This is a genomic window from Parazoarcus sp. PS-13 R2A, assembly GCF_057621855.1.
In genome coordinates, this window is the sequence record NZ_JBYEXN010000005.1 from 1 (window position 1) to 205,394 (window position 205,394).

187 protein-coding genes and 7 tRNA genes are annotated in these 205,394 nt (G+C 62.4%); 79 read left to right on the plus strand and 115 right to left on the minus strand.

All coding sequences use genetic code 11. The annotated features are described in order from the left end of the window. Positions 1-31: 31 nt before the first annotated feature. Together AC22G6_RS06530 and AC22G6_RS06535 are read left to right on the plus strand one after the other, a co-directional pair. Complete coding sequence (locus tag AC22G6_RS06530) at positions 32-697, plus strand: energy-coupling factor ABC transporter permease (protein WP_487366100.1); 666 nt, start codon at positions 32-34, stop codon at positions 695-697. A gap of 42 nt (positions 698-739) precedes the next feature. Then, on the plus strand, positions 740-2,533 hold the full coding sequence (locus AC22G6_RS06535) for an acyl-CoA dehydrogenase (RefSeq protein WP_487366101.1): 1,794 nt from the start codon (positions 740-742) through the stop codon (positions 2,531-2,533). A gap of 95 nt (positions 2,534-2,628) precedes the next feature. On the opposite strand, the gene AC22G6_RS06540 is transcribed toward AC22G6_RS06535, so the two are convergent. Genes AC22G6_RS06540 through ompR form a run of 8 tightly spaced genes read right to left on the minus strand, consistent with a single transcriptional unit; the run spans position 2,629 to position 7,904 of the window. Next, the gene (locus AC22G6_RS06540; protein ID WP_487366102.1) at positions 2,629-3,411 is read right to left on the minus strand and encodes a peptidylprolyl isomerase; all 783 of its coding nucleotides are present in this window, start codon (positions 3,409-3,411) and stop codon (positions 2,629-2,631) included. Positions 3,412-3,420: 9 nt separating this feature from the next. Then, complete coding sequence (locus AC22G6_RS06545) at positions 3,421-3,696, minus strand: BolA family protein (RefSeq protein ID WP_487366103.1); 276 nt, start codon at positions 3,694-3,696, stop codon at positions 3,421-3,423. Beyond that, positions 3,693-3,992, minus strand: a complete 300-nt coding sequence (locus tag AC22G6_RS06550) for a YciI family protein (RefSeq protein WP_487366104.1) — start codon at positions 3,990-3,992, stop codon at positions 3,693-3,695. The genes AC22G6_RS06545 and AC22G6_RS06550 overlap by 4 nt, the downstream gene beginning before the upstream one ends. Next, positions 3,992-4,600, minus strand: coding sequence for a septation protein A (locus tag AC22G6_RS06555; protein WP_108948258.1), 609 nt, complete (start codon positions 4,598-4,600; stop codon positions 3,992-3,994). Before AC22G6_RS06555 ends, AC22G6_RS06550 begins: the two co-directional genes overlap by 1 nt. A gap of 36 nt (positions 4,601-4,636) precedes the next feature. Further along, positions 4,637-5,050 (minus strand): group II truncated hemoglobin, encoded by a 414-nt coding sequence (locus AC22G6_RS06560; protein WP_487366105.1) that lies wholly within the window; start codon positions 5,048-5,050, stop codon positions 4,637-4,639. After that, positions 5,040-5,753: an MBL fold metallo-hydrolase gene (locus tag AC22G6_RS06565; protein WP_487366106.1), complete on the minus strand. Its 714-nt coding sequence runs from the start codon at positions 5,751-5,753 to the stop codon at positions 5,040-5,042. Before AC22G6_RS06565 ends, AC22G6_RS06560 begins: the two co-directional genes overlap by 11 nt. After that, positions 5,750-7,123 (minus strand): sensor histidine kinase, encoded by a 1,374-nt coding sequence (locus tag AC22G6_RS06570; RefSeq protein WP_487366260.1) that lies wholly within the window; start codon positions 7,121-7,123, stop codon positions 5,750-5,752. The genes AC22G6_RS06565 and AC22G6_RS06570 overlap by 4 nt, the downstream gene beginning before the upstream one ends. A gap of 43 nt (positions 7,124-7,166) precedes the next feature. After that, positions 7,167-7,904 carry an osmolarity response regulator transcription factor OmpR gene (ompR, locus tag AC22G6_RS06575; protein WP_108948255.1) on the minus strand — a complete coding sequence of 246 codons (738 nt, stop codon included), beginning with the start codon at positions 7,902-7,904 and terminating at the stop codon, positions 7,167-7,169. A 332-nt stretch (positions 7,905-8,236) separates the two neighbouring features. Between ompR and AC22G6_RS06580 the strand changes: the two genes are divergently transcribed. The 4 genes from AC22G6_RS06580 to AC22G6_RS06595 all read left to right on the plus strand — a co-directional run bounded on the left by AC22G6_RS06580 (position 8,237) and on the right by AC22G6_RS06595 (position 10,528). Beyond that, entirely contained in the window at positions 8,237-8,452 is a 216-nt protein-coding gene (locus tag AC22G6_RS06580) for a hypothetical protein (protein ID WP_487366107.1), read from the plus strand. A gap of 68 nt (positions 8,453-8,520) precedes the next feature. Then, positions 8,521-9,210: a tRNA (adenosine(37)-N6)-threonylcarbamoyltransferase complex dimerization subunit type 1 TsaB gene (gene tsaB, locus AC22G6_RS06585; RefSeq protein WP_487366108.1), complete on the plus strand. Its 690-nt coding sequence runs from the start codon at positions 8,521-8,523 to the stop codon at positions 9,208-9,210. Further along, complete coding sequence (gene rimI, locus AC22G6_RS06590; protein WP_487366109.1) at positions 9,207-9,662, plus strand: ribosomal protein S18-alanine N-acetyltransferase; 456 nt, start codon at positions 9,207-9,209, stop codon at positions 9,660-9,662. The genes tsaB and rimI overlap by 4 nt, the downstream gene beginning before the upstream one ends. A 128-nt stretch (positions 9,663-9,790) precedes the next feature. After that, on the plus strand, positions 9,791-10,528 hold the full coding sequence (locus AC22G6_RS06595) for a uracil-DNA glycosylase (RefSeq protein ID WP_487366261.1): 738 nt from the start codon (positions 9,791-9,793) through the stop codon (positions 10,526-10,528). Positions 10,529-10,548: 20 nt separating this feature from the next. Here AC22G6_RS06595 and lplT read toward each other — a convergent pair whose 3' ends face one another. Beyond that, positions 10,549-11,799 (minus strand): lysophospholipid transporter LplT, encoded by a 1,251-nt coding sequence (gene lplT, locus AC22G6_RS06600; RefSeq protein ID WP_487366110.1) that lies wholly within the window; start codon positions 11,797-11,799, stop codon positions 10,549-10,551. A 144-nt stretch (positions 11,800-11,943) separates the two neighbouring features. On the opposite strand from lplT, the gene AC22G6_RS06605 reads away from it, so the two are divergent. The 3 genes from AC22G6_RS06605 to AC22G6_RS06615 all read left to right on the plus strand — a co-directional run bounded on the left by AC22G6_RS06605 (position 11,944) and on the right by AC22G6_RS06615 (position 15,096). After that, entirely contained in the window at positions 11,944-12,882 is a 939-nt protein-coding gene (locus AC22G6_RS06605; protein WP_487366111.1) for a LysR family transcriptional regulator, read from the plus strand. Then, complete coding sequence (gene radA / locus AC22G6_RS06610; RefSeq protein WP_487366112.1) at positions 12,882-14,258, plus strand: DNA repair protein RadA; 1,377 nt, start codon at positions 12,882-12,884, stop codon at positions 14,256-14,258. Before AC22G6_RS06605 ends, radA begins: the two co-directional genes overlap by 1 nt. A 178-nt stretch (positions 14,259-14,436) precedes the next feature. Next, the gene (locus AC22G6_RS06615) at positions 14,437-15,096 is read left to right on the plus strand and encodes an RluA family pseudouridine synthase (protein WP_487366113.1); all 660 of its coding nucleotides are present in this window, start codon (positions 14,437-14,439) and stop codon (positions 15,094-15,096) included. Positions 15,097-15,119: 23 nt separating this feature from the next. On the opposite strand, the gene AC22G6_RS06620 is transcribed toward AC22G6_RS06615, so the two are convergent. After that, entirely contained in the window at positions 15,120-16,421 is a 1,302-nt protein-coding gene (locus AC22G6_RS06620) for a D-amino acid dehydrogenase (RefSeq protein ID WP_487366114.1), read from the minus strand. A 133-nt stretch (positions 16,422-16,554) separates the two neighbouring features. Here AC22G6_RS06620 and AC22G6_RS06625 point away from each other — a divergent pair, with 133 nt between their 5' ends. Further along, positions 16,555-17,022 carry an Lrp/AsnC ligand binding domain-containing protein gene (locus AC22G6_RS06625; RefSeq protein WP_108948246.1) on the plus strand — a complete coding sequence of 156 codons (468 nt, stop codon included), beginning with the start codon at positions 16,555-16,557 and terminating at the stop codon, positions 17,020-17,022. Positions 17,023-17,137: 115 nt separating this feature from the next. Here the strand turns inward: AC22G6_RS06625 and AC22G6_RS06630 are convergent. After that, a tRNA-Leu gene (locus AC22G6_RS06630) sits at positions 17,138-17,222 on the minus strand. A 390-nt stretch (positions 17,223-17,612) separates the two neighbouring features. Between AC22G6_RS06630 and AC22G6_RS06635 the strand changes: the two genes are divergently transcribed. Both AC22G6_RS06635 and AC22G6_RS06640 read left to right on the plus strand, forming a co-directional pair. After that, positions 17,613-18,458: an ABC transporter substrate-binding protein gene (locus AC22G6_RS06635; RefSeq protein ID WP_487366115.1), complete on the plus strand. Its 846-nt coding sequence runs from the start codon at positions 17,613-17,615 to the stop codon at positions 18,456-18,458. Next, positions 18,455-20,518, plus strand: a complete 2,064-nt coding sequence (locus AC22G6_RS06640) for a diguanylate cyclase (protein ID WP_487366116.1) — start codon at positions 18,455-18,457, stop codon at positions 20,516-20,518. Before AC22G6_RS06635 ends, AC22G6_RS06640 begins: the two co-directional genes overlap by 4 nt. A gap of 18 nt (positions 20,519-20,536) precedes the next feature. On the opposite strand, the gene AC22G6_RS06645 is transcribed toward AC22G6_RS06640, so the two are convergent. From AC22G6_RS06645 to AC22G6_RS06655, 3 genes are read right to left on the minus strand one after another with little or no spacing between them, the layout of a single operon-like run. Further along, positions 20,537-21,691, minus strand: a complete 1,155-nt coding sequence (locus AC22G6_RS06645; RefSeq protein ID WP_487366262.1) for a lipocalin-like domain-containing protein — start codon at positions 21,689-21,691, stop codon at positions 20,537-20,539. A gap of 2 nt (positions 21,692-21,693) precedes the next feature. Next, a complete protein-coding gene (locus tag AC22G6_RS06650; RefSeq protein ID WP_487366117.1) occupies positions 21,694-24,213 on the minus strand; it encodes an ABC transporter permease in 2,520 nt (839 codons plus the stop codon). After that, a complete protein-coding gene (locus AC22G6_RS06655) occupies positions 24,210-24,890 on the minus strand; it encodes an ABC transporter ATP-binding protein (protein WP_487366118.1) in 681 nt (226 codons plus the stop codon). The genes AC22G6_RS06650 and AC22G6_RS06655 overlap by 4 nt, the downstream gene beginning before the upstream one ends. A 102-nt stretch (positions 24,891-24,992) precedes the next feature. Between AC22G6_RS06655 and hpnC the strand changes: the two genes are divergently transcribed. Genes hpnC through hpnE form a run of 3 tightly spaced genes read left to right on the plus strand, consistent with a single transcriptional unit; the run spans position 24,993 to position 27,986 of the window. Beyond that, the gene (hpnC, locus tag AC22G6_RS06660; protein WP_487366119.1) at positions 24,993-25,826 is read left to right on the plus strand and encodes a squalene synthase HpnC; all 834 of its coding nucleotides are present in this window, start codon (positions 24,993-24,995) and stop codon (positions 25,824-25,826) included. Further along, positions 25,823-26,656 (plus strand): presqualene diphosphate synthase HpnD, encoded by an 834-nt coding sequence (gene hpnD, locus AC22G6_RS06665; RefSeq protein WP_487366120.1) that lies wholly within the window; start codon positions 25,823-25,825, stop codon positions 26,654-26,656. Before hpnC ends, hpnD begins: the two co-directional genes overlap by 4 nt. A 1-nt stretch (position 26,657) precedes the next feature. Beyond that, positions 26,658-27,986, plus strand: coding sequence for a hydroxysqualene dehydroxylase HpnE (gene hpnE / locus AC22G6_RS06670; protein WP_487366121.1), 1,329 nt, complete (start codon positions 26,658-26,660; stop codon positions 27,984-27,986). A gap of 126 nt (positions 27,987-28,112) precedes the next feature. On the opposite strand, the gene AC22G6_RS06675 is transcribed toward hpnE, so the two are convergent. Next, positions 28,113-28,838 carry an ABC transporter ATP-binding protein gene (locus tag AC22G6_RS06675; protein ID WP_487366122.1) on the minus strand — a complete coding sequence of 242 codons (726 nt, stop codon included), beginning with the start codon at positions 28,836-28,838 and terminating at the stop codon, positions 28,113-28,115. Between AC22G6_RS06675 and AC22G6_RS06680 the strand changes: the two genes are divergently transcribed. Then, entirely contained in the window at positions 28,822-29,445 is a 624-nt protein-coding gene (locus tag AC22G6_RS06680; protein WP_487366123.1) for an arylesterase, read from the plus strand. The two genes, AC22G6_RS06675 and AC22G6_RS06680, sit on opposite strands and share 17 nt — an antisense overlap. A 5-nt stretch (positions 29,446-29,450) precedes the next feature. Here the strand turns inward: AC22G6_RS06680 and selD are convergent, their stop codons facing one another. Beyond that, the gene (gene selD / locus AC22G6_RS06685) at positions 29,451-30,491 is read right to left on the minus strand and encodes a selenide, water dikinase SelD (RefSeq protein ID WP_487366124.1); all 1,041 of its coding nucleotides are present in this window, start codon (positions 30,489-30,491) and stop codon (positions 29,451-29,453) included. Between the two features lie 56 nt (positions 30,492-30,547). Here selD and mnmH point away from each other — a divergent pair, with 56 nt between their 5' ends. Then, positions 30,548-31,600, plus strand: a complete 1,053-nt coding sequence (gene mnmH / locus AC22G6_RS06690) for a tRNA 2-selenouridine(34) synthase MnmH (protein WP_487366125.1) — start codon at positions 30,548-30,550, stop codon at positions 31,598-31,600. Here mnmH and AC22G6_RS06695 read toward each other — a convergent pair whose 3' ends face one another. Further along, positions 31,601-32,182: a class I SAM-dependent methyltransferase gene (locus AC22G6_RS06695; protein ID WP_487366126.1), complete on the minus strand. Its 582-nt coding sequence runs from the start codon at positions 32,180-32,182 to the stop codon at positions 31,601-31,603. Positions 32,183-32,353: 171 nt separating this feature from the next. Between AC22G6_RS06695 and AC22G6_RS06700 the strand changes: the two genes are divergently transcribed. The 9 genes from AC22G6_RS06700 to minE all read left to right on the plus strand — a co-directional run bounded on the left by AC22G6_RS06700 (position 32,354) and on the right by minE (position 43,384). Continuing rightward, complete coding sequence (locus AC22G6_RS06700; RefSeq protein WP_487366127.1) at positions 32,354-33,955, plus strand: sensor histidine kinase; 1,602 nt, start codon at positions 32,354-32,356, stop codon at positions 33,953-33,955. Between the two features lie 201 nt (positions 33,956-34,156). Then, a complete protein-coding gene (locus tag AC22G6_RS06705) occupies positions 34,157-36,844 on the plus strand; it encodes a bifunctional acetate--CoA ligase family protein/GNAT family N-acetyltransferase (RefSeq protein ID WP_487366128.1) in 2,688 nt (895 codons plus the stop codon). A 5-nt stretch (positions 36,845-36,849) separates the two neighbouring features. Beyond that, on the plus strand, positions 36,850-37,695 hold the full coding sequence (locus tag AC22G6_RS06710; protein ID WP_487366129.1) for a D-hexose-6-phosphate mutarotase: 846 nt from the start codon (positions 36,850-36,852) through the stop codon (positions 37,693-37,695). 106 nt (positions 37,696-37,801) lie between these two features. After that, complete coding sequence (locus AC22G6_RS06715) at positions 37,802-40,141, plus strand: Tex family protein (RefSeq protein ID WP_487366130.1); 2,340 nt, start codon at positions 37,802-37,804, stop codon at positions 40,139-40,141. 29 nt (positions 40,142-40,170) lie between these two features. After that, positions 40,171-40,548: an ArsC family reductase gene (locus AC22G6_RS06720; RefSeq protein WP_487366131.1), complete on the plus strand. Its 378-nt coding sequence runs from the start codon at positions 40,171-40,173 to the stop codon at positions 40,546-40,548. Beyond that, positions 40,545-41,405 (plus strand): Hsp33 family molecular chaperone HslO, encoded by an 861-nt coding sequence (gene hslO, locus AC22G6_RS06725; RefSeq protein WP_108948229.1) that lies wholly within the window; start codon positions 40,545-40,547, stop codon positions 41,403-41,405. The genes AC22G6_RS06720 and hslO overlap by 4 nt, the downstream gene beginning before the upstream one ends. Positions 41,406-41,497: 92 nt before the next feature. Continuing rightward, the gene (minC, locus tag AC22G6_RS06730) at positions 41,498-42,280 is read left to right on the plus strand and encodes a septum site-determining protein MinC (RefSeq protein ID WP_487366132.1); all 783 of its coding nucleotides are present in this window, start codon (positions 41,498-41,500) and stop codon (positions 42,278-42,280) included. 29 nt (positions 42,281-42,309) lie between these two features. Then, positions 42,310-43,122 (plus strand): septum site-determining protein MinD, encoded by an 813-nt coding sequence (minD, locus tag AC22G6_RS06735; RefSeq protein WP_108974898.1) that lies wholly within the window; start codon positions 42,310-42,312, stop codon positions 43,120-43,122. A 1-nt stretch (position 43,123) separates the two neighbouring features. After that, positions 43,124-43,384, plus strand: a complete 261-nt coding sequence (gene minE, locus AC22G6_RS06740) for a cell division topological specificity factor MinE (protein WP_108948226.1) — start codon at positions 43,124-43,126, stop codon at positions 43,382-43,384. A gap of 59 nt (positions 43,385-43,443) precedes the next feature. Here the strand turns inward: minE and AC22G6_RS06745 are convergent. Further along, positions 43,444-43,528, minus strand: a tRNA-Leu gene (locus AC22G6_RS06745). Between the two features lie 105 nt (positions 43,529-43,633). On the opposite strand from AC22G6_RS06745, the gene AC22G6_RS06750 reads away from it, so the two are divergent. Beyond that, entirely contained in the window at positions 43,634-44,650 is a 1,017-nt protein-coding gene (locus tag AC22G6_RS06750; protein WP_487366133.1) for a DnaJ C-terminal domain-containing protein, read from the plus strand. Positions 44,651-44,760: 110 nt separating this feature from the next. Then, entirely contained in the window at positions 44,761-45,198 is a 438-nt protein-coding gene (locus tag AC22G6_RS06755; protein WP_487366134.1) for a DUF1178 family protein, read from the plus strand. Here the strand turns inward: AC22G6_RS06755 and AC22G6_RS06760 are convergent. The 22 genes from AC22G6_RS06760 to rpoE form a co-directional block, all read right to left on the minus strand. Further along, positions 45,158-45,373: a hypothetical protein gene (locus tag AC22G6_RS06760; RefSeq protein WP_487366135.1), complete on the minus strand. Its 216-nt coding sequence runs from the start codon at positions 45,371-45,373 to the stop codon at positions 45,158-45,160. The genes AC22G6_RS06755 and AC22G6_RS06760 overlap by 41 nt on opposite strands. Positions 45,374-45,453: 80 nt before the next feature. Beyond that, entirely contained in the window at positions 45,454-46,692 is a 1,239-nt protein-coding gene (locus AC22G6_RS06765) for an alkaline phosphatase family protein (protein ID WP_487366136.1), read from the minus strand. A gap of 2 nt (positions 46,693-46,694) precedes the next feature. Then, a tRNA-Gly gene (locus tag AC22G6_RS06770) sits at positions 46,695-46,770 on the minus strand. An 18-nt stretch (positions 46,771-46,788) separates the two neighbouring features. After that, positions 46,789-46,862 (minus strand) — tRNA-Cys (locus tag AC22G6_RS06775). Positions 46,863-46,926: 64 nt separating this feature from the next. After that, positions 46,927-47,002 (minus strand) — tRNA-Gly (locus AC22G6_RS06780). A 62-nt stretch (positions 47,003-47,064) separates the two neighbouring features. Beyond that, on the minus strand, positions 47,065-47,640 hold the full coding sequence (gene pgsA / locus AC22G6_RS06785) for a CDP-diacylglycerol--glycerol-3-phosphate 3-phosphatidyltransferase (protein ID WP_487366137.1): 576 nt from the start codon (positions 47,638-47,640) through the stop codon (positions 47,065-47,067). Between the two features lie 26 nt (positions 47,641-47,666). Next, positions 47,667-49,484, minus strand: coding sequence for an excinuclease ABC subunit UvrC (uvrC, locus tag AC22G6_RS06790; protein ID WP_487366138.1), 1,818 nt, complete (start codon positions 49,482-49,484; stop codon positions 47,667-47,669). A gap of 119 nt (positions 49,485-49,603) precedes the next feature. Further along, complete coding sequence (nagZ, locus tag AC22G6_RS06795; protein ID WP_487366139.1) at positions 49,604-50,722, minus strand: beta-N-acetylhexosaminidase; 1,119 nt, start codon at positions 50,720-50,722, stop codon at positions 49,604-49,606. Beyond that, complete coding sequence (acpS, locus tag AC22G6_RS06800) at positions 50,719-51,096, minus strand: holo-ACP synthase (RefSeq protein WP_487366140.1); 378 nt, start codon at positions 51,094-51,096, stop codon at positions 50,719-50,721. Before acpS ends, nagZ begins: the two co-directional genes overlap by 4 nt. A 10-nt stretch (positions 51,097-51,106) precedes the next feature. Next, on the minus strand, positions 51,107-51,871 hold the full coding sequence (locus AC22G6_RS06805; protein WP_487366141.1) for a pyridoxine 5'-phosphate synthase: 765 nt from the start codon (positions 51,869-51,871) through the stop codon (positions 51,107-51,109). Next, entirely contained in the window at positions 51,868-52,611 is a 744-nt protein-coding gene (gene recO, locus AC22G6_RS06810; RefSeq protein WP_487366142.1) for a DNA repair protein RecO, read from the minus strand. Before recO ends, AC22G6_RS06805 begins: the two co-directional genes overlap by 4 nt. A gap of 12 nt (positions 52,612-52,623) precedes the next feature. After that, positions 52,624-53,544, minus strand: coding sequence for a GTPase Era (gene era, locus AC22G6_RS06815; protein ID WP_487366143.1), 921 nt, complete (start codon positions 53,542-53,544; stop codon positions 52,624-52,626). Then, complete coding sequence (gene rnc / locus AC22G6_RS06820; protein WP_487366144.1) at positions 53,541-54,218, minus strand: ribonuclease III; 678 nt, start codon at positions 54,216-54,218, stop codon at positions 53,541-53,543. The genes era and rnc overlap by 4 nt, the downstream gene beginning before the upstream one ends. After that, positions 54,218-54,580 carry a DUF4845 domain-containing protein gene (locus tag AC22G6_RS06825; protein ID WP_487366145.1) on the minus strand — a complete coding sequence of 121 codons (363 nt, stop codon included), beginning with the start codon at positions 54,578-54,580 and terminating at the stop codon, positions 54,218-54,220. The genes rnc and AC22G6_RS06825 overlap by 1 nt, the downstream gene beginning before the upstream one ends. 17 nt (positions 54,581-54,597) lie before the next feature. Beyond that, the gene (lepB, locus tag AC22G6_RS06830; protein WP_487366146.1) at positions 54,598-55,386 is read right to left on the minus strand and encodes a signal peptidase I; all 789 of its coding nucleotides are present in this window, start codon (positions 55,384-55,386) and stop codon (positions 54,598-54,600) included. A 47-nt stretch (positions 55,387-55,433) separates the two neighbouring features. Next, positions 55,434-57,230: a translation elongation factor 4 gene (gene lepA / locus AC22G6_RS06835; RefSeq protein WP_487366147.1), complete on the minus strand. Its 1,797-nt coding sequence runs from the start codon at positions 57,228-57,230 to the stop codon at positions 55,434-55,436. Positions 57,231-57,283: 53 nt separating this feature from the next. Next, complete coding sequence (locus AC22G6_RS06840) at positions 57,284-57,544, minus strand: glutaredoxin family protein (protein ID WP_487366148.1); 261 nt, start codon at positions 57,542-57,544, stop codon at positions 57,284-57,286. Beyond that, positions 57,541-58,950 (minus strand): Do family serine endopeptidase, encoded by a 1,410-nt coding sequence (locus tag AC22G6_RS06845; RefSeq protein ID WP_487366149.1) that lies wholly within the window; start codon positions 58,948-58,950, stop codon positions 57,541-57,543. Before AC22G6_RS06845 ends, AC22G6_RS06840 begins: the two co-directional genes overlap by 4 nt. Next, positions 58,947-59,414, minus strand: a complete 468-nt coding sequence (locus tag AC22G6_RS06850; protein WP_487366150.1) for a SoxR reducing system RseC family protein — start codon at positions 59,412-59,414, stop codon at positions 58,947-58,949. The genes AC22G6_RS06845 and AC22G6_RS06850 overlap by 4 nt, the downstream gene beginning before the upstream one ends. Next, the gene (locus AC22G6_RS06855; protein WP_487366151.1) at positions 59,411-60,379 is read right to left on the minus strand and encodes a MucB/RseB C-terminal domain-containing protein; all 969 of its coding nucleotides are present in this window, start codon (positions 60,377-60,379) and stop codon (positions 59,411-59,413) included. Before AC22G6_RS06855 ends, AC22G6_RS06850 begins: the two co-directional genes overlap by 4 nt. Next, positions 60,376-60,918: a sigma-E factor negative regulatory protein gene (locus AC22G6_RS06860; RefSeq protein WP_487366152.1), complete on the minus strand. Its 543-nt coding sequence runs from the start codon at positions 60,916-60,918 to the stop codon at positions 60,376-60,378. Before AC22G6_RS06860 ends, AC22G6_RS06855 begins: the two co-directional genes overlap by 4 nt. Positions 60,919-60,927: 9 nt before the next feature. After that, positions 60,928-61,527 carry an RNA polymerase sigma factor RpoE gene (gene rpoE / locus AC22G6_RS06865; RefSeq protein ID WP_108948210.1) on the minus strand — a complete coding sequence of 200 codons (600 nt, stop codon included), beginning with the start codon at positions 61,525-61,527 and terminating at the stop codon, positions 60,928-60,930. A 257-nt stretch (positions 61,528-61,784) separates the two neighbouring features. Between rpoE and nadB the strand changes: the two genes are divergently transcribed. After that, the gene (gene nadB / locus AC22G6_RS06870) at positions 61,785-63,374 is read left to right on the plus strand and encodes an L-aspartate oxidase (protein ID WP_487366153.1); all 1,590 of its coding nucleotides are present in this window, start codon (positions 61,785-61,787) and stop codon (positions 63,372-63,374) included. Here the strand turns inward: nadB and AC22G6_RS06875 are convergent. From AC22G6_RS06875 to AC22G6_RS06915, 9 genes are all read right to left on the minus strand, one after another. Then, positions 63,364-63,813, minus strand: a complete 450-nt coding sequence (locus tag AC22G6_RS06875) for a protein YgfX (protein ID WP_487366154.1) — start codon at positions 63,811-63,813, stop codon at positions 63,364-63,366. The genes nadB and AC22G6_RS06875 overlap by 11 nt on opposite strands. Positions 63,814-63,835: 22 nt before the next feature. Further along, positions 63,836-65,071, minus strand: a complete 1,236-nt coding sequence (gene fabF, locus AC22G6_RS06880; protein WP_487366155.1) for a beta-ketoacyl-ACP synthase II — start codon at positions 65,069-65,071, stop codon at positions 63,836-63,838. A gap of 80 nt (positions 65,072-65,151) precedes the next feature. Next, positions 65,152-65,391 carry an acyl carrier protein gene (gene acpP, locus AC22G6_RS06885; protein WP_108951194.1) on the minus strand — a complete coding sequence of 80 codons (240 nt, stop codon included), beginning with the start codon at positions 65,389-65,391 and terminating at the stop codon, positions 65,152-65,154. 91 nt (positions 65,392-65,482) lie between these two features. Next, a complete protein-coding gene (fabG, locus tag AC22G6_RS06890; protein WP_487366156.1) occupies positions 65,483-66,232 on the minus strand; it encodes a 3-oxoacyl-ACP reductase FabG in 750 nt (249 codons plus the stop codon). Continuing rightward, complete coding sequence (gene fabD / locus AC22G6_RS06895; RefSeq protein ID WP_487366157.1) at positions 66,229-67,164, minus strand: ACP S-malonyltransferase; 936 nt, start codon at positions 67,162-67,164, stop codon at positions 66,229-66,231. Before fabD ends, fabG begins: the two co-directional genes overlap by 4 nt. A 28-nt stretch (positions 67,165-67,192) precedes the next feature. Continuing rightward, entirely contained in the window at positions 67,193-68,158 is a 966-nt protein-coding gene (locus tag AC22G6_RS06900; protein ID WP_487366158.1) for a beta-ketoacyl-ACP synthase III, read from the minus strand. Then, entirely contained in the window at positions 68,155-69,171 is a 1,017-nt protein-coding gene (gene plsX, locus AC22G6_RS06905; protein ID WP_487366159.1) for a phosphate acyltransferase PlsX, read from the minus strand. Before plsX ends, AC22G6_RS06900 begins: the two co-directional genes overlap by 4 nt. 91 nt (positions 69,172-69,262) lie before the next feature. Beyond that, complete coding sequence (rpmF, locus tag AC22G6_RS06910) at positions 69,263-69,442, minus strand: 50S ribosomal protein L32 (protein WP_108948205.1); 180 nt, start codon at positions 69,440-69,442, stop codon at positions 69,263-69,265. A 37-nt stretch (positions 69,443-69,479) separates the two neighbouring features. Next, positions 69,480-69,986 (minus strand): YceD family protein, encoded by a 507-nt coding sequence (locus tag AC22G6_RS06915; RefSeq protein ID WP_108948204.1) that lies wholly within the window; start codon positions 69,984-69,986, stop codon positions 69,480-69,482. Between the two features lie 85 nt (positions 69,987-70,071). On the opposite strand from AC22G6_RS06915, the gene AC22G6_RS06920 reads away from it, so the two are divergent. Both AC22G6_RS06920 and AC22G6_RS06925 read left to right on the plus strand, forming a co-directional pair. After that, entirely contained in the window at positions 70,072-70,647 is a 576-nt protein-coding gene (locus AC22G6_RS06920) for a Maf family protein (protein ID WP_487366160.1), read from the plus strand. Beyond that, positions 70,644-71,372, plus strand: coding sequence for an SAM-dependent methyltransferase (locus AC22G6_RS06925; RefSeq protein ID WP_487366161.1), 729 nt, complete (start codon positions 70,644-70,646; stop codon positions 71,370-71,372). Before AC22G6_RS06920 ends, AC22G6_RS06925 begins: the two co-directional genes overlap by 4 nt. A gap of 21 nt (positions 71,373-71,393) precedes the next feature. Here AC22G6_RS06925 and AC22G6_RS06930 read toward each other — a convergent pair whose 3' ends face one another. The 3 genes from AC22G6_RS06930 to AC22G6_RS06940 are packed head-to-tail and all read right to left on the minus strand — an operon-like array spanning position 71,394 to position 73,349. After that, positions 71,394-71,762, minus strand: coding sequence for a Rieske (2Fe-2S) protein (locus AC22G6_RS06930; RefSeq protein ID WP_487366162.1), 369 nt, complete (start codon positions 71,760-71,762; stop codon positions 71,394-71,396). Further along, positions 71,741-72,397 (minus strand): HAD family hydrolase, encoded by a 657-nt coding sequence (locus AC22G6_RS06935; RefSeq protein WP_487366163.1) that lies wholly within the window; start codon positions 72,395-72,397, stop codon positions 71,741-71,743. The genes AC22G6_RS06930 and AC22G6_RS06935 overlap by 22 nt, the downstream gene beginning before the upstream one ends. Then, positions 72,390-73,349 carry an RluA family pseudouridine synthase gene (locus AC22G6_RS06940; RefSeq protein ID WP_487366164.1) on the minus strand — a complete coding sequence of 320 codons (960 nt, stop codon included), beginning with the start codon at positions 73,347-73,349 and terminating at the stop codon, positions 72,390-72,392. Before AC22G6_RS06940 ends, AC22G6_RS06935 begins: the two co-directional genes overlap by 8 nt. Positions 73,350-73,763: 414 nt before the next feature. Here AC22G6_RS06940 and AC22G6_RS06945 point away from each other — a divergent pair, with 414 nt between their 5' ends. After that, a complete protein-coding gene (locus AC22G6_RS06945) occupies positions 73,764-76,766 on the plus strand; it encodes an Rne/Rng family ribonuclease (protein ID WP_487366165.1) in 3,003 nt (1,000 codons plus the stop codon). Positions 76,767-76,868: 102 nt separating this feature from the next. On the opposite strand, the gene AC22G6_RS06950 is transcribed toward AC22G6_RS06945, so the two are convergent. Continuing rightward, positions 76,869-77,339 carry a low molecular weight protein-tyrosine-phosphatase gene (locus AC22G6_RS06950; protein ID WP_487366166.1) on the minus strand — a complete coding sequence of 157 codons (471 nt, stop codon included), beginning with the start codon at positions 77,337-77,339 and terminating at the stop codon, positions 76,869-76,871. Positions 77,340-77,348: 9 nt separating this feature from the next. After that, positions 77,349-79,421, minus strand: coding sequence for an excinuclease ABC subunit UvrB (gene uvrB / locus AC22G6_RS06955; RefSeq protein ID WP_487366167.1), 2,073 nt, complete (start codon positions 79,419-79,421; stop codon positions 77,349-77,351). A 144-nt stretch (positions 79,422-79,565) separates the two neighbouring features. Between uvrB and AC22G6_RS06960 the strand changes: the two genes are divergently transcribed. From AC22G6_RS06960 to AC22G6_RS06970, 3 genes are all read left to right on the plus strand, one after another. Next, on the plus strand, positions 79,566-80,771 hold the full coding sequence (locus AC22G6_RS06960; protein ID WP_108948196.1) for an amino acid aminotransferase: 1,206 nt from the start codon (positions 79,566-79,568) through the stop codon (positions 80,769-80,771). An 81-nt stretch (positions 80,772-80,852) separates the two neighbouring features. Beyond that, a tRNA-Asn gene (locus tag AC22G6_RS06965) sits at positions 80,853-80,928 on the plus strand. A gap of 78 nt (positions 80,929-81,006) precedes the next feature. After that, positions 81,007-81,082, plus strand: a tRNA-Asn gene (locus AC22G6_RS06970). Between the two features lie 456 nt (positions 81,083-81,538). Here AC22G6_RS06970 and dkgB read toward each other — a convergent pair. From dkgB to AC22G6_RS06985, 3 genes are all read right to left on the minus strand, one after another. After that, positions 81,539-82,342: a 2,5-didehydrogluconate reductase DkgB gene (gene dkgB, locus AC22G6_RS06975; RefSeq protein WP_487366168.1), complete on the minus strand. Its 804-nt coding sequence runs from the start codon at positions 82,340-82,342 to the stop codon at positions 81,539-81,541. A gap of 73 nt (positions 82,343-82,415) precedes the next feature. Continuing rightward, a complete protein-coding gene (locus tag AC22G6_RS06980) occupies positions 82,416-83,363 on the minus strand; it encodes a TIGR03571 family LLM class oxidoreductase (protein ID WP_487366169.1) in 948 nt (315 codons plus the stop codon). 96 nt (positions 83,364-83,459) lie between these two features. Then, the gene (locus AC22G6_RS06985; protein WP_108974831.1) at positions 83,460-84,662 is read right to left on the minus strand and encodes an MFS transporter; all 1,203 of its coding nucleotides are present in this window, start codon (positions 84,660-84,662) and stop codon (positions 83,460-83,462) included. Positions 84,663-84,765: 103 nt separating this feature from the next. Between AC22G6_RS06985 and AC22G6_RS06990 the strand changes: the two genes are divergently transcribed. Next, complete coding sequence (locus AC22G6_RS06990) at positions 84,766-85,701, plus strand: LysR substrate-binding domain-containing protein (protein WP_487366263.1); 936 nt, start codon at positions 84,766-84,768, stop codon at positions 85,699-85,701. A gap of 276 nt (positions 85,702-85,977) precedes the next feature. Continuing rightward, entirely contained in the window at positions 85,978-86,676 is a 699-nt protein-coding gene (locus tag AC22G6_RS06995; RefSeq protein WP_487366170.1) for a haloacid dehalogenase type II, read from the plus strand. Between the two features lie 63 nt (positions 86,677-86,739). On the opposite strand, the gene AC22G6_RS07000 is transcribed toward AC22G6_RS06995, so the two are convergent. The 3 genes from AC22G6_RS07000 to AC22G6_RS07010 all read right to left on the minus strand — a co-directional run bounded on the left by AC22G6_RS07000 (position 86,740) and on the right by AC22G6_RS07010 (position 90,260). Further along, complete coding sequence (locus tag AC22G6_RS07000; protein ID WP_487366171.1) at positions 86,740-87,219, minus strand: hypothetical protein; 480 nt, start codon at positions 87,217-87,219, stop codon at positions 86,740-86,742. Positions 87,220-87,441: 222 nt separating this feature from the next. After that, positions 87,442-89,859, minus strand: coding sequence for a Lon protease family protein (locus AC22G6_RS07005; protein WP_487366172.1), 2,418 nt, complete (start codon positions 89,857-89,859; stop codon positions 87,442-87,444). 107 nt (positions 89,860-89,966) lie between these two features. After that, complete coding sequence (locus AC22G6_RS07010) at positions 89,967-90,260, minus strand: hypothetical protein (protein ID WP_487366173.1); 294 nt, start codon at positions 90,258-90,260, stop codon at positions 89,967-89,969. Between the two features lie 291 nt (positions 90,261-90,551). Here AC22G6_RS07010 and moaA point away from each other — a divergent pair, with 291 nt between their 5' ends. Further along, the gene (moaA, locus tag AC22G6_RS07015) at positions 90,552-91,622 is read left to right on the plus strand and encodes a GTP 3',8-cyclase MoaA (protein WP_487366174.1); all 1,071 of its coding nucleotides are present in this window, start codon (positions 90,552-90,554) and stop codon (positions 91,620-91,622) included. On the opposite strand, the gene AC22G6_RS07020 is transcribed toward moaA, so the two are convergent. From AC22G6_RS07020 to AC22G6_RS07030, 3 genes are all read right to left on the minus strand, one after another. Then, the gene (locus AC22G6_RS07020) at positions 91,607-92,809 is read right to left on the minus strand and encodes a DNA recombination protein RmuC (RefSeq protein ID WP_487366175.1); all 1,203 of its coding nucleotides are present in this window, start codon (positions 92,807-92,809) and stop codon (positions 91,607-91,609) included. The two genes, moaA and AC22G6_RS07020, sit on opposite strands and share 16 nt — an antisense overlap. 4 nt (positions 92,810-92,813) lie before the next feature. Then, complete coding sequence (locus AC22G6_RS07025) at positions 92,814-95,309, minus strand: ABC transporter permease (protein ID WP_487366176.1); 2,496 nt, start codon at positions 95,307-95,309, stop codon at positions 92,814-92,816. Positions 95,310-95,373: 64 nt separating this feature from the next. Beyond that, a complete protein-coding gene (locus tag AC22G6_RS07030) occupies positions 95,374-96,546 on the minus strand; it encodes a M20 aminoacylase family protein (RefSeq protein WP_487366177.1) in 1,173 nt (390 codons plus the stop codon). Between the two features lie 247 nt (positions 96,547-96,793). On the opposite strand from AC22G6_RS07030, the gene AC22G6_RS07035 reads away from it, so the two are divergent. From AC22G6_RS07035 to AC22G6_RS07055, 5 genes are all read left to right on the plus strand, one after another. Beyond that, complete coding sequence (locus tag AC22G6_RS07035) at positions 96,794-100,210, plus strand: transglutaminase family protein (protein ID WP_487366178.1); 3,417 nt, start codon at positions 96,794-96,796, stop codon at positions 100,208-100,210. Between the two features lie 106 nt (positions 100,211-100,316). After that, complete coding sequence (locus AC22G6_RS07040; RefSeq protein ID WP_487366179.1) at positions 100,317-102,743, plus strand: circularly permuted type 2 ATP-grasp protein; 2,427 nt, start codon at positions 100,317-100,319, stop codon at positions 102,741-102,743. Continuing rightward, on the plus strand, positions 102,740-103,720 hold the full coding sequence (locus tag AC22G6_RS07045; protein WP_487366180.1) for a transglutaminase family protein: 981 nt from the start codon (positions 102,740-102,742) through the stop codon (positions 103,718-103,720). The genes AC22G6_RS07040 and AC22G6_RS07045 overlap by 4 nt, the downstream gene beginning before the upstream one ends. A 37-nt stretch (positions 103,721-103,757) precedes the next feature. Continuing rightward, positions 103,758-104,657: a histone deacetylase family protein gene (locus AC22G6_RS07050; RefSeq protein WP_487366181.1), complete on the plus strand. Its 900-nt coding sequence runs from the start codon at positions 103,758-103,760 to the stop codon at positions 104,655-104,657. A gap of 79 nt (positions 104,658-104,736) precedes the next feature. Then, on the plus strand, positions 104,737-105,600 hold the full coding sequence (locus AC22G6_RS07055; RefSeq protein WP_487366182.1) for a DUF429 domain-containing protein: 864 nt from the start codon (positions 104,737-104,739) through the stop codon (positions 105,598-105,600). Positions 105,601-105,711: 111 nt separating this feature from the next. Here AC22G6_RS07055 and AC22G6_RS07060 read toward each other — a convergent pair whose 3' ends face one another. From AC22G6_RS07060 to mltG, 6 genes are read right to left on the minus strand one after another with little or no spacing between them, the layout of a single operon-like run. Continuing rightward, complete coding sequence (locus tag AC22G6_RS07060; protein ID WP_487366183.1) at positions 105,712-106,365, minus strand: ankyrin repeat domain-containing protein; 654 nt, start codon at positions 106,363-106,365, stop codon at positions 105,712-105,714. Further along, complete coding sequence (locus tag AC22G6_RS07065) at positions 106,352-107,122, minus strand: TatD family hydrolase (protein ID WP_108948182.1); 771 nt, start codon at positions 107,120-107,122, stop codon at positions 106,352-106,354. The genes AC22G6_RS07060 and AC22G6_RS07065 overlap by 14 nt, the downstream gene beginning before the upstream one ends. 7 nt (positions 107,123-107,129) lie before the next feature. Next, on the minus strand, positions 107,130-107,495 hold the full coding sequence (locus AC22G6_RS07070) for a PilZ domain-containing protein (protein ID WP_108948181.1): 366 nt from the start codon (positions 107,493-107,495) through the stop codon (positions 107,130-107,132). Continuing rightward, positions 107,492-108,541 carry a DNA polymerase III subunit delta' gene (gene holB, locus AC22G6_RS07075; protein ID WP_487366184.1) on the minus strand — a complete coding sequence of 350 codons (1,050 nt, stop codon included), beginning with the start codon at positions 108,539-108,541 and terminating at the stop codon, positions 107,492-107,494. The genes AC22G6_RS07070 and holB overlap by 4 nt, the downstream gene beginning before the upstream one ends. Further along, positions 108,538-109,170: a dTMP kinase gene (gene tmk / locus AC22G6_RS07080; RefSeq protein WP_487366185.1), complete on the minus strand. Its 633-nt coding sequence runs from the start codon at positions 109,168-109,170 to the stop codon at positions 108,538-108,540. Before tmk ends, holB begins: the two co-directional genes overlap by 4 nt. Before the next feature lie 11 nt (positions 109,171-109,181). Further along, the gene (mltG, locus tag AC22G6_RS07085; protein ID WP_487366186.1) at positions 109,182-110,171 is read right to left on the minus strand and encodes an endolytic transglycosylase MltG; all 990 of its coding nucleotides are present in this window, start codon (positions 110,169-110,171) and stop codon (positions 109,182-109,184) included. 153 nt (positions 110,172-110,324) lie between these two features. On the opposite strand from mltG, the gene ygfZ reads away from it, so the two are divergent. From ygfZ to AC22G6_RS07100, 3 genes are read left to right on the plus strand one after another with little or no spacing between them, the layout of a single operon-like run. Beyond that, a complete protein-coding gene (ygfZ, locus tag AC22G6_RS07090) occupies positions 110,325-111,353 on the plus strand; it encodes a CAF17-like 4Fe-4S cluster assembly/insertion protein YgfZ (RefSeq protein WP_487366187.1) in 1,029 nt (342 codons plus the stop codon). A gap of 21 nt (positions 111,354-111,374) precedes the next feature. Next, positions 111,375-111,683: a DUF4936 family protein gene (locus tag AC22G6_RS07095; RefSeq protein WP_487366188.1), complete on the plus strand. Its 309-nt coding sequence runs from the start codon at positions 111,375-111,377 to the stop codon at positions 111,681-111,683. Continuing rightward, positions 111,674-112,465, plus strand: a complete 792-nt coding sequence (locus tag AC22G6_RS07100) for an NRDE family protein (protein WP_487366189.1) — start codon at positions 111,674-111,676, stop codon at positions 112,463-112,465. The genes AC22G6_RS07095 and AC22G6_RS07100 overlap by 10 nt, the downstream gene beginning before the upstream one ends. Here AC22G6_RS07100 and AC22G6_RS07105 read toward each other — a convergent pair. From AC22G6_RS07105 to tadA, 3 genes are read right to left on the minus strand one after another with little or no spacing between them, the layout of a single operon-like run. After that, complete coding sequence (locus AC22G6_RS07105) at positions 112,410-112,844, minus strand: GNAT family N-acetyltransferase (protein WP_487366190.1); 435 nt, start codon at positions 112,842-112,844, stop codon at positions 112,410-112,412. The genes AC22G6_RS07100 and AC22G6_RS07105 overlap by 56 nt on opposite strands. After that, on the minus strand, positions 112,841-113,320 hold the full coding sequence (locus AC22G6_RS07110; RefSeq protein WP_487366191.1) for a L,D-transpeptidase family protein: 480 nt from the start codon (positions 113,318-113,320) through the stop codon (positions 112,841-112,843). Before AC22G6_RS07110 ends, AC22G6_RS07105 begins: the two co-directional genes overlap by 4 nt. 8 nt (positions 113,321-113,328) lie before the next feature. Then, on the minus strand, positions 113,329-113,793 hold the full coding sequence (gene tadA, locus AC22G6_RS07115) for a tRNA adenosine(34) deaminase TadA (RefSeq protein WP_487366264.1): 465 nt from the start codon (positions 113,791-113,793) through the stop codon (positions 113,329-113,331). Positions 113,794-113,941: 148 nt separating this feature from the next. Between tadA and AC22G6_RS07120 the strand changes: the two genes are divergently transcribed. Together AC22G6_RS07120 and AC22G6_RS07125 are read left to right on the plus strand one after the other, a co-directional pair. Beyond that, complete coding sequence (locus tag AC22G6_RS07120) at positions 113,942-115,978, plus strand: CHASE domain-containing protein (RefSeq protein WP_487366192.1); 2,037 nt, start codon at positions 113,942-113,944, stop codon at positions 115,976-115,978. Then, the gene (locus tag AC22G6_RS07125; RefSeq protein ID WP_487366193.1) at positions 115,978-117,945 is read left to right on the plus strand and encodes a tetratricopeptide repeat-containing protein; all 1,968 of its coding nucleotides are present in this window, start codon (positions 115,978-115,980) and stop codon (positions 117,943-117,945) included. The genes AC22G6_RS07120 and AC22G6_RS07125 overlap by 1 nt, the downstream gene beginning before the upstream one ends. Positions 117,946-118,038: 93 nt before the next feature. Here the strand turns inward: AC22G6_RS07125 and AC22G6_RS07130 are convergent, their stop codons facing one another. Further along, positions 118,039-118,995 (minus strand): toll/interleukin-1 receptor domain-containing protein, encoded by a 957-nt coding sequence (locus tag AC22G6_RS07130; RefSeq protein WP_487366194.1) that lies wholly within the window; start codon positions 118,993-118,995, stop codon positions 118,039-118,041. Between the two features lie 194 nt (positions 118,996-119,189). Here AC22G6_RS07130 and AC22G6_RS07135 point away from each other — a divergent pair, with 194 nt between their 5' ends. Beyond that, the gene (locus tag AC22G6_RS07135) at positions 119,190-120,632 is read left to right on the plus strand and encodes a DUF294 nucleotidyltransferase-like domain-containing protein (RefSeq protein WP_487366195.1); all 1,443 of its coding nucleotides are present in this window, start codon (positions 119,190-119,192) and stop codon (positions 120,630-120,632) included. 45 nt (positions 120,633-120,677) lie between these two features. Here AC22G6_RS07135 and pcaF read toward each other — a convergent pair whose 3' ends face one another. The 11 genes from pcaF to AC22G6_RS07190 form a co-directional block, all read right to left on the minus strand. Then, positions 120,678-121,883, minus strand: coding sequence for a 3-oxoadipyl-CoA thiolase (gene pcaF, locus AC22G6_RS07140; RefSeq protein ID WP_487366196.1), 1,206 nt, complete (start codon positions 121,881-121,883; stop codon positions 120,678-120,680). Between the two features lie 41 nt (positions 121,884-121,924). Next, positions 121,925-123,445 carry a 3-hydroxyacyl-CoA dehydrogenase gene (locus tag AC22G6_RS07145; RefSeq protein ID WP_487366197.1) on the minus strand — a complete coding sequence of 507 codons (1,521 nt, stop codon included), beginning with the start codon at positions 123,443-123,445 and terminating at the stop codon, positions 121,925-121,927. Positions 123,446-123,481: 36 nt separating this feature from the next. After that, complete coding sequence (locus AC22G6_RS07150; protein ID WP_487366198.1) at positions 123,482-124,276, minus strand: enoyl-CoA hydratase-related protein; 795 nt, start codon at positions 124,274-124,276, stop codon at positions 123,482-123,484. 7 nt (positions 124,277-124,283) lie between these two features. Then, entirely contained in the window at positions 124,284-124,679 is a 396-nt protein-coding gene (locus AC22G6_RS07155; RefSeq protein WP_487366199.1) for a RidA family protein, read from the minus strand. Continuing rightward, the gene (locus AC22G6_RS07160) at positions 124,676-125,131 is read right to left on the minus strand and encodes an acyl-CoA thioesterase (protein WP_487366200.1); all 456 of its coding nucleotides are present in this window, start codon (positions 125,129-125,131) and stop codon (positions 124,676-124,678) included. Before AC22G6_RS07160 ends, AC22G6_RS07155 begins: the two co-directional genes overlap by 4 nt. 40 nt (positions 125,132-125,171) lie before the next feature. After that, complete coding sequence (locus AC22G6_RS07165; protein WP_487366201.1) at positions 125,172-126,353, minus strand: acyl-CoA dehydrogenase; 1,182 nt, start codon at positions 126,351-126,353, stop codon at positions 125,172-125,174. A 45-nt stretch (positions 126,354-126,398) separates the two neighbouring features. Beyond that, entirely contained in the window at positions 126,399-127,550 is a 1,152-nt protein-coding gene (locus tag AC22G6_RS07170) for an acyl-CoA dehydrogenase family protein (protein WP_487366202.1), read from the minus strand. Between the two features lie 11 nt (positions 127,551-127,561). Further along, positions 127,562-128,407, minus strand: a complete 846-nt coding sequence (locus AC22G6_RS07175; protein WP_487366203.1) for an enoyl-CoA hydratase family protein — start codon at positions 128,405-128,407, stop codon at positions 127,562-127,564. Positions 128,408-128,649: 242 nt separating this feature from the next. Beyond that, the gene (locus tag AC22G6_RS07180; RefSeq protein ID WP_487366204.1) at positions 128,650-129,459 is read right to left on the minus strand and encodes an SDR family NAD(P)-dependent oxidoreductase; all 810 of its coding nucleotides are present in this window, start codon (positions 129,457-129,459) and stop codon (positions 128,650-128,652) included. A gap of 201 nt (positions 129,460-129,660) precedes the next feature. Continuing rightward, positions 129,661-131,979 carry a bifunctional salicylyl-CoA 5-hydroxylase/oxidoreductase gene (locus AC22G6_RS07185; RefSeq protein WP_487366205.1) on the minus strand — a complete coding sequence of 773 codons (2,319 nt, stop codon included), beginning with the start codon at positions 131,977-131,979 and terminating at the stop codon, positions 129,661-129,663. A 157-nt stretch (positions 131,980-132,136) separates the two neighbouring features. Next, complete coding sequence (locus tag AC22G6_RS07190) at positions 132,137-132,646, minus strand: MarR family winged helix-turn-helix transcriptional regulator (protein WP_487366206.1); 510 nt, start codon at positions 132,644-132,646, stop codon at positions 132,137-132,139. Positions 132,647-132,834: 188 nt separating this feature from the next. On the opposite strand from AC22G6_RS07190, the gene AC22G6_RS07195 reads away from it, so the two are divergent. The 6 genes from AC22G6_RS07195 to AC22G6_RS07220 all read left to right on the plus strand — a co-directional run bounded on the left by AC22G6_RS07195 (position 132,835) and on the right by AC22G6_RS07220 (position 139,480). Beyond that, entirely contained in the window at positions 132,835-133,845 is a 1,011-nt protein-coding gene (locus AC22G6_RS07195) for an AraC family transcriptional regulator (protein ID WP_487366207.1), read from the plus strand. 151 nt (positions 133,846-133,996) lie between these two features. Then, positions 133,997-134,785 carry an SDR family oxidoreductase gene (locus AC22G6_RS07200; RefSeq protein ID WP_487366208.1) on the plus strand — a complete coding sequence of 263 codons (789 nt, stop codon included), beginning with the start codon at positions 133,997-133,999 and terminating at the stop codon, positions 134,783-134,785. 86 nt (positions 134,786-134,871) lie between these two features. After that, a complete protein-coding gene (locus AC22G6_RS07205) occupies positions 134,872-136,158 on the plus strand; it encodes a styrene monooxygenase/indole monooxygenase family protein (RefSeq protein ID WP_487366209.1) in 1,287 nt (428 codons plus the stop codon). Positions 136,159-136,171: 13 nt separating this feature from the next. Then, a complete protein-coding gene (locus tag AC22G6_RS07210) occupies positions 136,172-137,353 on the plus strand; it encodes an OmpP1/FadL family transporter (protein WP_487366210.1) in 1,182 nt (393 codons plus the stop codon). A gap of 11 nt (positions 137,354-137,364) precedes the next feature. Next, the gene (locus AC22G6_RS07215; protein ID WP_487366211.1) at positions 137,365-137,889 is read left to right on the plus strand and encodes a flavin reductase family protein; all 525 of its coding nucleotides are present in this window, start codon (positions 137,365-137,367) and stop codon (positions 137,887-137,889) included. A gap of 10 nt (positions 137,890-137,899) precedes the next feature. Continuing rightward, positions 137,900-139,480, plus strand: a complete 1,581-nt coding sequence (locus AC22G6_RS07220; RefSeq protein ID WP_487366212.1) for a phytoene desaturase family protein — start codon at positions 137,900-137,902, stop codon at positions 139,478-139,480. A 224-nt stretch (positions 139,481-139,704) separates the two neighbouring features. Here AC22G6_RS07220 and AC22G6_RS07225 read toward each other — a convergent pair whose 3' ends face one another. From AC22G6_RS07225 to AC22G6_RS07250, 6 genes are all read right to left on the minus strand, one after another. Then, entirely contained in the window at positions 139,705-141,339 is a 1,635-nt protein-coding gene (locus AC22G6_RS07225) for a methyl-accepting chemotaxis protein (protein ID WP_487366213.1), read from the minus strand. Between the two features lie 98 nt (positions 141,340-141,437). Continuing rightward, positions 141,438-144,041 (minus strand): EAL domain-containing protein, encoded by a 2,604-nt coding sequence (locus tag AC22G6_RS07230; RefSeq protein ID WP_487366214.1) that lies wholly within the window; start codon positions 144,039-144,041, stop codon positions 141,438-141,440. A gap of 654 nt (positions 144,042-144,695) precedes the next feature. Then, positions 144,696-145,289 carry a malonic semialdehyde reductase gene (locus AC22G6_RS07235; protein ID WP_487366215.1) on the minus strand — a complete coding sequence of 198 codons (594 nt, stop codon included), beginning with the start codon at positions 145,287-145,289 and terminating at the stop codon, positions 144,696-144,698. Then, positions 145,286-145,843: a flavin reductase family protein gene (locus AC22G6_RS07240; RefSeq protein WP_487366216.1), complete on the minus strand. Its 558-nt coding sequence runs from the start codon at positions 145,841-145,843 to the stop codon at positions 145,286-145,288. Before AC22G6_RS07240 ends, AC22G6_RS07235 begins: the two co-directional genes overlap by 4 nt. Continuing rightward, positions 145,840-146,970, minus strand: a complete 1,131-nt coding sequence (locus AC22G6_RS07245) for an LLM class flavin-dependent oxidoreductase (protein WP_487366217.1) — start codon at positions 146,968-146,970, stop codon at positions 145,840-145,842. The genes AC22G6_RS07240 and AC22G6_RS07245 overlap by 4 nt, the downstream gene beginning before the upstream one ends. Before the next feature lie 131 nt (positions 146,971-147,101). Beyond that, positions 147,102-148,118 (minus strand): AraC family transcriptional regulator, encoded by a 1,017-nt coding sequence (locus AC22G6_RS07250; protein ID WP_487366218.1) that lies wholly within the window; start codon positions 148,116-148,118, stop codon positions 147,102-147,104. A gap of 388 nt (positions 148,119-148,506) precedes the next feature. Here AC22G6_RS07250 and AC22G6_RS07255 point away from each other — a divergent pair, with 388 nt between their 5' ends. The 3 genes from AC22G6_RS07255 to AC22G6_RS07265 are packed head-to-tail and all read left to right on the plus strand — an operon-like array spanning position 148,507 to position 152,738. Continuing rightward, positions 148,507-151,227: a molybdopterin-dependent oxidoreductase gene (locus tag AC22G6_RS07255; protein WP_487366219.1), complete on the plus strand. Its 2,721-nt coding sequence runs from the start codon at positions 148,507-148,509 to the stop codon at positions 151,225-151,227. 3 nt (positions 151,228-151,230) lie between these two features. Further along, positions 151,231-151,878, plus strand: coding sequence for a 4Fe-4S dicluster domain-containing protein (locus AC22G6_RS07260; protein WP_108974718.1), 648 nt, complete (start codon positions 151,231-151,233; stop codon positions 151,876-151,878). Beyond that, on the plus strand, positions 151,875-152,738 hold the full coding sequence (locus tag AC22G6_RS07265) for a DmsC/YnfH family molybdoenzyme membrane anchor subunit (protein WP_487366220.1): 864 nt from the start codon (positions 151,875-151,877) through the stop codon (positions 152,736-152,738). Before AC22G6_RS07260 ends, AC22G6_RS07265 begins: the two co-directional genes overlap by 4 nt. A gap of 206 nt (positions 152,739-152,944) precedes the next feature. Here the strand turns inward: AC22G6_RS07265 and AC22G6_RS07270 are convergent, their stop codons facing one another. After that, positions 152,945-154,036, minus strand: a complete 1,092-nt coding sequence (locus tag AC22G6_RS07270; RefSeq protein ID WP_487366221.1) for an AraC family transcriptional regulator — start codon at positions 154,034-154,036, stop codon at positions 152,945-152,947. Between the two features lie 302 nt (positions 154,037-154,338). Here AC22G6_RS07270 and AC22G6_RS07275 point away from each other — a divergent pair, with 302 nt between their 5' ends. Genes AC22G6_RS07275 through AC22G6_RS07290 form a run of 4 tightly spaced genes read left to right on the plus strand, consistent with a single transcriptional unit; the run spans position 154,339 to position 160,785 of the window. After that, positions 154,339-155,427 (plus strand): YCF48-related protein, encoded by a 1,089-nt coding sequence (locus tag AC22G6_RS07275; RefSeq protein ID WP_487366222.1) that lies wholly within the window; start codon positions 154,339-154,341, stop codon positions 155,425-155,427. Between the two features lie 56 nt (positions 155,428-155,483). Beyond that, on the plus strand, positions 155,484-157,850 hold the full coding sequence (locus tag AC22G6_RS07280; protein WP_487366223.1) for an efflux RND transporter permease subunit: 2,367 nt from the start codon (positions 155,484-155,486) through the stop codon (positions 157,848-157,850). A gap of 50 nt (positions 157,851-157,900) precedes the next feature. Beyond that, positions 157,901-159,499, plus strand: coding sequence for a DUF1302 family protein (locus tag AC22G6_RS07285; RefSeq protein WP_487366224.1), 1,599 nt, complete (start codon positions 157,901-157,903; stop codon positions 159,497-159,499). Between the two features lie 20 nt (positions 159,500-159,519). After that, the gene (locus tag AC22G6_RS07290) at positions 159,520-160,785 is read left to right on the plus strand and encodes a DUF1329 domain-containing protein (RefSeq protein ID WP_487366225.1); all 1,266 of its coding nucleotides are present in this window, start codon (positions 159,520-159,522) and stop codon (positions 160,783-160,785) included. A 109-nt stretch (positions 160,786-160,894) separates the two neighbouring features. Here the strand turns inward: AC22G6_RS07290 and AC22G6_RS07295 are convergent, their stop codons facing one another. Beyond that, on the minus strand, positions 160,895-161,791 hold the full coding sequence (locus AC22G6_RS07295; protein WP_487366226.1) for a LysR family transcriptional regulator: 897 nt from the start codon (positions 161,789-161,791) through the stop codon (positions 160,895-160,897). A gap of 117 nt (positions 161,792-161,908) precedes the next feature. On the opposite strand from AC22G6_RS07295, the gene AC22G6_RS07300 reads away from it, so the two are divergent. Further along, a complete protein-coding gene (locus AC22G6_RS07300; protein ID WP_487366227.1) occupies positions 161,909-162,694 on the plus strand; it encodes an SDR family oxidoreductase in 786 nt (261 codons plus the stop codon). Positions 162,695-162,767: 73 nt separating this feature from the next. Next, entirely contained in the window at positions 162,768-163,193 is a 426-nt protein-coding gene (locus tag AC22G6_RS07305; protein WP_108974702.1) for a VOC family protein, read from the plus strand. Between the two features lie 10 nt (positions 163,194-163,203). Here AC22G6_RS07305 and AC22G6_RS07310 read toward each other — a convergent pair whose 3' ends face one another. From AC22G6_RS07310 to AC22G6_RS07380, 15 genes are all read right to left on the minus strand, one after another. Next, on the minus strand, positions 163,204-163,962 hold the full coding sequence (locus AC22G6_RS07310; protein ID WP_487366228.1) for an SDR family NAD(P)-dependent oxidoreductase: 759 nt from the start codon (positions 163,960-163,962) through the stop codon (positions 163,204-163,206). Between the two features lie 106 nt (positions 163,963-164,068). Further along, entirely contained in the window at positions 164,069-165,523 is a 1,455-nt protein-coding gene (iaaH, locus tag AC22G6_RS07315; protein ID WP_108974698.1) for an indoleacetamide hydrolase, read from the minus strand. 58 nt (positions 165,524-165,581) lie between these two features. Beyond that, entirely contained in the window at positions 165,582-166,988 is a 1,407-nt protein-coding gene (locus tag AC22G6_RS07320; RefSeq protein ID WP_487366229.1) for an amidase, read from the minus strand. Further along, on the minus strand, positions 166,985-167,743 hold the full coding sequence (locus AC22G6_RS07325; RefSeq protein WP_108948136.1) for an aspartate/glutamate racemase family protein: 759 nt from the start codon (positions 167,741-167,743) through the stop codon (positions 166,985-166,987). The genes AC22G6_RS07320 and AC22G6_RS07325 overlap by 4 nt, the downstream gene beginning before the upstream one ends. Before the next feature lie 34 nt (positions 167,744-167,777). Further along, positions 167,778-169,103, minus strand: coding sequence for a M20 family metallopeptidase (locus tag AC22G6_RS07330; protein ID WP_487366230.1), 1,326 nt, complete (start codon positions 169,101-169,103; stop codon positions 167,778-167,780). Positions 169,104-169,127: 24 nt separating this feature from the next. Then, on the minus strand, positions 169,128-170,150 hold the full coding sequence (locus tag AC22G6_RS07335) for an FAD-binding oxidoreductase (protein ID WP_487366231.1): 1,023 nt from the start codon (positions 170,148-170,150) through the stop codon (positions 169,128-169,130). Positions 170,151-170,245: 95 nt separating this feature from the next. Then, a complete protein-coding gene (locus AC22G6_RS07340) occupies positions 170,246-171,586 on the minus strand; it encodes a Rieske 2Fe-2S domain-containing protein (RefSeq protein WP_487366232.1) in 1,341 nt (446 codons plus the stop codon). A 306-nt stretch (positions 171,587-171,892) separates the two neighbouring features. Beyond that, the gene (locus AC22G6_RS07345; protein ID WP_487366233.1) at positions 171,893-172,390 is read right to left on the minus strand and encodes a flavin reductase family protein; all 498 of its coding nucleotides are present in this window, start codon (positions 172,388-172,390) and stop codon (positions 171,893-171,895) included. 9 nt (positions 172,391-172,399) lie between these two features. After that, a complete protein-coding gene (locus AC22G6_RS07350; RefSeq protein WP_487366234.1) occupies positions 172,400-173,611 on the minus strand; it encodes an OmpP1/FadL family transporter in 1,212 nt (403 codons plus the stop codon). 10 nt (positions 173,612-173,621) lie between these two features. Continuing rightward, complete coding sequence (locus tag AC22G6_RS07355; RefSeq protein WP_487366235.1) at positions 173,622-174,851, minus strand: styrene monooxygenase/indole monooxygenase family protein; 1,230 nt, start codon at positions 174,849-174,851, stop codon at positions 173,622-173,624. Between the two features lie 179 nt (positions 174,852-175,030). Next, entirely contained in the window at positions 175,031-175,999 is a 969-nt protein-coding gene (locus AC22G6_RS07360; protein WP_108948132.1) for an AraC family transcriptional regulator, read from the minus strand. Between the two features lie 5 nt (positions 176,000-176,004). After that, positions 176,005-177,006 (minus strand): AraC family transcriptional regulator, encoded by a 1,002-nt coding sequence (locus AC22G6_RS07365; protein ID WP_487366236.1) that lies wholly within the window; start codon positions 177,004-177,006, stop codon positions 176,005-176,007. Between the two features lie 129 nt (positions 177,007-177,135). Then, positions 177,136-178,023, minus strand: coding sequence for a VOC family protein (locus tag AC22G6_RS07370; RefSeq protein ID WP_487366237.1), 888 nt, complete (start codon positions 178,021-178,023; stop codon positions 177,136-177,138). A gap of 33 nt (positions 178,024-178,056) precedes the next feature. Next, positions 178,057-178,488, minus strand: coding sequence for a lipocalin-like domain-containing protein (locus tag AC22G6_RS07375; RefSeq protein WP_108948130.1), 432 nt, complete (start codon positions 178,486-178,488; stop codon positions 178,057-178,059). 73 nt (positions 178,489-178,561) lie between these two features. Then, a complete protein-coding gene (locus AC22G6_RS07380) occupies positions 178,562-179,440 on the minus strand; it encodes an alpha/beta fold hydrolase (RefSeq protein ID WP_487366238.1) in 879 nt (292 codons plus the stop codon). A gap of 171 nt (positions 179,441-179,611) precedes the next feature. Here AC22G6_RS07380 and AC22G6_RS07385 point away from each other — a divergent pair, with 171 nt between their 5' ends. Further along, positions 179,612-180,346, plus strand: coding sequence for a GntR family transcriptional regulator (locus tag AC22G6_RS07385; RefSeq protein WP_108948128.1), 735 nt, complete (start codon positions 179,612-179,614; stop codon positions 180,344-180,346). 31 nt (positions 180,347-180,377) lie between these two features. Here AC22G6_RS07385 and AC22G6_RS07390 read toward each other — a convergent pair whose 3' ends face one another. From AC22G6_RS07390 to AC22G6_RS07425, 8 genes are all read right to left on the minus strand, one after another. Beyond that, complete coding sequence (locus tag AC22G6_RS07390; RefSeq protein WP_487366239.1) at positions 180,378-180,914, minus strand: cupin domain-containing protein; 537 nt, start codon at positions 180,912-180,914, stop codon at positions 180,378-180,380. 94 nt (positions 180,915-181,008) lie between these two features. Continuing rightward, on the minus strand, positions 181,009-182,115 hold the full coding sequence (locus AC22G6_RS07395) for an alcohol dehydrogenase catalytic domain-containing protein (protein ID WP_487366240.1): 1,107 nt from the start codon (positions 182,113-182,115) through the stop codon (positions 181,009-181,011). Between the two features lie 160 nt (positions 182,116-182,275). Continuing rightward, a complete protein-coding gene (dmpG, locus tag AC22G6_RS07400) occupies positions 182,276-183,304 on the minus strand; it encodes a 4-hydroxy-2-oxovalerate aldolase (protein WP_487366241.1) in 1,029 nt (342 codons plus the stop codon). Positions 183,305-183,318: 14 nt separating this feature from the next. Continuing rightward, positions 183,319-184,251 (minus strand): acetaldehyde dehydrogenase (acetylating), encoded by a 933-nt coding sequence (locus AC22G6_RS07405; RefSeq protein WP_487366242.1) that lies wholly within the window; start codon positions 184,249-184,251, stop codon positions 183,319-183,321. A gap of 96 nt (positions 184,252-184,347) precedes the next feature. Further along, complete coding sequence (locus AC22G6_RS07410; RefSeq protein WP_487366243.1) at positions 184,348-185,136, minus strand: 2-keto-4-pentenoate hydratase; 789 nt, start codon at positions 185,134-185,136, stop codon at positions 184,348-184,350. 71 nt (positions 185,137-185,207) lie between these two features. Further along, positions 185,208-186,167 carry a 3-carboxyethylcatechol 2,3-dioxygenase gene (locus AC22G6_RS07415; protein ID WP_487366244.1) on the minus strand — a complete coding sequence of 320 codons (960 nt, stop codon included), beginning with the start codon at positions 186,165-186,167 and terminating at the stop codon, positions 185,208-185,210. A gap of 13 nt (positions 186,168-186,180) precedes the next feature. Further along, positions 186,181-187,077, minus strand: a complete 897-nt coding sequence (locus tag AC22G6_RS07420; RefSeq protein ID WP_487366245.1) for an alpha/beta fold hydrolase — start codon at positions 187,075-187,077, stop codon at positions 186,181-186,183. 127 nt (positions 187,078-187,204) lie between these two features. Next, positions 187,205-188,545 (minus strand): Rieske 2Fe-2S domain-containing protein, encoded by a 1,341-nt coding sequence (locus AC22G6_RS07425; RefSeq protein ID WP_108974675.1) that lies wholly within the window; start codon positions 188,543-188,545, stop codon positions 187,205-187,207. Positions 188,546-189,023: 478 nt separating this feature from the next. Here AC22G6_RS07425 and AC22G6_RS07430 point away from each other — a divergent pair, with 478 nt between their 5' ends. The 14 genes from AC22G6_RS07430 to AC22G6_RS07495 all read left to right on the plus strand — a co-directional run bounded on the left by AC22G6_RS07430 (position 189,024) and on the right by AC22G6_RS07495 (position 205,344). Further along, positions 189,024-189,812, plus strand: a complete 789-nt coding sequence (locus tag AC22G6_RS07430) for a cyclase family protein (RefSeq protein ID WP_487366246.1) — start codon at positions 189,024-189,026, stop codon at positions 189,810-189,812. 142 nt (positions 189,813-189,954) lie between these two features. Further along, the gene (locus AC22G6_RS07435; protein ID WP_487366247.1) at positions 189,955-190,305 is read left to right on the plus strand and encodes a hypothetical protein; all 351 of its coding nucleotides are present in this window, start codon (positions 189,955-189,957) and stop codon (positions 190,303-190,305) included. Next, on the plus strand, positions 190,298-192,532 hold the full coding sequence (locus AC22G6_RS07440) for a thiamine pyrophosphate-dependent enzyme (RefSeq protein ID WP_487366248.1): 2,235 nt from the start codon (positions 190,298-190,300) through the stop codon (positions 192,530-192,532). The genes AC22G6_RS07435 and AC22G6_RS07440 overlap by 8 nt, the downstream gene beginning before the upstream one ends. A 14-nt stretch (positions 192,533-192,546) precedes the next feature. Continuing rightward, a complete protein-coding gene (locus AC22G6_RS07445; RefSeq protein WP_487366249.1) occupies positions 192,547-194,160 on the plus strand; it encodes an indolepyruvate oxidoreductase subunit beta family protein in 1,614 nt (537 codons plus the stop codon). A 45-nt stretch (positions 194,161-194,205) separates the two neighbouring features. Then, positions 194,206-195,183, plus strand: a complete 978-nt coding sequence (locus AC22G6_RS07450) for a PDR/VanB family oxidoreductase (RefSeq protein WP_487366250.1) — start codon at positions 194,206-194,208, stop codon at positions 195,181-195,183. 15 nt (positions 195,184-195,198) lie between these two features. Then, entirely contained in the window at positions 195,199-196,524 is a 1,326-nt protein-coding gene (locus AC22G6_RS07455; RefSeq protein WP_487366251.1) for an aromatic ring-hydroxylating dioxygenase subunit alpha, read from the plus strand. Positions 196,525-196,717: 193 nt separating this feature from the next. After that, positions 196,718-197,200, plus strand: a complete 483-nt coding sequence (locus AC22G6_RS07460) for an aromatic-ring-hydroxylating dioxygenase subunit beta (protein ID WP_487366252.1) — start codon at positions 196,718-196,720, stop codon at positions 197,198-197,200. Between the two features lie 13 nt (positions 197,201-197,213). Further along, positions 197,214-198,848: an AMP-binding protein gene (locus tag AC22G6_RS07465; protein WP_487366253.1), complete on the plus strand. Its 1,635-nt coding sequence runs from the start codon at positions 197,214-197,216 to the stop codon at positions 198,846-198,848. Further along, entirely contained in the window at positions 198,845-200,032 is a 1,188-nt protein-coding gene (locus AC22G6_RS07470) for a thiolase family protein (protein ID WP_487366254.1), read from the plus strand. Before AC22G6_RS07465 ends, AC22G6_RS07470 begins: the two co-directional genes overlap by 4 nt. Then, positions 200,029-201,270, plus strand: coding sequence for an SDR family NAD(P)-dependent oxidoreductase (locus tag AC22G6_RS07475; protein ID WP_487366255.1), 1,242 nt, complete (start codon positions 200,029-200,031; stop codon positions 201,268-201,270). The genes AC22G6_RS07470 and AC22G6_RS07475 overlap by 4 nt, the downstream gene beginning before the upstream one ends. Before the next feature lie 29 nt (positions 201,271-201,299). Then, on the plus strand, positions 201,300-202,085 hold the full coding sequence (locus tag AC22G6_RS07480) for a cyclase family protein (RefSeq protein WP_487366256.1): 786 nt from the start codon (positions 201,300-201,302) through the stop codon (positions 202,083-202,085). A gap of 11 nt (positions 202,086-202,096) precedes the next feature. After that, entirely contained in the window at positions 202,097-202,825 is a 729-nt protein-coding gene (locus AC22G6_RS07485; RefSeq protein ID WP_487366257.1) for an SDR family NAD(P)-dependent oxidoreductase, read from the plus strand. Between the two features lie 61 nt (positions 202,826-202,886). After that, entirely contained in the window at positions 202,887-204,038 is a 1,152-nt protein-coding gene (locus AC22G6_RS07490; RefSeq protein ID WP_487366258.1) for an ABC transporter substrate-binding protein, read from the plus strand. Positions 204,039-204,306: 268 nt separating this feature from the next. Then, the gene (locus tag AC22G6_RS07495; RefSeq protein ID WP_487366259.1) at positions 204,307-205,344 is read left to right on the plus strand and encodes a branched-chain amino acid ABC transporter permease; all 1,038 of its coding nucleotides are present in this window, start codon (positions 204,307-204,309) and stop codon (positions 205,342-205,344) included. The last annotated feature ends 50 nt before the right edge of the window (positions 205,345-205,394 follow it).

Here is a 205,394-nt window from a genome sequence, read left to right on the forward strand (position 1 = left end):
ACTGGGCTAAGGCAGGGAGCAGGGCGCACAGATGAATCTTCCGGCTTCGTTGTTTTCGACAACGTGGCACTGGATTGCTGCTGCGCTCGCGCTACTGGTGCTGTACCAGAGTGTTCTGAAAGCACCGTGGAAAAGGCTCAGCCAGGGGACGCAACTCAATCTCATGCTGGGCTTTGTGATCGGGCTGGGGCTGACCTGGAGTCTGAAGGCCGGGGTCAAGCCCGGGCTCAACCTGCACATGCTTGGTGCGATGGCGGTCACGCTGACACTCGGTCCGCGACTGGCAATCATTGCGCTTGCGCTCACCCTCAGCGTGATCACCCTCAATGGTTCCGTTGAGTGGCAGGCATGGCCCATCAACTTCATGCTGATGGCTGTATTGCCAGTGATGATTGCCCACGGCATTCACCGGTTTGTCGTGTGCTATCTGCCGGCTCATTTCTTCGTTTTCATTTTTGTTGTTGGCTTCGCAGGGTCGGCCCTGACGATCATGCTGCAGGGGGCAATCACCTCTGCGGCGATGGTGCTGTCAGGTGCCTACCCGGCAACGTTCCTGATCAATGAGTACCTGCCCTATTTTCTGTTTCTCGGCTTTGCCGAAGGCTGGCTGAGTGGCGCATTGATCACAGTCATGGTGATCTACCGACCCGAATGGGTAGTGGCATTCGATGACCGCCGCTACCTGTGGAACAAATAAGGTTCTCGGGTCGTTCATAACGCACTATCCGGAGGGAGACCAATGAGTAACTACACCGCCCCGATTCGTGACATGCAGTTCGTGATGAACGAATTGGCCGATTTTGACGGCGTCGCCGCGCTACCCGGTAACGATGAGGTGTCGTCCGATCTTGTCGATGCCATTCTTGAGGAAGCGAACAAGTTTGCCAGCGGTGTGCTGGCCCCCCTTAACTGGAGCGGCGACCAGGAAGGTGCGAGCTGGAACGAAGGCAACGTAAAGACGGCTACAGGCTGGAAGGACGCCTACCGCCAGTTCGCCGAGTCGGGCTGGACCGCACTCGCTTGCGATCCCGAGTATGGTGGCCAGGGTCTGCCCAAGCTGCTGTCTACCGCAGTCATGGAAATGTGGAAATCGGCCAACATGGCGTTCTCGCTGTGTCCGATGCTGACCACGGGTGCGATCGAATCGCTGATGCTGCGCGGTAGTGACGAACAAAAGAACATGTACCTGCCGAAGATGGTGAGCGGCGAGTGGACAGGCACCATGAACCTCACCGAACCGCAGGCGGGCTCGGACCTTGCCGCGGTGCGCACCAAGGCAGAACCGCAGGGTGACGGCACGTATCTGATTTCCGGTCAGAAGATCTTCATCACCTATGGTGATCACGACATGACCGACAACATCATCCACCTGGTGCTGGCGCGTCTGCCCGATGCACCGGAAGGGGTGAAAGGCATCTCGCTGTTCGTCGTTCCCAAGTTCATGGTCAATGCCGATGGCACCCTCGGGGCACGCAACGATGTGCATTGCGTTTCCATCGAACACAAACTCGGCATTCACGCCAGCCCGACCTGCGTGCTCGCGTTTGGCGACAACGGTGGTGCGGTTGGCACCCTGATTGGTGAAGCCAATCGCGGTCTCGAGTACATGTTCATCATGATGAACGAGGCCCGCTTCGCGGTAGGCATGGAAGGCCTGGCGCTGTCCGAGCGTGCGTATCAGCACGCGCTGCAGTATGCGAAGGACCGTATCCAGGGCACGGAAGCAGGTGTTCGCGGCGGCCCGAAGGTCAGCATCATTCATCATGCAGACGTGCGCCGGATGCTGATGTCGATGAAGAGCCAGACCGAAGCCATGCGCGCCCTCGCCTATGTGGTTGGCGCTGCGACCGACTTTGCCCATCATCATGAAGATCAGGCCGTGCGTGCGCAGAAACAGGCCTTCGTTGATCTGATGATTCCCGTCGTCAAGGGCTGGCTGACCGAGAACTCGATCGAGGTCGCCTCGACCGGCGTTCAGGTCCATGGCGGCATGGGCTTCATCGAGGAAACCGGTGCGGCTCAGCATTTGCGTGATGCGCGGATTACGACGATTTACGAAGGGACGACGGCGATCCAGGCCAACGACCTGATCGGACGCAAGATTGCCCGTGAGAACGGCGTGACCATCAAGGCGCTGCTTGCCGAGATGCGTGAGGTCGAGGCTCAACTCGATGCTTCGGATCCGGCGCTCGCGGCCATTCGCCGTTCGCTGTCGGCGGGCGTTACGGCTGTCGAAGAGGCTGTTGCCTACATCCTTGCGACCTACAACGAAGACATCAAGGCGGCCTCGGTCGGTTCGGTTCCCTTCCTGAAGCTGCTGGGTATCGTTGCGGGCGGTTGGCAAATGGCGCGTGCAGCACTGGTTGCGAAGACGAAGCTCGCCGGGCAGGGTGGAGATCACGGCTTCTACAGTGCGAAGCTGGTGACGGCCCGCTTCTACGCAGACCATGTCATGGCTCAGGCTCCCGGCCTTGCGTATGCCGTTGTAAATGGCGCGACAGGTGCGCTGGAGCTGCCAGAGGAACTGTTCTGAACGAACGTCGCGGCCTGCCCGGTGCGGCAGGCGACTGACAATAAAAAACGGCTGGTGGACTTCTCCACCAGCCGTTTTTTTGTCCCCGCTAAGGCTTACTGAACCTTGGCCTTGGCCCGCAGGTCGAGGATGTGCTTCTCGACCTTCTGCTGTTGCAGACGCTGCTGAATCTGGGGCTTCACTTCCTCGTAAGGAGGCGCCTTAAGGTCACGCACGTCTTCAAGCATGATGACGTGATAGCCGAAATCGCTCTTTACCGGGGTGGTCGTAAACTTGCCCTTGGTCAGTTTCACCATGGCTTCGGAGAAGGGGGCAACGAACATGCCAGGATTGCTCCAGCCCAGATCGCCACCACGCTCCTTGGAGCCGGGGTCGCGCGAGTCCTTGGCCAGATCTTCGATCTTGGAACCGGCCTGAAGCTTTGCGATGACTTCCTTGGCCTGATCTTCGGTTTCAACCAGAACGTGGCGGGGCTTGTACTCCTTGTCACCCATACGACCCTTGACCGCATCGTATTCCTTCTTGATGTCGGCTTCCGAGACGGCGTTGTTCTTGACGTAGTCCTGCAGATAGGCGCGAATCAGGATTGCCTGGCGCGCAAGGTCCATCTGGACTTGTACGTCGCCCTTCTTGTCGAGGCCCTTGTTGACGGCTTCCTGGCCGAGAATTTCGCGGCGCACCAGCTCTTCACGCACGGCATCGCGCAGTTGAGGACTATCGGGCGCACCCTGTGCGCGCTGTTCGCTGATCATGGCTTCCGCACGGGCGGCGGGGATGGCCTTGCCGTTAACGGTTGCAATGGACTCGGCCGCGAAGCTCGCCTGTGTGATGAAGCCCGCAAGGAGGGCGATAGCCAGACGGCTCGGGAAAGTTTTCATCGGTGTTCCTCAGTTGGATTGTTTGGCTTCTTCAGCCGTTTGAGCACGAATTGCGAGTGCGTGAATCTCGCTTTTCATCATTTCGCCGAGCGCGGCATAGATCATTCGATGTCGCGCAACGGTGTTCTTGCCGACAAATTCATCGGAGACAATATGCAGATTGTAATGGCCGCCACCACTTCTTGCACCGGCATGCCCTGCATGAAGATGGCTGTCATCTTCAACTTCGATCAGTGAGGGCTCGAAGGCGGCAAGCCTGGCCCGGATGCGGTCCGGAACACTCACGGCATGACCTTGATGAACGGGCGCACCGACGTCCGCGCGAACACGCCCTCCCTGGCGTAAGGGTCATCGGCCAGCCAGGCTTCGGCATCGGCCTGCGAGGCGAATTCGGCAACGACCAGGCTGCCGACGAAGCCGGCGGGGCCAGGGTCGGCAGAGTCGATCGCCGGCATGGGGCCGACGAGGATCAGGCGGCCTTCGTCACGCAGCTTTTCAAGGCGCAGGAGATGTTCGGGGCGCGCAGCCTTTCTCTTCTCCAGCGAATTCGGAATGTCTTCACCCATCAGAACGTAAAGCATCAGCTTGCATCCTCCTGCATATGCTTTGAAAGGTAGAAGCCTTGCCCAAGCACGAAGGCAAGCATCAGGCCCATTCCGCCGAACAGCTTGAAATTGACCCAGGCTTCTTCCGAGAAGTTGTACGCAACATAGAGATTGAGCACCCCCATGCAGACGAAAAAGAGGGCCCAGGCGAGGTTGAGCCTGGACCACACGAGTTCGGGGAGTTGAATCTGCGCTTCCAGCATGTTGCGGATGAGGTTGCGCTTCAGCAGCAGGGCGGAGAACACGAGAACGCCACTGAAGAGCCAGTACAGCGCAGTCGGCTTCCACTTGATGAAGGTCGGATTGTGGAAGAACAGCGTCGCACCACCGAAAACAACGATGATCGCCAGACTGACCCACAACATGCGGTCAACCTTGCGGTGCTTCAGCCAGACAATGAGAATCTGCAGAAAGGTGGCGACGATTGCGACCACCGTGGCAATCAGAATGGGCGCCTGAGTGGCGACGATGCCGTCCCCGAGCAGCCTTGATGCGAGTGCAAGCGAAGCGTCGGGATCCGCTCCGGCAAATTTGTAGGCTGCAAAGAACAGGATGACCGGCAGCAGGTCGAAAAGAAACTTCATGTGCGTAATGACTTGATTCTAGGTGGATCGGTTGACTCAGGCCTGCTCGGCCCGGTTCCGCATGTGGTTGGCCAGCGCAGCGAACGAGTCGTGAAGGCGCGCACGCAGATCGTTGTCGGCAATGGTCTCTTCGAGCGCCTGAGTCATGCACATCATCCACTGGTCGCGTTCGGACGTGCCAATGGAGAAGGGAAGATGCCGTGCACGCAGGAAGGGCGGTCCGAAGCGCTCAACATACAGTTGGGGGCCTCCGAACCAGCCGGAGAGAAAAAGAAAGAGCTTTTCAGCCGAACCGGAAAGGTCCTCGGCATGCATTTTGCGGATGCCGTAGGTTTCGGGCAGGTCGTCCATCAGTTGATAAAAGCGCGTGACCAGTGCTCGCACGGTGGGTTCGCCGCCGATTTCATCGTAGGGCGTGGTGACGGGTAGCGTGTTTGAATCAGGCTGCATGGATGTCAATCATATCCTCGTTACGGCCGCAGCGCAGGTTGGCCGGCACCGCCTCGTCTATGAGGCGGGGGCGCGGCAGGTTCAGGTTGTTCATCAGCTCGATGAAGGATTCCCGTGTCTGATCCTTGATACGGACATTGCTGAGACGCTCCTGTTCGACCGAACTTACCCGCATGTTCTTGTAATCGTGTCCCGGATAGACAAGCGTTTCTCCCGGATGCGACATGATACGTCCGATGCTGTCAAACAGCGTGCCCGCGTCCCCACCCTGGAAATCGGTGCGACCGCAGCCACCGATCATCAGCGTGTCGCCCGTAAACAGGCGGTCGCGCCAGAGAAAGCTTGTGCACCCCGGTGTATGGCCTGGTGTGGCGATGGCCCGCAAAACCTCACCGCCGAACACGATGAAATCGCCGTCCTTCAGCTGGCGATCCGCGCAACTGATGCCCGAGTGCTCACCGCTTGCACTGCGCGCACCGGTTACCTCACGCATGCCGGCGGCACCCGTGATGTGATCGGCATGAGCGTGCGTTTCGAGCAGCCAGGCCAGTTGCAGATTCAATTCCTGCAGCAGGGTGAGATAGCGCCCGACGTGCTCCCGCACCGAATCGATCAGAACTGAATCGCCGGTCATCGGGTCAGCCAGAAGATAGGTGAGTGTGCAGCTTTGTTCGTCAAAAAGCTGCCGGAAAACGATGTTCATGCGCGATGGGCTCCAGCCGTAACCGCAGGCATTCTAACGCGGGAGGATGACGATGAGGTGAGCGGAATCCGAAGGATCGCGCGCAAGCCGCCTCCTTCGCGGGGAAGCAGGTCGAGGCGCCCTTCGTGCGCACGTATTACGCGTTCGACGATCGCGAGCCCGAGTCCGGCGCCCTTGGTGTTGCTGCGCGCGCCTTCGAGACGGGTGAAGGGGTGACGCATGCGCTCAACCTGATCCGCCGGAATGCCGGGGCCGCGGTCAGCGACTTCGATACAGGCCGCGCCGGCCTCCTCGAACAGTGAAACATCGAGCGGTTTGTCCTCGCCCGCGTAGCGCAAGGCGTTATCGATCAGATTGGCCAAGGCGCGTCTGAGTGAAAGGCTGCGCCCGGGTGCTTCCAGTCGATACGGCAAGGACAGATTCAGTGCGACGCCACGCAAACGGTAGGGCTCAGCCAGATCGGCCACCAGCGCCGACAGGTCGACCGGCTGAGGGGGCTCCTGCGGCGCGCCGCGGCCGAAGTCGAGAAACTGCCCGATGATACGGTCCATCTCCTCAATGTCGGTCACCATCGCCGTCACTTCGTCCTCGGGGGCGCCCGACATTTCGACCCCAAGTCGAAGGCGCGCCAGGGGGGTGCGCAGATCGTGGGAGACTCCGGCCAGAATCAGGGCGCGGTCAGCATCCGTGCGTGCAAGGTCGCCGGCCATCTGGTTGAACGCACGGGCAACGACAGCGATCTCCTGCGGGCCGGACTCTGGCAGGGGCTGAGGGGTCTGTCCGCTGCCGACCACTCTCGCCGCACGTGCCATCTGGCGCAGTGGGGCGCCAATGCGCGAAACGATCAGGTAGGCACCGAGAAGGGCGGCCAGGAGTGCCGCTCCGCCCCATGACAGCCACTCCAGGGCATGGGGCTTCTCAATGCGGTCGGGGGGCACCATGGCCCAGTACTCGTCGCTGTCATCGGGATCGAGCCGGAAGCTGATCCAGAAGCCGTCAAGCGTTTTCCAGCGTGACGCGAACCGGGTGTGCTCGCCAAGGCTGCGCCTCACCTCTGCGATCAGCAGGCGCATCGGACGACTGTCCGGCAGGGGCTGAATCTCGTCCGAAGCCTCAGCCGGATACACGCGAATGCCCTCGAGCGCTGCGAGTTCGATCAGCAGCTCGCGCCGCCGTGCGGAATCGGCATTGATCAGTGCGGTGCGGGTGAGGTTGACGACGCTGACGACCATCTGGGCGAGGTCACGGGCGCGCGGGGCTTCTTCGAAGTAACGGAAGATCTGGCTCCAGGCGGCGAGTGCCAGCGTGAGCAGCAAGGCCACGAGCAGAAAGGTCTGCCACAGGAGCGTACGCGGCAACCACCCCGGCAGGGTGCGAAGCCTTGGCGCACCTGTCTGGGGCGGCCGTTCGGAATCAGTCACTGCTTGCCGGCTTGTTGTCGTCCGGTACAAAGACGTAGCCGAATCCCCACACCGTCTGGATATAGCGCGGCTTGGCGGGATCGTCTTCGACCAGCTTGCGCAGCCTGGACACCTGAACATCGATGGCCCGGTCGAAAACGCCGTACTCACGACCACGCGCGAGTTCCATCAGCTTGTCGCGCGACAGGGGTTGCCGCGGGTGCTGAAGCAGAACCTTCAGCAACGAGAACTCGCCGGTCGTGAGCTGAATCTCCTCCCCGTCGCGTTGCAGCGTTCGCGTGCCAAGATTTACACGGATGCGACCGAAGACGACGATCTCGTCCTCGGCGGTCGGCGCACCCGGAAGCGGGGGAGGCTGCCGACGCATCACCGCCTGAATGCGGGCGACGAGTTCGCGGGGATTGAAGGGCTTGCCAAGATAGTCGTCGGCACCCATCTCCAGGCCGACGATGCGATCCACATCATCGCCCTTGGCGGTCAGCATGATGATCGGAATCACGCTTTCTGCTGCACGCAGGCGGCGGCAGATTGACAGGCCGTCCTCGCCGGGAAGCATCAGGTCGAGGACGATGAGATCAAAGTGCTCGCGATGAAGGGCGCGGTCCATCATCGGCGCATCGTTGACGGCCTTCACGGCAAACCCCTGTTCCTGAAGGTAGCGGGACAGAAGGTCGCGCAGACGAGCGTCATCGTCTACGAGCAATACGCGGTATCGAGTTTTTCCGTTCATGACGCGCATCCTATCGTGTGTTCTGGCGCCTCGCCAGCGTTCTCGCGCTCGCGCTCAGCCCCGCTGCGTAACGCTTCGTAAGGCGCCGCCTCAGGGCAACATCCCCTTACAATGGCATCTTCGTTTAGTGCTTTTGAGCTAGGCGCGAGCCTTGTTGTCCGTTATTTTTACGCTTGTACTCACATGGGTGAGTTGAGCGCAGAGTTTTGATCATGATCCCGAAACGCTTCATCTTCCACGCTGGTTCAATTTCCGCGCTGTCAAGGTGCCTGCTTGGCCTTGCCGTGTGTGCTGTCGCGGGCGTGATGAGTGTTTCCGCGCATGCAGAACCGGTGCCTGAGGTGACAGAGATCGTACCTGAGACGATTGTCGTTCGCCCCGCCCAGCGACGTGCCGAGTTGCGTCGGGCACTTGAATCGAACCTGCAGCAAGGCGCGACTCCAAGCCGGCGCCGGCTGAGTCAGGAAGAGCGCGAGGCCCTGCACCGCGATTTGCGTGCGGTCATGCGCAACGTCAACGCAGATCAGGACGACGGACGTTCGCGCTGACACCGCTGAGCGAGATCAGCGTTCCAAAACAGGCCGATCGGCCTGTCAGCCGGTAGAATATCGGCACCATGAATTTACTCTCCCTCGAAACTTCCTGCGAACACGCGAGTGTCGCGCTGTACATGGACGGAGATCTCCGGGAGCATCTGCTCGAGGGGCACGCCAATCATTCCGAGTACATCCTGTCCGTCGTCCTTCAGTTGCTGGCCGATGGTGGTATCGGGGTGAACCGTCTGGATGCGGTGGCCTTTGGCAGTGGCCCAGGAGCCTTCACCGGTTTGCGTCTGTCCTGCGGAATTGCGCAGGGGCTCGCGCTTGGCGCAGGGCTTGGCGTGGTTCCGGTATGCAGCCTTGACGCGCTTGCGATGCAGGCGCCCGAAGCAAACGTTCTGGCGGCAACCGATGCCCGAATGGGCGAGATCTATTTTCGCGCCTGTGTCATCGACAACGGTCTTGCGAGACCACATGGCGAAGCGGGTTGCGCTGCGCCCGATGTCCTGGACTTGCCGGATGGAAAATGGTGGGGGATCGGTTCTGCCTTCAAGGCTTATGGCGACAGGCTGAGCGATCGCTTTCATGGTCAGCTGCTCGGAAGCAGTCCTGATGCAGTGCCGCGCGCGCGCGATGTCGCGCTGCTGGCCGCAGAGCAGGTCAGCCTCGGAAAGCTCTTGGCGGCCGAACACGCTGCACCACTTTACGTGCGCGACAAGGTCGCACTGACAACCGCCGAGCGGCTCGCGCGCGGAGGCAAGGCATGACGGTGTGCGAGACGGGCGTCTTCACGCCGATGTCGGAAGATGACCTCGACTGGGTCAGCGACCGGGAGGCCGAACTGCACCCGTTCCCGTGGTCCAGGGGGAATTTTGCGGATGCGCTTGCTGCCGGGTACGCGAGCTGGATCATGCACGAGGCTGGACGCCCGATTGGCTACAGCATCGTTCTCGGTGTGCTCGACGAGGCGCATCTGCTCAACATCAGCGTCGTGCGCGACGCTCAGGGGCAGGGGCGTGGGGCCAGGCTGCTAGCGCACCTGTTCGCACAGGCAAGGCATAGCGGGGCACGCGACTTCTTCCTCGAAGTTCGTCCGTCGAACCAGTCTGCGCTTGCGCTTTACAACCGATCCGGATTCATCGAGATCGGTCGCCGCAAGGGCTATTACCCGGCAGCTGACGGGCGCGAGGATGCGATCGTGATGAAGGCGAGCCTGTGACCCCGCAGCGCGCTGCCTTGCTCCGGGAAATGGGGCTCGCTCCGTTGTGGCGGCTGCGCAGCAGCCCGAAGGCCGACGTTGTCCCCGAGCCCCGGCCTGCAGGTCACCGCAGCGAGGCGATCCCTGCGATGCGGCACGCGCGCAGTGAGTCCGGCGAGCAGGTCGTCAGCCCAAAACCTAAGGAGCGGCCCGTCGTACAGCGGCCGGCACCGACCCCTGTCCCTGAAAAAGCCGCGCCTGCCGCCCGAGCACCCGCGCCAGCCTCACCACAACAAACGACGCCTGACCCGCTCAGAAGTGCGCGCATCGCCGGGCTAGACTGGGCTGGGCTCGAAGACGAAATCCGCGCCTGTCGCGCCTGCAGGCTGTGCGAGAAACGACGGCAGGCGGTGCCTGGCGTGGGCGATCGCAAGGCGAGCTGGATGCTGGTGGGGGAGGGGCCGGGTGCGGACGAGGACCGCCTCGGGGAACCTTTCGTCGGACAGGCCGGCAAGTTGCTCGACAACATGCTCGCAGCGCTGGGGCTGACGAGGGCGCATCAGGTCTTCATTGCCAATGCGGTCAAGTGCCGGCCGCCGCACAATCGTACGCCCGAGGCGGACGAGATCGCAGCCTGTCTGCCCTTTCTTCAGCGCCAGATCGAACTGGTTCAGCCCCGCTTGCTGATTGCGCTCGGGCGGCCGGGTGCGCAGGCGCTTCTGGATACCGCGGTCAGCATCGGCGCTGCGCGCGGAAAGCGCTTCGAGCGACAGGGTGTTCCGGTGGTGGTCACCTATCACCCTGCCTACTTGCTGCGGAATCCGCAGGACAAGGGCAAGGCGTGGGAGGATCTGTGTTTTGCGCGCAGCCTGGTGCCCCCGGACTGATGGGGCCCGGGTCTGCGCGATCAGTGATGCAGATCTTCGAGCTGACTGACGTCGTCCTTCACGCGCTGATTCGCTTCGTGACGGAGTTTGACGAAGAACATTGAACCAGCGACAAAGAGTCCGAAAAGAACGATCACGACATTGATCGAGAACCCGAGCATGATCAGCAGCGCATAGCCGCCGGTCATGATCAGGATGGACAGGTTCTCGTTGAAGTTCTGCACCGCGATCGAGTGACCGGCGCCCATCAGGATATGTCCTCGGTGTTGCAGCAGTGCGTTCATCGGCACCACGAAGAACCCGGCCAGCGCGCCAACCACGACCATCAGTCCCATCGCAATGGTTGAGTTGGTAACAACGGTCATGAGCAGCACCATCAGGCCCATCGCAATACCCAGTGGAATGACCCTGACGGAACGCCTCAGCGACACGAAGCGCGCGGCGAGGATCGCGCCCACCGCGACGCCGATCGCAACCACGCCCTGCAGCATGGACGCTTCGGACAGCCCGAGACCAAGGTTGTGCTCCGCCCACTTGATGACGATGAACTGCAGGGTTGCGCCTGCTCCCCAGAACAGCGTGGTGACCGCAAGCGATATCTGGCCGAGCTTGTCGCGCCAGAGCAGCTTCAGGCAGTGATTGAAATCGTGAACGAGGTACAGCGGGTTGTTCTTCAGCGGCTTGTGGTCAACGCCGGTGTCCGGGATGTGGAAGTTGAACCAGGCCGCGACCAGGTAGAGGGTGCCGATTGCCAGCACGCTGGCTTCGAAAGCCGAGGTAACGAAGGGCAGGTTAAGTCCAAGCAGCCAGCCCGAAACGTCTTCTCGGATCAGCACGCCCCCCATCACGGTGCCGACAATGATCGCGCCAACGGTCAGGCCTTCAATCCAGCCATTCGCGACCACGAGCAGGCGATGTGGAAGATACTCGGTGAGGATGCCGTACTTGGCCGGCGAGTACGCTGCCGCACCCAGACCGATCACCGCATAGGCGAACAAGGGGTGCGTGCCGAGGAAAAGCATCAGGCAACCGCCGATCTTGATGGTGTTGCTGATCAGCATGACCCGCCACTTGGGCATCGAGTCCGCGAATGCGCCCACAAAAGCCGCCAGTGCCACGTATGACACGGTAAAGAACAGCTTGAGCAGCGGCTCATATTCCGCAGGAGACGCCATATCCCGTAGAAGCGCGATGGCGACGATCAGCAGAGCGTTGTCAGCAAGCGCAGAAAAGAACTGCGCTGCCATGATGATATAAAAGCCGAGCGGCATCGTTGCGGTACACACCGTCGCGTTAGCGGAAGCGCGGTTTATATCACGAAGGGAAGAAACTTGTTACGACCTTGCTCAATCGGGGTGAGTTGAAACGTGATCTGTGGTGTAATTATCGATATAAACAAGGTTTATTGAATAATCATGGCAGATCGTCGGTTGCAAGTTTTTCACGCTGTGGCAAAGCACGGCTCGTTCACGCGCGCAGCCGAACACCTGTTCATGACACAGCCGGCCGTGACCTTCCAGATCAAGCAACTGGAAGAGCACTTCAACACCCGGCTTCTCGAGCGCGGTCATGGTCACATCTCGCTGACGCCCACCGGCGAACTTGTGCTGGCGTACGCAGAACGCATCCTCGGGCTGTCGGACGAACTCGAGTCGCGTGTATCCGAGCTGACCGACGAGTTGTCAGGTGCGATCAACATTGGTACCAGCACCACCATCGCCGCGTACTGGCTGCCGCGCCTGCTCGAAAGCTTCAAGCGCCGCTTCCCCCGTGTGGTGCCGCGGGTCGTTGTAGGCAATTCGCAGCTCACCGAAGATCGTGTTGCGGCGCGTGATCTGGATATCGGGCTGATCGAGATCGTTTCCGATCAACCTTCAGTCGAGCGCTTCAGCGCCGAGCAGGACGACCTGCTGGTCATCTGTGCACCGACGCATCCGCTCGCACAAGCGACGTCACTGAAGGCGGAAGACCTGATCGAGCATCCCTTCATCACCCGCGACCCGGGTAATGCGATCAGGGAGCTTGCAGAACAGTTCTTTGAAGCGGCCGGTGTGCCGATGACCGAAATCAACATTTGTGCCGAACTTGGCAGTCTGGCCACGGTGAAACATCTTGCAGCCGAGGGCATGGGCTACGCGATTGCGTCCCGAGCCGCCATCCTGCGCGATCTTCGCGAGGGCAAACTGGTGGGCATCCCCCTCGAACCCAGGCTTTTCACCCCGCTTGAGGTCATCATCCCGCGCGACAAGTTCCGCTCGCGCCTGATCACCACCTTTGCAGAACATGCCTGTGCCGAGCTCACGGAAATGGCTGCAACGGTTGCAGAGCGCGCATCCGAACAAGGTCTTGGCTGATGGCGAAAGCCAAGTCGGCTTATGTGTGCTCCGAATGCGGTGCGCAGACCCCTCGCTGGCAAGGTCAGTGTCCGCAGTGCCAGGCATGGAATACCCTGACCGAAACCGTCCTTGAGCGTGGGGGAGGGGCGGCACCGAGCCGTTTCGCCGCACTTGCCGGCGCTGCCTCCAGGCTTCAGCCTCTGTCCGCGCTGCAGCCCAGAGAAGAACCCAGAATACCGACTGGCATCGACGAGTTCGACCGTGTACTCGGTGGCGGGCTGGTCGCGGGCGGAGTGGTACTCATCGGTGGCGACCCCGGAATCGGCAAGTCGACCCTTCTGCTGCAGGCCCTGTGCCATCTCGCAGCGGCGCACCCTGTGGTCTATGTCAGCGGTGAAGAGTCGGGCGAACAGGTTGCGCTGCGTGCTCAGCGCCTGCAACTGCAGGCCGGTGAGCTGCAACTGCTTGCAGAGATCAATCTCGAGCGCATTCTCGACACCCTGAAAACCGCTGCACCCCGGGTTGCCGTCATCGACTCCATTCAGACGGTGTATTCCGAAAGTCTGCAGTCTGCGCCGGGCTCAGTCGGGCAGGTGAGGGAGTGCGCGGCGCAGCTCACGCGTTTTGCGAAGCAAAGCGGGACGACGCTGATCCTGGTTGGACATGTCACCAAGGACGGCACCCTGGCAGGTCCGCGCGTGCTCGAGCACATCGTCGATACCGTGCTGTACTTCGAGGGAGACAACCATTCGAGCTTCCGCCTCGTGCGTGCGTTCAAGAACCGCTTTGGTGCGGTCAATGAGCTTGGTGTGTTCGCAATGACCGATCGCGGTTTGAGGGGCGTCTCCAACCCGTCAGCGCTGTTTCTGTCGCAGCATGCAGAGCAGGTGTCGGGCAGTTGTGTCCTCGTCACCCAGGAAGGTACGCGCCCTTTGCTGGTCGAAATCCAGGCGCTGGTCGATGGCGCACAGAGTCCAAACCCCCGCAGGCTTTCGGTGGGGCTCGAACAGACCCGCTTGGCGATGCTGCTTGCAGTCATGCACCGGCACGCCGGTATCGTCTGCTTCGATCAAGACGTGTTCGTAAACGCAGTCGGCGGCGTCAAGATCACCGAGCCTGCGGCCGATCTTGCGATCCTGCTGGCCACAGTCTCATCCTTGCGCGACCGGCCGCTGAAGCAAGGGCTCGCCGTGTTTGGCGAAGTCGGCCTTGCAGGTGAGATCCGTCCCGCGCCTCGCGGGCAGGAGCGACTGAAGGAAGCGGCAAAGCTCGGATTCCACACCGCGATCGTGCCCAAGGCAAACATGCCGCGACATCCGATCGAGGGAATGGAGATCCATGCAGTGGAGCGCATCGATCAGGCGCTGGACGTTGCGAAGGGCCTGAGTGAGTGATTGCCTGGCAGGAAGCAGGTGTTGGTTCGCAAAGAATGTACTTAAGTTTACATAATACACATTATGGTGGTTATGGATTCAGAGCGCAGAGCACGTTGCAGCCGAAGAATGCGGCATTTGCTCCGCGCTCTTTTCGCGGTGACAATCGCCACCCGTTTACGAGTACCGAATTTCCGGCATGAACCCCGCTCCATATTCTCCGCCACCACCCGCGCCGCTCGATTATCTGCATGTCGACGCTTCGATGCTGGTCGTGGTCAAGCCTGGCGGACTGCTATCGGTTCCGGGACGTGGCGCGGACAAGGCTGATTGTCTGGTCTCGCGCGTGCAGGCTGATTTCCCCGACGCCCTGATCGTGCATCGCCTCGACATGGAGACCTCCGGACTGATCGTGCTCGCTCGTAACGCAGTGGCGCATCGGCGCCTGAGCGTGATGTTCCAGGAACGCGAGGTTCACAAGCGCTACCTCGCAGTTGTCGATGGCCTGCTCGCCAGCGATGAAGGAAGCCTGCACTACCCATTGATTGCTGACTGGCCGAATCGACCGTTGCAGAAAGTGGATTTCGACACCGGCAAGCCATCAACGACCCACTACCGCGTGATTGCACGCGATGGCGACGCGTTCGTGACACGGGTTGAACTCACGCCGCTCACTGGCCGTACGCATCAGCTGCGGGTGCACATGCTGACTCTGGGTCACCCGATTCTCGGTGATGCACTCTATGGCACGCCTGATACGCACAAGGCTGGACGCCTGCTATTGCACGCATCCAGCCTTGAACTGAAACATCCCGACAGCGGCCTCCCGCTCAGTTTTGCGAGCGAACCGCCATTCTGAAGCTTGTTGAGCAGTGGCCTCCCTCAGCCAGCAGGCTGAAGATTCGCCAGTTTGCCGCTGCTTGATGGCTTTTTGGTGTAGCGGGAGATCGCCAGATCGTCGTGGCGGATCGCCGGCTGACGGCCGGTGATGACATCGGCCAGCAGTTGCCCCGATCCACATGCCATGGTCCAGCCAAGCGTTCCGTGCCCGGTATTGATATACAGGTCGGGATAAGCGGTTGCACCGACGATCGGCGTGCCGTCCGGTGTCATTGGCCGCAGTCCGGTCCAGAACTCTGCCGCGGAAAGGTCGCCGCAGCCGCCAAAAAGGCTGCCGACGACCATTTCGAGGGTCTCGCGGCGGCGGGGATTCAAGCCGAGGTCGAAGCCGCCGAGTTCGGCCATCCCCCCTACCCTGATCCGCTGATCGAAACGCGTAATTGCCACCTTGTAGGTTTCATCGAGCACCGTCGAAACCGGCGCGGCGTTTTCGTCTGCGAGCGGGATCGTCAGCGAGTAGCCCTTGAGCGGATAGACCGGGAGGTCCAGCCCCAGGGGCGCGAGCAGATTGCGCGAGTAGCTGCCGAGGGCCAGCACGTAGCGGTCCGCAGAGAGGACTTCGTCGCCGACGCGAACGCCGATGATGCCGCCACCGCCGGTCAGGATTTCGTCCACTGAGACGCCAAAGCGGTATTCGACACCCAGGTCGCGGGCCATCTCCGCAAGCCGGGTGGTGAACAGCTGGCAATCGCCGGTTTCATCGTTGGGCAGGCGCAATCCGCCGACGAGCTGGGCATCTGCCCGGGCAAGCGCCGGCTCTGCGCGAATGAGCCCGTCGCGATCCAGCAGTTCGTAAGGAACACCAAACTCTTCGAGCACGCTGATGTCCTGGCGAGCGGCCTCCAGCTGTGCGGCGGACCGGAACAGTTGCAGCGTGCCCTTGCTCCGCTCTTCATAGTGCAATCCGGTGTCGCTGCGCAAAGTGCGTAAGGTGTCGCGGCTGTACTCGGAGAGACGCATCATTCTTGCCTTGTTTTCGGCATAGCGCTCGGCGGTACAGTTGCGAAGCATCTCCATCATCCAGCGCAACTGAAACAGGCTGCCGTCGGCGCGAATCGCGAGTGGCGCATGACGCTGAAAGAGCCACTTCAGGGCCTTCAGGGGAATGCCGGGCGCAGCCCATGGCGTCGAGTACCCTGGAGAGACCTGCCCTGCGTTTGCAAAACTGGTCTCCATGGCAGGCGCCGGCTGGCGATCGATAACCGTGACCTTTGCTCCGGCGCGCGCCAGATAATAGGCGGTCGTCGTTCCAACCACACCGCTGCCGAGAACCAGAACACGCATGACCTCTCTCCTGAACTCAAAGTAGTAGAATTTCGCTAGTGTATTGACTGTCTGCTAGTGAAAGACACTGAAGTGCGATCGTAGCGCAGTGAATAACGCCGAAATAATCCCAAAAGCATCAGCAGGTAGTGAAATGCAGAATCTCGATCGAATCGACCGGAAAATCCTCGTTGAACTGCAGAAGAACGGGCGCGTTTCAATGACTGAACTTGCCCAGCGGATCGGGCTGTCGGCGACGCCGTGTACCGAACGCGTACGCAGGCTTGAGCGCGACGGAATCATCACCGGCTATCACGCGCACCTGAATCCGCAGGCGCTCGGCAAGAGTCTGCTGGTCTTCATCGAGATCAAGTTATCGACGCGCTCGGGCGAGGTGTTCGAGCGCGTCCGCAAGGAGTTGACGACAATCCCCGAGGTCATGGAGTGCCACCTTGTCTCGGGCGATTTTGACTATCTGATCAAGGCCCGGATCGGCGAGATGAGCGAGTACCGTCGACTGCTCGGCGATCTGCTGACGCAGTTGCCGTCGGCAGCGGAGTCGAGAAGCTACGTCGTGATGGAAGAACTGAAGGAAACGCTGTATCTGGATATCGAGCGCTGAGCGCGTCAATATTTCTGCGGCAGTCAGCAGGACGCTGCGTTGCCGCACGAAAACCGCCCCATGCCGAATACGGGGTGTGATGCCCTGCCCTGTGTCTCTGGCAGGTCAGTAATCCTGGTGCGAGGGAAGAGACTCGAACTCTCACGCCTTGCGGCGCTGGAACCTAAATCCAGTGCGTCTACCAATTCCGCCACCCTCGCGAGGTGCCGCGACGACGCGCGGCCGCGAATTATACACAGGCACGGCCGCGCATGTGCATCGGCACGGAGCGCGATTGATTGCTTGACCACAGCGTATTCCCCGTGAGAGCCTGCGACGGGTATAAAAAATGCGATATGAGACCCGATTTGATGAATGTGCGTGCTGGTTTTCCAATGGCCTGTAGTCGCACGCCGGGGTGGCATACCAAAGAATGAGACAGCGCTTGTACAGTCCCCCTGCAATCACTCCAGTCCTGCCCATGCCGCACCTGGTTAATAGAATTGACCACCAGGTCTTTCCGCTCGGCCGACATGCTTAGAGGTTGGAGGACGCTCTTCCTGCTGCCGGTAATATGTGCCGTGCTTGTGCTTTCAGCACCGGCACGCGCGATGGATATCGCTTTCGCGTTGTCGCATGCGTCCGGTCCGCACCGTTCGTTCCTGGAGGCGCTGCAACGATCGCCGATGCCCCGTTCCCATCATATTGCGGATGGCGGCAGTGTCGACGAAGGTCTTGATAGCGCCGTTCTCGAGCAAGCCGATGTGATCGTTGCGGTCGGTGCGCGCGCTACCGAAGAAATACTGAAGAAATTCAGCGGCCCCATACTTTCTGTTCTTGTCAGTCGGTCGCAGTACCGCAGCCTTAGCGCCGCGTTTCCGGATGCGGCGTTGTCTGCCATGGTGCTGGATCATCCGGCCGCAAGACACATGCGGCTTGCAGGCGCGGTGGCGCCCAACGTGCGAACGGTCGGTCTGATCATTGGTCCGGACAGCCTCGATCTGGAAAAGGTGTTCTCGACGGCAGCAGCCGATTCCGGTGTCAGTCTCCTGTCCCGACGAGTTGGCGCGGTTGAGGACCTCCTTCCTCAGCTTGAACAGTTGCTGCAGGCGAGTGATGCATTGCTGATGATCCCCGATCCCATCGTTGCCTCGCAGGCTTCTGCACGCACCATCCTGCTGACCAGTTATCGCTACCGGAAGCCCATCCTTGCCTACTCCCAGGCCTACGTTCAGGCGGGAGCGCTGGCGGCGGTGTATAGCTCACCTGAAGATGTGGCCGGAGATCTCGCAGCGTGGCTGCGCAGTGCTGGAACAGAGAGCTTGCGTCAGCCGCTTGTTCTGAATCCTGTCCGGTTTTCGGTTGCTGTGAACCGGCAGGTGGCGCGCTCACTCGGACTGGATGTGCCAAGTGACTCCGAGCTGATTGATCGCATTGCAGGTGTCGCAAGGGAATGAGTTTGCTCAGGAAACTTTCGCTTCGGCAGCGTCTTCTCCTGGTTGGGCTGCTGCCTGCCGCGCTGCTCGCAACCTGTATCGCAGGCCTGTTTTTCTGGCGTGGAACGCAGTCGATCGACGCTGCGCTCGACGATCGCGGGATTGCAATCGTCAGCTTTCTTGCGCCGGCCTCCGAGTATGCGGTGATTTCTGGCAACCGACTGACTCAGATGGGGCTTCTGCAGGCCGTGCTGGAGCAGCCGGACGTTACCGGTGCGGCCCTGTTCGACAGGGACGGGGGCTTGCTCGCCGTCAGCGGTCGTATGGAGCTCGTCCATCCCGGGCTGGTCACCCAGACCGAAACCCCCCGCAACATCGGTCGCAATACCAAACGCATCGGCTACGCTGCCCCGGTCGTGGCCGAACCGCTGGTCATGAACGACGTTTTCGAGCCTCAGCTCCGTCAGGGCGGTGCGAGTGCGCCGGAGACGATTGGTTGGGTCTATGTCGAACTCAGCAATCAGGCAATCGAAGGTCGCAAGGAGAATGTGATCCTGACCGCACTCAGTCTGTTCATCGTCGGCCTCGGTTTGGCGGGCCTGCTGGCGTCACGTCTGGCCTCTTCGGTCGGCAAGCCACTGGCAAGACTGGTGGAGGCGGTCAGCCGCATCGGGGCCGGTGATCTCGATGTCTCGGTGGCGGACGATGCCCCGAGCGATGAGCTGAGGGCCCTGCAGCGCGGATTCAACAACATGGCGCAGTCGATTGCGCAGGCACATCACAATCTTCAGGCCCGCATCGATGAGGCAACGTCGAAACTCGCCTATCAGGCCCTTCACGATCCGCTGACAGGGTTGCCCAACCGGCGCGCCTTCGAACAGGCGCTCGAGAATGCGGTCACACGCTCCCGCAGATCGGGTGATCACGCGACGCTGTGCTTCATCGACCTCGACCGTTTCAAGATCGTCAATGACAGTTGCGGGCATGCCGCAGGCGATGAACTGCTGCAGAACATTGCACGTCTGATCCGGCAACGGGTACGGACTGGCGATCTGATCAGCCGCATCGGCGGGGATGAATTTGCGCTCATCCTCCACGAATGCAGCCCGGCCGACGCACGCGGCCTGGCCGAAAGTTTGCGCGAAGTGGTGTCCACCTACCGATTCCATTGGGAGGAACGGCGCTTTACGGTCGGTGCAAGTATCGGGCTGGTGCGAATCGACGGCCGAACCAATAGCGCGTCCGATCTGCTCGTCGCCGCCGATCTTGCCTGCTACGCCGCGAAGAAGGCCGGTCGAAATCAGGTTGTGGAGCATTCAGCGGAGGCCGCCGGCAATCGTCGGAAGACCGATCTGCCTGCAGCGAGCATGGCGCTCTCGGGCGTGATTCCCTACGAGCGCCTGTCGCTCTTCAAGCAGTCGATCAGGGCCCTTGACGACGGCCTTCAGTGTGAATGGTACGAAGTCCTGCTCCGGGTCAGTGACACGACCGGTGGCATGCACTCGCCCATGGAACTGCTGTCCAGCATCGAGTCTCCCGATACGCTGCTCGAACTCGACCTGTGGGTCGCAGAGCGTGCCTGCCGCCTGATTTCACGACAGCCTGACATCAGACAGTTCAGTCTCAATCTTGGCTCGGCCACCGTTGCCAATCCCCGGGCTTACCTGCCCAGACTGACCTCCTTTCTCGCAGAAACTGAATTGTCGCCCTCGATGGTGATTCTTGAGTGCCCTGCCCGACTGACCGAGCAGGCACCCGAGGAGTGCAGGCTCTTCTTCGAACTGGCTCACGAGATCGGGATGCGGATAGCCATCGAGAAACTTGACGGTGGGGCGACCGTGCTGCTGCCATCGCTGCATCCGGACTTCGTCAAGGTCAGCCTGAAAACACTGGTGGAGTCGTTTGGACTGGAGGCGGGGTGCAATGTCGCGCAGGCACTGTGTGGAATGGCGGCCGCGCTGTCGATTCCGGTCGTTGCCTCGGAAGTCGAAGACGCGCTGCTGCATGATTCCCTGCGCGAATACGGCTTCAATTACGCCCAGGGAGACCTGGTGGCAACACCTGTGGCATTGACCGGCTAGGGTCAGACAGGCGAGCACCTACATTTCAAGCCGCTCGGCGTATCCCGTCATCTCAAGGTAGCCCTTGCCGATCTCGCGCGGTTCAGTGCCGCCTTCGAACAGCCGCACCGCGCCTTCCCAGTAAATCGCACCGGTCGAGGCCTGGCTGTCGAGCTCCTGGTCGTCCATCAGCGGAACGATGCGGAACGTGCGCGCCGGCGCTGCGTCTGTACCTTCGAGATGGAGCGCCCACTCCACCGGGTACGTGGCGCCCGAGCGCGGCGAACGCCACTCCCGCCCCGGCACGAAGCGGACCTCATCGGCCTGGAAAATGCGCAAACTGCCGTCTGTTACACGCAGCGTAGCCGCACGCCAGACCGGCATGCCGTTCTCGCCCCGCATGCGAAATGCCATCAAGGCGCCGCCGTCACGCAGATTGATGCCGATCCAGTCCCAGCCCTGTGCGCCCGCCGGCATGATCTCGCTCGACCATTCATGATCGAGCCATGCCGTTCCTGTGACACGATGGCTGTCCTGGCCCGCACGCAACGCTCCGCTGACTTTCAGTTGCGGGCGGCTGTAGTAATAGCTCGCATGTTTCGGGTCGGGAGCCTTGCGGCTGTAGCCCCCCCGCCCGTTCAGCACTGGGGGCCCGTCCGGGCGGAGTTCGAGATCGAAGGCAAACTCGCCTGCACCGACCCGTGCGCGGTACACGCCTTCAGTGTCAGGCGCTGCGGACCACGTCAGCGACCAGTCGCGAATGCGCACATCCGTATGTGCTTCGCTGGCGCTTGCCAGCGGCGGAAGATGGCGCTCAGCGCGTTCCGCGTGCAGCAAACGCCCCTTTTCCGGGTCGGCGATCGCCGCGTGCGCCAGCATTAGCTGGCGGGGACTGAAGCGACTGCGGCTTGCCTCCCCGATGCGCGGCCGCACCCGAAAGAAGGTCAGCTGAAAGCCGCGTTCCGCGCCAGCTTCGTCTTGCAGCCAACCGGTGATGTACCACCATTCGGTTCTGAACTCGGAGTGGGAACCATGATCGCGCGGAAACACCAGTGTGGTTCCGGGGGTGACCTCGGGATATGGAGGACCGGCGCCGCGCAAGGCTCCGGTGTCGTCGGCAGCGTGGCAGGCTGCACCCCATATGCACGCGGCGCTGAACAGCCAGGTCGTGAGCGTGCGCGACCACCGTCGCATCATCACCAGTCCTCCCGCACTGCGAGCACCGCAGACTCGCGCATGGCGCGGTATCCGGCCAATCGCGCCACGATTGTGGCAAGTGCAACCAGCCCCGCCGAGAACAGAATCAAACCGGCGTAGGGAACATGAATATCCATGCTCCAGTGAAAACTCTGCCGATTGACCACTTCGATCAGAACCCAGGCAATCCCGCCGCCCGCGATCAACCCGACACCGACCCCGACGGCAGCCGTCAGCCCGCCTTCGAGTGCGATCAGTCGCCCGACTTCCGCGCGGGTCATTCCAAGATGCCGGAGCATGCCGAACTCGCCCCCGCGCGCGGTCGACAGCGCCGCAAAGGTGCTGGCAATGCCGAACAAACCGATCATGATTGCCACCGCTTCCATGAGATAGGTCACCAGGAATGTACGATCGAAAATCTCCAGGCTGATCTTGCGAATTTCGCCTGGCAATGCAATCTCGACAAGCTCGTCGCCGAAGGTCTCGCGCAGGGCGAGCGCGACGGCATCCGCTGACGCGCCAGGGGCAAGTCGGATCGCAACGTCATTCACCTTCAGGTCGCCGGACATGCTGCGATATAGCTCGCGATCAATGACGACGGCCCCATTCTGGCGCGCGTAATCACGCCACACGCCAGCCACCCGGAACGCTACCATGCGCCCCGCGATCGGCAGTTCGATCGTGGCATCCGGGGCCAGCTGCATCAGATCGGCGACGGCCTCGGAGATCCAGGCGGAAGGCAGGCCCGACTGATCCCCATCCGATGCCGGGAGCAGACTGCCCGACACCAGCGGCAAGCCCCAGCCACGGCTGATTGAACGTGCGATCAGGGTTACGGGCGGACGACCGTCGATGAGTCTCAACTCGGTTGCGCGCACCGTATCGGTGAACTCGACGCCGGGCGTCTGCTCGACCCGCTCGAGTGCCTTGGCATCGAAAAAGCCGCTGGCGCCGGCACTCGACGCGCGCAGGTACAGATCTGCGGGCAGCACCGTGCTCAGCCAGTCATCCACCGACACCCGGAACGAACTGACCATGATCGCCATCGACACCGCAAGGGCCACGCTTGCGACAACGCCCGCCCCCGCAACCACTGCCTGTCCGGGCGCCGCTGCAAGGCGCGCGTGGGCGAGGCGCCACTCCGCACCACGGCCAACGGTCAGTATCCGCATCGCGACCCGTGTCGCCCCCGGCAGCGCCAGTACCGCACACGCCAAAGCCAGTGCAACGGCCAGATATCCGCCGACCGGGATCCCGCTCAGCGGTGGCAGAAAGCAGGCCAGTACCCCCAGCCCTAAACACAGCAGCGCGAGCCCGCCACGTGACTTACCGGCCCCGAGCACGGCGGCTTCGGCGGCCCCGGCTTTCAGGCCCGATGCGGGCCACATCAACGCCGCATCGCGCGCAGGAACCCATGCACCGGCAATCCCCGCAACAACGCCAAGTGCGATGTAAAAGGCGGTGACGGTGGGCGAGAACTGGAGCGATGGGCGAATGCCTTCGAAGTAGCCGGCGCCGAGGTCACCGCCGATAAGGCGAAAAGCGAGCCCGGCGAACAGGTGTCCAAGTGCGACACCGGCAAGACCGCCAGCGAATCCGGTGATTGCGCCCTCCAGCAACAGCCCCCGCATCAGGGTTCCGCGCGTCATGCCAAGGGCGCGGAACAGCGCAAACTCGCGCCGACGTCGCACCACCGACAGCCACTGCGTGGAGAACACCAGAAAACCACCCGTGAGCAAGGCGATTGCGGCGAGCATCGTCAGGTTGACGCGATACGCGCGCGAAAGCGCCGCCGCTTCGGTGCCCGAGGCCTCGGGCTGGGTCATGGTGGTACCCGCAGGCAACAGCGGACCCAGACGGGCGATGGCCTGCTCGCGGCCGATACCCGGGGCGAGCTTCAGGTCGACGCGCGTGAGCCGACCGACCTGCCCAAAGGCATCCTGTGCCGCAGCAATATCCATCACACCAAGCACCTGCCCGGTGCCAGCCCCGGGAACCGTGCCTGCGACCCGAAAGCCCACGACTTCGAGCCCCGCCTGCACGCGCAGCACGTTCTTGCCTTCGGCGAGCGCTTTCTCCCTCGCCGCGGCGCTCAGAAAGACCGTATCGGCCTGCAGGGCCGCAAAGCGCGCATCGCGATCATCCGCCACCGGCATGAGCGCAGGCTGAACCTGTGCGATGCGAAAGAGATCAACCCCCAGGATCCGCAGCGTACCCGCCCTCCCCGGCAAGCGCGCCTCGACTTCGAGCACCGGGCTCGCTTCCGCCACCTCGGGGCGCTGGGCAAGGTTGAGGTAGAGCTGCTCATCGAAGCCGCCCCGCCCGGACCTGACCTGAAGATCGGCTTCACCCGCGAGTTCGCGCATTCCACGCCCGAACTCGTCGAGCGCTGCCTCATGAATCAGCTGCACCGCGAGCCCGAGTGCCACCCCAAGTGCAATGGCGATCAAGGCAAGCGCGGTGGCCAATCGCCGGCGCCCAAGACTGGCGGCAAAGAGGCGGATCAAGGCTGGATTCATTGCGCAGCGACCACCACCTGCACCAGTCCGTCCTGCCGCAGTTCGAACACCCGGTCAGCGCGCTGAGCCGCCGCACGCGAATGCGTGACCAGCACGCCCGCTGCACCGCCGGTGCGGATGCTGCTCAGAAGCAGGTCGAGCACGTCCATCGCCCGTGCCGGGTCGAGGTTGCCGGTAGGTTCATCCGCGAGCACTACCATGGGCCGGTGCACCAGGGCCCGTGCAATGGCGACACGCTGCAATTCCCCGCCAGACAAATTTCCAGGCCAGTCGCCCGCACGCTTGCCGAGCCCGACACGCTCCAGCATGTCCTGCGCACACCGGTCTGCTTCGGCGCCCTGCCGGCCTTGCAGCCACAGCGGCACAGCCACGTTCTGGAGCAAGGTAAGATGAGGAAGAACGTGAAACGCCTGAAACACGAAGCCGAAACGGTCACGACGCAAACGGGACAGGGCATCGTCCCCAAGTCCGGCCAGCTCGGTGTCGCCGACGCGGATACTGCCGCTGCTGACAGGCTCGAGACCGGAAATGCAGTTGAGCAGCGTTGATTTCCCGACCCCGGATTCGCCGATGATGGCCACGCATTCACCCGCGACAACGTCGAGGCTGAGCAGGTCGAAGAGTTTGCGCGGCGGCACTGTCGAGAGGGTCTTGCAGAGTTTTGCGATTCTGAGCATGGCAACCTGACTGCCGAAGACGTAGAAAGTGCCCGAAGGGCGTCTTCGCTTATACTCCGCCCGCGTCATCCGCGCCAAAATCCGTGCTTCCCGCCTGTTCCGATGCCCGTCGATCACTACGAAAACTTCCCCGTTGCGTCATTTCTGCTGCCGGCCCGTCTGCGCGAACCGGTGGAAGCGATCTATGCCTTCTCCCGCAGCGCGGACGACATCGCCGACGAGGGCGATGCCACCGCGGTGATGCGCCTGGCGCGGCTCAACGATTACCGCAACGCGCTCAACGCAATGGAACGCGGCGAAGCCATCCGCGATGCCACGCTCGCGCCGATGTTCGAACGCCTGGGCCGGGCTGTGCGCGAGTTCGGCTTACCGGTACAGTTGCTGCGCGACCTGCTCGACGCATTCAGCCAGGACGTCGGCAAGACGCGCTACGCAGACTTTCCCGAACTGCTCGACTACTGCCGGCGGTCGGCGAATCCGGTCGGGCGGCTGCTGCTGCATCTGTATGACAGGACGGAAGGCGACAACTTTCATCTTTCGGACTGCATTTGCAGCAGCCTGCAGCTGATCAATTTCTGGCAGGATGTCGCAGTCGATTGGCGCAAGACACGCATCTACATTCCGCAGGACGATCTCGCGCGCTTTGGGGTGGATGCGGGCGATATTGAGGCTTCACGATGCGATGAACGCTGGCGCGCGCTGCTTGCCTTCGAGGTGAAACGCGCACGCGAGATGATGCTCGAAGGCGCCCCGCTTGCACTGCGACTGCCTGGCAGGGTGGGCTGGGAGTTGCGCCTCGTCGTCGCCGGTGGCCTGCGAATTCTGGATTGCATCGAGTCGGCCGGTTACGATGTGTTCCGCCATCGCCCGGTACTGGGCAAGACCGACTGGGTGCGAATCGCCTGGCGCGCCCTGTTTCAAGAGAAAAAACAATGAATCCCCACGATTACTGCCAGGACAAGGCCGCCAAGAGTGGCTCCAGCTTCTACTACAGCTTCATGTTCCTGCCGCCCGAGCGGCGCCGGGCGATCACCGCACTGTATGCATTCTGTCGCGAGGTGGACGACGTGGTCGATGAATGCCACGACGTCTCGCTCGCACACACCAAGCTCGACTGGTGGCGACATGAGGTCGGACGCGTGTTTGGCGGGACGCCGACGCACCCGGTCGGTCACGCGCTTCAGGACGTCAGCGCTCAGTTCAGCCTGCCGCAGGAACAACTGCTCGAGATCATCGACGGCATGGAGATGGACCTGCAGCAGACGCGTTATCTCGATTTCAAGGGCCTGCAGCTCTACTGTTATCGCGTGGCCAGCGTCGTCGGCCTGCTCGCGGCCGAGATTTTCGGCTACACCGATCGCCAGACGCAGAAGTACGCGCATGACCTCGGCATGGCGTTCCAGCTCACCAACATCATTCGCGATGTCGGTGAGGATGCCCGCCGCGGCCGGATCTACCTGCCGATCGAGGACCTGCAGCGCTTCAACGTCCCTGCAAGCGACATTCTCGAAGCCAAGTACTCGGACAATTTCCGTGAGCTGATGGCGTTTCAGACGGAGCGTGCCGAGCAGTTCTACGACCAGGCCTTCGCCAACCTGCCTGCGGTCGACCGCAAGAGCCAGCGTCCCGGCCTGGTCATGGCGGCGATCTACCGCACGCTGCTGAAAGAGATCGCCCGCGATGGCTTCCTGGTGCTCGACCGTCGCACCTCGCTGACCCCGGTGCGCAAGGTCTGGCTCGCCGGCTGGACCTGGATGAAGGGTTGAGATGAGCGGCGTTCCTACGGTCGCGATCATCGGTGCCGGCTATGCGGGTCTCGCCTGTGCGGTCGAGCTGGCACGCCATGGTATTCACGCCACCGTGTTCGAACGCTCGCTCACGCTCGGCGGCAGGGCGCGGGTCGTCCGCAAGGATGGGCGGGAAGTTGACAATGGTCAGCATATCCTGATTGGCGCCTATACCGAGCTGACGCGGCTTCTGCGCCTGACGGGCGGCTCGCCCAAGCAGCTCGAACGCCTGCCCCTCACATTGCATGTTCCGGGCCGCATGAGCCTGAAGGCGGCCCCCCTGCCCGCTCCCTTCCACCTTGCCGTCGGGCTGCTGCTGGCAAAGGGACTTGACTGGCAGGATCGCTTCGCCATGCTGCGGTTGATGCGCTGGCTGCGCAAGGCCGGCTTCCGTGTCGCAGCCGGCATGACGGTAGACGACATGCTCAGGACCACGCGCCAGACCGCAAACCTGTGCGAGCTGGTCTGGGTGCCGCTGTGCGTGGCGGCACTCAATACGCCGAGCGCCGAAGCCTCGGCACAGATCTTTGCGAACGTGTTGCGCGACAGCCTTGCCGCATCGGCCTCCGCCAGCGAATTGCTGATTCCGCGCATCGATCTGTCAGAGCTGTTCCCGGTCGCCGCTGCGCGCTATCTGGCAACCCGCAGGGGCAAGCTGCGTACCGGAAACGGCATTGACGCGATCACCCCGAGTGAGAGCGGGTTCTGGCTCAATGGCGATCCGGGCAGCCAGCCCTGGACCCAGGTCGTCATCGCCACCGCGCCCTACCACGCGACCAGCCTGCTCGCATCAACGGGGGCGTGTGACCGCCTGGTGACGCAGATCGAGGCGCTGCCGCACGAGCCGATCGCAACCGTCTATCTGGCGCTGGGTGAAGGTCAGACTCTGCCGGAGGCCATGATTGGGCTCGCGGACGGTCCCGCCCAGTGGGCCTTCGATCGCGGCCGCTTCGGGGGTGAAGCCGGCCTGCTGGCCTGCGTCATCAGTGCGCACGGTGAGTACGAAGGCTGGTCGCACGACGAGCTGATCCTCGCCGTGCTTGCCCAGCTCGAGCGCGAGCTCGGACGCCGCCTTCCAGCGCCCCGGTGGTCGCAGGTGATCGTGGAGAAACGTGCGACTTTTGCGTGCCGTCCGGATCTTCTCCGTCCCGGCATCCGGACGCCGGTACCCGGTTTGTGGCTTGCGGGCGATTACATCGACTCCGACTACCCGGCAACCCTTGAGTCGGCGGTGCGCTCGGGCGTGGCGTGCGCCGAGGCGATTCGTGCAAGGCTTGCGGGAACGCCCGCACACCCGGGGCGCACCTGAGCACCTTTCGTCCGCCGCCGGATGCATTGCGCCTGAGCGGGCGCGCGTTCTTGCGCGGCCCGCATGATCCGCTGACGCCGGGAAAGTCTGTACCGGCTGCAGCGGAGGCCGTGATCGCAGACAGGCTCAGCCCGGCGCTGTCACTTCGGCTTCGACCTCGGCAAGCTCGCCGGCCGTCATGCGCAGAATTCGACCGCAGCGCTGCGCCAGAGACTCGTCATGGGTCACCAGAATGAGCGTTGTACCCGCCTCGCGATTGAGGTTGAACATCAGCTCGATGATTGCCTGACCCGTGGCCGCATCAAGGTTGCCGGTCGGTTCGTCGGCAAGGAGCAATTTGGGACTGGCGGCGAAGGCGCGCGCAAGTGCCACGCGCTGCTGCTCGCCGCCGGAAAGATGCTTGGGGTAATGCATGATCCGGCTGCCCAGGCCGACGCGCTCCAGCCATTGGGTCGCGATGCCCTCGGCGTCGGTGTTGCCGGCCAGCTCCAGCGGGAGCATCACGTTTTCGAGCGCAGTGAGTGCCGGCAACAGCTGGAAGGACTGGAAAACGAAGCCGACGGATTCTCCGCGCAGCGCGGCCCGCTCATCCTCGTCGAGCTCGAACAGCCTGGTGCCGAGTATTCGCACACTGCCGCTGACGGGAACATCCAGCCCCGCAAGCAATCCGAGCAGGGTGGATTTGCCCGAACCCGATGCGCCGACGATCGCCACCGACTCGCCCGAACCGACCGCGAAGCAGATCCTGTTGAGAATATGCAACTCGCCCTTGCCGTCGGCCATCGTTACACTTTTACTCAGATCCTCGACTTCGAGGACCGGACTGGAGATTTGAATGCCGCTGCGATCCATGCTCACCTTCCTGCTTTTTCTGTTTGCCGGTGCCGCTCAGGCAGCAACGATCATGGTGTGGGGGGACAGCCTTTCTGCCGGCTACGGGCTCAAAGCCGAAGAGGCCTGGCCCACCCTGTTGCAGACGCGCCTCGAGACGGAAGGGTTCCCCCATCGGGTGGTGAATGCCAGTGTTTCCGGTGAAACCTCGGCGGGCGGACGCTCCCGCCTGCCCGCCGCGCTGAACACGCACAAGCCCGACGTCGTCATTATCGAGCTTGGCGCCAATGATGGCCTGCGCGGCCTGCCCACGAAGCTGCTGGTTGCGAACCTCGACGCAATGGTGTCGGAGGCACGCAAGGCCGGCAGCAAGGTGCTGCTTGTAGGCATGCAGATGCCGCCAAACTACGGCCCTGCCTACACGCGCAGCTTTACCGCAGCCTATGCCGAGGTTGCCCGAACGACAGGTGTGCCCCTCGTGCCATTCCTGCTAGAGGGCTTTGCAGACCGTCCCGAGTTCTTTCTTTCCGACGGCATACATCCCACTGCAGAGGCCCAGTTCCAAGTGCTCGACACCGTCTGGGCTTCGCTCAAACCGATGCTCGGACAAGCGACCGCGAAACGCTGAGCCGGTCAGTCAACGGTGAGCACAGGCAAGCCCGCGCGCATGTGACCGATGACGCGAGCTGCATTGCCCTGCTCCGCCTCGATCAGTGCCAGCACCTCATTTGCAAGCGCTGGCGCGCATGAGATCAGCAAGCCGCCCGAGGTCTGCGGATCGGTGACCAGCTTGCGCTGCCACTCGGGCGCATCTCCGCGCATCGAAACCGAAGCGCCGTAGCTTGCCCAGTTGCGGGACGATGCGCCGGTTGCGACGCCGTCGCGAACGAGGTGCAGCGCCTCCGGAATCACAGGCAGGCTGTCGAACTCGACCTCGGCCGCAAGCCCTGCCCCGCGACACATCTCGAGCAGGTGGCCTGCAAGCCCAAAGCCGGTCACGTCGGTCATGGCGTGCACGCCATCGAGCTCGGCAAGTTTTGCGCCGACACGGTTCAGCGTCGTGGTCCATCGCAGCATTTCGGCGTAGCCATCCGCACTGAGGATGCCCTTCTTCAGACCGGCCGACAGAATGCCGATCCCGAGCGGCTTGCTAAGGATCAGTGCGTCGCCTTCGCGTGCGCCGGAATTGGTGCGAACCCGCGCGGGGTCGACCACCCCGATCCCGACGAGGCCGTAGATGGGTTCGAGCACGTCGATCGAGTGCCCACCCGCAACGGGAATGCCGGCTTCGCGACACACGGAAGCACCGCCCTCGAGAATGCGACCGATCACCTCACCCGGGAGCTTGTCGAGCGGCATGCCGACAATGGCCAGTGCAAAGATCGGCGTGCCGCCCATCGCATAAACGTCGGACAGGGCGTTGGTGGCCGCAATGCGACCAAAGTCGCGCGGGTCGTCGACGATCGGGGTAAAGAAATCGGTGGTCGCCACCACGGCCTGGCGGTCGTTGAGGCGATACACCGCTGCATCGTCCGCGGTATCGGTACCGACCAGCAAATCGGGCGGGACAAGGCCGGGCGGCATTTGCGACAGCAGTTCAGAGAGGACGCCGGGGGCAATTTTGCAGCCACATCCACCGCCGTGGGAGAATTGGGTAAGTTTGATCTGATCCATGACCTGAAGGGAGTACCGGGCAGTCGGCAACATTGCGACCTTGCCCGTAACAATACATGCAGAAAGGCGTCGCGACCGTAGCACAGCTGGAAACCTTTGACGAGATCATCGACGTCCGTACCCCCGCCGAATTTGCCGAGGACCACGTACCCGGGGCCATCAACCTGCCCGTGCTGGACAACGAACAGCGGATCGTTGTCGGAACCATATACAAGCAGAAATCAGCCTTCGAAGCCCGTCGCATCGGTGGCGCAATGGTGGCAGAGAACATTGCCCGTCATGTTTCGGGCTACATGCAGGACAAGCCCCGCAGCTGGCGCCCTCTCGTCTACTGCTGGCGCGGAGGCCAGCGCAGCGGATCGTTCGTGACCTGGCTGCGCCTGATCGGGTGGGACGCACAACAACTCGCCGGTGGCTACAAGCAGTTCAGGCACCTGGTGATCGAACAGATCGAGACACTGGCACCGCAACTGCCACTGCGCATGATCTGCGGCGCAACCGGAAGCGGGAAAACGCGCATCCTCGAGGCACTTGCCCGGCACGGCGCCCAGGTGCTTGACCTTGAGGACATCGCGGCGCACAAGGGTTCGGTGCTCGGTGCCCTGCCCGACCGACCCCAGCCGACGCAGAAGGGCTTCGAGACCACGCTGTATGACCGCATCCGCAAACTCGATCCGGCGCGGCCCGTGTTTGTCGAGGCCGAAAGCCGCAAGATTGGCCGCACCCATATTCCGGAGCCGCTGATCGGCGCAATGCGCGCCGCACCTTGCATCCGGATCGAGGCAGAACGCGACGCCAGGCTAAGCTTCCTGATCCGTGACTATGCCTATCTGGGCGATGACATCCCCACCCTGCTGCAGAACATCGAACGCCTGAGAAGTCTGCAGAGCAACGAAACGCTGGCGCGTTGGCGGCAGCTTGCCGAAAGCCGCGACTTGCCGACCCTGTTCGGTGAGTTCATCGACCTGCATTACGATCCGCTCTACCGTCGCTCGCAGGGCGGCAACTTTCCCGGCCTGGCCGGTGCCCCCGCGTTCGAGACCCGCGACCTGTCGCCCGCAGGCATCGACCTGCTTGCGCAGCAGATTCTGGCGAAGCTGCCTGCCTGATCAGGGCAGCACCGTTGCAAGCGCTGGACCGCGAACGGCACAGATGCGCTGGATCGTGGCCTGACGGGGGCTGCTCACGACGCCTTGCTCGAAGGCGACGATCTGCCATCCCGCACAGCGCGTCAGAAGCTCGCCTGGCAACAGCAGGAAATCGGGGCTCGCAGGCCTGCCAAACTGCTCGTTTCCGGCCATGAAGGTTTCGTAGATCAGCACCCCGCCCTCGGGCAGCAGATCGAGCAGGCGTTCGAAGCCGGGCCGGTACAGGTAGTTGCAAACCACGACTGCATCAAAAAACTGGCCGACATAGGGCCAGTCGCTCGATTCGAGGTCAACTTCACGGGTGGAAATGCCTTGCTCTTGCACGAGACCAGCCAATGCGTCGCGATTGCGGTCAGCCGCTTCGACGCGATAGCCGTGGCGGGCAAGCCACAGGGCGTGACGCCCTCCGCCGCAGGCATAGTCGAGCACGTGCCCGCCCGCCGGGATCAGGGCGCTGAAACGGCGCACCCACGGCGACGGGTCTCCGCCGGCGCCATGTCCAGCACAACCGGATGGGTTACGAGACTGGTTGAATTCGGTCATTGTCCGCTCTGTAAGGCATTATCATGAAGGGAGGCAGCAACAGCAGGTCACCTCATTCTACCGACGCACACGCGTTGATGAAGGAGCAGACATGGTTCTGGCACATACCGGACTCACTCACGGCAAGCGGCAGCCCCGCCCGTCTTACACCGGAATGACCGAGGCCGCAGGGTGAACAGCCCCGACTGGCTAAGCATTCTGGCGTTCCCGTCACTTGTGGTGGCGGGCATGCTCACGCTCGGACTGCTGCGCGGCAAGGCCGACAAACGCGCGCGTCCTGATCGGAAGCTACTGCAAGAACGCAACCGCCTGCGCGAACTGCTCGAACTCGCCAGCGACTGGCGCTGGGAGACCGACGACGCACACTGCTATACCGATATCAGCGCTGGCTTCCAGAAGCAAACGGGGGAAGATCCACAGCGCCTGATCGGCCGTCCTCCGTGGGAGAGCCCCGCGATTCACGCGGCGGAACAGGACTGGACCGAATATCGTCGACGCCTCGATCGGCACGAACGAAGCAGTCTGGTCTTCTCTCACCAGTCCAAGGACAACCAGACCCACTATTTCGAACTCGTCGGGAGCCCCGTTTTCAAGGCGGGGGTTTTCGTCGGCTATCACGGCATCGGGCGCAGTGTGACCTCGCGCGTGAGTGCCGAGCGGGCGCTGAATGAGAGCGAACAGCGCTACCACGACGTGGTCGAGTCGGTCATCGAGGTGATCTTCCAGACCGATCCTGATGGACGCCTGAGTTTTCTGAACGGCGTATGGCACCGTCTTACCGGACACACGATCGAGCGCAGTCTGGGGCGGCCGTTTACCGATTTTCTGCACCCCGACGACTGCCCGGGCGTCAGGCACATGCTTGCACAAATCATGTCGGGTGAAATTTCGGAATGTACCTGCCAGACACGGTTGCGCACCCGAAAGGGCGAAATACGCTGGATCGAGGCCTCGGGACGCCCGCTCATCGGCAGCAACGGCGAGATCAGGGGCATTGCCGGGACACTGGACGACATCTCATCGCGCAAGGTCGCCGAGCTCACCCTGAAAAACGTCAATCAGGAGCTTGAATCGAGGGTTCGGCTCCGCACTGCCGAGATGGAAGCCGCCAATCGCGAGCTCGAAGCGTTCTCCTATTCGGTGTCCCACGACCTGCGCGCCCCTTTGCGTGCGATTGATGGCTTCGCACGCATTCTTGAGGAAGATCTCAGCGGACAACTCACGCCTGCGACGACCGACTACATCGAACGCATCCGCCGTGCCACCCACCGCATGGCGCACCTGATCGACGCGCTCATCGAACTCGCGCGACTGACCCGACAGTCGGTGCACAAGGAGGCCGTCAATCTGTCCGAACTTGCGCTGCAGATCATTGACGAGATCCGCTCCGAGGAACCTGAGCGCAAGGTTGAGTTCGAAGTAACGCGTGAAATGACCGTGAGTGCGGATCGTGTGCTTGTACGCGTGATGCTTGAGAACCTGTTGCGCAATGCGTGGAAGTTCTCGGCTGGCAAACCGGACGCAAAAATCATTTTCGGCGTCAGTCTGGAAGGAGAGCGGCGGGTGTTCTGCGTTGAAGACAACGGGGCCGGGTTCGACATGGCTTTTGCCGCAAGTCTTTTTCGCCCCTTCAGTCGTCTGCACAACAGCGCCGAGTTTGCTGGCACCGGAATCGGGCTGGCGACCGTTCAGCGCATCATTCAGCGCCATGGCGGCAGCATACGGGCAGAGGCAGAACCCGGTCGTGGCGCACGTTTTTACTTCACCCTGTGACAAGCGTCAATTTCCGTGCATCGAAGCCGATACACAATGTGGCGCGCGATACAGGTGAACCCTTTTCGCAACCTAGGGTAATCCCTAGGCTGGCTTATTGTGCACTGCAGTATAATTTGCTCATTATCGATGACCCGTCATGGTCAACCGACCTTGAAGGCGTGAGCCGGCGGCGTCATACCCTTACAGGGCAGCCCTTTCATGAATGAAAAACACTATCTTTCCCCTCTTCTGGAGCCCCGCTCGGTAGCCATTATCGGTGCCAGCGAGCGCGAGAATTCGCTCGGCAGCGTGCTCATGCGCAACATGATCGATGCGGGCTTCAAGGGGCGGCTGTTCGCGGTCAATCCGAAGCATGAGAACGTATTCGACCTCATTTGTTACAAATCCGTCGAAGATGTTCCGCAACGGCTGGATCTTGCGGTCGTAGCCGTCCGCGCCGAGAAGGTCGCTGCCATCATCGACAGCTGCGGCCGTGCCGGGGTGAAGGCAGCCGTCGTGTTGTCGTCCGGATTTTCCGAAGCAGGCCCGCGTGGCGCCCTCTACGAACGTCACGTCGTCGAAGCGGCGCGGCGGCACAAGATCCGTCTGCTCGGGCCGAACTGCCTTGGCATCATGCGTCCCGACCTCGGGCTCAATGCCACGTTTGCCCATGCGACGGCCAGCAAGGGCAGCATCGGCCTGATCTCGCAGTCGGGCGCGCTGTGTGCGGCCATTCTTGACTGGGCAAAACCGAACAATGTGGGCTTTTCCGCGGTGGTGTCGCTGGGCACTTCAAGCGATATCGATTTCGGCGAGGTGCTCGAGTTCATGATCTCGGACCCGCGTACCGAGAGCATCTTCCTGTACGTCGAAGGTATCCGCGATGCACGCCGCTTCATGAGCGCGCTTCGCGGCGCAGCGCGGGTAAAGCCGGTGCTGCTGATCAAGGCCGGACGTCATCCGGACGTGTCACGCGCCATTCTGTCGCATTCGGGCGCCCCGATAGGCGACGATGCCGTCTTTGACGCCGCACTCCGTCGTGCCGGCGTGATCCGCCTGTACAACCTTGGCCAGCTCTTTGCCGCGGCCAATGCGCTGTTCTCCCATTTCCGGCCGCGCGGCAACCGCCTTGCAATCATTACCAACGGCGGCGGGCCGGGTGTGATGGCAGCCGACCGCGCAATGGATATCGACATTCCGCTGAGCGAGTTTTCCGACAGCACGATGGAGAAGCTCAACGCCATCCTGCCGGCAGGCTGGTCGCGCGGCAATCCGATCGACATCCTCGGCGACGCCGATCCCGAGCGCTACAGCAAGACCCTGCAGGCGGTCATCGACGGCCCCAACGTGGACGGCGTGCTGGTCATGCTGACGCCGCAGGCCATGACCAATCCGAGTGAGGTTGCCAGGACCGTCATCGAAATCGAAAAAACCGCGGACAAGCCGGTTGTGACCTGCTGGATGGGCGAAGAACTCGTGGCAGAGTCGCGCCGCATGTTCATCGAGGCCGGCATTCCGACCTTCCGCACGCCAGAGCCCGCAGTGGAGTTGGTCGGCCACATTTCGTCCTACTACCGCAACCAGAAGCTGCTGATGCAGGTGCCGGCCTCGCTGTCCCACCTGTCGCCGCCGTCGGTCGAAAGCGCCCGTCTGGTCATCGAAACTGCACTCAGTGAGCGTCGCAAGACCCTCAACGAAATGGAATCCAAGGCCTTGCTCGCCGCGTTCCGGATTCCGATTGCGCAGACCGTCGTGGCGCGCTCGGCGACCGAAGCCATGGTGCTTGCGGAAGAAATTGGTCTGCCGGTGGTGATGAAGATCGACTCCGCATCGGTGATCCACAAGTCCGATGTCGGCGGGGTGCGGCTCAACCTCACCAGTCTCGCCGTCGTGCGTTCGGCCTATCAGGAGATTCTCGAGGCGGTAAAGAAGAGCCAGCCCGACGCCATCATCAACGGGGTCTCGATCGAACCCATGATCCAGAAGCGCAATGGTCGCGAACTGGTGATCGGTGTCCGCCGCGACCCGGTGTTCGGCCCCGTGATCACCTTCGGTGAAGGTGGTAACCAGGTCGAGGCCAACCGCGACATCGCGGTGGCGCTACCGCCGCTCAACGGCTTCCTGGTGCGTGACATGATCCGCTCCACCCGGATCGCCGTCCGTCTCGGCGAGTTCCGTAATCTCCCCGCCGTCGACATGGATGCGCTGGAACTGGTGCTGTTGCGTGTCTCGGAAATGGTGTGCGAGTTGCCGTGGATCACCGGCATGGACATCAACCCGCTGATCGTCGATGAAAACGGCGCAGTAGCGGTCGATGCCCGCATCGTTGTGGACAACGTGTCGCCCACCGCCGATCGCTACGATCACATGGCGATTCACCCCTATCCATCGCACCTGATCAGCAAGTGGACAGTGCCGGACGGCACGGTCGTGACCATTCGTCCGATCAAGCCCGAAGACGCCGACCTCGAAGTGGAGTTCGTGCGCAATCTGTCGCAGGAAACCAAGTACTACCGCTTCATGAACACGATGCGCGAACTGCCGCCAGCAATGGTGGCGCGACTGACGCAGATCGATTACGACCGCGAAATGGCCTTCCTTGCCACACTCGATGTGGACGGCGTGGAGAAGGAGATCGGCGTGTGTCGCTATGCAGTCAATCCGGACGGTGAATCCTGCGAGTTCGCTGTTGTCGTGGCGGACGACTGGCAGCACCGCGGGCTTGCGCGCAAGCTCATGGGCGTGTTGATCGAAACCGCCCGTAACCGCGGGCTGCTCTACATCAACGGCGTGTTCCTCTCCAACAACGACCGCATGCTCAAGTTCGTCTCCAAGCTCGGCTTCATCCTCACCAACGACCCGGAAGACAACACGGTCAAGGTGGGCGTACTGCCCCTGCAGGACTGAGCCGGATGAGTGCAACGATAGAACAGGTTGAATTTCAGGGCCTTGCAGCCCTGGCGATGGATGTTTCGGGCGCGCGGGTGGTGGTGAGCCTGCTGGGTGGACAGGTGCTGTCGTGGACGCCACGCGGTGGCAAGGAGTGGCTCTACCTCAGCGAGCAGGCGGTCTTTGACGGCAGTGTGCCGATTCGGGGCGGGGTGCCGGTCTGCTTTCCGCAGTTTGCCGACCAGGGCACACTTCCGAAGCACGGATTCGTGCGTACCAGAGTGTGGAGCGTCGTCGAGCAGCGCACCGGCGAGGATTTCGCCATTGCGGTGCTGCGTATCGTCGACGATGAAGAAATGCGCGCCATCTGGCCACACGCCTTCGCCCTTGAACTGACGGTGGCAGTGGAAGACAACCGGCTCGATCTCGAACTCTCGGTCGAGAACACCGGCGAAGAGGCGTTTTCATTTACCGGCGCGCTCCATACCTACCTTCGCGTCAGCGAAGTCGAGGAGATCGCACTCGAGGGGCTTTACGGCTTCAGCTATCGCGATACAGCTGCGGGCAATGTCGTCCGTCGCGAAAGCGGTGAGCGGATCATGGTCGACGCCGAGGTCGACCGCATCTACTGCAAGGTGACCCGTCCGCTTCTCGTGCGTGACCATCGTCGCAGTCTCGGCGTCAATACCGAGGGTTTTCCGGATGTTGTGATCTGGAACCCGTGGGAGACACGTTGCGCCGCACTCGCCGACATGCCCAACAGCGGTTTTCGCCGCATGTTATGCACCGAGGCGGCTGTTGCCGATCAGGCGGTCGAGCTTCCGCCGCACCAGCAGTGGTGGGGCAGGCAGACGCTGGTCGCGCTCTGAGGGCAAGGGGCGATTGTCGTCGCCCCCTTGTCCCGCAGCGGCGCTTGCTGCACCATCGCGCCCTTCATGAGAACCATTGCGCCGTGCTCGCCACGGTGACCCTGCCATGCTCCCCCCCATCGAACACCGTATTGCCGATGAACTCGGCGTTCCCGCCAGACAGGTCTTCTCTGCCGTGAAACTGCTTGATGAAGGCGCGACCGTGCCCTTCATCTCGCGCTACCGCAAGGAAGTCACCGGCGGCCTGGACGACACCCAGTTGCGATTGCTGGAAGAGCGGCTGGGGTATTTGCGCGAACTCGAGGACCGCCGATCCACCGTCATCGCGTCGGTCGACGAACAAGGCAAGCTCACCCCCGCACTGCGCGCCGAGCTTGAGAACGCCGATACTAAACAACGCCTGGAAGATCTCTACCTTCCCTTCAAGCCGAAGCGCCGCACCAAGGCCCAGATTGCGCGCGAAGCCGGCATTGCGCCGCTCGCCGAGGCGCTGCTTGCCGACCCGGCACTTACGCCTGAGGTCGAGGCGGCCCGCTATCTGAACCCGGACGCCGGTTTCGAGGATGCAAAGTCCGTACTGGACGGTGCGCGCCAGATCCTGATGGAGCAGTTCGCCGAGGACGCGACGCTGCTGGGCGAACTGCGCAACTATCTGCACGATTACGGACTCGTCCGCTCCAGCGTGATTGAGGGCAAGGAAACCGAAGGTGCGAAGTTTCGCGACTGGTTCGACTTTCAGGAGCCGATCGCAAACATGCCCTCGCACCGGGCGCTCGCGCTGCTGCGCGGCCGCAATGAGGGCGTGCTTCGCCTCGGTCTGGAGGTCGAGCGCCCCGATCCCGATGCGCCTCACCCCTGCGAAGGCCGCATCGCGGTGCGCTTCGGCATCCGCAATCAGGGCCGGCCGGCGGATCGCTGGCTTGCGGACACGGTACGCTGGACGTGGAGCGTGAAGGTGTCGCTCCATCTCGAACTCGAACTGATGAGCGAGTTGCGCGAACGCGCCGAAGAGGAAGCAACCCGCGTCTTTGCCCGCAACCTCAAGGATCTCCTGCTCGCCGCACCGGCCGGCAGCCGGACCACGATGGGGCTCGACCCCGGTATCCGTACCGGGGTGAAGGTCGCCGTTGTCGATGCCACCGGCAAGCTCGTCGATACCGCGACCATCTACCCCTTCGAGCCGCGTCGTGACCGTGAGTCCTCGCTCGCTGCCCTTGCAATGCTGGCAAAGAAGCACGCGGTCGAACTGATCGCCATCGGCAACGGCACCGCCTCACGCGAGACCGACGCGCTGGCGGCGGAACTGATGCAGCGCCACCCCGAGTTCAAGCTCACCAAGGTCATGGTCTCCGAGGCTGGCGCGTCGGTGTATTCGGCGTCGGAACTGGCCGCACGCGAGTTTCCCGATGTCGATGTCAGCCTGCGTGGTGCGGTGTCGATCGCGCGTCGCCTGCAGGATCCGCTGGCCGAACTGGTGAAGATCGATCCGAAGTCGATCGGGGTCGGTCAATATCAGCACGACCTCAACCAGGGCAAGCTCGCCAAGAGCCTGGACGCCGTCGTCGAAGACTGCGTGAACGCCGTCGGGGTGGACGTCAACACCGCATCGGCCCCGCTGCTGGCCCGAATCTCCGGTCTCAACGCGACGCTTGCGGGCAATATCGTTGAGTATCGTGACGCCAACGGCCCCTTCCGCAGTCGCAGCGCACTGAAGGACGTGCCGCGACTCGGCCCCAAGACCTTCGAGCAGGCCGCCGGATTTCTGCGCATCCAGACCGGTGACAATCCACTCGATGCGTCCTCGGTGCACCCGGAAGCCTACCCGGTGGTCGAGCGCATTCTGGCGCGCGTCCAGAAAAGCGTTCGCGAGCTGATGGGCAACGGCAGCATGCTGAAGAGCCTCAGACCGGCCGACTTCACCGACGACCGCTTTGGCCTTCCGACCGTACAGGACATCCTTGCCGAACTCGAGAAACCCGGCCGCGATCCACGCCCCGAGTTCCGTACAGCCACCTTCCGTGATGGCATCGAAACGCTGAAGGATCTGCAGCCCGGCATGCTGCTCGAAGGCGTGGTGACCAACGTCACGAACTTTGGCGCTTTCGTCGATATCGGTGTGCATCAGGACGGACTGGTGCACATCTCGGCGCTGTCGAACACCTTCGTCAAGGACCCGCACTCGGTGGTCAAGGCGGGTCAGGTGGTGAAAGTGAAGGTGCTCGAGGTCGATGTTCTCCGCAAGCGGATTGCGCTGACCATGCGCCTGGCCGACGAAGTTCAGCCACCGCGCGGCGATGCAGGCAGCGGTCGGCCCGAGCGCCCGCAGGGGCCTCGCGGCAACCCGCAGCGCCAGGCGCGCCCGCAGGAAGCACGCGCCAAGCAAGCTGAGCGCAGCGCCGGCAACAATGCGTTTGCCGATGCCTTTGCACGCGCCCGCAAGAAGTGAGCGATCCTGACCGCGTTGGAGAGCACGAGATGGACAAGGTAACGGTGATCTACGGTATCAAGAACTGCGACACCATGAAGAAGAGCATCGCCTGGCTCACCGAGCGCGGCGCAGCGTATCGCTTTCATGACTACCGCAAGGACGGGATCACGTCCGGCAAGCTGCATGACTGGAGCAAGGCGCTGGGCTGGAAGACGCTGATCAACACCCGCGGCACGACCTGGCGCAAGCTGTCGCCCGAGCAGCAGGCGATCGAAACCCAGAGCGCTGCGGTCCAGCTGATGCTGGAGAACCCGAGCCTGATCAAGCGGCCCGTGGTCGAAACGGCATCCGGTCACCTGCTGGTGGGGTTCGACCCCCAACTCTTTGCAAGCTTCATCAAACCCTCAGAGCCTGAAGATCAATGAGCACCCTGCCCTCAAGCTACGTACAGCGTTTTCTGCTGGAAAAACTCGACATCCGCGGTGCGGTCGTCCGTCTTGACGACGTATGGAAAGCCATGCAGGTCGGGCGTCACTATCCGGCGCCTGTCAGCCGCCTGCTCGGCGAGATGAGTGCGGTATCGGCCATCATCACCGGCAACCTCAAGCAAACCGGACGGCTGACGTTTCAGGTTCAGGGTCATGGTCCGCTCAGGCTGCTCGTGGTCGATTGCAACGCCGAAATGAACCTGCGCGGTTACGCGAAATCGGAAGGCGAAATTACCGGCGATACGCTTGGCGAGATTGTCGGTGATGGTCGCCTGCAACTGTCGCTCGACATCCAGGGCATGGACCAGCCCTATCAGAGTCTGGTGCCGCTGGAAGGCGACAGCATCGCGAGCGTGTTCTCCCATTACCTCGAACAGTCGGAGCAACAGCCTGCGGGTCTCTGGCTGGCCTGCGATCCCTCGGCCAGCGCCGCGCTGTTCGTGCAGCGCCTGCCCGGCGCAGATGCAAAGGACGAGGATGGCTGGTCGCGCATCATGCAGCTTGCGCAGACCGTACGCCCCGACGAACTGCTCACCCTGTCGCCGGAAGTGCTGCTTGGCCGCCTTTTTGCCGAAGAAGACGTAAGAATCTACCCGCCGCGGGCTGTTACCCATATCTGGCCCCCCGAGCCGGAAAAGATCGCAACCATGCTGCAGGGGCTCGGCGAGGCCGAAGTGCGCGCGGTACTTGCCGAACAGGGCGAGGTGCTGGTCCATGACGAACTGTCGAATCACACCTACCGTTTCGATGAAGACGACATCGATACGCTGTTTCAGCCCCCCACCCTGCACTGAAACGCGGCCGGCGTGACACGGATGCCCGTCACATTCTTGCCGTATTCACCGACCCTCAGTAAACTCGCGCGATTAAACGGTAAACTCTGCACATGACCACGTCCGCGCCCAACCGCTCCATCGAGTTTCGCAATACGACACTCGGCGCAACCATTGCCGTCCTGCGCGATACCGAACCCGTCGGTCTGGCCGACTCGCTGCACAAGATGCTCGGCGGCATGCCGGACTTCTTCAATGGCGAAGCCGCCATTCTCGATTTCTCCGGCATCACCAAGGCGCCTGGACGTGTAGACTGGGCCGGGCTGCTGTCCCTGCTCCGACGCTATCAGCTGCAACCGATCGGCGTACGCAACCTGCCCGCAGAGCTCTCGGCCGCTGCGCGTCAGGCCGGACTGGCCATACTTGACAACCTCGAGCTGCGCGAACGGCCGGCAGGCGAAACATCTCGCACACCGCCGCCAGCACCTGCGCCAAAGGCGGAGGCTCCGCCGCAACCCGCAGCCCCTTCTGCTCCGGCGTCCATTCCCAACACGCTGTTCGTCGAGCGTCCGCTGCGCTCCGGACAGCAGGTGTATGCGCGTGGTGGCGACCTGGTATTGCTGGCAGGCATGAGTAACGGCGCGGAGGTCATCGCCGACGGCAGCATTCACTGCTTTGGCCCGCTACGCGGCCGAGCGCTGGCTGGTGCGCAGGGAAACAGCAAGGCGCGCATCATTGCAACCAATTTCGGTCCGGAGCTGGTTTCCATCGCCGGCGTTTATCGCACCTTCGAAAAAGGCATCCCTGAGGCAATTGCCGGGCGTGGTGCCATGGTGCGACTGAACGACGCTGGAGAAGCACAGACCATAGAAATCGAACCGCAGCAGCTCGACTGACGCGGCATACATACATTCAAGGGGAAAACGTGAAAGTCATCGTCATTACTTCTGGCAAGGGCGGCGTAGGTAAAACCACCACCAGCGCTGCATTCTCGTCAGGACTGGCCCTGCGCGGCTTCAAGACGGCCGTGATCGACTTCGACGTCGGTCTGCGCAACCTCGACCTCATCATGGGGTGTGAGCGCCGTGTCGTGTATGACCTCGTGAACGTGGTCAATGGCGAGGCCAAGCTGAACCAGGCGCTGATCAAGGATCGCCACTGCGAGAACCTCTTCATCCTTCCCGCTTCCCAGACGCGCGACAAAGATGCGCTGACGGAAGAAGGCGTCGAGAAGGTGCTGCATGATCTTGAGCACATGGGCTTCGACTATGTGGTCTGCGATTCGCCTGCCGGTATCGAGCGTGGTGCCGTGATGGCCCTCACCTTTGCCGACGAAGCGATCGTCACCACCAACCCGGAAGTCTCCTCGGTTCGCGACTCGGACCGCATCCTCGGCATCCTGCAGTCGAAGTCGAAGCGTGCCCGCGAAGGTGGCGAGCCGGTCAAGGAGCACCTGCTGGTCACGCGTTACTCTGCCAAGCGCGTCGAAGACGGCGAAATGCTGTCGTACAAGGACGTGCAGGAGTTGCTGCGCGTGCCGCTGATCGGTGTCATTCCCGAGTCGGAGTCGGTGCTTCACGCTTCCAACCAGGGCACACCGGCCATTCACCTCAAGGGTTCGGACGTTGCCGAAGCCTATTCCGATGTGGTCGCGCGCTTCCTCGGTGAAGACCGTGAGCTGCGTTTCGTAAACTACGAGAAACCGGGGCTGATGAAGCGCCTTTTCGGAGGCAAGTGATATGTCTCTGCTTGCCCGCCTGTTTGGCGAAAAGAAGAAAACAGCCGAGATTGCAAAGAACCGGCTGTCACTGCTGATTGCTCACGAGCGCAACGGCGGACCTGCGCAACCCGACTTCATGCCCGCACTCCAGCGTGAGCTGATCGAGGTGATCTCGAAGTACGTTTCGGTCAATCCGGACGACATCAAGGTTCAACTCGAGAAGCAGGACAACTACGAGGTGCTGGAAGTCAATATCGTTCTTCCCGAGGCGGGCCGCTGACACGCGAGGCTCGTGGGCGGGGGCGCCTTGGCGCGGTGTTCGCGACATGAAGTCTCGTCTGGTGCCCGGAACGGGACTTGAACCCGTAAGCCATGCGGCGGCAGATTTTAAGTCTGCTGTGTATACCAATTTCACCATCCGGGCGAGCCGCGGATTTTCGCATAGTCGCGTCATGCTGCACAGTCCTGTTCGCTGCGAAAACAGCCACGCGGCGCGCTTGCAGACAACCTCGAATCACACCGGCATGCAATGCTGAAGGATGCTGCTGCTCATGACGTGCTCGGCGTGGCCGCCGACGCCGATGCTGCCAGCATCAAGAAGGCCTTTCGTCGCCTGGCAATGCGGTGGCATCCCGACCGCAACTCCGCCCCCGAAGCGCTGGAGACCTTCAAGCGCCTGCGCGCCGCGTACGTGCAGATGATGGGGTTCCACGAGGAGGAAGGGGGAGCCGACGACGCGCCCCCCGAGGCGGAAGCCGCTTCCTCCAGTCAATCGAAAGCACGTGCAGCGGATCATTTTCAGGATCTCGAGCTGAGTATTGAAGAGGTCTTCCACGGCGGCGAGAGGTCGGTGTGGATCGAGTCGCAGGCCTCATGTGAAGCGTGTCACGCTAGCGGCGTGGTGGAACTTGCGCATAGCCGTCTGTGCTCGAGCTGTCATGGTTCGGGTCGGATCCGCTCCGGATCGGGGCTTGTTGCATGCGCGGACTGCGATGGGCGCGGCTATTCCAAGCGCACCACCTGTCCGGAGTGCGACGGATCTGGCCGGCACGGGGCGCGCAGGACCCTGTCTGTGCGCATTCCCCGCGGCATGCTGCAGGGCGAGGAGTTGCGTCTCGAAGGCAAGGGCGAAGCGTCTGACGACGCAGGCGTCCTTCCCGGCGACCTTCACTTGCGCGTGCGGATTGCGCCGCACCCGCTGTTTGTTCTCGAGGGGCGCGACCTCGTCATTACGCGACCGGTCAATGCCTTCCGGCTTCTGGCTGGCGGCACACTTGCGATTCCCTTGCCTGGAGGCGGAAAGCTTCAGCTCGAACTGGCTTCGGGGAAGCCTGAGGTACGAGAGGTCACGCTCAATGGCTCGGGTGTGCCGGGGCGAGGCAAGAGGCCTGCGGGTGCGCTTCGCGTAAAACTCGTGCCGCAATTCCCGGATGACCCGAGTCCTGAACTGGCCGCGCTATTTGGCACCCTGGCCGCAAAGGTGGAGGCAGATCTTGCTCACAATGTGCCATCATTGGATGCGTGGGAGCACAAGTGGCTGCCATAAGGATCACGCACCGCGGCATCGGTGTTCCAATGCTGCCGCGGTAGCAACAGGCCCATTTCGAGGTACCTCGCGAACACCTCACTTATCAGCACATCCAGAAAGATTTCAACGTGATTGTTGTCGACCTATGCTGCCCCCGGGAACACCGCTTTGAAGGCTGGTTTGCCTCGGCATCGGCCTTTGACACCCAGCTCGAGCGAAAGCTGGTGTCCTGCCCCATTTGTGGCAGCAGCGAGGTTCGCCGGCTGCCCAGCGCACCCTATGTGCAGACGCGAAGCACCCCGGCACATCAGCCGACCACTGCGACCATGCCGGCCGCGCCGCAGTCGGGAAGCGACCAGGCTGCGAGGTTTGCTGCAACAATACGACAGCTTGCGCGCCAGGCAGAGGATGTCGGCAGCCGTTTCCCCGACGAGGCGCGGCGCATTCACCGCGGGGAAATTGAGCCGCGGAGCATACGCGGTGCCGCTTCGGGTGACGAAATGGGTGAATTGCTCGAAGAAGGAATCATTGTGCTGCCAGTTCCGCCAGATGAGGATCTGCACTGAAACTGGCAGCGACTTCCGCACATTCGTCCACAACAAAACACAAGGGCCCGCCGACACCCGTCAGCGGCCCCCAGTCGGCCTCAAGCTGCCACAGCGCCCTCTCCAGCCAACCCGCATCGCGATCACCGGCATGAGCCGTGACCAGCCCGCGTTTCCTTGCTGCGTTCTCAGCCATATCCGCCTCCTGGTTCAGGCCGCAGGATAGAAATACCGCATGACCGCCCAATGAAGAAGCGGTGACACGGCCGTGACAGTTCAGGGCTGCACGAGCACCAGGGGTACCCACATCTCGTCGGCACTCAGCCCCCCATGGACGCCCACCATCCTGTGCGGCCGCTCACCCGCCATGCGATCACTCAGCGTCCATCCAGGCTCCATCAACAGGGTATGCGTGCCACAGCGCTCAGAAAGGCGCGGATTGAGCGGGCCAGGCCCGAAGAAGCCCGACTCGATCAATCGAGCCGAGGGCACGACAACCGCCCTGCCCCGCAACCGATCCCGCGCCAAGGCCTCGAAATCAGGGCCTGCGCCGCGTCTTACCCGGCAGAATGCGACCCGCCGTTCGCCGAACAGGGGCGCATCCAGCAACGCGGCGAGCGCGGGCATTGTGCGCAGGTGGAGGTGACGGCGATCCGCGGCGTCTATGAAGCCATGATCTGCTGTCAGGATGACAGTCGCACCGCGTCCTGCCAGCCCATGCAACAGCTGCTCAAAGTAGCGATCGATACGTGCAAATTCCGAGACCGCGTTGGGTGAGTGGGCGCCGTAATGATGGCAAATGGCGTCGAAGCGCGGGTAATAGGCGTGAATGAAGCGCCGCGGGCCTCCAGACTGCAAGGCCGCATCAAGGATTGCGGGTATGAATGCGTCCGGACGTGCGTACGCACGGAGATCGGCTCCACGGCCATGCCGGCGCGAGAATGACGACCAGGCGATATCCTGAGGCGAGATCATGGTCACCGGCAGCGCACTGCCAGCGATCATTCCGGCGTATGGAAAAAGCCGTTGAGTGAGTGCCGGACTGCGCAGACGCCCCGCGCCCCGACGATAGAGCGGCAAGGGGGCGATGACGCCACCAAAGCGGCGATCATGAATGAACCAGCCGGTCAGGCCATGTTGCGCTGGCGCAAGACCTGTCAGCAGGGTCGTGACGGCGCTGGCGGTGGTGCTCGGAAATACGGAGGTGAGGCGCCGCACACGGTGCTTAAAAATCGCGCTGTGCTGCCCGTGACGCTGGAGAAAAGCGTCGCCAAGTCCATCGATGAGCAGAAAAATGACTGGCCCGCTGCCTTCCGTTCCGAATCCGCCAATCTCGAGTGGAAACTCGGGCCGGCGCAACCAGGCGCCGAGGTCCCGCGCAAGGCCGAAGAGACCACCACAATCAAAGTCTGGCAGGACGGCACCGCGTGGCAACTGAAAGGGGGGATGCAGCATCGGACCGGTCTCCAAATGCAAAAAACCGGACAAGTGTGAATCACTTGTCCGGTTCTGCATACTGGAGCGGCAGAAGAGTCTCGAACTCTCGACCTATACCTTGGCAAGGTATCGCTCTACCAACTGAGCTACTGCCGCTCTAAAACCTTTACAGCCTGGAGGCGCGAGCCGGAGTCGAACCGACCTACACGGATTTGCAATCCGGTGCATAACCGCTTTGCTATCGCGCCTTTAATCCTTGGTCGGCAACCTTTCGGCGCCACAAGTCCGGACGAATCCAAACTCAAAATTCTTTGGAGCGGCAGAAGAGTCTCGAACTCTCGACCTATACCTTGGCAAGGTATCGCTCTACCAACTGAGCTACTGCCGCTCTCGAAAGACCGCCATTATAGACGGCTTTTAAACTGTGTCAACCTTTTATTAAAAAATCTCTTAGCGATCCATATGCCGCGCCAACCTCGGCATGGCTCGACGGAGGTAATACCCCATCGACCAGAGCGTAAGAGCCGCCGCCACGTAGATCAGAATACTGCCCACGAAGCGGAGGTCAATCGACGACAGGGGCGCATTGTATAGCAGCAAGGGAATGGCTGTCATCTGTGCTGCTGTTTTCAGTTTGCCGATGTAGGCGACCGCAACACTCGCGGACTCGCCCACCCGCGCCATCCATTCGCGCAGGGCCGAAATCGTGATTTCGCGCCCGATGATGATGACCGCGATGATCGCGTCGACCCTCGCAAGCTGAACCAGCAGGATGAGCGCTGCAGCCACCATCAGCTTGTCTGCAACGGGATCGAGAAAGGCGCCGAAGGCCGAGGTCTGCCGAAGCACCCGCGCGAGATAGCCATCGAACCAGTCGGTTACTGCGGCAAGGACGAAGACTGCAGTACCGAACAGATTCTTTTGCGCCGGGCTCACCCATGTGTCGGGCAGGTAAAACACGCCGACGAAAAGCGGGATCATGGCGATGCGGGCCCAGGTCAGGGCGTTGGGTATATTGAGAGGCATGCGGCGCGGCGGTTTCGCCCTAATTGTCAGTGCAGGGCCGAGTATATCTGTTCGGCAAGCGCGCGGCTGATGCCATCGGCCCGACACAGGTCCTCGACGGTTGCATTCCGCACACCGTCCAGCCCGCCAAAGGCCGCAAGGAGGTTGCGCCGACGGGCAGGTCCGACGCCGGGGATGTCATCCAACTTGGATCCGATACGTGCCTTACCCCGGCGCGCACGGTGGCCGGTGATCGCAAAGCGGTGCGCTTCGTCGCGGATCTCGATGATGAGATGGAGGGCCGATGATGCGCCGCCGAGTGCAAGCCCCTCCCGGCCATCGGGAAAGATCAGCGTCTCAAGCCCGGCCTTGCGCCCCTCTCCCTTGGCCACACCGACCATCGACACCGATTCGAGTCCGACTTCGGCCAGGATCGCGGCCGCGGCACTCACCTGCCCCTTCCCCCCGTCGATGAGGATGAGGTCGGGGCAGACGCCCTCGCCTGCTGCGACCTTGCCGTAGCGGCGTTCCAGCACCTGGCGCATGGCTGCAAAATCGTCGCCCCCGGTAATGCCCTCGATGTTGTAGCGTCGATATTCGGAGCGCTTCATTGCGCCCGCTTCGCACACCACACAGGAGGCCACGGTTGCTTCGCCCATGGTGTGGCTGATGTCGAAACACTCTATGCGGTGCGGAGCCTCGGCGAGATCGAGTGCGTCGCGCAAGGCATCGAGTCGCTGCTCGATCCGCCCGGCGTCCCGCGCACGCCCCTGAATGGCGAGATGGGCATTCTTCTCCGCCATCTCCATCCATGCCTTCTCGGCGGCATATCGTGGTGACACCACACCCTGTGGCCGCTCGCTGATTTCGGCGAGCGTTTCCTTCACGCTCTGGGGGTCAAGGTTGACCAGAATCCGCGCGGGAATGGGATGCTCAGCGTAGTGCTGCTCGACGAATGCGAGCAGACCGTCGAGCGCACCGGAGACGCTCGCTCCGGAAGGAAACTGGGGCCGGTCTCCGAGATGCCGGCCGCCTCGAATCATCGCGATATTGATGCAGGTGAGACCGTCCTCTTCGACAGCCGCAAGAATATCGACGTCCTCGTCCTTGCGGCTGTCGACGAACTGGCGGTGAAGCACCGCCTGGAGCACCCTGACCTGATCACGGCAGGCCGCCGCCTCTTCAAAGGCGAGGCGGTCGGACGCAGCATGCATGCGCCCGGTCAGGTCGTCGATCACTTCGCTCGCCTGTCCGTCGAGAAAGCGGCTCGCGAGTCTGACATCCGCAGCGTAGTCGGCGCTGTCGATCAGGCCGACGCAGGGGCCGGTACAGCGTTTTATCTGATTGAGCAGACAGGGGCGCGAGCGGTTCTGGAACACCGAGTTCTCGCAGGTTCGAAGCTGAAAGGTCTTCTGCAGGAGATGGATGCTCTCGCGCACCGCGTAGGCGTTCGGGAACGGTCCGAAATATCGTGCCCCCTTGGTGAATGCTCCGCGATGGTAAGCAAGCCGCGGAAACGCGTCGCCAGACAATTCGATATAGGGATAGGTCTTGTCGTCACGAAAAAGGATGTTGTAGCGCGGTGCGAGACTCTTTATGAGGTTGTTCTCGAGGATGAGCGCCTCGGCCTCAGAGCGGGTGGAGGTCACATCGACGCGCACGATCTGCGCCACCATCATGGCAATGCGAGGGCTCGACAGCGTGCGCTGGAAGTAGCTCGAGACCCGGCGCTTGAGGTTCTTGGCTTTGCCGACGTACAACACCTTGTCGTCGGCGCCGATCATCCGATAGACGCCGGGCTCCTCCGTCAGATTGCGGAGGAAGGACTTTGCATCGAAACCCGCGGGCTCATCAGTTGTGCTCATATGCGCTGCGCATTCAGTCTGGTTGTACGACGGCGTCAAAGCCGTTCGCTGGTGTGCGGCGTCACTGCAGGTGTTGCCGCCACTCCCCGGAAAATCACTGCGCCGAGGAGCCGGTGGCCTCAGGAGCGGGTCTTGTCACCAATCGTGGACGCGGCCATGGAGGGGCCAGAGGGCACGTCGGCAGGAATCGACAGCACCTGTGTTCGCGCAGCCAGGTAGGGACCGTGCACCTCCAGCGCAAACGGGTCCACCGGTCTGGACGGGCGAGACTTTGCAGGCGCCAGCGCCGCAATTCGGGCGAGGCTCTCCGGATTGGGTATCGGGGCCCAGCGATCCAGCAGATCGGCCGCAAGGTCCGGGCGATTGCACACCAGAATCATGTCGCATCCGGCCTCATAGGCGGCCTTGGCGCGACCAAGAATGTCACCTGCGACCTTCGCGCCTTCCATGTTCAGATCGTCGCTGAAGACCACTCCGTCGAAACCGATGCGCTTGCGCAATACATCCTGCAGCCAGAACGCGGAGAAACCGGCTGGTGCGGGGTCGGCCCGCGGATAGATCACGTGCGCAGGCATGACGCCGGCCAGCTGGCGTCCGAGCCGGTGGCGATAGGGCGCGATGTCCTCCGCCCATACAGCTTCGAATTCGCGATCATCGACCGGAATATCATGGTGTGAATCGGCCTCGACGAAGCCGTGCCCCGGAAAATGCTTGCCGACACATGCCATGCCCGCCTCGGCCATTCCGGCCGAAAGCGCCTGGGCCAGCGTCGCGACGACCTGAGGGTCACGGTGAAAGGCACGATTGCCGATCGCGCGGCTCACACCGTAGTCGAGATCCAGCACCGGCGTGAAGCTCAGATCGACACCATGCGCGAGCAGCTCCGCGGCGAGGACGTGGCCGGTCGCGCGTGCCGCATCGAGCGCGGCAAGATGATCGTGATCCCACATCTGCCCCAGCGTGCGCATTGCCGGCAGGCGGGTGAAGCCATCGGTGCGAAACCGCTGCACACGCCCGCCTTCATGGTCGACCGCAATCACAAGCGCGGGGTCCCTCAAACCATGGATCTCGGCCGTCAGTGCAGCGAGTTGTTCGGATCCGGAGAAGTTGCGTGCGAACAGGATGACCCCGCCGACCAGCGGATCGCACAGGCGCTCGCGCTCGTCGTCGTCGAGTTCCGTGCCGGCAACGTCGAGCATGACGGGGCCGCGTGGCAGCTTGAGGGGAGCAGTATTCATGGTTTCTCGATGACCGCAAACGCAACGACGTAATCGTTTTCGTCAGAAAGACTGAGGTGAGCATGCAGCCCGCGTTCGCGCATGTACGCTTCCAGACGCGGGTCGAATGAAAACAGCGGCTTGCCGAGCTCGTCATGCGCGACCGCGACGGCGTGCAATGTGGCTGGCACCGCAACGCCGGTGCCGAGCGCTTTTCCAAAGGCCTCCTTGGCGGCGAAACGCTTTGCCAGCATCCGGGCAGGATCCTGACTCGCGCGCCAGGCATCGCGTTCGGACTCGGCAAGGATTCGCAGCGCAAAGCGCTCGCCGTGACGCTCAAGCGCCTCACTCAGACGCTTTACGCGAACAATGTCGGTCCCTACCCCGTGGATCATTGCTGCTGCGTCACGCCCGGTGGGCAGCGTGGGCCGCGGCTTCGCGGATCAGCCGCTTCATTTCGGCAACCGCGGCACGCAGGCCGATGAACACGGAGCGGCTGACAATTGCATGACCGATGTGCAACTCGCGCACTCCGGCCAGGCGGGCAATTGGCTCTACGTTGTAGTAGTTCAAGGCATGACCCGCATTGAAGCGCATGCCGAGCCCGCAAGCAGCCTCACCCGCCCGCCGAACCTTGTCGAGCTCGAGCAGAACCGCCGGGCTTTCGGCGTCGCGACCTGCATCATGAAATGCGTGCGCATACGGGCCGGTGTGGATCTCGCACACGCGCGCACCGATGCGGGCGGCCGCTTCGATCTGCGGCAACTCCGCGTCGATGAATACGCTGGTCACAATTCCCGCATCGGCAAGCCGACCGACAACGTCCTTGAGGCGCGCTTCCTGCGCCAGCACGTCGAGTCCGCCCTCGGTGGTGACTTCGTGCCGGCCCTCTGGCACCAGCATCGCCATCTCCGGCTTGAGGGCGCAGGCGATGTCGACCATCTCGTCGGTTGCCCCCATCTCGAGGTTAAGCTTCACCTGTGTGAGCTCACGCAGCCGGCGCACGTCGCTGTCGTTGATATGCCGGCGATCCTCGCGCAAGTGCACGGTAATGCCATCGGCTCCACCCAGATGCGCTTCGACCGCGGCCCATACCGGGTCGGGCTCCCAGGTGCGACGTGCCTGCCGCAGCGTGGCGACGTGGTCAATATTGACGCCCAGTTCGATCACAGTTCCTGCAACTCCTTCAGCACCCGGCGCGACTGCAACTGCTGCCCGCCGAGGTAGTGGTTTATAAGCGCACGCAGCAGCCGCTTTGACTGGACCAGCGTTTCGGCGCGGGAAAAATCATCTGCCGCCATGTCGAGCAGCGTCTGCCCGCTGACCGGCAGATCGTCCTCGCCGAATGCCTCAATCTCATCCGCATTCGCCGCCAGATCCACGGCGACAGGGCCTCGTTCGATTATATAGCGGTAGCGACCGGTCGGCCGGACCGCCCCATCCTCGGCGCAGTCGAGCGCGATACCGTAGCCGAGTTCCTGCAGCAGCGTGAGTTCGAAACGACGGAGAATCGGCGGGAGGCTCTCGTTGCGGCCGAGCGCGGTGACGGCGGATTCGTAGGCCTCGAACAGCGCTGGGTGCGGATCTTCCCGCGCAGTGAGGCGGAGCATGAGTTCATTGAGGTAGTAACCGCACAGCAAGGCACGCCCGGTCAGAAGTGGCTGGCCGCCACGCCACTCCGCGCGGATCAGCGTCTTCACCTCGCCCCCGCCGGACCAGTCCATGAGCAGGGGCTGAAATGCCATCAGGACGCCCCGGAGGGCGGACATCGGCCGCCGCGCGCCCTTTGCGGCAAGCGCCGCACGCCCATGTTCGAGCGAAAAGACTTCGACGATCAGGCTGGTTTCACGCCAGGGTAGCGTGTGCAGCACCCATGCCGGCTGCTGCTCGATACGTTGCTTCAGCGCCACGTCGACGCGTGCTCACTCGTACCCGAGGCTCTTCAGCGCACGCTCGTCGTCGGCCCAGCCACTCTTGACCTTGACCCACACCTCGAGAAACACCTTGCCGTCGAACAGCTTCTCCAGTTCGACGCGGGCTTCCGACGAGATGCGCTTGAGCTTTTCGCCGCCCTTGCCGATCACGATGCCCTTGTGCCCTGCCCTGTCCACGATGACTGCTGCATGAATGCGGCGCAGACGACCCTCGGTTTCAAACTTCTCGATCTCGACTGCGATGCCGTAAGGCAGTTCGTCGCCAAGCAAGCGGAACAGCTTCTCACGCAGGAATTCCGCCGCAAGGAAGCGTTCGCTGCGATCGGTGATCTCGTCTTCCTCGTACATTGCGATGCCTTCAGGCAGCAGCGGGGTTGCCGCGCTGATCAGGGTGTCGCAGTTGCTGCCGCGCTCCGCCGACAACGGCACGATCTCGACGAAGTCGCGCAGACCGCGCACGCTTTCGATGAACGGAAGCAGACGGGCCTTCTCCTTGAGCTGGTCCACCTTGTTGATGACCAGAACCACCTTCGCGTCTTCCGGAATCACTTCGAGCACGCGCTTGTCGTCGTCGCCCATGCGCCCGGCTTCGACCACGAAGAACACCAGGTCGACATCGGAGAGCACCTGCGACACCGTACGGTTCATCGAGCGGTTCAGCGCATTGCGGTGCTGGGTCTGAAAGCCCGGCGTGTCGACAAAGATGAACTGCGCGCCCTTGTTCGTCAGGATTCCCGTCACGCGGTGGCGCGTCGTCTGCGCCTTGCTCGACACGATGCTGATCTTCTGCCCGATCAGACGGTTGAGCAAGGTCGATTTACCGACGTTGGGCCGACCGACAATGGCGACGAAGCCAGCACGAAAGTCTGGTTTGTCGATGGGTTCGTCCTTGTCCGGCGTTGTATTCATTTCTTCCTCAATTTGGTCAGTGCGAGTTGGGCCGACTGCTGCTCAGCAGCACGGCGGCTGGTGCCGCGACCGACCGTACGCACGGCGAGTTTCGGTACTTCGCACGACACTTCAAACTCTTGCGCATGTGCTTCGCCGAGAACCTGCACCATGGTGTAGGTGGGCAAGGCAATCTTCCTGCCCTGCAGCCACTCCTGAAGCGCCGTCTTCGGGTCCTTGGACGGTGCAGCCGGATTCACCTCTGCGAGCAGCGGCACATACAGGCGGTCGATGACGGTCTTTGCGGCTTCAAAGCCGGCATCCAGAAACACCGCTGCGATAATGGCCTCGACCGCGTCCGCAAGGATGGATGGACGACGGAAGCCGCCTGACTTCAACTCGCCCTCACCGAGACGCAAACAGTCGCCAAGCTGCAGGTCCATTGCCAGGCGATGAAGCGCCTCCTGGCGAACCAGCGAAGCGCGAACTCGCGACAGCTCCCCTTCCTTGAGGTCGGGAAATCGCTCAAAAAGCGCAATCGAAGTCACGCAGTTGAGTACGCTGTCACCCAGAAATTCGAGGCGCTCGTTATTGAGCTGTCCAAAACTGCGATGTGTCAGTGCCTGCTGCAGCAACGCTGGATCAGAGAAAACATGGCCGAGTTTGCGTTGCAGCCTTTCATTGAACTCCGACATCAGATACCGGCACTCGAAACCTGGAAGTCGAACAGAAGACTGACATTGCCGGCCACGGGCACCTTGCGCGAATACTCTGCTTCGACGACGACCTTGCCCGCAATTTTGCTGATGGTCAGATCTGCACCGGTAACGGAGGATACGTCGTCGATTTGACCGCGGCGATCAAAACTGCGGCGCATTTCGGTGAGGGTCGCGCCACCGTCGCCTTCTTCGGCAACAAGTTTCACGATGCGTTCGACCGCCATGTATTCGTTGATTGCGGGCACCGTGCGAAAGGCGATCAACAGTACGAAAGCGAGCAGGCCGCCGACAATCATCACGCTGATCAGGCTGAGGCCGCGCTGGCGAGATTGAGTCATGACTACATTCCCCGTCATCAGTGGAAGCGACCGATTCGCTTCATGTCATTGAAGTTGAACCAGATGAAAAAGGCGCGCCCGACAATGTTCTCGTCCGGCACGAAACCCCAGACACGGCTGTCGCTGCTGGCATCGCGGTTGTCGCCCATGACGAAGTAATGGCCCTGGGGCACGGTGCAGCTTACGCCGCTGCTAGTATATGTACAGTTGTCGCGATTGGGGTAATTCAGCACCTGCGGCACATAGGCCGGCGCTTCGCGTTCGAGCAACACCTTGTGCTCGATCGTGCCGAGCTTCTCGACATACTGCGGCGAATAGTAGAGACGATCCGGATGAAGGTAACTGCCGGCTTCGTCGGTCTGTACTGCTTCACCGTTGATGCTCAGGCGCTTGTTGATGTACTCGACCTTGTCGCCCGGCAAGCCGACAACGCGCTTGATGTAGTCCATCGAAGGGTCTGCCGGGTAACGAAAGACCATGACGTCCCCGCGTTCCGGATCATTGATGTCGATGACCTTCTTGTTGATCACCGGCAGGCGGATGCCATAGGTGAACTTGTTCACCAGAATGAAATCGCCCACGAGCAGCGTCGGAATCATCGAGCCGGACGGAATCTTGAACGGCTCGACGATGAACGAACGCAGGCCGAACACGATCAGGATCACCGGAAAAAAGCTCGCACCGTACTCGACCCACCACGGCGCCGGGGCGCCCGCTGCACGCTGCTTGCGCGCATGGAACCGGTCGAAGGCCCACAGCACACCTGTGGCAACGAGCAGTAGAAAAAGGATCAGGGCAAAATTCACGCAGACTCCAGTCAGTTACGACGCCGCTGAGACGCCTGGTTGCAGGTTTACTTACCTTCGTCCGTGCGCAGCACGGCAAGGAAGGCTTCCTGCGGAATCTCGACGTTTCCGACCTGCTTCATGCGCTTTTTGCCTTCCTTCTGTTTCTCGAGCAGCTTCTTCTTGCGTGAAATGTCGCCGCCATAACACTTGGCCAGCACGTTCTTGCGCAAAGCCTTGATGGTTTCGCGTGCAATGATGTTTGCGCCGATCGCTGCCTGGATCGCGACATCGAACATCTGGCGCGGAATCAGGCCACGCAGCTTGGCCGCCAGCTCGCGGCCCCGGAACGCCGCGTTTGCCCGGTGAACGATCACCGACAGCGCATCGACCTTCTCGCCACCGACCATCAGGTCGAGCTTGACCAGATCGGCCGTGATGTACTCCTTGAACTCGTAGTCAAGCGACGCGTAACCACGCGAAACCGACTTGAGCTTGTCGAAGAAGTCCATCACCACTTCGTTCATCGGCATGTCGTAGATCAGCTGGACCTGGCGACCGTGGTATCGCATGTCCACCTGCGCGCCACGCTTCTGGTTGCACAGCGTGATCACCGGGCCAACGTAATCCTGCGGCAGGAAAATCGTTGCGGTGATGATGGGCTCGCGAATCTCCTGATACTTGCCCGGCTCTGGCAGTTTCGATGGGTTCGAGACCTGGATCACCTCACCGCTGTTGAGCACGACCTCATAGATCACCGTCGGCGCGGTGGTGATGAGGTCCATGTCGAACTCGCGCTCGAGGCGTTCCTGCACGATATCCATGTGCAGCAGGCCCAGGAAACCGCACCGGAACCCGAAACCGAGCGCCTGCGACACTTCGGGCTCGAACTGCAGCGACGCGTCATTGAGACGGAGCTTCTCGAGCGAGTCGCGCAACTGGTCGTATTCGCTCGACTCGACCGGATACAGACCGGCGAACACCTGCGGCTTGATTTCCTTGAAGCCGGGCAGAGGCGCGGTAGCAGGCTTGCCTGCGAGGGTGACGGTATCGCCGACCTTTGCGGCCTCGAGTTCCTTGATACCGGCGATGATGAAACCCACTTCGCCCGCAGCCAGGTGATCACGGCTGACGGATTTCGGCGTGAACACCCCGACCTGTTCGCAGGGATACTGGGCGCCGTTCGACATCAGCAGGATCCTGTCCTTGGGTCGGAGAATCCCGTCGACCACGCGCACCAGCATCACGACGCCAACATAGTTGTCGAACCACGAGTCGATGATAAGCGCCTTCAGGGCGCCGTCAGGGTTGCCACGTGGCGCGGGAACCCTGGCCACGACAGCCTCGAGCACTTCCTCGATACCGATACCGGTTTTCGCCGAGCACAGGATCGCCTCGGCCGCATCGACACCGATGACGTCCTCGATTTCCTGACGGGCGTTCTCCGGGTTCGCTGCGGGCAGGTCGATCTTGTTCAGGACCGGCACGACTTCAACGTTCTGGTCGAGCGCGGTGTAGCAGTTCGCGACAGTCTGCGCCTCAACCCCTTGCGATGCATCGACCACCAGCAGGGCGCCTTCGCACGCTGCCAGGGAGCGGCTCACTTCGTACGAAAAGTCCACATGGCCCGGGGTGTCGATCAGGTTGAGGTTGTAGACCTTCCCGTCCTTCGCCTTGTAGTGCAGCGCAGCAGTCTGCGCCTTGATGGTAATGCCGCGCTCACGCTCGATATCCATCGAGTCGAGCACCTGCGCCTCCATCTCGCGGTCGGAGAGCCCGCCGCAGAAGTGAATGAGTCGATCGGCCAGCGTAGACTTGCCGTGATCGATATGAGCAATGATGGAGAAGTTTCTGATATGTTGCATGCGCACGCAAAAAGGGTGCCTTTCGGCACCCGTTCTGGAATTGGTTGGCCTCGTCAAGCGTCGGATTCTAGCGGAAAAGCACCGCAATAGGCACGGACACCCGTTTCATCGAGATGGTAGTGGCAGAGTTCATGCTCACCGTGGAGTACAACCGGGACCAGTTCGTCCCAGCGCGCCTCGAGTTCCGGATGGAGGTCGACATCGATGACCTTCACCGTCCAGCCCAGTTCTGCTGCAATGGGTTCGAGGGCCGCGACCAGATCGTGGCACAGGTGACACCACTCACGGCTCAGTACGGTCAGCTCCCGCCTCATTTGCCGGCACGCAGGCTGACGAAGGAGGTGGCCTCCCCGCGCAGGACCAGGAGACTCAACTGCTGCCCCTCCTTGAGTTCGGCAACGATGCGTTCGAAGACCTCTGGTTTGGCGAGCGCCGTCTGTTTGCCACCGACGATGACCGCCAGCACGGTATCACCGACCTGAAGCGAAGCACGCGCTGCCGGGCCTTCCGCACGATCGACCATCAGACCCTGTGCAGCAGGCTGGTCGCGACCGCGGATCAATGGCGGCTTGATCAGCACCAGACCCAAGCGGTTGCCAGTGCTTGACGGTACACTGGTCTTCCGCACTCGCGGCGTCTGCGGATCGCGCCACTCGCCAAGCGTGACCTTCAATTCCTTCGGCGCACCTTCGCGATACACCACCATCTCCGCACGCGTGCCCGGCCGTCGCGCGGCGACGATACGCGGTAGATCGCTGGACTTGTCGACGTTGCGCCGGTCGAAGCGCACGATCACGTCGCCACGCACCACTCCCGCTCGCGCGGCGGGGCTATCGGGTTCGACCGCGCTGACGAGCGCGCCAGACGCCTTCGGCAATCCAAAGCTCCCGGCCAGATCGACAGTGACTTCCTGGATGGCCACGCCAATCCGGCCGCGCTGAATGCGCCCATGCGTGCGCAACTGCTGTTGCACATCCATGGCGACATCGATCGGAATCGCGAATGACAGGCCCATGAACCCACCGGTGCGGCTGTAGATCTGGGAATTGATGCCGATCACCTCGCCCTTGAGGTTGAACAAGGGACCGCCGGAGTTGCCCGGGTTGATCGCAACGTCGGTCTGGATGAAGGGCACAAAGTTCTCGTCGGGCAGACTGCGGTCCTTCGCACTCACGATACCGGCCGTGACTGTCTGGTCGAAACCGAACGGCGAACCGATCGCCAGAACCCACTCGCCCACCTTGAGGCGGTCAGGCTCGCCCAGGGTGACCTTTGGCAGGCCCTTGGCCTCGATCTGGATCAGTGCCACATCGCTGCGCGCATCTGCGCCGATCACGCGGGCTCGATACTCCCGCTTGTCCGCCAGACGCACGAGGATTTCCTCGGCATCTTCGACGACGTGGGCATTGGTCAGAATGAAACCGTCACTGCTGATGATGAAACCCGAACCGAGCGACTCGTTGTCGGGTTCGGGCTGCGGGGTTCGCGGTTGGCGCGGCACGATCCGACGGAAAAAGTCGAACATCGGATCGCCCTCGTCCAGCTCGGGAAAAGCGCGCGCTTTTTGGGTCGTATTGGATATCGTGCTGATATTCACCACCGCCGTTCCCTGCCGCTCCACGAGTGCGGTGAAATCCGGCAGATTGACGGCTGCAAGCGCAGGCAGCACTGACACACACAGCAGCAGTGCGAGCAGCGAAGTACGGAGCATCCGGTTCATGAGAGGTGGGCGTGGCTGCAGTCGGTCAGATCGCGGGACAAGGTCATCCTCAGACCGCCGCGCCAGTTGCGGCTGCGCGCCAGCAGGCGATTGATGAATACAGCAAGCCCCAGCCCGCAGAGCACACCCAGGCCCGCACCGAGGTCGGCACGAGCCGTTTCCGAAAACAGGCTCCCCACTGCCGCACCAATGATCATCAGCACCACGGCAAGCCCGTAACTGAGCAGGGCTGCCCGTAAAGGTGCACCGTCCGGAATCGTGATTCTGACCCGCTCGCCGGGATGCAGTCCAAGCGTGTCGTCGAGGGTGAACACCTGATTCGGTGAGCCGAAGGTATCCGTGATTCGCATCGAACGACAACCACCAGGCTCGTCACAACGCCCGCACCCACCCTGCTTCTCACTGAGGCGAACCCACGCCCTCCCCGCCTCGACGCGAAGGACTTCGGCCGGAGCTTCGATCATTTCGACACCGCTTCGATGCCCTCGGCCAGGCGCTGCACTGCGCGGGCCGGCACCTCGCCGAGAGCCGTCACGACGTGGCCACCGGCAGTGCGCTTGAATACATTGATTGCGCCGCTCGAGGAGGCACCGACATTGGCCGCAGCCTCCGGTCCGGTCGGCTCGATGAACACCGAGATGGCTGCGAGCCCGTCACTGAAGACCATATGCACCGCATCGCCCCGGTCAGCGCCAAGCGAACGTCGCACCACCGAATTGAGCAGAAAACCGTTGATCGGCGTGCGCAATTGCCAACCGGACTCAGCCTTGCTGATCTCGTCGCCACGCACACTGACCACACGCCATCCTTCACCCTGATTGAAACGCGGCTTGAGCAGCGCACTATCCACTTCCCCGCCAATACGAAGGTCGCTGAACGTAAACTGCTCGATCATCTCGCCGCGCGTATCCACCATCCGTGACTTGAGCAGCAGTCCGGTCTGCACTTCTGCCCACAGCACGTGGCCATAACGCATGTCGTCCCGTGGTTCCAGAATGATGGATTGCGCTTCGTAGCCGGCAACACGCCCGCGTTCGCCCTTGCGGATCCGGTAGCTTTCGGCAAGTCCGTTGAACGACGCGGGCAGGCGCGCGGGAAAGACACGGCGGCTGCCGGGCTGGTCAATGATCACCGTCCGCTGTTCGGGCAGCACGCAGCGTACCTCGCCGGCGCTGCGAATGACCTCGCGCGGACTGCCGTCGAGCACCTCGAGACGTTCGTACTCGCCGTCACCATTGGCCCGGTGCGCAATGCGGGACGTCTCGATCTGCTTGCCCGACTGATAGGTAAAGGTGCCAACGTAATTGAGACGCTGGCTGGCCGTCGAAATCTTGCCCAGCCATGACAGTGGATCCGAAGGCGCTTCGGCACTGGCGACGGACTGAAAAAACAAGGAAAACAGGCCTACCGCAACAAGCCAGAACCTCATCGGGAGGTTTCCTCGGACTGTGCTGATACCGTCCTGACGTACTGAAGTGCGCTGGGCATCGGCCCTGCGCCCGTGGAGGCCTGATGCACGAAAAGGTATTCGCGATGACGGGTCTCGACCGATGCGGGTGCAGTCACCGATACATTCTGGACCGGCGCCATCGTGACTACACGGGGCACGGCGGCAACCGGGGCTATTCCAGCGTCGCCGGTGTACATGGTCGCGGCGACCAGGCCAACTGCGGCCACGCCCATCACCGAGGCCGCAATCGGCATCAGGGAATGCCACACCGCACGGCGCGAAACCTCGGCGGGCATCGGCCGCGGCGCGAGCACAGTGGGCTCGTCATCCAGCCCTGCCATCACGCGGGCCACCATATCCGGTGCGCCTTGTTGATCCCCGCGAATCACATCGCCGATCAGACAGTAAACATCCCAGTCCTTCTTCAGCGAGTCTTCGCGGTTCAGACGGTCGACCATCAGGCGCACAGACTGATTATCAAGATCACCGTCCATCAGTGCAGAAAGTTTTTCGTTCATGCCAGCCACCTACCAACGTTTGTCGTGAGCCGTATCAAGCAACGGCCGAAGTCGTTCAGCAATCGACTCCCGCGCACGGAAAATCCGGGAGCGAACCGTCCCGATGGGGCAGTCCATGATGTTGGCGATCTCTTCATAACTGAGCCCCTCGAGCTCGCGCAGCATGATCGCCGTTCGCAACTCTTCGGGCAGCCCCGCCATCGCCTCGTCCACCGTCTCGGCAATCTGCTTCGTCATCAACAGCCGCTCTGGCGTGTTGTTGTCACGAAGCTGATCACCATCCTCAAATGTCTCGGCATCTTCCGAATCGAACCCTGTAGACGTTGGCGCTCTGCGCCGCTGCGATACAAGGTAATTCTTCGCGGTGTTGATACCGATTCTGTACAACCACGTATAAAAAGCACTTTCACCCCGGAACGAGCCCAAGGCACGATAAGCCTTGATGAATGTCTCCTGGGCCACATCTTCAACTTCGGCCGGATCACGAATCAGGCGCGACAGCAGGCGATTCAGCTTCCGCTGGTATTTGCTTACCAGCAAGCCGAAGGCCTGTTTGTCGCCACGCTGCACGCGTTCGACCAGCTGCTGATCGATTTCACGATCGCTCATTGGGGGTCTGTTCTTCTTCGGAGAATGAATAATCTGCCAAAGTATAAGCGACCGCCCGCAGACACAGCAAAATCAAGCTCTGTGGTTGAAGACCGGTGGCTGCAAAATTAGTTCAGAGGGTAACAGGGGTATCGGGTCCGTTACGCCATTCGATAGACATTAAAAGCGGCATCGGGCATGACGGAAGGCTTGCAGCCGCCCACTCCCGTGGCTGCGTGATATATTTGGCAGCTTCACCCATTCGTTTGGCCGCCATCTTGCACAAACAGTACGACGTTCTCATTCTGGGGAGCGGCACCGCAGGTCAGTCGCTCGCACTGCGACTCGCTGACCGCCTGCGGGTTGCCATCGTCACAAAACGGGAGCTTGCCGATAGTGCAAGTGCCTGGGCACAAGGCGGTATTGCTGCGGTACTGGATACCACCGACAGTATTGAAGCGCACATCCAGGACACCTTCACTGCAGGCGCCGGTCTGTGCGACCCTGCAGCCACGCGGTTCGTTGTCGAGCACGGCCGCAGGGCCATCGAGTGGCTGATCAATCGCGGCGTGCCGTTCACCCGGGAAGACCAGTCGGCGCTTGGCTACCACCTGACCCGTGAGGGCGGCCATTCTCATCGCCGCATCATCCATGCTGCAGACGCGACCGGCGCAGCGGTCCAGGCCACCCTCAGCGAAGAGGTACGCGCCCACCCGAACATTGATATCTTTGAGCACCACATCGCCATCGATCTCGTGCTCGGCGAGAAGATCGGACGCCCCGATACCGGCTGCGTCGGAGCCTACGTGCTCGACATCCGCCAGGAGCATGTGGTCACGTTCAGCGCCCGCAGCACGGTGCTTGCGACCGGCGGCACCGGCAAGGTCTATCTCTACACTACCAACCCCGACGTGGCGACGGGGGACGGTGTCGCGATGGCCTGGCGTGCAGGTTGCCGGGTCAGGAACATGGAGTTCATCCAGTTTCATCCGACCTGCCTCTACCATCCTCAGGCAAAGTCCTTCCTGATCTCGGAAGCGGTCCGGGGCGAAGGTGGCCTGCTTCGCCTGCCAGATGGCAACCGCTTCATGCCCGAGCATGACCCCCGCGAAGAACTGGCGCCCCGGGACATCGTTGCGCGCGCAATCGACTTCGAGATGAAGAAGCGCGGCCTCGATTGCGTCTATCTCGACATCAGCCACAAGCCGGCAGACTGGCTGCGCAACCATTTTCCGAACATTCATGCGCGCTGCCTCGAGCTCGGCATCGACATCACGCGCGAGCCAATTCCTGTCGTGCCGGCAGCGCACTATTCCTGTGGCGGCATCGTCACCGATCTCTCGGCGCGAACCGACGTGCAGGCACTCTATGCCGTCGGAGAATCGGCGGGCACCGGTCTGCACGGCGCCAACCGTCTGGCGAGCAACTCCCTGCTGGAGTGTCTGGTTTTCGGCGAGGCGGCGGCGCAGGACATTCTTGCCAACGCCAACAAGCCGATCTATCTGCTGCCTGAATGGGATGAGAGCCGGGTAACGGATGCCGACGAGGAAGTCGTCATTTCGCACAACTGGGCCGAACTCCGCCGTGCAATGTGGGATTACGTTGGCATCGTGCGTACAACCAAGCGACTGCAGCGGGCGCAGCACCGTATTCGCCTGCTCGAGCGCGAGATTCACGACTACTACTCGAACTTCCGCGTCTCCAACGACCTGATCGAGCTCCGGAATCTGGTCGTGACAGCAGACCTGATCGTGCAGTGCGCGCTGAAACGCAAGGAAAGCCGTGGGCTGCACCACTCGAGGGACTTTCCCGATACGCTTCCCAGGGCACGGGACACCATACTGCGGCCGCGAAAGCTCAAGCGCTAGGCTCGGGTGCGCCAAGTGCGCGATGGCGCAGCCACACCTGAAGGCTGCGCCATTTATCCGGATGAAGATTCGCCCTCACCAGCATCAGCCGTAGTTGCGCACGCCCTGCCCTTTCCGTTTCCGGTATCTCCAGCGCGAACCATGCTACCCACGAGAACACAACGGCATCGGGCCGCACGCGGGCAAACACCGGCGCGCTGTTGCCACGCTTCACACTGACGCCGCCGTCCGCCTGCAGTGCAAGCACGACGCCCTGTTTCCTGAGTTCGCCACGCCAGCCAGCAAGCGCCGAGAGGAAGATCAGTCCGACGCCACCCGCGAGCAGCCACGGGGAGCGCATCGCATGAAAAAGCGCCAGCCCCGCAGCACCGTGTGCAGCGAAAACTGACGCCAGAACGCCCCGGGAACTTCGAAGCGTCAGGGAGAGCGGAAACACCATGCGTGCCGCCGCTCGCCCAAAATTACACCCTCCGGAACACCAGGGTTCCGTTCGTACCGCCGAAACCGAAGTTGTTCTTCATCGCCACATCGATCTTCATCGAACGCGCTTCGTTCGCGCAGTAATCCAGATCACACTCGGGATCCTGCTCGAAGATGTTCATGGTCGGCGGCGAAATCTGATGGTGTACTGCGAGAACGGTAAAGATCGACTCAAGGCCGCCAGCACCGCCGAGCAGATGTCCGGTCATCGACTTGGTGGAGTTCACCACCAGCCCCTTTGCGGCATCCGCACCGAAAGCGAGCTTGATTGCCTCGGTCTCGTTCTTGTCGCCGAGCGGTGTCGACGTGCCATGTGCATTGAGGTAGTCGACATCGCTGCAGTTGATGCCGGCATTTGCCAGTGCATTCACCATGCTGCGACGCGGACCGTCGGTGTCGGGTGCTGTCATGTGGTAAGCATCACCACTCATGCCGAAGCCGGAAAGCTCGGCGTAGATCTTGGCGCCACGCTTGACCGCGTGCTCGTATTCTTCGAGCACGAGCACGCCGGCACCCTCGCCCAGCACGAAACCGTCGCGGCCCTTGTCCCAGGGACGGCTGGCCGTGGCGGGGTCGTCGTTGCGCGTCGACAGTGCCTTTGCAGACGCAAAGCCGCCGACTGCGAGTTCGGTCACCGTGGATTCTGCACCACCGCAAACCATCACGTCGGCATCACCGTACTCGATCATGCGCGAGCTCAGGCCAATGGCGTGAAGCCCTGTCGTACATGCGGTGACGACGGCGATGTTCGGGCCCTTCATGCCATACATGATGGACAGGTTACCCGAGATCATGTTGATGATCGTGCCAGGAATGAAGAACGGCGAGATCTTGCGCGGACCACCGGCAACAAAATCTGCATGGGTATCTTCGATCATCGGCAATCCGCCGATGCCAGACCCGATATTGACGCCGATGCGTTCGGCGTTTGCTGCTGTCACCTCGATTCCGGAGTCCCGAATCGCCTGGATGCCGGCTGCCATGCCGTAATGGATGAAGACATCCATGCGGCGTGCTTCCTTCGCGGAAAGATAGGTGGTGACGTCAAAATCCTTGACTTCACCAGCAATGCGGGCCGAGAAGGCACTGGCATCGAAACGGGTGATAGGGCCGATGCCGCTCTTGCCGGCAATCAGGTTTTCCCAGGCTTCGGGAACGGTATTGCCGACCGGCGAGACGAGTCCCAGACCGGTGACGACGACTCTACGACGCGACACGGGCATCTCCGTAAGGAATCAAGGCGGAGGAATGAGGATCGATCCGGACACCACCGCGGCGGTGTCCGGAAAGAAAGCAATTACTTCTTGAGGTGGGCGGTGACGTAGTCAATCGCCTGTTGAACGTTGGTGATCTTCTCGGCCTCTTCGTCCGGAATCTCGCACTCGAACTCTTCTTCCAGTGCCATGACCAGTTCCACGGTGTCCAGCGAATCTGCGCCGAGATCATCCACGAACGAAGATTCGTTCTTGATCTCCGATTCGTTTACGCCAAGTTGCTCAGCAACGATCTTTCTTACGCGCTGTTCGATGTTCTCCATGAACATACTCCTTCCCTGAAAGTGCAGGTGTGTTAGAAAAAAACCTGTGTATTCTACCAAAAAGGAACGCTTCCGCTATCGCGACAAGCGTTCACGACATGTACATTCCACCATTCACATGCAAGGTGGTGCCGGTCACGTAGGCCGCGGCCGGCGAAGCGAGGAAAACCACCGCTCCGGCGATCTCTTCCGGGCGTCCAAGACGGCCCAGCGCGATGTTGCCGAGCAGCGCATCGCGCGCCGCATCGGGCATGGCGCGCGTCATGTCCGTATCGATGAATCCGGGTGCCACGCAGTTGACCGTAATATTCCGGCTGCCCAGCTCGCGCGCCAGCGCGCGGCTCATGCCGGCGACACCCGCCTTGGCTGCTGCGTAGTTTGCCTGGCCGGGGTTGCCGGCACTGGCAACCACCGACGTAATATTGATGATGCGGCCGGTGCGGGCCTTCATCATGCCGCGCATGACCAGTCGCGACATGCGAAACACGGCTTTGAGGTTGGTGTCGATGACGCCATCCCACTCCTCGTCCTTCATGCGCATTGCAAGGTTGTCGCGGGTAATGCCGGCGTTGTTCACCAGAATGCCAACGGCACCGAAGCGCTTCTCTATATCGCCGACGACTGCCTCGCAGGCTGCAGCGTCGGTGACGTTGAGCACCAGTCCCGCACCCTTGAATCCAGCTTCGGCGATTGCTGCCTCGATCTCGGCAGCGCCGTTCTCCGACGTTGCCGTACCAATCACGGTCGCACCGAGGCGACCCAGTTCCATCGCAACCGCACGTCCGATGCCGCGCGATGCGCCGGTCACCAGTGCGACCTGACCTTCAAGCGAAAAACTCATGCTGACCTCACTGTGGCAATCATCTGCTCAAGACTGGCTGCATCATGAACCGAGCCGCTCTCAACTTCCTTGGCAATACGCTTGGTCATGCCTGCCAGCACTTTACCGGGTCCGCACTCGATGATGTGCGTCATCCCACGGCCTGCCATCGACTGGATGGTTTCGATCCAGCGCACCGGCGAAAAAGCCTGCCGCACGAGTGCATCACGGATCTGCGCCGGATCGGCACACACCGCAACATCCACATTATTGAGCACTTCGATTGACGGCGTCATGACATTGACCGTCTTCAGGCGCTCGGCCAGGCGCTCCGCTGCAGGTCCCATCAGGGCGCAGTGAAAGGGCGCCGACACCGGCAGCAGCATGGCACGTTTTGCACCGCGCGCCTTGGCTGCTTCAATCGCGCGTTCTACTGCGGCCCTTGCCCCGGCAATCACGATCTGACCCGGCGCATTCAGATTGGCGGCCTCGACCACCTCACCCTGCGCGGCTTCCTGACAGGCTTCGCGCACGGCATCCACCTCAAGGCCAAGCAAGGCAGCCATTGCACCTTCGCCGGCGGGAACGGCTTCCTGCATGGCCTGTGCACGGAAGCGCACCAGCGGAACGGCATCGCCAAATGCGAGTGCGCCGGCGGCGACCAGCGCCGAATATTCACCCAGGCTGTGCCCGGCAACCAGGGCTGGCTTGGGGCCGCCCGCGTCGAGCCACGCACGATATGCAGCAACGCCGGCAGTCAGCATCAGCGGCTGAGTGTTAACCGTGAGCGACAGACGCTCGGCCGGACCTTCGCACACCATCTGCCACAGATCCTCGCCAAGTGCCTCCGAGGCCTCGGCGAACGTTTCGCGAATGATTGCAGACTCGCCGTACGCGGTCATCATGCCAACCGCCTGCGACCCCTGGCCGGGGAAAACCAGTGCAAATGCCATCATCTCTCCGTTTGAATGAAGGAAGGACTCAGAAATCGATCAGGGCTGCGCCCCAGGTGAAGCCGCCGCCCACGCCTTCGATGACAACCCGATGCCCGCGCTGGATGCGTCCGTCGCGCACGGCAAGATCGAGCGCAAGCGGAATCGACGCGGCAGAGGTGTTTCCGTGCTGCTCGACCGTCGTGATCACCTTGTCCATCGAAATGCCGAGACGCTTGGCGGTCGATTGGATGATCCGGATATTTGCCTGATGAGGAATCAGCCAGTCAACGCTTGCAACCTCGGCGCCAGCCATGTCGAGCACTTCGTGTGCGACATCACCGAGCACCTTGACCGCAAACTTGAATACCGCCTGACCATCCATGCGCAGGAAGGGGTCGCCAATCACCTGTCCCGAGGCAACGCCACCGGGCACACAGAGAATTGGGTGATGGCTGCCATCGGCGTGAAGCGCAGAGGCCACAATGCCGGGCTGTTCGGATGCCTCGAGCACGACCGCGCCCGCGCCATCCCCGAACAGTACGCAAGTACCACGATCGGACCAGTCCAGAATGCGGGAGAAGACCTCGGCGCCGACAACCAGCGCACGCTTGTGACTTCCGGAGCGAATGAACTTCTCTGCCACCGTCAGTGCATACACGAAACCGCTGCATACGGCCTGCACGTCGAACGCCGGGCCGCCGTTGCGGATACCGAGCTTCGATTGCAGCAGTGCTGCAGTGCTTGGAAAAATGTAGTCGGGCGTCGAGGTCGCAACGATGACGAGATCAATCTCGTCAGCCTCGCAGCCCGCGGCTTCGATCGCACGTTCGGATGCAATCAGTGCGAGATCGCTGGAACCGACATCGGCAGTAGCAAGATGGCGCGAGCGGATACCGGTTCGCGTCATCACCCACTCGTCCGACGTATCAATCCCGCGTCGTACGAGATCGTCGTTGCTGACCGGTTCGCCGGGAAGATAGCTTCCGGTGCCCGCAATCCTTGCATAGATCATGCTGCAGCCTCGCTCATGCTCGCCATTTTGCTGCTGATCCGTTCGATCAGCTGATTCCCCGCCGCATCTGCCGCCCGTGCGATGGCCTGCTCAAAGGCGAAACCATCGGCGGAGCCGTGACTCTTCACGACGACCCCACGCAAACCAAGCAGCACGGCTCCGTTGTAGCGTCTGTGATCGACCCGGTGCTTGAACTGCTTGAGCACCGGCAGCGCAACAAGCGCCATCAGTTTGGTGAAAATATTGCGACCGAAGGCCTCACGCAGAAAGGTGGACAGCATCTGGGCCAGTCCTTCGGAGGTTTTGAGCGCGACGTTGCCGACAAAGCCATCACAGACCACGACGTCCGCCGAGCCCATGTAGATGTCGTTCCCTTCGACGTTGCCGCAGAAGTTCAGTCCGCTGCCGCGCAGGAGTTCGCCGGCCTGCTTGACGATTTCGTTGCCTTTGATCGCCTCTTCGCCGATGTTGAGCAAACCCACCTTCGGACGTTCGATGTGATCGACCGCGGCCACCAGCATCGAGCCCATGATGCCGAACTGGAGGAGGTGCTCGGCTGTGCAGTCCACGTTCGCGCCGAGGTCGAGCACGTAGGTGTGCCCTTTCACTGCTGGCAGGATGGAGCAGATCGCCGGGCGGTCAATACCGGGAAGGGTCTTCAGCACGAAACGGGAAATCGCCATCAGCGCACCCGTATTGCCTGCCGAAATCGCTGCGGCTGCCTCGCCGGCTTTCACCAGATCAACAGCAACGCGCATGGACGAGTCCTTTTTATTGCGCATGGCAATTGCAGGCGGCTCATCCATTCCGACAACTTCGGACGCATGGTGAACACGGACCCGGGAACCGAGGCCGGCCAGCGCGTCGCCAAGCAGCGGCGCCAGCACATCTTCGCGCCCAACCAGGATCGCGTTAACGGCAGGATGGCTGCGCAGAAATGACAGCGCAGCAGGCACGGTCACGACCGGGCCGTGATCGCCACCCATGCAGTCGATTGCAACGGTGACACCCATCGGCTTCTCGCGTGATTCAGGATATGAGGATAAAAAAGGCGGCGCAGGCGCAATGCGCCTTGCGCCGCCTCCTGTATTTCAGGACGCGGACTTATTCGCCCTTGGCCTTGGCAACCTTCTTGCCGCGGTAGAAACCGTTCGGGCTGATGTGGTGACGCAGATGAACCTCACCCGTCGTGGCTTCAACAGCCAGAGCCGGCGCGGTCAGGAAATCGTGCGCACGATGCATGCCACGCTTGGACGGGGACTTCTTGTTCTGCTGGACAGCCATGAAAAACTCCTAATACAAAAACGTTACCTGATCCGAACTAGTTTTTAGCCCGCAGGCCTGACAGCACGGAAAAAGGCGATTCCTTTACTGCCCCGCCCTCAGGGCGAAGCGTTCCACATTCATCATGCCGGGGCGCAAGCGGCAGGGCGAGAAGAATCTCGTCCTCGAGAAGCGAGAGCACATCAAGATCACCATCGATCTCGATTGCATCCACCTCGTCGTCTTCCAGCTCTTCCTCGGGAATTTCCTGACCCGAGCGAACCGGTTGCAACGCATTGCGTACCGACAGATCCCAACCAAGCCCACCGAGACATCGCTGACAGCGCAACATCAGACTGCCGTCGATTGTCAGCGTAAGCCGGGGCTTGCGCATCGCATCCACGTCACCTTCAAGCTTGTAGCGAATCACGCCGGACTGATCCGTCAGCAGGTCAGCGAGCCGCTCGAAAGCGGCAACCTTCACCTCGCCGGACAGCCTGCGCTGTTCGTACGCGAACTTGAATACATCCGGGATGTGCCCGAGTTTTGCGTCTTGGTTGGACATAAGCCGCGCATGATATTATTTTTTCCCGCTTGCTGTCAAAGCCCATCCACGCTTTGCGGCGAAAACATCGCACAATCAAGAATTCATGAAGATCGTCCTCGCATCGACCTCCCCTTATCGCAAGCAACTCCTCGAGCGTTTTCAGCTCCCGTTCGAAACGGCACGCCCCGAAACCGACGAAACAGCTCACCCGGGCGAGCCACCGGCAGCACTCGCCGAACGCCTTGCGATCGACAAGGCACGCGCGATTGCCGAAACACTGGAGCACGCGCTCGTGATTGGCAGCGACCAGGTTGCCTACATGGGCACCGAGATCTTCGGCAAACCAGGTACGGCCGAGCGTGCGATCGCCCAGCTCACGCGCATGAGCGGTCACGAGGTCATTTTTCACACCGCCGTCGCCCTCATCAACGCCGACACCAAGCGAGTGCAATGCGAAGGCGTGGTCACCCGTGTCCGCTTTCGCACCCTGGGCGATGACGAGATCCGTCGCTACATCGACGCCGAAATGCCGCTCGATTGCGCCGGCAGCGCGAAATCCGAAGGTCTTGGCATCACCTTGCTCGATGCCCTTGCGGGTGATGATCCGACTGCTCTGATCGGACTTCCGCTGATCGCACTGTCGCGCATGCTGCGTGCCGAAGGTGTGCTGTTGCCATGAATACACCTGCTCGCGGAACCCTTTTTCTTGTCCCCGTCAGCCTGGGCGATGCCGCCTGGCCATCGTTTCTCCCGGCAGACGTGCAGCAGTGCGCCGCCCGACTTCAGCACTTCGTCGTTGAAAACGCGCGTGCTGCCCGCGCCCATCTGAAGCAGCTCGACTTTCCCGGCGTCCTGCGCGACACGGACATCAAGGAACTGCCGGAGAAGGCCGACAACGCAGCGCTCGACGCATTGCTCAGGCCCGCACTCGAAGGCCGCGATGTCGGACTGATGTCGGATGCCGGCTGCCCCGCCGTCGCCGACCCGGGCGCCAGACTGGTTGCACGCGCGCACGCACTCGGAATCCGGGTTGCACCGATGGTTGGCCCCTCCTCCATTCTGCTTGGACTGATGGGCTCAGGCCTCAACGGTCAGAGCTTCGCCTTTCATGGCTACCTGCCCGTCCAGGAAAACGAACGCGACGTTCATCTTCGTGCGCTCGAAGAGGAATCGCGACGACTGGGGCGCACGCAGATCTTCATTGAGACGCCTTATCGCAACGACCGCATGCTCGACGCCCTGCTCAAGGTGTGCGGTGGCGAAACGAGACTCTGCATTGCCTGCGACCTGAGCACCGCGAACGAGTATCTGGTAACGCGCTCCATCGGCGCGTGGCGCAAGGCGGAGCGCCCATACATCGCCAAGCGCCCGGCGCTGTTTCTGCTGCTTGCGGGCGCAGCCTGAAGGCGCGAGCCCAGCCCCAGCTCAGGTTTGCGTTGATCCGGTGTCAGCGAGGAGGTAGATCAGACCATCCTCCTCCACAACTCTGAGTGCATGCAGCGAAGCGCCCCTGCAAGGGCCCATCACACAACGCCCGTCGCGTGGATCGTAGTGTGCGCCATGCACGGCGCACACCAGCAGATGATGCGTCAGGTCGAAAAACTTGCCTTCCATCCAGTCGAGCTGAACCGGGACATGCGCGCAGCGGTTGAGGTAGGCATACACCTTGCCGCCATACCGAACAACGAAGGCAGGGCCGGCCAGATATCCCGACCCCGGCACCGCGAAGCGAACCCCGTCACCGCCGTCGACCAGCGCGTCAGCGCTGCAGATCAGATGTTTTTCCGTAACCATGCATCGAGCTCGCGCGGCGTATCGACACAGGCAAGCGGCGATTCGGCGCGCAAAGCCTCGACAGGATGCGCGCCGAAGCTGACGGCCAGACCCGCCACGCCGGCATTCTTCGCCATTTGCAGGTCGTGCGTCGTGTCACCGATCATCAGGGTGCGCTCGGGACCGACGCCCAGCTCTTCCATCAACTGCTCGAGCATCGCGGGATGAGGCTTCGAGAAGCATTCGTCAGCACAACGCGTGCTGTGAAAGAACTTGCCGAGGCCGGAATGGGCCAGTGCGCGATTCAGTCCATTGCGACTCTTGCCAGTCGCAACCGCGAGATAGCGCCCCTGCCCCACCAGCCACTCGATCGTACCCGCCACCCCTGGAAACAGCGTCAGCTCCTGATCGGCAGCGAGGTAGTGGTGACGATAACGTTCAACCATCCGCGGATACTGCTCTTCAGCCAGTTCGGGCACCGCATGTCGCAGCGCATCGCCAAGGCCGAGACCAATGACGTAGCGCGCACGCTCTTCGGTGGGCTCGGGCAAGCCAAGGTCCCTGCAGGCAGCCACGATCGATTGCACAATCGCCGACGCCGAGTCCAGGACGGTGCCATCCCAGTCAAACACAACAAGATCAAAGCGTTCAGCCATTCTTTTCGGGCTCCAGTGCATCCAGTCGATCAATGAATTGCTGCAATTCCGGCGGCAGCGCCGCCTCGAGCACAAGTTGCTCACCCGTAAGCGGATGAATGAAACTCAGCTTGGCAGCATGCAGGAACATCCGCTTCAAGCCCTCGCCTTCAAGCGCCTTGTTCAGTGCGAAGTCGCCGTACTTGTCATCACCGCACAACTGAAAGCCGAGATGCGCAAGATGGACGCGAATCTGATGCGTCCTGCCCGTCTTGAGTTCGACCTCAAGCAGACTGAAACGCTTCCAGCGCCGCACCAGGCGGACGATGCTGTGCGACGGTTTGCCATCGGGGCTGACCCGGACCCGCCGCTCTCCTTCCGGAGTCAGGAATTTGTAGAGCGGCGCCTTGACGTGCTGAACCGGGTTGATCCAGCGTCCGGGCACCAGGGTCAGATAGCGCTTTTCCATTGCGCCTTCGCGCATCATGTCATGCAGCGCAGTCAGCGCCGAGCGCTTCTTGGCGACGATCAGCAGTCCTGATGTTTCGCGGTCGAGGCGGTGCGCAAGCTCGAGCATCTTCAGCTCCGGGCGCTGCACGCGCAATTGCTCGATCACGCCGTGGCTGATGCCACTGCCGCCATGAACTGCCTTGCCTGAAGGCTTGTCGATGACAAGAAGCGCGTCGTCTTCGTACACAACCGGCAGCGCCTTGCCTGCGGGAGGCGGAACGGAGCGCGTCGATTCGGAGATTCGCATCGGTGGAATGCGCACTTCGTCACCCTCCACCAGGCGGTAGGTCTGCTGCACCCGCCCACCATTCACCCGCACCTCTCCGCTGCGCAAAATGCGGTAAACATGGCTTTTCGGCACGCCCTTTGCGATACGCAACAGGTAGTTATCGATGCGCTGGCCAGCGGCAGCCTCATCAATCCTTTCGTGCCGAACCGCAATCGCTTTGCCTTGAGTCGTCATCCTGAAATATACTTCCCTGCGGTTGATTCCGGTTGCGGTCGGCATCCCCTCGCGCCACGAGGCGGTTGAGGATGAACGACGATGAGCCCGCACAAGCGCTCCCGGAAAACCGAAGCGTGCCACACGAAGCCCAAAAAGGCGCCGATGGTAACGCAATCGACAAACTTCGACACACCCATCCAGCCTTGCGGTTGGATTTAGACGCGCAACACATACGCAGGATCAAATGCATTTGTCTGCTGATCCAAGGACACTGGCAGACAGATTCAAGAGAGTATCGACCAGCCGACCCATCACAGCCAATATTGACCACCGGATGAAAGTAGCCCTACCCAACTGCTCCTGACCCCGGAAAGCGCGATGGTGCGCGCCGTTCGTCCTGCCCGTGTGCATTGCGCGGGAGAACGATCCAAAATGAAGCGAATGCTCTTTAATGCGACGCAGGCAGAAGAACTGCGCGTCGCGATCGTTGACGGTCAGAAACTGATCGACCTCGACATCGAATCGGCCAACAAGGAAGAACGCAAGAGCAATATCTACAAGGCGGTCATCACTCGCCTCGAGCCCAGCCTCGAGGCCGCCTTTGTTGATTATGGCGCTGAGCGGCACGGCTTCCTGCCCTTCAAGGAAATCTCGCGTTCCTATTTTCAGCCCGGCGTTGACGCCAGCAAGGCCAGCATCAAGGAAGCCCTGCGCGAAGGCCAGGAGCTGATTGTTCAGGTCGAGAAGGACGAGCGCGGCAACAAGGGCGCAGCCCTCACCACCTACATCTCGCTGGCCGGCCGTTACCTCGTGCTGATGCCGAACAACCCCCGTGGCGGTGGCGTATCGCGCCGCGTCGAGGGTGACGAGCGTGCCGAGTTGCGCGAGGTCATGGATCAGCTCGAAGTGCCCACCGGCATGAGCCTGATTGCCCGCACCGCCGCCATTGGCCGTGGCGCCGAAGAACTGCAGTGGGACCTCAACTACCTTCTGCAACTGTGGACCGCCATCGAAGGCGCAGCCCAGGGACAGACCGGCGCGTTCCTGATCTATCAGGAAGGCAGTCTGGTGATTCGCGCCATCCGCGACTACTTCCAGCCCGATATCGGCGAAATCCTGATCGACACCGACGAGATCCATGAACAGGCCCACCAGTTCATGGCTCACGTGATGCCGGGCAATGTGAACCGGATCAAGCGTTACAACGACGACGTTCCGCTGTTCTCCCGTTTCCAGATCGAACACCAGATCGAATCGGCCTACTCGCGTCAGGTCGGCCTGCCGTCCGGCGGTGCCGTGGTGATCGACCACACCGAAGCGCTGGTCTCGATCGACGTCAACTCGGGTCGTGCAACCAAGGGTGCCGACATCGAGGAAACCGCGTTCCGCACCAACCTCGAAGCGGCAGACGAAATCGCGCGTCAGCTCCGTCTGCGCGACCTCGGCGGCCTGATCGTCATCGACTTCATCGACATGGAGTCGCAGAAGAACCAGCGCGAAGTCGAGAATCGCCTGCGCGACGCCCTGCGCCACGACCGCGCCCGCGTTCAGACCGGCAAGATCAGTCGTTTCGGCCTGCTCGAACTGTCGCGTCAGCGCCTGCGCCCGGCGCTTGCCGAGACCAGCTACATTACCTGCCCGCGCTGCAATGGCACCGGACACATCCGCAGCACCGAGTCGTCGGCGCTGCACATCGTCCGCATCCTCGAAGAAGAGGCGATGAAGGACAATACCGGCGCAGTGCACCTGCAGGTGCCGGTCGATGTCGCCACCTTCCTGCTCAACGAGAAGCGGGTCGATATCGCACGCATCGAGTATCGCCACAAGGTTCAGCTGATCATTGTGCCGAACCGGCACATGGAAACGCCGGCACACGAAATCGTCCGCCTGCGCCACGACCAGCTCAACCAGGAAGACATCGCGCTGGCCAGCTACCAGATGGTGCACCAGCCGACCGAAGCCGAAATCGGCATGCCCGCCAAGGAAGGCGACAAGCCTGCGCGTCAGGAAGCTGCCGTGAAGGGCATTTCGCCCTCGCAACCTGCACCGGTCATCGCACCGCGTGCTGAAGCCGCCCCCGTCGCAGCTGCTGCCGCACCCGCCAAGGGATTGATTGCACGCTTCCTCGGCTGGCTGACCGGCGAGCCGACCCCGGCACCCGCACCGGCACCTGTCACTGAAACGACGCCGAAGCGCGAATCGCGTGGTCGTGGCGAGCGCGGTGGCGAACGCCGCGGCGGGCGCAACGGACGTCGTGACGGCCAGCGCGGTGAGCGCACCGAGGGTGAAGGCGGCAACGCGCGCAATGGTGCACGTGCCGAGAAGGCAGAGAGCACTGAGCGCGAGAAGCCTCAGCGTCAGGCGCAGGAACGTCAGGAACGTGGCGAGCGCACCGAACGTGGCGAACGCTCTGAAGAAGGCGGCCGCAGCCGCGGTCGTGGTCGTCAGCGTCAGCCGCGTCAGGACGACAACGCGAAGGCAGCAGAAGCGAGCACCGAGCAGATGGCCGATAACGCAGCCATCGTCGCGGCAGGTGTCGCAGAAGCGGTCGTAACCACCGCGCCGGCAGGCGAAGAAGGCGTACCCGAGAAGCGCCGTCGTCGCAGCAGGGGACGTCGTGACCGCCGCACGGGTGAGAACCAGGAGACGGTCGATCAGCAGGCAACTGCCGACAGCGACAGCGCCGCTTCTGACAGCTCGACCGCAGCTGTCGCCGCTGTGGCTGCTACCGCGGCCACGATGAGCGATGCAGGCGCTGAAAGTGCGGCTGCAGAACTGCCGGTCGCGGTTTCGGAAACAGCAAGCCCGGTCGAAGTCCAGGTCAACGCCGAGCCGGCACCAATGCCCGTGCGCGCAGTTGCAACCGAGGCAGCCCCCGCTGCTGCTTCTGCTGAAGTTGAGACGCCTGCGATCGTGACGGCTGCAGCTGAGCCGGTCGTCGAAGTCGCCAGCCCGGTCGAAGCACAAGAGACCGCTGTCGAACCGGCAAGGACCGAGATTGAGGCCCCCGCCGCTGTCGAAGCGTCCGTAGAGGATGCCGCTGCAGCAGTGGAAGCAGCCTCGCCGGCAGCCCCTGAGGCAATCGAAGCGGTTGTTGCAGAAGTTGCACCGGCTGTCGTCGAGCCGGAAGCAGCACCGGCTGTCGTCGAAGCTGAAGCCCTCGTCACGGCGACCGAAGTCGAGTCCCCGGCTGTCGTCGAGGAAGCTGCTCCGGTTGCAGCAAGTGCGTCGGCACAGGCACCTGCAGCGCTGGGACCGATCGACCTTGCAGGCGTACTCGAAGACGCTGGCCTGGTCATGATCGAAACCAGTCAGGACAAGAAGGTCAGCTTCGGCAACGGCGCACCGGAAGCGCCGCAGCAGCTCGGCCGCAAGCCCAGGGCTCCAGTCGTCATCGTCGAAGAGCCCTTGCAGCAGGTAGAAACGCAGAAGTAAGCACGCCAATGCCGCCCGATCGGGCGGCATGATGCAGAAATGGCCGTCAGGGGAATCCCCTGGCGGCCATTTTTTCGTTATGAACCTAAGAAATCAGGGCGCTCAACGCCTGTCCAGCGAGCCAGTCAGCAGTCGTTCGACGCCTTTCTCACACAGATCAAGAACGAACTCGAAGCCGTTCACGCCGCCATAGTACGGGTCGGGCACCTCCTCCTCCCCCAGCTCGGGTGCAAATTCGAGAAACAGCGCAAGCTTTGGCTGATACACCTCAGGGCAGTTGCGCGCCATGTAGTCGAGATGCCCTCTGTCCATTGCCAGCAGCAGATCGAATTGCTGGAAATCGGTGATCTCGAGTTTGCGCGCTCGCAGGGCCGAGAGATCGTAGCCGCGCTGCGCTGCAGCTTTCATCGCGCGCGGGTCCGGCGCCTCGCCCGCGTGGTAGCCCTGCGTGCCCGCCGAGTCGACCTCGAAGTCGGACTCGAGCCCGGATGTTTCGATGAAGTGTCTGGCAATTCCCTCGGCTGTGGGCGAACGGCAGATGTTTCCTGAACATACAAAAAGAATTCGCTTCATGCTCTCCCTTTAGGTGTTTCCGTGCTGATCAGCACCAAACGCCCGCTCCCTCAAGCGGAACAGTTCATCCCGAGCCGCAGCCGCCTTCTCGAACTCCAGGTTGCGAGCGTGCTCCTGCATCTCTTTTTCCAGCTTCTTGATTGTCCGGGCCAGCGCCTTTTCGTCCATCAGCGCATAGTCAGCCCTCGCTTCGGCTGCAACCGAAGCCCTTTTCTCATCGTCCACGGAATAGACCCCGTCGATGATGTCCTTGATCCGCTTGGTGACGGTTTTGGGAACGATACCATTTGCCTCGTTGAAGGCAATCTGCTTCGTCCGCCGGCGCTCGGTTTCATCGATCGCGAGCTGCATCGAACGTGTGACCCGGTCGGCGTAGAGGATGGCCGTGCCATGGATATGACGGGCAGCGCGGCCTATGGTCTGGATCAGGGAACGTTCGGAGCGGAGGAAGCCCTCCTTGTCCGCGTCGAGGATGGTCACGAGCGACACCTCGGGAATGTCCAGGCCTTCACGCAGAAGGTTGATCCCTACCAGCACATCAAACTCGCCCAGGCGCAGATCGCGAATGATCTCGACGCGCTCGACGGTATCGATATCCGAGTGCAGATATCGCACGCGGACGCTGTTCTCATTGAGGTAGTCGGTGAGATCCTCGGCCATGCGCTTGGTCAGCACGGTCACCAGCACCCGCTCACCCACGGCGACGCGGGCCTTGATCTGACTGAGCAGGTCGTCGACCTGGGTGGTGGCCGGACGAACCTCGACCACCGGGTCGATGAGGCCGGTTGGGCGCACGACCTGCTCCACCACCTGCCCCTGGTGTTCCGCTTCGTACGCGGCAGGCGTGGCTGAGACGAAAATCGTCTGCGGCATCAGACGTTCGAACTCGTCGAACTTGAGCGGACGGTTATCCAGCGCCGACGGCAGCCTGAAGCCGTAATTGACCAGATTCTCCTTGCGCGAGCGATCGCCCTTGTACATTCCCCCTACCTGTCCGATCGACACATGCGACTCATCGATGAACATCAGTGCGTCCTGCGGCAGATAGTCGATCAGGGTCGGCGGCGGCTCGCCCGGGCTGCGTCCGGAAAGGTGGCGCGAATAGTTCTCGATGCCCTTGCAGAAGCCCATTTCGTTCAGCATCTCCAGATCGAAACGGGTGCGCTGCTCGATGCGCTGCGCTTCGACCAGCTGATTCTCGCCATAGAACTGCTCGACGCGAAGCTTGAGCTCATCCCTGATGGCTTCGATCGCCTTCAGCACCGTTTCACGCGGCGTGACATAGTGGCTCGAGGGGTAGACGGTAAAACGCCCGAGCTTCTGCTTCAGGTGCCCTGTAAGGGGATCAAACAGGGTCAGATGCTCGACCTCGTCGTCGAACAGTTCGATGCGGATTGCCAACTCGGCGTTTTCGGACGGGAACACGTCGATCACATCACCCCGCACGCGAAAGGTGCCACGACGGAAATCGATATCGGAGCGCGTGTACTGCATGGCCACCAGCCGCTGAATCAGGTCACGCTGACCGACCTTCTCACCCTCGCGCAGGTGCAGAATCATCGCGTGATAGTCGACCGGGTCGCCGATACCGTAGATGCAGGACACGGTGGCCACGATAACCACATCGCGTCTTTCCATCAGGCTTTTCGTGGCCGACAGACGCATCTGTTCGATGTGCTCGTTGATCGACGAATCCTTCTCGATGAACAGGTCGCGCGACGGCACATAGGCTTCCGGCTGGTAGTAATCGTAGTAGCTGACGAAATACTCCACCGCGTTCTCGGGAAGAAACTCGCGAAACTCCGCATAGAGCTGCGCAGCAAGCGTCTTGTTGGGCGCGAGCACCAGTGCCGGGCGCCCCATCTGCGCGATGACGTTGGCCATGGTGTAGGTCTTGCCGGAGCCGGTCACCCCGAGGAGGGTCTGGTACATCAGCCCGTCCTCGACTCCCTCTACCAGTTTCGCAATCGCGAGCGGCTGATCGCCTGCAGGCGGAAAAGGCCGGTGCAGACGAAACGGACTGCCTTCGAAGGTGACAACGTCTGTTGTGCTCGCTGAGGCGCTACCGTCTGAACTCTGCATGCTAGAATTTCCGATTGTTTCAGCTGACGCCCGAACTTGAGGCATCTGCTAGGGCAAACGACGATTATTTCCCAAAACGCGCGTCAAGGCACGGCCAGTTTCCCTGCCGGACGGGCGTGAACCGCAAGTGCTACTGGAGCTAACATGTCTGCATCGATCTTCGCCGCCGTCGAAATGGCACCCCGCGACCCGATCCTCGGTCTCAACGAGGCCTTCAATGCCGATACGCGTGCTGAGAAGGTAAACCTCGGCGTCGGCGTGTATTACGACGACAACGGCAAGATTCCGCTGCTGGGTGCCGTTCGCGCGGCCGAAAAAACCCGCCTGGAAGCGATGCCGCCGCGCGGCTATCAGCCCATCGAAGGCGCAGCCACCTACAACACTGCAGTTCAGAACCTGCTGCTCGGCAAGGACTCGCAACTCATCGCCAACGGCCAGGTCGTGACCATCGAGGCCCTTGGCGGCACGGGCGCGCTCAAGGTCGGCGCCGACTACCTGAAGCGTCTGCAGCCGGGTGCAACGGTGTACATTTCGGACCCGAGCTGGGAAAACCACCGCGCCCTGTTCGAATCCGCCGGCTTCCCGGTCGAAACCTATCCGTACTACGACGCAGCCACCCGCGGCGTGAATTTCGAAGGCATGAAGGCCAAGCTCAACAGCCTGCCCGCCGGTTCGATCATCATCCTGCACGCCTGCTGCCACAACCCGACCGGCGCCGATCTCTCCGACGCCCAGTGGAACGATGTGGTTGACGCCTGCCGCAGCCGCGGACTGATCCCCTTCCTCGATATGGCCTACCAGGGCTTCGCCGACGGCATCGAAGCCGACGCCGTCGCTGTGCGCGCCTTCTCCGCCAGCGGGCTGCAGTTCTTTGTCTCCAGCTCCTTCTCCAAGAGCTTCTCGCTCTACGGCGAGCGTGTGGGCGCACTGTCGATCATCACTGCCGCCAAGGAAGAAAGCGCCCGCGTGCTGTCCCAGGTCAAGCGCGTCATCCGCACCAACTACTCCAACCCGCCGATCCATGGTGGCGCCGTGGTTGCAGCGGTGCTCAACTCCCCCGAGCTGCGTCAGCAGTGGGAAGATGAACTGGCCGGCATGCGTGACCGCATCCGTGACATGCGTACCAGTCTGGTAGAACAGCTCAAGGCGGCTGGTGTGGCACAGGACTTCTCCTTCGTCATCAAGCAGCGCGGCATGTTCTCCTATACCGGGCTGACCGCTGCACAGGTCGAGCAACTCAAGACCGACTTCGGCATCTACGCCGTGTCGACCGGTCGTATCTGCCTGGCCGCACTGAACACGAAGAACATCGGCTACGTCGCCAAGGCCATCGCCGCAGTCGTGAAGTAAGAAAGAGAGACGAACTGCATAAAAAAATGCAGTTTATTTCTTGACGAACCAGAAGGCGCAGCCTACAATGCGCGCCTCTGTTCCTCGATAGCTCAGTTGGTAGAGCGCCGGACTGTTAATCCGTAGGTCCCTGGTTCGAGCCCAGGTCGAGGAGCCAGAAGAATTCAGGAGCGGTTGCAGGCAGTTTTTGCAGCCGCAGGGGAAACCCCAAAAGAACGTTGCAGCGAGAGTTTATTCCTCGATAGCTCAGTTGGTAGAGCGCCGGACTGTTAATCCGTAGGTCCCTGGTTCGAGCCCAGGTCGAGGAGCCAGAAGCAAAGTGAAAATGCCATCCTTCGGGGTGGCATTTTTGCGTTCACGGGATGCGAAGTCAGCATCAGGATTGCCCAGATGGCTACGCCTTCCTTCGTTCGGCGACCGAGCGAGGTAAATTGCCCCGGAGCCTCCAGACATCCCGCAGCCTCAACCTGTGACGCAACGAAGATGTTCAGAAGACCCGGGGCCATTCAGTTTGCGCAGCCAGCCTGTTTTAGCGTCAGTCCGCGCTCGTACGGTTTTTCGACCAGTTCAATCGGCACGTGCCCCAACAGGCCCTGCGCTGACCTTGCCAGTCCTCACTCACGCAGGAACGGAATGCAGCGGGCCATGCGTTCGCATACGCCGGTGATCCGACAGCAAGCGTTCAATCGCAGTCGAAAATCCGGCCCTGTTTTCCGAGCCCCGCTACACGCTGTTCGTTTCGTTCATGAGAAACCGAAGGGATCTGGTCAATCCCACTGCGGTGCGATTCCTTCGGGGTTGGCGAGCCGCTCGTTGCAGTCCAGGGTGGCGATAGCGGCAAGATCCTCTTCATCGAGGCACACTGTGCCTGCCCTGAGGTTGCTTTCGAGATTGGCCCGCTTGGTCGAGGACGGTATAACCGAAAAACCTTGCTGCGACGCCCATGCCAAGGCCACCTGCGCCGGCGTTGCACCGTGTTTGTGCGCAATCTGTCGCAGCAACGGGTCTTGCACCGCCTTGCCATAGGCAAGCGTCATGTACGAGGTCAGGTGAATGCGCTGTTTGCGGGCGAATGCCGTCAGCTTGCGGTTCTGCAAATAGGGACTGATTTCCACCTGATTGGTGGCGATATTCTCGCGCCCAATGGCTGCGATTGCCTCTCCCAGCAGTGCAGTATTGAAGTTGGACACGCCGATGTGGCGGGTTATGCCCTGCGCACGCGCTTCGAGGAGGGCTTGCAGCGATTCGGCGAGCGGCACGGCCCCGCCCGGTGAGGGCCAATGAATCAAGGTCAGATCGACGTGATCGGTGCGCAGCTTCTGCAGGCTGGCTTGCAGGCTCGGTATGAGCTTATGGGCTGACAGGTTGTCGATCCAGATCTTGGTCGTGATGAACAGTTCGTCTCGCGGAACACCCGACTCCGCGATGGCTTTGCCGACTTCGGCCTCGTTATCGTAGATCTGGGCAGTATCGACTGCACGGTAGCCGACCTCCAGCGCAGATTTCACCGAGTCGATGGCGGTTTGACCTTTGAGTCGAAAGGTGCCGACGCCGAAATGAGGGATGGACATGGTTGGAACTCCGTTACGTTAGGGAAAATGCGACATGGCAACGCACGTACGCACAAGGATCAGGTAATGCCCGTTACGGCTGCGCAATGGGCTCTGCATGAAAACAAGGCAGCACAAACTCACCGATTTCCTGCAAGGTCTCTTTCAGAGGCCGCTGGTTTCGCCGAAACTGAAGCCCGATATGCTGGACACCTGCCGCACGCATGGCGTGCAGTTCCTCGATCAGTCCATTGCGACCCACGCGCATGCCAAAGCGGTGACGCTGCGCCAAGGCACCGGGATCTTCAGTCAAGTCGAGGTGAATGAAGCTGAGGTAAGGTTTATCACCAGCGACCTTGCGCCACATGCCAACTCGGCGCGCGTGGTCTTCGGGCGTGCCCGGATAGGCTAGCCACCCGTCCATGTGCTGCCCCACCCAATCAGGTGCCTGCTGTGCCAGACCAGCCACGAGCAATGGCAACGGCGCCTGCGGGCGCGGCAAGACCTCGACGCCATCTGGCAGTTTCGTGCAGTGCCACTGCCGAAGCATTGCCACTTGCTCGCGAAAGACCGCGCCACGAGTTTCAAAGTCCCGCCCGAACAGAGGGTACTCGACCGGGCGATCACCGCTGGCTACGCCCAGAATCAATCGGCCGTTGCTGAGGTATTCCACGCTGGCTGCGGACTTCATGGTCAAGATCGGTTCACGGATTGGGAGGACCACGGCGGCGGTTCCGAGCAGGATGCGCTCGGTTGCGGCTGCAAGGTATCCAAGGTAGGTGAATAACTCGAACACCTGGGCCGCATCACCGAAGCTCGGGTCATACACGGGCACGTCTCGTACCCACAGTGCACGGAAGCCCAGGCGGTCCGCCAGCTTGGCCAGGTCAGCGTGGAGCGAAACATCCGGAACGCCGAATGGACGGCCCGCCCCACCTCGGAGCTGTTCGCCCGCTATTGACCAATCGCTATCAAGCGGCAACTCGACACCGACGCTGAAGCCTTCCGTTGTCAATCTTTCAAGTGCGTTCACGTGCATCATGTTGCTCTCACAGGTCAGATCAATTTGGGCAAGTCAGTGCATGACACCTGCCCTTCAAACTCCTTCTTGGTAACTCAGCCAGTGCCTGCTGCCCCCTCACGGCGTGACTGGCGCAATACCGGCCGACAGTTCGATCTCTGCATCGCGCCGATCCAGCCTCCCGGCCCAAACTGTCAGGAACAATGCGACGAGTACCACCAGCGCGCCAACCCATGCAGTGTGGATCAGGCCAACGTGGGTCACGATCAAGCCGCCCACCCAGGCGCCAGCCGCAATGCCGACGTTGAAGGCTGCGATGTTCAGGCCCGAAGCCACATCCACGGCCTGCGGAGCAAAGCGTTGCGCCTGCTTGACCACATAGACTTGAAGACCCGGCACATTGCCGAAGGCAACACCACCCCACGCCAGTACGGTGACAAGCATCAACCAGCGATTCGGAGCGGTGATGCTCAGAACTGCCAGCACGACAGCGAGCAACAGGAAAATGAGTTTCAGCGCCGGGATCGGCCCGCTCCGATCTGCAAGTTTGCCGCCCCACAGATTGCCAGCCGCAACCGAGACGCCATAAGCCAGCATGACCCCGCCAACCGCGCTGGCTGAATAACCCGTTATCTGCTCAAGAATCGGAGCCAGGAACGTGAAGGCGATGAACGAACCGCCGTAGCCCACGGCGGTCATCGCGTAGACGAGGAGTAACCGGGGCTGCGCCAGCACGCCGATCTGCTGACGAAGCGTAGCCGGCTTGCTGTGCGGTACGTTCCTGGGGACGAAGATCAGGCTTCCCATGAACGCGATCACACCCAGGGCTGCGACGGCGAGAAACGTGGCACGCCAGCCAAAGTGCTGACCGATGAACGTGCCCATCGGCACACCCGTCACCAAGGCCACAGTCAGGCCAGTGAACATGATCGCGATGGCACTTGCGGCCTTTTCCTTGGGCACCACGCTCGCCGCGATGATCGACCCGATCGAGAAGAAGACGCCGTGGGCCAGTCCGGTCAGGATGCGCGCCACGATCAGGGACTCGTAACCTGGTGATTGCCAGGCGACCAGGTTGCCCGCCGTGAACAGTGCCATCAGGGCGAGAAGCAGCGCCTTGCGTGGCACCTTGCCCGTCAAGGCGGTGAGCACCGGAGCACCGACGGCGACGCCGAGCGCATAGAGGCTGACGAGAAGCCCGGCTGACGGCAGGCTGACGGACAAGTCAGCCGCGATGGTCGGGATCAGGCCAACGATGACGAACTCTGTCGTCCCGATGGCAAAAGCGCTGATAGTCAGCGCGAATAGCGCGATTGGCATGCTTGCATCCTTGTGTTGAGCGTTGAAAGGATGCGATGGTGGGTCAAATCACTTATGCTATAAAGTCCATAGTATTGAAAACATATTTGCGGTTATATCAACAATGAAGACAACCCTGGATGAAATGCGGACTTTGATCGCGGTGGTCGATGCGGGTGCGCTGTCGCGTGCGGCCGACCATCTGGGGCTGACCGTATCGGCGGTCAGCCGAACCCTGGGGCGGCTGGAGCACAAGCTGAACACGACACTCCTTCGCCGCACCACGCGACGTCTGGAGCTGACCGAGGAAGGCACCATTTTTCTCGACCGTGCGAGAGAGATCATTGCCTGCGTCGAGGGCGCCGAAGAAGATCTTTCGATCCGCCGCGAACGGCCGGCTGGACGCCTGCGTGTAGATGCCGCCACGCCTTTCATGCTCCACGGTGTTGTTCCGTTGATTTCCGGCTACCGTGAGCGCTATCCGGAAGTGACCCTGGAGCTAACCAGCAACGAAGGCTTGATCGACCTGCTGGAGCAGCGCACCGACGTTGCCATCCGCATCGGAAGGCTCAAGGATTCAACGCTGCATGCACGGCCTATCGGCAGCTGCCGTCTGCGCGTGCTGGCAGCGCCTTCCTATCTCGAACAGCACGGTCGGCCGCGCAGCACCGGCGACCTCGCTCAACATGTCCTGCTGGGCTTCACACAGCCGGCTGCACTCAATGAATGGCCGTTACCCGCACAGGACGACCTGCCGCTGCGTATCACCCCCACCATTGCAGCCTCCAGCGGTGAAACCCTGCGCCAGCTGGCACTTGAGGGCGCAGGAATCGTCTGTTTGGCGGACTTCATGACCCATCGGGACCGAACCGAAGGACGCTTGGTGCAGTTGTTCTCGACCCGAACGCTGGAAGTGCGCCAGCCGATCAACGCCGTGTACTACCGGAACACGGCGCTGTCGGCCCGGATTTCCACATTTGTGAGCTATTTGAGCGAGCATTGGGGTTCGGGTGCGGGCGGATGCGATGAAGCGAGCAAGCGATCATTTGCCGCTTCGTAATACATTCAACGTACAAGGGTGGAACGCTGGCAATCGGGCAGAGCCACTGCGAGATCCTTCAATCTCCCACGCACTCCTCCACCGCGCGCGTGGCAGGCTGCGGTCTTGGCCGCTGTGCGATCCGCCTCTTTTGCCGCGACATGACTTGACGGCTGATCAGGCACACCCGGTGGCGTACGGGACTAGAATGAACTTTCGTGCTCACCAGGCCTGTCGGTCCAGGTCGTGCCATCAAGGCACAGACAAGACAGCAGGCGCTTCGAGAAAGGATGCTCCATGGACAAGGACTTGTCGGTTTCAATCATCGTATTCGACGTAAACGAAACCCTTCTCGACATCACGACGCTCGAGCCCCTTTTCGAACGTGTCTTTGGTGACGCGTTCGTTCTGCGGGAGTGGTTTGCACAACTGATCCTGTACTCACAGACGATGACGCTTTCGGGGCTCTACACCCCCTTCGGGGCGCTCGCAGTGGGCAGCCTACGCATGGTGGCGACCACCCGTGGCATGACGCTTGCCGACGCCGACATCAGCGAACTCAAGACGAGAATGAATGAGATGCCGGCCCATCCGGACGTCGCGCCTGCGCTCACGCGGCTGCGCGATGCGGGCTTCCGGCTGGTAACGCTGACGAACTCGGCAAGCGCATCGTCGCCCACCCCGCTTGAGCGCGCTGGGATTGCGCCATTCTTCGAGCGTTCGTTCAGCGTCGAGTCGGTCAGAAAGTTCAAGCCGGCCCCGGAAACCTACCAGCTGGTCGCGTCGGAACTGGGTGCAGACACCTCGGCGCTGTGCCTCGTTGCCTGTCACCTGTGGGATACGATTGGCGCCCAGGCCGCCGGTTGGCGCGGGGCACTCATTACGCGTCCGCATAATGCAATCCTGCCCGCGGCAGAGGTTCCGGCGCCTGATCTTGTTGCGTCTGAGCTGACTGAACTCGCAGATCAGATTGTTCTGCGCTGGAAGTCCGCCTGAGCTTGAAGATCCAACCCATGCAGCCGCTGAAGGGCGCCGCATCTGACGACGAAGCCGTGAGCCTCAGGTCCGGCGTCGACCGGCACCGAAGGGTCTGCGTGCAGGACGGCGCTGATCATCGTCCAGCTTGGGTTTCGGCATCAGCAGGTTCTTGCCGCTCTGCCGCGTAATGGCCTTGTGAGCGCGAATCGCCTCGTCGAACTGCGCCCCGGTCATGGGGATCGAGGGGCTCTTCTCGGCGGGCGTATAGGCGGAAAGCTTCTCCCGGACCAGGAACACACGCTCCGAGATATCGGCCTTCTTCGGCAGACCTTCTGCCATCGCCTGGGCCGCCGGGGTCAGCGCGTAGAGCTCGCCGTCCGCAATGATCAGGCCGTGCGTGGCAAGGCGGCGAAAGGACTCCGCCCACAGGTTGGTGGAGTTGATCGGGCAGTCGAGCAACTCGGCTGCGGTCACGATCCCGACCAGTTCGGTCGGCTTTCTTTTTGCAGCAAACAGGGTGGCCAGCAACAACTGGGCGTCAATATCAAGAATCGGGTACATGGAAACGCCTTTTGCGCCGGTTAAGCAATCGAAGCGCGCCATGATGCCTTACTCGGGCCTGGCAAGCACGCTTTACCCGGCGCACACGGGCTTGTTCGCACCCCGCGCGCTGCGCGCACGGCGCGCCACGACGTGACTTGGCGCCGTTTTCAGCTCCTGCCTGGCCTCACACTACGGGCACCGCCGATTGTGCCCCGATCTCTCCGACCGGGGCACGTCCCGTCAGTGCGTGCCGCGGCGCCGGCGACGTCCGTCGCCGTCACCATCGGCGTAGGCATGGCGGGCGGCCGTCATGTCCGCAAGCACGCTGGCAACCTTGTGATTGAGCGAACCGCGCGGCATCACGCCCTTGGAATCCGGCTCGCCTGCAGAAACGCCGGTGAGCACTTCCATTGCCTCGTCGACCGTGCTTACGGGGTAGATGTGGAAACGGCCCTCACGGGCAGCCTCGACCACGTCCTCGCGAAGCATCAGGTGACGCACGCTGACCGCTGGAATCACCACGCCCTGAGTGCCATCGAGCCCTCGCGCGGAGCACAGATCGAAGAAACCTTCGATCTTTTCATTTACGCCGCCGATCACCTGGACCTCACCGAACTGGTTCACCGAGCCGGTAATCGCAAGGCGCTGCTCGATCGGCAACTGGGTAAGCGATGACAGCAGGGCGCACAACTCGGCCAGGGAAGCGGAATCGCCCTCGACCGGCGCATACGATTGCTCGAACACCAGGCTGGCAGACAGCGACAGGGGCTGATGGCGCGCATAGCGGGCCGCGAGGAAGGCGGAAAGGATCAGCACGCCCTTGGAGTGGATGGCGCCCCCCAGTTCGGCTTCGCGTTCGATATCGACCACATCACCTTCACCGAGCCGAACCGTTGCCGAGATTCTCATCGGATGTCCGAAACGCTCGCCGGCGAGTTCGATCACCACGAGACCGTTGATCTGGCCCGCCCGGGTGCCGCTGGTGGCAATCAGTGTGGTGCCATCAAGCATGGCCTCCCTGACGCGCGTCGGATAGCGGTTGCTTCGCCGTGCCCGGGCTGCAAGCGCAGCCTCGATATGACCGCGCTCGACGCGCTCGCATTGAGCGAGTCGGGCAAAGTGATCCGCCTCGCGCATCAGGTCGGCGAGAAGGCGGGTCTGCAGGGACAGCCGCGCCGCATCTTCGGCAATGCGGGCCCCCTCCTCCACCAGGCGCGCAACGGCGCTGCGATGCAGCGGCAAGAGCTTGGCACTGCGCGCGAGCATCGCCAGAAGGCGGGCGTACTGTTGCTCGTTTTCCGGCGAGCGCGGCAGGTCGTCGTCAAAGTCCGCAGCAACCTTGAACAGCTCAGCGAAGTCGGGGTCGTGCTCCATCAGGGTGTAGTACAGATCGCGGTCGCCGATCATCACCACTTTCAGCCCACACGGCACAGCTTGCGGTTCGAGCGTGAGCGATCCACTCCAGCCCTGCGCCTCGGCAGGTGGCTCGATGCGGATCTCGCTCGAGCGCAGGGTGCGCTTGAGTCCTTCCCACGCAAAGGGCTGGGTCAGCAGACGCTCGGCGTCCACGACGAGGTAGCCGCCGTTCGCCCGGTGCAGCGCACCAGCCCGGATCAGATTGAAGTGACTGACCTGCGCCCCTTGCTGCACGACGTGTTCGACGCGGCCGATCAGGTTCCCATAGCCCGGATTGTTCTCGAACACGATCGGCGCACCCGTCGACGCGGAGTGATCGACCAGCAGCTTGACCTGGTAGCGGCTGAAGCGACCGCTGTCGTCCGTATCCGCGTCATCGTCGTCCTCATCTAGGACGATGCCATCCACCGCGTAGTCGAGCACATCCTTGACCACTGCATCGAAGAAGGCGAGCACCTCCGGCAAGTCGGCATGACGCGCCCGCATGTCGCGCATCAGGTGCGATACTGCAGGCGTCAGGGCTTCGTTTTCCGCCCGGACCAGCGCCTCGCGCAGGCTCTTGCGCCAGCCGGGGAATTCATTGAGGAGATCCTCAAGCCGGTCGCTCCATTCAGCGACGCGCGACTCGATGGCCTCGCGTTCGCTATCGGGCATGGCGTCGAACACTTCGGGGGCCATCACCCCCTCTTCGGCCGAGGGCGCAAACACGAAACCGTCCGGTGTCTGCAGCAGCGAGATGCCTTCCGCATTGCACTGTTGCCCAAGCTCGCGCAAGGCCGTGTCCTCGCGGCTCTTGTGCGCTGCCTGCAAGGCCTCGATACGCTCGGTATGAGGGTCGCTGCCAAGCGCGCCCTCGATCGCGGGACCCAGGTCGCGGATGAAGGTCTGCATCTCCGCCCTGAGGGCCGTGCCCCGCCCGGCGGGCAAGGTCAACAGGCGCGGATGGAGCGGTTCGTCAAAATTGTGGAGGTAGCACAGATCCGGTGGCACAGGCTCCGTCGCCGCGCGCTCGCGCAGGAGGCGAAAGGTGGTGGCATGCTTGCCACTGCCGGCTTCACCCAGGACGAAGACGTGATAATCGGTATGCCCCATCGAGAGCCCGAACTGAAGCGCCTCCATCGCCCGGGCCTGTCCCAGATCGCCGGGATGGTCATCGAGCGTGGCGGTGGTCTCGAAGGAGAATTGATCGGGGCTGCAGCAGGCCCGCAGCTGGGCAGCGGACAGAGGCGCAATATCGGCCATGTTCTTGTTCTCCGGAAGCCGAAACGAAGGTGACTGGCCCGATCGCGACGACCGGGCACCCTACATCTTTACCTCTGTTGCGCCTGCGGGCAAGCCTGAGACGGGAATCAGCGCCCGCCAGTACGCCGCATCGGACCGTCACCCCACCGCAGATCGATGGGCTCGTTCTCGAACTGCGGATACAGATTGTCGTGTTCCATCAGCAAACGCATGATGGTCATGGCATGCTCAGCGGGGAATCCCTGGCGCTTTCCACCACGCGTATCGGTCATCAGGTTCGAAATGTACTGGCGACACTCCCTTGTACCCCAGATCAGGTCAATGCCCTGCAAGTGGGGAAACCGGTCGAAAAGGGCGGTGGTGTCAGTTTTTCGCGGCAGATTGCCGCACCGTGCGTTCAAGGTAAAACTCCTCGTGCTTTCAAGTTCAGCCACATCCAGTGGCCAGTCCAGAAATATGGTTTCTGTCGTTTACGGCGTTTATTATCTCTAAAGACATAGATGCTGAAAGGGTTTAATGCGACTGAATCAGCCTCAGCGTGCGGGTTTTCACGGATCACTCCCCAATTTGGGCTGATCTATCCGTAGTAACCACAACAAACGAAGTGCTTTTACTTACTTGACCACGGACAAGGCACTGTGGAACAGTCGGCTGCAGGATCAGTCGAAAGTCAAAAACCTGCGTACCCCACCATGAAAGTCATCCCGATCCACAACACTGCTTCGCTTCCCCTGCCTGAACCCGTATCGGTTCAGGACGGCCCGCTGTTCGACCGTCGCGGCCGGAACGTGCGTGACCTGCGGATCTCGGTAACCGATCGCTGCAACTTCCGCTGTGTGTACTGCATGCCGCGTGAAGTCTTCGACAAGGACTACCCTTTCCTGTTGCGGACACAACTGCTTAGCTTTGAAGAGATCTACCGTGTGGCCCGCCTTTTCGTCGAACGTGGCGTACGCAAGATCCGCATCACCGGTGGCGAGCCCCTTCTGCGCAAGGACATTGAGCGCCTGATCGGCATGCTTGCGAAGCTGCACGACGTGGAGATCACACTGACCACCAATGGCGTGCTCCTCCCGAAACTGGCGCAGACCTTGCGCGACGCGGGCCTGCATCGCGTAACGGTGAGCCTGGATGCGCTCGACGATCAGCTCTTCCGCAGCATGAACGATGCCGACTATCCGGTGGCACGTGTCCTTGAGGGCATCGATGCGGCGAAGTCCGCGGGTTTTGACGCAATCAAGGTCAACATGGTGGTCAAGCGCGGCAGCAACGATCAGGACATCGTTCCGATGGCCGGGCACTTCCGCAACAGTGGCCACATCCTGCGCTTCATCGAATTCATGGACGTTGGCGCCAGCAACGGCTGGAAGATGGATGAAGTACTGCCGTCGCGCGAGGTCATCGAGCGCATTGGCACGCACTTCCCGCTCGAGCCCATCGACGCCAATTACGAGGGTGAAGTCGCCGAGCGCTGGCGCTACCGGGACGGGGGCGGCGAGATCGGCGTCATTTCGTCGGTCACCCAGGCGTTCTGCAGCACCTGTACCCGCATCCGGCTATCAACCGAAGGCAAGCTCTACACCTGCCTTTTCGCACAGCAGGGACACGACCTGCGTGACCTGCTGCGCAGCGGCGCGGACGACCGTCGGCTCGATGCCGCGATTGCCGGGGTGTGGACACAGCGCGACGACCGCTACTCAGAGATCCGCACCGCAGCCACGGCCTCGCGCCCCAAGATCGAAATGTCCTATATCGGCGGCTGAGCTGCTGTTTCGGGCAGGCGGTCGAACTCGTCGATTTCGTCGAGGCGCGCCGATTCGATCTTCTGAAAGTGCGCGGTGATCTTGCGACTCGAGGTCTGCACGTCCTGCACGTCCTTGCTGGCCTGATCGATGTGCCGCGCAAGCGCATTCATGCGCTCGTCAAAGCGGTGAAAATCCTTTGCCAGCTTGCCCAGCGCATCCTGGATGACGTGGATCTGCTTGCGCGTCTCGACATCCTTGAGCACCGCACGCGCCGTGTTGAGCACCGCCATCAGCGTGGTGGGTGACACGATCCAGACCCGCTTGCCCTGTGCATAGGCAATGACCTCGGGATGATAGGCGTGCAGTTCGGCGAACACGGCCTCGGCGGGCAGGAACATCATCGCACCATCGGACGTTACCCCGGGCAGGATGTACTTGCCTGCGATTGCATCCACATGGCGCCGCACGTCGGCCCGGAAGGCCATCTGCGCGGCCTTGCGATCGAGTTCCGCGAGACTGCTGTCGAACATGCGGTGATAGTTCTCCAGTGGGAACTTCGCATCCACGGCCACCATCCCGGTTGGCTCGGGCAGCTTGAGCACACAGTCGGCCCGGGTATTGTTGGGCAGGGTCGATTGAAATTCGAACGCGTCGGGCGGGAGCGAATTGCGCACCAGGGCTTCGAGCTGTACTTCACCGAATGCCCCGCGTGCCTTCTTGTCGCCCAGAAGCTCCTGGAGGCTGACCACGTTCGTGGTGAGACCGTCGATCTTCTTCTGCGCCTCATCGATGGTGGCGAGGCGGGACATGACGCTGGCAAAGGTGTCGTTGGTCTTGCGGAAACCCTCGTCGAGACGCTCGTTCACCTGCCCGGCAAGCGTCTGCAGACGGCCATCGACGCTGTGAGTCAGCGCTTCGATACTGCGCGAAAGCTGCACTGAGGCCGCACCCAGCCCGCGTTGCAGGATCTCCCTGTCGGCGCGGGCGTGATCGCCGATGCGGTCGGTCTGCCGGGTCAGGCCATCGTGAAGGTCACGCAGCAGATCGCGATGCTGTGCTGCAAGCTGCTGGTCCAGGCGTTCACCGAGCTTAGATTGAACGTCGCGCTCCAGGCGACCGGTGCGCATCACGACCCAGAGCAGGAGCACGAGCACCAGCGCGAGCATCCCGAGCAGTACAAGCTCGGCATTACTGAATATCTGCATCATTTCAACCCAATGCCCTCAGGCTCGCCAGCGGGGGGCGCGACAGCAGGCCGCGGGTGCCGACCCATCCTCCAAGCATCACGCCTGCTGCCCCTGCAAGGCTCGACAGCAGCAAGGGCCAGCCTGAAGGGATGTAGTCCATCCTGAACACGAAGTGGGCAAGCGCCCACCCGATCGCCGTTGCACCGATACCGGCCAGCACACCGGCCACGCCGCCAAGCGCAATGAACTCGGCGCTCAAGGCCTGCCGCACCTGGCGATTTCGTGCGCCGAGCGTGCGCAGCATGGCAAGTTCGAATTCACGCTCGTCATGGGTCGACTGCAGAGCCGCATACAGCACCACCAGCCCTGCCACCACTGCAAAGCCGAATACGAACTGCACGATCAGAATCAGCTTGTCGGTCATGGTCTTGACCTGGGTCAGCACCGCACCAATGTCGATTACCGAGAGATTGGGAAAGGCCGCCACCAGGCGCGTGGTGAAGTCATGCTGCTCCAGTGGAAGGTGGAAACTGGTGATCAGGCTTGCCGGATAGTTTTCCAGCAGCCCTTCGGACGCAATGAAGAAAAAGTTCACCCGCATCGAATCCCAGTTCAGCTCGCGCACACTGGTCACCGGTGCTTCGACCTGCTGGCCGGCCACCTCGAAGCGCACGCTGTCGCCCAGCTTGATGCCGAAGGTTTCGGCGAGCCCCTTCTCCACGGAAAACTGCGCAGTTTCGCCCGCGCCGTGCCACTGGCCGTCGATGACCTCGTTTCCCTCGGGCAGCGCACTCGAATAGGACAGATTGAATTCACGCGCAGCGAGCCGGCGCGTACGGGTGTCCTCGAAGCTGTCCGGCTTTACCGCCTCGCCATTGATGGCAAGCATGCGGCCACGGATCATCGGTTCGACCCCGGGCCGCGCAAGGCCTTCAGCGACAAAGAAGTCTTCCAGCGCTGCGCGCTGATCGGGCTGAATATTGATCACGAACCGGTTGGGCGCATCGGCCGGCGTCATGTTGCGCCAGTCGTTCAGCAGGTCGCCACGGACAAGGGACAGCAACAGCAAGGCCGTCATCCCCAGGCCAAGCGCAGCGACCTGAATTACGCTCGGCACCATGCGTCGCCCGAGTGCAGCAATCCCGTATCGCCAGCCGCCGCCCCTCAGACTGCCCCGCCCCTTGAACCGGGTGGCGAGATGCAGCACGAACCAGCCGGCAAGGGCAAACACGCCAAGCGCCACCGCAAAGCCGCCCGCCACTGCCACCCCGAGCCGGACATCGGCAGCAATCCAGAAGATCAGCCCCAGCAGGGCCAGCAGACCGAGCCCCCATGCGCTGTTGCTGAGCGGCTCTGCCGAGGAGAATTCACGTCGCAGCACACGCAGCGTCGGCACCGCCCCGAGGCGAAGCAACTGCGGCAGCACGAAGCCGATCAGGAGCGCCATGCCGACCAGCAGGCCATGCGCGAGCGGCAGCATTGACGGTGCGGGCAGTTCGGTAGCCAGCACCTCACGCAAGCCGCTCCCGAGCCCCCACTGCACGCTCCAGCCCAGTGCGCTGCCAAGCGCGGCAGCGACCAGCCCGAAAATCAGAAACTCGCCGATAACAATTCCCAGCACTTGCGCCTGGCGTGCCCCGAGACAGCGCATGACCGCGCACGCGTCGAGGTGGCGCTGCATGAAGCGCCGCGCCGACAGCCCCACTGCAACCGCTGCCAGGATCACCGCCAGCAAGGCGGCCAGCCGCAGAAAGCGCTGTGCCTGATCGAGCGCTGCGCGAACCTCGGGGCGGGCATTCTCGATGGTCTCCACCGACTGACCACGCCCCAGCGCACTCCGCGCCCACTGCTCATATGCACTCACGGCTTCGGGGGTGCCCGCCAGATGAAGCCGCCAGTTCGCACGGCTGCCGGCTGTGATCAGGCCGGTGTCTGCAAGATCGGAGAGATTGAAGATGGCCCGCGGCAGCAGGCTGAAGAAGTTGGCGCCGCGATCGGACTCGAAGCTGATCATGCCGCCGACCCGGAACGTCTGCAGGCCGAGACTGACGGCATCTCCCGTCTTCAGCCCAAGCTGCGCGAAAAGCCGTTCGTCCAGCCATACCTCTCCTGGCGCCGGCGACCGCCCTGCCTCGGCGTCGGGCTGATTCGGCCCGGGCGCAAGGCGCACGGACCCACGCAACGGATAGCCGTCTTCAACCACCTTGACGCCGGCCAGCACCGCATCGTCCTCGGTACTGGCCATGCTGGTGAACAGAACGGTAGATGCCACGCGCAGTCCGCGCTGACGCGCCTCGTCCGCAAACGAATCCGGCCAGGGTTGATCAGCGCGCAGCAGCAGATCGCCGCCAAGCAGCTGGTTGGCTTCGCGGTCGAGCCCGCGCCCGACCCGGTCGGCGAGAAAGCCGACGCTGGTCAGGCTGGCGACGGCGATGATGATGGCAAGACCCAGCAGATGCAGTTCGCCGGCACGGAAGTCGCGGCGCATCATGCGAAAGGCAAGACGGAGAGTGTTCATGAGCTGCTAACGGGACGTAATGCGGAGATGGACGGTCCCGCGGTGAATCGGTTCAATACGTGGCTCACTTCCCGGCCGGAAGCAGGCGCTTGACCAGTTCCACCCAGTAGGCCACGCCGACGGGAAGAATCTCGTCGTTGAAGTCGTAATTCGGGTTGTGCAGCATGCAGCCGCCCTCCCCCGGCCCATTGCCGATCCAGACATAGGCACCGGGCTTGCGCTGCAGGAAGTAGGAGAAATCCTCTGCCCCCATGCTCGGCCTTGCCGTTGTGTTGACCTTGTCTGCGCCCACCAGACTGGCTGCGGTTTCCACGCACAGCGCCGCTTCGGCCGGGGTATTGATCGTCGGCGGATAGCCGCGGCGGTACTCGAAATCGACACGCACGCCAAAGGCCTCGCCAATGCCCACGCAGAGTTCTCCCAGGCGCTGTTCGATACGCTGTTGCACGAGCTCGGAGAAGGCGCGCACGGTACCTGAAAGCTCGGCGCGATCCGGAATCACGTTGTAGGCTTCTCCGGCGTGAAACTGCGTCACCGACACCACGGCAGCATCCGCCGGGTCCAGCGTGCGCGACACGATGGTCTGGATTGCCTGCACCAGCGCGGCACCGGCCGCGACAGGGTCGGCGCCAAGGTGGGGCATCGCGGCATGGGCGCCAGTGCCGAGAATGCGGATATCGAAGCGATCGGCGCTTGCCATCACCGGCCCCGCGTGCACTGCAAACTGCCCTGCCGGGATGCCGGGCCAGTTGTGCATGCCGAACACGGATTCCATCGGGAAGCGCTCGAACAGACCATCCTCGATCATGACGCGACCGCCGCCCTCGCCCTCTTCTGCAGGCTGGAAGATCAGATAGACCGTGCCATCGAAGCCTTTGTGTTCGGCGAGCACCTGCGCCGCCCCGAGCAGCATGGTGGTATGGCCATCATGACCGCAGGCGTGCATGCAGCCTTCGTGCGTCGAGCGGTGCTCGAAGGTATTACGCTCGGTGATCGAGAGCGCGTCCATGTCGGCGCGAAGACCGATGGCGCGCAGACTGCGACCGGCGCGAATCACGCCGACCACGCCGGTACCGCCGATACCCTGATGCACCTCGATTCCCGCCGCTTCGAGCTCCTTGACCACGACCGATGCGGTCCGGTGCTCCATGAAGGCGAGCTCGGGGTGAGCATGGATATCGCGACGAATGGCCTTCAGGCGGGAATGGGCTGGACGAACTCGGTCAATGACACTCATGATCTGGCGATGGCTAAGGCCTGTCTTTGCGCTGTGTTGCTTTCAGTGTATTACAGGTTATCCGTCATTGCCGCGCAGCGTGAAAAGGGCACAATAGAGCTAATCAAACCAATTCAGGTGCGCCCCAAAAATGGGCGCGCCCGAAAATGGTGCATAAATCGTACATTTCCCGCCAAATCCGAGCGTTTTCACATGGCGCGGGAATTGCTCCAACACAGAACATTCTGCCAGCGAAAAGGAAGTATCCATGTCGATTCATGTGGCGCTGTCTCACGTCACCACCTATCACTACGATCGCCCGATCAACCTTGGCCCGCAAGTTGTCCGTCTGCGTCCGGCGCCACATAGCCGGACCAGCATACTTTCGTATTCGCTTCGGGTGCTTCCCGAAGACCACTTCATCAACTGGCAGCAGGATCCCCAGTCGAACTACCTTGCCCGGCTCGTGTTCGAGAAGCCGACCGACCACTTCAAGGTCCAGGTCGACCTCGTCGCCGAAATGTCGGTGATCAACCCGTTTGCCTTCTTCCTTGAGCCCTATGCGGAAAATTTCCCGTTCAAGTACGAAGCATCGCAGAACCACGAACTTGCGCCCTACCTGCTCAAGCTTCCGCTGACGCCGAAGTTCGAGGAGTACCTGGAGACGATCGACCTCACCGAGCGCCGCAGCGTCGACTTCCTGGTCAAGGTCAATAGCGACCTGTACTCCCACATCGGCTATCTGATTCGCCTCGAACCCGGCGTACAGACCCCGGAAGAAACGCTGGTCAAGAAGTCCGGCTCGTGCCGCGACTCGGCATGGCTGCTCGTGCAGTTGATGCGCCACCTCGGTCTCGCTGCGCGTTTCGTCTCGGGCTACCTGATTCAGCTCACTGCCGACGTCAAGTCGCTGGACGGCCCGAGCGGACCGGAACAGGACTTCACCGACCTGCACGCATGGTGCGAAGTCTATCTGCCCGGCGCAGGCTGGATCGGCCTCGATCCGACCTCTGGCCTGTTCGCCGGCGAAGGCCACATTCCCCTCGCCTGCTCGCCCGACCCGACGTCCGCTGCGCCCATCACCGGCGCACTCGAGAAGTGCGAGGTCACCTTCGAGCACGAAATGAAGGTCACGCGGATCTGGGAAGCGCCCCGCGTAACCAAGCCCTACACCGAAGACCAGTGGGACGAAATCGTTCGCCTCGGACATGCAATCGACGGTGAGCTCAACGAGCACGACGTACGCCTCACCCAGGGTGGCGAACCCACCTTCGTTTCGGTGGACGACGCCGAAGGCGACGAATGGAACACCGCGGCCATGGGCCCGGACAAGAAACGGCTGTCGACTGACCTCTATCACCGCCTGCGCAACAAGTACGGCCCAAACGGGCTGGTGCACTTCGGTCAGGGCAAGTGGTACCCGGGTGAGCAACTTCCGCGCTGGTCGCTGAACTGCTACTGGCGCAAGGATGGCGAACCGATGTGGTCGCGCCCCGATCTGATTGCCGACGAAAGCAAGCCCGGCACCGCAGACGATGTCATCGCCGGCACCTTCCTGCGCGGCGTCGCGGACAAGCTCGGCCTTGCACCCGAGTACGTCTTCCCCGCTTACGAAGACGTGTTCTATTACATGTGGCGCGAGCGCCGTCTGCCCGCAAACGTCGACCCGTTCGACTCACGGCTCGACGACGAGATGGAACGCGAGCGCCTGATGAAGGTGTTCACGCAGGGCCTGGCCAAGGTCTGCGGATATGCCTTCCCGATCACGCGCAATGCGGTATCAGGCAAATGGCAGACCGGGCCGTGGTTCCTGCGCAGCGAGCGCTGCTATCTGTTCCCCGGCGACTCGCCCATGGGCTACCGTCTGCCGCTCGACTCGCAGCCTTGGGCCGTGGCCGGTGATCGTCCTGTCATTCATCAGCCTGACCCCTTCGATTACTACCCGCCGCTGCCCGCACATGCCGCGCTCAAGCTCCAGCTCGGGCCCGCATCGCGACCCGATGGCGCGACCTTGCGCCGTTCCGGCAGTACTGGCGTCGTAACCGGCGTTGGTGCCGACAGCGGCGCTGGCAGGGGTGTTTCGACGGCACCAGCCCATGGTGGTGCGAGCTCGCTGGCGGAGTCGACCGGGCGCCGTCCGGAACTCAAGCAATCCGCCGGCTGGATTTCGCGCACCGCCATGTGCGCGGAAGCACGTAACGGCGTCCTTTACATTTTCATGCCGCCGACCGAAAGCCTTGAGGATTACCTCGAGATCGTTGCGGCAATTGAGGCGACAGCCGAAGACCTCAAACAGCCTGTCATGCTCGAAGGCTACGAGCCGCCGCGCGACCCACGCGTCCAGCACTTCCGCATCACGCCCGACCCCGGCGTCGTCGAGGTCAACGTCCATCCGGCGACGAGCTGGGACGAACTCGTCGATCAGACCGAGCACCTGTACGAAGCGGCTCACCACTCCCGTCTGTCGAGCGAGAAGTTCATGGTCGACGGACGCCACACCGGCACCGGCGGCGGCAACCACTTCGTGATGGGCGGCGCAACGCCGGCGGATTCGCCTTTCCTGCGCCGGCCGGATCTCCTGCGCAGCCTGATCAGCTTCTGGCACAACCACCCGAGCCTGTCGTATCTGTTCTCGGGCATGTTCATTGGCCCGACCTCACAGGCACCGCGGATCGACGAAGCCCGCAACGACTCGGTTGCAGAGATCGAACTCGCGTTCAAGGAGATGACTCGGGTCATCGAAACGTCGCCGAACGGCTGCCCGCCGTGGATGGTCGACCGCCTGTTGCGTAACCTGCTGATCGACGTCAGCGGCAATACCCACCGCGCAGAGTTCTGCATCGACAAGCTGTACTCGCCCGACGGCCCGACCGGTCGCCTTGGCCTGCTCGAGATGCGCGCCTTCGAGATGCCGCCGCACGCACGCATGAGCCTGGCTCAACAGCTGTTGCTGCGCGCGCTGATCGCACGCTTCTGGAAAGACCCCTACACCCCGCCGAAGCTCGTGCGCTGGGGAACGGAACTGCATGACCGCTTCCTGCTGCCGCACTTCATCTGGCAGGATTTCTGCGACGTCATGGAGGATCTCCAGGCGGACGGCTATCCGATCAAGGCGGAATGGTTCGCGTCACATCTTGAGTTCCGTTGCCCGAAATACGGCGACTACACGGTCAAGGGAATGACGCTCGAGATCCGCGCTGCCCTCGAACCCTGGCACGTCATGGGTGAAGAAGGCGCTGCAGGTGGCACCGCACGTTACGTCGACTCCTCGCTCGAACGCGTTCAGGTGAAACTCACCGGCGCTGCGCCGGATCGTTATGTCGTCACCTGCAACGGCGTTCCGGTTCCGATGCAGCCGACCGGTGTGGTTGGCGAATTCGTCGCCGGCGTGCGTTATCGTGCCTGGCAGCCGCCGTCGGCCCTGCATCCGACGATCGGCATAGACAGTCCCCTCACCTTCGATCTGGTGGACACCTGGAATCAGCGCAGTCTTGGCGGCTGCCAGTACCACGTGGTGCACCCGGGCGGACGCAACTACGATGACTTCCCGGTCAACGCATTTGCTGCCGAAAGCCGGCGCATCGCACGCTTCTTCCAGATGGGTCACACACCGGGCAAGATGGTCGTTGGTGAAGTTCGCACACACCCGGAGTTCCCTTTCACGCTAGACTTGCGCCATTATTAATGTGCACGCCGCCCCCGGATCATCCCGGGGTGCGGCGTTATTGTGTGAAAACATGCCGGCTGGTCTCATAAACAATTACCCGCTCAGCGACAATCGTTTCGATGAAATGTTGTCCGAAAGTGGTACGGCACGTCCGCACTGGCAGGCATTTGCCGACCGGATCGAGAGCTTCTCCGACGACGTCCTGACCCAGCGGTCGGACTTCGTGCGCGGTGCAATCGAAGCGGACGGCGTCAGTTACAACGTTTACGCCGACCCCAAGGGCACCAAACGCCCCTGGGAGCTCGACATGCTGCCGCTGATCGTCGGCAATGACGAATGGCAGATGCTTTCGTCGGCGATCGCTCAGCGCGCACGCCTGATGAACGCCATTCTTGCCGACCTGTACGGACCGCAACACCTGCTGTCCGAAGGTCTGCTGCCATCGGCACTGGTGTTCGGCCAACATGGATTCAAGTGGCCCGCCCGCGGGGTGGTGCCGCCAGGTAATGTCTGGCTTTTCAGCTATGCAGCCGATCTTGCGCGCGCCCCGGACGGTCAGTGGTGGGTGATCGCCGACCGCACGCAGGGCCCTTCCGGTGCGGGTTATGCGCTGCAGAACCGGATCATCGTTTCCCGGGCTTTTCCGGATGCCTTCCGTGAGCTGCACGTCAATCCGCTTGCCAACTATTTCCGCACCATGCAGGACAGTCTCGCGCGCCTGGCGCCGTCCGATGGCGAAGTCCCGCTGACCGTTCTGCTCACCCCCGGCCCATACAACGAAACCTACTTCGAACACGCCTTCCTGGCGCGCTACCTGGGCTTCCCTCTGGTCGAGGGGCAGGACCTCACGGTGCGCGACAATACGGTGTATCTCAAGACCTTGCGCGGTCTGCGTCGCGTGCATGCCATTCTGAGGCGTCTCGACGACGACTTCTGCGATCCGCTCGAACTGCGCTCGGATTCGGCGCTCGGCGTTGCCGGCCTGCTTGGCGCAATCCGCGCCGGGCGCGTACTGATGGCCAATGCGGTCGGCAGCAGCGTGCTCGAGTCCGGCGCCCTGTTTGGTTTTCTGCCCGCAATCTGCGAGCGGCTCCTCGGCGAGAAGATCGCCATGCCATCGGTCGCGAGCTGGTGGTGCGGCGAGCCGCCTGCCCTTGAATTCGTGCTTGAGCATCTCGACGAACTCGTGATCAAGCCCGCCTTCCCCAGCATGCGGATGGAGGCGGTCTTTGGCCACGAGCTCAAGGGCGAGGCACGCAAGCGGATGATCGAAAGCATCCTCGCCCAGCCCCATGCCTATGTTGCGCAGGAATGGGTGCGGCTATCCCAGGCACCGGTATGGAACCATCGGCTCGTGCCGCGCTCGGTCGGCATTCGCGTTTTTGCGAGCGCCACGCCCGAGGGCTACAACGTGATGCCAGGTGCACTCGGCCGGGTCGCGCCGCGCGCCGGGATGGAAGTCATCTCGATGCAGCGCGGCGGTCTGTCAAAGGACACCTGGGTGCGGGCAGAAGCGCCTGTGGTGCGGCATACCCTGCTCAAGCGCCGGCTCGGCGTCATCGATCTCGTTTGCGGCGGGGCGGACATTCCTTCGCGCGTGGGTGAGAACCTGTTCTGGATGGGACGCTACGCCGAACGCGTCGAAGCCAGCGCGCGTTTGCTGCGCGCCGCGCTCGCCCGCGCCTCCAGCACCGACTCCGAGGCTGAGCAAGGCCTCGCGGGTCTGCTGCAGGCCACGCGTCGCCTGGGCATCGTGGTCGATGCCGAGGACGAGGACAGACCCGACGACGTTCAATCACAGCTGCTGCGCGCGCTGCTCGATCATTCCCAGCCCGGTTCGGTCGCGAGTAACCTTCGCGCCCTCAGCTTCTCCGCCAGTCAGGTGCGGGAGCGGCTGTCTTCAGACAACTGGCACGCGCTCAATCGCCTCGAACAACTCCTCGCGGAAGACATCATCAGTACGGACCAGGCCATGTCCGCGATCGACCGGGTCATGCAGTCGTGCATCTCACTCGCCGGTTTCGCCATGGACGACATGACGCGGGACGAAGGCTGGCGCTTCCTGATCCTCGGACGCCGCATCGAGCGCCTCGAAGGTCTTGCCGGTCTGATGAGCGTCCCGATGCAGGCCAAACCCGAGGCACGCGAACGCATGTTCGAATGGCTGCTGGAAGCCGCGAACTCGATCGTGACCTATCGTGCGCGCTATCGCCGCATGCCCGAATTGCTGCCTGTGCTTCACCTGCTGGTCTTCGATCGCACCAATCCGCATTCGGTGGGATTCCAGGTCGACGTCCTGCAGAAGTATCTCGCACGCAGTTCGCGCGAGCTCGGCCACCCTTACCCCTCGCTGATGATCGACCCGTTGGCGCGTCGCCTGGAGAACTTCGACCTCACGCGCTTCGAAGCCGATGACTGCGAACTTGCGCTCGGTACGCTCACCACCCTGCTCAACGAATCGATCAACGCGGCGTTCAAGCTCTCGGACGAAGTGCATCGACGCTACTTCACCCACACCTTGCGCCCGATGCAGCTGCGGAGGGTTGCATGACCGCCATTCGCTATCACATCCGCCACGACACGCGGTATCGCTACGATCAGCCGGTGGGCGAGTCGCGCCAGATGCTGCGCCTCACACCCCGCGAACTGCCGGGCCAGCGCTGTATTTCGCACCGGATCGTCGTGGTTCCGGAGCCCCAGCGTTCGGAAGACTTCCCCGACGGTTTCGGCAATCCGGTGCGCTCGCTGCACTTCGAACAGGATCACGACACCCTCCTCATTCGTGCCGATAGCTGGGTCGAACTCGACCCGCGTCCGCAGCCCGATCTCGCTGCCTCCCCACCCTGGGAGGAGGTTCGGGACGAGCTCACCTATCGCGCAAAGCACATCATGAGCCCGAAGCAGCTCGAGGCCAGCGCGTTTCTCTTCGAGTCCACCCACGTTCGCGTCAAGCGCGACTTCGCCGACTACGCAGCCGCCGACTTCAGCGAGGGCAGACCTTTGCTCGAGGCCGTCTATGGGCTGATGCAGCGCATCAACAAGGAATTCATCTTCGACCCCGAAGCGACTGACAACTCTACACCCGTCACCGAGGTGCTAGAGAACCGTCGCGGCGTGTGCCAGGACTTCGCGCATCTGATGCTTTCCTGTCTGCGCTCTATTGGTGTCGCTGCGCGTTACGTCAGCGGCTACATCCTCACCCGGCCGCCTCCGGGCAAGCCGCGCATGGTGGGTGCAGATGCGACGCACGCCTGGGTTTCGGTGTTCTGCCCTGTTACCGGCTGGATTGATTTCGACCCCACCAATTCGCTGATCCCGGACCGTGAGCATGTCACCATCGGCTGGGGACGCGATTTTGGGGACGTATCGCCCTTGCGTGGGGTGATTCTCGGCGGCGGCGGTCACGAACCCGAGATCGCTGTCACGATGGCACCCGAGGCCGAATTCGAGTCCCTGTATACCGACGCAGATGCGCCGGTCGCCGACCTGTTGCAGGGCAACTACGAGATGCAGTCACAGGGGCAGTAGGCCTCAGCGACAGACCGCTCCGTTCGACACGCGCAGATTGAAACTCTATTACGCGGACCACTTCGTACTGCCCCTGCCTGAGGGACATCGCTTCCCGATGGTGAAATACGCCCGGCTGCGCGAACGCCTGCTGGCCTCGGGTCAGTTCGACGCGAGCGACTTCCGTGTGCCTGATCCCGCCAGCGATGAAGCCATCCTGCGCGCACACGACGCCGGATACCTGACGCGGGTGCGGAACGGTGAGCTCGACAAGGCCGAGGTCCACCGCATCGGATTTCCGTGGTCGGCGGGGATGGTCGAGCGCTCACGGCGTTCCGCGGGCGCAACGCTTGCGGCCTGTCGTACCGCAATCGACGAGGGCTGCGGGGTCAATCTCGCGGGTGGCACCCATCATGCCCATCGTGACTGCGGTTCGGGTTTCTGCGTCTTCAACGATGCGGCCATCGCCGCCCTGGCGATGCGTGCAGAAGGCCGTGCGCAGCGGATTGCGGTGATCGACTGCGACGTCCATCAGGGCGACGGAACGGCGTCCATTCTTGCAACGCAAGCCGATATCTTCACCTGCAGCCTTCATGGCGAGCGGAACTTCCCCTTCCGCAAGCAGACCAGCGACCTCGACATCGCCCTCCCCGACGACACCGCCGACGAAGCCTATCTTGCCGCACTCGATACCGCGCTCGACCATGTATTCGGGGTGTTCAGGCCGGAACTCGTGATCTACCTTGCCGGCGCCGACCCCTATCGCGGCGATCGCCTCGGTCGGCTTTCCCTGAGTATCGAAGGGCTGGCATCACGCGACGAAAAAGTGCTCGCTCGGTGCGGGACTGCATCTGTCCCCGTTGCCGTGGCGATGGCGGGTGGCTATGCCCACGAGATCGACGACACGGTCAGCATTCACGTTGGCACAGTCCTCACCGCAGCCCGCCTGTTTGCCTGAGCGACAACTGTTTGCACCGACGGCGGTCAAAGCCCGGTAGGGTGACGACCTCAGGACCACGAGAACGGAGCACGGACTCATGAACAAGGACGCGCAAAATGCCTGGAGCGGACAGGTCCGTCTGATCGGCGTGGACTTCACCTCGGCTCCGCGACCGCGCAAACCGATCACGGTCGCGTGCGGGCACCTGAGCGGACAGTGCGTGTTCCTCGAATCACTCGAAACCTGTGACGACTGGACAGCATTTGAAGCCGTGCTGGCGCGCCCCGGCCCCTGGCTCGGCGGTTTCGACTTTCCCTTCGGACTGCCGCGCGAGGCGGTCCTTGATCTGGGCTGGCCACTGGAATGGGCTGCGCTGGTCAGGCACTGCGTGATCCTGGGACGCGAGCGTTACCGCACCATCCTCGACGAATACCGTCAGACCCGCCCGTTCGGACAACGCTACGCACATCGCCAGACCGATCGCCCAGCTCATTCCCACAGCCCGCTGAAACTCGTTAATCCCCCGGTCGGACTCATGTTCTTCGAAGGCACACCACGATTGCTCGAAGCGGATGTCACCGTCGCAGGGATGCACTGCGCCGATCCGGCAAAGGTGGCGGTGGAGGCGTACCCGGGCCTGCTCGCACGCAGTATCACGCCGCTGTCGTACAAGAGCGATGAGAAGCGAAAGCAGACGCCCGAACGACGGCAAGCCAGAGAACAGATTGCCGCCGCCTTGAACGCGGGGAGCCATCCGCTCGGGCTCAGGCTTGCGGCCGACAGCGCCTTGATGACGCAAATCGTCGAAGACCCCGGTGGTGATCTGCTCGATGCCACCCTGGCGCTGGTTCAGGCAGGCTGGAGCCTGCAGGCTGGCGCACCGGGTTTCGGGCTGAAAGACGGATTCGATCCGCTCGAAGGCTGGATTGCGGGAATCGTAGCGGAGCGTATGGTCAGCTGATACGCGTCAACTGAGCCCTACCATGCGGTCGGACACTGCGCGCCCGGCCTTCAGGACTCGGGCCTCACAGTCGAGCACACCCCGGGAAAGACTGCCGCGGATGCGCGCCGATCAGCGACGCTTGCTGCGCGCCGATTCGATGATCTCGGCGATGTCGGTGTTGCCATTCGAGCGCGCCCACTCCGCAGCCCCGACGCCTGATTCGTTGCGACGGTCGAGCGGCACGCCCAGTTCGACCAGGTGGCGCACCAGATCGATATGACCGTTCCGGGCCGCAAGCATCAACACATCGGACTTGTTGGGTGCAAGTGCGTTGATGTCGGCCCCTGCAGCCAGAAGCTTGTCGAACAAGCCCATGTGCCCTTCAAAGGCCGCGTAGTGCAGCGGCGTCCACCCTTCGTGATTGAGCGGCGCATCCGCCGCGAGCAGCACGTCCACGACTGAGTCGTGCCCACCAAGGACGGCGAGCATCAGCGCAGAGTCACCCGCCAGATTGCGGTAACCGACGCGCGGGCGAAACTTGAGCAAAGCCTCCACGGTTTCGGTGTTGCCTTCGCGGGAGGCGATGATCAGCAGCGTGTTGCCGTTTGCATCCACCGTGTCCGGATCGATGCCACGCGCCAGCAGACCGGTGAGCTGCCGGGTGTCGCCCATGCGGGCGGAGCTCAGCGCGTCGTCGTAACTGCCCGCCGAAACGGGACCGGCAAGCAGAAAACTGCTCGCGGCCGCGAGCAGGAAGGATCGAATGATTTCAGGCTTTAGCATGGCGGAATAGACGGAAAAAGTTCTCAGTGGTCGCCTGCTCGACGGCATCAAGCGGAAGATCGCGTAATCGCGCGATTTCTTCGGCTACATGCACCACCCATGCAGGCTCGTTGGTCTTGCCCCGGTGCGGCATGGGGGCAAGATAGGGCGCGTCCGTCTCGATGAGCATCCGCTCGAGCGGCACCCAGGCAGCGACTTCCTTGAGCGCCTTCGCGTTACGGAAGGTCACGATGCCAGAGAACGAAATGTAGAACCCCATCTCGATGGCCGCCTCTGCGACTTCACGTGACTCGGTGAAACAGTGCATCACCCCGGCACAGTCCGAGGCCTTCTCCTCCTGCATCAGGCGCAGCGTGTCCGCGGCCGAATTGCGGGTATGAATGATCAGCGGCTTGCCGCAGGCCCGTGCGGCACGGATGTGCGTGCGAAAGCGCTCGCGCTGCCATTCCGGTTCGTCCTTGTGCCAGTAGTAGTCGAGTCCGGTTTCGCCAATCGCCACGACCCGCGGATGGTCTGCCAAGGCGAGCAGACGCTCGACATCGGGCTCTTCGCAATCCGAATTGTCCGGATGTACGCCGACCGACGCCCACAGATTGCCGTGGCGCTCGGCCAGGCTTCGCACGCGCGGAAAGTCCTCGAGATTGACGCTGATGCACAGCGCCTGACCGACACGCTTGTCGGCCATTGCGGCGAGGATTTCGTCCTCGCGCGCAGCGAGATCGGGGAAGTCGAGATGGCAATGTGAATCTACGAACATCAGCTACTCAAAGGGTATGGGTGGGCCGGGCCGAGCCCAGATGACCGGCCAGGATCTGTTCAATGCGGTGACGCAAGGCGACACCCGCCTCGTCGCTGGAAAAATGTACGCCGATACCCGGCGCCTTTCCGCCCTGCGCGCCCGACGGCGTGACCCACACCACGGTACCCGCGATCGGGTGCTTGGTCGGATCGTCCATCAGCTGCAACAGCATGAAGACCTCGTCGCCAAGGTTGTAGGTCTTCGGCGTGGGCACGAAGATCCCGCCGTTGGCGAGAAAGGGCATGTAGGCTGCGTACAGGGCCGACTTGGAACTGATGTTCAGCGACAGCACGCTCGGACGTGCTACATGGGTACGACTGGCTTCGCTCAAGTCCGGGCTCCTTTCACTGCGCGTGCATAGCGCATCAGCATGTCTTCAAGAAAAAGGCGAAGGTTCAGCGGGTGCGTGGCGACACGTCGAATCTGGGCGATCTCATTGTAACAGCTGCTCGCAGCCGCCACGCTCATGCGGCCAGCCAGCGCCGAGAGCACCTTTTCCTGCGCCGGAAAGAAGCGCACCTGGCCGCCAAGACGCAGGCTGACCACATCCGCGACCCAGCGCTGCATCCACTCAACCAGCGTGCTCAGGCCGAAACCGGCTGCAAGGGCTTCCTTGGATTTGAGCCAGGCCTCCCATTGCCCCGCCAGCCTGAGCGCGTCCGGATCTCCCGACAGATCGCGCACGAAGCGCTCCAGCAAGCCAATGCCGCCCTGCTCCGCAAGCCGCTTCGCCGCCAGGGGCATGCCGCCTGCCAGTGCAAGCAAGCCCTGCATTTCCGTGCGTTCGCCGGCCAGCCAGGCTGCACGCTGGGCCGCATCGGGACGCGGAAAGCTCCATTGCTGACAACGGCTGCGAATCGTCGGCAGCAACCTGCGCGGCGCCGAGGATACGAGCAAGAAGCTGCAGCCCTCAGGTGGCTCCTCGAGCAGCTTGAGCAAGGCGTTTGCGGTGAAGGTGTTCATTGCCTCTGCGGGATCGAGCACGACCACCCGTTGCGCGCTGTGATGCCCGGTCACCGCAAGCGCGGACTGCAGCTCGCGGATCTGATCGATCACGATCTGACTCGACTTGGCCTTGCCGCCAGCCGCATCACCTGCAGGCGCATCCTCGCCGGCATCGGCCTGATCTGCCGCCGCGGCCGGGACCACGCGATAGAAGTCCGGATGGTTGCCCGCCTCGCGCCACTGGCAGGCGTCGCAGCGGCCGCAGGCGTGACCGTCGCCCAGCGGTGCCTCGCACAGCAGGCGGGCGGCCAGGCTTTCAGCCAGTTCGCGCTTGCCCAGGCCCGGCGCCCCGACGAACAGCAGCGCATGCGGGAGCTTGCCCTCGAGCGCAACCAGTCTGACCCAGGTCGGTTGAAGCCATGGCTGGATCATGCGAAGAAGCGCTCCTTGATCAGAGTCTCGATCTCTTTCCTGATCTGTTCCGGCGAACGATTGGCGTCGATCACGCAGATGCGCCCGGGGGCATGGCGGGCGCGTTCGAGGTAAGCCTCACGCACGCGCACGAAGAAGTCCCGCTGTTCGCGTTCAAAGCGGTCGGGATCGGCGCCGGTCGAGGCCACCCGGCTCGCAGCGACCTCGGGCGGCAGATCGAACAGCAGGGTGAGGTCAGGCTGCAGGCCCGGATGCACCCAGGTTTCAAGTGCCGCGAACTTTTCCGGTTCGAGGCCGCGGCCACCGACCTGATAGGCGTAGGTCGCATCGGAGAAACGGTCGCACACCACCCACTCGCCCCGCAGCAGCGCGGGCTCGATGCGCGCTGCAAGATGTTCGCGTCGGCCGGCGAACATGAGCATGGCCTCGGTTTCGAGGTGCATCGGTTCATGCAGCAGGAGCTCGCGCAGCGACTCACCAAGCCGGGTTCCACCGGGCTCGCGCGACTGCTCGACAACGACACCGCGTGTGCCCAGCAGCGACACCACGGCGGCGATCTGACTACTCTTGCCGGCGCCATCGATTCCCTCGAAGGTAATGAAACGCCCTTTCTGCACCTCTGCTTCCAACGGACTACTCCTCAGCGCTGATAGCGATCGACCGCGCGATTATGATCATTGAGATTGCGCGAGAACTCGCTGCTGCCATCCCCGCGTGCAACAAAATACAGAAAATCGGTTTTCTCCGGCCGGACCGCAGCCTGCAGGGAGTCAAGGCCGGGCATGGCAATCGGCGTAGGCGGCAGTCCCGCGCGGGTATAGGTATTCCACGGATGATCGGTGTCCAGGTGGCGGCGGCGGAGCCGACCGTCGAAGTCCTCGCCGAGGCCGTAGATCACCGTGGGATCGGTCTGCAGGCGCATGCCGATGCGCAAGCGGTTGGCAAACACCGAGCCCACCACGCTGCGATCCTCCGCGCGGCCGGTTTCCTTCTCGATGATCGAGGCCAGAATGAGCGCTTCGTAAGGCGTGCGCAGCGGCGACGTTTCGTCACGGGCGGCCCAGACCTCGTCGAGGCGCTTGTGCATGATCTGGTAGGCGCGTGCAAGCAGCGCCAGCGCGCTCGACTGCTTGTCGAACAGATACGTGTCGGGGAAGAACAGACCCTCCGGGCTCGGCTCACTTGCGCCGATCCGGCTCAGGATCTCCGCGTCACTCAGCCCTGCTGTGTCCGCCTGCAGGTTTGGGTTGGATTCGAGGGCGGCCCGGACCTGACGGAAGTTCCAGCCTTCGACCAGCAGCACCTCGCCCTGCGACACGTCACCCGACGACAGCTTCAGGATCAGCAGCCACGGCGTGATGCCTTCATGCACTTCATAACTGCCGGCCTTGATCAGGCTTGCCTTGCCCGCCAGTCTGGCCAGCCAGTAAAGCACGGCCGGTTTGAGTTCGACGCCGGCGGCGGCGATGGCACTGGCGGCCTGACGCATGTTCGAGCCACGCTGCACGGTAAAATCCACGACCGGCTGCTTGAGCGAAAGCGGGCGATGGGCAAACCACCACCCGACCGATCCCATGATGACGGCGGCCAGCACAACAACGGTAACGAGGCTGAGGAAGAGTTTCTTCATCGAAAATCGGGTGGCACTGCCCGCCGGCCATGACCGGCCGCCAGACAACACCAAGCTAACAAGGAACTGCCGGATCGCGGCGGGGCCCTATAATACTTCATCGCCACGGCCGACGGCCTGCCCCCAAACACCCTGATACTGACCGACAAGACCATGACAACCTGGACAGACTTTCTTTCCGGCGAGGGAGCGACCCTCGACGACAACTTCGTAACGTTCGGCGACGCAACGGCCGAGGCCGCCGCGCTTGCGACAGGAACGCTTGCAGTGCCGCTGCTTCACCTCGGACTGGTACAGAGCACGGGCCCGGACTCGGCTGCTTACCTCCACAATCTGTTCTCCAACGATGTGAACAAGCTGCCTGCAGGCAGCGCACAGTGGAACAGCTTCAACAGCCCGAAGGGGCGCATGCTTGCGAGCTTCCTGCTGTGGCACGAAGAGGACGGCCACAGCCTGCTGATGTCCGCCGACATCCTGCCGGCGATGCACAAGAGGCTGTCGATGTACATCCTGCGCAGCAAGGTCAAGCTCGCCGACGCAAGTGCGACCCGGGCGCTGATCGGCCTTGCCGGTGCGAAGCTCGGGGCCTGCCTCGAAGCAGCGGGCCTGCCCTTCCCGGCCGCAGACATGCAGGAATCACTGGCTGACGGCATCCGTATTGTTCGCATCGGCGCCGAGGCAGCCATCGCAGTGGTCGATGCCGACGCCGCACCCGACCTGTTCCGCAAGATCCGCGCAGCAGGCGCCATTCCGGCGGGAACCAACGCCTGGCATCTCGCAATGGTGCGCGCCGGTGTGCCGCTTGTGACTTCGGCCACGCAGGAAGAGTTCGTTGCGCAGATGCTCAACTACGACCTCATCGGCGGCATCAGCTTCCAGAAGGGCTGCTACCCGGGGCAGGAAATCGTCGCCCGTACCAAGTACCTCGGCAAACTGAAGAAGCGGATGTATCGCGTGTCCATCGCTGCGGAAAGCGCACCGACGGCGGGCGCCGACCTCTACTCGCCTGCATTCGGCGACCAGTCGGCAGGAAAGCTGGTCAATGTCGCCGCGCTCGGAGACGGCAGCTTCGAAGCACTGGCCGTGATGCAGAACAGTTGTGCGGAGGATGGCGACGTTCACCTTGGCGCACCCGACGGCCCGGCACTCGCCGTTCTCGACCTGCCTTACGCCCTGCTCTGACGATTCACAGGTAACACGATCATGCCCGCAGACGACAGCTCGCTGAAGCATTACTTCATCTATTACCGTATCCGCGATGGTGTGGACGTCGATGACGCTCACGCCTCGGTGCGCAACATGCAGCTTGCACTCGGCAAACAGACCGGGGTGGTGGGCCGGCTGTTTGTTCGCAATCATGAGGACACGACCTGGATGGAGGTCTACGACGGCGTGGCAGACACGGGCGCCTTCGAGCAGGCGCTGCGCGAAGGCGTCGCGCAGCACGGGCTGGAAGGCATCATTCAGCCGGGCTCGGCACGGCACATGGAGTGCTTCGTCGAGTGTGTCTGATCGTCACCGGATGGCAGGCCCATCCGGATTACCCTCTGATCGTCGCGGCCAACCGCGACGAATTCGTCAACCGCCCGGCGAGTCCCGCCCACTGGTGGACCGATGCGCCGCAGCTGCTTGCCGGGCGTGATCTCGAAGCCGGCGGCACCTGGATGGGTATCAGCCGCAAGGGGCGATTCTCGGCGCTGACCAATTTCCGCGACCCGAGCCAGCGCGCCAGCGGCCTTCCCTCACGGGGTGCCCTGGTGCGTGCCGCGCTCGAGTCCGGGTCTGACTGCCGCGAAACGCTTGAAAACATCGCACGCAGCAGTGCCGGCTATGCCGGGTTCAATCTTCTGGTGAGCGACGGCACCCAGCTCGGCATCCATGAAAGCACCACCGGTGCGGTGCGTTTGCTGGCGCCCGGCGTGTACGGCCTGTCGAATCATGTACTCGACACCGAATGGCCCAAGCTCAAGCGGGCGCGAGACGCCTTCACGGCGGCGCTGCACACGCTCCCTGACAGCGAAGCCTTCCTGACCCTGCTAAGAGACACCACGCCGGTTGCCGATCACGAACTTCCGGATACCGGCATCAGCCTGGAGTGGGAGCGCCGGCTTTCCACCGCATTCATCGACTCGCCGACATATGGCACCCGCTGCTCGACTCTGCTGACGGTCGACCGCGGGGGCGAAGCCTGCCTTACCGAATGGACCTGGCTGCCCGGCGGGAAGCAGCACAGCATCGTTACCCACCGCTTCGGAATCGACGCATCCTGCGGTGAACAATCCCCGCATCCATGAAGGTCTCGCCTTCGGCCACGAAGCCGTGCCGAAGGTAGAAGTCAATCGCGCTGACCTGGGCATTGAGCACCACTTCGTGCATGCGCCGGCGCCAGGCTTCTTCCACCAGCGCCTCCAGCACCAGACCGCCGACGCCACGCCCGCGCCACGCCGCATCCACGGCCATGCGTCCGATGTGTCCGTCCGGAAGCAAGCGGCCGGTTGCCAGCACCTGACCGTGTTCGGCCAGCGCCAGCGCGTGCCGGGACAGCGGATCGTATTCGTCCATCTCCATGTCTGCCGGCACGCCCTGCTCGACCACGAACACGCGTTCGCGCAGCGGCATCGCACGAGGCGCGGCTTCAGTCCAGTCGAGCAGGACCAGTTCGATATCCTTCATTCAACAATCTCCACGCGCGTGCCGGCACTCACGAGTTCGAACAATTCGACGATGTCGTCGTTGCGCATGCGGATGCAGCCATGCGAGCGTGGCTCACCCATCGGCTGGTCCTCGCCGGTCCCGTGGATGTAGATGTAGCGGCGCATGCTGTCCACCCGCCCCCCACGATTGACGCCCGGCTCTTCGCCGCACAGCCACAGGATGCGGGACAGAATCCAGTCCCGCCCCGGATGTGCAGCAGCAAAAGCAGGCGACCACACTTCGCCCGTCGGGCGGCGCCCGCGAAAAACCGTGCCCCATGCTGCCGACCGGCCAATACAGGCCCTGATCCGGTGACGCCCGCGCGGCGTGCAGCCACTGTCCATCTGCTCTCCGGCGCCATTGAGTGCCGTCGAGATGCGGTAACGCCGGATGCAGCAACCGTCCTCATCAAACAGATCAAGACGCTGGGTCGCGATTTCGATACGGATATGCATGAAAGCGCTCAGGCGATCTGGGTCTTGCCACGGCGCGCGGCGAAGAATGAAGACAGCATGCTTCCGCAGGCGTCCGCCATCACGCCACCGGTAACGCTCGCATGGTGGTTCAGGCGCGTCTCGGCGAACAGGTCCATCACGCTGCCGGCTACGCCTGTCTTGGGGTCGCGCGCACCGAACACAACCCGCGCGATGCGCGAATGCATGATGGCACCTGAACACATCGCACACGGTTCGAGCGTGACGTACAACTCGCAGCCCGGCAACCTGTAGTTGCCGAGGCGTTCTGCCGCATCGCGCAGCGCCATGACTTCGGCGTGCGCGGTCGGATCATGACGGAGGATGGGCTGATTGAAGCCACGCCCCACGACTTCACCATTCAGCACCACGACCGCGCCAACCGGCACTTCGCCGCATGCACCCGCCTCTCTCGCCTGCTCCATCGCAAGCAGCATGAATTCTTCGTCGTTCATCATCATCGTTGCGGTTCAACCAGCGCACAGTGTAGCCGACACCACCCATAGCCAATAACCGGGAAACGTGGAAGACTGCCCCCGTCACCTCACGGAACGAGTCGGCATGCTGCCTGATTCAACCTCAACGTCACGACAAGTCCGCCGTGTGCTGAACCAGACGTCGACCGCCTGGGTGGTGCTGGGTGTCTCGCTGATACTCACGGTCATCTTCTGGCAGTTCTCCGCGCACGCCTTTTCCAAGCGCGGCCAGGATCGCTTTCTGTTCCGTATCGAAAAGGAAACGGTCACGCTCGTTTCGCGCATGCGCGCTTATGAACAGGTTCTGCTGGGCGCACGTGCCCTCTTCGCCGCCAGTGACGAGGTTACACGGGGAGACTGGTACGCATATGTCGAAGGCCTTGCGATCAACGAGCACCTTCCGGGCATCCAGGGCACCGGTTTCGCGCAGCTTGTCCGGGCTGAGGACAAGGACTCGCATCTGCAAGCCGTGCGTGCCCAGGGCTTTCCGTACTACGACATCGCGCCGAAAGGCGATCGCGAGGTCTTCACGCCAATCGTCTATCTCGAACCCTTCGACGAACGTAACCGGCGGGCCTTTGGGTTCGACATGTTTTCCGACCCGGTTCGTCGGGAGGCAATGGAGCGTGCCCGTGATACCGGCTGGCCTGCACTGTCGGGCAAGGTCACGCTGGTGCAGGAAACGCAGGAGGACGTACAGCCCGGCTTTCTGATCTACCTGCCGGTGTATCACAACCAGATGCCGCAGGACTCGATAGCGCAGCGTCGGGCAGCCCTGCTTGGATTCGTTTACAGCCCGTTTCGCGCCCACGACCTCATGCGGGGGCTGTTCGGCGCACGTGACGAAGACACCGAGATCGAACTGTTCGACGGTACGCCAGAGCCCGCCAACCTGCTGTTCAGTACGAGCCAGAAAGTGCGCAAGGCGCGGCACAACGCCGACAAGCAGATCCGGATCGGCGGTCGCGAGTGGACCTTGCGCTTTCACAGCCGCCCGGAATACGAGATCGCCACCCTGAGCGTCCAGCCCTGGATCATCCTTTTCGGCGGCACGGCGTTGAACCTGCTTCTGTTCGCTGTGATGTTCTCCAACGCACGCCATGTGAAGCGGATGGACGCGGCCGCGCTCACCCTGGCACAGAGTCGCGACCGCTATCTCAATCTGGTCGATAACGTGCCTGGCACGGTGTTCCGTTCAGAGCCCAAATCCACCTGGCGCTTTCATCATCTCAGTCCGAGCATCGGGGCGCTCACCGGCGAACCCGCGGACGCCTTTCTTGAAGGCCGCGTCTCCTACGCGCGGTTCATTCACCCCGACGACACCGCGGGCGTAAAGAGCAGCATCGACGCTGCGCTGCGCGCCGGCACGCCCTACGAGGTCGAGTATCGTATCCGGCAGCAGAACGGGCGTCTGCGCTGGGTGAGCGAACGTGGCCGAACCTCGTATGACGACTCAGGCAAGGCGCAATGGATCGATGGCGTGATCATCGATATCACCGAGCGCAAGCTCGCCGAAACCGCGATCAGGGAGCTCGCCTTCTACGACCCGCTCACTCGGCTGCCCAACCGCCGGCTGCTGGACGACAGGCTGCGCCACGCGCTGCTCGCCAGCGAGCGCAGCAGATGCTGCGGCGCGGTACTGTTCATCGACCTCGACAACTTCAAGCCGCTCAACGACAACCACGGACATGAGGTCGGCGACATGATGCTGTGCGAAGTCGCGCACCGCCTGTGCGATGCCGTGCGTGAGAGTGACACCGTTGCCCGCCTTGGCGGCGACGAGTTCGTGGTCATGATCGAGAACCTCGGCCTGGACTGCAGCGAGGCCACCAGCAAGGCGTGTCAGGTCGCCAACAAGATCCTCACCGCACTCAATCGGGAATACCGGCTTGGTGAGCACGTCCATTGCAGCACCCCCAGTATCGGCCTGACCACGTTCTGCGGTCAGGGACGCGGCGCCGGGCAACTGATTCGGGAGGCCGACCACGCGATGTACAGAGCGAAGGAGGCCGGCCGGAACACCGTTCGCGTGTTCGAATACGATCCCACGGCCGCAGGCGATGAAGTGAGCGGTAAGCGCTGTGCGCCACCCGGGCAGACATCCGGGTCTGACTCCGCGGCAGACGCCGCGACCGACGACACTGCACCGAAAGGACCGCAGTGATGCGCCACGTCTTTGTCGCGATGCCCTTCGGTTCCAGGCCCGGTCATGACGGTCAGGCAATCGACTTCGAGCGCATATTCGATGAATACATGCTCCCGGCGCTGCAAGCAGCCGGGCTGAAGGTGTTTCGCACCAGCGTGGAAGGGCCGCCCGGGGAGGCCAATGCCGACATGCTTCAGCACCTGTTGATGGCCGACGTCGTCGTGGCTGATCTCACACTGGACGACCCGAAGGTCTGGTATGCACTTGGCGTACGTCATGCCTTGCGCGCCTCCGGTGTCGTTCTCGTGCAAGCCACACAAGGCACGGCCACCGAGCCCGGCCCCGGCGACCATCAACGGCTGCGTTATCACCTGAAGACTGGGGGACCCGATCCGGACACCCTCATCGACGATCGCCAGCGCCTGAGCAACGCGGTCTGCAGCTTTCCGGACGCCCAGCACGGGACGAGCCCGATTCATCGCGCCTTGCCGCATCTGCGCGAACCCGACTGGCGCACACTGCTGCCGGTACAGCGCAACACGCTCACCGGACCGTACGCGGCCTGGGCAGACCGCCTCGGTTCAGCGCGCCCCGGCGACATCCTGGTACTGGCAGACGAGGCACCCTGCACTGCCCTGCACATCGCCGCCAGGCTCGCAGCCGGCGATGCCCTCATGAGGCAGCGCCACTGCGACTTTGCACTTGAACAGTTCGACCGCGTGCTCGAACTCGAGCCCGGCCACACCCTCGCTCGCCGGCGCCGGGCAAGCGGCCTCGCACGCCTTGGTCGCGTGATCGAAGCACGCGAGGCGGTCTGCCGCCTGGTCACTGAGGCACCCGAGGCATCCGAGGAACCCGAAACACGCGCACTCGCACTCGCCGGCAGCATCGACAAAACCGACTGGATCAGCCGCTGGGCGCTCGCGGATGCTGCGCCTGGCGCAATGCGTGCCCGGGCAGCGAGCGAAAACGCACCGCTGTCGGCGGCCATCGAGCACTACCGTCAGGCCTTCATGCGCGATCCGTCGCGCTACCGTGCCGGCCTCAATGCGCTCACCCTCATGCTGCTTCGGCGTCACCTCGGCTGCGCGAAGGCGGCTGACGACAGCAGGCGACTGAGCGACGGCCTGCGGTGGTCGATTGGGTCCGCACTTGCCTTGACGCCCGATGACTACCGGGTCAGATCGAGCGATGCGGAATACTGTCTGCTGCAGGGCGAACTGGCGCACGTTCGCGAGGCGTACCGGCACGCCACGGCCGTTGCCGGCGGCGACTGGCATGCGCTCGACTCAAGCCGACGCAGCCTGTGCCTGTTGCGCGACCTGGGCTTCCGGCCGGCCGAAACCGCTGCAGCGATCGAGATCATCAACGATGCGCTCGCGCGCACCGAACCGCCCTTTGTCCCGCGGCAGGTCTTTCTGTTCAGCGGGCACATGGCTGATGCGCCCGACAGAGCGACACCGCGCTTCCCTGTCGGCCTTGAGCCTGCGGCGGCCGCAGCAATCGCCGCCACGCTCGATGCGCTTGGCGCCGGGCCTGGCGATCTCGCACTGACCCAGGGGGCCAGTGGCGGCGACATCCTGTTTCTGGAAGCCTGCAAGGCACGCCAGGTTCGCCTGCACCTGATGCTGCCGCTACCGGAGCCTGAGTTCCTGGCGCGATCGGTGGCGTCGGCAAGGCACGGTGCGCAATGGCGTGCACGTTATGACAGCATTCGGCACACGCTCGACGATCCACCTCGCGTGCTTCCCGACGAGCTCGGTCCGCTACCGGAAGCAGACGCCAATCCGTTCGAACGCTGCAACCGCTGGCTTCTCGCGACCGCGCTGTCCTGCGGTATCGACAAGGTGTCTTTCATCTGCCTGTGGAACGGCGAAGGCGGCGACGGCCCGGGGGGTACCGCGCACATGCATGCTGAAATGAAACGCAGGACCGGCAAGGTGAGCTGGATCGATACGCGGACGCTGCCGCATCAGCCGGCATGAGCCGTTATCTGCGGTACACGTGTGACTGCATTGGCCGGGCCCGCTGCCTGAATTGCGGGCTGTCTCAGAGCGTCTGTCGTGGTCAGGCGTCGCTCACGGACGACGGACGATGAAGCTCACCTGATCGGCGGCTTGCAGCCCGCTACCGGCGTCGAGGCGGAAGCGGATTTCGTCACCTGCACGTACGCCACGATAACGATGAACCAGGATGCGCTCATCGCCCGCGCCGTAGTCTGCCCGCGTCCTGAGCTCGAACTGAAGCCCGTCATCGGTCAGCCTGCCCGCCTCGATCGCCCGGGGCACACCCAGAAAACTGGCTCGTCCGCTCAACTCGCCAGCCTCGACAACAAACTCGAAGCGCTCTTCCCGGGTGACACCCCAGGGGTAATCCACCGTTCCGCTCCAGACCCCCGCCACCCCCTCCCCATCCTCGTTTGTAGGCGATCCTGCCAGCAGCCATGCCGCAACTGCGACCGCGAAGGTCGCGCACAGCAGCGCGAACACGCGCCCGGAGCCATGCCTGCCGCCAGCGGTTGTCGCCTCACCGGCACTGCGGCGCTGTTCCGGAGAACCCGGCTGTGGCAGCTCAATGCCAAGCACGCCGGGCCCGGCCAACGCGTCCGCGAGCAGTGCCACATCGATTTTCCATGAGGCATCCCGCAGTACGACCGCCTGGCGCGTGGCGATCTCACGGATCGAGGGCGGCAACATCGAGGGCTCGGGCATCGTGGCGCCACCCACGAGCAGCGGCACGATTGGCTTGTCCGACGCAAGTGCAAGCTCGATCTCGCGGCGCACGAAGTCGTCGGCGTTTTCAAGCCGTGGTCCGGTTTCGGTCGGCTCCAGCCAGCGTGGGCCGATGAGCACAAGCACGCCGCGCACCTGGCTGATGCGGGTCTGGATCACATGTTCGAAGTTCTCGCCAGGCGCGATGTCATCAACGTCGCGAAACACGGAGCCCTCGCCGAAGCGCAACTCAAGCGCATCGGTCAGACGGCCTGCGTGACCGGCGCTGTCGTCGCGCCGATACGAAACGAAAAGCAGTGACATGCGTGCTGGCTCCAGCGAAACCCGGTGAGACCGCAGCGCACCGTCCTTCGATTCAAGCATGTGCAAGGTACGATCGCCAGTTTCGATCCTGCCTGTGCCGCCGTGCGTGTGGCGCGAACGCCGCAGCCGTCCTTTCCCCGCGGCATGGCTATAATGTCCCCTTCATGCAAACCTGTCCGGGAGCACACCAGTAGATGGCTGAAGACAATCAGTTTTTTCGTGCGGTCAGGGACTTCTGCCAGCGTGATGTCGTGACCTGTGCGCCGGGCGACAGCCTGGTGGACGCAGTCGGCATCATGCGGTCGAAAAACATTTCCAGCATCGTCGTGATCAGCGACGGCAAACCGCACGGCATCTTCACCGACCGCGACCTGCGCAACAAGGTCGTCGCCCAGGGCAGGACACCGACCGAACTCACGGTTGCCGACATCATGCATTCGCCCCTCACCGTGATCGGCGAAGACGACGTGCTGTACGAAGCGCTTTACCGCATGTCGCGGCAAAAGATTCATCGCTTGGTCGTCGTCGATGACGCGGGGTTGCTGACCGGCATCATCACCGACACCGACATCCTGCGCCTGCAGGCGCATTCGCCGCACCAGCTGGTGCTCGACATCGAGAAGGCGGCGTCCATCGACGACCTCCGCGACCTGCATGCCCGTATCCAGCAACTCGTGCTGCATCTGAGCGGCACCGGCATCGCCATCCGCGATCTGGTGAAGCTGATTGCCAACCTCAACGATCAGGTCCTCATTCGTCTGATCGGGCTGCTGCGTGCCGAGAAGTACCCCGACCTCACCGATGACTTTGCCTTCGTGGTGATGGGCAGTGAGGGCCGCAGCGAACAGACCCTGTCCACCGATCAGGACAACGCGATTGTCTATGACGATGCACTTGGCGCCGACGAGATTGCCCGCCTCGAAGCATTCTCGGTCGAACTGATAGACAGCCTGATTTCAATTGGCGTCCCGCCCTGCCCCGGCGGCATCATGGCAAAGAACGCCGCATGGCGACGCAGCCTTGCCGACTGGAAGCAGACGCTGAACCGCTGGCTCACCACGCCGACGCCAGAGCACGTGATGACCGGCTCCATGTTCATGGATCTGCGCACCCTGTATGGACGTGACGATCTCGTGCAGAACCTGCGCGACCAGGCCTTCCGCACCATGAGCGAGGACCAGGGTTTCCTGATGCGGATGGCCCAGAACATGACCAACTTCCTGCCGCCGCTGAACTGGCTGGGGCGGATCAAGGTGGAAAAGTCGGGGCCCCATCGCGGCAAGGTCGACATCAAGAAGGCAGGCATCTTCGCCATTACCGACGGTATCAAGGCACTTGCGATCGAAGCCCGCAAGCTCGACGGCAGCACCCACGACCGCATGGAGGCGCTGGTCGCAGCGAAGGTCCTGAAAGCGGGCGACGCTGCGGACCTGCGTGCCAGCTTTGACTTCATGGTCAAGCTGCGTCTGCGCGGCCATGTCGAGGCCCTGCGCGTGGAAGCCACCCCCACCAACTACATCTCGCTCGAGCTCCTCAATGCGATGGAAAAGGGCGAGCTGAAGCTGGCCCTGGAAGGCGTTGCGCGTTTCCAGAGCTTCATCAAGCACCATTTCAACCTGCAACTGCTGCGCAACTAAAAACCGGCGTGCCGGGCGGCGGACTCCGTCCCGCCCGGCCGAAGGCTAAACGCGCTCCAGCAACAGGGCGATGCCCTGGCCAACGCCGATACACATCGTGCACACCGCGTAGCGTCCGCCACTGCGCTGCAGTTGCCAGGTGGCCGTCGTCACCAGACGTGCACCGCTCATCCCCAGCGGATGACCGAGCGCAATCGCGCCGCCGTTCGGATTTACGTGCGCGGCATCATCGGCCAGCCCGAGCCCGCGCAGCGTCGCCAGTGCCTGGCTGGCAAAGGCCTCGTTGAGCTCGATGAGATCGATCTGCTCGATGCGCAATCCGGTTTTTGCCAGCAGCTTCTGCGTCGCCGGCAAGGGACCGATGCCCATGATGCGCGGATCGACACCCGCGGTTGCAGTGGCCACGATCCGTGCGCGTGGCGTCAGTCCATTCCGCGCAGCCGCCGCTTCGGAGGCGATCAACAGCGCGCTGGCACCATCATTCACCCCAGAGGCATTGCCCGCGGTGACCGACAGCTCGGGGCCGTTGATGCCCTTGAGTCGTGCCAGCGCTTCCAGCGTGGTGTCAGGACGCGGATGCTCGTCCGCCGTCACCCGATCCACCACGCCCTTCTTGCGCGGCACCTCCACCGCTACGATCTCATCCTCGAACACCCCTGCATCGAAGGCCGCTTTCCAGCGTTGCTGGCTGCGCAGCGCGAAGGCGTCCTGATCCGCACGGCCGATCCCGAACTGCGCGGCGACGTTGTCCGCGGTCTGTGGCATCGAGTCGATACCGAAGCGTTCCTTCATCAGTGTGTTGACGAGGCGCCAACCAATGGTCGTGTCCTCGATCGAACTGCTGCGACTGAAGGCCGTGCCGGCCTTGGGCACCACGAAGGGCGCGCGTGACATCGACTCCAGGCCACCGCCGACACCGATGTCGATCTCGCCGGCACGGATCGAACGCGCGATGAAGGACACCGCATCCATGCCCGAACCACACAGCCGGTTGATCGTGCTGCCCGGCACCGACACCGGGTAGCCGGCAAGCAGCAGCGACATGCGCGCCACATTGCGGTTGTCCTCGCCTGCCTGATTGGCGCAACCGAGCACGAGCTCCTCGATCGCAGCCGGATCGAGTCCGGGACTGCGCGCCAGCAAAGCTGACAGCGGTACCGCCGCCAGATCGTCGGGACGAACGGTGGAAAGCGCACCGCCGTAACGCCCGATGGGCGTACGGACGGCGTCGCAGACGAATGCTTCGACCATGGAAAACCTCGTATTGGATGAATCGGAGAGGCGCTTGCGGATCAGCCTTCGGGCGTCAGCAGCGACACGCCGAGGCCCGCGCGCCGGATCAGCCACGGGCTGGGGCGGTAGCGCGGGTCGCGGGTATAGGCCTGCATGCGATCCAGTATCGCAAGCACCCGGGCCGCGCCAATCGCATCGCCCATCGCCAGCGGACCGGCCGGGTAGCCGAGACCGAGCCGCACCGCGGTGTCGATATCCTGCGGTGAGGCGATGCGTTGCTGGGCGATGTCGCAACCCAGATTGACGATCATCGCCATCACCCGTTGCGTGATGAAGCCGGGGCTGTCGTGAATCACTGATACCGGCACCCCGTCAGCCCCGAACAGGCCGTGAGCGGCATCGCGCACCCCGGAATCGGTGAGCGGCGTGGTCATCAGCGTGCGCCTGCGGTCGAGCGCAGGCAGCACGTCGATTGCGACCGTACGCCGCGGATCGAGCCCCGCATCGAGGCAGGCGCTGGTGGCGTCCTCTCCCCACGGCGCCACGATGCACAGCGCGTCGTCCGCGGGCCTCGCCCCCGAATCGAGTTCGCCACCGAGGCTTGTCACCAGCGCGCACAACTCGCTGCGCGCCGCCTCGTCCTGAATGGCGACAAAAACACGTGCAGCTCGCGCAGCCGGTGCCGGCGATTCAGGCACCACCTCGGGCTTGCCATCGCGATACACATAGAAGCCCTGCCCGCTCTTGCGCCCGAGCAAGCCTGCCGCAAGCCGCTGCCGCGTGATCGGCGAGGGGCGGTAGCGCGGTTCCTGGTAGTACTGGCTGTGAATCGACTCCATCACCGGATGCGACACATCGAGGCCAGTGAGGTCGAGCAGTTCGCACGGTCCCATGCGGAACCCCGCCGCCTCGCGCAACACGCGGTCGAGCGTGGGCACGTCGGCGATCCCTTCACCCAGAATGCGCAGGCCTTCGGTCAGGTAGGCCCGACCGGCATGATTGACGATGAAGCCCGGCGTATCCTGCGCCCGCACCGGGCTGTGCCCCATGCGGCCGGCAAGCGCGGTGAGGCGGTCGCAAACTGCAGGCAGGGTGCGCGCACCGTTGATCACCTCGACGATCTTCATCAGCGGTACCGGACTGAAGAAATGCAGCCCGGCCACCCGCTCCGGATGCGCGCAGGCCGCAGCGATCGAGGTCACCGACAACGACGAGGTATTGGTGGCAAGAATGCAGTCAACGCCCACCACCGCCTCAAGGTCGCGCAACAAGCCGCGCTTGGCTTCCAGATCCTCGACAATCGCTTCGACCACCGCGTCACAGCCGGCAAGATCCGACAGCGCAGCGGCCGGCTTCAGGCGCGCCGCGGCTTCGGTCCCTTCAGCCTCACTCAGGCTCCCCTTGGCGACGAGCTTCTCCAGCATTGGAAGAATGGCGGCAATGGCATCCGCAGGTGCAGCGGGTCGTGCGTCGAACAGACGGACCTCAAGCCCGCCGACTGCGGCAATCTGGGCAATTCCCCGCCCCATCAGGCCGGCACCGACGATGCCGAGCGTGCGTATTGGCTGATCCGAATTCAAGGCTGACTCCAGGCGTGCGGAAAGACGGGAAACGCGTCAGCGCCCCTTCCACACCGGTTTACGTTTCTCGAGGAAGGCGCGTACGCCCTCGTTACGGTCATCGGTGCCGGCGAGCACCACGAAGTTGCGACGTTCCAGCACCATGCCGGCCGCAAGCGGCGTCTCGAACGACTGCAGCACTGCGTCCTTGGCCAGCCTGACCGCCAGTGGCGCCTTGCCGGCGATCCTGCGTGCCAGTTCGTGGGCACGCGCAAGGCAGGCATCGTCGGCCGTCACCTCGGCCACGAGTCCGGCTGCAAGCGCTTCGCGGGCGGAGATGAACTCGCCTGCGAGCACCATCTTCATCGCCAGCGACTTGCCCACCGCATGGGTCAGACGCTGGGTACCGCCCGCCCCCGGGATGATGCCGAGGTTGATCTCGGGTTGTCCGAACTGTGCGGATTCACCGGCAATGATGATGTCGGCGTGCATCACCAGTTCGCAGCCGCCACCCAGTGCGTAGCCGCAGACCGCGCCGACCACCGGCTTGGGAAAGCGGCCAATCGCTGCGAACAACTGCGGACGCTCTTCGAGCAGGACGGCCTGCATGTCCTTTGAAGCCATCTCGGCGAGATCGGCGCCTGCGGCAAAAACCTTGTCGCCACCGGTCAGTACGACGCAGCGCACCGCATCGTCACCCGCCGCCTGTTGCAGCAGTGCGACGATCCCGCGCAGTAGCGGGGTGGACAAGGCATTGCGCGCATCGGGCCGGTAGAGCCGGATCTCGAGCACGCCAGCCTCCGGACCGGCGACCAGGAGGCCTTCGGGTGACGGGTATGTGGGCTCGCTCATGTCGATCTCAGTCCGGAATCACAGCGGTGACTTCGATCTCGACCTTGGCTTCGTCTTCCACCAGATCCGCAACCTGAATCGCGCTCATCGCCGGGAAGTTCTTGCCCATCACTTCACGATAGACACCACCGATTTCCTTCAGGCGGGCGACGTATTCCTTCTTGTCGACCAGGTACCAGGTCATGCGCACGATGTGCTCGGGGCCGCCGCCGGCGGCACGCACCACGTCGACCGAATTCCTGAGCGCCATGTAGATCTGCTGAATCAGGTCGTCGCTCTCGAACTTGCATTCGGCATTCCAGCCGATCTGGCCACCGACATAAATCTGGCGACCACGGGCTTCGATACCGTTGGAGTAGCCGCGGGGCTTTGCCCAGCCTTCCGGTTGAAGAACCTTGTTCATGATTGTTTCTCCATAAATCTCTGAATGGCCTGACGTACGTCGTCGGGCCAGGGGATTGCCTTGTGGGTGTCGAGCGAGGTCGCAACCAGCACCTGCCGGGCCCGCATGCGCGCGGTGTCGGCGCCGGTCACCACGTGATGCAGTACAAGTGAGGTGTTGCCCAGCTTTTCGACCGTCAGATGAAAATCCAGCAGCTCACCAAACCTGGATGGCTGCACGAACTCGGTATCGAGCCGGAACGTGGGCGTACCGATCCTGCGTGCGCTCACCAGCTCGGTCCAGGGCTTGCCCAGATGTGCCCACCAGTCCTCGACCACGCCGTTCAGCATGCGGAAGTAGTTGGGAAAGAACACGATTCCTGCCGGGTCGCAATCCGAGAACCGCACCTGCCGTCGGGCGATGAACTCGACCGCTTCCGCATCCTGCACATCAAGGCTTTCGCTTGTTTTCAAGTCGGTCTCCCCCTGTTCGTTGTGGCCAGCAGCCTGGCGATCAGTTGCTGAACGCAGCGATGCCGGTGATGGCACGGCCGAGGATCAGCGCATGCACGTCGTGCGTACCTTCATAGGTGTTCACCACTTCCAGGTTCACCAGGTGGCGCGCCACGCAGAACTCGTCCGAGATGCCGTTGCCACCAAGCATGTCGCGCGCCATGCGGGCGATGTCCAGCGACTTGCCGCAGCTGTTGCGCTTGATGATCGAGGTGATCTCGACCGCCGCGTTGCCTTCATCCTTCAGGTGTCCGACACGCAGGCAGCTCTGCAGACCGAGCGTGATCTCGGTGAGCATGTCGGCGAGCTTCTTCTGCACCAGCTGGTTGGCCGCGAGCGGGCGACCGAACTGCTTGCGGTCCATCGTGTATTGACGCGCGGTTTCGTAACAGGCTTCGGCCGCACCGAGTGCGCCCCAGGCGATGCCGTAGCGGGCCGAGTTCAGGCAGGTGAACGGGCCTTTGAGGCCGCGCACCGTGGGGAAGGCGTTTTCTTCCGGGCAGAACACTTCGTCCATGACGATCTCGCCGGTGATCGAGGCACGCAGGCCGACCTTGCCGTGGATCGCAGGGGCCGACAGCCCTTTCCAGCCCTTCTCCAGCACGAAGCCGCGGATCTGGCCTTCGTCGTCCTTGGCCCACACCACGAACACGTCCGCGATCGGGCTGTTGGTGATCCACATCTTGCTGCCCGACAGGCTGTAGCCGCCGTCGACCTTGCGCGCACGGGTCACCATGCTGCCGGGGTCCGAGCCGTGGTTGGGCTCGGTCAGGCCGAAGCAGCCCACCCATTCGCCGGTGGCGAGCTTGGGCAGATACTTCTTCTTCGTGGCTTCGTTGCCGAATTCGTTGATCGGCACCATCACCAGCGAGCTCTGCACGCTCATCATCGAGCGGTAGCCGGAATCCACACGCTCGACTTCACGCGCGATCAGGCCGTAGCACACGTAGTTCATGCCGGCGCCACCGTACTCTTCCGGGATGGTCGGCCCGAGCAGGCCAAGTTCGCCCATCTCGTTGAAGATCTCGCGGTCGGTCTTCTCATGGCGGAAGGCTTCCTGCACGCGCGGCAGCAGCTTTTCCTGGCAGTAGGCGCGCGCAGCGTCGCGCACCAGACGTTCGGTTTCGGTCAGCTGGCCGTCCAGAAGGAAGGGATCGGCCCAGTCAAAGTGGATCTTGCTCATGTTGTTTCGGCTCCCGTGGGCTTGGGGTGGCAATTCAGAAATCGGTTATTTGAGTAGTTCGCGGGCGACAATCAGCTTCTGCACTTCGGTCGCCCCTTCGTAAATGCGCAAGGCACGAATCTCGCGGTAGAGCGACTCGACCTTGACGCCCACGCGTACGCCCTGCCCGCCATGCATCTGCACCGCTGCGTCGATCACGCGCTGGGCATTCTCGGTGGCAGTCATCTTTGCCATCGCGGCTTCCCGCGTCGTTGGCAGCTTCTGTACGTCACGGCGCCATGCGGCACGGGCGGTCAGCAGCGCGGCCGCTTCGATGTCGGTCGCCATTTCACCGAGCCTGGCCTGCGTAAGCTGGAAGTCCGCCAGGGTGTGGCCGAACATCGGTCGCGCTTTGGCATGGCTCAACCCTTCGTCTAGGGCGCGGCGGGCAAAGCCGAGGGCTGCAGCCGCGACCGAAGCGCGGAAGATGTCGAGCGTACGCATCGCCACCTTGAAGCCTTCGCCCGGGGCGCCAAGGCGATTGGCCACCGGCACCTTCATGTCGGTAAATCGCAGCCGTGCCAGCGGATGCGGTGCGATCACCTCCATGCGCTCGGCCACTTCGAAGCCAGGCATGTCGGGATAGACGACGAAGGCCGAGATGCCGCGCGTGCCCGGTGCTTCTCCGGTGCGCGCAAACACGCAATACACATCGGCGATGCCACCGTTGGAGATCCAGGTCTTTTCGCCGTTGAGAACGTAGTGATCACCGTCGAGGCGGGCCTCGCAGGCCATTGCGCCCACGTCCGAACCGGCGTCCGGCTCAGTCAGCGCGAAGGCCGAAATCCATTCACCACTGGCCACCTTCGGCAACACGTGTTGCTTGAGCGCTTCGCTGCCCGACAAGGTGATGGCGCCGGTACCCAGCCCCTGCATGGCAAAGGCGAAGTCGGCAAGGCCATCGTGGTAGGCGAGCGTTTCGCGTGCGATGCACAGCGAGCGTGAATCGAGTTCATCGAGGGCGCCGCCGTAAGCCGCAGGCACCGCGTAGCGCAGGAAGCCGGCTTTGCCGAGGGCTGCCACCAGTTTGCGGCAGGCATTGTCGGTGTCGTGATGGTCGATTTCGGGCATCGCATGCGATGCCCAGTCGAAGATCGCATCGGAGAGCTGGCGATGTTCGGGCCCGTAAAACGGCAGGTCGAGTATTGAGCGGTCCATGTGCCTGACGCTCAGTTGCCTTCGAACTTCGGCTTCTGCTTCGAAGCAAAGGCCTCGAACGCGCGCCGGAAGTCGCCGGTCATCATGCAGATGGCCTGGGCCTGGGCTTCGGATTCGATCATTTCCTCGATGCCCATCGCCCATTCCTGGTTGATCATGGTCTTGGTGACGGTGTGCGCGAACCACGGCCCGTCAGCAAGGTTGCGGGCGATTTTCTGTGCCTCGGCAGGCAGATCGGCGGACGGGTGCAGTGCGCTGAAGAAGCCCCACGACAAGCCTTCATCTGCGCTCATCGCACGGCCGGTCATCAGCAGTTCGGTGGCGCGCCCCTGGCCGATCATGCGCGGCAGCAGGCCGCAGGCGCCCATGTCGGCGCCGGCGAGGCCGACGCGGGTGAAGAGGTAGGCCGTCTTCGTTTCCGGGGTGCCGAGGCGGAAGTCGGCTGCAAGGGCGAGCATGGCACCGGCACCGGCGCAGATGCCGTCGATGGCGGCGACGATCTGTTGCGGCGCACGGCGCATGGCTTTGACGAGATCGCCGGTCATGCGGGTGAACTCGAGCAGTTCGGGCATGCTCATCTTGGTCAGCGGTTCGATGATCTCGAACACATCGCCACCGGAGCAGAAGTTGTTTCCGGCGCCCTGGATGACCACCGTGCGAACGTCGCTGGCGTAGCTCAGGTCGCGGAAGAGGTTGCGCAGTTCGGCGTAGGAGTCGAAGGTAAGCGGGTTCTTTTTGTCGGGGCGGTTCAGGGTAATCGTCGCTACCCGCCCGTCGTCGGAACATTCCCACTTGAAGTGGCGTGCCGGATAGTCCTTGAACGGACGCTTGTGGTCATTCATCGAAAGTTCTGCCATGGCCTCTCTCCGTTTCTCTCAGTCGGTGCAGGTCAAACCTGCTGCCTGTACGCGTTGTTTGCTACTGCTTATTTCGTTTACTGCTGCAGGTGCCTGCGGTTCCGGTGAGCGCACCGTGTGTTTGCTCCGCGGCTGCGGAACTCGCTGCGCTACGCTTACTCGGACAGTCCTCGCCGCTGCACAAACACACAGCGCACTCGCCTTGTTCCGTGCTTCAGTGTCGCGTATTCATCCGTTCGCTCTCAGCCGGCCATGACTTCGCCGCCGGCGACCGGGATCGACTGGCCGTGAATCGCCTCCGACCCGGGCAGACACAGCCAGCCAACCGTCCGTGCAACATCTTCGGGCTGCACCAGCCGCCCTTGAGGATTGCTCGCGGCCAGCGTGGTCTTGGCTTCGTCGCTGCTGCGACCGGTCTTAGCCACGATGTTGTCCACCGCACCGCCCAGCAGCGGGGTGTCGGTATAGCCGGGGCACACCGCATTCACGGTAATGCCCTGCTTCGCCACTTCCAGCGCCAGTGAGCGGGTAAAGCCAATCACGCCGTGCTTGGCCGCCGAGTAGGCGGACACATACGCATAGCCGACCAGGCCGGCCGTGCTGGCGATATTGACGATCCTTCCCCAGCGCGCAGCCTGCATGCCAGCCAGCACGGCCTGAGTGCAGTTGAAGGTGCCGGTAAGGTTCACCGTCAGCATCTCGTTCCACAGTTCGGGCGACGTCTTGCCTGCGGGGGCGCTCTTCGCCGCGCCTGCGTTATTCACCAGAATCGAAATGGCACCGCGCTCCGCGGCCGCAGAAGCAAACGCCGCAGCAATGCCGGCATGATCGGTGATGTCTGCCGCCACAGCGCCATGCCCCTGCCCTGCGAGCTTCGCCCGAGCGGCTTCAAGCGGCTCGGCACGGCGGCCAACAAGTGTCAGCGTCGCACCCAGTCGCGCCAGCTCCTGCGCGATGGCCTCACCAATCCCGCTGCCCGCACCGGTCACCACTGCGTGGCGTCCGGACAAGGGCAAGGTTGAACTGCTGCTGGTGTCAAAAGTAATGCTCATCACGCCCTCAATCGGTCTGTCTTTTTCCGCTACCGCCGGACCTCAACTCCTGCACCTCTGATTCGGGAGTGGGGTGGAGGCATTTGTGGAGAGGGCGAGGACTGTCCGAGCGCAGCGAGTTCCGCAGCCCTCGGAGCAAATACCTCTGCCCCACTCCCTTGGCACGAAGACCGGATCCAAAGAATCAAACCAGATCCTGTTTCACTTTCCCGGCGCAGCGTAACTGCGCTTGAGGTTGTTCTCGTACTGCGAACGACCCGAAATGTACTGCTTCGGCCACGCCACATCCTTGAACTCGATCTTCGCTGCCTCGTGCAGCGTCCACGCCGGATCGGCGAGGTGAGGACGGGCTACTGCGCAAAGGTCTGCACGCCCGGCTGCGAGAATGCTGTTGGCGTGGTCTGCCTCGAAGATCGCGCCCACAGCGATGGTCGGGATACCGACCTCGTTGCGAATGCGGTCCGCAAACGGCGTCTGGAACATGCGCCCGAACACCGGCTTTTCACCCTTCCACACCTGACCGGAAGAGCAGTCGATGATGTCCGCACCCGCAGCCTTGAACAGACGCGCAATCTCCACAGCATCTTCATCCGTGTTGCCGCCCGGGAACCAGTCGTGGCAGGACAGACGCACCGACATCGGCTTGTCCGACGGCCACACGGCACGCATGGCCATGAACACCTCGAGCGGATAGCGGGCGCGGTTCTCGATGCTGCCGCCATAGTCGTCCTTGCGCTGGTTGGTCAGCGGCGACAGGAAGCTCGACATCAGATAGCCGTGTGCGCAGTGGAATTCGAGAATATCGAAGCCGGCCTCGGCAGCCATCCTGGTCGAGCGCACGAAGTCTGCTTTCACCCGCGCCATATCGTCACGATTCATCTCGCGCGGCACCTGCGAATGCGGCAGGTAAGGCAGCGGCGAAGCCGAAATCAGCTCCCATGCACCAGACTCGAGCGGCTGGTCGATGCCCTCCCACGCAACCCTGGTTGCGCCCTTGCGCCCGGCATGACCGAGCTGAATGCCCATCTTTGCTGACGAGTTCGAATGCACGAAATCGACGATGCGCTTCCATGCATTCACGTGTTCCGGCTTGTACATGCCGGCACATCCCGGGGTGATGCGTGCATCGGGCGAGACGCAGCTCATCTCGGTGTAGAGCAGGCCGGTGCCGCCAAGGGCGCGCGCACCGAAGTGCACCAGGTGGAAATCACCGGCCACCCCGTCGTCGGCCGAATACATCGCCATTGGCGACATGATCATGCGGTTGGGCACGGTCAGGCCACGCAACTTGAACGGCGTAAACATCGGCGGGGGCGGAGCCTTGTCGGCGGCAATCGTCACTCCGGCCTTGCCGGCAAACCAGCGCTCATAGCCCTCAAGCCATGCGGCATCGCGAAGACGGAGGTTTTCGTGCGAAATACGTTGCGACCGGGTGAGCATCGAATACATGAACTGCTCGGGTTCGAGCGTATCGCAATAGCGCTCGCCGCAAACCTCGAACCACGCCATCGCGTTCCATGCGGCATTCTGCAGACGCAGAACATCGACGTTGCGCACCTCCTGGTAACGCGCCAGCACCTCGGGGATCTGCTCCGGCGTATCGCCCGTTTCCTTGAAAAGGCGGGTAAGTTCGATCGCATCCTCCAGCGCGAGCTTGGTACCGGAGCCGATCGCGAAGTGGGCGGTGTGCACCGCGTCACCCATCAGCACCACATGGCTGTTGCCATTGTTGTGATGCCACTTCTCGCAATTGACGCGCTGGAAGTTGAGCCAGGCCGAGCCGCGCAGGTGGCGCGCATTGGTCATCAGCGGGAAGCCGTCGAGGTGCTTCTCGAACAGTTTCTCGCAGAACGCGATTGACGCGTCCTGATCGGCCTTGTCAAGACCGTGCGCAAGCCAGACATGCTCCGGACACTCGACGATGAAGGTCGTGGTGTTGTCGTCGAACTTGTAGACGTGGGCCTGGAACCAGCCGTGTTCGGTCTTCTCGAAAATGAAGTTGAAGGCGTCAAAGAGCTTGTTCGTGCCCAGCCAGATGAAACGATTCGGGCGGGTGACGATGTCGGGCTTGAACACTTCCGCGTAACGGTTGCGAATCCGTGAGTTGATGCCGTCCGAGGCAATGATCAGGTCGGCGTCGGGGTACTCGAGATCGGACTCCACGTCCTTCTCGAACACCAGCTCAACACCCATCTGCTCGCAACGCTCCTGCAGGATGTTCAGCATCATCTTGCGCCCGATGCCAACGAAGCCGTGGCCGCCGCTGCGGATAGTGTGGTCTTTGAAATGCAGCTCGATGTCGTCCCAGTGGTTGAACGCCACCTGGATCGCATCGGCCGTCACCGGATCCCACTCGCGCATGTTGTCCATGGTGGCATCGGAGAAGACCACGCCCCAGCCGAAGGTGTCGTAGGGCTTGTTGCGCTCTACGACCGTGATCTGATGTGCCGGATTCAGCTTCTTCATCAGGATCGCAAAATACAGGCCTGCGGGGCCTCCGCCGATACACACGATGCGCATGCTATTGCTCCTTCTGGATTGAGCCGCCCGGCCCCCCACTTGGGGGAGCGATCCGGAACGGATGGGTTCTGGCCTGCTTGTTTAGTGAGCAATATTTCATATCTAAACTATCAAGTCAACAAGGGCTCCTCAGCCCCCTTCCATCATTCCTGCCCGACTACGAATCCGCCTCTTCGTCGATGGGGCCAGACGCCGGGTGCAGCGCAAGCAAATCTCTGAGCATCGAAATCAGCATCTCGGCATTCTCCTGCCCGAAGGGCTCGAGCAGACGTGCCTGATGATTGATGGCGCGCTTGCGCAAGGATTCGGTCAGCAGGTGACCTTTCGGGGTAATGCGAACCACGGTCTGGCGGCGGTCGGAGCGGACGCGGGTGCGATCGACGATGCCGTCGGCCTCCATGCGTTGGACGACCTTGCTCAAGGTCGGCTGCTTGGTCAGCGTCAGCTGACTGAGCACACCGATGCTCTCGCCTTCACTGCCTTCCAGACTGGCAAGCACCCGCCACTCGGTGACCGACAGACCTGCGGCCTCGACGTCGCGGTGAAACTCACGCGAAATCCGGCTGCTGGCCTGCGCGAGCAAGAAGGCGAGATAGTGATCGACAAAGCGTGTGTGATCCGGCTCGGACGCCGTCTCAGCATGCGGTTCGGGCGCTGTATCCGTCATGTCGTTAACATTTTTCCTGCCCAGATCCTGATCGGCAAAGAAAATCGCGCTTGCGATCTCCTCAACTTTGCTTATAAATTGTTTATAACTATACGTTAATCGCAGCACGAAACTCAGGCTGAGGTAATGATGACAGACAGCGCCACGTACCACCTGCACGCCACCTGCCAGCAAGCCTGGACTTCAGCGTGAGCCGCCAGCAACTCGCGCCCGGCGCGGAGATCCTTTCTGCTTTTCCGCTGTTCAGTTCGGACGATGCCGATGAGGCGCGGCAGAAAGTGGCAAACGTGTTCTGCCCGCACGATCTGCGGCCGGTGAACACGGATACCCGCTTCTCCTCGCGCCACAACCTCGTTCGCCTTGGCGAAACCGCGCTGAATTATCTGACCTATGGCACGGATGTCGACATTCTGCCCGGCTGCCTCGAAAGCTTCTACCTGGTGCAGGTTCCGGTTGCCAGCACGGCGCAGATCCGCTGCGGCAATCAGGAGGTGCTGTCCTCCCCGGCCACGGCCAGCATCCTCAATCCGCATGAGCCGACCCGGATGCGCTGGAAGCACGACAATCGCCAGCTCATGCTGTGGTTGCCGCGCGCGTCCCTCGAGCGTCGTCTGACCGAACACCTGGGCGACGAACCCCACGAGCCGCTGAGCTTTGACATCGGCCTGTCACAGACCGAAGGCCTGACGGCCAGCTGGTGCCGGATGCTGCGCGATCTCGCCGACAACATCGACCAGTGCGGTGCAGACTGGCTGAACTTTCGCCCCACGGTCGCGGCAATGGAGGACTGCCTCATCCGCGGCCTGCTGCAACTCCATCGTCACAACTACAGCGACCGCCTGCACCAGCCACAGCAGGCCGCCCTGCCCCGGCACGTGCAGCGCGCCATCGACTACATTCATGCCCACGTCGAGGATGCAATCACGGTGGGCGATATGGCCCGCGTTGCCTGTGTCAGCGTACGTGCACTGGAAGAAGGGTTCCGCAAGCACTGCGACAGTACGCCACTGGTGTACCTGCGCGACACCCGCCTCGACTGTGTCCGCAAGGCGCTGCTCAGTGCCGCACCGGGCAGCGACAAGGTTGCCGTGCTCGCGCATCGCTATGGCTTTGCCCACCTCGGGCGATTTTCGGCCTACTACAAGAACCGTTTCGGCGAATCACCCTCGCAGACCGCCGCCCGCTCGCGATACAACTGAGCAACTGAGTCGTGCCCCTGACGCACCGCCGTCAGATGTGCGTGTTCCGGACAGCGCGATTGCGCAAAGCGGATAAACAGCCATCACCATGAAATGAACACTGTGTCCCAAGGACGCCAGCGGCGGCGTTCTCCAACCGAGGACACAGCAGATGAATGGATTAAGTGGCAAGGTCGCCATCGTCACCGGTGGCGCCACGATGATCGGCGAGGCGGTGGCAAGAGACCTCATCGCACACGGCGCCCGGGTCGTGCTCGCCGACATCGATACACAGAAAGGCAAGGCTGCGGCCGATCGCCTCGGGCCAGCGGCCTGCTTCCAGCACACGGATGTCAGCCAGGACAGCGAGATCGCCCGCTGCGTGGACACCACCGTTGCCACGTTCGGCGGCATCGACTTTCTCGTCAATTGCGCCTGTACCTACGTCGATAACGGCGCCGCCTCGACCCGTGCCGAGTGGAACCAGGCGCTTGACGTGAATCTGGTTGGTGCCGCGATGATGCTGCAGGCCTGCCATCCCTACATGCTCAAGCGCGGGCGTGGCGCAGTGGTGAACTTTGCGTCGATCTCCGCCACCGCCGCGCAGTCGGGCCGCTGGCTCTACCCGGTGAGCAAGGCAGCGATGCAGCAATTCACCCGCTCGGCCGCCCTCGACCTTGCCCCGGATCACATCCGCGTCAATTCCGTCTCGCCGGGCTGGACCTGGTCCTCGATCATCGAAACCCTCTCCGCCGGCGACAAGGCCAAGGCCGATCAGGTTGCTGCCGATTACCACATGCTCGGGCGCCTCGGCATGCCGGACGAGGTCGCACAGGTGGTGAGCTTTCTGCTCTCCGACCACGCCAGCTTCGTGACCGGCGCCGACTACGCCTGCGACGGCGGCTACACCGCCCTCGGCCCCGAAGGCCGCGTACCGGCCATTACCCGACTGATGGACTGAGCGCCCGCGGGGACTCGGATTTACCGGGTCATTCGCACCAGCTCAGCCACGCACGCCACAGATACCCCCAAAGAGGAGACAACACCATGCAAATGGAAAACGAAACCATCACCCCGCGCACGGTTGCCATTGTTGGTGCTGGCCAGGCCGGGCTGCTGCTCGGCTGCGGCCTGCTCGACAAAGGCTACAGCGTCACCATCGTCACCAACCGCACGCCGGAAGACGTCTGGAGCGGCCGCGTGATGTCCTCGCAGTTCATCTTCGATCCGGCACTGCAGATCGAACGCGACCTTGGCCTCAACCAGTGGGAAGCCGACTGTCCACGCACCGAAGGCATTGGCTTCTCCATTCCCGCCCCCGATGGCAGCGGCACCCAGGCCCTCCACTGGCACGCCCGGCTCGATGCCTACGGCCAGTCGGTTGACCAGCGCGTGAAGATGCCGGGCTGGATGAAGGAGTTCGAGCGTCGTGGCGGGGAACTGCGCTACGACGATGTCGGTGTCGACCAACTGGAAACGCTCGCAGCCGAATACGAACTTGTGCTGCTTGCCGGCGGCAAGGGCGAGATCGTCAATCTGCTGGGGCGCGACGACAGCCGCTCCCCGGTGCGCCAGCCGATGCGGCAGCTCGCGCTGAGCTACGTCACCGGGATGAAGCGCACCGATTACTACGAATGCGTCAATTTCAACCTGATCCCGGGCGTCGGCGAATACTTCGTGTTTCCCGCCCTCACCACCGATGGCACCGACGGCACCAAGGCCTGCGACATCATGGTGTTTGAGGGTGTCCCGGGCGGCCCGATGGACTGCTGGGGCGATGCAAAGACGCCGGAACAACACCTCGAAACCAGCCTGAACATCCTGAAGACCTTCCTCCCGTGGGAGTACGAGCGCAGCCGCGACTGCCAGCTCACCGACGACAACGGCCGCATCGCCGGACGCATCACGCCGACCGTCCGCAACGCGGTGCTCACCCTGCCCTCGGGCCGCAAGGTGCTCGGGCTGGGCGATGCGGTGCTGGTGAACGACCCGATCACCGGACAAGGCTCGAACAACGCGACCAAGGCCGCCAAGCACTATCTCGACGCCATCCTCGCCCACGGCGCGTCGGCATTCGATGAAGCCTGGATGCGCCAGACCTTCGACGACCTCTACAACGGCTACGCCGAGAAGGTCGTGCGCTGGACCAACAGCCTGCTCTTCCCGCCGCCGGAACACATCATCAAGCTGCTCGGCGCCGCACAGGAACTACCCGCAGTCGCCTCGCGCATTGCCAACGGCTTCAATGACCCGCGCGACTATGCCAACTACTGGTTTGCGCCCGAAGACACCGACCGCCTGATCAATGCCGAAGCCCAGAAGCTGGCCGCCTGAGGACATCACGAACATGACCACATCCAAGAAGCTCCTGCGCCGCCTCCCGCTTGTCATTGCGCTCGGCTTGCCGCTCAGCGCGCTTGCCACACAGGGCACCTTTCCTCATGGCTACGGCGTCAAGGCCGAAGGCATGGGTGGCGTATCGATCGCCCTGCCGCAGGACGCCGTCGCCGGCGCCAACAACCCGGCCGGCATGGTGCTGGTGGGTGACCGCCTTGATGCCGGTGCAGCCCTGCTTAAGGTGGATAACGGTGCCAGTTTCGCCGGCACCGAGTACGACGGCAGCAAGGAGCGCAGCATCTATCTGATCCCTCAGCTCGGCTACAACCACATGTTCGGCACCAGCACCTCGCTCGGGGTATCGGTCGTCGGTAACGGGGTGGGCACGGACTACGGCCGCGACACCAACATCGGCGGGCTGCAGGGGACGCGCTCGGAGCTCAAGCAGATGGTCATCACCACCAGCCTCGCGCACCGTCTCAACGACGCTCATGCCATCGGCGTCGGTCTGGTGCTGGCACGCCAGGTGCTCGATATCCGCGGCCCGGCTGGTCTCGGCCTGCCTGAAGGCCGCGACGATTCCACCGGCACCGGCATCAAGCTGGGGTGGACCGGTCAGATCACCCCTGCCCTCACCCTCGGCGCCACCTACTCGAGCAAGGTGGACATCGGCCGGATGAGCGAATTCGACGGGCTGCTGGCCGGCGGCGGCGACCTCGACATCCCCGAAAACTATGGCTTCGGCATGGCTTATCGAGTCGGCGCTTTCACTGTTGCAGCGGACGTACTGCAGATCAACTGGAGCGGCGTTGGCTCCCTCGGCAACCCCGGCGTAACCACTGCGCCCGGCGAAGGCAAGACTGCCGGCTTTGGCTGGAAAGACCAGACCGTGTGGCGGATCGGCGTCGCCCATGCACTGAGCGACACGCTGACCCTGCGCGCCGGCTACAGCCATGGCACCCAGATCGTCGACAAGCGCGACACCTTCCTCGGCATCCTCGCCCCGGCAGCAAACCGCCGTCACTACACCCTTGGTGGAACCTGGGCGATGAGCAAGGAAATGGAACTGTCGTTCGCCTACGCCAAATCGCCCAAGGAGCGCGTGCGCGGCCAGGGGGCCGCACCCGACAGCCTGACCGAAGTGTACATGGGGCAGGACTGGCTCTCGTTCAGTATGGGCATGAAGTTCTAATGGAGGACACAATGATCGACTCACGAGAACTCCGCGACGCGCTGGGGCACTTCGCCACGGGTGTCACCATCGTCACCACGACCGACGCAGAAGGCCAGCCCGTCGGGGTCACGGTCAACAGCTTCGCATCGGTGTCACTCGATCCACCACTCGTGCTGTGGAACCTGGCAAAACGCTCGTTCAGCCTGCCCGCTTTTGCCCAGGCAGGTGGCTTCGCGATCCATGTGCTCGCCAGCAACCAACAGGCGCTGTCAGACCGCTTTGCGCGCGGCGCGGGCGACAAGTTCAACGGCGTCGACACGGCCCAGGGCATCGACGGCATTCCGCTGCTCCCGGGTTGCGCGGCCGTGTTCGAATGCAGCACCGAGCACCAGTACGACGGCGGCGATCATCTGATTTTCGTCGGGCGGGTGCGCAAGCTGCATGCAGACGATCGCGCACCGCTGCTGTTCTATCGCGGCCGCTATGCCGCGCCAGAGGAGGAGTCCCGCTCGTTTTCCGGTCTGATGCGGGCTGTTCGCACCGCAGCCGCCTGAGGCAGCGACGATGAGCACATACGACGCAATCATCGTCGGCAGCGGAATCAACTCCCTCGTCTGCGCAGGCGTGCTGGCGAAACGCGGAAAGAAGGTGCTTGTACTCGAACGCGAAGCGGTACTTGGCGGCTGTATTCGCACCGAGGCCCTGACTGCACCGGGTTACCTGCATGACACCATGTCGACCGCCCATCCGTTGTTCGTCACCGGCCCGGGCTACGCCGAACTTAAGGATGGCCTGCACGCAAACGGGCTTGAGTACTGCAACAACGGCACCCCCACCGGCGTGCTGCTGCCCGACGGCCGTTTCCTCATCATGGGGCGCGACCGCGCAGCCAACATCGCAAGCATGAACGCGCAGGCGCCCGGCGACGGAGATGCCTACGCCGAAGGCATGGGCTTCGTCGAGCACAACGCCGAACTCATCTTCTCGCTGCTGGGCAACGAATTGTGGAGCTCCAGCGTCGGCAAGATGATGCTTGGCCGGGTGTGGAAACAGGGCGCGCATGAAACCCTCGCCTTCTTCGGCCCCGCGATGCAAAGCTGTCGCGCCTGGCTGGAAACGCAGTTCAATGACGAGCTCGTGCGCGCACTGCTGGCGCCGTGGGTGCTGCACACCGGACTCGGGCCGGAAAGCCCCATGTCGGCGCTGATGGCGCGCGTCATCGCATTCACGCTGGAAGGCGTCGGACTGCCACTGGTCAAAGGTGGAAACGCGCGCACGGTCGATGCTTTCCGCGCGCTGATCGAAGGTGCGGGTGGTCATTTCGAGACCGGCGCCGACGTCGCCGAAGTGCTTGTGGATGGCAAGAAAACGCGTGGTGTGCGCATCAGCGATGGACGGGTATTCGAGGCCCGCCAGGTCATCTGCAACGTCACGCCCACCCAGCTCTACAGCCGGCTGCTCAAGCAGGACGATGCCCCGGCCCCGCTCCGACGCCAGGCCACCGAGTACCGCTACGGCAAGGGCAACATGCAGATTCACCTCGCGCTGTCCGAGCCTCCGCAATGGGCGGATCCGCAGCTGCGCGAAGTGATCTACCTGCACCTCACGCCGGGCATGGACGGCGTATCGCGTGCCGTCAACGAGGCTGAACGTGGCCTGCTGCCCGCAGAAGGGACCGTGTGTGTATGTCAGCCCTGCGCCGTCGATCCCTCACGGGCACCCGAGGGCGGCTGGATCATGTGGATTCAGTTGCCCGAATGTCCCCGCAGCATCCGCGGCGACGCGGGCGGTGAGATTGAAGCGCCGGCCGACGGAAAATGGTCTGCAGACCTTGCCGAACGTTATGCCGACCGCGCAATCGAGCGTATCGCTGCGCACGTGCCGAACCTGAAGGCGAGCATCATCGGTCGCAAGGTCATCTCCCCGGCTGATCTGGAGCGGATGAACATGAACCTCGTCGGCGGCGACCCGTATTCGGGTGAATGCGCAATCGACCAGTACCTGTTCTGGCGCCCGGTTCGCGGCGTAAAGGATCACAGCACGCCGATCAAGGGCCTGTACCACATCGGTGCGTCGACGCACCCGGGGCCTGGGCTCTCCGGCGCGTCGGGCTTTCACGTTGCCAATGCGCTGGCAAAGCGCTGATGGTCCATCCGGCCAGCTCACAAAGGCCGACGCGCCGGGCCTCCCCATGCGCAGGTGAGTGAATTTCCTCTGTGCCGACACAACAGACCTGCAGCCCGCCCACCTTGGTTCAAGGCAGGCGGGCTGCAGGCTTTCAGCATCCAAAGACAGGGCAGGATCGTAAGGACTTCACGTCGGGATGCCATGTCGCACCCCAAGCTTGAGACGTGCGCCTCGCACGCCCCCTAGACTACGAACTGCCCCATGGCCATCTTCATGCGGCCGACCGAGCGATCGAGACTGTCGACCGCAGCACGGGTCTGGGCGACGACCGCCATGTTCTGATCGGTCATCGAGGCGACCCGCTCAACGCTCTGCGCCATTACCACCATTGCATTGTTCTGTTCGGCAGACGAGTGGGTAATGTCATTGACCATGCCCAGGGTCCTGTTCATCTGGGCATTGATCTCCAGCAGCGCGCCCTGTGCATCCTGCACCAGTTTCACCCCGCTTTCGACCTGAGTTGCACCCTGCCGCATTCCACTGACGGCTTTCTGGGTTTCAACCTGGATCGAGCCGACCATGGTGCTGATCTCCTTCGTGGCATTGCCGGTGCGCTCGGCAAGCTTGCGCACCTCATCGGCCACGACAGCAAATCCTCGCCCCTGCTCCCCGGCGCGTGCAGCTTCGATTGCAGCGTTCAGGGCCAACAGGTTTGTCTGGTCGGCGATATCGCTGATTACACCGGTGATGCGAGAGATCTCTGCCGACTGCGACCCAAGAAACTCGACCTGAATTGCCGCATTCTTGACCGTCTCTGCCAGTGCGAGAATCGTTTCGCACGCCTGAGCCGACAAGGTGCTGCCACGCTCGGAAACCGTGCTCGCGTGCTGCGCGGCGGTTCGTGTTGCCTCGGCATGCTCGGCAACTTCGCCGATCGACACCGTGATCTGCTCGATGCCAGCCGCCGCCGACGATGTTGCGTCGCTCTGCACCCGTGCCGAATCACTCACATTGCCAACGCCCGAACCGACTTCGCCCGAAACACTGACCACCCGCTCAGCGGTGTCGCTCATCCCCTGCACCGTTGCCTGCACCGAGGAAACAAAGCGGTCGACGCTGCGACCGATATCACCGAGAACGTCGCGACGGGAAAGCGTAAAACGCATGCGCAAGTCTCCGGTTACCAGAAGGTGGTCGAGGTGCTCGTGCAAGGAGGTCATGTCACCCGTAATCCGTGGCAGACCGAAGACCAGAAAGAATGTCCCCCATAGCAAGCCCGCCGCGGCAATCACGAGCATCACGTCGGGCAGAAGTGGTAAGGACACAAAACGATCGACCAGCACGACGAGTGCCAGGACTGCCATCAGCAAGCCGAGCCCGACAAGCTGGATGTTTACCGAATTGAGGGTAGCCCACAGCGAACGTCGTGCGGGGACGACGCGACCATGTTTGATGCAGATCGATTTATCGCCTTCACGGATGCGTTTATACGCCTCCTCGGCCGCAGCCACCTCTTCCCGGCTTGGACGAGCGCGGACGGACTGGTAACCCACAATCTGCCCGTTCTCCCGCACAGGCGATGCATTCGCCACCACCCAGTAGTGACCGCCGTCGCTGCGCCGGTTCTTGACGATTCCACGCCAGGGCCGCCCCTCCTTGAGATCGCGCCACATGTCTGCGAACGCTTCCGCGGGCATGTCGGGGTGCCGCACCATGTTGTGCGGCTGTCCGATCATATCTTCGGGGTGGTAAGCGCTGATCCGCGCAAAGGCGTCGTTTGCCTCGACGATGATACTTTTGAGGTCGGTACGGGAGTATATGAACTCCCCCTCGGGGAGCAGGGTTTCAATGTTTGTTACGCCGGCAGATTTACGCATGTCACCCTCGGGAAGCTGTCTCTTTTATTGGTATTAACCATCGCCATAGAATGGTTTAATGCACGGCCGTCAGCGTTCCTGAAGCCAGATTTCCTTTTCTAAGGGGTGCTTATTGCGGCTCCGAGCCACCTGTTCGCGAACACGACAGGCGACTCCGGGCGGCCAAAGTGATAGCCCTGCGCCTTGTCGCAGCCCAGCGCCAGCAAGCGTCCAGCCTGAGCGGGTTCCTCCACGCCTTCGGCCAGCGTCCGAAGACCGAGGTTCTTTGCCATGGCTATGATGGTGGCAACGATGCTGTGGTCATTTCGGTCCGTGAGCATGGAGCGGACAAAAGACATGTCGATCTTGAGCGTATGTGCCGGAAAACGTTTGAGATAGGCGAGCGACGAATGCCCGGTTCCGAAATCGTCGATTGCAATCGTAAAGCCGGCATCGACAAGCGCACGGGTGACCTTCATTGCACAGTCGGGGTCGTGCATCATGCCGGACTCGGTGATCTCCAGTTCGATCTGCTCAGGCGATACGGCGGCTTCGCGGATGATCGCAGTCGCTCGACGGGCAAAGTCCTCGCGATCGATCTGCTGTGCAGCCACGTTGATTGCCAGACGCCCAGGCAGCGTCAGGCCTGCCTTGATCCAGAACTGAAGTTGATGGCAGGCCTGTTTGATCACCCACTCTCCGAGCGAAATCATCATTCCCCGCTCTTCCGCAATCGGAATGAACTCGGACGGGCTTACCCAGCCCCATTCCGCATCCCGCCAGCGCAGCAGCGCCTCAGCCCCCATCAATGCTCCCGTCCTGAGATCAATCTGGGGCTGATAATGCAACTGAAGGCCACCCTCCTCCAGCACACGATGAAGCCGATGAGCGACTTCAAGTCGTCGAGCCAGTTCGACACCCATCTCAGAATCGTAAAAGCAGTACCGTCCGCCACCGCCATTCTTGGCCCGGTACATCGCGATATCGGCATGCTTCAATAGTTGCTGCGCGTCGGCCCCGTCGCCCGGATACAGCGCCACACCCGTGCTCGCCCCGAGCGAGAAGGCGTTTTCTCCGACCTCGATCGGCTTCACCAGTACCCGGTTCAGGCGCTCTGCGATCAATGTTGCCCCCGACCGTCCGGTTCCGTGCGCGATGATCACGAACTCGTCCCCACCGAGACGCGCCAGCGTCTCATCGTGGCGCAGTGTCGTCTGGAACCGACGAGCCACCTCGGACAACACCAGATCGCCGCAGGCATGTCCCTGCGTGTCGTTGACCTCCTTGAACCGATCGAGGTCGATGAACAGCACCGCGATGGACTGTCCATGACGACTTGCATGCGCAAGTGCCTGGTGGAGGCGATCCTGGAAAAGCGCCCGGTTAGGTAATCCGGTCAGCGAATCGTAGAAAGCAAACTGTTCGATGCGAACTTCGGAGAGCTTGCGGTCGGTAATGTCCTGGCACGTACCCAGTACGGATAAAAGTTCGCCCTTGTCATCGAACTCAAGGGCGGCGCGCTCCTCGATCCAGCGGATCTTCCCTTTGACCTGAATGCGATGCTCAACACGGTACGGCTCCCCAGAGAGCGCACGTCGCCAGGCCCGATCGACGGCGTCGCGGTCGTCCGGGTGAATCAGGGCAAGAAAGTGCTGATACGTTACGGGCGTCCCGGACGGCGTATCGAAGATTCTGTAAGTTTCTTCTGACCATTCGAGGACGATTTCATCGCCGCCACGCCGGTCGTAGCTCCAGCTGCCGATTCTTGCCACTGCCTGTGCATCACGAAGCATCGCAGCACTGCGAGCGAGCCTAGCCTCAGCATCCCTGCGAAAGATTTCCTCGGCGGTCACCGGCTCAAGCACAAGAAGCAACTGCCCGGCTTCATCTTCAAGACAGATCCGTTTCACGGTGAGCCTGACCTGCTTCTCACGCCCGCTTTCCCGCGCGCGAACCAAGAATGGAGCGTCATACAGATCGACGCCGGTTTCAAGGACATCGGAAATACGCTTTTCGAGCCCCCTGGCCTCGAGCACAGCCAACAGCCTGTTTCCCGTGATCGAGTGGGGTCGAAGGTCAAACATCTTGATGAAGCTCTCGTTCGCAGACAACACGGAAAGTGTTGGCGACAGCACGAGAATGCCGTCGTGCATGCTGTTGAACACCATCTCGGCGTAATTCTTCAAGCCGAGAATCGTGTTGTCCCTTGCCTGTATATAGGTGTCGATCGCGAGACCCATATCGAGCAAAACAATCTTGATCAGGGACTGAACGGTGTGATTGCACTGTTCGTGGTCATCGATAAAACACCGCTTGATCTCGGGTAACAAGCCTACGAGATAGTTCGCGTAGGCGCCCAGATACCATTTCGGTTCCAGCCCCACACGATGATGGACGAGGCCGACGCGGAGCCGGTGGTGAATGTACTCGCGACCATAGTCACCAGCAGTCAAACCTTCGAAGTAACTGATTTGGGCACGCTGCAACCGCGCATGGGTATTCGGGACGGCAAGCAACTTCCGGGTCTCGTCAAACGCAAGGATCTGCTCGTAGAACCTCTCGGCGAAGACGGGTGCGTATCCTTGCAGATGCGAGTGCAACTGCTTCAGACGTAGGACATCCTCTTCACAGAAGCCCAGAAAAGCCTTGCGTTCAGCAATCGCGTCATCGTCAAGCTGCAGCTCATGCGCCATGCCTGCGACGTCAAAGTGCTCAACCTTCATATCATCACGTCCGTCTGTCGTTCAGGCTGACTCTTCAAAGTCACCGCGCCGATTACTGTTGCAGCAACTGTTCCAATCTTGAGGGAGTCCGAAACCCTCTCGAGATCGAATACGGATAACCAAGCCCGGTGGCTTCAATGCACGGTCAATCTCACGCGGATACCGCAAATGGAATGACTTTGTGCAAGCTGTTCGAAACATACGGTTACGTATATTTTCACGAGCGGATAATACAGAAGTGAAGTTTAAGATCAATACCCTTATTTAAAATGTGCGTATTTACTAGATGACGTATTTTGGTGGTTTTAAGGCAGGCCGCCTGCGCTCGTCATACAACATGAATCGTAATCAAACTGCTCCCAAGGACATCTAGAGAGCCCTTCACGCCACGCTTTCAGAGCACGTGTCCTGCCGGGTTGCCAAGGATTTCTAGCGCAAGGGCGGAGGCATTGACGGTGGGGGCTACCGCCCCGCCCCTTGGGAACAAGCCGGTCAGGCAATAGCCCGAGGCCACCATCGTTCGTCGCATCTGATTGAGAATGACAGGATTCTCCAGAGTGGAAGCTTCGTCCCCCGGGGTGATTCATGCAGGAGCGAGTTCCAAGAGCAACGCACCAAGATCAGCCCAGCATCACCCCCCCCAAACGAGAACGCTCAGGCGAGACGACAGGCTGTTTCGTATGCCAGCCTGGGATTGCGCGGATACAGCGCAGAAGGGTCGCCGTAGCCCAGATTGCAGAGGAAATTGCTTCGCCACGATGTGCCCTCGAAGAACAGCTCATCGACGCGGCTGCGGTCGAAACCGGACATCGGACCACAGTCGAGACCCAGCGCCCGCGCAGCCATGATCAGATAGGCGCCCTGCATCGAGCTGTTGCGAAACGCCGTTTCCTCGGTCAATGCGGCGTTGTCGCGAAAATAGCCGCGCACATCCTTGTGCGGTGACAGGGTCGGAAACGCCTCCCAGAAGCTCATGTCATGGGCCACGATGGCACACACTGGTGCCTGCATCGTTTTTGCCACGTTGGAAGGCAACAGTGCCTCGCACAGCCGCGCTTTCCCCTCATCGGAGCATACGAACACCAGGCGCATGGGGCTGCCGTTAAAGCTCGTCGGCCCCATGCTGGCGAGTGAATACAACTGGCGCAGCACATCCTCTGACACTGGACGGCCCTGCCACGCGTTGTGCGTTCGGGCCTCCAGAAAAAGACGATCGAGTGCCGAGCCGCTCAATGTCTGATCTGTCACCCGACATCCTCCGCTGCCAGCGTCGCAAAGCGACCGTCGACATAGAGCAAGGCCTGCTTGTCGCCCTGTCCGCTCACCGCAAGCACGTCGATGACCGCAATCACATGGGTTCCGGCGTCGACGATGTCCTTGATGCGTCCATCGAAAACACTGAGGGCATCATCCAGTACAGGCGCACCACTCTCTCCGGTCTCCCACCGCCCTACTTCAAAACGCGCATCTCCTTTAACGCTCGAGGACGAAAAGCGCAGGGCAAGGGCTTCCTGCCCTTCGGCCAGGACATTGATTGCCAGATTTCCGCCCCGCTGCAAAAAGGGAAAGGCGCCCGCAGTCTTGCTGATACAGGCGAGCATTCTTGGGGGGTCTGCGCACAGCGACGAAAATGATGAAATCGTCAGCCCGGCCCGCTCGCTACCGCGGGCAAGACTTGCAATTGCAACACCTTGCGCAACCCTGCGCATGCCGCCCTTGTACGACTCGCTCGAGACGCGGCCGAAGCCGACCGGAACCACGGTGTGATCCGATACCGTGGCCGGTCGGGCCTGCGCACTCATGACTTCACCTTGAACGCATTGCGCAATCCGCGTGCTTCCAGAATAGGAAGGACGTTGTCGCGGAAATACGGAAACTCCTCTGCATAGTCCACAAACGACAGTGTGCTGCCCGCAAAGCCGGCCTCGTACAGCTTCTGAATGCCGTCGGCAACGGTTACCGGATCGCCAATCAACGGATATCCGCCATGGCCGCCGGAGAACCGATCACGAATCAGCTGTAGCTGGTCTTTGGGGAAGGACTCCGCATGAGCAAACATCAGGCTGATGATGTTGTCCACCGCGGCCCAGTCGGCATGCTCCTGCGAATAGTAGTGGTGGTAATCCTCTGCTTCCTTGATCGTCGGACGACAGACCACATAGGAGAAGGTCAGTACGTCGATCTCACGCCCGTTTGCGGCTGCCTGCGCCTTGATTTCCTGAACCTCGACCTTTGAACGCGCAAGATCGATTGCCGACGTGAACAGGAAGTCAGCATTACGGGTTGCGAAGTTACGGCCCTGCGACGAACCTGCTGCGTTGAAGATTGGCACGCGGTCGACAACCGGGTGCGGCTGGCCGTAGGCGCCTTTGAGCTTGAAGTACTTGCCATCCCAGTCGAAGCGCTCGTCCTCGTACCAGACCTTCTTGATGATGTCGTACCACTCCTGCCCCATTTCGTAGCGGGTTTCGTGATCGTCGGGAAGTGTCTGCCCCATGGCCTCGTACTCGGGCTTGTTCCAGCCGCAAACGATATTGAGGCCTGCACGCCCGCGCCCGATCTGATCGATAGTGGCAATCTGCTTGGCGACGACCATCGGATGATTACAGGCCGTGTGGATGGTGGCAAACACGTTGATGTTCTTCGTGTGTGCCAGCAGGCCTGCCGCCCAAGTCATGGTCTCCAGGACGTTTCCATGAAAGTCGGTCGCACCGCCGTAACCGATCCAGCGTGCAATCGGCAGCATGAATTCGATTCCAGCTTCGTCCGCCTGACGGGCGAGGCGAAGGTTGTTCTCCCAAGTGTTCTTCCAGCGCTCTTCGACTTGCGTGCCCGCCATGCCACCGGAGCAGTTGGTGGCAAAGAAACCAAGCTTGAACTTGTTGTCATTACGAACGGGGGGAATAAAGACCTGAGGCTTTTCTTTCATGACCTTTCCTTGTGTAAGCACTGATTCAGCGAAGTGATGCCTTGAACCTTGTTCGGCACACTTCAAATCTAGTCTTCCACTGGAAAGCTCACTATCCCGAAACTGACCCGACTATCCTCGTCCTGCAGGAATCAACGATGGAGGGTTACCGACGGACTTTCGCCGAAACAGCGTTTGTAATCGACGGTGAAATGACCCAGATGGGAGAAGCCCCATCGCCCCGCAATCGTGGTCACCGTGGTGACTTGCGGCGAAGCCCGCAGCAGGTCTTCGTGTACCCGCCGCATGCGAACGTCCTTCAGGTACTGCATCGGGGTCGTATTCCGATACTTGCGGAATCCCGCAAAGAGCGAGCGCGTGCTCACGCCAGCCTCTTCGGCAAGATCGCCGATGGTCAGCGGCTCATCTGCGTTTTCCTCGACGAAACGTTCAACCTTGCGCACAAAACTCGGCGCAATCGACGGACCATCATCCGCAAGCCGGTCCGAGTAGTTGTGCGGCTGGCAAAGCAGCAGTGTCGTGATCACCATCTGTTCGATCTGGGCCGCGAACAGTGGTGAGTCGAGAATCACGCCTTGCCCTTGTGAGTCCTGGCCAACCTCTTCATAGAGCCACTTCATCAGGCGAACCCAAGGCAGGCTTCGGGGGGCAAGCAATGACATTGCCGGGCAGAACTCGATAGGGCTCTTGAGTTCACCGCCGAGGTGTTGCCTGCAGTGACGCTCAAGCACGCCTCGATCGATCTTGATGAAAAGCTTCTCGGTGTCCTCACCGTGACGCAAACGCAATGAAAGCGACGGACTGAGCACCGAGGCAACATCAGCATTGGTGTCCACCGTGCTGCCACCATGCTCGACCACCTCCGAGCCGTGAATCGGCATCTGAATGAGCGCAAAGCTTTCAAGGCTACCCGGGTCGATTGCGACACTCGCACCGTAGCGCATGCGCCCGATGCCGATACCCCGGATCGGCCGGTAGTACATCTCGGCTCCCACACGCGATCCACCACTTACGACCCTGAGTCGATGCTCGCAAAACACCCGTGAAACGCGGTCGCGGGCTTCATCCGGATCGGATGTGCGAAACAAGGGGAAATTCTCCAGCATGGAGCGGGAGCCGCCCGATCCAAAGTGGTTTGTTGTCTCCATGGAGTGCCTCTCCAGTGTCTTTTGCGAGATGCAAAATTTATTTATGTCTAAATTAAAACAGACCTAAGTAACGCTCGTCTATCAATTTTTCAGTACGCCCCGCACTGCCGGAGCGAGGAAAACCCTGTCGTCCTGAACAAAAATGCATATGAACTTTGTTAGGCAGGCATCGAGTATCGAAGGCGCTGCGTGGCAACTGCCTCCTGCAGCTCAATTCACTGTATCTGCAGTTCCGGGACAGTGAGTGCAGCGAGCGGATAGTCGGTCCCCTGTCGCCCCACCTAAGCTGGTGCCACCGTCACAGTCCGTTCAATGCGACCAAAGCGTCGGCCGGCGTTTCGTCACGGCTTCATCGCAACCGAATTCCCGTCAGGAGCACATCCACATCATGAGCACAACGCACAAGGTCGCGACCTACTGTTATCAGTGCGTCAATGGACCGGACATGCTGACCGTCGAGGTCACGGACGGTGTCGCCACGACCGTCGCCCCAAACTTTGAAGCAAAGGGCTATCACCCGGCCGACGGCAAGGTCTGCGTCAAGCCGTACGGGCTCGTGCAAAAGATCTACAACCCGAACCGGCTGCTGAAGCCACTCAAGCGCACGAACCCGAACAAGGGGCGCAACGAGGATCCGGGCTGGGTCGAGATCGAATGGGAAGAAGCACTCGACACCATTGCCACCAGACTGAACGCCATACGCGCGACCAGCCTGGTCGATGAGCAGGGCTACCCGCGGGTTGCCTTTACCACCGGCGGCGCGGCCACCCCCTATTTCTACATGGGCACCTTTGCCTCCTTCCTCGCCGCATGGGGGCCGGTCGACCAGAGTCTCGGCGCGGGTGGCACGGTCAAGTGCTATCACACCGAGCATGTGTACGGCGAGTTGTGGCATCGCGCCTTCACCGTCTGCCCCGACACGCCACGCTGCGAGTACATCGTCTCCTTCGGCAACAACATCGACGCATCTGGCGGTGTCACGAGCGTGCGTCGCCATGCCGACGCCCGCGCACGCGGCATCAAGCGCATACAGATCGAACCGCACCTGTCGATTACAGGTGCATCGGCCAGCGAGTGGCTACCGATCCGCCCCAAGACCGACCCGGCCTTCCTTTACGCGATGCTGCATGTGTTGCTGCATGAGCGCTCGCTCGCAGACTTGGACGTTCCTTTCCTGAAGCTGCGCACCGGGTCGCCGTATCTTGTCGGACCCAACGGCTTCTTCATGCGCGATCCGGTTTCGCGCAAACCCCTGATGTGGGACGCCAAAAGCGGTGGGGCCGTTGTTTTCGACACGCCGGGCATCGACCCGGTGCTGCTCGGCGAATTTGCCCTCGCCGGCATCGAGGTCGGCGCCGACGAACAGGTCTGGGAACACACATCGGCCACCGCGCAAACTGCGCTGGAGGTGACGCGGCGCATGGTCGAGCCACACACGCCGGAATGGGCCGCGCAGGTCTGTGACATTCCCGCAGCAACGATCCGCCGCATCGCAACCGAGTTTCTCGAACACGCACGCATCGGCGAAACCATTGAGTTCGAGGGCCGCACCCTGCCCTTCCGCCCCGTGGCGGTCATGCTGGGCAAAGGCGTCAACAACGGCTGGGGCGCCTACGAATGCGTGTGGGCGCGCACCATGCTGATGATCCTGGTCGGCGGTCTCGAAGTACCCGGCGGACTGCTCGGCAGCACGGTACACATCTCAGGGATGGATTTCGACCGCATGGGTTCGGTCGCGCCGCACCCGGACGGTTTTCTGGACTACCCGTTCAACCCCACGGACAAGGAACACTGGGAGTCGCAGCCGCAGAACCGCCACGGCCACACTACGCTGATTCCGATCATCGGCGGCGGCCTCACCAGCCAGTTGATGGGCTCCACCGTACTCAGTTGGATGCGCCTGCAAGGACGTGCGGCCGAGAGCTGGGGCAAACCGAAACCGCCCGACCTGTGGTTCGTCTATCGCTGCAATCCGAACATCTCGTTCTCCGAGACGGACAAGATGGGCGAAACGATGGCGACCTTCCCCTTCACCGTCGCTTTCTCCTACACCCAGGACGAGACCAACCACTTTGCCGACCTCGTGCTGCCCGAGGCCATCGACCTGGAAAGCACGCAGCTGATCCGCCTCGGCGGTACCCATTACTTCGAACAGTTCTGGGACAGTCAGGGCTGGGTGCTGCGCCAGCCGGTGGTCAAGCCGCAGGGCGAGGCGAAGGACTTCACCTGGATCTCGACCGAACTGGCAAAACGCACCGGCCTGCTCGAAGCCTACAACACCATGATCAACATGGGCGCAGCCGGCCTGCCGCTCAAGACCGAGCAGTACGACTTCTCGCTCGACATCAGCAAGGCGCACTCGGTTGATGAAACCTGGGATGCAGTCTGTCGCGCAGCAAGCGCCGACGTCACCGACGGCACGTCCAGTGACGGGCTCGATTACTTCAAGGAGAAGGGATTCCGCGTCAAACCCTTCCCCAAGATCAACTGGTATCTGTACCCGCGCATGGAGGATCTCGGCCTGCGCTTCGAGTTGCCCTATCAGGAGCGCGTGCTGCGCATCGGCAAGCAGCTTGCCGCCCGCCTGCACGAACAGGGCGTCACGTGGTGGGACCGTCAGCTGCACGAATACGAACCCCTGCCCACCTGGAAAGACCTCAACAAGCTGTGGTCCGAAGCCTACGAGCGCAGCTACGGCATCAAGGCCAAGGACTACCCCTTCTGGCTCCTCACCGCACGCAGCATGCAGTACGCCTGGGGTGGCAATGTCAGCCTGCAGATGATCCGCGAGGTCGCGGCCAACATCGCCGGCCACGACGGCATCATGATCAACGCCAGGATCGCCGAGGACATGGGCATCGAACAGGGCGACCGCATCGAGGTGACATCACCGGTCGGCGTCACCACCGGCCGAGCGTTGCTGCGTCAGGGCGTGCGTCCCGACACCATCGTCATGGTTGGCCAGTTCGGCCACTGGAAGACCCCCTACGCCAAGGATCTCGACATGCCCAGCCTCAACAATCTGGTGCCGATGAACATGGACCTTGTCGACGGCACCGGCTCAGCGGTCGATGCCGTGCTGGTCAAGATCAAGAAAATCAGGAGCTGAGCGATGACCCGCTACGTAATGGTTGCAGACCTCAATCGCTGTGTCGGCTGTCAGACCTGCACCGCCGCCTGCAGACACACCAACGCGACTCCGCCCGGCGTGCAGTGGCGCAAGGTGCTCGACATCGAGATGGGCGAGTACCCGAATGTGGACCGCCTGTTCATGCCGGTGGGCTGCCAGCACTGTTCCGATCCTCCGTGCATGGAAGTCTGCCCGAGTACCGCCACCGGCCAGCGCAAGGACGGCATCGTCACCATCGACTACGACATCTGTATCGGCTGCTCGTACTGTGCTGTCGCCTGTCCTTATCAGGCGCGCTACAAGGTGGAAGAAGCGCGCTTTGCCTACGGTGACACGCCGACCGAAAACGAAGCCATCCGCTTCGACGCCGGTCGCATCGGGGTTGCGCAGAAGTGCACTTTCTGCGCAGACCGCGTCGACGCCGGACTGGAAAAGGGGCTCACGCCGGGCGTTGATCCCGACGCCACCCCGGCCTGCGCCAATGCCTGCATCGCCAACGCGCTTACCTTCGGCGATCTGGAAGACCCCAACAGCAATGTGTCCGAACTGTTGACCGAGAACACCTGGTTTCGCATGCACGAAGAACTGGGTACCGATCCGGGCTTCTACTATCTCTGGAACGAAAAATGATCAACGAGAAATTCGCACGCTTCGGCACCAGCCACCAGACCAGTTGGGACGGTCGCGCAGCGGCCAACTTCATCTTCGGTGGGGCCGGATCGGCGTTGCTCGCCATCACCGTGCTCGCGTCCTGGCCCGACACCCCCAACTGGCCCCTGCTCGCGCTCGCACTGAGCCTGATCGGCGCCGGTCTCGCCTCCGTGTGGACCGAAATCGGCCGTCCATGGCGCGCATTCAACGTGCTCTTCCACCCTCAGACCTCATGGATGACCCGGGAAGCCTTCGTCGCCGGCCTGATCGCCCTTCTCGTGGTCGCAACAATCGTGACCGGGATGAACCTGGCTGCCGGTGCCGCAGCGCTGGCCGGCCTGCTCTTCCTCTACTGCCAGGGCCGCATCCTGCGCGCAGCCAAAGGCATACCGGCCTGGCGTGAGTTCAGCATCGTGCGCCTGATCATCAGCACCGGCCTCGTTGAAGGCCTCGCCCTCCTGATGCTGGCAGACCTTGCGACAGGCACTGCATACGCCAACATGCCAGCCGCCCTGCTCGTACTGGTCGTGCTGCGCTTCGGCGCGTGGTGGATCTACCGCTCGCGCATGCTCGCCTCCGATGCGCCGCGCTCCACACGGGCGACACTCGGGCTTGTGCACCGCGCGCTATTGGGCGGAACGGTGCTGCCGGCCCTGGCTGTCGCGCTGGCCATTGCAGTGCCTGCCATCGCTGCGCCCGGTACGGCAGTAGCAGCCCTTACGGCACTGGCGGCCGGGTGGTGGTTCAAATACCTCCTGATCACCCGTGCGGCGCAGGTCCAGGGCTACGCACTCGGCAACAAGCTGCGTCGGGGACATCCGCTGGCGAACCGGGCGTGACAGACCTTGAACAAGGCAAACGCCTGAATCCCACCCACAGCGCTGCAGATCGGTAACGGCCCCGGCAACCCGCTGCGGGTAATCGCCCTGGTTGCCGACAAGCAAGATCTCTCTGCCCGAACGGGGAGCCTCTCCAGACCCTGTCCCTAACCGGACACCCCGTTCGCTTGATACCCGAGTGCTTTGCACTCGGGTATTTTTTTGCGTCAGCCGCGTGTCAGTGTCTCAGACGGCGATTCACCAAAACGACGCTTGTATGCGGTGGCAAAGTGACCAAGGTGGGAGAAGCCCCAGCGCATGGCCTCACGGGTCACCGTGGTGTCACCAGCCCAACCGTTCAGCAGCGCGTCGTGCACCCGCTTCAGGCGTACTTCTTTCAGATGGTTCATTGGTGTGGTGTCGCGGAAACGCCGGAATCCTGCAAACAGCGAACGACTGCTGACACCGACGTACTCGGCAAGGTCGACGATTGTCAGCGCCTCATCGGCATGCTCTTCGATGTACTCCTCGACACGTTTTACGAAGGCCGGCGCAATTGACGGAGACTGACCTTGAAGACGTTCGGTGTAGTTGTTTGGCTGGCACATCAGCAGCATCGAGATCAGCATCTGCTCGATCTGCACCGCCAGCAGGGGCGAACTCAGCGCGATCGCCCCCTCTCCGACGCCGTCCTGCTCGGCCTCGGCGAACAACCACTGCACCGCACGCATCCAGCGTCGCCCAGCGACACTATCCAGGTGCATGTCGAGGCGAAAGTCGATGGAATCGCGAAGGTCGTACCCAAGGTGCTGGATGCAGTGGCGCTCAAGCACTCCGCTGTCGATACGGATAAAGATCTTTTCTGTCCCTGCACTGTGTTGCATCGTGACCGGCCGCTTGGGACTGACCACCGACGCAACGCCAGGACAGGAGTCAATGGCGATGTTGCCGCAGCGAATCCGTTCATGTCCGCTAAGCGGCATCTGCACAAGGGTGAAAGCATCGAGCTGGCCTGGATCGATGGTGACATCGCCGCCGTAGGTCATCCGCCCCAAACCGATGCCGCGCAGGCGGCGGTAGCACATGCGGGCATCAAAGGAACGATCGGCACCCGCGAAGTCAAGGCGATGATCACAGAATACGTCCGCCCCCCGCCGACGGGCCTCGTCCATATCCTCAGTATGAAAAACCGGATAGCGGGACAGCAGTTCGCCGGGTACAGGCTGCGGTGCAAGCGTATCGAAGTTCATATCTGCTTCTCTCCGTTTTATGCGGGGACTTCCCATCGCCAGTTGGTGCTTAACCAAACGCCCATGCACTCCAAACGTGCGTCATCGCACCGATACGGTGCAGAAAAACGATTTCAGATCATCAACTTGGCTGCACCGGGTGTACAGGCGGATGAAATCGGCTTTTTGCACTCCTTTAAGCAACAACTATTCCTGTCTGAACTTTTAAGGTGTGTTTTCAGGCCTGAATGCAGGCCACGGACATCACTTGCACGAATTGGATAAGGCGTGCGTTGAACGGATAGCCCCGTGCGGAGCGAAGGCCTAGCTTTGCGGCCATGAACCGTCGTACCCAACGGCGGCGGAACGAAGAGCCAACTGAGCCCCGCAAAATGGACAGAATCCCCGAGAACGTAACCCCGCCCGCAACCATGTCGCCGTCATCGCGCATGCTGTCACCACGCAGCCCTGCAAAGATGCTTACCGACACTTTGATCATGCTGTTGCCGTGGTCAATCATTGCAGCCCTGCTGTGGGCAGCCTTCTTCATCAAGCCGCAACCTGTCGGTGAAACCGTACAGCCACCGGTACTGGAGCGCCGCGACCAGTACTACGGCCTCGCGAGCAATGGCGACAAAGGTCTGTGGCTGGCAGGGAGCGGCGGCAAGATTGTCGCCCTGAGTCCAAATGGCGATACCCGCCTGCTCGCCAGCGGCACGAGCAAGTCGCTTCAGGACATCGCAACCTGGGACACCACCCACGGCATCGCAGTCGGTAACGACGGCGTGATCATCACCACCGGGGACGGTGGCCAGACCTGGGTGCCGACCACCAACGCACCGCGCTCTGAGGTCGCCAACAAGCTGGTGCGGGTGCGCGTGGCGGCCGACGGCGTGGCGTGGACCGTTGGCGAGATGGGCGCTCTGCTGCACTCAAGCGATTACGGCAAGCAGTGGGAGCGCCGCCGCCCTGAAGAGGACAACGCCTGGAACGACCTTGCGCTGCTAGGCGACGGACAGATCTGGGTGGTCGGTGAATTCGGCCAGATGTTGTACTCGTCTGACAACGGCCAGACCTGGACCGAGCACAAGTCCGAGGTGGAAAGCTCGCTGATGGCAGTTGCCTTTCGTGACCCGCTGAACGGGATGGCCGTTGGCCTGGAAGGCGTGGTGCTGGTCACCCGGGACGGCGGACAGAGCTGGCAGAGCGCAGATAGCGGCGTCGCCGTTCACCTCTTTGATGTGGTCTGGGATGCAGCGCATGCGAGCTGGATGGTGGCTGGCGACCAGGGCGTCTGGCTGCGCGCGGATGCAGAAGTCAGCGACATGCGCCATGGGCGGTTCGACAGCCACGACATGAGCTGGCACACGCGCGCACTGCCGACGCCTGAAGGCACCTGGTTCGCCGGCGCCAACGTCGGTCTGTGGGCTAACGAGCGATGGAGCCCTGTCGGCAACCACGCCCCGCAGCCGACCAATTAAAGCGCCCTGACGCAGCCCTCTTTCCCTTGCATCTCATCCCTAGTGGACGCGCCCCTATGATCAATCAGTTCGGACAGCTATGTATTCGCCATCGCGCCTGGGTATTGGCGCTGATTTCCCTGATCACCATCGTGCTCGGCTTTTTTGCACTGAAGGTGGACGTACGCACGGTGTTCGAGGACATGCTGCCCTCGAACCACCCATATATCAAAACCCACGAACGCTTCAAGGACACCTTCGGCGGCTCGAACATGGTCACGATCATGGTCGAGGCGCGCGAGGGCGAGATCTTCCAGCCTGAAGTGCTCAATACAGTGCGCGGCATCACCCTTGGCTTGCGCGAAGTTTCGGCGGTCAATCCCTTTCAGATCATCTCGCTGGCCAGCAAGAAGCTGAAAGAGGTCCGCGCCTCGACAGAAGGCATCGAGACACGGCCGCTGATGTGGCCGGATGCGCCCAGCAGCGCGGATGAGATCGCTGAATTGCGCGCAGCCGTGCTGCGTAATCCGCTGGTGTATGGCGCCTATGTGTCTCAGGACCTGAAAGCGGCCCTGATCACGGTGGACTTCATCGACCGCGAGGTGGATTACAGCAAGGTGTTCAAGGAGGTTTCGGCCCTCGCCGAGGGCTTCGAGAACGACAAGGTGCACGTCAGCATGGTGGGCGACCCCATTCTGTTCGGTTGGGTGAACCACTACCTGCCAGAGACCATGAAGATCATCGCGCTGGCCGTGGTTGCCACACTGGCGATGCTGTTCATCATCCTGCGTACCTGGCGCAGCGTGCTGCTGCCGCTGGTCGCGGGTGCGGTCAGTGCCACCTGGGCGCTGGGCATGTGCGCGCTGCTGGGCATCACCTTTGAACCGCTGGTGATCGTGGTCGCCATGCTGATTACCTCGCGTGCGGTGTCGCATGCGGTTCAGATCATCAACCGTTTCAACGACGAGATCGTCAGCATCGAAAGCGGTCGCGAGACATCGCGAGATGCGGCACTGGCTTCGATCCGCGACCTGCTGCGCCCGGGCATGCTGGGCGTGGTGTCGGATGCGGCCTGCATCGCGGTGGTGATCATGAGCCCGATCCCGATGCTGCAGAAGCTCGCGCTGCTGGCGGTGGTGTGGGTATCCACGCTGGTGGTCAGTGCGCTCCTGCTGACGCCCATTCTGCTGTCCTTCATCCGTCACCCGCACGGTCATGTGCACGGGCTGGACGTCACCCCGCTACTGCGCCGCGTGCTCGACTTTGGTGTATGGATGGGCACCTCCAGCTTCCGTTACGTCGTGGTCGGCTGCAGCACGCTGGTGATCCTCGGCTCCGGCCTGTACGCACTGAACCTGAAGATCGGCGATCCGCAACCGGGCTCGCCCATCCTGTGGCCGGAATCACGCTACAACCTGGATGCAGCTGCGATCAACCAGCGCTTCCAGGGTGTTGACCGGATGTTCATCGTGCTGGGCAAGGACGGTCAGGAAGGCTATGTGAAGACCAGCGAGGCCTTGCTGGCGATGAACGCGCTGCAGCGTTTCATTGAGGTACAGCCGGAGGTGGGCGCGTCAGTGTCCATCGCCGACGTCCTGCCAGTAATGAACCGTACGCTGCGCGAGGGCAATCCGCGCTATCTGGAGCTGAGCGACGAAGAGGCGATCAACGGCAGTCTCATGGCGATCCTGGAGTCGGTATCCGAACCGGGCGACATGGACCGCTTCATCGATGGCGATGCGTCCAACGGTGCGGTGACCCTGATGTTCCGCGACCGCCAGGGCGAAACCATCCGCACCGCTGTCGCACGGATCAAGGAGTTCATCGCCGGCAACCCGCTCGCCAATGGAGAGTGGCAGTTGGCGGGCGGTTCCATCGGCGTGATCGCCGCAGTCAATGAAATCATCCTGTCGAGCCAGATCGAGTCGATCGCGCTCGCCCTGGTGGTGCTGGTCGTCGTGTGCATGGTGACTTACCGCTCGTCGGTGGCCGGCATGCTGTTCATGTTGCCGGTGATCATCTCCAACACCCTGACCTTCAGCTTCATGGCGTGGAAGGGCATCGGCATGAACATCAATACCGTGCCGGTCGCGGCACTGGGCATCGGGCTCGGCGTCGATTACGCGGTGTATATCGCCGACCGCATCAAGGGCGAATACGCCCGCGGCTGCACGGTGGACGAGGCGATCCGCAACGCACTGCACACGTCCGGCATGGGCGTGGCCGTCACCGCCGGCGTGCTCATCATCAGCACCCTGATCTGGTGGCTGTCGTCGCTGCGCTTCCAGGCCGAAATGGGCCTGCTGATGGCGATCTGGCTCTGCATCTCGGCGATGTCGGCATTGTTCGTGATGCCTGCCGTGATCAAGGTTTTCCGTCCCGCATTCATCTTCGGCAAGGCACAGGCGGCGCCCCTGACGAGCGTCCGCACAGCCCTGGCCTGACAGTTTTTTTCACCGCGCAGCACCTTTCCACCCAACTCAAGGGAGTTAGCATGGACAACAAGAGAGAACCCCGGGCAGGCGCGCCTCACCTGCTGAAGCGCCTGACCCTCGCGCTGGTCACAGCAGGCTGTGCCTTGCCGCTGTACGCAGCAGACGACAACCTGAAGATCGATGGCTATCTCCGGCAGGAACTGTCGTGGAACACCATGGACTGGAAGGACACGCCGGGTTACGACGACCGCGGCAAGCTCTCCATGGCACGCACCACAGCCCGCCTCAACATCGACTGGCGCGCAACGCCGGATGTGTCCGTAGTCGCCAAGCTTCGTGGCGTCGGTGAGATTCAGACTCCGTTCCTCCGTCACCTGGAGACGATGGGCGCGAACAACTACCGTGATGGCGACATCATGGACCTCTACAACCGCAACCACATCAGCGATGTGGTTCGCGAACTGTATGTGGATTTTCCACTTGGCGAGCGCACACGCGTCCGTCTGGGAAAGCAGCAGATCGCCTGGGGTGAAACCGACTTCTTCGCAGCCAACGATCTTGTGCATGGCTTCGACTACACCTGGCGTTCCTTCCTCGAGCCCGCAAACGAGGAACTGCGCAAGACCAATATCATGGCCAAGTTCAACATCGACGTGCCCGAACTGGACGGCGCCATCGAGATGTTCATTCGGCCCGGCTGGGACCGTAAGAAGGACATCGGTACCGAGCTCGAAGTCTACGGCGGGCGCTGGTCGAGCCAGCCCTATGCCGGCGTCGATTTCCGCAATATCGACCCCTACGACTTCGAGAACAAAAAGGGCGATCAACGCAAGCCGACGGGTGGCATTCGCTGGAGCGGAATGGCAGGCGACATCAATTATTCGCTGTCCTACCTGAAGACCTTTTGGCCCAGCCCCATCATGAACGGCACCAGCAAGTTCAACGGCGTGCCCGGCACCAGCAGCGTCAACACCCAGGGACGTTCCGATACCACCGGCTTGTTCGGAAACATCATCTACCCAGTGGTTGACGTATTCGGCATGACTGCCAGTGGCTATGCGGAATGGGCGGATGCCGTATTCAGCACCGAAGTCGCCTACGTGAAGGATGCGCCTTACAACTTTTCAGCGGTTCCCGGCTCCCTCGCCTCGCAGGCCGTCGCACCTGGCTTTGACGGCTTCACGCGCAAGGACGTTCTGACGTGGATGCTGCGCATGGACAAGAACCTGTCCTTCACCCAGAGCCTGCTCGGTAGCGAGAAGCCGATGTTCTTCTCAGTCCAGCTGTTCGACAAGTGGATTCAGAACTACGACAACGACGACCGGCTACTCAACTCCGTTGGCTGGGGTGCAAAGACCAAGGAGCACTCCTTCCTGCTCACCGGTATTTTCAGCCTGAGCTATGACAATGGACGGATCAAACCCGAGTTGGTGGTTGGCAGCGACCTGACCTACGGCGGCGGATTCGCCGTGCCTTCGGTAACGATGGAAGTGGCCAAGAACTGGCGCTGGAAAGTCGAGTACGACAAGTTCTGGAACGACAGTTGGAGAGACAGCAACAAGTGCCAATCCGGCGCGAACACCTGCGACAACGCCAGCCTGTTCGGTTACTTCCACAAGCGCGACCAGCTCTACACCAGCCTGACCTACCTGTTCTGAACCCAGACGGAGAACTCCACATGAATAAACTGCACAAGCCCCTTCTTGCATCATTGGTCACCGCAATGATGCTGGCAGCCCTTCCCGCCCATGCGGCTGAACTGCCGGCAGGTACGATCATCTCGGCCGAGAACCTCGACAAGATCAAGAACGACACGTTTGAAGGCCACACCATTGCCAGCATGCTCAGCGAGCGCATGGAATGGCGGATCCGCAATAATGGCTGGAAGCTGCCCCTGGCCAAGTCAAAGGCCATTCCGCTCGACCCGACCTGGGTCAAGGCCTCGCAGGCCAACGCAGGCAAGACCAAGATCAACGCGGAAACCTGTCAGGTTGACGGCTGGGGTGCAGGTCAGCCCTTCCCCAACATCGACGAGAAAGATCCCCAGGCCGCAGAAAAAGTGATCTGGAACTGGCATCTCGGTCAGCTGACCGGCGATGTAGCCTACGTCCCGAACTTCACTCAGGTGCTGATCGATGGTGAAAAGGGCGTACATGCCGAACCCGTTGCCGAGTTCACCCGTTATGCCATGAAGGGTCGCCTCACCGGCGACGCCGTCGAAGGTGACGGCAGCGAACGCGGCCGCCAACTGCTGTACTTCAAGTCCCCATCGGACATGAAGGGACTCGGCACCTTCACCGTCATGTACGACTCGGTCAAGGTCAACGACGTCTGGGCCTATATCCCCGCCGTTCGACGCGTACGTCGTCTCTCCGGTGGCGCCTGGATGGACCCGATCGGCTCTTCCGACCAGTTGCAGGACGACCTCGAGATCTTCAACGCTCGCCCGTGCTGGTATCCGGGCTACAAGATGCTCGGCAAGCGCTGGGTGCTCGCAGTGGCCAACAGCAAGACACCGCTGTGGAACAAGAACGGCAAGAACTTCGCCGACAAGTATCCGGTTCTGGAAGACAAGGCCCCGTTCTGGAACATGAACAACAACCAGTTCGAGCCGCGTGAAGTCTACGTCATCGAAGCCACGACGCCGTCCGAGCATCCTTACAGCAAGAAAGTGCTGTATGTGGACACCAAGTATCCGCGCATCTATTACGGCGAGGCTTACAACCGCAAGGGTGAGTTCTGGAAGTTCATGGAATTCCACTCCCACGCGGCCAAGGCCGAAGATGGCTTCACCGACATTCGTACCGCCGGCGGCGCCATCATCGACTTCCAGCGCAACCATGCCACCGTGTTCCTGGTCGATTCACCGACCTGGAAAACCAACGTGCCTGGCATGAGCTCGAAGGACTTCACCCTGCAGACCCTGCAGGCCGCCGGACGCTGATCCGCAGCAGGGGGCAAGCCCACGGTCCTGGGCTGCGGCGTCCACCCATGGTCACCGCCCAGGACCGTTGCCGCTGCACGCTGGTGCAGCGGCAAAAAGGCGCACAAGATCAGTACTGCTTCTGCGGTCGTGTCAGCGTGCCTTGGGCCAGAGTGCTGATCAAGGCAGCCAGCCCCCTCACCGGCTCGCTGAGTGTCTCGACCGCACGGTGCACGAGGCCGACATCGCGATGGAAGGTGTGCGGTCCAAGGTCGATGGCACGCACTGCCGCCGGCCAGCGCCTGAAGATCGACGTTTCGGGCACCAGCGCGACGCCGACACCATTTGCCACGAGCTTGACGATGGCTTCAAGCTCATCGACCTCGCAAACCTCACGCAAAACAAACTGCCGCTCCCGCAGAAACCGGTCCACCTGCCGCCCACCGAAGGACGCACGATCGTAGCGGACGAACGGGTGGCGGGACAACAGCGCGGCCCAGTCATCCCCCGCCACATCGCGCGGGACAACCAGCCGAAATGGTTCGCGTGCCAGTGCTGTCCAGCACAGGTCACTTTGCATCGAAAACGGAGGCCGGATGACTGCCGCCATGTCGATCTCGCCCGCGTCCACCCGGTTCACCAGTTCCATCGACAGACCGGGAATAACCCGTGTGCGGCATCCCGGATGCTGCCGGTGAAATCCGGCCAGCGCATCCGGCAGCAGGGTCCGTTGCACCGAGGCGATGGCACCGACACTGACCAGCACGGAAGCGGAAACGCCCGGCGGCGTGGTTCCGAGGTTGTCGTAGAGCGCGATCAGTTCCTGTGCCTGAACCAGAAGCTGGTGCCCCATCTTGTTGAGGCGTGCCGAGCGTCCGACGCGTTCGAAGACCGCGAATCCGAGTTCCCTCTCAAGGCGTTGCATCTGGGCGCTGACGGCCGCCTGTGTAAGGCCGATCCGGTCACCCGCTGCGGCGAAGCTGGCCTCCCGGGCAACGACAACGAGGGTCTTCAGTTCGCGAATCATTCACAAATTTCCTTTGTGTTTTACTCAAAAATATATTGATATTATTTTTCTGACCGTCCCTTTAGGATCCTACCGCATCGACCAACGGCACTGCCGGTCAACCAATACGGAGAAAGCATGGATCTCGGCATCAAGGGTAAGCGTGCCCTCATCATGAGTGCAGGGGGCGGTCTGGGCAGCGCCATTGCTGTGGCGCTGGCGCGCGAAGGCGCGGTGGTATGTCTGGCCGGCAGAAGCGAGGAGTCCCTTTCCGCGGCAGCAGCGAGAGTGCGTGAGGCAGGCGGCGTTGCCCACACGTTTGTCTGGGACCTGGGCAAACCTGAAGAATGGACAGCCGGGGTGCAGCGCGTACTCGCGGAACTCGGCGGTATCGACATCCTTGTCAATAACACCGGTGGTCCCCCGCCGGGGCCAGCTCATGGTCACTCCGCCGATGTCTGGCGCAACGCGTTCGAGTCCATGGTGCTGTCGGTCATCGGCATCACCGATCTGATTCTGCCGGGCATGCGCGCGCGCGGGTGGGGCCGGGTCATCACCAGCACCTCGTCCGGCGTCATCGCCCCCATCCCCAATCTTGGCCTGTCCAACGCGGCGCGCATCTCGCTGGTCGGCTGGTCCAAGACCCTCGCACGGGATATCGCACGGGACGGGGTCACGGTGAATGTCGTGGTGCCGGGGCGCATTGCCACTGCTCGCACCCAGTTCCTCGACAGTGCCCGCGCCCAGCGTGAAGGACGCGGCGTCTCTGATGTCGAATCCGAGAGCGCGGCGACCATTCCGCTCGGGCGCTACGGCAGGCCTGAAGAGTACGCAGACGTCGTCACCTTCCTGGCCAGCGAACGCGCTTCATACATGACAGGCTCAACCGTCCGCATTGACGGCGGGCTGATTCCCTCAGTCTGATTGCGTCGCGGTCGGGCGGCAACCCGCATTGCTGCCCCCACAAAAACACACACCATTTTTCAGGAGTCATCCAATGAGTCTGTCACCCTTTCACCTCGCCATCCCCGTCCACGACCTCCCTGCTGCACGGCGTTTTTATGGCGAAGTCTTCGGGCTTGAAGAAGGCCGCTCAAGCGCGCAATGGGTGGATTTCAATTTCTTTGGCCATCAGCTGGTCATCCACGAGCACCCCATTACGGCCTCGCAGGAACACGCCCATACCAACCCGGTGGACGGCCACGACGTACCCGTGCCGCATTTCGGCGTCGTACTCGAATGGGGCCAATGGGAAGCACTTTCCGAGCGCCTGAAGTCCTTCGGCACCGCGTTCGTGATCGAACCCTATATCCGCTTCAAGGGGCAGGTCGGCGAACAGGCCACCATGTTCTTGCTTGACCCCTGCGGCAACGCCCTGGAGTTCAAGGCTTTCAAGGATATGGGCCAACTGTTTGCGAAGTAACGGCGCAAACTCAGCCCGCGCTCATGCCACCGTCGACTGAGATAGTGCTACCCGTGACATACGCAGATTGAGCGGATAGCAGCCACAGGACTGCGGAGGCGACCTCCGATGCCTGGCCAATCCGCTGCATCGGCACGGCATCCGCGTACATCAGATCGTCGCCGCCAGTGACCCGGTCCAGGCTAGGCGTCTTGATCGGCCCGGGGCACACGGCATTCACCCGGATGCCTGAAGCCGCATAGTCGAGGGCCGCCGCACGGGTGGCGCCGATGATGCCGTGTTTGGCGGCAACGTAGTAGGCGAGATGGGGCATCGCCTTGAGGCCGAAGATCGAACTGTTGTTCACGATTGCGCCACCGCCCGTCTCCAGCATTGCGCGGGAGACGTATTTCATCATGTACAGCACGCCCTTGAGATTGACGTCGATCACATCGGAAATATCCTCGTCGGGCGTTTCGTGGATGTCGCTGAACTCGCGCTGCAAGCCTGCGTTGTTGAACGCACCGTCCACCCGCCCAAAGGCGTCAAGCGCGTACTGAACCAGGCCTGCGCAATCTGCTGCACGCGACACGTCAGTGCGACAGAAAACGCCGGTGCCGCCTGCCGCGCCGAGCGCATCAGCCACCGCCCTGCCCGCGCTTTCGCTGCGATTACCCAGTACCACCTTTGCGCCGACGCTGGCGAGCGCCAGGCAGACTTCGCGTCCCATGCCACTGCCACCGCCGGTCACGAGAAAAACCTTGCCTTCAAGGTCGGGGTAAGACGTCATGTCGGTTGCTCCATGTCAGTCGGCCCGTTTCTCACCTGATGAGTGAGAAACGGGCCGGTTCGGGTTGGGGCTGCCGCAGGATTGACCCCGCGGCAGAATCGTGAGCTCAGAGTGCTGCCGGAATCAGGCCGAGCACCGTCTCCAGGGCGATACCGATCGCCAACATGCGACGATCACTGGCTGCCGGACCATCAAGTTCGAGCCCGACCGGCAGGCCGGTTTTCGGCCCGAGCCCGATCGGCAACTGAATCGACGGCAGGCAGGCGCTGGCAGCCGGCTCGGTGTTCTGAATCAGCAGATGAAAGTTCTCGGGCAGGCTGACCTCCGGCCGCGCCTCGGGCGCCACGATCGGTGTCGTCGGAAACACGAAGGCGTCGAGTTGATAACGCTCGAAAAGATCGTGGTAATGCGCTTTCAGCGCCGGACGTCCGCTACGAAGCGCCTCTTGGTAAAGGGGCTCGACGTCAACCAGGGTTCCATCCGGCCCGAAAGTACGCTTCGGCAGCACCAGATCCTTGTAGATGCCCTTTACATCGGGACTTGCGATTTGCTCGTAAAGCGTTTCGATGCTGATGCCGGGTCCCTGTTCGCGCAGATAGGTGCACATGTCGTCATAGGCTTCACCGAACACCACGGGAAAACCGATCGGTTCGTTCAATTCCTGCAGACGCGCATCAGGCACCTCGATGAAGCTCACGCCCACCGCCTCAAGTCGGGCAACGGCGCCTTTGGCCACACTTTCGGTATCGGCATCAAGATTCGCCCAGAACCCCTTCGCCACCCCCAGCCGAAGCGTATCGAGCCGCACCGGCGGCATGGCAGCCTCGCCGGTGATGATGGCGTCGAGCAGGGCCACATCGGCCATGCACAGGGCCATGGGCCCCACCGTGTCGCGGCTGCTGGAGATCGGAATCACCCCCTTGCCCGAATATCGCCCCCACGACGGCCGCAGCGACGCACATCCATTGAGGGCGCACGGGATGCGCATCGACCCGCCGGTGTCAGTGCCGAGCGCCGCGAGCGCCATCCGGGCACCAAGCGCCGCCGCGCTGCCTGAGGAAGACCCGCCGGCGATACGCGACATATCGTAGGGGTTGCGCACACCGACAGTCTCCTTGCTGTGGAAGGCATGGTTGTAACCAGTGCCACCGAAGGCAAGTTCGTGCATATTGGTCTTGCCGAGCACGATGGCACCTGCATCGCGGAGCCGCTTCACGGTGGGCGCATCCTCGGACGGAACGAAAGTCGCCAGCGCCGGCGTACCGGCCGTTGCCGGCAGACCTGCCGCGTGGATATTGTCCTTGATGACCAGCGGCACCCCGCTCAGCGGCTTGCACGGCACACCTGCCGCCCTTGCCGCATCGGCTTCGCGAGCGGCGGCGAGTGCGCACTCGGTGTCAAGCGTGATGAAGATGTTCAGATCGACTCTCGCTTGCGCCTGGTCAATGCAGGCATGCATGAGTGCCTCGCTGCTCAGTTCGCCAGCTGCAATTCGAGCGGCTGCGCTCGCTATCGTCAGCTCGGACAAGCGGACGTCCGGTTTATCTGCGTGTCGTGACATGCGTGCTCCTGTTCGTACTGGAATGTGTTCTTCACTCGAATGAGCTGCGGCAGGTGGCTTACACCGGTGGGTGCATCCGGTGCCATTTGCTGATGCCCTGAAACGCCTCACCGGCCGCAATCAGCGCGGACTCGTATCCTCTGCGCCCGACCAGCTGGCAGCCGATGGGCATCCCATCGGCCGTATGTCCGCACGGCATGGATAGTGCCGGGTGGCCGCTCACATTGAAGGGCGAGGTAAACTGGATCAGTCGCTGGTTAAGCTCCGGGTCCTGTGCCAGCGCACCCAGCTGCTCGTGCGTCGGCGCAGCAAAGGGCTGTACCGGGGCGAGGAGCATGTCGATGGTTTCCAGCAGCGCACTCATACGTCCCCTGAAAGCAATCGCATCAAGGATGACGCGCTGATAGCTCATGCCATCAGTTGCACGACCCACATCGATCAGGCGACTGAGCGCAGGACCGTACTCGGACGCCCGAGCCGGATAGGTTTCAGCATGCGCGACAGCGGCCTGCACGCCGCACAGCATCTCCCACGCACCGGCGATGGGAAACGACTCCGGCGTGCGCACCTCGATCACCTCGGCACCCAGCTCACGCAGTGCCGCGATTACACCCTCCATCGCCTTGAGCGTCTCTTCATCGGTTGCCCTTGCGTTCCATTCACGATCCACACCCACACGAACGCCCTTCAATCCGTGACGAGGCGCGAGTACCGCAGTACCAACCCCGGGCAAAGAGCTCGCATCGAGCGTATCGGGCCCGTCGATGGCCTCGAACATGAGGGCCACATCACGCGCCGAACGCGCGATCGGTCCGACATGGTCCAGCGTTGCCGCCAGTTCGAACACGCCATGACGACTGACCCGTCCCCAGGATGGCTTCAGCCCCGTCAGTCCGTTCGCTGCACAAGGAAAACGGATCGATCCGCCGGTATCGGTCCCGAGCGAGGCGAAGCACAATCCGGCACTGGCGGCCACCGCCGACCCGCTCGACGAGGCACCAGTCCAGTGATTTGCGCCCCAGGGATTCACCGGTGGCACGGACGACGGATGAGGCGTGGCGAATGCACCTTCGGTCAGCTGCAGCTTGCCCAGTACGATGGCACCTGCCTCACGCAGGCGCCTGACGACCGTTGCATCTTCCTGCGGGACATAATCACGGTGCACAGTCGTTCCGGCAGCCGTCACCACCCCTTTGGTCCAGAACAAGTCCTTTACTGCAACAGGAATGCCGTGCAGTGGGCCGCGATAGCGGCCCCGCCCGATCTCGGATTCGGCCTTGCTCGCGGCCTCGAGCGCTTCGTAGGCCATGAGCTTTGCATAGGCGTGCAACTTTCCGTCGATTGCACTGATGCGGTCGAGCTGACTGCGCACCAGTTCCACCGGTGACAGCGCCTTGCGCTTCAGCAAGGGTGCCAATTCACTGATTTCGAGGTAGTGCCAGTCGCTCAGATTCACGCTGTTCATGCGATACCTCCACCGGAAAACGTCGAAAACGCCTCGTCCTTGAAGGTCTCCGGTGCGGGATAAGCCAGGCGGCTTTGCACCAGGCCAAGATCGAGAAAGAGTTCGCACATCTTGTAGGCCACCACACCCGGATTGAGCACCGGCACCGGCAGGCACTCGGCCAGATAGGCGTGGGACTGGTGCATCGTGGTCGAGCCGAGCACGATGACATCCGCTCCGTCTTCGTCGATCGCCCGCAGTGCTTCGGCCTCGAGCTTCGCAAACACGACCTCTTCCTTGCCGCTGAGCAAGGCCTCGGTGTCCGGACGGACATCGATCGCGCGGATGGACGCCAGCCGCGACCCCAGACCGTACTCATTGATGGTCTTGCGATAGAGCGGAAACCAGCGCTTCCACATCGTGAGCACGCTGAACTTGTGACCGAGCATCGCCGCAACGTGAAAGGCGCTCTGCCCAGGCCCCAGCACAGGGATCGACAACCGGGCACGCAGCGCGGCGAGACCCGAGTCACTCACCGTATTGATGCACACCGCGTCAAAGCCTTCGGCCTCGGCGCGCATCCCCGCCTCGATCACCGCCATCTCCATGATCGCCATGTCGTAGTAGCTGTCGGCCAGCGTCATCACCCTGCCCGCGCCGACGAACTCGACCTCGATGTCAGGTCGCCGAAACCCGGCGGGCAACTGCGCTTCGACCATCGGTCGTGTGGCGTCGCTCATCGGCACCGGGAATATCATTTTTACTTTCTTGCTCATATGCGACTCCACAAGGGGAAAGGCTGCGGCCGGATCAGAGACCAAGCTCGCTGCGCGTGCGGGTCAGCGTGTCGATGACGATGTACATGATCTTTCGTGCGCAAGGCATCAGATCGGGTATGTAGGTCGCACCCATGCCGCCAAGCCCCTCTGCGAGCACTTCCGGCGATCCCTCAGCCGGCCACGGCCAGCCAATGCGTGCCGTCGGCACCCCGTAACGCCTCAACGCGGTGCCATCGGTCTGCCCACCCAGCAAATCAGGCGTCCCGTGCGGCCGTTGTTCGATGTGCTCCCAGCCCCGTTTCGCAGACTGGATGACCCAGTTGCGTTCGTCGGTGGTGCCGCCCGGTACCGATCCATACATTTCCCAGTCCAGTACCAGGTCGGGGCGTTTCGCCTGCAGATCGCGGACAAAATCCGCGAACTGCGCCTTGACCTCGGCCGGCGAGGTGCGCGGGTTGATCCGTACATCAAAGAAGAGCTCGGTGATCGCGGACGGAAAGGCCGCGCGCTCGGGGTCTCCCGAGCGGATACCCGAGATCCAGCCATGGGGCGCCACCACGCCTGAGGTATTGCGCTCGGCATAGGCGATCAGCCATTCCTCGAGCGCCTCAATCACGGCAGCGGCCGGCACCACGGAGCTGCGGAATCCGGGCGTTCCACGGGGCACGCCCGCGTAACCGAGGGTGCCATGCACGCGCAGCTTGAACCAGCCCATGCCGGGCTCTTCGTGATACACCCAGTTCCACGGCTTCATCACCACGGCAAAGTCTGCCGCGGCGCCGCGATTGAGCATGTGCAACACCCCGTTCGACATGCCTGCATGCTGGCGCGCAGCCACATCCACCGGCATGCCACCGTCGGCCATTCCGAGCAGGAGGTCGCCGGTGATCGGCACTCCGGATTCAATCAGCGCGGTAGCAATCTCGGTCAGTGTTGCGACCATGGCCTTTGGGTTGGACGCACCGAGGCCGAACACCCAGTCGTCCTGCATCTTGGCCCGTGGCTGCATGTCGGCCTCCGTCTGCCCGCCCGTCCACGAACGCTCGGCATCGTCACACTCAAGGTGAGTGTCGATCGGTGCGTAGAGCATCAAGGCCGCACCGCCGCCAGTGCCACGGTACTCGGCAAGCACGTTGCCGCTGCCGTCGTTCATCGGCTGATAACGCGCATTCATGCCGGTGGCCGACAGGTGCGAAGCCATGAACTCGCTTGCCGCGCGCGCGGCACCGGTGGGGCTGTGGATGTCGGTCAGCGCAAACAGCAACTGCTTCAGGCGTTCAGGGTCAAGCCGGGCACACGCCTGCTCGTACCACTGCTGCTGTTCGGCGGAGAATGGAACGGGTGTGGTCTCTGTCATGGGTACGGGGCTCCGTTGTCTCTATCAGTTGCTGGGGACGAACTGCTCGGCAAACACGTTCTCGGGCGCAACGCCTAGCTCGATCAGGCGTCGGGTAGCCGCGTCGATCATTCCCTGGGGGCCGCACAGGTAGGCCACGGTGTCCGGGTCGGTGACATCCTCGGGCCGTAGCGCGGAAACAGGACTGCCGTTGTGGTAGCAACTGTCGGGCTCGCGATCCACGCAGATCCGGGTATCAAGACCGGGCAGCCACTGGCGGCGCAGTTCGAGCTCATCCAGATAGAACAGCGCGTCCGACGTGGCGCAGCCGAAGCTCAACAACATCGGCGGCTTGCGCCCACCAATCTGGCGCATGCGGTCGATCATCGACAGCACCGGTGCCAGCCCCGTCCCACCCGCGACGAAGATGTGCGGCGCACGACGTTTTTCACGCAGGAAGAAGGCACCATACGGCCCCTTCAGCTTGACCACGTCATCAACATTCGCGCCGCTCTTCAACCACGAAGACATGACGCCTTCGGGCAACAGACGGATCAACAATTCCAGCGTGGGCAGATCCGCCTCGGTCGACACTGGCGAGTAGCTGCGCAACTTCCCGACGCCCGGCACCTCGATCTGCACGAACTGCCCCGGCTTGAATGACAGCCAGTTGCCCTCGGCCAACTCCAGCGACAGCTTGACCACATTGGATGCGATCGGCTCGATGGCATTTACGAAGGCATTCACCTCGACGGGCACCACACCGCCCTCGGCACTGCCGTAGGACAGATCGAAGGTGCAATCGCTCTGCGCACGGCTTACGCACAACAGGCGATGACCCGCCTCGTATTCGCTGGCAAGCAGGGTCGAGCTGCTGCCGGGCTGGCTGCTGGTATTACCTTCGCATAACGTGGCAAGACAACTCGAACAGCTTCCCGAACGGCACTGGTGCATCAGCGGCACACCGCCTGCCAGTGCTGCGTCAAGCAGTGTTTCATCTTCCGCCACGTCGATCGCGCGGCTCGCCCCGTCGGCGAAACGGAAGGTCACCGTATGGGTTTGACTCATGATTGGTCTCTGCTCTGTTGGGAGAATCACTGGCAGCGACGATGTGCGGTGCCGGCAACCGGATCGACCGGCACCTGCACCGCACACTGCCGCACTCAGTCTTCGATCTGCTCGACGAAGTAGCCCGGCGGCTTGCCTGCGGCCGTGTCCTTGAAGCGGATGCTGTGCGTCTTCACCGATCCCGCCACGCCCTTGCCTGGCTTCGCGATCCCGCGGTTCCAGCGCGAGGCCAGCTTGCGCCACGTGATTGGCGAGATGTCGGTGGCCACCAGCTGCTCGTCGTCCCAGCCCGTGCCGTCGGCGTAGAAGTTCTGCATCGCTTCGCGTGCGTACAGGTCGCAGTCATTGAAGCCGTGCAGGCACAGCGGCTTGTACACCCGGTCGAACTTGTACTGGAAGTCCGCGCGTTCCTTCTCCGTCGGGCACACCTTCACCAGCACTTCCCAGTATTCATGCAGGTCGTCGGTGATCGGCACGTACCATTCGTATTGCACGATGTGCTCGCCCGGCCAGTTCTCCACCATCAGCACACCGGGCAGCACCACCGAGGTACGGTAGAAGCGACCCTTGAGCCCTTCAACCTTCAACCCCAGCGATTCATTCTCCAGCACCGGCGCCCATTTCTCGGTAAAGAGCCATTGCATCATGCCCTTGGGGCCTTGCTCATCCTCAACCACGGTGATGCAGTCGTCGCTCGTGGGCAGGATGCCCAGCGGCAGCACCCATTCCATCGCGTGCACGATGGTGTTGTCCTTGTGCACCAGGATGTGCGCGTTGTCGAAACCGTTCTCGCACGCGATGCGCCAGTTGCCGTACCCGGTCCGGTGCATGCCGTGACCTACCGCGTCTGCGTCGAGCAGACTCGGCGCGGCCGGCCACAGTGGGTGCGGGAAGCGTTCACTGTTCTCGGGGAAGCGGAACGGCAGATCCTGCGACAAGGGCGGCACGTCTTCATCGGCAAAGTCGTCCTCACGCACGAACACGAACACCATCCCCGCCACTTCCTCGGTCGGGTAGCTCGTCAGCCCCGTCGTACCCACCAGCTTGTCGTCCGGGTTGGCCACGATGGTCGAGAGCTTGCCGTCCTTCAGGTCGAAGGTGAAACCGTGGTACCAGCACGAGATCGTCTTCTTGTTGAAGCACATCGGCTTCTCCGACAATCTCACCCCGCGGTGCAGACACTGGTCCTTGAGCGCATACACCTTGCCATCGACCCGGCGCAGCACAATCGGAATGCCGCAGATCTGGATGCCCTTCACTTCGTCCTCGCCCAGCTCCTTGCTGAACACCGCCGGATACCAGTGGTTGATGAAGCCCCACGCCGCATCCTTGTACGGCTGGTACTGGCTCTGCGTCTTCTGGCCATTGACCCGCGCTTCGCTGATCCCGCTCGCCGCCTTCACCACCCGCCGACGCACTACCGGTTCGTCTGCCATTGATTTGCTCCCTGTCCAAATGCGCCTAGCGCAACTCATCGCCTGCGCCACCGGGCACCCCGGCAACACTTTCATGAGCCACATCCTAGGCACCACACCCACACCACGCGCTCCATTGCGGACACGCCTTATCCCGTAAGCGCAGAAAATGGTGGAAGCCTTGGCAGCTGCCGCCGCCTTGCCCGTGCCGCCCGACCGCGACCTTCCGGCGAGCTTGGACCAAAAAATGGCACGCCAACCGTCATACCGATCGACATGCCATTTTCTTTACCACCCGTCGTCCCAGCCTTGAGGGTGACACCCCCACTAAGTCACAACACCCTCCGCTGCTTCGACTGCCGCATACCGCCCCCGATGAAACAACAGGGGATCAGCAGAATCCGCGGGCAGGCGCAGATTCAGCACCTTTCCGACCAGGATGAGGTGGTCACCGCCATCGTAGCGATGCGCGGTCTCGCACTCGAACACGGTCGCTACCGTTTCCAGCAGCGGTACGTCGCCCTTCCCTTTGCCGATGCGCAGGTCAGCAAATTTATCGGAAGAAGCACGTGCGAAGCGGTCGGACAAGGTGCGCTGACTAGCATCCAGTACGTGCACCGCAAAATGACCGGCAGCAGCGAAGGCATCGAAGCTGTATGCGCTGCGGGCGATACTCCAGAGCACGAGCGGGGGTTGCAACGATACGGTATTGAAACTGCTGGCGGTCACCCCGACCGGTGCGCCTTCGGTGTCGAGCGCGGTGACAATGGTGACGCCGGTGGCGAACTGACCAAAGGCGCGGCGCAAGTTGGCAGGCTCAATCATCATTTCTCCTCAGAACCTGAAACTGTAAGACGCGGACAACCAGTGCTGCCCCATGTAGAGCGCGGTCAGTCCGTCGGGCGCGGCACCCGTACCATGCACCGTCTCCTTGAATGATCTCGCGTAGGCCACGGAAAACTCGCCTCCGTCCTTCAGCGCGAGGCTTGCCCCAAGGGTGAGATGACGGCGGTTTGCGGCGGGCGCGAGCACGCCCAGGAAGGTGTCGCGACTGTCGAGCAGACGCGTGCCATGGTTATAGCCCGCACGCAGTGTCCATTGCGAATCGACCGCGTACGCTGCGCCGACTCGCCAGATGGTCTGATCGCGCCACCCAAAGCCGGGGCCATTCTTCGACCCGGGGACGCCGGTCGCGCCGCCGACACCGTCGTTGCCAAAGGCGCGCACATCGCTCCAGAGGATGCGTTGTGCATCGATGCCGAAGGTCCACGCCTCTTTCACATAGCTCGCGCCGAACCCGTAACTCGCCGGGATATCGAGTTTGCCGCGCTCAGGCAGCAAGCCTTCGAAGGTGTCCATGCGCCCCATGTCGACCTTGCTCGCCCACATTGCACCCAGTTTCAGGCCGCGGCCTGCATCCCAGGTCCAGCCCAGGCGCACGCCGGCACCGTATGAATCGTCCCGACCTTCGGGCAGGCCGATACTGGCTGTGCCGCCGATATCGAGCACCTGGCGTGCGAGCACCACCCCCACGCCAAGAGCATGTGCTTCACCGAGCTTGCGCGCATACGAGACGGTGGCGACCATCTGCGTGAGCTCCGAGCTGGCCGCCTTCAGCCCGCCGATGTTGTCATCATTGTCATAGTTGGTGCCGACGCCATTGCCAACCACGGTGATGCCCAGGCTCGACACCGCATCCACCATCCAGTTGGCACCCAGCTGGGGGATGATATAGAGGCTCTTGTCTGCGCTGCCGTCGTAGCGCGTGCCGGCAAAGTAGGCACCGTTATCCACCTGGAGGAACGCGGCCCCCAGATCCACCCGGTTGCCCACCAGCACCATGCCTGCCGGATTGGTCGCGCCCACCATGGCGTCCTGCGCGAGGGCGATGGCGACGCCCCCCATGCCCTCGGACTTCACACCGTAGCCATGCGGAAACGTACCTTGTGTGGCGAAGGCCGATTGCCCGGAGCTACCGAGCAGCGCAATGATCAGGCTGCCGAGCAGCCTGCGTCCGCAATTGATTCGCATCGTTTTCGCTTCCATGTCGCCGACCTCAGGCCGCAACCGCAAACGAGTCGATGAAACGATCCGCCTCTGCCGCGTCGTAATACCACGGCGCAAGACTCCTGGGATCGTCGAAAGCGTTGGCGACACGGGCGGCCAGCGCCGGATTCTCTCCGCAGGCGCCAAAGATCTTCAACACTTGCGGGGGCGGCGGCAGGAGATGGGTGTTGGTGAAGCGGGTCACCCACTTCGCGTAGTCCCAGTAGGCTTCAAAGGTCGCCTGCATCCAGGCCTCGTCAAAGGCTTCGTCCCCGTGCTGCACAATTGCCTCCATGTAGAGCGCGGCGCATTTGCTTGCGTTGTTCGAGCCCTGCCCGGTGATGGGGTCGTTGAGCACCAGCGCATCCGCCATACCAAGGACGACTGCCCCCGAAGGCAGTTTGCCGACAGGTCTGCGCACGGTGGGCGTGATCCGGCCTGCGAGCGTGCCCAGTGCGTCGGTCAGGCGAAGATCGGTACACCGGTCTGCCTCCCAGGGGAAGAACTCACGAATGAGCTTCACCGCCAGCTTGAAGTGCGCCTCGGGCGAGTCAACCTCTTGCCAGCAATCCATGGGGCCTCCCGGAATACACTCCAGATTGATGATGTCGCAGGCACCGGTATGGGTCAGTGAGGGGAAGTTTACATACTCACCAATCCCCGGATTGACGCTGATATTGAGGGCAGTGAAATCCTCCCTCGGCTTCATGCCGTGAACGTAGGTCAGCGAGACCGTGCGCAGGGGAGCATCGAACTGACTGCGTTCCGCATCGCGCTCGAACAAGGCCCCCACCGCCCCCTTTCCGGACGCGACGATGACAAGGTCGGCGTCGGCGGCATAGCGTTCGAGATCCGGCACATCTGCGTCTGCGATGACGAGATGGCCGCCACGGCGTTCGAACTCCGCCATCCAGGCCGGCATCTTGATGCGCTGATCCACCGACTGTCCCGGCGCACGCATGGGCGAACGCCAGTCGATCGGGGTCACGCCGTCAGATCCACCCACCCGGAAATGAACGCCGGAAATGGGCGGACAGGCGTCGTCCCAGAACGCCAGATCAAGGTCGCGCTCATAGCCGACCGCCATGTCGTACATCGACTGACTCGACATGACGCGGCCCTGGGAGATCTGCTCTGCGGTGCGATTCGAAACGAGGGTGACGTCGTAACCCCTGGAAAGCAGGCCGATCCCGAGCTGAAGCCCGCCCTGACCTGCACCGATGATGGTGATCTTGCGCATGTTGCTTCTCTCCGTCTTGGGTTGGTGCGAAATCTTCGACATCGAAGACAGCCCCAATTTGACGGACCCTGGACCAGAGAAATATGCGCAGACTGCAAACAACGTGCAAAAACCGCAGGAAAAACAAGCACTCACCAACACAGTGCGCGCACGCACCACGATCGGGCAGATATTATGGCTTAACGCCTTTTCGCCATTGTCTCGTGCGGATGTTCATCAAAACGTCGACGGTAGTCGCAAGCGAAGCGTCCGAGCTGATAGAAGCCCCAATGGGTCGCGATGGAGGTAACGCTGCGTGGCCTGGAGGCGTCGAGCAGATCGCGGCGCGCACACTCCATGCGCAGATCGCGCAGGTAGCGCATCGGGCTCACCCCAAGAAACTTGCGAAATCCGTCAAACAGGGTACGGCCGCTGACACCCACCACACTGGCCAGCGTTTCAATCGTCATCACCTGCTCGGGATTTGCGCGCATGAACTCTTCGGCCACCTTGACATGGCGCGGCAGCACCACCCGACGCTCTGTTTGAACGGCCTCCCCGAAACTGCCCGGCATCCAGCTCAGCAGCGTCGTCATCAGCAGTTGTTCGAACTGCGTCCTGACCAGCGGCTGCGTCGCGAGCTGAGGGTTGCGCTGGAGTTCGTTGAGTACATGCTGCGCAGTTGCCACCCATGAGCGCGGAGCAGCCAGCCTGAGGTCGACCGACGGCATGAACACAAGCGGCCCGTCATCCGGGCGGGCACTCAGCGCCGCGGCGTGGCCCTCGAGAAGCTTGCGTTCGATCCTGACGGCAAATTTCAGGCAGTCGGCACTCCAATTCATGCCGAGGCCGCTCATCGGTGCATTGACGGATGCGTAGCGCGAATCGGAACAGAATGAATGTCCGTTGACGCACATCCGGTCGGTGCCGCTGAGTGGCACCTGGATCAGGTAGAAGTCCCCGAGCGTGTCCACGTCGACACTCACATCGGCGCCATAGCGCATCCGGCTGAAGCTGAACCCGCCCATTGCAAAATGGGCATGCTCGTACTTCAGGCACGCTCTGCTACGAAGCTGGTCGAGGCGGTGATCGCAATAGATCCCCGCCACGATGCTGCGAGTTTCGTCCAGATCGCTCGACCGGTAAACCGCAGATTGCCCGATCGTCATCGCAGTTAACGCGCAAGCGTCTCGGATGGACTTTCGCCGAAACGGCGCTTGTAGTCGGTCGTGAAGTGGCCGAGATGCCCAAAGCCCCATTGATACGCGACCGCAGTCACCGTGGTACGCCCGGTCTCGCTGCGCAGCAATTGTTCACGCACACGAGTGAGCCGGACTTCCTTCAGGAATAGCATCGGCGAGGTATTGCGGTACTTGCGGAAACCGGTAAACAGGGAGCGCGTGCTGACCCCGACATGCTCCGCCATGTCTCCGACGGTGATCGGTTCGTGGGCACGCTCTTCGATGAACTGCTCGGTGCGACGGATGAAGGCGGGCGCAACGGTGCGTGAATCCTCGCACAGCGCGCGAGTACAGGTGTTGCCCTGGCACACGAGCAACATGGTCACGACCATCTGTTCGATCTGGGCCGACAAAAGCGGCGACAGCGGATCAGGCTCGGACTTCAGAGTTTCGAGCAGCCAGTGCATCGTGCGCATCCAGCGCTGACCCGCACCGGTTTCCAGCTGCATCGCCGTGTCGAACTCGATGCGATCGGGCAGATTGCCCCCCAGATGCTGCCGGCAATGCCTTTCGAGCAGGTCGCGATCGACCCTCAGGATCAGCTTCTCCGTGCGCTCGGCATGGCGGATGCGCACGGGACGATGCGCGCTGAGCACCGAACCCGTGCCGGCCGAGCTATGAGTGATTTCACCGGCGCACTCAATGCGCTCCGAACCACACAGCGGCATCTGAATCAGATAAAAGGAGTCGAGTACGCCAGGCTCGATGGTGACTTCTCCACCGTAGCTCATGCGTCCTACGCCGATACCGTTCATGCGACGGTAATACATGCGCGCATTGACGGGCTTCCGGGAATCCAGGCTACGCAGATTGTTCTCGCAGAACACTCGCGTCCCCCAGCTTCGTGCCTCTTCCAGGTCACGCGTCTGAAAACGTTCGAAGCTACCCATTTCCACAACGGTATTGCGGTCGTATGCCAAACCTTGCAATTGCATCGTGACTCCTTTGTCTCTCTGTGGTGTCCGCCCGGCATCCACTCTTCGGTGGACTGTGCTGCCGCCGCTCGGTGCACCGTCATCCGGTACGGTTCGCCCCAGGCCCCATCAGATGCAGGGGCGAACCATTCACTTCGGCAACAGGTGTTGGTGCCCCCACGCGCTGGTCACATCGTAGGTCTTGACCTCAAGATCGCCCTCTTCCACCTCCAGCCCACCCCAACCACATTCGATTTGCACTCCTGATGGACTTTCGACGTAGAACGAAAACATCCGGTCATTGATATGTCGTCCCAACGCGCGGGTCTGACGGAACGGGCTCTGATGCACTCTGTCGAGGGTACGGCCTACATCGTCGAACTCCCGCAGCTGGAGCATCAGGTGTCCGAGCCGTCGCCCAAGGGGAAGATAACCTATTGCTAAAGAGTGATGGCGCTGATTGCAGCGCATGAACACAAAACTGCCTTTCTGCCCGCCGTAGTTGTCAGTGGCCACGAAGTCGCTGGTAACGAAACCCAGCAATTCGCAATAGAAGCGATGCACCTCGGCAACGTTCTCCACCACCAGCATCACGTGGCCCAGTCCCTGGTCCCCGGTGACGAAGCCGCCATGCGCCAACGGCGACTTGAAGGGCTGCTGCGGGCGCATCAGGGAACCGTAGGACAGTTCCACTTCCATACCTGCCGGATCGCGGAAGCACAGCAGTTCGCGGACACCGCGTGCCTCGCAGGCCTCGGTGCTCCCTGCATGTACGTCGATTCCGGTATCGGCGAGGCGCGTGCGGATGGCCGCTAGATCTTCACCACAATCGACCTCCAGCCCTACAACAACAATGTCGTTGCGCGGCCCCTCGGTAACCTGTATCCGCCACGGACGATCATCGACCCTGAGCCGCAGATCGCCGGGGGGGGTGCCCGGAACGATTTCGCACCCCATCACGCCGCCGGCGAAAGCGCTCCACGCTTCAAGATCCGTGGCCTCGATCTGGATATAAGCCAGCCGTTTCACCTGTCCCATCAAGCCTGCCTCCTGTTCCAACATATCCTTCCCTCAAGCACACGCACGCCGCCAGGCGAGCACGGCCGTCCTCGCCTCGGGGGTGCCATCCTCGATTCTGGCGACCAGGGTCATTTCATCTGGCCCAGTACGCATCACCTTGCGGCGCTGCACGCTTCCCTGCCAGTTAGGAAAAATGCACAGATCGATGAGATGGCTCACGGTTTCGCCGTCGAACTCGTAGCGGCCGGCGTAAGTCAGGTATTCGTTATAGGCCGCAGCCTTTTCACTGTCGGCCGCATCCCACTGACCGCCGGTGGTAAACGCCCGCCGCGGCTTCTTCGACAGCACGCAGAACATGTTTCCCTCCCCGTACTGGATGAAGCCTTCGATCTGCTCTCCAAAGGGGAAGACCTTGCGTCCATCGTCGTACTCCTGACGCCACGAGACGATGTTCCAGCGCCCTTCAATACTTTCGTTCTTCAATTCCTTGCTCCTGCATTGATGGCCGGATCGCTGCGCGCCCGCTCATCGTTATCGATCACGACCTGAGCAACATTCAGGCCAGTGCGGCCTCGGCAGCGCTCACCTGGACGAGCGGCTCGTTGGCTGCCGCCTCGCCCAGAAAATCCTGCACCAACCGGGTGAAGCGAGCCGCTTGTTCGATCTGCGTCCAGTGCCCACAACGCCCGAACACATGCAACTGCGCACGTGCGATCAAGCCGGTCAGACGCACTGAGCTCTCCAGCGGAATCACCTGGTCCTCGCGCCCGTGAATCACCAGTACCTCGTGCGGTATGGCGCGGATCTGCGCTTCGTCGCTGGCCAGCGCCTCCACCCAGCGCTGGCGGGGCGACGGGAACATGGCCGAGAACGATTCCTGAAATCCGGGCTGAATGCTGGCCTGGTAGCGCAACCGGGCAAGGTCGTCGTTCACCAGGCTGCGGTCGAAGGCAAAGATGTCGAGCAACTTGCGCATGTTGGCAAGCGACGGCTCATACCCCCAGACGGCGTCGAGTCCCTCGGTGAGGGGAAAGTCGATGCCTGCACTCCCCATGAGCACGATCCGACGCAAGCGTGAGGGGTGCCGAATCGCGATCTTGAGGGCGAGCGCACCGCCGAACGAGTTGCCCACGATGTCCGCCTGGGCGATACCGAGTGCATCGAGCAGACCGATCGCCTGGTCGACCCATGTGTCGACGTCGTACCGCTGCCCCTCGGGGCGATCGGTAAAACCGAATCCAACCATATCGGGAATGATCACCCGACGGTCTGCGGCAAGGGGATTCATCACCGTGCGCCAATTGACGTAGCCACTGACGCCCGGCCCCGAGCCGTGAATCATCAACAATGGGAAACCCGTACCCAGATCATGGTAGTTGGTCCTGATTCCCCTTACGTCGATACTTTGGCCGATCTCCGGGTTGCTCTCACTCATGCATCGCTCCTTTTACGATTTACCGGCGCCGAGGGGGATTCCATCCCTGCACCATATTCTCGAGATTTATTCGTGTTGTTGTTTTTTTCGTAGATTGTCGGTTATAAGTTCATATGTCAACCATATGAAGAATGTTATGATTTTCACATTCCCTACTACGCTCACCACACCATGATTCGCGACGCCACGAATGTGACCGACGGAATGTCCTCCACGCCGCCCGCCACCCTGATCGAAACGGCCTATCGTGCGATCCGGCGAAATATCGTGCTTGGCGTCCACGCCCCCGGCGAGAAGATGCGGGTGGAACATCTCAAGACACAGTACAAGATGAGTTCCGGCACCCTGCGCGAAGCCCTGGGCCTGCTCGTTTCCGATGCGCTGGTCGTTGCTCAGGGGCAGAGAGGATTCACGGTTGCACCGATGTCGGTGGCCGACCTCGAAGACCTGGTGTACCTGCGCGCACTGGTCGAGACCGAGGCTGCACGTCAGAGCGTGGCAAACGGGAACGATGACTGGGAGGCCAGGCTGGTGAGCAGCTTTCACCGGCTGACGCGCGCAGAGGAGCGCCTGGGCGCACGGACGGCCGAAGTCTACGAGGAGTGGGAGCGGCGCAATTTCGAGTTCCACGAGGCGCTCGTTGCCGCTGCGCCATCCGGTCGCCTGCTCAACCTGCGTGCAAAGCTGCATCTGCAGGCGGAGCGCTATCGCAGGCTGTCGGCGCTGGACGGTCCGCGCCCGCGGGATGTACACAACGAACACGAACAGATCTTCGAGCTCGCCATGCAAAGGAATGCTGACGCTTTGGTCGATTTGCTGCGCAGACATCTGCAGCGTCCGGTCGATGTCATTCTGAACAGCAGACTGCTCGACCGTTCGCAGGCGGACACCGGCAGAGCGGCCTGAGCGCCGCCGGCCGGCTGTGGCGTGTGGTCGCTTAGCGGCGCGCGCCCATCAGCACGAAGAAGATGCGCGCAGGTTCGGTACCCCGATTTCGCCATGCGTGCCGGGTGCCGACCTGGACAACAACATCTCCCTTGCCCAGGCGCTTCTCTTCACCTTCGCCAAGGTCCAGCCAGATTTCGCCGTCGATGACCACACCGTAGTCGATCGTGTCGGTCTGGTGATAGCCCGATCCATCCGCCTCGAAGGTGTCGACGAGACCGGGCAGACGCTGCGCGAACTCGGCGCCAGCCTTCTCCGGATCGAAATCAGGGCCCGCAGACAGGCTGTCCGGCGGAAAGGTGACAAGCATTGCGGTCGTCCCGCCCACCATCGGCATGACGGACTCGAGTCCGAGCACCGGATCGGACGCGCGGGAGGCGATTTTCGGCTCCGCAGTGGTCTGCCACACGACTGCAGCCGAGAAGCCCGGCGTGTGCTCGAACTCGCTACTGCCCGGCACCGGCCCCGAGAGGACGACTTCTGCCTTTCCGCTGGCGTTGTAACCAGTTACAACACGATTTCCCTGCATTTTGATGCTCTCCTGTGCGTTTGCGGAACGATCCTTCTCTGCGGCCACAGCACCGCCGCCTATGAGCGGACGGCGTTGTGGCCGGGTAATGGAACTACTGCACGCGAATGTGGAAGTTGGCGAAACCGTTGCCGTTCGCCTCGATCTCATCAAGCGCCTCATTGAGCTGGTCGAGGCCGAACGGGCGCGATTCAAGCAGGCCGAGGTCGACGGTGCCCGCAGCAATCATGCTGGCCATCTCGTCACCCTCTGCCGCGGTGAACCAGAGCGAACCGATGTATTGCAACTGGGCGCACATGAACGGATGCGGATCGATCGGGATCGGCCCGGCAACGCCCCCGATCTGCACAATGCGCCCGCCACGGATCACCGCCTGCATGGCATCAACCGAAAGTTCGGCGGGCGCCTTGGCACCGAGCGTATCGAGCATCACGTCGACGCCGTCGGGGATCCGGGCCCGGACCTGTTCGTGGATGCTGCCTTCGCCAAGCGTGATCGCGATGACCCGCTGCGGATCGAGTGCGACGAGCCTGCCGAGTGCTGCCGCGTCACGCGCAACCACGACCACACGGGACGCACCGAATGCCAGCGCGAGCAGCACCGCGCCAACGCCCAGCGTACCCGTCGCACCGAGGACAAGGATGTCCTGCCCCGGTCTCAACGCCGACTTGCGGATGGCGGAATACGCCGTACCCAGATAGCCAAAGCGGGCAGCTTCGGCGCTCTTCAGGTTATCGGGCAGGCGCACGAGGTTTGCAGCCGGTGCGGTGGTGTATTCCGCATAGCCCGCATAGGGATATTTCTTGAAGATCTGCTGGGAATCCTTGCCAAAGCCGAAGTAGCCCATGAAGGTGTAAGTGTCGCAACGGGTCGGCTCGCCGCGCTTGCAATGACGGCACTCACCACATCCGACGCCCGGATTCACATAGACCCTTTCGCCCACCTTGAAAGAGGTCACGCCCTCACCCACCGCGGCGATCGTTCCGGCCGCGTCGAGCCCGAAGATGGCGGGCAATGCGGGAAGCGGCAGGAACGGATACCAGGTCGGGAAATGCGTCACGACGTTCCTGAGGTTGGGTATGACTCCGCAGGCCTCAACCTTGACCAGCACATCGTGTTTACCCGGTACCGGAACCGGTACTTCGTCAAGCACGAACTTTCCGCCAATCTCATGCAACCGGGCCGCCTTCATCATTGTCATGTCTCTTCCTCCTGGGGTGCGGGCGCACTGTCGGGGCGCCCTTCCGGTCAGCGGTCGCCCTGATGCGCCGCGCTGTTGTCATGTGACACGGCGAAGGCCATGCCATCGTGCTGCAGTCGCGCCGCGCCCCCGTCAAGCCGGGCGCGCGGCAGCGGTGTCATCAGGCCGCCGATCTTGCCCGGGCCAGGCTCATCGCCGTGTCCTCGATCATGTCTTCCTGCCCGCCGACCATGCCGCGACGGCCCATCTCGACCAGGATGTCGCGCGCCGGCACGCCGTACTTTTTCTCTGCACGCTTGGCGAACAGCAGGAAAGAGCCATACACCCCGGCGTAGCCCAGGGTCAGCGCGTCGCGGTCGATGCGGATCGGGAAGTCCATGATCGGCACCACAAGGTCTTCGGCCACATCCTGGATCTTGAACACGTCGACGCCGGTCTCGATGCCCATCAGGTCGCACACCGCGATCAGCACTTCCATCGGGGTGTTACCCGCACCGGCACCCAGCCCCGCGGCAGCAGCATCGATGCGGGTGGCACCGACCTCGACGGCGGCGATGGAGTTGGCGACGCCCATGGCGAGGTTGTGGTGGCCGTGAAAACCGAGCTCGGTTTCGGGCTTGAGGGCATCACGCACTGCGCTCAGGCGCGCTTTGACCGTGTCGGGCAAGAGGTGCCCGGCCGAGTCGGTCACGTAGATGCAGTTGGCGCCGTAGCTTTCCATCAGCCTGGCTTGCTTCACCAGCCCTTCGGGCCTGTTCATGTGCGCCATCATCAGAAAGCCGACAGTGTCCATGCCCAGCTTTCGCGCCATGCCGATGTGTTGCTCGGAGACGTCTGCCTCGGTGCAGTGGGTGGCCACGCGGATGGTACTTACGCCGAGCTCGTGCGCCATTTTCAGATGATCAACGGTGCCGATGCCCGGCAGCAGCAGGGCCGAGACCTTGGCCTGCTTCATCAGCGGAATCACCGCACCGAGGTATTCCTCATCGGTGTGCGCGGGGAAGCCGTAGTTCACCGAGCTGCCGCCGAGGCCGTCGCCGTGGGTGACCTCGATCAGCGGGATGCCTGCATCGTCGAGCCCGCAGGCGATGGTCTTCATCTGCTCGAGTGTCATCAGGTGACGCTTGGGGTGCATGCCGTCACGCAGGGTCATGTCGTGGACGGTGATTTTCTTGCCGCGTAGATCCATGGTCGGCTCCCTTTTCAAGACAAGGCCGCGGCCATCACGGCGCGGTTGGGTTCGAGGGTGAGGCGGCCGGCGAGGATTTCTTCGGCAAACATCTCGGCGGTACGTGCGGCGGCCGCGGTCATGATGTCGAGGTTGCCGGCGTACTTGGGCAGGTAGTCGCCAAGACCTTCGACTTCCATGAACACCGACACGCGCTTGCCGTCGAACACCGGTCCATTGACCAGCTTGTAGCCGGGCACGTACTTCTGCACTTCCTTGATCATGGCGTGGATCGACTCGGTGATCGCGGCCTGATCGGGCTCGGTCTCGGTCAGGCAGTGCACCGTGTCGCGCATGATCAGCGGAGGCTCGGCCGGGTTGAGGATGATGATGGCCTTGCCCTTTTTGGCGCCACCCACCTTCTCTACCGCGCCCGAGGTGGTGCGGGTGAATTCGTCGATGTTCTTTCGTGTGCCAGGACCAGCGGATTTCGACGACACAGTGGCGACGATTTCGCCATAGCCCACCGCTTGCACGCGGCTGATTGCGGCCACCATCGGGATCGTGGCCTGGCCTCCGCAGGTGACCATGTTGACGTTCATCTCACCCTTGCCCACGTGCTCGACCAGATTCACCGGCGGCACGCAGAAGGGGCCGATCGCAGCGGGCGTGAGGTCGATCATCAGTACACCGAGCTCGTTGAGCTTGCGGCTGTTCTCGGCATGCACATAAGCCGAAGTCGCATCGAAGGCAATCTGGATGCCGTCGGACTTTACGTGCGCCAGCAGCCCGTCGACGCCTTCAGCGGTGGTCTTGAGGCCCATCTCGCGGGCCCGCGCCAGACCTTCGGAGATCGGGTCAATGCCCACCATCCACACCGGCTCGAGCACCGGACTACGCTTAAGTTTGTAGAGCAGATCGGTGCCGATGTTGCCGGGGCCGATCAGCGCGCATTTGATTTTGGTCATGGGGTTTCCTGTCGAACGATACTGTGTGGAAAGAGATCACGCGGCGGGCGCTCCGCCCGCGGAGGCGTTACGAGCCCGCCACAGGCACAGCGCGCATCAATCAAAGCGCGCCTCAACGTGACCCAGGCCTTCGATGTCCACCGCGAAGGTCTGCGCCCGTGTCGCATCAACCGCGACCATCGAACCCAGCGCGCCGGTAAGCACGATGTCACCAGCCTGCAGTGGCTGACCGACGCGCACCAGCATGTCGGCGAGCCAGACGGCTGCATTGAGCGGATTGCCGAGGCAGGCGCGTGCGTTTCCTTCGGAGACAGCCCGGCCGCCTTCCTGCATCGTCATCGCACAGCGCCCCATGTCGAAGCGGCTCGCCCTGACCGGTGTACTGCCGAGGACGAAGAGCCCGGACGAGGCGTTGTCGGCAACGGTATCGAACAGGCTGATGCGCCAGTCCGCGATCCGGCTGTCCACGATCTCGACGGCGGGCAGGCAGTATTCGATGGCGCCCAGCAGATCGGCATAGGTGTGCCGTTCGAAGCACAGATCCTTGCCCAGTACGAACGCGATCTCCGCCTCGACCTTGGGCTGGATCAACCTGCCCTTGGCCACCGGCTCGGCATCGCCAACAGCCATGTCGGCAAACAGCATGCCGAAGTCGGGTTGATCGACACCGAGCTGACGCTGCACCGCTGGTGAGGTCAAACCGATCTTCCGCCCCACCAGACGGCGGCCCTCAGCCATTGCGCGCCGGGTGTTGTGCGACTGGATTGCATAGGCCGTTTCGGCCGACGCTTGCTCAACCCGGTCGCGCAGCGGCGCCACGGCCTTGCCACTGCATGCGGCGGCGTAGAGCGCATCGGCTGCGGCCACGATATCAAGCTGACTCATCTGAAGTTCCTTTCCAATCTTGTTTCGATTGACACTGCAACCGGCCTGCGGGCGCAGCGCCACCTCTGGACTTACTGGGGGCCTTCATGGCTGTATCCCGAGAGCGCACCGAACCCGGCGACCCATTCGGGAATCGGACGGTAATAGCGCGCTTCCGCCTTCCAGCCCTGAGCGCAGGCGGCCTCCATTGCCGCCGCCGCGGCGACCCAGGTCTTGGCTTCATGGGTTGAAGCACCGGCGGCTTTGCTCACGTCGTCGTTGCGATAGGCATCGATTGCCGACCAGTCACGCGCCTGCACCTGGCGCATGAAGGCTCGATCCCATTCGGGGCTCAATGCATGCAACCCACCGTCACCGGCCGCGAACGCGCGCGCTGCGGCGATCGTGCGTTTCTGGCGTGCATCCCGCGCTTCGGGCGTCGGGTTGCGACCCGCAATCAGACGCTCGATGACTACCGGATCGCTTACCGTGGCAATCGCAGGAATCGGCGGGTTGTGAGACAGCCCGCCGGAGCCGATGAACAGCACCCGTTCATGCTCGCGCCCGGCAAAGCGCCCGAGCGCCTCACCCAGTTGGCGTGCGCGCTTGAAGCTGACCAGAGGCGGTGCGACGGCGTTGATCATGATGGGGATCACCGGGTAGCGATCGAGCGCGCCGGTCATCTCGACCAGTGCCTGCGCAAAGCCATGATCCACCTGCATCCGGTACGAGAACGCCAGGTCGATGCCGTTTTCGATCACCACCTTGGCGCACCGCTCTGCAAGCTGGCGTGGCACATCGAGGGGGCCATCCGGTGTCATGTAATCACCCACCGACGTCGCACCCATGCCGATACAGAACTGCGGCATGAGATCGAGGAAGACGCCGTTGTAGTGATCTGGCGCAAACAGGTAGATCACCTCCGGGTCGAAGCACGCCACTTCTTCACGCACCGCATTCACGAGATCCGCCACTTCGCCGACGACATCTGGCGACGGATCGAAATAGCCCTTCAACGGGGTATGCGACATGCACTGCAGCATTGCTTTCATGGGGCGGCTTCCCTTACGGCCCCACGCGAACCGCTTCGGGGACGGCACCGCCAAGGAGAAACGCAAGATGGATCCGGTTGAAGGTGGCCGGGTCCTCGAACTGGGGCCAGTGGCCGCAGCCGTCCATGACAGTGAACAAGGCACCCGGAATCATCGACGCGATGCGCCGGCCCTCGGTGACGTCCGCAGTGGGGTCATCTGAGGTCCACAGCACCAGCGTCGGTGCAGCGATGCGGGCATAGTCTTCGGCCGCGATCAGATTGCGCAACCGGGTTTCCATGTCCTGCAACACCATGTTGTGCTTCATGCCCGCAGCCATACCGGGCTGGGCATAGATCGCCTGACGAGTCGCGATCAGATCGTCGTAAGCCTTGGTCTTGTCCGCCATCAGCCACTCAACGCGTGCCTTGATGAAGTCCCACGAAGGATCACTCGCGGCCTGCAATGACAAGGATTTCAGCCGTGACATCACGGCTGGGTCCGCCTGCGACCCCCCAGCCGTGTTCAACACCAGACGTTCGACGCGGTCCGGATGGTCAATCGCCATCCGGGCAGCCACCCACCCGCCCAGCGACTCACCCGAGAAACTCGCGCGCTCGATGTTCTGCGCGTCCATGAAGCGCAGCAGGTGTTCGATATAGGCCGGGATCTCCAGATCGCTCGTCGCGGGAGAGGACCAGCCGTGACCGATCATGTCGATCGCCCATGTGGAGAAATGCATGCCATGCGCCTTGAGGTTGCGCACATAGGCCTCGGCATGTCCGCCAACACCGTGCAGCATGATCAAGACAGGACTGGCACGGTCGCCGGTGTGAAGGTAACGGGTGTTGACGCCGCCAGCGTCCGTCCAGCCCTGACAAAAGCTGGTCTGACGGAGTTCAGCCCAGATGCTCTGAAAGGAAGGTGTCACAGATTGGTACTCCTGAGTTCCGGCGTGACGAGGCCATGCGCAGGCCGGGCTTGACCGGCCCGCACACTGTCACGGGGAAGAATTCTTGAAATGATGTCGATGCGCTTCAGGCGCATCGACCAGGGAATCAGTCTTCGATCTGCTCGACGAAGTAGCCGGGCGGCTTGCCTGCGGCCGTGTCCTTGAAGCGGATGCTGTGCGTCTTCACCGATCCCGCCACACCCTTGCCTGGCTTCGCGATACCACGGTTCCAGCGCGAGGCCAGCTTGCGCCACGTGATCGGCGAGATATCCGTCGCCACCAGCTGCTCGTCATCCCAGCCCGTGCCGTCGGCGTAGAAGCTCTGCATCGCTTCGCGTGCATACAGGTCGCAGTCGTTGAAGCCGTGCAGACACAGCGGCTTGTACACCCGGTCGAACTTGTACTTGAAGTCTTCCCGGTCCTTCTCCGTCGGGCACACCTTCACCAGCACTTCCCAGTATTCGTGCAGGTCGTCGGTGATCGGCACGTACCATTCGTATTGCACAATGTGCTCGCCCGGCCAGTTCTCCACCATCAGCACACCGGGCAGCACCACCGAGGTGCGGTAGGCACGTCCATTAACGCCCTTCACTTCCAGGCCCAGCGACTTGTTCTCCAGCACCGGCGCCCACTTGTCGGTGAACAGCCACTGCATCATGCCCTTGGGGCCTTGCTCATCTTCGACCACGGTGATGCAGTCGTCGCTCGTGGGCAGAATCCCCAGCGGCAGCACCCATTCCATCGCGTGCACGATGGTGTTGTCCTTGTGCACCAGGATGTGCGCGTTGTCGAAGCCGTTCTCGCACGCGATGCGCCAGTTGCCGTACCCGGTGCGGTGCATGCCGTGGCCTACCGCGTCTGCGTCGAGCAGGCTCGGCGCGGCCGGCCACAGCGGGTGCGGGAAACGTTCGCTGTTCTCCGGGAAACGGAACGGCAGGTCCTGCGACAGCGGCGGCACGTCTTCATCGGCAAAGTCGTCCTCACGCACGAACACGAACACCATCCCCGCCACTTCCTCGGTCGGGTAGCTCGTCAGCCCCGTCGTGCCCACCAGCTTGTCGTCCGGGTTGGCCACGATGGTCGAGAGCTTGCCGTCCTTCAGGTCGAAGGTGAAACCGTGATACCAGCACGAGATCGTCTTCTTGTTGAAGCACATCGGCTTTTCCGACAATCTCACCCCGCGGTGCAGACACTGGTCCTTGAGCGCATACACCTTGCCATCCACACGACGCAGCACGATCGGGATCCCGCAGATCTGGATGCCCTTCACTTCATCCTCGCCCAGCTCCTTGCTGAACACCGCCGGATACCAGTGGTTGATGAAGCCCCACGCCGCATCCTTGTAAGGCTGGTACTGGCTCTGCGTCTTCTGTCCATTGACCCGCGCTTCGCTGATCCCGCTCGCCGCCTTCACCACCCGACGACGCACTACCGGTTCGTCTGCCATTGACTTGCTCCCTGTCCAAATGCGCCTAGCGCAACTCATCGCCTGCGCCACCGGTCACCCCGGCAACGCTTCCATGAGCCACATCCTAGGCACCACACCCACACCACGCGCTCCATTGCGGACACGCCTTATCCCGTCAGCGCAGAAAACGAAAACCGACCAGTGCAGTCCAGCGTGGGCCGGGGTTCATCCGTCGAGGGCACGGAATAGCGCACACGGGAGAGGAGTTGCGCTGTTCCGTGCCGTGACTCTTACGCTGTGCGCCCGTTTGGGAGTGCACTTCTCCTCTCGCTCTTCCCGGCCTTGTGACGCCCTTACAGCGCCTGCGTTACAGGACGAAAATCCTCTGGTCGCCGGTCGGGTCGTCTGTGCATGCGCAAACCGGATAGCCGAATGCGCTTTTCGGATTTCGGTCGAGTCCGGCAACGTCCATCCTTTTGTGGTCGCATCCCCCCAAATTTTTCATCAGGAGCTCCAGATGACAACGAACAGCACCCTGGCCCGGTTTGCCGGGGATTTGCTCAGCGGACGGATTCGGGTGGTCGATCTCACCCAGACCCTGGCGCCCGAGTTTCCCGCCTTGCAGTTGCCGCCCCAGTTCAACCAGCCGTGGCCGTTCAAGATTGAAGAAATCTCGCACTACGACGAACGTGGCCCGGCGTGGTACTGGAACAACTTCTCGTGCTCGGAACACACCGGCACCCACTTCGATGCACCGGCTCACTGGATCTCCGGCAAGGACTACGAACAGAACACGGTCGATACGATTCCTGCCGAGCACTTCATGGCGCAGGCCTGCGTGATCGACTGCAGCAAGGACGTTGCCGAAAACCCCGATTTTGTCCTGACCATCGAGTTTCTCGAGGCATGGGAAGCGAAACATGGCCGGATCCCGGAACATAACTGGGTTCTGCTTCGCACCGACTGGTCGAAGCGCGAAATGCCAGATGCCTATGTGAACATGAAGGAAGATGGCGCCCACACCCCCGGGCCGGCAGAAGGCACCGTCAAGTGGCTGATCGAAGCACGCAATGTCGTGGGCTTCGGTGTCGAATCGATCAATACGGATGCAGGCCAGTCGTACGCATGGGACACCCCTTACCCGTGCCACTACTTCATGCATGGAAACAACCGCTACGGCCTGCAGTGCCTGACAAACCTCGACCAGTTGCCGCCGCAGGGTGCATTGATCCTCGCTGCACCGCTGAAGATCCGCAACGGTTCCGGCAGCCCTCTGCGAGTCCTGGCTCTCGTCGAACCCACTTGATCCCTGCCCCGGACGCCTGCAGCCGGGAATAGTGTGACTCCCGGCCCACCGTTCGGTTGATCGCCCGGCACATCTGATGTGACCGGGCGCTTTTTTGCCCCATTCCGGTGCATGAAAAGAGCTGAATTGCTGCACTCGCAGCATGAATCAAACCCAATGCCAGACACAGAACGACTTCCACTTCAGCACCTTAATGGTGCATTGCCGCACCAAGTTGTTTTTCGTATCGCACTGTTTTTTCATGGTATTTTCCAACTTCCATGAAATTTCATCATTTCCATTGACAAAGGAAATGTTCATTCCTAAAGTAGTTACCAGCAACGTGATTCCTGCACCCACGATATTGCCCGGCAACATCGCCGCGCCCGTGGATTCAGGAGATCCGAGGAGAAAGATCATGGCCTGCCCCAGACAGAGAAATGCAGCAAAGACCGCACTGAAGTGCGGCAACATCGCTTACGCCACCCGTCGCCGCGAGGTGCAGCATGGCTGAGCGTTCCTTCAAGAAGGAAGTACAGCAGCTGCGCATCCCAGCGGGCGAAGAGTTTCGCGGCGAAGGGATACTCGCCATCACCAAGGGATTGTTGCAGGCGGGTGTCGGCTATGTCGGCGGCTACCAGGGCTCGCCGATCTCGCACCTGATGGATGTGCTGGCTGACGCCAACGAGATCCTCGAAGAGCTCGACGTCCATTTCGAGACCAGCGCCTCCGAAGCCACCGCAGCTGCAATGCTTGCGGCCTCGGTGATGTACCCGATCCGTGGCGCGGTGACCTGGAAGTCTACCGTGGGCACCAACGTCGCCTCTGACGCACTTGCCAACCTCGCCTCCGGCGGCGTGACCGGCGGCGCACTGATCATCATTGGCGAGGACTACGGCGAAGGCTCCTCGATCATGCAGGAACGCTCGCACGCGTTCGCGATGAAGTCGCAGATGTGGCTGCTCGATCCGCGCCCCAACCTCGAATCCATCGTCAAGTCGGTGGAAGACGGTTTCGAGCTGTCCGAGGCCAGCAACACCCCGGTCATGCTGCAGGTCCGTATCCGCTCCTGCCACGTGCATGGCCGCTTCATCACCAAGGAAAACAAGCGCCCGCGCTACACCCTGAAGCAGGCGCTGGAGAACCCGGTGCGCGACACCAGTCGCATCGTGCTGCCGCCCGCCTCCTTCGGCCACGAACACGAGAAGATCCAGCAGCGCTGGCCAGCCGCAGTGAAGTTCATCCGCGACAACAAACTCAACGAGTTCTTTGACGGTGACTTCAACGAGATCGGGCTGATCCTGCAGGGCGGCCTGTACAACGGTGTGATGCGCGCGCTGCAACTGCTCGGCCTTGCTGACAGTTTCGGCAACAGCCGGATTCCGATGTATGTGATGAACGTGACCTACCCGGTCATCGACGAAGAGGTCATCCAGTTCTGCGAAGGCCGACGCGCCGTGCTGCTGCTTGAAGAAGGCCAGCCCGATTACATCGAGCAGAACCTGCATTCCATCCTGCGCAAGGCCGGCGTCTCCACCCACCTGTCGGGCAAGGATGTACTGCCGATGGCGGGCGAGTACACCACGGCGGCGATGAAGACCGGCATCGAGGCCTTTCTCAAGGCCCAACAGCCCGACGCCCTTGCGACTCACGTCGCGGTTGCAGCCGACGAGGCCGGCGAAGCCTCACTGGCCGCCGACCTCGAAGCCCTGACTGCAGCACCCACGACACCCGCCCCCCGTCCGGCAGCGGTGCCGATGACCTTTCATCCGAAGGTAAAGGATCTGGCCGACGTGGTGCCGGCGCGGCCTGCGGGTTTCTGTACCGGCTGCCCCGAGCGCCCGATCTTTGCCGCGATGAAGCTCGCCGAGGCGGATCTCGGCCAGCATCACGTCTCCTGCGATATCGGCTGTCATCTGTTCTCCATCCTGCCGCCCTTCAACCTGGGCGCGACCACGATGGGCTACGGCCTCGGCGCAGCGTCGAGCTCGGCCTTCAACACCAAGACCGGCAAGCGCTCGATCTCGGTAATGGGCGACGGCGGCTTCTGGCACAACGGTCTGACCTCGGGCATCGGCAACGCGGTGTTCAACAAGAACGACGGCGTGATCGTCATCGTCGATAACTACTACTCGTCCGCAACCGGCGGCCAGGACATCCTGTCGTCCCGTGCCGAGAACGCAGATCGCGCAACGAAGAACCCGATCGAGAATGCCATCCGTGGCGCTGGCGTGAAGTGGATCCGCACCATCGACCGCACCTACGACGTCGCCAAAATGCGCGACACGCTAGAGGAAGCACTCACCACGACCACCGACGGCCCCAAGGTCATCATTGCCCAGTCCGAATGCATGCTGAACAAGCAGCGCCGGATCAAGCCCTTGTTCAACAAGGCGGTCAAGGAAGGCAAGCGCATGGTGAAGGAGCGTTTCGGCGTCGATCCCGATGTATGCACCGGCGATCATGCCTGTATCCGGCTCTCGGGCTGCCCATCACTGTCGGTCAAGGACAGCGGCGATCCGCTAAAGGAAGACCCCGTGGCGCATGTCGACAACAGCTGTGTTGGCTGCGGAAACTGCGGTGAGGTGGCTGAAGCGGCGGTGCTGTGCCCGTCCTTCTATCGCGCGGACATCATCCACAACCCAACCGGCACCGACCGCTTTCTCGGCAAGCTCCGTTCAGCCGTCATCGGCTTCCTGCAACGCCGCCGTGCGGCCCGCCAGACGCGCTTCGCGCTGTGAGGAAAGAGATCGTCATGAATACAGCCAAGACAAACATCGTTCTTCACTCCGGCACCCCAATCAAGATCGCCATCCTCGCCATGGGCGGCCAGGGCGGCGGCGTGCTCGCCGACTGGATCGTCGAGATGGCCGAGAATGCCGGCTGGTGGGCACAGACCACCTCGGTTCCGGGCGTGGCCCAGCGCACCGGCGCCACCATCTATTACCTTGAACTGATCCCCGAAAGCACGGCTCATGCTGCCGGCAAGCCCCCCACGCTGGCGATGATGCCGACACCCGGCGACCTCGACCTCGTGGTCGCAGCCGAACTGATGGAAGCCGGCCGCGCAATGCAGCGCGGCCTGGTGACACCCGACCGCACCACCCTGATCACCTCAAGCCACCGCAGCTATGCCGTCGGCGAGAAGGCTGCGCTCGGCAACGGCATCGCCGACCCCAACAAGGTGATCGACGCCGGTCGTGAGTCAGCAAAGCGTCTGATGTGTTTCGACCTGCAGGAAATGGCAGAGAAAGCCGGCAGCGTGATCTCCGCGAGCCTGTTCGGCGCCATCGCCGGCTCCGGCGCCCTGCCCTTTGCACGCGAAGCCTTCGAGGACACGGTTCGCCACGGCGGCAAGGGTGTAGAGGCCAGCCTGCGCGCTTTCGCGCTCGGGTTCGACGCGGCGCAGAAAGCACCCGCGACACCGGCTGCAATCGATACCTCGCGCCCCGCACCGGACGTACCGGATCGTGCAGAAAACCCTGAAGTACAGGCCCTGCTGTCGAAAGTGAAAGCCGGCTTCCCGGCCGAAACCCACGGCATGCTGGTCGCCGGCCTGCGCCGCCTGATCGACTATCAGGACATCGACTATGCGGCCGAGTATCTGCAGAAATGCACCGAACTGCACGCACTCGATGCGCGCCACGGCGGCGAAGCGCATGACTGGGCCCTGACGAACGCTGCAGCCCACCGGATTGCAGTCGCCATGAGCTACGACGACGTGATCCGCGTGGCCGACCTCAAGACCCGCGGCAGCCGCTTCGAACGCGTGCGTCAGGAGGTGGGCGCCAAGTCCGATCAGCTGGTCTACACCACCGAGTACATGCATCCGCGTCTGGAAGAGATCTGCGGCACGCTGCCCACCGGACTCGGGCGCTGGCTCGAGCAATCCAAGGGATTCGGCGGCTTCGTCAAGCGCCGCATGGAAAAGGGCCGCCGCGTGAAGACGGGCACCCTGACCTGGTTCCTGGCCCTTTATGCTGTTTCCGGCATGCGCCGTTTCCGCCGCAGCCTGCTGCGCCATCAGATCGAGACAGCGCAGATCAGGGAGTGGCTCGACCGCGTCGTGCGCCTCGCCGGCAACGGCAACTACGCGCTTGCGGTCGAGGTGCTGCACTGCCGCCGCATCGTCAAGGGCTACAGTGGTACGCATGACCGTGGTGACAAGCGCTTTGCCAGCCTGATGCAGGCGGCAGACCAGCTTGCCGGGCGCACCGATGCTGCGACCACGCTGCAAAAGCTGCTGAAGGCGGCAATGGCTGACGAGGAAGGCCGCCAGCTCGACACGCAACTCGGGTTGCTGATCGGGGCGGGTGGAAACACCACGACACACGCCGCCAACGCAATGTTTACCCGCCAGGCAGCCTGATCCGCGACAGACGGAAAGAACGGGACGAAAGAGGACGACACGCACATGCAAGAAGTGGAACTCACCATCAGCGACATCCGGGTTGAAACCCCGCTGATCCGCAGCCTTGGCCTGCAGGCACCGGACGGGAGCCCTCTCCCACCGTTTTCCCCCGGTGCCCACCTGCAGGTAAGGATTCCCGGCCTTGCAGATGCGCGTTGTTACTCGCTCGTCACCTTCGCACCCGAAGCGGCCTGTTTTGACGCCCCGCAGGCCTACCGCCTCGGCGTTCGCATCGAAGCCCACAGCAGCGGTGGTTCGCGCTTCATGCACGGTCTGCGCGTCGGTGACACGCTCACCGTGACCGGACCGAAAAACGACTTCCCGCTACACGCTGCCGAAGCCGCCGAAACCGAAACAGTCCTCATCGCGGGCGGCATCGGTGTCACCCCGATCGCGGCAATGGCGAGCGCACTGCAGGCTGCCGGCCGCCCCTGGTCGATGCACTACAGCGGACGCAGCCTCGATCAGCTTGCATTCAAGCGGGAACTCACCGCCCTTGCCGGCCCTGCGCTGCATCTGCATGCCGACGACGACGCAGCTAGCCGGCTCGACATCGGTGCACTCCTCGACGGCCTGTCGACCACGCAGCACCTCTACGTGTGTGGCCCGAAGGGCATGATCGACGCGGTCATCGATGGCGCCAAGGCGCGCGGCTGGCCCGCCTGCCATGTCCATTTCGAGCTATTCACTTCCGCAGCCCCCCTGGCCGGCGACCAGCCCTTCGAGGTCGAACTGAGCCAGAGCGGACAAGTGCTCACCATTCCGGCGGACAAGACCATCGTCGAAGTCATGGAAGAAGCCGGCTGCGATCCGATGTATGACTGCAAGCGTGGCGAATGCGGCGTGTGCACTGCCACGGTGCTCGAGGGCGAGCCCGACCATCGCGACTACTTCCTGTCCGACGCCGAAAAGGCGGGCGGAAAACTGATCCAGATCTGCATCTCGCGGGCGAAGTCGCCCCGCCTGGTGCTCGATCTCTGACCTGAGGGCACTGCAATGAGCACCGCAACCGGCAAGTACCGTGGCAACCCCGACGCCATCAAGGCACTCGTGCGCGACACCGAGGTGCACAAGGACGCCTACATCGACCAGGAAGTCTTCGAACTGGAGATGGAACACCTGTTCGCAAACACCTGGGTCTATGTCGGCCACGCCAGCCAGGTACCGAACAAGGGTGATTACTACACCACCACAGTCGGCACCGAAGACGTGGTCATGGTCCGTCACAGCGACAACAGCGTGCGCGTGCTCTACAACCGCTGCCCGCACAAGGGCGTGAAAGTTGCCGGCGAAGTCTGCGGCAACACCGGAAAGTTCTTCCGTTGCCCCTACCACGCCTGGACCTTCAAGACCGATGGCAGCCTGCTCGCCATCCCCCTGAAGAAAGGTTACGAGAACACCGGATTCGAATCCTGTGAAGCCAGCCACGGCATGGCCGTCGTCCCCAACGTCAAGGTCTACCGCGACTTCGTCTTCTGTCGCCTGAACCCCGGCGGCCCGAGTTTCGAGGAATTCTTCGGAGAGTCGCTATCGACCCTCGACAACATGGTCGACCGCTCGCCCGAGGGCAAACTCGAAGTCGCCGGCGGCGTGCTGCGCTACATGCACAACTGCAACTGGAAGATGCTGGTCGACAACCAGACCGACACCTGCCACCCGATGGTCGCGCACGAATCCTCCGCCGGCACCGCAGTGAAGGTCTGGAACGAAGCCCCCGAAGGCACCCCCAAGCCCATGGCGGTGGAGCAATTCGCTCCCTTCATGTCGCCCTACGAGTTCTTCGAGGGCATGGGCATTCGCGTGTGGGAGAACGGTCACGGTCACACCGGCGTCTCGAACTCCATCCACGCGGCCTACTCGCCGGTTCCCGGCTACTGGGAGCAGATGGTCGCCGCCTACGGTGAAGAGCGGGCCAAGCAGATCCTTGGCGACACCCGCCACAACACCGTGTATTTCCCCAATATCATGGTCAAGGGCCCGATCCAGACCCTGCGCCTGTTCAAGCCCATCGCCGCGGACAAGACGCTGGTCGAATCCTGGACCTTCCGTCTCGTCGGCGCCCCCGACCTGCTGCTCGAGCGCACCACGATGTACAACCGCCTGATCAACGCCCCCACCTCGGTGGTCGGCCACGACGATCTGGAAATGTACGAACGCGCGCAGCAAGGCCTGCACTCGCGCGGTCGTGACTGGGTGAACATTGCCCGTCTCTACGACCCTGCAGAGAAAGCGCAGAAGAACGTCGTCACCAACGGCACCAACGAAATGCAGATGCGGCAACAGATGCGCGCATGGGCCCAGTTCATGACGGAAAGCATGTAAGGACAAAAAGGAAGAGATGCCACCGAGGCCAAGGGATGAATGGGATGTTTGCGGCGCAGGGCGAGGACTGTCCGAGCACGAAGGGCGAGTTCCGCAGCCCTGCAGAGCAAATGTCCCGTTCAGCCCGACCGGCGGCACGAACCTTTGACCAGCATCGGCGAACTGCCAGCAACACCCGAACAAGGATCAAGCCATGACTGCCATCACCGAAAAGAACCTGATCGACTTCGTCTATGCCGAAGCCCGCATGCTCGACGAGCAGCGCTTCGAAGACTGGCTCACCCTGTTCACCGAAGACGCCTACTACTGGATGCCACTGGCGTACGACCAGCAAGACCCCAAACTTCATACCTCCCTCATGCATGAAGACAAACTCCTGCTCCGCGTCCGCATCGAGCGCCTCTCCGGCCAGCGCACCTTCTCGCAACAACCCAAGAGCCGCTCGCACCACCTGCTGCAGGCGCCCACCGTCGAATCGTCCGACGCAAGCACTGGCGAACACGTCGTCCGCACCGCCTTTCTCTACACAGAAACCCGGCTCGACGCCCAGACCACCTACGCCGGCTGGAGCACGCATCACCTCGTTGAAGTCGAAGGCAAACTCAGGATTCGCCTCAAACGCGTCGACCTGGTGAACTGCGACGCCGCCTTCGGCAATATTCAACTTTTCATGTAAGCGGGAGCACGACTTGGCCAACACCGTTCATCAAGCCTTCGCCCTCGCCGCCGCGCGCTGGGCAAAGCTCCCCTTCCTCTGCATCCTCCCCGAAACCGCCGACATCTACGGCATCACCGCCGGCGAACTGCGCTACGCGGAAGCGGCCGAACGTGTCGAAGCCCTGCGCGCCTCCTACGCCGCTGCCGGCTACGGCCATGGTCATCGCGTCGGCATCCTGCTCGAGAACCGTCCCGCCTTCTTCCTGCACTGGTTCGCGCTCAATGGACTCGGCGTATCCGTGGTTCCGATCAATCCTGACATGCGCGCGGCCGAACTCGAGTACCTCATCGGCCACTCCGAGATCGCGCTCGCCATCGCCCTGCCCCAGCGCCACGCCGATCTGCTCGCAGCCGCCGACCGTGCCGGCCGTCCCTTCCAGGTCATGGGCGAACGCGATACGCCCCCCGAGGCCGCCTTCCCTGCGCCGCAGGCAGACACCGAACCGCATGAGCTCAGCGAAGCTGCCCTGCTGTACACCTCGGGCACCACCGGCCGACCCAAGGGCTGCATCCTGCCCAACCGCTACTTCCTGCATGCAGGCAGGTGGTACGCCAACATCGGTGGACTGGCTGCACTGCAACCCGGCAAGGAGCGCATGATCACGCCGCTGCCGCTGGTGCACATGAATGCCATGGCCTACTCGGCGATGGCCATGATCATGACCGGCGGCTGCCTGATTCCGCTCGACCGTTTCCACCCCCGCAGCTGGTGGGCCAGCGTGCGCGAATCCCGCGCCACCGTGGTGCACTACCTCGGCGTCATGCCCGCCATGCTGATGAAGGCTGAAGCCAGCCCGGCTGACCGCGATCATTCGGTCCGCTTCGGCTTCGGCGCCGGCGTCGATCGCAGTCTGCACGGCGTGTTCGAAGAGCGCTTCGGCTTCCCCTTGCTCGAAGCCTGGGCGATGACCGAAACCGGCGCAGGCGCGGTGATCATCGCCAACAAGGAGCCACGCAACATCGGCACCTCCTGCTTCGGAAAGGAAGAAGCCGACGTGCAAGTCCGCCTTGTCACCGACGACGGTCGCGAAGCGGGCGTCGAAGAACAGGGTGAGTTGCTCGTGCGCCACGCTGGCGACGATCCCCGCTACGGCTTTCTGGCCGGCTACCTCAAGGACCAGGCGGCTACCGACGAAGCCTGGGCGGGCGGATGGTTTCACACCGGCGACATCGTCCGCCGCGACGCAGACGGCTACCTGCACTTCGTCGATCGCAAGAAGAACGTGATCCGCCGCAGCGGCGAAAACATCGCCGCCGTTGAAGTAGAGAGCGTTCTGCAGCAGCACGCACTGGTCAAATCGGTCGCCGTTGCCGCCGTGCCCGATCCCGTGCGCGGTGACGAAGTCATGGCCCTGGTTGTGGCCGAAAGCGCACTGGCCGATCGCGCAGCCATGGAATCCGCTGCAGCCGATCTGGTGAACTGGGCGCTGTCGCAACTCGCCTACTACAAGGCGCCGGGCTACGTCGCCTTCGTCGATGCGCTGCCGCTGACCACCACCAACAAGATCCAGCGTGGCGAACTCAAGGCGCTTGCGCCGACCCTGGTCGAGCATGCCAACTGTGTGAATACCTGCGCAATGAAGAAACGGCAGGGAGATCACAAGTGAGCGCCGCTGCCCGCAAGCGACTCGGCTATGAAGGCGTGGTTGCCGTGATGCCGGCGACCATCCCCTACGTCCGCTACTCCACGCACAGTGCGCACTGGTGGCTGGGGCGCGCGCTCGGCGAACTGATCCGTGGCGCCGGCATCGCAAAGGCTGAAGTCGACGGGGTGTGCGTCTCCAGCTTCACCCTCGGCCCCGACACCGCAGTCGGACTGATGCAGCACCTCGGCATGAGCCCGCGCTGGCTCGACCACATCCCGATGGGGGGCGCCTCCGGCGTCATCGCATTGCGGCGTGCCGCCCGTGCGGTGCAGGCAGGCGATGCCGAAGTGGTCGCCTGCATCGCCGGCGACACCAACCATGTGGATTCCTTCCGCAACACTGTCAGCCAGTTCTCCCGCTTTGCCCAGGACGCGGTCTATCCCTATGGCGCGGGTGGCCCCAACGCGAGCTTCGCGCTGCTGACCGATTACTACATGAAGCACTATGGCGCCACGCGTGAAGACTTCGGCAAGCTCTGCGTTGCGCAGCGCGACAACGCGCTGAAGAACCCGCATGCGCTGATGAAGAAACCGCTGACCCTGGCCCAGTACATCGACGCCCGTCCGATCACCGACCCGATCCACCTCTTCGACTGCGTCATGCCGTGTGCCGGCGCCGAAGGCTATCTGGTGATGACCGAAGAACGCGCCAAGGCGCTCAAGCTGCCCTTCGTCCGCATCCGCTCAACCATCGAACGCCACAACGCCTTCCCGGAAGACCCGATCCAGTTTCGCGGCGGCTGGGCGATGGACAAGGATGAACTGTACGCACACGCTGGCGCCGCCCCGGACGATGTCGACTTCCTCGAAACCTACGACGATTACCCGGTGATCAACATGATGCAGTTCGAGGATCTCGGGTTCTGCGCCAAGGGCGAGGCCGCCGCCTTCGTGCGCGAGCACAGCTTCACCATCGACGGCGACTTTCCCTTCAACACCTCGGGCGGTCAGCTCTCGGTCGGTCAGGCCGGCGCGGCAGGTGGCTACCTCGGCTTCGTGCAGGCCTTGCGCCAGCTCACCGGCAGCGCCGGAAAAACCCAGGTCGACGGCGCGAAGCTCGGACTGGTGTCTGGATTCGGCATGATCAACTACGACCGCGGCCTGTGCTCCGGCGCAGCGCTGCTCGAACGAGGAACTGCCGCATGACCGCGCCACTCGTCAAACCGAAAAAGAAGAATCCGGTCGAACGCACCCGGCTCTCCACCCGTCCGCCCGCCCCACGCAGCCGCAGCGCCCAGGGGCTCACCCGTGCAGCCGCCGAGGGCAGCTTCGAACTGCAGGTATGTGCCGAGTGCAACACCGTTCAGTACCCCGCACGCGAAGTCTGCTGCAACTGCCTGTCAGAGCACCTGCAATGGAAGCCGGTGGACAACCGCGGCGAACTGATCGCCACCACCACGCTGCGTCACAGTAACGACCTGTATTTTCGTGAGCGCCTGCCGTGGCGCGTCGGCACCGTAAAGATGGCCGCCGGTCCGGTCGTGGTCGCTCACGTTCATGAGGACTGTGCCACCGACGCGCCGGTGCGCCTCACCCTCAAGCTCGACCGCAGCGGTCAGGCCGTGCTCCATGCCCTCCCCGAAAAGGACACCCCGAACATGAGCGATGCCGCCCAGCTGCGCGAATCCACCTGCGATCCGAAGTTTCGCCGCGTACTCGTCACTGACGGCAAATCGGCCATGGGCCTCGCGGTCGCAAAGGCCATGCTCGATGCAGGCGCCAACGCGGTCTTTCTCGGCGATCCGACGAGCTGGAAGGCGAATGCGGCCTTCGACAAGCTCGCCACCGATCCGCGTGTGCAGGTGGTCGATATCGACGTCACCGACACCGACTCGGTCGACCGCCTCGCGGCCTCGATCGGCGGCAAGGTCGAGATCCTGGTGAATACCGCGTCCTACCTGCGCGACGGCGGCATCCTCGGGCGCAAGGACGTGATCCTGGCCCGCGATGCAATGGAGGTAAACGTGCTCGGCCTGATGCGCCTCGCCCAGGCCTTCGGCCCCGGCATGTGCTTCCGCGCCGCAGACGGCACCAACAGCGCCGTGGCCTGGGTCAACATTCTTTCCATCCACGCCTTTGCCGCACTCCCCGCACGGGGTGCATGGTCGGCCTCGATGGCTGCGGCGCTGTCGGCAGCGCAGACCCTGCGCGCCGAGCTGAGCGGTGCCGGCGTGCGCGTGCTCAACGTTTTTCCTGGCCCGATCGACGAGGAATGGGAGCAGCTCACGCCCCCGCCCAAGCTCGCGCCGGCTGCCATCGCCAAGGCCATCGTCAAGGGCCTGCAGGACGGCATTGAGGATGCCTACGTCGGCGATATCGCAGAAGAGATCCGCGAACGCCTGCGCGAGAACCACAAGGCCATCGAACGCGAACTCGGCCAGTAAGCGCCCCCAGCCCCCAAGGAGCACACAGAATGAGCAACCCCATCCTCGCCCAGTTCATGAACGAGTTGTTGAGCGGCCGGCTGAAACTGGTCGACCTCACGCAGACGCTCGCGCCCGAATTCCCCACCATCGTACTGCCGCCCGAGTTCGGTCAGGCCTGGCCCTTCCGCATCGAAGAGATCTCGCGCTACGACGAGCGCGGTCCGGCCTGGTACTGGAACAACTTCTCCATGTCCGAGCACACCGGCACCCACTTCGATGCGCCGGCGCACTGGGTCAGCGGCAAGGATCAGCCCGACAACACCGTCGACTCGATCCCGGCCGAAAACTTCATTGCCACCGCCTGCGTGATCGATGTCTCGGCAGAAAGCGCCGAGAACCCGGACTTCCTGCTCACCATTGACTACGTCAAGTCCTGGGAAGAAAAGCACGGCCGGATTCCGGAGCGTGCCTGGGTGCTGCTTCGCACCGACTGGTCCAAGCGCACCACGCCCAGGGAATACCTCAACATGGCCGAAGATGGTGCACATTCGCCCGGCCCGGATGCCGAAGTGGTGCCCTGGCTCATCCGGGAACGAAACGTGCATGGCTTTGGTACCGAATCGGTCGGCACCGACGCCGGCCAGGCCCACCACCTCAACCCACCCTACCCCTGTCATTACTACATGCACGGCAACAACCGCTACGGGCTGCAATGTCTCACCAATCTTGACCAGTTGCCGCCGCAAGGCACGCTGATTTTTGCCGCGCCACTCAAGATTCGCAACGGTTCCGGCAGCCCGCTGCGGGTGCTGGCGCTGGCGCCGAGCGCGTGAGGGGCGGCCCCATGAACGAAGACAGGATCGCAGTCGTCACCGGCGGCAGCGCAGGCATTGGCGCCGACATCTGCAAACGCATGCTCGACGACGGCTATCAGGTCGTGTCGATGGCACGTCGCGCACCAGAGTGGACGCACCCGCGCCTCACCACGGTGCAGGTCGATCTGCTCGACGCCACCGCCACCGAGCAGGCTGCACAGGAGATTGCAGCGAACTACCCGGTCAGCCACTTCATCCACAACGCCGGCGTGATCTGGCCCAAGCTGCTGGGCGAAGTCAAGCTCGACGAGTTGCAGGGCCTCACCCAGATTCACCTCGGCGCCGCCATCAGCCTGATGCAGGCAGTGCTGCCCGGCATGGAAGCGCGCCAGTTCGGACGCGTTGTGCTGATGTCCTCACGCGGTGCTCTCGGACTGCCGACACGCACCGCCTACTCCGCAACCAAGGCCGGCATGATCGGCATGGCCCGGACCTGGGCGCTGGAACTCGCGCCCAAGGGCATCACGGTCAACGTCGTCGCACCCGGCCCGATCCAGACCGACATGTACTACGCGGTCATCGAAGCCGGCAGCGAGCGTGACAAGGCGCTGGCAGCCAGCATTCCGGTTCGCCGCGTTGGTCGCGCAGACGATGTCACCCGCGCGGTGATGTTCTTCGCCGACCCGGAAAACAGTTTCGTCACCGGGCAGACGCTGTACGTCTGCGGCGGCGCAAGTGTAGGAAGCATCACCATCTGAACCACGCAGCATTCAAATAATCCTTCATCCGCAGTACGCCCCATCCACGGAGAAAACCGCCATGATGTTGAAGAAAATCCCCGCTGCCATCGCACTTGCAAGCCTTGCTACCTTTGCCGGCAGCGCGCTCGCACAGGTCAAGGTTGGCGTCATTTCGTCCGCCACCGGCCCGACCGCACTGGTCGGCATCCCGCAGAAAAACAGCGTACCGCTGCTGCCGACCAAGGTGGGCGATCTCACCGTCGAGTACATTTCGCTCGACGACGCATCCGACTCCACGGCGTCGGTGAAGGCCGTCAAGAAGCTGCTGAGCGAAGACAAGGTCGACGCCATCATCGGACCCTCGGGCTCGCCCAACGCCATGGGCGCGATTCAGTTCATCGCCGAAGCCGGTGTTCCGATGCTGGCGCCGGTGGGTACCGCTGCCGTCGTGCTGCCGATGAATGAACAGAAGAAGTGGGTGTTCAAGACCACTCAGAACGACGACATCATCGCCAAGGCGCTGACCGAGCACATGGTCAAGGCCGGCGTGAAGACGCTTGGACTGATCGGCACTGCAGACCCCTATGGCGAAAACTGGGAAAAGGTCATGGGTGGCCTCGCCGAAGCCAACGGCATCAAGATTGTTGCCAGCGAGAAGTTTCAGCGCTCCGACAGTTCCGTCACCGGACAGGCATTGAAGATCCTCGGCGCCAAGCCCGATGCAGTACTCGTCACCGCGCCGGGCGGCCCCTCGGTGCTGCCGCAAACCACCCTGTTCGACATGGGCTACAAGGGTCAGATGTACCAGACTCACGGTGCTGCGCTACCCGACTTCCTCAAGCTCGGTGGCAAGAAAGTCGAAGGCACCATCCTCGCCGCGAGCCTGATGCTGGTACTGCCCGAGATCGCCGACAGCAACCCGTCGAAGAAAGTCGCTGCCGACTACATTGCCGCCTACGAGAAGATGCACGGCAACAAGCCCGCCACCTTCGGCGCCAACGTCTACGACGCCGGCCTGCTGCTGAAGCAGGCGATTCCGCTTGCCGCGCTCAAGGGCAAGCCGGGTACGCCGGAGTTCCGCTCGGCACTGCGCGACGCACTGGAGCAGACCAAGGAACTGGTCGGCACCCAGGGGGTGTACACCATGAGCCCCGCCGACCACAGCGGCTTCGACGAGCGCGGCCGGGTGATGATCACGGTGAAGGAAGGCAACTGGACCCTGCTCAAGTAAGCCGGACGCCCCAGCAACATTGTTGACAGGCCGCACGTCTCCGGACGTCGCGGCAACGAGGCAGAGCGGCCACCATCCGGTGGTCTCGAAGCCCTGAGATCCCGGGCCAGCCGGGCGGCTGCAGGATGATCCCTGCGTCGCCCGTGTGTCGGGTGGAATCGCTCATCCCGCGTTTCCAGCCACACCGGGATACATGGCGCCAAACGCGCTGCCCTGCCGAACGTCATGCCTCGAAGCAGGGCGGCGGCCCCCGACATCAGGACGCATCATGAATTTGCAGATCGTAATGTTCCTCGGGCAGGACGGGGTGACCAACGGCGCTATCTACGCGCTGCTGGCGTTATCCATCCTGCTGGTATTCACGGTGACCCGTGTGCTCTTCATTCCGCAGGGCGAATTCGTCGCCTTTGGCGCATTGACCATGGCCGCGATCCAGGCCGGCCAGGCAACAGCCGTGGTCTGGCTGCTGGCCGGCATGGCGGTGGTCGAAGCGACGCTTGATATCCTGCACCGGTTTCGCAGCCAGGGGCGATTCAGCATCGACATCCTCGGCTTTCTAAAGCTCGCCTACCCATTCGCGCTTGCGCTGGTGCTCTACCAGCTGCCACTGGCAACACTGCCGATGGCAATTCAGGCCGTGCTGACCTTCGCGCTCATCGTGCCGCTGGGCCCGCTGTTCTATCGCCTGTTCTATCAACCGGTCGCCAATGCACCAGTGCTGGTGCTGCTGATCGTGTCGATCGCGGTCCATGTGGCAATGGTGGGTATCGGCCTGCTGATCTTCGGACCGAGCGGTGCCAAGACGCTCCCCTTCTCCGATGCAAGCTTCCCGCTTGGCCCGATCACCCTCAACAGCCAGACGCTGTGGGTGATTGCCGCGTCGCTCGGGCTGATCATTGCGCTTTACCAGTTCTTCGAACGCACCATCTACGGCAAGGCCCTGCGTGCCACTGCGATCAACCGCGCCGGCGCCCGCCTGATGGGGATCTCCCCGGTCTTTGCCGGCAAGGCGAGCTTCTTCCTCGCCGCCTTCATCGGCACGCTGTCCGGCATCCTGATCGCACCGATCACCACCATCTACTACGACTCGGGCTTTCTCATCAGTCTCAAGGGCTTCATCGGCTCGATCATCGGTGGGCTGGTGAGCTACCCGGTGGCCGCCCTCGGCGCACTGCTGGTCGGGATGATTGAAGCCTTTTCAGCTTTCTGGGCCAGTACCTACAAGGAAGTCATCGTGTTCACACTGATCATCCCCTTCCTGCTGTGGCGCTCACTGACCGTCCGTCATGTGGAGGAAGAAGAATGACCGCCCGTCTCCCAATCGAGCCGCAGGCACCCGCGAACGCGAGTGCCTCC

Bases quoted from the DNA above. Each gene is read 5' to 3' on its own strand.
- AC22G6_RS06530 (WP_487366100.1), top strand. From the start codon at position 32: ATGAATCTTCCGGCTTCGTTGTTTTCGACAACGTGGCACTGGATTGCT.
- AC22G6_RS06535 (WP_487366101.1), top strand. From the start codon at position 740: ATGAGTAACTACACCGCCCCGATTCGTGACATGCAGTTCGTGATGAAC.
- AC22G6_RS06540 (WP_487366102.1), bottom strand. From the start codon at position 3,411: ATGAAAACTTTCCCGAGCCGTCTGGCTATCGCCCTCCTTGCGGGCTTC.
- AC22G6_RS06550 (WP_487366104.1), bottom strand. From the start codon at position 3,992: ATGCTTTACGTTCTGATGGGTGAAGACATTCCGAATTCGCTGGAGAAG.
- AC22G6_RS06555 (WP_108948258.1), bottom strand. From the start codon at position 4,600: ATGAAGTTTCTTTTCGACCTGCTGCCGGTCATCCTGTTCTTTGCAGCC.
- AC22G6_RS06560 (WP_487366105.1), bottom strand. From the start codon at position 5,050: ATGCAGCCTGATTCAAACACGCTACCCGTCACCACGCCCTACGATGAA.
- AC22G6_RS06565 (WP_487366106.1), bottom strand. From the start codon at position 5,753: ATGAACATCGTTTTCCGGCAGCTTTTTGACGAACAAAGCTGCACACTC.
- ompR (WP_108948255.1), bottom strand. From the start codon at position 7,904: ATGAACGGAAAAACTCGATACCGCGTATTGCTCGTAGACGATGACGCT.
- tsaB (WP_487366108.1), top strand. From the start codon at position 8,521: ATGAATTTACTCTCCCTCGAAACTTCCTGCGAACACGCGAGTGTCGCG.
- rimI (WP_487366109.1), top strand. From the start codon at position 9,207: ATGACGGTGTGCGAGACGGGCGTCTTCACGCCGATGTCGGAAGATGAC.
- AC22G6_RS06595 (WP_487366261.1), top strand. From the start codon at position 9,791: ATGCGGCACGCGCGCAGTGAGTCCGGCGAGCAGGTCGTCAGCCCAAAA.
- lplT (WP_487366110.1), bottom strand. From the start codon at position 11,799: ATGCCGCTCGGCTTTTATATCATCATGGCAGCGCAGTTCTTTTCTGCG.
- AC22G6_RS06605 (WP_487366111.1), top strand. From the start codon at position 11,944: ATGGCAGATCGTCGGTTGCAAGTTTTTCACGCTGTGGCAAAGCACGGC.
- radA (WP_487366112.1), top strand. From the start codon at position 12,882: ATGGCGAAAGCCAAGTCGGCTTATGTGTGCTCCGAATGCGGTGCGCAG.
- AC22G6_RS06615 (WP_487366113.1), top strand. From the start codon at position 14,437: ATGAACCCCGCTCCATATTCTCCGCCACCACCCGCGCCGCTCGATTAT.
- AC22G6_RS06620 (WP_487366114.1), bottom strand. From the start codon at position 16,421: ATGCGTGTTCTGGTTCTCGGCAGCGGTGTGGTTGGAACGACGACCGCC.
- AC22G6_RS06625 (WP_108948246.1), top strand. From the start codon at position 16,555: ATGCAGAATCTCGATCGAATCGACCGGAAAATCCTCGTTGAACTGCAG.
- AC22G6_RS06635 (WP_487366115.1), top strand. From the start codon at position 17,613: ATGGATATCGCTTTCGCGTTGTCGCATGCGTCCGGTCCGCACCGTTCG.
- AC22G6_RS06640 (WP_487366116.1), top strand. From the start codon at position 18,455: ATGAGTTTGCTCAGGAAACTTTCGCTTCGGCAGCGTCTTCTCCTGGTT.
- AC22G6_RS06645 (WP_487366262.1), bottom strand. From the start codon at position 21,691: ATGCGACGGTGGTCGCGCACGCTCACGACCTGGCTGTTCAGCGCCGCG.
- AC22G6_RS06650 (WP_487366117.1), bottom strand. From the start codon at position 24,213: ATGAATCCAGCCTTGATCCGCCTCTTTGCCGCCAGTCTTGGGCGCCGG.
- AC22G6_RS06655 (WP_487366118.1), bottom strand. From the start codon at position 24,890: ATGCTCAGAATCGCAAAACTCTGCAAGACCCTCTCGACAGTGCCGCCG.
- hpnC (WP_487366119.1), top strand. From the start codon at position 24,993: ATGCCCGTCGATCACTACGAAAACTTCCCCGTTGCGTCATTTCTGCTG.
- hpnD (WP_487366120.1), top strand. From the start codon at position 25,823: ATGAATCCCCACGATTACTGCCAGGACAAGGCCGCCAAGAGTGGCTCC.
- hpnE (WP_487366121.1), top strand. From the start codon at position 26,658: ATGAGCGGCGTTCCTACGGTCGCGATCATCGGTGCCGGCTATGCGGGT.
- AC22G6_RS06680 (WP_487366123.1), top strand. From the start codon at position 28,822: ATGCCGCTGCGATCCATGCTCACCTTCCTGCTTTTTCTGTTTGCCGGT.
- AC22G6_RS06675 (WP_487366122.1), bottom strand. From the start codon at position 28,838: ATGGATCGCAGCGGCATTCAAATCTCCAGTCCGGTCCTCGAAGTCGAG.
- selD (WP_487366124.1), bottom strand. From the start codon at position 30,491: ATGGATCAGATCAAACTTACCCAATTCTCCCACGGCGGTGGATGTGGC.
- mnmH (WP_487366125.1), top strand. From the start codon at position 30,548: ATGCAGAAAGGCGTCGCGACCGTAGCACAGCTGGAAACCTTTGACGAG.
- AC22G6_RS06695 (WP_487366126.1), bottom strand. From the start codon at position 32,182: ATGACCGAATTCAACCAGTCTCGTAACCCATCCGGTTGTGCTGGACAT.
- AC22G6_RS06705 (WP_487366128.1), top strand. From the start codon at position 34,157: ATGAATGAAAAACACTATCTTTCCCCTCTTCTGGAGCCCCGCTCGGTA.
- AC22G6_RS06710 (WP_487366129.1), top strand. From the start codon at position 36,850: ATGAGTGCAACGATAGAACAGGTTGAATTTCAGGGCCTTGCAGCCCTG.
- AC22G6_RS06715 (WP_487366130.1), top strand. From the start codon at position 37,802: ATGCTCCCCCCCATCGAACACCGTATTGCCGATGAACTCGGCGTTCCC.
- AC22G6_RS06720 (WP_487366131.1), top strand. From the start codon at position 40,171: ATGGACAAGGTAACGGTGATCTACGGTATCAAGAACTGCGACACCATG.
- hslO (WP_108948229.1), top strand. From the start codon at position 40,545: ATGAGCACCCTGCCCTCAAGCTACGTACAGCGTTTTCTGCTGGAAAAA.
- minC (WP_487366132.1), top strand. From the start codon at position 41,498: ATGACCACGTCCGCGCCCAACCGCTCCATCGAGTTTCGCAATACGACA.
- minE (WP_108948226.1), top strand. From the start codon at position 43,124: ATGTCTCTGCTTGCCCGCCTGTTTGGCGAAAAGAAGAAAACAGCCGAG.
- AC22G6_RS06750 (WP_487366133.1), top strand. From the start codon at position 43,634: ATGCTGAAGGATGCTGCTGCTCATGACGTGCTCGGCGTGGCCGCCGAC.
- AC22G6_RS06760 (WP_487366135.1), bottom strand. From the start codon at position 45,373: ATGGCTGAGAACGCAGCAAGGAAACGCGGGCTGGTCACGGCTCATGCC.
- AC22G6_RS06765 (WP_487366136.1), bottom strand. From the start codon at position 46,692: ATGCAGAACCGGACAAGTGATTCACACTTGTCCGGTTTTTTGCATTTG.
- pgsA (WP_487366137.1), bottom strand. From the start codon at position 47,640: ATGCCTCTCAATATACCCAACGCCCTGACCTGGGCCCGCATCGCCATG.
- uvrC (WP_487366138.1), bottom strand. From the start codon at position 49,484: ATGAGCACAACTGATGAGCCCGCGGGTTTCGATGCAAAGTCCTTCCTC.
- nagZ (WP_487366139.1), bottom strand. From the start codon at position 50,722: ATGAATACTGCTCCCCTCAAGCTGCCACGCGGCCCCGTCATGCTCGAC.
- acpS (WP_487366140.1), bottom strand. From the start codon at position 51,096: ATGATCCACGGGGTAGGGACCGACATTGTTCGCGTAAAGCGTCTGAGT.
- era (WP_487366143.1), bottom strand. From the start codon at position 53,544: ATGAATACAACGCCGGACAAGGACGAACCCATCGACAAACCAGACTTT.
- rnc (WP_487366144.1), bottom strand. From the start codon at position 54,218: ATGTCGGAGTTCAATGAAAGGCTGCAACGCAAACTCGGCCATGTTTTC.
- AC22G6_RS06825 (WP_487366145.1), bottom strand. From the start codon at position 54,580: ATGACTCAATCTCGCCAGCGCGGCCTCAGCCTGATCAGCGTGATGATT.
- lepA (WP_487366147.1), bottom strand. From the start codon at position 57,230: ATGCAACATATCAGAAACTTCTCCATCATTGCTCATATCGATCACGGC.
- AC22G6_RS06840 (WP_487366148.1), bottom strand. From the start codon at position 57,544: ATGAGGCGGGAGCTGACCGTACTGAGCCGTGAGTGGTGTCACCTGTGC.
- AC22G6_RS06845 (WP_487366149.1), bottom strand. From the start codon at position 58,950: ATGAACCGGATGCTCCGTACTTCGCTGCTCGCACTGCTGCTGTGTGTG.
- AC22G6_RS06850 (WP_487366150.1), bottom strand. From the start codon at position 59,414: ATGATCGAAGCTCCGGCCGAAGTCCTTCGCGTCGAGGCGGGGAGGGCG.
- AC22G6_RS06855 (WP_487366151.1), bottom strand. From the start codon at position 60,379: ATGAGGTTCTGGCTTGTTGCGGTAGGCCTGTTTTCCTTGTTTTTTCAG.
- AC22G6_RS06860 (WP_487366152.1), bottom strand. From the start codon at position 60,918: ATGAACGAAAAACTTTCTGCACTGATGGACGGTGATCTTGATAATCAG.
- rpoE (WP_108948210.1), bottom strand. From the start codon at position 61,527: ATGAGCGATCGTGAAATCGATCAGCAGCTGGTCGAACGCGTGCAGCGT.
- AC22G6_RS06875 (WP_487366154.1), bottom strand. From the start codon at position 63,813: ATGGTGTTTCCGCTCTCCCTGACGCTTCGAAGTTCCCGGGGCGTTCTG.
- acpP (WP_108951194.1), bottom strand. From the start codon at position 65,391: ATGGAGAACATCGAACAGCGCGTAAGAAAGATCGTTGCTGAGCAACTT.
- fabG (WP_487366156.1), bottom strand. From the start codon at position 66,232: ATGAGTTTTTCGCTTGAAGGTCAGGTCGCACTGGTGACCGGCGCATCG.
- fabD (WP_487366157.1), bottom strand. From the start codon at position 67,164: ATGGCATTTGCACTGGTTTTCCCCGGCCAGGGGTCGCAGGCGGTTGGC.
- AC22G6_RS06900 (WP_487366158.1), bottom strand. From the start codon at position 68,158: ATGATCTATGCAAGGATTGCGGGCACCGGAAGCTATCTTCCCGGCGAA.
- plsX (WP_487366159.1), bottom strand. From the start codon at position 69,171: ATGGGTGTCACCGTTGCAATCGACTGCATGGGTGGCGATCACGGCCCG.
- rpmF (WP_108948205.1), bottom strand. From the start codon at position 69,442: ATGGCTGTCCAGCAGAACAAGAAGTCCCCGTCCAAGCGTGGCATGCAT.
- AC22G6_RS06915 (WP_108948204.1), bottom strand. From the start codon at position 69,986: ATGTCCAACCAAGACGCAAAACTCGGGCACATCCCGGATGTATTCAAG.
- AC22G6_RS06920 (WP_487366160.1), top strand. From the start codon at position 70,072: ATGAAGATCGTCCTCGCATCGACCTCCCCTTATCGCAAGCAACTCCTC.
- AC22G6_RS06925 (WP_487366161.1), top strand. From the start codon at position 70,644: ATGAATACACCTGCTCGCGGAACCCTTTTTCTTGTCCCCGTCAGCCTG.
- AC22G6_RS06930 (WP_487366162.1), bottom strand. From the start codon at position 71,762: ATGGTTACGGAAAAACATCTGATCTGCAGCGCTGACGCGCTGGTCGAC.
- AC22G6_RS06935 (WP_487366163.1), bottom strand. From the start codon at position 72,397: ATGGCTGAACGCTTTGATCTTGTTGTGTTTGACTGGGATGGCACCGTC.
- AC22G6_RS06940 (WP_487366164.1), bottom strand. From the start codon at position 73,349: ATGACGACTCAAGGCAAAGCGATTGCGGTTCGGCACGAAAGGATTGAT.
- AC22G6_RS06945 (WP_487366165.1), top strand. From the start codon at position 73,764: ATGAAGCGAATGCTCTTTAATGCGACGCAGGCAGAAGAACTGCGCGTC.
- AC22G6_RS06950 (WP_487366166.1), bottom strand. From the start codon at position 77,339: ATGAAGCGAATTCTTTTTGTATGTTCAGGAAACATCTGCCGTTCGCCC.
- uvrB (WP_487366167.1), bottom strand. From the start codon at position 79,421: ATGCAGAGTTCAGACGGTAGCGCCTCAGCGAGCACAACAGACGTTGTC.
- AC22G6_RS06960 (WP_108948196.1), top strand. From the start codon at position 79,566: ATGTCTGCATCGATCTTCGCCGCCGTCGAAATGGCACCCCGCGACCCG.
- dkgB (WP_487366168.1), bottom strand. From the start codon at position 82,342: ATGTCCATCCCTCATTTCGGCGTCGGCACCTTTCGACTCAAAGGTCAA.
- AC22G6_RS06980 (WP_487366169.1), bottom strand. From the start codon at position 83,363: ATGATGCACGTGAACGCACTTGAAAGATTGACAACGGAAGGCTTCAGC.
- AC22G6_RS06985 (WP_108974831.1), bottom strand. From the start codon at position 84,662: ATGCCAATCGCGCTATTCGCGCTGACTATCAGCGCTTTTGCCATCGGG.
- AC22G6_RS06990 (WP_487366263.1), top strand. From the start codon at position 84,766: ATGAAGACAACCCTGGATGAAATGCGGACTTTGATCGCGGTGGTCGAT.
- AC22G6_RS06995 (WP_487366170.1), top strand. From the start codon at position 85,978: ATGGACAAGGACTTGTCGGTTTCAATCATCGTATTCGACGTAAACGAA.
- AC22G6_RS07000 (WP_487366171.1), bottom strand. From the start codon at position 87,219: ATGTACCCGATTCTTGATATTGACGCCCAGTTGTTGCTGGCCACCCTG.
- AC22G6_RS07005 (WP_487366172.1), bottom strand. From the start codon at position 89,859: ATGGCCGATATTGCGCCTCTGTCCGCTGCCCAGCTGCGGGCCTGCTGC.
- moaA (WP_487366174.1), top strand. From the start codon at position 90,552: ATGAAAGTCATCCCGATCCACAACACTGCTTCGCTTCCCCTGCCTGAA.
- AC22G6_RS07020 (WP_487366175.1), bottom strand. From the start codon at position 92,809: ATGCAGATATTCAGTAATGCCGAGCTTGTACTGCTCGGGATGCTCGCG.
- AC22G6_RS07025 (WP_487366176.1), bottom strand. From the start codon at position 95,309: ATGAACACTCTCCGTCTTGCCTTTCGCATGATGCGCCGCGACTTCCGT.
- AC22G6_RS07030 (WP_487366177.1), bottom strand. From the start codon at position 96,546: ATGAGTGTCATTGACCGAGTTCGTCCAGCCCATTCCCGCCTGAAGGCC.
- AC22G6_RS07035 (WP_487366178.1), top strand. From the start codon at position 96,794: ATGTCGATTCATGTGGCGCTGTCTCACGTCACCACCTATCACTACGAT.
- AC22G6_RS07040 (WP_487366179.1), top strand. From the start codon at position 100,317: ATGTTGTCCGAAAGTGGTACGGCACGTCCGCACTGGCAGGCATTTGCC.
- AC22G6_RS07045 (WP_487366180.1), top strand. From the start codon at position 102,740: ATGACCGCCATTCGCTATCACATCCGCCACGACACGCGGTATCGCTAC.
- AC22G6_RS07055 (WP_487366182.1), top strand. From the start codon at position 104,737: ATGAACAAGGACGCGCAAAATGCCTGGAGCGGACAGGTCCGTCTGATC.
- AC22G6_RS07060 (WP_487366183.1), bottom strand. From the start codon at position 106,365: ATGCTAAAGCCTGAAATCATTCGATCCTTCCTGCTCGCGGCCGCGAGC.
- AC22G6_RS07065 (WP_108948182.1), bottom strand. From the start codon at position 107,122: ATGTTCGTAGATTCACATTGCCATCTCGACTTCCCCGATCTCGCTGCG.
- holB (WP_487366184.1), bottom strand. From the start codon at position 108,541: ATGATCCAGCCATGGCTTCAACCGACCTGGGTCAGACTGGTTGCGCTC.
- mltG (WP_487366186.1), bottom strand. From the start codon at position 110,171: ATGAAGAAACTCTTCCTCAGCCTCGTTACCGTTGTTGTGCTGGCCGCC.
- ygfZ (WP_487366187.1), top strand. From the start codon at position 110,325: ATGACAACCTGGACAGACTTTCTTTCCGGCGAGGGAGCGACCCTCGAC.
- AC22G6_RS07095 (WP_487366188.1), top strand. From the start codon at position 111,375: ATGCCCGCAGACGACAGCTCGCTGAAGCATTACTTCATCTATTACCGT.
- AC22G6_RS07105 (WP_487366190.1), bottom strand. From the start codon at position 112,844: ATGAAGGATATCGAACTGGTCCTGCTCGACTGGACTGAAGCCGCGCCT.
- AC22G6_RS07110 (WP_487366191.1), bottom strand. From the start codon at position 113,320: ATGCATATCCGTATCGAAATCGCGACCCAGCGTCTTGATCTGTTTGAT.
- tadA (WP_487366264.1), bottom strand. From the start codon at position 113,793: ATGAACGACGAAGAATTCATGCTGCTTGCGATGGAGCAGGCGAGAGAG.
- AC22G6_RS07125 (WP_487366193.1), top strand. From the start codon at position 115,978: ATGCGCCACGTCTTTGTCGCGATGCCCTTCGGTTCCAGGCCCGGTCAT.
- AC22G6_RS07130 (WP_487366194.1), bottom strand. From the start codon at position 118,995: ATGTCACTGCTTTTCGTTTCGTATCGGCGCGACGACAGCGCCGGTCAC.
- AC22G6_RS07135 (WP_487366195.1), top strand. From the start codon at position 119,190: ATGGCTGAAGACAATCAGTTTTTTCGTGCGGTCAGGGACTTCTGCCAG.
- pcaF (WP_487366196.1), bottom strand. From the start codon at position 121,883: ATGGTCGAAGCATTCGTCTGCGACGCCGTCCGTACGCCCATCGGGCGT.
- AC22G6_RS07150 (WP_487366198.1), bottom strand. From the start codon at position 124,276: ATGAGCGAGCCCACATACCCGTCACCCGAAGGCCTCCTGGTCGCCGGT.
- AC22G6_RS07155 (WP_487366199.1), bottom strand. From the start codon at position 124,679: ATGAACAAGGTTCTTCAACCGGAAGGCTGGGCAAAGCCCCGCGGCTAC.
- AC22G6_RS07165 (WP_487366201.1), bottom strand. From the start codon at position 126,353: ATGAGCAAGATCCACTTTGACTGGGCCGATCCCTTCCTTCTGGACGGC.
- AC22G6_RS07170 (WP_487366202.1), bottom strand. From the start codon at position 127,550: ATGGACCGCTCAATACTCGACCTGCCGTTTTACGGGCCCGAACATCGC.
- AC22G6_RS07175 (WP_487366203.1), bottom strand. From the start codon at position 128,407: ATGGCAGAACTTTCGATGAATGACCACAAGCGTCCGTTCAAGGACTAT.
- AC22G6_RS07180 (WP_487366204.1), bottom strand. From the start codon at position 129,459: ATGAGCATTACTTTTGACACCAGCAGCAGTTCAACCTTGCCCTTGTCC.
- AC22G6_RS07185 (WP_487366205.1), bottom strand. From the start codon at position 131,979: ATGCGCATCGTGTGTATCGGCGGAGGCCCCGCAGGCCTGTATTTTGCG.
- AC22G6_RS07190 (WP_487366206.1), bottom strand. From the start codon at position 132,646: ATGACGGATACAGCGCCCGAACCGCATGCTGAGACGGCGTCCGAGCCG.
- AC22G6_RS07200 (WP_487366208.1), top strand. From the start codon at position 133,997: ATGAATGGATTAAGTGGCAAGGTCGCCATCGTCACCGGTGGCGCCACG.
- AC22G6_RS07205 (WP_487366209.1), top strand. From the start codon at position 134,872: ATGCAAATGGAAAACGAAACCATCACCCCGCGCACGGTTGCCATTGTT.
- AC22G6_RS07210 (WP_487366210.1), top strand. From the start codon at position 136,172: ATGACCACATCCAAGAAGCTCCTGCGCCGCCTCCCGCTTGTCATTGCG.
- AC22G6_RS07215 (WP_487366211.1), top strand. From the start codon at position 137,365: ATGATCGACTCACGAGAACTCCGCGACGCGCTGGGGCACTTCGCCACG.
- AC22G6_RS07220 (WP_487366212.1), top strand. From the start codon at position 137,900: ATGAGCACATACGACGCAATCATCGTCGGCAGCGGAATCAACTCCCTC.
- AC22G6_RS07225 (WP_487366213.1), bottom strand. From the start codon at position 141,339: ATGCGTAAATCTGCCGGCGTAACAAACATTGAAACCCTGCTCCCCGAG.
- AC22G6_RS07230 (WP_487366214.1), bottom strand. From the start codon at position 144,041: ATGAAGGTTGAGCACTTTGACGTCGCAGGCATGGCGCATGAGCTGCAG.
- AC22G6_RS07240 (WP_487366216.1), bottom strand. From the start codon at position 145,843: ATGAGTGCGCAGGCCCGACCGGCCACGGTATCGGATCACACCGTGGTT.
- AC22G6_RS07245 (WP_487366217.1), bottom strand. From the start codon at position 146,970: ATGAAAGAAAAGCCTCAGGTCTTTATTCCCCCCGTTCGTAATGACAAC.
- AC22G6_RS07250 (WP_487366218.1), bottom strand. From the start codon at position 148,118: ATGGAGACAACAAACCACTTTGGATCGGGCGGCTCCCGCTCCATGCTG.
- AC22G6_RS07255 (WP_487366219.1), top strand. From the start codon at position 148,507: ATGAGCACAACGCACAAGGTCGCGACCTACTGTTATCAGTGCGTCAAT.
- AC22G6_RS07260 (WP_108974718.1), top strand. From the start codon at position 151,231: ATGACCCGCTACGTAATGGTTGCAGACCTCAATCGCTGTGTCGGCTGT.
- AC22G6_RS07265 (WP_487366220.1), top strand. From the start codon at position 151,875: ATGATCAACGAGAAATTCGCACGCTTCGGCACCAGCCACCAGACCAGT.
- AC22G6_RS07275 (WP_487366222.1), top strand. From the start codon at position 154,339: ATGGACAGAATCCCCGAGAACGTAACCCCGCCCGCAACCATGTCGCCG.
- AC22G6_RS07280 (WP_487366223.1), top strand. From the start codon at position 155,484: ATGATCAATCAGTTCGGACAGCTATGTATTCGCCATCGCGCCTGGGTA.
- AC22G6_RS07285 (WP_487366224.1), top strand. From the start codon at position 157,901: ATGGACAACAAGAGAGAACCCCGGGCAGGCGCGCCTCACCTGCTGAAG.
- AC22G6_RS07290 (WP_487366225.1), top strand. From the start codon at position 159,520: ATGAATAAACTGCACAAGCCCCTTCTTGCATCATTGGTCACCGCAATG.
- AC22G6_RS07295 (WP_487366226.1), bottom strand. From the start codon at position 161,791: ATGATTCGCGAACTGAAGACCCTCGTTGTCGTTGCCCGGGAGGCCAGC.
- AC22G6_RS07300 (WP_487366227.1), top strand. From the start codon at position 161,909: ATGGATCTCGGCATCAAGGGTAAGCGTGCCCTCATCATGAGTGCAGGG.
- AC22G6_RS07305 (WP_108974702.1), top strand. From the start codon at position 162,768: ATGAGTCTGTCACCCTTTCACCTCGCCATCCCCGTCCACGACCTCCCT.
- AC22G6_RS07310 (WP_487366228.1), bottom strand. From the start codon at position 163,962: ATGACGTCTTACCCCGACCTTGAAGGCAAGGTTTTTCTCGTGACCGGC.
- iaaH (WP_108974698.1), bottom strand. From the start codon at position 165,523: ATGTCACGACACGCAGATAAACCGGACGTCCGCTTGTCCGAGCTGACG.
- AC22G6_RS07320 (WP_487366229.1), bottom strand. From the start codon at position 166,988: ATGAACAGCGTGAATCTGAGCGACTGGCACTACCTCGAAATCAGTGAA.
- AC22G6_RS07325 (WP_108948136.1), bottom strand. From the start codon at position 167,743: ATGAGCAAGAAAGTAAAAATGATATTCCCGGTGCCGATGAGCGACGCC.
- AC22G6_RS07330 (WP_487366230.1), bottom strand. From the start codon at position 169,103: ATGACAGAGACCACACCCGTTCCATTCTCCGCCGAACAGCAGCAGTGG.
- AC22G6_RS07335 (WP_487366231.1), bottom strand. From the start codon at position 170,150: ATGAGTCAAACCCATACGGTGACCTTCCGTTTCGCCGACGGGGCGAGC.
- AC22G6_RS07340 (WP_487366232.1), bottom strand. From the start codon at position 171,586: ATGGCAGACGAACCGGTAGTGCGTCGGCGGGTGGTGAAGGCGGCGAGC.
- AC22G6_RS07345 (WP_487366233.1), bottom strand. From the start codon at position 172,390: ATGATTGAGCCTGCCAACTTGCGCCGCGCCTTTGGTCAGTTCGCCACC.
- AC22G6_RS07350 (WP_487366234.1), bottom strand. From the start codon at position 173,611: ATGGAAGCGAAAACGATGCGAATCAATTGCGGACGCAGGCTGCTCGGC.
- AC22G6_RS07355 (WP_487366235.1), bottom strand. From the start codon at position 174,851: ATGCGCAAGATCACCATCATCGGTGCAGGTCAGGGCGGGCTTCAGCTC.
- AC22G6_RS07360 (WP_108948132.1), bottom strand. From the start codon at position 175,999: ATGACGATCGGGCAATCTGCGGTTTACCGGTCGAGCGATCTGGACGAA.
- AC22G6_RS07365 (WP_487366236.1), bottom strand. From the start codon at position 177,006: ATGCAATTGCAAGGTTTGGCATACGACCGCAATACCGTTGTGGAAATG.
- AC22G6_RS07370 (WP_487366237.1), bottom strand. From the start codon at position 178,023: ATGGGACAGGTGAAACGGCTGGCTTATATCCAGATCGAGGCCACGGAT.
- AC22G6_RS07380 (WP_487366238.1), bottom strand. From the start codon at position 179,440: ATGAGTGAGAGCAACCCGGAGATCGGCCAAAGTATCGACGTAAGGGGA.
- AC22G6_RS07385 (WP_108948128.1), top strand. From the start codon at position 179,612: ATGATTCGCGACGCCACGAATGTGACCGACGGAATGTCCTCCACGCCG.
- AC22G6_RS07390 (WP_487366239.1), bottom strand. From the start codon at position 180,914: ATGCAGGGAAATCGTGTTGTAACTGGTTACAACGCCAGCGGAAAGGCA.
- AC22G6_RS07395 (WP_487366240.1), bottom strand. From the start codon at position 182,115: ATGACAATGATGAAGGCGGCCCGGTTGCATGAGATTGGCGGAAAGTTC.
- dmpG (WP_487366241.1), bottom strand. From the start codon at position 183,304: ATGGATCTACGCGGCAAGAAAATCACCGTCCACGACATGACCCTGCGT.
- AC22G6_RS07405 (WP_487366242.1), bottom strand. From the start codon at position 184,251: ATGACCAAAATCAAATGCGCGCTGATCGGCCCCGGCAACATCGGCACC.
- AC22G6_RS07410 (WP_487366243.1), bottom strand. From the start codon at position 185,136: ATGAGTCAGCTTGATATCGTGGCCGCAGCCGATGCGCTCTACGCCGCC.
- AC22G6_RS07415 (WP_487366244.1), bottom strand. From the start codon at position 186,167: ATGAAAGCAATGCTGCAGTGCATGTCGCATACCCCGTTGAAGGGCTAT.
- AC22G6_RS07425 (WP_108974675.1), bottom strand. From the start codon at position 188,545: ATGGCAGACGAACCGGTAGTGCGTCGTCGGGTGGTGAAGGCGGCGAGC.
- AC22G6_RS07430 (WP_487366246.1), top strand. From the start codon at position 189,024: ATGACAACGAACAGCACCCTGGCCCGGTTTGCCGGGGATTTGCTCAGC.
- AC22G6_RS07435 (WP_487366247.1), top strand. From the start codon at position 189,955: ATGAATCAAACCCAATGCCAGACACAGAACGACTTCCACTTCAGCACC.
- AC22G6_RS07440 (WP_487366248.1), top strand. From the start codon at position 190,298: ATGGCTGAGCGTTCCTTCAAGAAGGAAGTACAGCAGCTGCGCATCCCA.
- AC22G6_RS07445 (WP_487366249.1), top strand. From the start codon at position 192,547: ATGAATACAGCCAAGACAAACATCGTTCTTCACTCCGGCACCCCAATC.
- AC22G6_RS07450 (WP_487366250.1), top strand. From the start codon at position 194,206: ATGCAAGAAGTGGAACTCACCATCAGCGACATCCGGGTTGAAACCCCG.
- AC22G6_RS07455 (WP_487366251.1), top strand. From the start codon at position 195,199: ATGAGCACCGCAACCGGCAAGTACCGTGGCAACCCCGACGCCATCAAG.
- AC22G6_RS07460 (WP_487366252.1), top strand. From the start codon at position 196,718: ATGACTGCCATCACCGAAAAGAACCTGATCGACTTCGTCTATGCCGAA.
- AC22G6_RS07475 (WP_487366255.1), top strand. From the start codon at position 200,029: ATGACCGCGCCACTCGTCAAACCGAAAAAGAAGAATCCGGTCGAACGC.
- AC22G6_RS07480 (WP_487366256.1), top strand. From the start codon at position 201,300: ATGAGCAACCCCATCCTCGCCCAGTTCATGAACGAGTTGTTGAGCGGC.
- AC22G6_RS07485 (WP_487366257.1), top strand. From the start codon at position 202,097: ATGAACGAAGACAGGATCGCAGTCGTCACCGGCGGCAGCGCAGGCATT.
- AC22G6_RS07490 (WP_487366258.1), top strand. From the start codon at position 202,887: ATGATGTTGAAGAAAATCCCCGCTGCCATCGCACTTGCAAGCCTTGCT.
- AC22G6_RS07495 (WP_487366259.1), top strand. From the start codon at position 204,307: ATGAATTTGCAGATCGTAATGTTCCTCGGGCAGGACGGGGTGACCAAC.